Source organism: Sphingomonas sp. Marseille-Q8236 (assembly GCF_965112005.1).
The window spans coordinates 1-224851 of the sequence record NZ_CBCOPO010000001.1 but is presented as its reverse complement, the minus strand read 5'-3'; the positions used below and the strand labels follow the sequence as shown (position 1 = coordinate 224851).

Here is a 224851-nt window from a genome sequence, read left to right as displayed (position 1 = left end):
GCCGGGCGGACAGAATAGGAGTTAGCACGCCATGGCAATGAGCGCCGGATCCGATGATGGCGAGCCCATGATGGACATGAACACGACGCCGTTGATCGACGTCATGCTCGTGCTCCTCATCATGTTCATCATCACCATTCCGATCCAGACTCACGCGGTGAAGGTCGACCTGCCGGTCAACTCTCCGAGAAACCAGCCGCAGGTGAACAGCGAGAAGAACAAGGTCGGTATTGACGCCGCCGGCACGGTCACCTGGAACGGTGCGCCGGTCGACGAAGTCACTCTGCGCCAGTATCTGGACCAGTCGGCCGCTATGAACCCCGAGCCGGAACTGCACTTCCAGCCTGCCCCCGACGCGAAGTACGACAAGGTCGATCAGACCCTGGCCGTCATCAAGCGCTCGGCGGTGAGCAAGCTCGGCTTCATCGGCAACGAGCAGTATCGCAACGACTTCTGATCCCTCGCGATCACTGTCGGACGACAGGAAAAGGGCGGTCTCTCCGGAGGCCGCCCTTTTTCGTTTGGGGTTTGGCATTTCGACGGTTGGCGTTGCGGCAGGGCCCCAGGCCGGCGCCAGCGTTCCGGCTGACCGGCGGTGCGTAGGCGAAGGACGATCGTGCCACAGCGGTCTCGGATCAGGCTGGATCGGCGGCACGGAAGCGATGTCGATTTCGCGCAAGGCTGGAGGACGGGGCGAAGCTGAGACGCCGGACCGACGGGCAACGCGGCGCCGGATCGAAAGTGTTCGCGGCGCAGCGGTCGCGAGGGTGAATCGCGGTGGTTCGACGTGATCGGAAACCGCTCCCAATCGCTTCCTGTCGAAGCTTGAGTCCCGTTACCGTAGCGACTTCGGTTCGGGGCATCGCGCGAGAGGGCACATAGCCGAAGCACCGTGAGCGGCGAGCAATATCGCTCCGGATGAAAAGCATGCCATCACGCAAGCGGGCCCCAGTGGCGGCGCGACGGTGACGTGACCCGGCGGGTGATGTCCTAACGCTGTTCGGCTCGAGTACAGCCGAAGGGCACGGCAAAGTCTCGCTCCAGGGCGATCCGCCCCCACAATCCGCAGAGGCCAAGCCGGCCAAAGTTCAACGCCCATGGAACAGTCTTGCCAGTGAGGCAGATGGCCGAGCCTTCAAATCAGCCTAACCGAGCGGGCATTCCAACCGTTTGGGATGGCAAGGATCCGGCAGATCGCGTTCCTTCCCATGCGAGCATGGCGACGCTCTAAGCGGCCTCCGTCCAGCTCCTCTGAAACCGGCAATCGGGTCGCACTGTGCCGTCGGATCCCAATCCCGCAGACATCCGATTTCCGTTCCGGCCCCGTACACAGGAACCGCATCTTTCGCCTCTTGCGGGCGTTTCACAAAAATGACAACGTAACGTCATAAAAGTGCAACATAGGAGATCGGAGATGCGCGGAGTCGTTTCGGTTTTGCTTGTGGCGGCGGCGGGCATGGCGGCCCCGGCCATGGCCCAGGATTCCTGGCCGCAGCGCACGGGGTTTCATGAGATCGCGGCGGGCAACTTCGCGGCCGCCGAGCGCACGCTGGTTCAGGAGCGGCGCGCCAGTCCCGATAGTCCGGAACTGATGCTCAACCTTGCCGCCGTCTATGCCAAGACCGGCCGCACCGACGAAGCGCGCGCGCTTTATGCCTCCGTGCTGGAGAAGAAGGCGATTGCGATGGACATGCCATCGGGCGCGATCCTGTCGTCGCATACGGTAGCGCGCACCGGCCTGCGCCATTTGCCACAGACCATCGCCGCCCGGTGATCGCAGGAGCAAGTCCGGGCGGAACGCCGCATCGGACTTGCCGATGAATGATCCGGCATGGGTGGCACTTGTGACGTGCCCGGCGACTGATGCGCACGACTCCGGTCCAGGCGGCGCAAGGTGGAGCCTGTGCCGTGCCAAGGCCGGATCTTGCACCGCGCGGCCCGCGAAACGGGCGTCCGCGCCTTACCGTGGGCACAACCTTGGAATGACATCGAAGCCCGCCCGCTCGATAGTGTAGACGCTACCCGAAGCGGTGGTCGCTCCCGGCGCGGCGTCATCGTAGTGGTAGAACACCCAGCACCTCGCTGCGGCTCCATAGACCATGAAAGCTCGTGAACCCGAGCGCCCGGAGTTGGTTGTTCACGTGCTCAGCCGACGTTCGGCTTCGCCGGGCGATCTCGGCGGCTGACACGTATTCGACTGCCAGCGCCTCCACGTCCACCCTTGGTGACTTCAGCGCTCTCGTGCCCATCTTTTGAGACAGGATGCCCGCGACCCGGAGCCGACGCACGTCCCGTGGGATGATGTTGAGCAATTCAGCGGCGTCGGTCGTTGACATGTCGGGTGCGGCCATCTGCACTTGCGGAGGCTTCGCACCGATGAAAGCGTCTAGGCTTCCGCGCGCGACATGCAGATGCTCGATGCTGATGCCGTCAACCAGCCAGAACGCGATGTGCTTGGCAAAGAGCGCCTCGTAGATGTCCGACCAAGGCTTTCCAGTTCCACCGATCCGCCGACTTTCATGGCCGATGGGCAGCGAATCCGTGGGACGCGCCTGCTGCGACTTGGAGCGAATCAAGCGCTTGAGGAAGGCGTCAAAGCTCGAGGCGATCGCCATGGGCCGGCGCAGCATGACGGCCAGAAGCGGATCGTCACATCGATTGAGCAGGCACGCCTCGAAGAATTGCTCGATCGCATAGAGCGGCAGCTGGAGCTGGTCCATGATCGAGGAGATCGAGATCGAGTCCCTCCACTGGGAGGCCGCGGCGTGGATCTCCGGCGCCGAGTAGAGATACGTCGTTAGATCGCCGGCTTTCTTCCCGGGTCGGTTGGGGACGAGGCCGAGGTCGCGGATTTTTCCGGCATATTCTCGGAAGCCGGGCAGCATGCGATCGACCTCGCGGCCGGTATAGGTAACCTCCATGCTCAACGGACCGGGCTTCGAGGGCGGCCTGAGTTCGGGAAACACCTCGGCGAGCAGGCCCGTCTGATCGCCGAAACCCGAGTCGCCCCAGGCGATCCTCCTGATACGCTGCCTCAGATCGCGGCGGCATGCGACCTCATCGGACGCGTGTGCGACGCGATCGAGCGCCCATGACGATATGCCGTGAGGCCAGGAACGTAGGATGGCGATGCCGTAGGCGGCGGTCTCCGCCAGACGCTCGGCCGCCATCCTGCCCGCCCGGGTCTGCCATGAGCGCTTCTCGGAACCGTCGTCGCAGTCGAGGCCGCAGCGCATGGCGAGCCGAGCGATTTCGCCGGCCGCAAGCCGATGCAGAGGTGGCGGCATCACCGCCACGGCCTCGGTTCGCGTGGCGGGCCGCAGGGAGATCAGATCGGCGAACAGCCTATAGTCCACGATGAGATCCTCCGCGAGTCGCTGCTCGGCGCTCGGCGGGATGATCTTCAGGCACGCCTCGCACCGATCGATTCCGTAGGTGGCGTTCCAGCCAAGCGAGGCATCGCAGTTCGGGCAGGTGTCCACAAGCCGCTCGAGCGACACCGGGCAGAACGGCAGGACGTTCATGAGCCAGGCCTGTCGGTGATGCGGCGAAGCGAGGAGCGAGAGGGGCGAGATCCGCCTACGCTGCAGTTCGAGGTGTGCCCGCGGCAGTACGAGGCCATCAAAGTCGATAAAGTGCTGGAGTCGGCGGTCGCCCGGTTCGAGGAGGCGCCGTCCAGCCTGCGCGGTTAGGCGATCCGCATCGCAGCGGATCACCTGGGCGAGCCGCGTCAGTTGAGACGGATCACCCAGTTGCGTCAGACCGAGCCGCCTGCCGGCGGCGGCTTCCTTGAGGACATGTCCGGTCCTCACGAGGTGGTGGGTCGCGACGCCGCGAGCGATCGCGCCCGGCACGCTCTCATCGGGCTGGACGTCCAGATCGAAGCGTAGGCGGCGGATTTTCTGGGGCATATTCTCAACCGTCACGGCGCAGCAATCGAGAAGGGATCCGTCACCAGCCAGCCCGCACCGATGGCGAACTCGCGCGTCGCCCTGCTGAGATCGTACGGCTCGACGCACGCCGCGCCCCTCCGCACGGCGGCCGGTGCAGCGACGCTGAGCAGGCGAGCGACCCGCCCCACATGGCCGCTGGAAACCTCGAGCAATGCGTCCAGCGTCTTGTTGGAGGTGAGCATGGAGGACGAGGGGAAGATCCTGTTCTTCATCAGCCCCTCGTCGAGCGCGCCGCAGAACTTCTTGAACAGCTTGGCGTCGGCGACGCTGCCTTTCGGGTTAAGAGGGGCGAGTTCGAGTGGATTGCCCAGGCGGGCCGCCAGTTTGCCGTTGGCGCGAAAGAAGGGAACGGAATCCTCGTCGCCGACGAGGACGAGGGGCACGATGCCGCGATCCAGGAAGACCTTGAGCCGATCGGTCACCTCGTTCGCGTCGTTGGCCTTCCGACGCAAATGCTGAACCTCGTCGGCGATGAGGAGTTCGACGTCCAGTTTGCGAACGAAGTCGGCGATACGGTTCTCCAGAACCTTCGCGCTGACGTCGGCGTCCCAGAAATCGTCGTCCAGCTTGCGGAGGACCTCCTGGTAGAAGCCCTTGAGGTTTAGGCGGCGGTCAAGTTCCACGATGACCACCTGGTAGGGGTTCGGCGGTAGACCCAGTGCCACCCTCAATGCCGCGAGCTCAGCCTTCAGCTGTGCCATGGTCTTGCTCTTGCCGGCCTGCGAGAACTGGCTAAGCCGCCGGCCCGAAAGGGGGTTGCCCAGCCTGCCGATGGTCTGATCACGGTAGTCGATCAGATCGTCGATGATGGCACGCTGGGGGTCATGCTCGACCCAGCCGTCCTCGAGCAGACGCGTAGCCGCCAGGGCACGCGCCTTGATCTCGTGGGTACGTGGCAGGGTTGTGCGTGAACCGGTGATCGGTTTCGGCTGCACTCCAAGCGGATCCTTCTTCGTGGCCATGTCACTCCTCCTCTTCGTCGTTGCGGTCGTCGTCCCAGATGCTTGTGGGCCTCCCCTCGGCGTCCCCGTCCTCGATCCCCGCGCCCCGGTCGGCGACGGGATACTCACCGTCCTGCGTCCGCTGATCGTCTTCCTGTGCCTCATGGTCGTCATCGCGGCTGCCGCGGTGCGTGTCGCGCGCTTGGGGTGGCGCTTTGGGTTCGTCCTTGCGTTCGGCACCGCTCGGCTCCGCGGGCAGGACTTGCGCCAGAAGCGCATCATAGGCTGGCGACCGTCCGAGCTTTCCAGCCGCGCGGCGCATCTGTTCGTGCTGGAGGAGGGCGGCGCCGGCCGCCCGGGCACGGAAGGCGCGCTGGGGCAGGGTGTCTTCGATCTCCTTGAGCAGCTCGTTCCGCTTCCGAAGCTTGTCCACGGGCTTGGTGCCCCCGCCCTTGCCGGCGCGGAGCATGCGGTGGAACTCCCGGTGCTCGAACCGGGTGAGCCCCGCGCTGTAGTCGGGGTCGGTCGAGTAAAGCCGATGATACTTGCGGTTCTCGGGGTCGTAGAGCTCAATGTGGTCGACATCTGAATCCCACACGCGGGCCGTCAGCGTGCAGCGCCCGGTATCGCGCAGGCGGTCCTCGAACGGCATGCGGCGGACGTTCGCGTCGAGCAGCTCTTCGACGCCGCGCTCGTTGAAGCGGTAGCGCAAATTGTCGAACTCGACGCCGTTGGTCGTTAGGACGACTTCTACCGTTCGCGACAGGTGCCTTTCGATCTCCTCGGTCGGCATCCCACGAGCCTTGCGCTGCGCCAGTCCTTCGAGGAGGACGTCCATGGGCGAACGGTTGCCCAGCCACTTCTTCGGACGCTCGTTCCACGCGAGCCTTGCCGCCTGGATGATGTGCGCGAACTGTGCCATGGTGACATCTGGACTTTCGAGCGGATTGTAACGGGGATCCCGGGATGGTCCGGGGCCGATGATGCGGCCTGAGAGGCGGCTCACCGCTCCATGCAGGAACCTGTGGAAGCGTTCGTGCTTCGCCTTGGCGTCGCTGTGATACGCTTTGGGCATCTCGAGGTAGGAGATGATGTTGACCAGCCCGGGCACCATTGAGGGCGGTAGCAGCGCTTTCTCATTGTCTGGGTGAAGCTGGCTCGGGACGCCGTGGCAATCGAGGCGTCGCGGATCCTTCGCGATCTGCTCGGCGGTGAGGCGCGGCCCGGTCATCAGACCGAGAAGCGCACGCTCGGTCGCTTCCGGGCGAAAGGGCCCGGCGAAGACCGGTCCGTCGAACACGAACGAACTCTTCCAATCCATGGCGAAGACTCCCTTCATCCTCGCCGCCGGGAGTTTCCAGTCGTGGGCGAAGGTGCAAACGTGCTTGAAGACCACGCCATCGAGCGTCACCCGCTCCATGACGTGCTCGGCACCGACCGGCTCGCCATTCGCGCCGTAGTAGCGCTCGGCCGCATGCTCGCCGTTGCGAGCGGCGTAGCTGATCCGGTTCTGCAGGGAGTTGATGCGTTCCCGCACGCATTCGAGGGTCGGAGGTGCGATCCCGATATTGGTTGCGCCCGCCGCCTTCAATTCGTCCCAGATGCCCACGATGCGAGCGGCGGTGTCGGTTTTGAACGGATCGCCCTCCTCGCTCCAGTAGAGCGCGGCCATGTTCTGCACGATCAGATCCATACGCTCGGTGAGCTGCGACTGGCCCTTCTCGCGGCCGGCCGTCGAGACTAGGTTGCCCACGCGCAGATGCGGATCCTCGAGCAGGGTGGCGACCCAGCGCAGCAATGCGCGCCACTTCGGTCGGTCGCCGGAAGCCGGGGCGGGCTCAGTCTTGAGGAACGCATTCGCCCCCGCCTCGCTGCGTGCGATGCCAGCGTTGATGGCCGCCATCGCCCATTCGTGCTTCCAGAGCGACTTCCCGTCGCGGGCGGCGCACGCATAGCGGTCGAGGCCGAGGAACCGGCCCCTCGCGCCGCCGATGATCGCGTGGGGATCGTCGGCATCGGTGAGCCGGCCTTCGCGGCTTTCGGCTAGCAGCCAGTCGATGTCGGGCCGGACTCGCATGCCCCCGGAGCCCAGCGGAACCGTCACCGGCTCACCGGCTTCGTCGACGATGTCCAGCGCCCACCCGTCGACGCGCAGCAGCTTAAGTAGCTGCCCGTCGTGCAGGAGCCTCATGCCCTTTGGTAGACCGAAGCTCATTCCTCCATTGCCTCTTCGATGCCGGACGGCGCGTTGTCGCGGGTCGCGTGATGCGCGAGGAATGCGCGCAGGTTGTGCGCCGTCCGCTCGGGCGGCAGGTCGACGAGGATGTCGGGCATCTGTGGGAGCGTCGGGTCGATCCGCACAAGGCGGCGGACGCTCATCGCGTTGAGCTTCGCGGACGCGTCCCTGACATCGCCCCCGATCGCCTCCCAGACCTTGCCGAGAGGCGCCGTGCCGCCTTCGCGCAGGACCGCCTCCCGCGCGGCGGCGACGTCGACGATGCGGTCGAACGGGGTGTTGCGGTCGTCGAAGACGTCCTTGAGCGTGCGGTGCAGCATCGTGCCTACTAGTTCCGACGCGTCCTCGCGGCGGAGGCTGACGCCATGCCGGAGTAGAACCGCCTCCGCTTCGTCGAGGAGGTCCGCGATGTTCTCGTCTTCGAAGTATGCGCGGTCGCCCTTGTATTCCGTGAAGACGATCGAATGGTCCTCCAGCTCGAAGCCGCCGTCGAGGGTGATGTGCCGCGTCTTGCCGTGGTCGCGCCGCCACACGACGCGCAGCGGTTGGAACTCGAGGTCGATTCGTGAGGTGAGCGCCTCGGCCTCGATCCAGGCCGCGCACTCGGTGGGACCTTCGTGGTAGACTGCGCGCTGGGACTTCACGCTGAAGCCCGCGGTGGTCGAGAACCAGTGGCCGTACTTGAAGTTGATGCGCATCTGACCAGTGTCAGGCGCCGCCTCGAGTTGCGGGTCGTGCCATCGCTCGGCCACCGACCGGCGCGTCACCGGTGCCGAGCGGGTGCGCCTTCTCGGCAGGTAGCGCGGCTCGCGGCGCGGACGCATGCGCCGGCACTCCAGCGGGTGCGGGGTGCGGATGTGGGGCGGAAGGTCGTCGTCTAGGATTGATGACGGCTGGGGGATCTTGCCGATCGCGTTCACGCTTCGTCTCCGCGGGGACCGCGCTGCTCAATGAGACAGAGGGCATCGTCCATCGAGACGTCACGCGCCGGCCGGAGAGAGACGTGAGCAGTCATCTGGTGTTTGAGGAGCGCGTTGTGGATGAGATACTTGATCTCGGCCCGGGTAATCGCCGGAGGAATTTGGTCGTCCACGTCGTTCAGCGAGCCGAGCGCGGGGCGCATATCGCGCAGGAGGCGCTCCTCGCTAGCATTCTCGGTGATGGTTTCGTTGCGTCGGATGTTCCAGTTGCCGTGGGCGATCGCATCTTGGCGCGCGTTGTAGCTCTCAACGGTGCTGGAATTGTAGACGGTCTTCATGCGGCAGTTCCTTGGGAGCTGGGTGCGGGAGCTGGGACTGGGACTGTGACTGATGCTGGGGTAGTTCAGGCTTTGCGTGGTGCGGTGATGCTGACCGGACCAATCACGTCCCGGCCGTTGTCCGCGACGATCACCGCAGGATGGCCGAAGCACGACCAGTCGAGAAACAAGGTGGTTTCACGGCGCGGGAACTGGGATTGGCTACGACTTGCGAAGGCGCCGGGGGTTGCCTTGCGCTTGGCCATCGAACGGGTAATGCGGCGGTGCTGCTTCATATCGTAAGCTCCTATCTGTGGATGCGCACGGGACTGCGGTTGCCAAGCATGTCTGTCAGGTCGATCTCGACGCGACGACGGACGACCGTGCCCTGCAGGATGGCCGCGCCGCAGGCGGGGCAGTCGCGGTCGATGGCGTTGGCGGTGGACTTCGGACCGTTCAGGTCGAGTCCGGCGAGCACCTGCTGCGATAGTGGGATGCGGACCTGACTCGGCTTGAGCCTGTGGGTGCCGGCGGGGCGGGCTTCTTTCTTATTGATCCTCACGCATTACCTCCGAAGGTGATGCCGAGCGAGGCGAGGGTTCGGCCGCCGCGTCCCCAACCGCGATGCAGATTGAACTGCTTCGCGCTCGGGCCGAACGGGAAGTCGATGCGATCCTCGACGATCATCTGCTCGATGTCGCGAACCTGGATCGCGCGGCGTGCCGAGCGATCGTCGCACCGCATCCTTTCGTTGCCCCGGATGATCAGCACGTCGCGCTGTGCGCCGCCGGTCGCGGGAAGCACGAGTTCGACATAGTAGAGGTCGCCGTCTGCCTCGAAGACCTCGCCGTCGATGATCCTGTGCGCGGCGGGGCTGACCCGTGTGGCTGCCGGCCAGTTTTCGATGCAGCCCGGGGCGTCGATGTCGCGTTCGAACTGCGTGGCCCGTCCGTTGGGCAGCGGGCTGCGGATGGCGGCGCGACGACGCAGATGGGCGTCGCGGCGATGGATGCGCTTGTCAGTCGCTTTGTTGAGAGCCGCCTTCACTTGGCTGCGCCGTGACGGTGGACGCGCTGCTGACGAATGCCGCGGCCGTTGCGGCGACGCCAGGTCAGCATGCGCTCCATGCGGCGGAAGTCGCGGTCGAGAAGGATGTACAGCGAGTCGTGTTCGAGAAGGCTGTGGGTGTTGGACTTGGGATCGTTGGGGGCAGGCATCGGATCGTCCTTGTCTAGTGCGGTGCCATCCATAATCGTGGGTGTCATGGTGCATTTCAAGGCATAAATGATGCAATTTCATCCATAATTTTGTCGTGCAGTCCGTATTTCCGTGGTAACCATCTTCCGCAAGGACATGGCACGAGACGGAAATGACAGAATTTGAAGTAGTTGGATCAGTTGTTCCTGATGAAGGCACGATGCCGGCCGCGTTGCCGGAAGAAGATCGTGACCGCTGGGCGGCAATGACGGCGGCGCAACGCAGGCGAGCAGCGGCCCGGCTGAATGCGATCGAGGGTTGGAACGGTGGCACGATCCCAATCGAATCGGCGTTGGCGTCGACGAAACTAAGTCGCAGCAGATTCTACCGCATGGCGGCCGAGTGGCGCTCGACGCCGTCGCTCGCGACGCTCGGTACGTTCGCGGGCGCGGGCGGCACGAAGTCGAAGTTCGACGGACCGGTCATCAACGCCCTGCAATCGGCGGTCGTTAAGGTCGTCGCCGACAATCGCGGTGAAACCGTCACCCGGTTGGTCGAACTGATGCTGGCCGAGGTCAAGGTCGAAGGTAAACTGCCGGGAATCTCCAAGCGACGTGCGATTGTCGAGGATGAGCTTAGAAGAGTGGCGTCGACCGGTGAGGGGGGGGACACTGTGATGCTCGACTGCACGGCAGTGAACCTGCCGCGCGAGGATGGGCGTCCGTTCGCGCTGTTCGCACTGCTGGACAAGGGCACGCGTGTGATCCTGGGTGCAGCGATCGCGGAGGACGCGGCAGGTGCGGATGGCTATCGGCGCGTAGCCATCGACGCGCTCGCTCGACTCGAGACGCTCGGTTCGAGCCTGCCCTGGGCGGTGCGAACGAAGGAAATCGATATCGTGCTCGGCACCGACGTTGAGGGATCGGCGCGGGTCGTCAATGAACTCCATGCCCGCGTGCACACGAACGTGCAGTCGAGCAGTGCGTCACGACGTTTCGGCAAGTATTTCCGAACGGTGGTCGGTCCGCGCATCGGCCGTGTCGAGATCACCCCGCTGCGGACCGAGGATGGGCTTGCGACGCCCGACAACGGCGACATGACGCCCTGGACCCTTGAGGAGGCCGGGGAGACGTTGCGCCTCGCGGTGGAGCAGTACAACGAACCGCTTCTCCAGGAGCTGAGTGGAAGGGCGGGGGGCAGGGTGCCGGACGACCTGGCGGCAGCGCTCAAAATTCTCGCGGCATAGATTATGACGGTCCCGTTGGACGTGATGCGCGCGCGGTTTCGCCATTTTGAATCGCGTCGGATGGAGTTGGAGCAGCGGGCGGCTTCGCGAGAGGGGATGCTGTCCCGAAGCGAATGGTGGCGCCATGAATACGCAACTAATCCCTATCTGCTGGGATGCCCTGACGATCGGCTCGCGGTGCGCTTCCACGACGTCTTCATCAACAACACCGAACTGAACCGCGAGGGTAAGATCGGATTGATTCCCGTTCTGGGCGAACACGGCTTCATGCGGAAGTTTACCCATCTGACGGAGGAATATTCGCTGCGTGGCGGGCTTCCCGATCTAGAGACGGCCAGGAAGCCGGTCGTGGACTATTTCGCCAATGGCGGGCCCATCGCCGAACGCATCTTTGCCGGTTATGTCGAGCCACCGCGTCCTTTCCTGGTGAAATACGGATCAGCCGAATTCCTGGAGCCCATGTTGCGGGAGGGATCCCTGCGCGTCTGCCCGGCAGGATATTACAGCGATGCCGGTCACAACGCGGCCATTCGCGACGACGAGATCAGCCGCACCTTCTGCATTCCGACATGGCGCGCGCGTTTGGACGGCAAGACGTTCAGCGACGTCCGTGAGCACCGGATGCAATTCAACGACGATGACATCGTGCTGCCGCTTGAATTTCCAGATTACTACTTCACCAGTCTGTGCGACCACATCTACTATCGGATGCCGACCGATTTCGGCGCCGACGCCGCGCTGGTGATCCGCGATCCGGTGAAGTTCACTCAGCGGGTGATCTCCACCTTCCTTGCGCGCTATCCCGACTGGGAGCCGATGGCGGGGCCGGTCACCTATTACGACCCCTATCTCGACTACACTAAATTCAAGGTGCCCGAGATGGCGAAGCACTTCGGCTATGCGTATCAGCGCGAGGTCCGCATCGCCTTCCGGCCGAAGCGTCGCGTCACGCATAAGCTCGAACCGATCTTCCTGAACATCGGCCCGATGGACGACTATGCGGAACTGCTGAAGGCGTGACGCCCTGCCGCTTGGCGGGTGGCCCGGATCAGTCCGTCGCGATGTCGAACGCCGGTGCGCTCGCTGGGGCGGCGGCGTTGTTGGACGCGATGGCACCCTCGATTACGGCGACGACGTCGGCCGGGGCCAGCGGCTCGTCAAAACGGGTTGCGGCTTTCCGCTTGGCTGGTCTCGCCTTGGCGCGATGGAGGATGATGCCGAGCGGACCGAGTCTGCCGCCGAGCGACCGTGCCAGTTCGGACTGTGCCGCTTGGCCATGGCCATTGACGGAGGCGATGCCGATCCGCGCCAGCACGGCGGCGGCCGCACGCCTGTCGGTTTCATTCATCACGACAGTGCGCTTTTCCGCGCCAAGGGTACGCATCGCCGCCACTTCATCGACCATGTCCGAGATCGATGGGGGCTTCATCGCATTAATTGAGAGCCGATGCGCGATGATTACGCCTTCGGGGAGCATGATGGCGGCGAGCAGGGTGGGCATGGTTTCGGCCGGCTGGCCAGAAATTGGAATCTGGAACCACATCCGTCCGATCACGATGCGTGGCGGGCCCGATGCTGGTGCCGCCGTCCGAGCCTTGCGCACGTAAGTGTAGATGGTCGGCCGCGACGGTGGGGCGACGTTCTCGTCGGCACAGCGGGCTTCGATGATCGACGCGATCGAAGAGACCGATGCGTCCGCAGCCGCCTGCGCGATGACGCCGTTGGCGATCTCGATCGCGCGCTTCGCGATGCCATAGTCGCGTTTCGGTTTGGATTTGCGACGACCGACGATGATCAGGTTGGGGTCGCGGTGGTCACGCCAGACCGCCGCGAGGCGCTGCAGCTGCCAGCGGCTGAGACCGATCTCCTCTCCGAAACTGACGGCGTCGGCGGTCGTCGGGTCGGGCAGTGCTAGATAGCGTTCGAGCACTGCTATGCGCCGCCGCGCTTCGGGCACGCGCAGTGGATCGATGCCCGAGAAGTCGGGTTCGCTCATGAGATTTTCCTCTCTAGGGTGGGATCTGCAGGCCTGCGGGACAGGCAGGGTTCGCGCACGCCTGCGGAGCGCGCGGAATCAGACGCTCGCGCCTGCGCGCGTGCGTAGGCAACAGGATTTGATTGCTCTCGAAGTGATCACGGTGTCATTCGAGACGCACAGATGCGATCATGGCCATAATAGGATGCCGCCAGGATCGATGAGGGTTGCAGCATGTCAGGGTTCGATGTCTCGATCACCCGGCGCCTAGACGGCGCCCATGTCGTCGTCCTTCTGGATGATGGCGTTCTCGAGGTTTTTCACGGGCTCGATCTCGAGATCGAGGAAGGTCGTGAAGAGGCGTTACCCGACGACGATCGCGGGGCACGGGCTTCCCGACTGCGCTATTATTGTACGATTCGTCCCCGCGCGACGCCTGAGCCTGACGTTTGGATCGGGTCCGACGCGACGGTCACGATCATCGGCACGGCTCCGAAGAATTCGACAGTCACAATGGCAGGTAGGGGAATGTATGATCGGATAGGTGACGGATCATTTCAGATCGAGTTCGAATCGCCGCCCGCGATGACGATGTTCACCACCTCGCGGTCGCCTGACTCCTAGCGATGGTCACCGGAACGCCTACCTCATATGTACTTGCGGTAGTCGGTGCTCTCGACCTGGCCATCCTTCATGTACTTCAGCACCTCACCCACCGCGCGCGCCGCCCGGATGGGGATGGGCAGGCGCTGATTCATCTGCGTCGAATTCCAGTTGATCTTGGTCAGCGAGAACACCTCGTCGGCGATCTGCGCCACCGTGCTGTCGCAGCTTCGGTGCGGGGCAAGCAGAAGGGGGCGCGGATCGTATTGCCCCGGATAGGTGCCGTAATACGGCATGCTGCCGTTGGTGTAGAGCAGGCCGTTGCCGCCCAGGTCCACGAACGTGCCCCGCAGCACGGGATAGTTGCCGTCGCGCAGCAGCTTGACCGAGTATGATTCCTGCACCCAGACCAAGTCGCGCAGTTCCGTGCCAGCCTCGTTCAGCGCCTCGGGGATACCATCGGCCTCCTCGTCCTTGAAACGCGACGTCTTCAACACGATCACGCGCGCCGGCAGCGTCTTGTGGTGCGTCTTGTATGCAGCAAGTACGTTGCCGATGATCTCCCGGGCGTCTTCACGTGTCATGTACGGGTGGCGGCCACGGCTCTCGGTGTGGGCGCGCTTCCCCTTCAGCACGAAACCGCGACCGCGCTCGTCGAACATCTGTGCCGCACTCGTGAACAGCTGCTGGCCGCCGGCTTCGCGGTAGAAGCTGATCCCCACGTAGCAGGCGGTGAATTCACCCTCGCGGGGCATTCGGCGCCACGGGATGCGACCACTGCCTTTATAGTAGAGCGTGGTCATCAGATTCCAGCTGCGACCGGCGAGGTCTTGGATCTTCCGGGCGCTGCTTTCCTTGATCTTCTGCGGAATGGCCACCTTGTCGTCTATCACGTCCTCCCACACGATCTGTATGGGAAAATTCAGGTGCATCGCGCGGGCCTTCAGCATGCCGCGGAAGTTCGGGGCATCGGATCCGCTGCTGTCTTCCTTCTCGGTCGTACCGCTCGAGTCCACCTTGGCGTTCCACACCCGTTCGAGCAGTCGAACGGGGAGCGCAATGATTGCAACGTCCGGACGGTGACCACCATCCTGCAGGGCCTGAAGTTCGGCGACGATCTCCTCGACGGCCATCTCGACCGCCTTCATGTGGTCTGGCTCCTTGGCGATCTTGTCCAGTTTGGCTTGAGAGAGGGATGCAGTGGCCCCGTCCTCGATCTCGAACCGACATCGATAGGGGCTCTGATTGCCCAGCCCGGGAAACGCCGGATGCATGTTCGGGTGCTTTTCCGATTTCCCCTCGACCCCGGAGGACACCGTGTCGATGAACCTGCGCGTATCCTCCACGGTCTTGGCGCTGCCGACGACGCCGATCTTGATGACGTCGCCGACGAACGGTTGAAGCGGGCCGGCCTCGAACAGGCCGAGCCGAGGATCGGGATGGTGGTGGTGATCCCCGAACTCCAGTTCAGGCTCGTCGAAGATGCGGGTTTCGAACGTGTTCATGCGAACAGTCCTTCCTGCTCCTCGGACGCTTCGGCCTTCTTTTTTCCGCCGCCCCAACCATCCTCCGGCACGCGGGTCTCGAGCTGGACGGCCGGTGGCATGCCGAACCTGAGCCGAGGCTCCGTCGACCTGACATCGGCGAACAGGCCCATGGGATCGCGCTCGGCATCACGGTCCGCCCGGGTGAGGAATCGATGCCACATGATCACCTGGCCCCGCAGCGCCGCACTCTTGTCCAGCCGCTTCTTGCCCGCAAGCAGGGCGGAAGGGTGCGGGTGCGGGCTGAAGCCGTTGGTGGTGAAATGATAGGTGGGTGTGATGATCAGGTACCACTGTCCCGCGAGTCGCTCGAAGCGCGGGACGAAGGCATGATGGCGCACGAACGAGACGCGACCGCTTTCCTTGTCGCCCATGGTGACGGCGACGACGTCCGCGTCCGTCTTCTTCCTGGAGGATTCGTAGGCGAAATTGCGCGACGTGTCGGCGTGCAGGGCACGGAAGTAGAGGTACTTCCCGGTCTTGCTCCAATAGAGGTCGTCTCGCGTCTGGTGCCGAAGTGCTTCGCGCAGAAGGTGGATGAATTTGTTCTGCTCATCGACGTCGTCGTGGAAGGCCAGATCCTCCGTGTCGATGGCGACGACCTGATCCAGGTCCACCAGTTCGCGACAACAGGACGTGCGTGGATCATGAAAGGACCAGAACATGCCGCCGCGAATGATCCAATCGAACCGTGCGGGCTCGTCGCCATCCAGCAGGACGGCCGCTGCTTTTCTCCCATCATACGGCGTCGTCGCTGTATAGATCTCGGTGGGTAACGTAATCGGCAGGATGTTGACGATGGCTTCCTCGCCGCCGCCGAGCGGAGGCACATAATAGCCGAACCCTGTCTTCGGCACCGTCAGACCGGCCAATCGGTTGATGGTGGTGGCATCGAGAACGTCGAGCGTCTTGTCGAACTGCAGACGGCGGTCAGCCTGGTCGACGTCGCGGGACACTTCCTTCCAGTAGAAGCTGTTATCCAACCGACGGTACAGTACGATGATCACGGGCAGGTTCGAGCCCTTCCAGTAGTCCAGGTCCTGTCGACGCAGGAGGTATGCGAAGCCTTCGGCGGTTTCCGAGGCGTAGCTTCCGTCCTCCTTCGCCTTGACCTGAACCGCGATCATCTTCGCGAGAGGTTGCCCTCTGTCCATGACCTCGGCGATGCCGTCGACACCCGCTTCCAACCGTGAACGGCCATCGAACTGGAAGCCCATGGTGAGGAACCGGCCCTTGACGGCGTTCTCGCCGATCTCGCCGAGGATCTGATTGGTGGTGATCTTCTTCGACATGAAGCAAGGTTAGAACATCTTATGAACTAACCCAATTGCATTGTGTTCGCGACGATCATTTGCGCGTGCAATTCGGTGGTTTCCAAACTGAGTTAAGTTCAAAACGGCTGAAACGGGAAAAGCAGCGGGTCCGTCGTCAGAAGGGGGGTCACGCTATGCCTCGACAGGTTTGCCGCTTTGTCGAGGAGCCGCCTCGCTGGTGCGCGTAGGAGTCGGGGTTCCGTAGCGGTCAGACGTCTATCCGGCGACCGCACGATCATGCCCCAAGATGCCATGGTCTTGAAGCAGTAGCTGGTCGCCTGGTCGATCGTGGTGCGTTTCCCATGCTGCTCGAACATGCGGCGATGGACCTCACCTGCACTGCAGCTGCCCTGCAGACGCAGCAAGCGCCCGAGATTTTCTGCGACTTGGCGGAAATAGGGATATGCCGCGATTGCGACCGCTTCGAATGCAGCAAGCTGCTCCGCGTTATCTTCTATTGCCAATCCCGCTGCGTTTTCCGCCAGCGACCGGGGTGCGGCGTCTTGCGGGAACCACATGCGATTCAAGATGCCGGCCGTCTTCCGCCGAACCTGTAAGCCCGGAATGTCTACGGCGAGACGGGCGTATAGGCCGTCTACATGCATTTCTCCGCGCACAACCGACGCGGCCAACTGCATCCATACCACATCGACGAAGCGATCAATGCCGATTTGCGGTGATGCGGTGCTCACGTGTTTTCCTTCCTTGTAATCCTTACAAACGGGACGATTACCTCCTCCAAGGATGTGCCCCCGTGCACGACGGCTCTGCGACCGTCCGGAATGAATGCCCGCCCATGCGGGGCGAACAGCGGCTTGTAGGCGTCGGGCAGACCTCCGGGTTGCATTACCCGGGTGCCATCGATCGTCGCGGAGGATTTCTGCCTGAGAGCCTCGCTGTTGTAGATGCGGACACGCTCGCCGCGCTCCTCTGCGGCACTTCCCTCCGACGGCCGACCCATGCCGACGACGTCCACGTTGCCGTGGTCCGCCGTGACGTAGATATGGTAGTCGGCATCGATCAGCGACGCCACTAGCCGATCCCATTCTCCCAATCCAAGCCAGTGCTCGATGCGGCCGACCAGTGCCTGCTTGCCGAACACCTCGCCGTGAAGGAGCTCGTCGATCGTGTCCACCACGAGCCCAATGACCTCGACGCCATTCGCAATCGGGCCGGCTATGAGCGCGTCGCATGATCCAGGCTGACCAAGCCCCTTGGTGTAGGACACTTGGTTTTCGGCAAGCCCTTCGTTCAGCCAGAAGCGGCGCCATGCGGCAGATTCTGGCGAAGTGCTCCCGATCGTCTTGGCGAAGGCGCGAGGTTGATCGCCAGTGAAGATTGCCTGGCGCGAGACGCCGGTCACCGTTGGCAGCCAAGCGAAGCATGACCGGGTGTCGACGATAACGGCCGGCTGGTTGGCGCGAAGGCGCCGTTCCAGGATGAGCCATTGGTCGAGTGCGATGCCGTCGACGACAATCAACGCCTGCCTGTGCTCACCGATTCGGCGACGATGCGCCATGTGTGGCGCGATCTGGTGCACGATGGAGGGAGCGGTCGCGTAGCTGTTAAAGCTCAGTCCATCGAAGCCACTCGCCAACCAGCCAAACAGCGCGGCGTCGATGGCAGGCGCGATCTCGCCCATCAAATCCGGCACGGTGGCGTCGGCAGCCACGCTCCGCGCGGCATCGACGATCTCTGCGTGACGTTCGGCGAACCGCAGCCAGTCGCTGTAAGCGGCTCCTTCCTTCGGAATGTCCTGCCGCAGCAGATCAATGCGTTGCGTGGCCAGGGCGCGAGCCGCATCATCATCCCGAACCATCCCGACGAGCATCCAGCGAGGCATAGATGGCGGGACCTGTTCGACCTTCGCGGGGGCGATAGTGCCGTCCAACACCATGCTGTCGAGATTCACGCGGATGCCAGGAAGTGAGAAGGGGATGATGTCGCCAGGCGGCTCCTCGTCCCGTGCCGACGCCCTTGCGAAGATGTCCCAATCCCGTTGCACGCGGTCGATGAATGTCGCCCGGTCGGAAAGGATCGATGTCGCCACTTCGACCGACATGTCGTCGGGCAGACAGGCCCGGTCGGCCACATGACAGGCTATGAGATGCGGAAGAGGCGAACCGCGAAAGAAGAGTTCGAATGCCTGCTCCCAGAAATTGGCGGGGCGGCGGAGCAGGTCCGGGACGACGCGGTAGAGGTTGGCAGCCAGAAAGTCCTTCGTCGCGACCGTGCCCATCATCGTCATGGTCGGCTTGGATGATGTGATCTGCCACAGATCATCATAGCGTTCGGATCCTACTGCGCGCACCGCAGGGGCGTCCAGCGCGCCGAACAGCTCCGGGATAGACAGCGCATGTATGCGTGCGTCTTTCAGAACGTCCCAGGGCACGGTGGCGCCTGCGTCGCCACGTACATGGACGATGTATGCATGGCATTCAGCCGAAGCGCGTATCTCGGTCTCGTATCGATACCGGAAGGCAAGGGGGTCACGATAGGTGACCAGCTCGAATCCCCTCTGCACAAGTATCCGATAGACCGTGGGGGCGAGCAGGATCTCGTCGGGATCGCTGACTACCCATAGGCGAGCGAATTCGCGCTGAAACGGTGCCGTGACGTGGTCGGACCATGCCGTCATGCCGTCCGTACCTCGACAATGGTGATCGGCTCGAGGTTCGGCATCATTGCCGCCGCTTCCTGCAACTCGCGGATGCGTTGCTTGTGCTCATCCTCGAGGCGGCCCAGCCGGGCACGCTTGACGTTCTCGAGCCCGATCCGACCTATTGCGCGTCGACGCGCGTCGAAGGCCGCCGCTACGCGCTGGCGTTCCTGCTCCAGCTGCTGGAGGTGTCCGTCGCGGAGCTCCAGGTAGATCGGCTCGGCCTGCGTCTCCGCGAACCGTTCCAGGTCCGCGGTCGGAGTCGTGGCGTAGTCGCCGGCTGTCGCGACTTCCCCTGTGACGATCATGTCCCACAGCCTGCGCGCCGTGGGCGCGAACGCCCGCCCGTTCTGCACGAAGAGCGGCATGTACCGCTGATCGTCAACCCGAATGGTGGTCATCCGGATGCGCCATAGCGACCAAACGCCATCCACGCCGGCCGGTAGCTGCGGCACCGCCACACGCGGGATCGGGCGGCCCGGCGGTTCCGCGGGAAGGTTGTCGATGACGCCGCGAACGGCCTCGTTGTCGAGGGTCAGCAAGGTCGCGTCGGGTGCGACGTCGAGACCGGAGACGTCGAAGCATGCCCGATCGACGGTTGAGCCGCCGGGCCAGGCGATGCGCCAAGTCTCGCCATCCCGCCGAGCGTCGCCTCCGGCGTCGACCACGCCGGCCGTCACCGCCTTCTCCACCCAGAAGTGGATGGGATGCCGGCGCCACCGCTGGGCGGCGCCCGGATCAAGTGGGGTGTCGGATCCAAGCAGCTCGCGCCGCTCGCGGTCGGCGACGATCCGCGTCCGCAGTTCCTCCAGCGCGGCGTCGGCGCGCTGCTCGACCGCATCGGGCGAGAGAATGCCATCGATGTAGAGGTCGTCGAACATCGCCTCCGCCTCGACCGAATCCATTACGTCGGCCGCCTTGTTGACCCCGAACTCCTCGGCGATCGCCTCCAGCTTAGCTTCCAGCACCTCGCGGACGCGGTGCTCGACCGTCTCACCTAGGACGAAGTTGGTGGCGCGGACCGTGTGCTTCTGCCCGATGCGGTCGACCCGTCCGATGCGCTGCTCGATGCGCATGGGGTTCCACGGCATGTCGTAGTTGAACATGACGTGCGCGAACTGGAGGTTCAGGCCTTCGCCGCCGGCGTCCGTGGAGATCAGGACCCGTGCCGTCCCGGCGAACGCCTTCTGTGCGGCGACGCGCTCCTGCACCGCCATCTGCCCGTTCAGCGTGGCCACCTCGAACCCGCGCTCGCGCAGCTGGGCAGCGAGCATCGCTTGCGTCGGGACGAACTCGGTGAAGATGAGCACCTTCAGGTCGGGGTCGTCCTCCTCCTGCTGAATGCGGTAGACGTGCTCCAGCAGCGCCTCGACCTTGGCGTCGGTCCCTCCGAGCGCCTGCTCCGCCAGACGCAGCAGCGTCGCGACTTCCGCCTTCTCCGACCGCCAGCCGGGCCAGTCCACCAGCTCCTCGAGCTGCGACTGCCCGTCCATGTCCGCCATCTCGGCGACGTCGATGTCAGGCGCGAGCGACAGCTGCGCGGGCGTATCCTCCAGCGCCTGGAGACGGCGGCCGAGGGTCGCGGCGATCGCGGCGGTGGACGACGTCACCAGCCGCTGCATGAGAACCATGAGGAAGCCGATGTGTCGCTGCTTGCTCTTCAGCGCCTGGTTGTAGCCGTGCCGCACATAGTCGGTGACGGCCTCGTAGAGCTGCCGCTGGGCGTCGTGCCTCGGCGCCCAGTCGACGGTGACGAGCCGTGTCTGCCTGGGCTTGAAGAGCGGATTGCCCTCGTTGTCGATGGCCAGCCGCTTCTCGGTCCTGACGACGTACGGCGCCACCCGATCGCGGTCGATGCAGTCCTCGCCGGGGAACGCCTCACGGTCGAGGAGCTGCATCAGGCGCAGGAACTGGTCCGACTTGCCCGAGTGCGGTGTCGCGGACAGCAGGAGCAGGTTGGGCGTTGCGTCGGCGAGCGCGGCGCCCAGCTTGTAGCGGGCCACCTGGTCGGTGCTGCCGCCGAGCCGGTGCGCCTCGTCGATCACCACCAGGTCCCAACCGGCCGTGATCAGGTCCTCGAAGCGCCGCTGGTTGTAGGCGGTGATCCGCTCCCACGACCATCCGCGCCGCCGGGAGAGCGGCTTCACGCTGTCGAGGGGGCAGATCACCTGGTCGGCGGCGCGCCAGACGTTGTCGTCGTCCGACCAGCGGGACACCGCGTCGAAGTCGCCCGGGTCGGCGATGCGGAATGTCTCGCCGAAGTGGAGCTGCATCTCCGCCTGCCACTGCGGGGTGAGCCCCTTCGGCGCGACCACGAGGATGCGCTTCGCGAGGCCGCGTAGCTTGAGCTCGCGGATGACGAGTCCCGCCTCGATCGTCTTGCCGAGCCCGACCTCGTCCGCGAACAGATGACGGACGCGCCCCTTCTCAATGGCACGCTCGAGCGCGAAGAGCTGGTGCGGCAGCGGGGTGACGCTGGAGTGCACGGGCGCGAGCAGGACCTCGGTCGCGAGCGCCTCCTGCACGCGCGCCGCGGCCGCCCGGTGCACGATGGTGTCCAGCGTGGGCGCATGCGCGCCGATCGGCTCGGCCGTCGCCTCCTCGATCTGGGCCACCGTGCCGGACGCCGGTGACCACACCCGGAGCGACTGTACGCCCCAGCGGTCCAGCCGCTCGATCACCTGTACAGCGCCAAGGAGACCGTGCCACAGCCAGTCGCCGCGCTGGGCGACCGCCGCGCCCGACGCGGCGACGGCGCTCACCGCTCGGCCTCGAGTCGCGTCTCGGCCATGCTGTGCAGCATCATGAGGCGCTCGTCCTCCTGCCACACCTCGTCCGGCACCTTGGCCGACACGTCGATGATGGTGCGGTAGTCCTTGGCTGCCCACGCCGCCTTGAACCCGACCCGCATGACCTCCAGCCGGATCTCCTTCAGCTTCTTGCCCTTGTGGGCCTTGTAGATGTCGAACTCGCGCAGCAGTGCCTTCTCGCGGCGTGCCTCGACGTCCTGCTGCTTGTTGGGATCGGGAACGAACCAGCGGTTGCGCGCCTTCTCGACGAGCTGGGGATCGTCCTTGTCGAGGTTGCGCAGCTCCTTCCAGTTCGACGAGAGGTAGGCGTGGATCTGCGACGGCACGGGGCCGTTGCCGTCGAACTTCAAGAAGTTTTCGTCGAGGAGCCGGAGCAGCTCGGGCTTTGTCTCGTGCTTGCGCCAACCAGCGCCCGTCTTCTGGGTGAAGTCGGGGTGCACCTCCTGATAGGTCGATGGCTTCGCCTTGAGGAAGTCGGTGAGCCAGTCGATCGCGGTGCGCTCGTCGTCGACGAACAGGTCGCGCTGCGGCGGATCGCCAGCCTGCATCCGTGCCTTGTCATACTCGTCGATCTGGTTGGGCAGGAAGAACATGCCGTCGCGCTCCGGGAAGCGCTCGGCGAGCCCCGCCTGGAACTCGGCGCTGGACAACGGCACGGGCGTGTTGTGGCGCACGAACCAGGCTACCATCCGGTCGAAGAGGCGTCGTGCATCGCGCTCGGCGACCATCTCGATGCCGCCGACCTTGTTGCGCTTCACCACGGCCAGGTTCTTCAAATGGGTGCGGATGAAGTCCCATGCCGTGTCGTCAGTCAGCCCACGGGCTTCGAACCGGTCCTCCAACCCGCCGTTTGGCTTGTAGCACGACACGACGAGGTCCTGCTTCACGGCGTTCGCGGACGTGACCTGACGGTAACTTCCCATGGTCTTATCAAGCGCCGTGACCTCAGCGACCACGAAACCGGCCTGTTGAAGTGCCACTTGTATAGCATTCCATACAGATGCGCGACTATTGGAAAAAACGACCGTCATCCATCGACCAGGCTTCAGTATCCGGAAATACTCTGCGAAGCAGGCCTGCATCGCATTTTCATACCAAGGTAGATCCTTCTTCTTACCTGAGTCTACGATTGCCTCTGCCGCAGCCGCCGTGATAACGCCGTGCCAAGCCTCCACCAAAAAGTTCAAATCTGCATAGTAGATATTTTCGCCGAAGGGTGGATCAGTGAAAATGTAGTCTACCGTTGATGCTGGGACCGGCAGCTCTGCTGCAGTGCCAACAGTCACGAACGTGTTGCGAGACTTAGGAGAAAAGGACCTAAATGCACTAACAAGCCGAGAGAACTTACCCTCCAAGCTATACCACGGACTGCATTCCGCGGTTTGTGAAGCCACATAGTAGACGCCGTTGAGATATTGACCGAACTGCGAAAACGCCGTCGGCCTGTATCGATTCAAGACCGAGAATGACCAGATCGTCTGCTCAACGGCGAACAGTAGCATTTTCCGGACCCGCTCGTTCGGCTCCGCCGCTGACAAGCGCCAAAGCGCGGCGAGTGCTTGCCGCGCTCGAGGCAAGTAGAAATGGTGAACGTGGGTGAAGCCCTTAGGTGCAATCCGCGAGCCATGAGACATTTGTTCGATCGGGAACCGCTGCGTCGGCACACCTTCCGGAAGCGGAAGCGCTTCAATCTTGGTGAGCAACGCATGATCAGCAGCCGTTGTCAATCGGCGTCCAAAAAGGACCCCCTATCGGCGTCCAAAAGGGACCCCCTTCGTCGAGCAGCGTAACGGGTATGACGGGCGCACTGTTCGTGCTGGTTGCGGCGTAGGGCGGGCGTAGCCCGACCGGAGGCGCAACCAGCACGAAGCGTTCTCTGCCGGTGCCCCAGGCTTCAGCTTCGATGTTTGAAGCGCCAGCTGTCGTTGCCGGTTTCGACGATGTCGCAATGGTGGGTAATGCGGTCGAGCAGCGCGGTGGTCATCTTGGGGTCGCCAAAGACGGTCGGCCACTCACCAAAGGCCAGGTTGGTGGTGACGATGACCGAGGTCTTCTCGTAGAGCTTGCTGACGAGGTGGAAGAGCAGTTGACCGCCCGAGCGTGCAAACGGCAGGTAGCCAAGCTCGTCGAGCACCACGAGATCGAGGCGCGAAAGCTGGGCCGCCAGCGTGCCGGCCTTGCCGAGGCGCGTTTCCTCCTCGAGCCGGTTCACCAGGTCCACTGTGTTGAAGTAGCGTCCGCGGGCGCCGGCTCGTACCACATTGGCAGTGATGGCGGTGGCGAGATGCGTCTTGCCGGTACCCGTTCCACCGACCAGCACGACGTTGCGTTGGCCCGGAAGAAACGAGCCGCTGTACAGCGAGCGCACCAGTCCCTCGTTGATGGGAGTGTCGCCGAAGACGAAGGCGTCGAGGTCCTTCACCGCGGGTAACCTGGCGGCCGACATCCGGTAACGGACCGAGGCTGCATGGCGGTGCGTCGCCTCGGCACGCAGCAGGTCGGTCAGGACCTCCATGGTCGTGCGCTTGCGCTGGAGACCGGTAGTGACCGCCTCGTCGAAGGCGCCAGCCATGCCCTTCAGCCCCAACTCGGCCATGGCCGTCATCATCTCATGCCGCTGCATGGAGACCTCGCAGGCTGTCATAGCGGTTGCAGTCGGCACGGGGCGGATGGCGCAGCGCCAGATCTTCTGGCGTGACAATAGTCAGCGGTCGCGGCGGTTCGCGCCGGCGGGCCAGGATGTTGACGATGACGTCGTCGCTGGCGACGCCGGCCAGCAATGCTTCGCGCACGGCCACTTCTACCGCCTCCAGCCCGTCGTCGAGCACCGCTGCCAGCACCCGCACGAACCGCCGGTCGGCATCGTCGCCGGTGCCAAGCTTGCGCCGCAGTCGTGCCAGCGCAGGCGGCAACTCCCAGCCCTGGAACGGTGCGCCGTTGCGCAGGGCACCCGGCTTGGTCACCAGCACCGGCAGATAGTGCCACGGGTCGTAGATGGTCCGGTCGCGGCCGAAGAACCGGGGATGGTCGGCGACGACTTCACCGTCGCAGCGCACGACGATGCGGTCGGCATAGGCGCGGACCTGAACGGCACGTCGCACCACCCTGGCAGAAACGGAGTAGCGATTGCGGTCGAAGCTGATGAGGCATGTGCCGCTTACCGCATGCTCGCTCTCATGAAAGCCGTCGAAGGGTGCGACAACAGGCTGGAGCACGCTGCGCTCGGCAGCCCAGGCCTGAGCAACCGTCAGTTCCTTCTGCTCGGGATGCTGGTGCAACTCTGCCCAGCGCCGACACTCGGCCTCCAGCCAACCGTTCAGCTCCTCGAGGCTGGTAAATCGCAGGCGTGGCTGGAAGAAGCGGCCGCGTGCGGTTTGCACCTGGTTCTCGACCTGACCTTTCTCCCAGCCCGACGCCGGCGAGCAGGCGGTCGGCTCGACCATGTAATGGTTGGCCATGACCAGGAAGCGCCGGTTGAAGACACGCTCCTTGCCCGTGAACACGCTCGTGACCGCCGTCTTCATGTTGTCGTAGATGCCGCGCGTCGGCACACCTCCGAAGAAGGCAAACGCCCGCGCATGCGCGTCGAACAGCATCTCCTGTGTCTCGCGGGGATAGGCTCGCACATACATTGCCCGCGACGCGCATAGCCGGACATGCGCGACCTTTACCCGCATCGGCTTGCCCGAAATCTCCACGTCCTCGTGGCTCCAGTCGAACTGGTAAGCCTCGCCCGGCCGGAACAGCAGCGGGATGAACGCCGGCGCATTCATCACATCGCGACGTCGCGCCCGGCGCCAGCGGGCCGCATAACGCCGCACCGCGTCGTACGAGCCGTCGAACCCCTCGCGCAGCAGCAGGTCGTGGATGCGCGTGAGGCGCAGCTTCTCGCGCCGCGGCCGTGCCTCATCTTCCTCCAGCAACGCATCCAGTCGCGCCTGAAATGGCCCCAGCTTCGGCAGCGGCTGTACCTCCCGCCGATACCCCATGTCCGCTTCCGGCGCCCGGATCGCCTTGCGCACCACCTTGCGCGACAGGTGCAGGTCCCGCGCTATCGCCTTGATGGCCTTCCCCGACGCGTGCTCGCGCCGGATCCTCAACACCGTCTCCAATACCAGCATCCCGATCTCGCCGCCTGACACACCGCCAAGCGAACAGCCTAGACCAACGGGATGAGGGGTCCCTTTTCGACGCCGATCACCCCGCTACCGGGGTCCCTTTTCCACGCCGATCCACAGCCGTGAGTTCACGTTCAACGCGGCCATTTGGCGTTGCCACGCTCACTAGCACTGGCTCGAACTTCACACGGCGCCAGATCTCGCCCGTTGCGGGATCAGTGGTGCTCTCGAACACGCGTTCAAGACGGTCTTTGTTCAACTGGGCTCCGCAATGTGGACAGGGGAACGTAGCAGACACCCGCCCCTCGTCGTCACTTTTGGCATCCCGATGAAAGTTGATGGTTCCCGTGCACTCCGGACAGGTGAAAACTTCGCTCCAGACCATGTAGTTAATGCGTTGACCGTTGGATTCGTACATCCAGCCGATCTCCTCGCGCACGTCGCGCAGCAGCTTCTCGGCAGCCTTTTCGAACTCGTCCACGTCCAACGGCGTGATGTAGTTCGCGGCGATGAAACTGGCGGCGGGCGAGAGATCGTTGATGATCGCCCGACGAGCGCCCCATGCGGGGGCGTCACGCCCGCCGTTCTTGAATTGTGTCTCCACGGAACGCTTATAGGCCGGCGGCGCCACGTCACAGAACGTCGCGGCGACGCCGGTCATGCCCGACCCACCGAACCCGTCGAGAACGAGATCGCCGGGCTTGGTGTAATGGAGGATCGACGGCACGATCGCCTGATGGGGCACCTTGGTATGGTAACCATGTGCCTTGTAGAGCGGATCCGTCTTCCCCACCGCTACGTCGATGGCGAGTGGAGCCCGAACATAAGCCGTGTGCGGCTCCGCTGCGGCAGCGCTCCCGATCCAATCTCCGATGAAGGGGTTCGGGCAAGCCGTGTAGTATGGCGGATCCGACATCTTCACGATGTCGTCGTCGCTACCGGCCGGGAAGCCGGGCGTGGCGCGGAACGCAGCATCGGCGAGTCGCTCTCGCAGGAGCACACGAAAGTGCTCCCGACGCTCGTCGTCATTGGCGAAAGTCTGCCCGAGGCACGTCACCGGCTGCCCGGCTCCCTTCAGGTCCATGCGCACTTGGCTCGCCATATCAGTTCACCCCCTCGACGATGACGAAGCGTACCTTCGTCTCGTCCTTGCCCTTGAGTTCGTCGGCGAGCAGCTTCTCGAAGCGCTTCCGGATGTCGTCGATGGTCACCGGCGATCCCCCGCTCGTCAGTGCGGCGCGAAGGTCGGCTGACGTGATCTCCACCTTGGCAAGGTCAGAGAGAGCGTCCCGGATACCGGCCACTATCTCCCCATCGAGCGGTTCCGGCAGGTCGCCGCCTGCTGCGAACGCCTTGATGCGTTCGCGCAACTTGGCATCCACCAGCTGAAGACCTTCGGCGAGCGTGATGGGATCGTCGAGCTCCTCGCGCAGCCTGGTCGTCCACGCCGCCAGCAAGTTGTCGAGCCGGTGGTCGAGCGCCGCTAGGACCGAAGACGCCGGGGCGGTCAGCGGGAGCTGGTCGGCCTTCGGCGTATAGGAGCAGTGCGGGCACGTCGCCCGCGCGGCCAGCTCGCTCTCGACAAGGCCCGAGCAGGTCTTCAGGTCGGCGAGGGTGTTGCGGAAGCTCTCCAGCTCGTTGCCCGGAAGGATGGGCACGCGAGTTAGCTGCTCGAGGGTCTTGAGCCGCTGATCGTTCATCAACGCCCCCTTGGTCTTGCTCTCCGTTACGCCGAGGCGAGCCTTCGCGTGCAGCGACATGTAGTGGGTCACGTAATCCTTCTTGAGCGTGGCGAGGCGCGTGCGGACTGCGGACATGGCCGCAGCGTCCAGCACGTCGCCCAATTGGCCGGCGATCTCGTGCCGGGCTTTGCGGGCCTTCTCGAGCCAGGGATCGTCGTCCCGCAGGACGATCTCGGTCTGCTGCAGATAGGTTGCGTCCTTCGCGACGGCCTCTATCTGGCCGACGAGCGAGGCGATGCGGCGGAAGCCGGCGAAGTCGTCGGTCCGCGCCGCGATGTCGGCGGGCGTGGTCCGCAGGTTCTTCAGCTTTGCAGGGCTGTTGTAGGCGGTGTTGGATTCGGCGAACTTCCGCGCGGCGTCGATCCGGGTCCTGCCGTCCTGGACCTGCTCCGGCGACATGACCGAGGCACCCCAGAAAGAGAGCGAGCTCTCTAGCCCCGTTCCCAGCATGAGCGTGCTGGCGATGACCTTCTCGAGCGCGTCCTGGAAATTGCGGACCGCGGCGTCGTCGCCCTTGGCGGCGGCCTGCGCCTGGCCGGCGGGGAGTCCGAAGAGTTCGTAGAGGTCGCGCAGGACCGTCACGTTGACGTCCTTCGGCGCTTCGACGTGCTTGAAGGCCGCCAGCTCCTCGACGAGCGACGCCGAACCGTCACCGAGGTTCGACGAGTCGATCTTCCTGCCGGCGACGGACACGACCACGTCGCCCGAATGGATCAGAGCTGCGAGGATGACTGCGACGAGATCTGGCTCAAGCCCAAAGCGACCCGGCACGAACGACTCTGCCATGGACGTCGCCTCGAAGATATCCCCGCGGTTGAGCACCTGACCGGTGCCCTTGGCGGCAAGGCGAGTGATGATCTCCTGGGCGTAAGGGGAGTGGCGCGGATCGAGCTTGTGGCCGTCCAGCAGCTTCAGCGCGTCGAGGATCATGACCGCGTCCTTCGGCCGCACGGGGCCGGACAGCGCCTTCACGGCTGTCGTGCAGAGCATCTTCCGGTTGGCGTCTGTCACGATCGTGCCGAACGTTGGGTATTCCGAATACTGCTCAGCGAAGTGCGGCGCGAGCAGGAAACCAGCCGACGCGTTGATGTATTCGCGAAAGTTGACGGTCTCATCGCCCTTGATGCCAGCGCGCTCGCGCACCGAGAAGCCCGTCGCCCACTCACCGAGCGTCCGAGTCTTGCCCCGGTAGGTGACGTTGAAGGCGGTGGTCTGCTGGTCGCGCAGCCACTTGCGCATGCTCTTCAGCGCATCCTCGGCCTTGTTGGTGTAGACGGTCTTGGCGTTGCCGCTGTTGAGCCCGGCCAGCGCCGAGGCGGACGAGAACCGCCGCAGGATCGCGGTCAGCGCCTCGTCCTTGCTGGCCAAACGCAGGAACACCTCGTCGGACTTTTCCTCATCCTTGAACTTCGGCGGATCATACGGCTGGACGAAGTATAGATAGAAGTCGCGCGCCGGATAGGCGGTTGGGCGGTCGTTCGGCGAACCGAAGAACAGGTAACCGTCGCGGTGGACGCGATGCTCGTGCCACTCGAGCGGATACTGCCAGATCCTGTGACCCGGTAGATGCGTCGCCTCGTCGGTCCGTTCCATCAGGTGAGCGATCGCCTGATAGTAGGCGTTGTCGAGATCCTCGTCATCGAGGCTCTCGCCACGCTTGTCGATCTCGGCGTCATAATCGACGTCCTTGGCGACATCGAGGTATACTTGGTCGCTTCCGGTTGCACGCGTTATGAATTGCCCGTTCACCGCCTTCATGATGTCGCCGATCGTGGCGTCGATGAAGGTGAGCAGGTCCTGAGCCGGCTCGTCCGAAGGGAAATCGGCTGCCATGGGGTTCATCAGCAGGAGTTGATCGCGAAGCTCGGCGGAGGTCGGGCCCATCGGCACGTTTATGTTCGGAGTGGTCAGGCGCTTGATCGCCAAGCCGTCGATGATGCGGTGCGCTGTGGGACGGCTCATCGCCTTGCCCTTCGGGAACGCCGTCTCGACCTTTTCCTGCAGCGTTTCGGCGATTCGTACGACATCGCGCACACCCGGCTGCGCACGAAATGCGGGATTTGCGCGCACATCGGTCCAGAAGCTGTCATAGGTGATGACGCCGGGACGGTCGGTCGGCACCTCCATATCAAGCATCCGCCGCATCGTACCGGAGAGCGTCGACAGAGCGTTTCTGTTTTCGGCAAACTCGATCTGTTCGAAGGTGGTGAGATAGTCGGGGTGTACAGGAAAGAGTCGGACGAACTGATCGAGTTTGTCGCCCATGCTGCCGTAGAACTTGGCGAAGGGCTCCAGATGCTTGCGGATGGCCTCGCGCTGGTGTTCGTCCTTGCGGAGCAGCCGCTCGGCGACCACGAACCCGATGTCCTGACGGTCGATCAGTACCTGCTGGAAGCGATCCTTCACTCGCCGCAGGCTGTCTGCGGTGGAGGCGAAGCGCCCGCTGTCGAAGATCGCCTCCTGCACGCCCCCGACGAACCGGAAGCGGGTGTTCTTGGCGATCTCCCCGATCTCGCGCAGGAAAGACAGGTCGTGGACGAGCTCGGTGTCCTTGCGGGAGCGCAGATAGTCGAGCATCTCGTCGACTACGACGAGCAGCCCCTGGCCAGGGAATCCCCGCTCGAAGACGTCCATCATCTCGATAAGCGCGGTCTTGTTCTGAGTGACTTTGTCTTCGGGTGGGAACTTGAACGTGACGCCCTTGGCAGCGAGGAAGCCTTCCAGCTCCTGTACCAGGATGTCGCGCAGCGACATCCGACTGGAAATCTCGATGCGCAACACCTGGAACTTGCCGCTGATTGGACTTGCGGCGGCGCGCACCTTTTCGTTACGGACCTCCGGCATCATCTCGGCGTCTTCGGCGATCGTCGAGATTACCGACATCAGGTGGGACTTGCCGGTGCCGTAGTTTCCGACGACAAGGATTCCCTTGTGGTCTACCGCGGGGTCGAAGCCGAGCTGGGGGAAGATCACATCGGCAATGCGGTCGGCCATCGCTTCCGAAATGACGTAGCTCGCGACCAGACGACGGCCCTCGTCCGCCTTGTTCGCGTCGAGCAGCTGAATGACCGACTCGATAGGCTCGAACTTGACGAGATCGCTGTACTTCATCCGTATATGCTTTCGTTAGTCGATAGGTCGAGGATGAGTGCGCGTGACGCATCCTCGTTGAGACATTCGGGGTGGTCGGGATCGGCGTAACGGAGGCGGCCGCGATCGACGCGTCCCGGCCAGGAGGCGCAGACGGCACGTCGCCGGGCGACGCGGCAGAGCACGTCGATGGCGTTGATCTTGAGCTGTGGCAGCATCAGGATCTGGATGCGGTCAAGCAGGAGTATGGGAGACTCTGGCGCCATCGCGGCGATAATCGTGCTGACGCCCGCCCTCGTATCGATCGCATCGATCAGCGCCTGCGCGAGCACGACGTTGAGGTTGATCGGCAGCACGCCGGTGAGTTCCGAAAGTGCCTTGAGCGTGATGCCTCGATAGTTCTCGTCACCGACGAGCAGCACCGGTTTGCCGCCCGATATGCCCGTGGCGTTCAACAGGTGCTTGGCATCCCGCGCAAATGCCCAATGATCGATCATGACAGTTCACCGATCATCTTCAACCGCCGCAGAACGACCTTCTCCAGTCCGGCAAGCGAATCACGCTTGCGGACCACGATGGCGAGTAGGCGAAGACCCAGATCCTCGGGGCAGGGGTTAGCGGCTGAGATCCAGTAGCGCACCGCACGGTCGGACACACCAAGGTCGCCAGCAATAGGCGCCTGCCATCGCTCGCCGTAAAGCGCTTCTCCGACCAAGCGGAGCAGTTCGAGATGCTCATTCCCCCTCATGCTTCCGGGATTTTAGGAATGAACCTGAACTTCGCCAACTGGATTTTTTGGCAGGACGTCTTTTAGCGCCCGCCAACCAGCGGCTACGCGACGCTCGGCTACGCTAATATGGATATTGACATCATGTTGGCCATGCTGGCGCCCGGCCGTGACCCGCGTGTCGTGGCGGTCTCAAATCGCCATTCCGTCGGCCCGATCACCCAAACGCGAATTTTGCAGGGGTCGGCCGCTAGTTTGACAGCGTGGTCGCGTCACGCGTTGTTATCAACGAGCGCGGGGTACGCGTGCAGGTCCCGCCCGTTCGACAGCACACCCTGGTCGTTCAATGATATGCGAGAGGATATTTTGCCTGATGTTTGGAAAGCGGCTTCCAAATGCCACCGTCCGGACTGCAACGATCGATCAGCTATATCCGCCGACCCATCGGCAGCCCGGACATGTGCACCAAATTATGCCTCAGGCACCCGGAACAGTGGTTCGGCGACTGGTCATTCTACGCGTATATTCTTCCTCTTCCTGAATGGTCGGGAAGTCGAGGCCATCGAGACCGTCTACGATCGGTCGAAGCTGCTCGATCGTCCGAAGATCGTCCAGCAACTGCGCCCGGCTGTATGTATCTGGATCGATCAAGGCGCCGTCGAAACGTCTCAGGGTCATCGGCGTGCCCTGGAACTGGCGGGCAGCGAGATCCTGCAGCTTTGCGTGACGAGACGAATATCTATCGAGCGGCCTGTCGAAGTCCTCGCACCGGCTCGGAAGCGCACGATGGGTGATGTTCGTGCAGTTCACCGTCGGAATGAGCCAGCAGTAGACCAGACGCTTTCGGGCCTGTTCGACATCGCCGGCCTCCAGCGCCATGAGCACAAGCGATTTCACCTGGGCCACCGGAAAGCCGTGCTCGACGTCCGTCAGTTCGATCGTCTGGCCTACACGTTCCTCCGTGAAGAACTGCGGACATTTCTTCCTCGTCCATGGAAGGAGGTACTGATCGCGCATGAGATCTCCGACCGCTTCGCGCCGTCGCCGTCGAGCGACGCGTGCGAACATCGGCACCTTCTGTACGAGCAAGTCGAGGAAGCGGATGTCGGCGTCGAATTTGGCAGGCAGATAGAGGCCGACCCAGTCCGCCAACTTGACGCCATTCCACCCCCGCTCCAACTGTTCGGACCAGATGGCCCGAACGTCTTTCGGCTTATGGCCGACGTCTACCGGCTCGAAATCTTCACCGTCGTAAACCGATTCATCTTCGCTATCGAACATCGTCTTTATATCTCCAGTGAACTTCATGACGGTAGATGACGAGAAACTAAGTTTTCGTTGCCGCAATGATCACAGCCATCGCTTGTCGCCCGACTTCATCACCTCGAAACCGGTGACGAGAAGCGCGATGTCCGCTGCGGCGAACGCAAGCCCCGTCTTCGTCCAGCCGTACGTCAGGAGGGTCGCCGGCCAGCCGATCGCCAGCAGGATCATCATGACTCCGATGAGACGGGTGGCGGGGTGCCACCATCTTGCAGGCTGCTGATACTGCTCGTGCACGATCACGGTGCCATCGCCATCGCTCGGCCAGACGTCGCGCACCACCAGCCGGGCATCCGGCGGCAGATCGGCGCGAGCATGCACGGATCGATGCCGACGAGGGCCTTCAGAAGGAGTTCCTGACATCAGGCGGCACGGCGTTCGTCGATGGCCGCAGCCGCCTGATCCCGCTGCTCGTCAGCGAAATGTTTCGCCCAGCAAAGACCATCGACGAGTTCCATCTGCTCGATCGTGGAACAGGGAATCTCGAGTAGCCGGGGGTTGGCGTAGATGATCGCGAGGCACTTTGCGCGACTGATCGCCACGTTCAGCCGATTGCGGCTGTACAGGAATTCGATGTTCCTTGGCAGGTTGTCGCCGGACGAGGTGGCCATCGAAATCAGCACGACCGGCGCCTCCTGCCCCTGAAACTTATCGACCGTCCCGACCCGCGCGCCTTCGGGCAAGGCGCGCTTCAACAGTTCGACCTGCATGTTGTACGGCGACACGACTAGGATGTCGTCGGTGCCGATGGTGTGCTGGTTTCCGTGCCTGTCCGTCCATCGCCCCCCCAGGACGGAACGATATGTCACAGCGAGTCGATCGGCCTCCTCTTGGGAACGCTGCGTGCATCCGGTGTGCTCGACGTCGACGAAGCGCAGGCCGGTAGGTGCAAGCGCGTCGGGGTCCCGCGCGCAGTCGATCTCAAGGCGTTGGTTGACGGTGGTCGCTTCCGCTTCCAGCCGTCCCTCGTACACCGCATCTGAGATGAAACGGCATAGGTCCGGGTGCATGCGCCTGGTGACGGGCAGGAACACGCCCTGCTCGGCGGGAACGGTCGCATGGCCTTCGAGAAGATAATCGAGACCAGACATTCCGCTGCTCCCGGGATGCGTGCCGGTGATCGGCTGTGACAGCTGCATCTGGTCGCCGACGAGGACGATATTGCGGGTGGCCACGCCCATGGCCACGATGTTCGCGAGACTGACCTGTCCGGCTTCGTCTATGAAAAGGTAATCGAAGGCCTCGTCCATCTCCTCGCGTGCGAACAGCCAGGCCGTACCCGCTACAAGCTGATGGTATGGCTGAACCCCGCTGCCGGTCCCACCGATCACGTCCTCGATCCAACCGCTCGTGGCGAGTGCCTGGTCCAAGCGGCTCGACTTCTTCATCCCACGGCAGTCCAGACCCTGTGCCGTGGCCGCCGCCTCGACGTCGGCGAGCAGGTTGTTGATGGCCTTGTGCGAATTGGACGCGATGCCGATCCGCTTGCCGGCCGCAAGCAGGGCGACGATCGCCTGAGACGAGGTGTAGGTCTTGCCCGCACCCGGTGGGCCCTGGATCAGGAGGTAGCTGTCGTCGAGCGCAACGAGGGCTTCGATGGCGCCGCCGGTCGCATCGGCGCCATCTGCCACGATCGCTTGGCCAGGCGCGCGGCCGGAGAGGCTGGGACGGTCGCGGCGCAGAACGGAGGTGATCGCACGATACCGGCTTCCGCCTGCGGCGACATGTTCGGCATAGCGGTGGATGGCGCCGCGCAGGACGGTGTCGCCGATCGGGCCGGTCGGGATGAGCGCAGCCCCAGGCTCCAGCGGCGAGCGGCTGGGACCCAGCTTCAATTCGATAAGGCGTGCCTCCTCGTCCAGCATGACGATGTCACCCGCGGGCTCGAGCGTTCCCGAACGGAGAGGCGAGTCCCCGACCTTCAGCTTGAAGTCCTGCGCCGGGAACGTGAAGGTTTGGACCGTCGAGCGCCTCTCCTTGCGGGGCGCGATCGTCGGGTGAGGCATCAGCTCGGCGAGGCTCTCGGCATCGTTCAGCAGTGCCTCGCGGTCCATGTCCCGACGTGCGAACATAGCCCACCAGGACGGCTTCGCCTCGCGTCGGTGGAATTCGAGCAGATCGACCAGCAGCCGCCGCCACGGCGCGTCCTCGGCTTCGATCAGCGCCTCGGCCAAGCGGCGTGTCCGTTCCTCTGCCTCGGTTCGAGCCGCCGCCTTGGCGGGGTCCGGCGCGCCGACCTCGCGACCTTCGAACCAAGACATGCCTTCTGGCCGAAGCGAGAGCAGCCAGTCGCGGCACATGCGGGTCGAGCGGCAGTCGATCTCATTGTAGTCAGCTATCTCCCGCAGCAACTGCTCGTCGCCCAGGCGCCGCCAGCGTTCATAGATGATGATGCTGTCGCCGGCGTTCTTGACCTCGCCCTGGCGGCCGCCGGGCAGGTAGAAGGCCTCCATGTTCTTGATCGAGTAGCGGGGCTCCGACGTTCGGATGGATTCCGCGACAACGCGGTACAGGTCGACGAACTTCTCGCCGCGCAGGAGGTCGTCGACCTCCGTCTCACGTGTGCCGTGATACATCGCGAGCTTCTTGAGTGCGGTCTGCTCGTACGCCGCATAATGATAGATGTGCGCCGCAGGATATCGAGCGAGTCGATCCACCATGAAGTCGACGGTCTGTTCGAACGCGAACTTTTCGCTCTCGCGATCATCCGCCCAGAATTCGTGGAACCGGTCCTCGCCGTCACCGTCGAAGGCGACGAGGCCAAAGAGATACTCGAGCCCGCCGTCGAAGAGCGGATCGCCTTCCATGTCGAAGAACATGTCGCCGTGATCGGGCTGCGGCAGGCGCGCGAAGCCACGGCCGGGTTGGAGAGGGAGGGTCTCCACCGTGCGTTCACCTGTCCGGCGCTGATGCGCCTGGAGTCGTGCCTGGTTCGAGAGCCGGGCTACGGTATCCGGCTGCATCCCGTCGATGCGGGTGTCCGCCGGCAGCAGGCCGAGCGTTCCGATGTCGTCGATGCCGGCACCCCGCAGGGCCGCGATCTGACCACGGCCCATTCCCGCTACGATCGAGAGGTGATCGGCGGCATCCCATTCCTGGTCGCATCTGTCCGACCACCGGCAGAAGGTGCAGTGTCCGCACGGATCGCCAGCCGATGTCACCGGCGGCGCGTCGACGTATGCTTCGAAGCGGCGGCGCGCGAAGCTGAAGTAATGCAGCACCGACGACGTACGGAGCGAGGTGATCTCGCCCGACCCGAGCACCACATGCATCTGCGGAGGGATGACGCCCTGCACCTCGGCAAGCATCTCGGCGTAGACGCACAGCTGCAGAACATGCTTGGCCTTGGCCGATCGGGCCAGCTTCGTATCGGCGACATCGTAAACGTATGCGCCGAGAGAGGAATGCGCGTCGTCGCGTCGGAGGAGGAAGTCGGAATAGCCGTGCCAGCGACCCGCCAGGAAGGCGCCTTGGTACACGACGTCATGACCTTCCTGCATCGCGCGCTTGGTCGCCTCGGCGCGCTCCTCAAGTGTCCCGGTGGAGGCAATCTCGACCACGGAGCGTCCCTCGTCCTGCAGACGGCGAAGATACGCGCGTTCGTGCTGGATCCCTTTCTCCTGCAACAGGACGGCGTTCTCGTCTTCGGCGGCGAAGGTGGTGGGCGAGGCGAGGTTCCGCACGTCGAGTATGGTGGCGTGGCCGCAACCCATGAAGTTGACGAGGTCGCTCGCCGAGAAGATCGTTCGTCCGCCGTAGTTCCGCATCTTTCCCCCGATCTGCGGATCGCCATCCGCTGGACTGCATCGTGCACGTCCATCATGATGTCGTCACAGGACAAATCCTGTCGCATGGGGAAGGTTGAGGATGTCCTACCGCAACGCGATCGATCTTCTGACCATCGCGTCGCGGGCGGCAAGTGCACGAGGCATCAGTCTGGATGAGATCGCTGACGTCCTGGAACGCGATTACCGGACCGCGCAACGTGTCGTCGCCGCTCTTCGCGAGCGCTTTCCTGAACTGGATAGCTACCGTGACGAGGATTCAGGAAAGATGCGCTGGCGTCTTCCGTACAAGGCCATCGCGCCCCTCTTGGCTCCCACCGCCGAGGAACTCGCCGCCCTGACCCTGGCGGAGGAGATGCTGACGAACGGTGCTGGAACGGACCAGGTGCAGGCGCTGCGGTCGCTGCATGGCAAAATCCTGGCGCTTATTCCAAGCGAACTTAGCCGCCGCATCGAGGCCGACGAGGACGCGCTCCTGCTCGCTCTCGGTCACGCGGCCCGCCCCGGACCCAGGCCTGTGGGCCGGGAGGGGATCGATCATGCCATCTCCACGGCCCTGAAGGGAACGTCGCGACTGCGGATTCGCTATTGCGGCTGGAAGGACGAGGTCGCCCGTGAACGTGTCGTCGCGCCGCACGGCTTGTTGCTTGGCGCCCGTCGTTACCTGGTCGCCGTCGACTTGGAAAAGGTGGGCGGCGGCATCCAGCACTTTCGCGTGGAGGCCATCGAGGAGGCCACCGTTCTGCCCGAGTCCTTCGTGCGCAAGGCAGGCTTCGATCTCGAAGACCACGCGCAGCGCTGCTTCGGCTCGTTTCAGCAGGATGATGGCATCCACGACGTCGCATGGCGCTTCGCTCCACGCGCCGTACCGCGGGCGACCGGCTTCCTGTTCCATCCCGCCCAAACCGTCGAACGCGAGAAGGACGGTTCTCTGGTGGTCAGGTTCCGCGCGGCCGGTCTGCTTGAGATGTGCTGGCATCTGTACATGTGGGGCGACGCGGTCGAAGTGCTGTCGCCGCCGGAACTCGCGCGGATGGTCGAAGACCATCGCCGTGACGACTTCGCTTCCATGCCATAGCGCCATGGGGGTCGGGGCGGGCCCCGACCCCGGCGGCGGACATCAACAGTTCGGCAGATCGTCGAGGTTGTTCCTCGACGTGGTGTCCCGGTCGGTCCGCAGGTACTTCCCAGTCGGGCCGTTCACGACCCGGATCTTGGTTTCCGGATAGTGCGTCCAGTTCACCCAGTATTCGTGCAGACCGCCTTCGATGTCGCTGATCGCGTCGGCCTTGCTGCGGGGCGACCAGTAATCGCCCGAGTTGCAGAGCTTGGTGATGTCGCCCTGCGAGTTCTTGCCGGTGGCCCGGACGTATCGCTTCGCCATGCTCAGTTCTCCTTCACGGTGGTGTGCGGGCTGGCCCTTCCGTGGGCGGTGGTGACGTAACGCCCTGAGATGGCGCTGCGGTAGTGGCCCCCCGATGTGCCGCCCGTACCTGCGGCTTCGCGGACGGTGGTATGCGGGCTCGCCTTGCCGTGGCTGGCGGTGACGTACCGCCCGCTGATCGCGCTGCGGTAGCTGCCGCCGCTTCGACCCTTGGTCATGATGGTATTCTCCTGTTCCTGCGATCCGAATCGTCGCAATCGAAACATGGAGATGAAGGACGACAGATCCTGTCGCTTCCGCTTCCCTTGCGTCGCGATCCTGAGGGTGAGGAATGAATTCACGGCGGAAAGACGAAGGAGGAGCGCAGGGTGGCCACGCGCCAGGACGTCCGATTACCCAACGTCGAGCGTGATGCCGATGCCGTCAAAACGGCCGAGCCGCAAGCAGCCTCGCTAGGCCAGTTTGCGGATGTTCAAGAAGTGATGGGGTGAACGGTCGGCGGATCACGGGGCGCCGGAATGCTCGATCATGATCTTGGATCGACAGTGATGTCGGCGCCGTCGCCCGTCTCGTCGCCCTACAGCGCCTTGATGGTCCCCACGGCCAGCAGGTCGAATCCGTCCCTCGTTCCGCTGACCCGCACGCGGCGGCCCAGCAACCGGCGCGCCCGCCAACCCGCGTCCAGCCTCCACGTACCCCCGCCTCTGACATCTAGCACCAGTTCTCCCTGCCGTTCGAGGAGCAGGCCTTCGATTTCGTGCCGCGTGCCGATTGGCATCAGTGCTTCCTTCCGCAGCGGTGATTCCGCCAGTATCTGTCCCAATGGAGCACCGTTCCGCTGGCGACCATCGCACATGAAACATCAACCCCCGCCGCGGTGATGCACCAAGCGCCGGTGCGAGAGCCGCCAGCCGGGCCGTTCGACACGCACCTCATAGGTTCGCCCCTCACGATGACGTGGCCTTGACGCGACTGGCCCGTCGGTCGACCGATGAGACGAACCAGCGCGTCGCGCGAAGCCTCTGCGGTGGCGGAGGGACAGGGTTGGTTCGAACGGCAGGTGCCGTCATGTTCCCGCGCGGCGATGCCCGCGATGCGAAGACGGGGACCCTCGGCGCACCATACCGGACCGTCCCCATCCCACACGCGGGTCGGGGTGCAACGGAATTCCTGCCCCGACGGCACCACCTGCACCGTGGCGAGCAGGATCAGCGTCATCATGTCCGCGGGCGCGGAATGACGATCTCCCACATGCCGTCCGCAGCTGGCGGCTGCCTCACTGCGCGGCCACGCTCACCGAGGGCCAGTCGATCCAATTCGCGCCGGATCGCGCCTTTCAAAAAGGTGTCGAGCGTCATTTTCGGCCGAGATCCCTTGAGGTGTGATCGGACGAGGGCGTCCGTCATCTTGTCTACGTTCACCGACCACTGCACGTCTTGAGCCATGCACCTGCATGACGCGGAGCGGTGCCGCTGCCAAGACGTTGCGGCAATACGGGAGTGGATGGCTGAATGAACCCCGACCAGGAACGCCATGCTGAGGCGCTCGCCATCGAGCGGCTGCATGGCCCGGATGCGCCCCGTTGGATTGCTGAGCGGATCGGCGTACTGGCGCTGGCTGGCGACGATGCCGGGGTCGCGCGCTTTCAAGAAATCGCCATCAAATTGGACCAGCTTCGCTGCGCAATGCAGCTGGAAGTCGGTTGCGCTCGCCACTGATCGCGTGCGAACTAGCAACTGCCGCCGTGGGGACGGATGGCATTTGGGGGAGTTTAAGATGAATAAGTCGCACTTGGTCGCAGCGGTGACAGGCATCCTATTGTCCACGCCGGCGTTCGCCGATGAGTACTTCGCGGTCACGCCCTCGGGTGCGACGGAAATGATGTTCGCCCAACCACCGACCGAAGTCGTGGGCAAACTGTCAGCCAAGTGCATCGACTCGCACTGGAGCGTCACCTCGTCCACCGCGACTGAAGTCGTGTGCGAGGCGCCGTTGAACTTCGGGCAGTCGCTCATGGGCACGCTGTTGATGGGCAACAGCTACTCCACTCCCCCGCGACGCTTCTTCAAGTACACAGTTTCGACGGTCGGGGGCGTGTCCCGCGTTCAGGCGTCGGGCTGGATGGAGCTGCAGATGGCGTTCGGGCAGATGAAGCGGACCGATTTCTCGGGACCCGAGTTTCACAATGGCGCGATGAACTTCATGGGGGCAGCGGGCGGCAAGCTCCCGAAGGGAACGACGTTCCCCAATCATGCCTTCCTCGGCGTCGGGCTGGAACCGGTACCGACCGGCAAGGTGACGAACATGCGCGTTACCGCGCTGCAGGAGGGGTCTGCGGCAGGCCAGGCGGGTCTGCAGGTCGGCGACCAGATCACCGCGATCGCAGGCAAACGGTTTAAGAGCGGTGACGACTTCCAGGACTCGCTGGCCAAGGCGGCGAAGACTGCGACCTATCCGGTGGAGATTCTACACGACGGCAAGCCTATGAAGTTGATGGTGTCCCGGACGTATCGGCCCGCCTTCACCGAGGAGATGGTGGCCGCTGCAGCGGCACCCGTGGCGGTGACGCTCACCAACCCGCCCCAGCTATCGGTCGCCGACGAACTGGCGAAGCTGGGCAAGCTGAAGACGGACGGGCTCATCACCCAGGATGAATTCGATCAGCAGAAAGCCAAGCTGCTGGCGCGCTAATCGTAGGGTGGGCCTCAACAGCGGTTCCCGGTCCCGCCCCCCACTATCGTCGTATCGCACGCGAAGTATCCATTCTCCCCGTCGTCGATCGTCATGCCCAATTCGGATCGCAGGTGCTTGAGGCGATGACGAGGCCGACTCCGCGTGCGCTTCGTCAGGATCGTCGGTGTGCGCACCGACGATCCTGACGCGCCGCCCAACCAGCCTGTGAACGCGCCACCCCGCATCGAGCCGCCATATTCTACCAAAGCCACCTTTGAGTACCAGTTATTCCCGGCCCATCAGCGGCATTCCCTCCCTGACGCGTTCGGTCTCCCGGAGCATCAGCGGGGCCCGGCCAGTCACTTCGCCGATAGCCCGGCGACTGCGCGGCTGCACGCCGACAGCGTCAGTGCGAGCGTCCTGATTATTATCAGACTTCTTATCGATATCCCCCCTCGTATTTCATAGCTGCGCCTCCGGCGACGTCTATCTTGCCGCCAGAAACTGCTGCACCCCGAGCAGTGGCTTGCACCGCGATCCGTGCCTCGACACGCGGATCAGGTGGCCGATGATCGTGCACCGTGCGACGATCACCATGCGCTTGTCGAAACCAGCCCGCTTCATTGCGACCGAGAAGTTGTTGAGCGCGTCGGTGATCTGGTCGGCTGCGGAACCCGGCTCCAGTCTGTTCAAGCCGCCGTCGTAGAAACGATGGGCCATTCCGGTGCGCTCCACGTACCGCAGCACCGCAGGATCGTCGCTTATAGAGGCAGCATCGAGTTCGTAGGCGATCACGGCGTCCGTTGCGTCGTGCTGACGACAGAGGACCTCGATGAAGCGGCAGGCGCAGAGCATGATCATCGCGTCCAACCCGTCCTCGGGCGACATCTGGGATGCGAAGCGCGTCAGGTTGTCGGTCCCAAAGCCCCCACGATCCGCACCCTCCATCATCCACCGGCCTTTGCTGGCATTCGGGTGTCCGGCGTCGGCCGCCTTATAAAAGCATTCAATACCGAACTCGGGATCCCATGGGCTGGCGAGGCCGTTTCCATGTAGAATCGCGAGGTTGTATAGTGCCGAGACGTGGCCGCCCGCGGCAGCACGGCGCAATGCGTGATCGGCCGTGCCAAAATCGCCATTCTGTATGGCCAAGACACCTTCGGCGTATGTCGCTTCGATGTCATCACTCGGGCTGCGGTAAAAGGGATTGGCAAACGTGTGCATGGTGGATTCGCCGACGCCTGCGCGGCGACTTTCGATTTCATCAATCACGTCCTGCCACCGCTCGGCGTTATTGTAGGCTCCGCTGCGAACGCAGTTATTGTGGAAATGGGTCCCATACTTGATCCGCAGCGCATCAATCGCCGGCATGTTCTGCTCGGCGAACAGGATGAAGGCCTGCGTGATTACCACGTCAACGAGGCTGTCTGGCAGTTTGGCTGTGAGGTTGCGTCGGGCCTGTTCTAGAAATGCCGCGCCGGGATTGCGTTTGCCGACATAGGAATCTTCGGACCGGCGCCCCTCATACTCGATCACGTGCATCTTGAGCGATGACGCCTCGAGTAGCTGCAAATGTAACCCACCCAGATTGACGGTTCGATCATACTGCTCCGCCAAGAACCACCAAGCATCCTGCTCGGTCGGGAGAGTGCGCGCGATGTCGCCGGACATCTCTACCGCGATCTCCAACAGCGCTCCTACATTTTCGTCACTATTTGATGAAATATGTTCCGTCACATGTGGACCAGCCTGGACGGGCGATTCTGTCTTAGCCCCAAACAGTCCAAAAAATGCCATGATATCACCCCCAAATTGGACTGCGTATTTTATAGAATGATGATCCTAGGCTTTGCAACGCGCTCACTGCATTGTCGCGTATGCAAATGTCGACCTGCTCCTCAGGTGTTGATGTTCTCGCAGGATCATTTGCCGGATGGGGCACGAGTTGCTTCAGTATGTTGACATGCAGGAGCCCTGCTGCAGTTCCGGGCCATCGACCCGTCAGCCTGCGGTCGGTCGCCCATCGTGCCGACGAGACATTTGCGGCATATGTCGATCGGCACGCCATCCGCCGTCTCGAAGCGGATGTCATCGCCGGCGATCTCGAACAGTTCATGAATGAAGGGGGATGGCTGCCGATCGTTGGCGATGAGAAACGTCCCCCGACTGGCACGCGTGAGGGCGACGTAGAATAGACGGCGCTCCTCGGCGAACGGATATGTTTCAGGTCGGGGGATCACTAGGTTGAGGAGCTCGTCATCCTCAATCCGGCTGGGCACGCCATAGTTGCCGTCGCTCACGTCGAGAAGGATAGTGTAGTCGGCTTCCAGACCCTTTGACCTGTGGAACGACAGGCCGGTGACATCGATGTTCTCGAACCGGGGAGGACGGCCGTTGAACGGATCGAGTGAGTTGTAGCGCCAGAGGACGAGAACCTTCAGCCGACGGCGTTCGGCGGTGCGCCACTGTGCGGCCTGAGTGCCCAGAAAGACGTCGAGCCGGTTGAGGATTTTGCGACATGGTTCGGTGAAGCCGGGCTTATTGCGGGTTACATCGACGGGCACGACCCTGATTGACCGCGACACCGCGGGCCGCGTCGAAACGACCGTTTTGCGGAATTGGCCCGGGTTGCGCTGGACGAACGCCGCGGCGGTATCGGCGAGCGCCTGATTGCACCGGTATGTGCGTTCAAGCCGCCCCATCCACGACGCACCGAAACCCCTCTCGAAGTCGGTGAATATCGTCACGTCCGACCCGGCGAATCGGTAGATCGACTGCCAGTCGTCCCCAACGGCGAACAGTTTGTTAAAAGGCTTCTGGTGCTTGAGAGCCTTGACGAGGTTGGCCCGCGGCTCCGACGTGTCTTGGAACTCGTCGACGAGGATCAGCGAGAAGGGACTTCGATACCTGCCCGTCTCAACGTAGCGGACGGCGTCGCCGATCATTGAGTCATAGTCGATCCGCTGCGCCTTATCGAGCCTGTCGGTGTATTCCTCGGCGATCTTCCAGATGACCTCGACGAAGTGTCGCGCCCGGACCTTATCATGGAGGGTTTCGGCCTTCTTGAGCAGTATGTCGCGGGTGAGCCGGCTGGCTCGGATGTGCTTCACGCAGACGCCGATGACGCGGTGGTAGCGGCTGATGACCATCGGTGCGACTGCCTTCAGTACCTCCTGTGGCGACCGCGCGACCATCTTGATCTCGCGTTTCCGCAACTCGATCTCGAGCTTCTCGAGGAGCTTGCCGGCAGCGTCGTCGGCAGATCTCGTCTCGAAGAAATCGGCCTGGATTTTCGCATAGCCAGTCCGCTTGAGCGCGGCTTCGACGATATAGCCATCGAACGGCGACGTCCCGTCCTTGTTGATAGCGAAGTGCTCGTGGATGGTGCCGGATTCGGGGTAGAAGAAGTCCGGGTGCACGAACTGTGGCGGCTCGCCCTCGCCCTTCGGGATACGAATCCTTCGCTCGTATTCGAAGTCGACGGTGTGCCGCCACAGCCAATTGACGATGCGACGCTCTTGGAGCGACCTGACATAGAGGTTAGGGACGAGCGTCCCGATGCTGTCGGGGCGCTTTCCGCCATTATCCGCGATGTAGCGCTTGTATTCCTCTTCGGTCGAGAACGCCTCGAGCGGGAGGTCCGCCTTCGGGTAGAGCGACAGCAGATCGGTCCATAGCGACAGAAAACGCTCGTCCCGTTCCTTGAGGTCGGAGACGATCGTCTCGATGAAGCGGGCTTCGCCGCTGGCGTTCTCCACCCAATTGGCGAGGCGGGGCGGCTCGCCATCGACCTCCTTGATGATAGAAAAGCCGAGCGCGTGGAACGTGGTGACCCGACAGGCAAGATCATTGGGCTGCACTTGCAACTGACGCGCAATGCGCTCTTTCAACTCAGCGGCCGCGCTGGTGTTGTAGGCGAGGACAAGGATGTCCTCGGGTGCGTAGAGCCCCTTCTGGAGGACGTAGGCCACCTTGCCGACCATGGTCGCCGATTTTCCCGACCCGGCGGAGGCAACAAGCAGGTTGCTGTCCTCTAGCCTGATGCAAGCCTCGCGCTGCTCCATCGCCATCGAAACGCCGCCGAGGTCCTCGAAGAAGGGGCCGAAGCGCTTGAGTTCGTACGCCACGAACTCCTCGTTGTAACGTCGCCGCGTCTCGGGATCGGTGATCATTTTGAGCGAGGCGGGAAGTAATGCGCGGACGGCATCCGGAATCCTCGCCTCGTCAAAGAGCGGGTGCGATAACGCTTGAGCCGCCGTGCCGGGGACGCCCGAGATCGCTTGGCTGACGTCCGCATGGGCCAGATACTGGCGTTTAGCGTCGGTGATAAGCCGTACGGCGGCATCGACGCCGCGCAGCTGCCCTTCGCTTCGGCTGATCAGCGCAGCCAAGTGCTGGTTGATGAAGTGCACCAGGTCATGGCGAAGCGTCTGGGCGGCGGCGGCGGAAAGCCCGGTGAGTTTCTCGATCCGGTCGGGCGACCGGATCTCGACCGTGTGCCAGATTAGGGCCTTCGTCACGTCGACGGCGTTGACGTCGACGCAGGCGATGTCGTCGGTGGCGAGCGCCAGCCGGTCGCCGCGCGACGGATGGAGGACGACCTTCCAGTTCTCCGCCAGGAAGATCCGCGCCCAAATGCTGGGTCTGTACGTCCGCGCCCGGATGGGCATCGCTCGTCGACCCCTGCTACTTCGAGTGGCGGCTGCGCGCCTGACGTCCGCGCTCGCAGGCGTTGTGCAGGAACGCGCTGAGGTCTTCGGCGGGCACCGTCTCCGCCTTGTAGATCACGCTCCGACCGATCTTCTCGGACGAAACCAGCCCCGCACGCTCCAGGATTGCGAGATGCGCGCTCATGGTGTTCGGTGTCGTGCCGATGGCGGCGGCGATGTCGCTGGACGCCATGCCATCCGGCAGAGCATCGACGAGCGCGCGGAACGCAGCGAACCGGCTCGTCTGCGACAAGGCGCTCATCACCTGCAGGGCATGCATCTTTTCCACTCCAATCATTCTAGGTTGGCTCCACCCCATAGGGAAGGGTCATCCAATATCGTTAATACGGCATTTACACTACAATAATTCGCGAAGTATTGTATTATTTCAGGTGCGCGCCATATTGTGGTTCGTCGGCGGCCGTCGCCATCGCCGACAGTGACGCTGTCGGCGACGATGGAGTGACATTATGGACATGAGCGCAGCAGGAGGCATCGATGCCGGTCAGCACCCTGGCAATCGCCAGAATGGGCGCGACGTCGAACCGACTCGGCGTATAGGCGCGCTGTTCCCTGACCCGTTGGATGAGGATGGGGCCGCTGATGAGGTCGTCGTCACGACGCGCCGCGCAATCGGTCGCGTGGCGTTGGTGGCGACCGAGACTGCGACGCGCTTCCAACGGGATGCGGTGGAGCACGATCCGATGAGCTGGATGTTCGCACCCCGGCAGCTGTTCGGCGGCGCCGCAGCGGTCGACGCCTGCCTCGACCGACAGGACTGCATGCGTGGCATCCTGCTGCATGGGCTTGGCATCGGGCTGGACGCCGATCGCTCCGCCATGGACGAGTTGCTGGCGGGCGATGGCGACGAGCGCAAGGGCCGGTTCCTCTTCGGCCACCAGCCTTCGTCGCGTTCCTCGCGTGGCCGCCGCAGGACCACGCCGCGCGCGCGCATGTATACGGCCACGATCGTCGACACGCGCGACAACCGGATGATGCAGGTCTTTCACGCCAGCATCGCGCGCGACGTCGACGAGGTACGGACGCGCCTTGCCGGGCGCTTCGGTCCGGATGTCGCGGACCTCGCCGACATCCGCCAGGGCGTGCATGTGGCATCGCCGCCTGTGCTCGCTCTGGTGCCGGAGCCGGTCCTCGATCTTATCCGGAACATGGAGCAGGATTGCTCCAGCCCCACCGCGCGGCACTTCGCGGTCGACATTGAGATGGGGATTCAGGCGTAACAGACCGGATGTGATGGCTGCAGCCGAGTGATCGCCTCCCAAGGGAGCATCGTCCCGCCGCCGCCGAGGCATCCGCCCGGCCTGACCCGAATTCGGGAGATACACATGACCTTGCAAGCCGAAGTCGGCCGCGCTGAAGCGGCCGACGACGCGAACGTGCGCGTCCTGCATCCGCTTCGTCTCCATGAAGGCCCGACCGGCGATGGAGTCGGTCGCGGTCTTCACGTCGGCGTCGCGATCGACGTCGAGACCACCGGCCTCGACGTGGACACTGGGAAGGTGATCGAACTCGCCATCCGCCGCTTTCGCTACGACGCTGATGGCGTGATCACCACCATCGACGAGGCGTTCGAGTGGCGGCAGGATCCGGGAGAGCCGCTCGCCGCCGACATCACCGCTCTGACCGGCCTGACGGACGCAGACCTGGCCGGACGTTCGATCGACGAGAAGCATGCCACCGACCTCCTCCGCTCGGCCAGTTTCGTGGTCGCGCACAACAGCGCTTTCGACCGCCGTTGGGTCGAAAGGCGCCTGCCCGGTGCCGCCGGCCTGAACTGGTGCTGCTCCATGCGGCAGGTGGACTGGCGTGCCCGGCATTTCGATGGCCGCGTTCTCGGCTATCTTCTGCTGCAGGCCGGCTTCTACCACTGCGGCCATCGCGCGTCGGCGGACGTGGATGCCCTGATTCAGATGCTGCGCCACGTCGACGCCGATGGTCGGACCGCTCTGTCGGAAATGATCCACACGGGCTCGAAGCCGACGTGGATCGTGCGCGCCCGCGGCGCCCACTTCGACTTGAAGGATCGTCTTAGGGCGCGCGGCTATTGTTGGGATGCCACGGTCGACCGCAAGGTCTGGTGGCGTGAGGTCGCCGACGATCAACTCGTCGCCGAGCAATCCTGGCTCGCGACCAACGTCTACGCGGCCGACGCCCGCCCCCAGAAGATCTGCCCCGAGATCGTCCGCGTGACACCGCGGACCCGATTCCTCTGATCCCCCCAAATCGAAGGAGAAGAACGCCATGGCCAGGAAGAACCTGCCGAAGTCTGGGAAGGCTCGCTCGACCGCCGTCATCGTGACGGCGCAGCCTCTCACCCCGGCGATAAAGAGCCAGATCGCGCCGGCGATCGGCTCGGAACTCGCCCTCGCCAGGCTTCCTGGTGACGGCGGCGAGGTGACCCTGGCGAGCGGTGTGACCCGCATTGTCGGCAGGAACTACACGACCGCGACGGGAACGGTGCCGGCCGCCGAGATCTATTTCGTCGAAGACAGCCAGCCGCGCGGCGACGGCCCTTGGCTCGGCGAGGCCGACAAGCTCGCCTGGATCGATCCCGCCACGGGGTACGAATGCATCGTCATGCGCGCCAATCCCGCGGGATACCTCAGCGGGTTCGTCGGGATACCCGAGTCCCATCCGCTGTTCGGGTGGAACCATGAGGCGATCCCCGCCGACCTCGGCATCGAGGTGCACGGCGGACTGACCTATTCGAGGATCTGCGACTCCGGGCCCTCGCCGCAGCGCAGCCTGATCAGCGAGGCGAGGCGCATCTGCCATGTCGTGGTCGGTCACGAGCCGCTGCGGAACGCGACCGACCACGATGCGGGCGCCGGTCACTGGTGGTTCGGCTTCGACTGCAATCATATCTACGACGTGGTTCCCAACGACGCCCGTGATCGTCGGCGCTTCATGGGGGCGGAGACCGCCGCCGAGTACCGCGACGATGGCTACGTCGTCCGCGAGGTGCTCAATCTTGCGGCGCAGTTGAAAGCCATCGCGGAGGGCCGGCCCGCGCCGCCGCGGAAGGGGCCGACGCTGCCCGCCATCGGCCTCGATCCGCAGCGGGGTGGCATGTGATGGCGCGGGATAGGCAAATGCCGGGAGAACTGCCCTGGGGCTGGTGGCTGCGCGCGCGTGACGGCAGGTTCGAGGACGAGGACGGCCGGACCTGGCGCACGGTCCGCGACGCGTTCTGGGAAGGGCAGCTTGGCTTCTGCGCAGTCCATTTCGCGCCCGAGCAGCACGAGTTCATGCTCCGCGTGATGTCGGTGATCGACGGTCCGCGCACGGGTGATGGCGAGAGTCGGCACGATCTGTTCGCTGGCGACGCGATGTTCTGGCGCTTCTACCGCTGCTGGCTGGGGTCGATCGGCATGCTCAACCTCCAGGTCACGGCCCCCGCGACCCCGAACCCGCTCAGCGCGCGACTTAGTCCTGAGGGCAGATCGGTCCTGATGATGCTGCGCGCGACCCGTGATCCGGCCTGGGAGGGATTGCCAATGGCGGCCGTCATGGAAGCCGTGAGGGCGGCGGGTTTGGGTTCGGAAGCTGTTGATCGGGAGAGCGCTCTGCACTCCTTCGAAGAAGGCGTTGGTTTCCGTCGTCACGTCTTCGCCCGGGAGGGGATCGGTCGAGCGCATCTCGTCACGCTGACCAGTATGGCGAAGGGCAGTGGTGCCAAGATGCCGACCAGGCGCGTCACGTGGTCGATGTCCTTCACCGACGCGACGACTCGCGATGACCTCTTCGCGTGGCTCGCGTGCAGGATCGATCGTTGGGACGATTGGGGCGAGATCGCCTACCGCCAGGGGGCGGACAAACTCACCCAGCATCTGCTCGGCATGGTCGTTGTCGCGCAGAGGGAGGGTACCTTTCGATGACGGCCGCCGATCAGGCGTCGACGATCCGCGAGATCGCCGGAAAGCGCGCACGTGACGAGGCGCGAATGCTCGACCGTCTTGTCGAGAATTTGAGGCTGGCGTCGTTCAGGTCGTACCTGGCGGCCACAATGAACTCGATGTCGGCAGTCGTGCCGGACGTGCTCGACCTCGCCGGATCGAACGTCGCCGACGCCATGCAGCGGTTGCGACCGGGACATCGATGGCCTTCGATCACCAGGCGTAAGACTGCCCAGGGGAATCCTGGCGCCTTCACCGTCCCCCGGGGCAAGGCCAGAACCGTCTGCCCTTGGCGCCCTGATCCGCTGATCGCCGATGCGGTCGTATCTGACGGACTGGATGCGCCGTTCGTGGAGGTGAAGGTGTACGGTGCATCGCTCGACGTGAAGCTTCGCGGCGAGCGCTTTACCTTCTTCACGCACGATGGGACGGGATTTGTTATGCTCGAGAGCCAGCTGCCCGAAACCGTCGTCGACTCCTGCGTCGGTCGCCGTTTGATGGATGTCGTCAAGCATCCGCTGTTCGCCGCCGATCGCATGATGATTTCGGGCGCCGCGCAGGTCGGAGGCGGGTCGTCACTCTCGTTCGATGTCGGTCGCACGGAACTCAAGGTGCCGTGGAGATCGTAGGGCCGATTGATGGGGTGGCCGTCATAAGCCGACCTCACCGGAGGCGATCGTCCGGTCGGCGGTCATCCCCCGGCGTCGTTCGCGACGACCGATGACCATCTGTTCGCCAATCCGCATCCGAGGGGCGTGAGGCCGGCCGACAGCCGCGATAGATCGATCGAACGGATCTCTTCGGAAATATCGTGAAGCCTACCCTCGATGTGAACCGCACCCTCAGCATCGGTGCTGTCGGCCACCATGGCAAATGCGGCATAAAGGCAGGAGAAGACGTACAGCCCGTGCAGGACGCCGCCGATGGGGCGCGGCTCCTCGCGCCAGGGCGACGGCATCGTGTCGGTCGGGTTCCTGACAAGCGCCTGCTCGTTCTCGAGGAGAGTCAGTTCGAGGTGCATCGCCTCATGGATCAGGCCTTCGGTGAAGCGGAGTGCACCCACCTCGTCGAGCCTGTCGGGAACCGAGACGAGGACGCGATGAAGCCAGCACGGCTCGCTGTGACTCACGTCGTAGCCGGGCTCCGCCTCAAGGAGGTGGATCTCCTGCGCCACGTTTCGAACGACGTCGGCGAGGTTGCCGCATCGTTCGACCATCTGCTGCGCGCGCAGGCACAAGGCCGGATCGATCGAGGTTGCCGCGATGGCGGTGAGCCGTTGTCGGGCCACGTGCGACGCCACGTCGCGGGGTGCATCGACGATCCTGTCCCGGAGCCATGTCTGCGACACTGGCTGTGGGGAGCCTTGTTTCGTACGCGGCAGATTCCAAGGCGCCGTCCCGGCGCCGGTCACGCCCGTCCCGCGTCGCTGAAGGAATACACCACCGTGTAGCGTTCGCCCGATGCGATCGTGGAGACGGCGTGGAACGATCGCGGACTGATTTCGAACGCGAAGGACGATCCGTGCAGAGGCCGCACGATGCGTCGCACGTCGGCGGCCATCGCGCTACCGAACAGCATCAGCAGTCCACCCTGTTCGTCGGACCACCCGCGATTGAGCTGAACCAGAATCCTGTGGGTTTCCCCGTCTTCGAGGTGATCGTTGTGAATGCGGATGGTCTGGCCGGGGAGCAGCTTGTGCGCCGTCACCTCCGTCAGGACCGGCCGGTTGGCGCCTATGGGCACGAGCAGGCCCTCGCTGAGGTCGTTGGCGACCTCGGCGGAAACGATGGATCGGACGGGCGGCGGCAGCGTGGCGGCATCCAGGTGCATCTCCCACTGCTCGTAGAAGCTGGCGATCCTCAGCCTCCAAGGAGCGTCGCCCTCGAACCAGTCCAGCAGTGTCTCGCACAGTTCGGATGGAAGCGGCGAAGTCGCGGTGGCGTGTGGAAACGGCTCCTGACGCGCGTTGCAGACGAACCTGGAGATCACGCGGCGACTCGATCGAGATAACCGGAAAGGTGGGCGCGCATGCGCGTCACGAGCAGCCGCTGATCCTCGCAGAAGACGGTCGGATTGTCGTAGCCGCGACCCGCGCTGTAGCGGTGGGTCAGCATGCCGCCTCCGCACACGTTCAGGATCGGACATTCCCGGCAGATCGCCGAAGTCGGCCTCTGGGCGCGATGGTATGTGAGAAACTCGTCGCTCGCAGCGAAACTCGCGATGGCGCCACCGCCGGCGAACAGAACAGAGGAGAAGCCATCGCCCGGCGAACTGCTCTTGAGCGTATCGTTCTTCTTGATCGATCCGTCTGTGTCGATCACGAGAATGCCGTAATCGGTAAGGCCCACCCCCTCCTTGACTCCGCTACCCCCTAGCAGGAGCTTCATCATGTCGTCGAGCATGCGGATGTGGAAAGGGTTCGGGTCCGCGACGTATCGGTCAAGTATGCCGCAGATCCAGCGTCCGTATTCGACGGACCCGAAGGCCGTTTTGCCGAATGGCAGTTCGTCGTGGTTGCCATCGCGGTAGAGGAAGTCGACGCTGGGCGTTCCGAGAGCTCTGAACCAGTCGTAGACCGTGGACGGATCGGATGCGGGATCCACGACGGCCAGTACGCCCGAAAACAGGTGATCGCCCCGGCGATGTGCTTTGAGCCGTTCGATGCCGGCGAGCACCTTGGCATGTGTCGGCTTGCCCACGAGGTCGACGCGGAAGCGGTCGTGGACGTCAGCCGGGCCGTCGATGCTCACCGAGATGGTCACGCCATGATCCGCGCAGGCGTCAAGGATGTCGGTATTGAGCAGGACGCCGTTGGTCTGCACGCTGATGCCGCAGTCGTCCGTCAATTCCGCCCTGAGTCCCGCGAACAGCGCCGCGAGCCTTCCGGCGCCCAGCAGCAGCGGCTCGCCACCGTGCAGGACGACGGAGAACGGACGGCCCTGCGAACGCCGCAGATTCCCTAGGTCGGCGCACACGGTTGCCTGCACTTCCGGACTCAGCCGCTTCGGCTGATATCGCCACCCGTCGTCGCCCATGTGGTAGACGTAGCAGTAGCCGCAATCCAGATTGCAGCGACTCGCGACCTTTACGAGGACCGTATCGATATGCACCGGCTCGGACGGTCCGGTTACCGGTTGTGGCGGTTGAACGTGCGGTTGTAGCTGCGGGGTACGCCCAACTCCTCGACACGAACCTCCTCGATCAGCCGCGCGATGGCCGGACTGGTGAACTCGACCTCGAGCGCGTCGTCCGACGGGTGGGTGGTGCGATCGGCGATCGTCCAAGCGGCATCGTCCATGGGAGTCTCCTTGATTGAGGGTCCATCATAGCCGCTGGGCAATGCTAACCCAAGCCCGCATCGAAATATCCCGTCGCATTCTCGGCTTGTCGTTCCGACGGGCCGCCGCTCCACACGTTTGATCGCAGATCGTAGACAGTGCATGTCATGACCTTGCCTGGTTCTCTATCTGCCATGATCGATCCTATTCATAGCAGAGTGGCAAATTTTGTTCGATTCGAAGAGTATAAGGAGAAACATGGCAAGTGCGGAGCGGAGTAGTAGGCGGAAATTAGCTGTATCCTTTGCCAGAATCGCGGTCGTTTGAGTTTCTGCATTAGGTCGTGGACCTGCGCGCATCTTCGCGGTAGCCTCCTTTGGCTGACAAGTTGGAGTATGGCCTTGCCCACCAGACCGCAGATTGGCCCGAGACCGCGAGAGATCAGCGAGCTTGTGCAGGATCTTCAGCGTGCTCGCGGACATCCTCGTGCGGACGGGGATGGTGACGAGGCGCTTGGGGGTGCGGGCCCGGCACGACATCTCGGCCGGGCGGTGTTCCTGATCGGCGCCGGCTGTTCCGCCAGCGCCGGCATCCCGCTGGCTGCGGGCGTCGCTAGGGAGGCGATCCTGCGCATCGCGGATGATTATGGCGTCGTGCGCGACGGCCCGGGGGCCGAAGAGGCTCTGGTCGCCCTCATCGCCGCTGACCGCGTGCCCGAAAGATACGGTCCGGTTGATGGCGTCGTGCCGTGGGGCAGGCTCTACAGCTACATCTTCACCGAGCACATGAAGCATCCGAACGAGCAGCGCGAGCTCATCAGCCGGCTCATCGAGGACAAGGAATACGCCCTCAACTGGGCCCATGCCTGCCTCGGCGCACTCGTGGAGAAGCGCTTCGTCCATACGATCCTGACCACCAATTTCGACCAGCTTGCGCTCCAGGGCGTAATCCGCACCGGCATCGTGCCGGTGGTCGCGGACGGATTGGAATCGCTCAACCGCATCTCGCCCACGCCATCACGGCCGCAGGTCGTGCACCTGCACGGATCGATGCACACCTACGAACTAAGGAACAGCTATGCGGCATTGAGGGAGACGGAGGACGATCTCGATCTGCTGTCCGACCGTGCCAAGGCTCTGCTCGCCACCGGCGAGAACAAATTCTTCATCTTGGGGCAGAAGGCAGACGACTTCTTTAACCAGGTGGTGGGGGAGGCGGGGATCGGTGCTCCCGACTGGCTCAGCGATCCCTTGGGCGTGCTCCAGCGACAAGCGGACATCAGCATCGATCCGAGTGCCGGTGCCGACGTGCGCAGACTGCGCGAAGCTTACGGCGAGCGTGTGAGATTTGCCGTCCGGCACGGTCGTCTCAATAAGACGCCGACCGACCTGGCGACGGAAATGCGATCCGCACTGCGCTTCCGGGATGCCGCTGCCGCGATCGAGGAGGATAAGGCATATCCGGAGGATAGCGATCTCCTGGCCATTCATGCGGACAGCCTCTTCAGGCACTACAAGCGCAAAGGTTCCGACCCGGAGGCGCTGACGAAGGCTGTGGAGGAATTTGGGCTTCTCGTGGAGCGCACGGGCGTCGACCGGATCGCCGACGTGACGACGTACATCGAGGCGCTCCGGGAACGGTCCGACACGCTGGCGGAAGACGCGGCGGAACTCGCGGCGGTGTTCGCCGAGATTGAGGCGCTTGCGAGCCGGGTGATCGACGGACTGGACGTCCGTCAACATCAGCGCGAATGGTCGCAGATGACGTTCTACCTCGCGGAGGCCGTTCAGGCTCAGTCCGAGCAGGAGCGGCGCGGCGACGATGGCGCGGCGACGGCGGTGAGGAACGCGCGCAAGCTGCGTCTTGAGAAGGCGAGGCAGTTCTATGCTGCCGCGCTACCCGGCCTGTCCTCGACGGACGGCAACAAGGCGAAGGAGTGTAAGGAGGGGCTGGGTGGCGCCCTCATTGCACTGGCCGAGTATGAGGGAGATGGCATGGGTGCGGCGAGCAGGCTGCGAGAGGCTCAGACGCTGTTCCGCGAAGTCGTCCAATGGACCGGCATGAACACCCCCGGTGAGCAGCATGCGGGCGCGCTCGAGAATCTAGCCGAGGCGATCCGATCGATGCGATCGAAATTTAACGACGAGGCGCATGGTTCACGTGTCGATGAGGCCCAGTGTTTCGAGGTCGCACTCGGTATTTACGAGGCGCTCGGCGACGAGGACAGTGCGGGGCGGATCAGGAACAGGCTGCATTGTGAATGATCGAGACGGCTCCCGAGAACGGCATGTCACGCTGATCGCGAATCCAGAGGCGTGCCGCTGCTGATTTCTTAGTGAGAGTTCTGTCATCTCGGGCATAAGAGAGCGCAACTTCCGGCTGAATGTCAGTGTAAGGTTGCGCGAGTGTCAATGTAAGATTGTGCGAATGCTTACAATCGCGGCAGGGTCACCCCGCGTTGGCCCATATATTTGCCCGCGCGATCGGCATAGCTGGTCTCGCAGGGTTCGTTCCCCTTCAGGAACAGGAACTGGCACGCGCCTTCATTGGCGTAGATCTTCGCGGGCAGGGGAGTCGTGTTGGAGAATTCCAGCGTCACATGCCCTTCCCAGCCGGGTTCGAGGGGCGTGACGTTCACGATGATTCCGCACCGCGCATAGGTCGACTTGCCTAGGCAGATGACCAGCACGTCCCGCGGCACCCGGAAATATTCCACGGTGCGAGCCAGCGCGAAGCTGTTGGGCGGGATGATGCAGACATCGGTCTTGCGATCGACGAAGCTGTTGGACGCGAAATCCTTGGGGTCGACCACCGCGCTGTCGACGTTCGTGAAGATCTTGAACTCGTCCGCCACCCGCGCGTCATAGCCATAGGATGACAGGCCATAGCTGATGCAGCCATCGCGGCGCTGATTCTCGACGAACGGCTCGATCATCCCTTGGGTCTGCGCGGCCTCGCGAATCCAGCGGTCGGACAGGATCGACATCTTCATTCCCCTTTTGCGTGGCCGCTCATCGCCGGATCGCGGGGACAGGGCAAGCGGCAACCTCCAAAAAGGGGCTTGCGGTTGACGTTGCGTCAAGCGGTAGGGTCACGCCATGATCAGCATGCTCGACATTGCCGAGATCGCACGGGCGACCGGACTCAGCAGCCGCGCGCTCCGCTTCTATGAGGCGCGGGGGCTGATCCGGCCACTGCGCAGCGAAGGCGGGCGGCGGATTTTCGGCGCGGGCGAACTGGAACGGCTGCATGCTATCGTCGCGCTCAAAAGGGCGGGTTTCACCCTGGCGGCGATCGGGCGGATGCTCGACCGGCCCGACGCGCGGCTTGGCCCGATGGTGGCTGCACAGCTTTCGGTGGTCGAAGCGCAGCGGGCGACGCTGGCCGATACCGCCGCGCTGCTCCAATCGATCCAGTCCCGCATCGATGCCGGCGAGCGCATCGACGTCGCGACGCTCTGCTCGCTGATTCGAAAGGGAAACAGCATGACGACGACACAGTGGAAGGCGGTCGCCAACCGCCACTTCACCGCCGAGGAACAGGCGCATTGGGCCGAGCGGATGACCGCCTTGCCCGTCGATTTCGACCAGAATGCCTATCAGGCACAATGGGCCGATCTGGGCCAGCGGATCGCGACGGCCTTGCCGCTCGACCCGGATTCGGAGGCGGCACGAGGTTTCGTGCGCGAGTGGTTCGCGCTGCTGGCTCCGTTCCGCGCGGTCGCGACGCCCGAAATGTGGGCGGGGGCAACCCGGCTGCACGAGAACCGGGCGGAGTGGGACGGGCAGGCCGATCCGGGATTCTCCGCGGAGGTGTGGCAGTTCATCCAGGCGGCCGGGGCGGCGATGCGTGCGCGAGGCGACAAGCCCCAGGACGCTTGACGGTACGGCGCTTGAAGGAAAGTGATCTTCGCCCGGAGGCGCGGAGAGCGCAGAGAGGTCGTATCCGGTCTCGGTCGATGGCCGGTCAGCGCACGCGATGGCGTTGTGGCCGTGTTCCGCTTTCTCTGCGCTCGCGCCTCTGCGCGGACGTTCCCGTCTCCTATCCGCTGCTTCGTGCGAAAGTCAGCCGATCCCCAGATCGGCGGGACCGAAGGCATCCGGCAGCAACTCGGACAGACGATAGGTCCGCACCGCATCGCCTTCGGCAGCGCCGCAATGGACGGGCAGGTCGCGACCGCCCATCTGTGCGGCTTCGTTGATGACCTGGCGGCAGCGACCACAGGGGCTGACCGGTGTGGTGCCGGTCGGAGCGCCGTTCGCATCCATCGCGCCGCCGATCACCCCGATCGCGACGATCTCGCGCAGCCGCCCCGCAGCCGAGGCGGTCGCGATCGCGACCGTCTCGGCGCAGAGCGACAGGCCATAGCTGGCATTCTCGAAATTGGCGCCGGTGATGACCGAGCCATCCTCCATCAACAGCGCGGCCCCGACCGCGAAGCGGCTATAGGGCGCATGGGCATGGCGCGCGGCGGCGCGGGCGGCGGCGATCAGTTGCGCCGCTTTCGGATCGATCGGATTCATGAGGTGACGACATCCCAGTTGACGGGGCCTTCCACCCCTTCGACCCGGCGGAAGTCGCTTGCGCGCCACATGCGCCAGGGGCGCGCGGCGTAATTGGGTTTGAGGACATTGCCCACCGCCCAGACCGGGCGGGGCAGGGCGGCGGTGACGCTGTAATCGGATTCGAACGCCTTGGACACGCGCAGCATCACGGGCTTGCCGGTATGCGTCTCGACCATCGTCACGAAGCGGGTCAGATCGGCGACCAGTTGGCGGCGTTCGGGGCGGGCAGTGCAATCGTCATGATAGGACAGATCGATCGCCACCGGCAGCGCATCGCCGGCGCGCGGTACGAAGATGTTGAACGCGTCCGCCTGCGCCGCGGCAGGCTGGCACAGCGAATAGACATGGATCGCCCCGCGCCGCAACCCGGCCTCGGGCAGCGCGGCCCAATTCCCCTCGAACGCCGGATCGCGCCGATCTGCGCCAGATGTGGCGACGATATAGGCGAAGTCGGCACCATTGGCGCGCAATGTCCGCCACTCCACCGCAGGCGGGTTTTCGGGCAGGTCGATGCCTTGGAGGGGATAATGCTCGGTCGAAGGCTGCCAATGCGTCGCCCAATGCCGCCCGCCCGCCGTGATCGCGCCAAGGGCCAGCAGCCCCGCGCCGATTTTCCAGAGAATCGCCATTAGTTGCGGATATGCAGGACGCAGAGCAGTGTGAAGAGGCGACGTGCGGTGTCGAAATCGACCTCGATCTTGCCGGTCAGCCGCTCCTTCAGCATCTCGGCCGCATCATTGTGGATACCACGCCTGGCCATATCGATCGTCTCGATCTGTTGCGGCGTGGCGGCGCGGATCGCCTGGTAATAGCTGTCGCAGATCGCGAAATAATCCTTGATCGGCCGCCGGAACCGTCCCAGCGCCAGCACCAGGGTTTCGATATGCGTCCCGTCTTCCCGGTACATATGGATGCCCAGCCGGCCTTCCTCCGACTCCAGCTTGATGCGGTAGGGGCCGGCATAGCCATCGGCCTGCGGCCGTTGGGGTGCGAAATAATTTTCCTCGATCAGGTCGAAGATCGCGATCCGCCGCTCCTGGTCGACATCGGCCGAGCGCCAGCCCAGGCTGCGTTCGTCCAGTTCGATAGAGATGATCCGAGGATCGGCCATGGCGAACGGAATAGTCGCGAAGCGCGCGCGCCGCAAATCCCCCGCTGATCGACGCAATCCGTTTTCATCCGCGGCCAGTCCGCGCTAACGCCGAAGAAATGGCCACCCTCGCATTCCCGAACCCCGCTGCCGCCACCGAGCCGCAGCAGCTTCCCCGCAATATCGAAGCGGAGGCCGCGCTGCTGGGCGCGATGATGATCGACAACCGGCTGGCCGACGATCTGGTCGACCGGCTGGACCCGGAGCATTTCTTCGAACCGGTGCATGGCCGCGTGTTCTCCGCCATCAAGAATCTGCGCGCCACCGACATGTTGGCGACGCCGGTGACCCTGCGTCCGATGTTCGAGGCGGATGAGGGGATGAAGGCGCTGGGCGGCCCATCCTATCTGGCCCAATTGACCGGATCGGGCGCGGGCCTGATCGGCGCGCGGCAGTTCGCGACGCAGATTTACGATCTGGCGATGCTGCGCGCGCTGGTGACGGTGGGGCGGACGCTGGTCGACCGGGCCATGGACACCTCGGAAGAGGTCAATCCGCGCGCGCAGATCGAACTGGCCGAGAACGAGCTGTTCAAGGTCGCGGCGGACGGCGGCTCCGAGAATGCCGTGAAAAGCTTCTCCCAGGCCACCACCATGGCGGTCAAGAATGCCGAGCGCGCGCTTAACTCCGGCGGCCATGTCTCGGGCATCACCACGGGTCTCGACTCGGTCAATGCCAAGATCGGCGGTATGCACCGGTCCGACTTGATGATCTTGGCGGGCCGTCCGGGTATGGGCAAGACCTCGCTCGCCACCAACATCGCGTTCAACGCCGCGCGGCGCTGGATGCGCGACATGCAGGACGGCATCCCGCCCTCCGAGTCGGTCGGTGCCAAGGTCGCGTTCTTCAGCCTCGAAATGTCGGCCGACCAGCTGGCGACGCGTATCCTGGCCGAGCAGTCGGGGATCAGTTCCGAAGCACTGCGCATGGGCAAGATCAGCCGCAACGAGTTCGCCCAACTGGCGGCGGCGGCGGCCGAGCTGGAGCAGTTGCCGCTGTTCATCGACGATACCGGCGGCCTGACCATCTCGGCGCTCCACACCCGTGTCCGGCGGCTCCAGCGGCGGCTGAACAACGAGCTGGGCCTGGTCGTGGTCGACTATCTCCAACTGCTGACCGGTTCGGGCAAGTCGTCGGAGGGCAACCGCGTGCAGGAAATCTCGGAGATTTCGCGCGGGCTGAAGACGCTGGCCAAGGACATGAACGTGCCGGTGCTGGCGCTGTCCCAGCTATCCCGTGCGGTCGAGCAGCGCGAGGACAAGCGCCCGATGCTGTCCGACCTTCGCGAATCGGGCTCGATCGAGCAGGACGCCGACATGGTCTGGTTCGTGTTCCGCGAAGACTATTATATGATGCAGCGCGAGCCCAAGCGCCCGATGGAAGGCGATGACGGCAAGGTCTTCGAGGATCACGCGAAATGGGCGACCGAGGTCGAGCGGGTCTATGGCCTGGCCGAGCTGATCGTCGCGAAGCAGCGTCACGGCGCAACGGGGAAGGTCGTGATGAAGTTCGATCCGACGATCACGCGGTTTACCGACTTCGCGGGCTATTGAGCGAGGACAAGTTTATCCCCGCGCGCCGTTCAGTGCGAGCGGATGTTGGGGTTGCGTCTCCCACACTACCTAACGACCCCGGCGAAGGCCGGGGCTCTAGTCGCCACCAACTTTGAGCCGGGGCGTGGGGGCCTATCTCGCCGCTCGCTTACGTCTCCGCGCTACCGAACGCATCGCAACTGGACCCCGGCCTTCGCCGGGGTGGTGTCGTTAGAGCAGGATGACATGGAGTCGACCCGAGCCCCTCCCTTGAAGGGGTAGGGGGAATCAAGCTGATGTCATCCCGCCCTATTGCCTGAAGGGCTCAAACCGGCTGAGCGGCTTCGACCGGACGGTGGATGCCGCACTCCACCTTGGCAAAGCCGCGCCAGCGCCCGGAGCGGGGGTCTTCGCCGGGTTTCACCTGGCTGGTGCACGGTGCGCAGCCGATCGAGGGATAGCCTTGCGCCTCCAGCGGATGGCGCGGCAGGTCGTGAGTCGCGAAATAGCCGTCCAACGCCGCCTTGTCCCAGTCCGCCAGCGGGTTGAGCTTCAACCGGCCATCCTCGACTTCAAAGCGGGGGAGGGCGCGGCGGGTGCCCGCCTGGAAGCCCTTGCGGCCGGAAATCCATGCTTCGAACGGCGCCAGGCCACGCGTCAGCGGCTCGACCTTGCGCAGGTCGCAGCAGCCATCGGGGTCGTAACCATGGCGGATGCCCTCCGGGTCCTTGGCCGCGAGCAGCGCGGGGTCTGGCTGGATCACCCGCACATCGAGCAGGCCCAGCCGGTCGACCAGCATGTCGCGATAGGCCAGCGTTTCGGGGAACATCTTCAATGTGTCGGTGAACACCACCGGCGTCGCCGGATCGGCCTGCGCGACCATGTGCAGCAGCACGGCGGACTCGGCGCCGAAGGACGACACCGCCGCGATCTGTCCCCGTAATTCGCCGGTCAGCAGGGTGCGCAGCATGTCCGGTGCAGACACGCCTGCGAACCGCGCTTCATACGCCGCCGCATCCTCGGCCGTATAGGCCGGGCGAACGTCGATCCGGTCCAGCTGCCGCGCCTCAGCCATGGCGCAGCTTCCACACCGGCACGCGCGCATCGGCGGCCTTTTGATAGGGCTGGGGATAGAGATTCAGCAGCTTGGTCAGCGTGGCCGCGTCGATCGGCTTTTCGGGCGCGAAACTGTCGAAGCCGCAGCGGCGCATATGCGGAATCTGGTCGACCAGCACGTCGCCCGCCGCACGCAACTCGCCCTCGAACCCCGCCTCGCGCAAAATTCGCGCCGCCGAATAACCGCGCCCGTCGCGAAACGTCGGAAAGCTGATCTCGACAAGCGCGATCTGCCCTAGATGCGACAGCAGCGCGCGCGCATCGTCGCCCGCCTCCAGCCGGACGGCGGTGGCGTTGGTCTGACCCAGAAAGGCGTCCAGCGTTACCGCCGGTTCGTCATGCACCACGTCATCGCGGAACCGCAGCAGCGTCTCGCCCGCATCGCCGTTCGCCGTGATCGGATCAACCATAGATCGCCTCCTTGAACGGCTGCATTCCGACGCGGCGATAGGTGTCGAGGAAGCGCTCGCCGCCCTCGCGCAACGCCACGTAACGGTCGGTCACGCGTTCGATCGCGTCGACCACGCCGTCCTCGTCGAAACCGGGGCCGGTGATCTTGCCGAGCGACACATCCTCCGCACCCGATCCACCGAGCAAAAGCTGGTAATTCTCGGTGCCTTTCTTATCGACGCCGAGGATGCCGATATGCCCGGCATGATGATGGCCGCAGGCGTTGATGCAGCCCGAAATCTTCAGCTTCAACTCGCCCAGCTCGCGCTGCCGCCCGGCAAATCGCTCGCCGATCTTCTGCGCCAGCGGGATGGAGCGGGCGTTCGCCAGGCTGCAATAATCCAGACCCGGGCAGGCGATGATGTCCGAGATCAGGTCGAGATTGGCCTCGGCCAGCCCGGCGTCGCGGAGCGCGGTCCAGATGGCGTAGAGATCGGCCTTGCGGACATGCGGCAACACGATGTTTTGCGCATGGGTGACGCGCAGTTCGTCATGGCCGTAACGCTCGGCGAGGTCGGCCATCAGGTCGATCTGGTCGGCCGAGGCGTCGCCGGGGATGCCGCCGATCGGCTTCAGGCTGATCGTGACGATGGCATGGCCGGGCTGCTTGTGGGCCGCGACGTTCTGATCCAGCCAGACCGCGAAGTCGGGATCGGAGCGATCCACCGTGTCGGGGGCGTCGCTGGCGAAATCGGGCCCGGCGAACATGGCGGTGATCCGCGCCAGTTCGGCGACCGGCGGGTCGATGCCGAGATCGCGGATCGCGGCGAATTCCGCCTCCACCTGCTCGCGGTACGAGTCCACGCCAATCTCGTGCAGCAGGATCTTGATCCGCGCCTTGTAGATATTATCGCGACGGCCATAGCGGTTATAGACCCGCAGGCACGCCTCCAGATAGCTCATCAGATGGTCGGCGGTGATGAAGTCCTTCACCTCATGCGCGATCATCGGGGTGCGACCCATGCCGCCGCCGACGAAGATCTTCGCGCCCAGCACACCGTCCCGCTCCAGCAACTGGATGCCGATATCGTGCAGCCGCATCGCCGCGCGATCCTCGTCCGCCGCGATCACCGCGATCTTGAACTTGCGGGGGAGGTAGGTGAATTCCGGGTGGAAGGTCGACCATTGCCGGATCAGCTCGGCCCAGGGACGCGGATCGGCGACCTCGTCGGCAGCGGCACCGGCGAACTGGTCGGACGAGATGTTGCGGATGCAATTGCCCGAAGTCTGGATGGCATGCATCTGGACGGTCGCCAGCTCGGCCAGGATGTCGGGCGCATCGGCCAGCTTGATCCAGTTATACTGAATGTTCTGCCGCGTGGTGAAGTGGCCATAGCCGCGATCGTACTTGCGCGCGATATGGCCCAGCATCCGCATCTGGCGGCTGTCCAGGGTGCCATAGGGCACCGCGATGCGCAGCATATAGGCGTGAAGCTGGAGGTAGAGGCCGTTCATCAGCCGCAGCGGCTTGAACTGATCCTCGGTCAGCGCGCCCGACAGGCGCCGTTCCACCTGATCGCGGAATTCCTCGACACGGGCATCGACGATGCTCTGGTCATATTCGTCGTAAACGTACATCGATTACTCTCTCAGATGACCCAGGCGCCGGCATCCGCATCAGCGGGCTTCAGCGTCAGGTCGGGGCGCACCGTCGGGCCGAGCGCGCGGATACGGTCCTTGATATGGGCGGGGCGGGGGCCTTGTTCGGTCGCCTCGGCATCGATCAGATAGGGCACGTTGACCCGGCGCGCGCCTTCCTCGGCACGTAGGATCGCTTCACCGCTCGCGCCGACATCGACCGCATCCTCGACATGGCGCGACCAGTCCTGGCCGGTCCACCAGACGACATCGCCGGTCGCCAGATCATTGCCCGTCAAAAGCTTCATGCGTTCATCCCTTCCGCCACACGGGCCCAACGCGCCAGCTTGTCCTCGGCATCCGACAATTCGACGACTTCGCCCACGACGATGATCGCCGGGCTCTGAACCTTCTCGCGCTCGACCATCGGGCCGAGATCGGCGAGCAGGGTACGAATGGCGCGGTGGCCCTCCAGCGTGCCGCGCTCGAGCACGGCGACCGGCATGTCGGGGGCGACGCCGTCGGCCATCAGCTTGTCGGCGATGGCGTTGGCGGTCGCGACGCCCATATAGATGACGAGCGTGCGCCCCTGGCCCGCCAGCCCCGACCAGTCCTGATCGGTCAGCCCCTTGCACTGGCCCGCGACGAACGACACCGCGGAAGCGTGATCGCGGTGCGTCAGCGGCAACATCGCCTCCGCCGCGCAGCCGAGCGCCGCCGAGACGCCGGGGATCACCTCGACGCGCAGGCCGGCGGCGCGCACCGCCTCCACCTCTTCGCCACCGCGCCCGAAGATGAAGGGGTCGCCGCCCTTCAATCGCACGACGATCGCGCCGGTCTTCACATGCGCGACGATCAGCGCATTGATCGCGTCCTGCGATAAGGTGTGCCGCGCGCGCCGCTTGGCGACCGAAATGCGCTGCGCCTTCGGCGGGGCGAGATCGAGCACGCGCGGGTCGATCAGGCCGTCATGCACGACGACATCGGCCTGTTTCAGCGCTTCGACCGCGCGAACGGTCAGCAGGCCCGGATCACCGGGCCCGGCACCGACAAGGATCACGCGGCCACGCGCGGCAGGGTCGAGAAGGCTAGCCATGATCTGACAGATGAGCCCCCGCCGTCCGCTCCACAACTGAGCGATGCTTGGGGAGGCGGTAGATCAACTTGGGGCAGTTCATGTTGCAGCGCATATAGTATAATATATTTGCCCGTTCGTTTAGAATGTGGTTGAATGGATTCGCAAAAATCAAAGCGGGGACGAGTCAAATGGGGGAATTTCGTTACGCCAAGCGCTTGTTAGGGGCGTCGTTGATTGCGCTGATGTGGTCGGGTGTCGCATCGGCCCAGGTGTCCGGCGGCAGTGCGGCTGACTCGACCGCGCAGAACGATACGCCGCTGACCGGTGTGGCTGCCTCGACTGACAAGATCGACGCCAAGCAGGCAAAGAGCGATCCGTCGGATGTCATCGTCACGGGCACGCGGATCGTCCGCCCCAACATGACGAGCAACGCGCCGATCACCACCATCGACTCAACCTATCTGAAGGAGCGGGGGCTTGCGCGGGTCGAGGATGCCGTGTCGCAATTGCCGCAGGTCACGCCGATGTTGGGGTTGCAGGGGCAAAGCTGGACATCGGGTGCCGCCTCGGTCGGGCTGCGCAATCTCGGTGCGGGGCGCACCCTGACGCTGCTCAACGGACAGCGGATGGACAATGACGTCAACATCATCCCCGGCGCGCTGATCGAGCGGATCGACATCATGACCGGCGGCGCCTCGGCGGTCTATGGCTCCGACGCGATCGCGGGCGTGGTCAACTTCATCGTCAAGCGCAAGTTCGACGGCATCGCCTTCGATGGCGAGGTCAGCGGCTTCAACCACAATAACGACAATCCGCTGCTCGCCAAGGTCGCACAGAATGCAGGATATACTTATCCGCGCGGCACCTATCTGGGCGGCGGCAATTATTTCGCGTCGCTGGCGGCGGGCAAGAACCTGTTGGACGGCCGCCTGAACATCAGCGGCTTCGCAACCTATAAAAAGGCGGACCCGATCCAGTTCCGCAATATCGATACCGTCAACTGCCCGCTTTTGATGTTCGACCCCAATAATCGGGATGCGGGCAACACGACTTGGGCGTGCGACGGTACCACCTACAACCCGTATAATTATTTCAATATCAACGGTCAGGATCGGAGCAATGCGCGCGACGGTTCGCGCAGCTTCCGCCCCTATGACACGGCGGATGAGGTGCGTATCCAGCGCGTCGACTCGATTCAGCGGCGCAGCGAGACGTTCAATACCGGCGGCTTCCTGACGGCGGAATTGCCGCTGGGCATGCGCCTGAACGGCAGCTTCCTGTATAGCCGGATCGTCGAGACAGGCGCCAACTCGGTCGATGGCGGGCTGTGGACGCCGTCCGCGCCGGTCAATTGCGACAATCCGTTCCTCAGCGCGGCACAGGCGCAAGAGATTTGCGGCACGGCGGCAGGAACCACCGCGCTCAGCCAACCCATCTCGTTGTCGCTGTTCCGGCCCGGCATGATCTATAACTTCCGCAACTCGACGGACGACTGGCGCGGCGCGCTCAATCTGTCGGGCATGATCGTCGACAAGATCCGGTTCGAGCTCAGCTATCAGCAGACCCGCAACATCATGCTGGGGTCGTCCGATCACCAATATGTGCCCGATCAGGCCGATCGGCTGGCACGCGGTCTTCAGGTGCGCAATGTGAACGGCGTGCCGACCTGTCTGTCGAAAATCAACGGCACCGATCCCGACTGTCAGCCGATAGATGCCTTTTCGTCGAATAGCTCGATCAGCGATGCGGTCTATAATTGGGTGACGGGCATCGGCAGTCGTCGCCAGCAGAACGATCTGCAGGTCATTAATGCGATCGTATCGGGCACGCTGGAAGATTACGGAATCAAGAGCCCGTTCGCCACCAACGGCATCGGCTTTGCGATCACCGGCGAATATCGCAAATATCGCAACCAGTCGCAGGGCTTCGGCTCATGGTCGACCTTCACGACCTTCGACGGGCGGACCAGCGTCAAGGAACTGGGCGGCGAAATCGACATCCCGCTGGTCGAGGACAAGCCCTTCGCCAAGGAACTCAGCATCAATGGCGGCTATCGGATTTCCGATTACGACGTCTATCAGAACCTGATCCATAGCTGGAAGGCGGAGGCGAGCTGGGCACCGGTGGACGGCCTGCGTTTCCGGGGCAGCTATAACCGCGCGGTGCGTGTCGGCGTGCTCGAGCGTCTGGAGGGGGAGAATCGTTATCCCAATTCCATGAAGCTTGATCTGTGCGCGCCGCCGCGTGCATCCACCGACGGCAAGGGTGCGACGCGCTACACCTTCGAGCAATGCTCGATCGCCATGACGCGCGCGCAATATGATGCGCTGACCAGCTATACCGGCTGCGACACGAACGGTTTCTGCCCGACGACGCTTATCAATGGCGGCAATTCCGACCTCCAGCCCGAACGGTCGCGCAGCAAGACGCTGGGCGTGGTGTTCCAGCCGCGCTTCATCCCCGGCTTGACCGCATCGGTCGACTGGTACGACATCAACATCCAGGGCGCGTTCGAATGGACGCGTATCGATATGGCGTTCGACCAATGCTATCGCAACAAGGTCGAATTCTTCTGCCAGTTCTACAAGCGCGATCCTCAGACGGGACAGCTGCTGATCGCCGATGCGCGCTATAACAATTCGGGCTATACAGCGACGCGGGGTATCGATTTCAGCACCAATTATGCGCTGGACCCCAAGCGTCTGGGCATGACCAACAATATCGGCACCTTCGGCCTGAACTTTAACGGAACGCTGACCACCAAATTCGAACGGCAATTCGCTCCGGGCAACACGCCCTGGTCATGCCTGGGCTATTTCGGATTCGCCTGTGTCAATCCGATGCCGCGCTGGCGTCATGTCGCCGGTGTCAACTGGCAGCTGCCCTGGATCAAGGGCGGCCTAGGCTTTACCTGGCGCTATATCGGGCCGACCAGCAACTCCAAGCTGTCGACCAACACCGTGCTGGCGGCATCGGCGGGCCAGACCTATCCGCTGGCGCAGCGTATTCCCGGCTACAGCTATTTCGATTTCAACACCAACATCACGTTGGTGAAGGGGATCGATGTGCGGTTCAATGTCCAGAATCTCTTCGACAAGGACCCGCCGCTGATCGGGTTCGATACCAACTATGCGACGGGTACTTATTTCAACACCTTCCCGACCTATTACACGGTACGGGGACGGACGTTGCGGGTCGGCATATCCGCCCGCTTCTAACTGACGGGATGGCCCGGAACCCCGGTTCCGGGCCATTTCTCCATCAGCGCAGGCCGACCGGGATCGTTGCGGCGGCCTGGTCCGCTTCGGCGCTGGCAACCGGATAGGCGCAGTAATCGGCGGCGTAATAGGCGCTGGGGCGGTGGTTGCCCGACCAGCCGATGCCCCCGAACGGGGCGCTCGATGCCGCGCCGTTGGTCGGGCGGTTCCAATTGACGATCCCGGCGCGGATGCCGCTCCAGAATTGTTCGTACCGCTCGCGCGACGGAGAGATCAGCGAGGCCGACAGGCCGTAGCGGGTGGCGTTGGCCTGCCCGATCGCGTCGGCAAAGTCGCGAGTGCGGGAGACTTGCAGCACCGGGCCGAACAGCTCGTCATCGGGCCGGTCGGTCACATCCGTCACGTCGAGGATCGCGGGCGTGAGGAAGGGGCGGTCGGGGATCGGGCGTTCGAGCGAACGGATGACATGGGCACCCTGCGTCACGAGGTCGTCGACCCGTACGAGTAGATGGCCTGCTGCGTCGTTGTCGATCACCGGCCCCATGAAGGGCGCGGGCTCGTCGTGCGGCGCGCCGACGATCAGCCGGTCGGTCAGCCGGGTCAGCGCGGCGATCAGCGGATCGTAGAGCCGGTCCTCCACGATCAATCGCCGCCCCGCCGTGCACCGCTGTCCGGCGGTGGTATAGGCCGACTGGACGATCAGAGCGGCGGCGGCGTCGAGGTCGGGATCGTCCCAGACCAGCAGCGGGTTGTTGCCACCCATTTCGAGCGCGAGGATCTTCTCGGGCTGCTCGGCGAATTGCCGGTTGAGCGCGATGCCGGTGCGCGCCGAACCCGTGAAGAGCAGCCCGTCGATCCCGTCATGCCCGGCCAGGGCCCGCCCTTCATCCGGCCCACCGATCAGCAGCCGGACGACGCCTTCGGGCACCCCCGCCGCATGATAGCATTCGACCAAGAACGCTCCGGTCGCGGGCGTCTTTTCGGATGGTTTGAACACCACCGCATTGCCCGCCAGCAGCGCGGGCACGATATGGCCGTTGGGGAGATGCGCAGGGAAATTATAGGGGCCCAGCACCGCCAATACCCCATGTGGACGGTGACGCAGCGCCATGCGCCCGCCACCCGGCTGATCGCTGACGCGTTCGCCGGCGCGTTCGGCTTGCGCGGTGATCGAGATGGCGACCTTGGCGATCACCGTATCGACCTCGGTCCTGGCTTCCCATAGCGGCTTGCCCGTCTCGCGCGCGATCAGATCGGTGAAGGCCTCGGCGCGGGTCCGGACGACCTCGGCGAAGCGGCGCAACGTCTCGATCCGCTCCGTCAGCGGAGTCGCCGCCCAGCCACTCCAGGCGGCGCGGGCGGTGGCTATCTCGCAGGTGGCGTCGCCGACGGGAAGCTCGGCGATCAGCGCGCCGGTGGCGGGCTCGAATGTCGACAGATGGGGGGTCATTCGGAAAGGCTAGGCCGCCGCATCGAGGGCGGCAAGCGCCGCACCCATCGCACGCACCCGCGCGACCTTGTCGTACAGCATCGACCAGTCGTCGCGCTCGGCGATCGGGGCCCAGATCGCCTCGACCTCGTCGATCAGCATCGATTCGGGCTCGCCCCGCCAATAGTCATGATCGCGGGCGCGGCGGGGCGCATAGGGCTCGATCAGGTCGCGGAGTTCGTTCCACGTCTCGTCATAATGATCCGGCACCTGTCCGCCGAACAGGTCGAAATAGACGCGGTCGATCGGCGCTTGCGAGGCACGCAGAGCCCGCTCGAACGTCTGGACCAGTGCGCGGTCCTCGGTGCCTTCGCGCGGCGTCACCCCCAGTCGCCACAGGATCGCGGTCACGATCTCCGTCTGATAACGGGTGGCGAACCCCTCCAGCGCCGCGATCAGCGGCTCGCTCTCCGCGATCAGACGCAGGCTGGAGGCGAGTTGCATCACATCCCACTGGATCGCCTCGGGCTGGCGGGCGAGGGCATAGAGACCCGTCTGGTCGAAATAGGCGGCGGTGAACTCCGGGTCCCAGCTAGGCGCGAACCGCCACGGACCATAGTCGAAGCTTTCCCCCGTCACGTTGATATTGTCCGAATTGAGCACGCCGTGCACGAACCCGGCGGCCATGTAGCGCGCCGCCAGCGTCGCGGTCCGCTCCGCCACCAGGGTCAGCAGCCGCACCGGATCGTCCGACGTCTCAGCGTAGAAATGCCGCAGCACATAGGCGACCAGGCGCCGCATATTCTCCTCGTCGCGCTCGAAGGCGAGGCGCTGGAAACTGCCGATACGGATATGGCCATGGCTCATCCGCACCATCACCGCGGAGCGGGTGGGGGAGGGTTCGTCGCCCCGGTGCAGCGACTCGCCCGTTTCGATCAGCGACAAAGTGCGCGAGGTGGGGACGTTCAGCGCCTCCAGCATCTCGGTCGCCAGGATCTCGCGCACGCCGCCTTTCAGCGTCAGGCGGCCGTCGCCGAAACGGCTATAGGGCGTCTGCCCCGATCCCTTGGTGCCGAGTTCGAGCAACCGGCCATCCACGCCGTGCATCTGCGCGAAGGTGAAGCCGCGCCCATCGCCCAAGTCGGAATTATACTGCCGGAACTGGTGGCCGTGGTAGCGCAGCGCGAGCGGCCCCGGCAGCGTGTCGGGCAGCGTGTCGGGCAGCGGCCGGAATCGGCCGAGATGGTCGGCCCATTCGCCGTCGGTCAGCGTCTCCAGCCCGATTTCGGCCGCCGCGCGATCGTTGCGAAAGCGGATGACAGTCTGCGGAAAATCGGCCGGTGCGACGGGATCCGCGAGGAAATCGGCGACTTCGGCGAGGGCGCGGGACGGGCGATAGGCTTGCGGGGATACGGGCATGCCGCGATATGGAGGGTGCACCGGAGGACGTTCAAGCATGTCGGCCTATGAGAATCGTTATTGGTGGTCGAAAGACGGCTTGCGGTTGCATGCGCGCGACTATCCGGGGTCCGATACGCTTCCCCCGATCATCTGCATGCCGGGCCTGACCCGCAACGCCCGCGATTTCGACGGGCTGGCCCGAGCGCTCAATGGGCGCGCGCGGGTGATCGCGGTCAGCTTTCGCGGGCGCGGCGAAAGCGCCCATGCCAAGGACCCGATGACCTATGTGCCCCTGACCTATGTGCAGGATGTGCAGGCGATGCTGGACGAATACGGCATCACCCGGTTCGTCGCGGTCGGGACGTCGCTGGGCGGGATCGTAACCATGGTGCTGGCGGCGACCGCGCGCGGGCGGCTGGCGGGCGCGGTGCTCAACGATATCGGGCCGGAGATCGAGGCGGCCGGCCTGGCGCGCATTCGCGGCTATGTCGGCAAGGGGCAGAGCTTTCCGACCTGGCTTCATGCGGCGCGTTGCCTCCACGAGAATAACGAGGACGTCTATCCCGACTGGGGGATTGAGGATTGGCTGGCCATGGCCAAGCGAACCCATAGGCTGACCAGCGCCGGGCGGATCGTGCTCGATTACGACCTGAGGATCGCCGAGCCGTTCCGCGTGCCGGGAACCGAGGCCGGGCCGGACATGTGGGCGGCGCTGTCCGCGCTGAACGGCGTACCGACGCTGGTGGTGCGGGGCGAGCGGTCCGACATTCTGAGCGCGGCCGTCGCGAACCGGATGGTCGAGACGCTGTCGCCGTCCGAACTGGTCACGGTGCCGCATGTCGGCCATACGCCGCTGTTGACCGAGCCGGAGGCGCTGGCGGGGATCGGGCGCCTGCTCGACCGGGTGGAGGGATAGGCGGTTTTCAAGCCCTGCCTTGCCCGCTAATCCGGGGTGCATGGCTCGACCGCTGAACATCCTTCACCTCCACTCCTCCTTTTCGCTGGGCGGCAAGGAGGCGCGCGCGGTCGCGCTGATGAACGCGTTCGGCGATGCGGCGAGGCACACCATCGTCTCCGCCATGCCCGACGAACTCGGCGCGCGGGATTCGATCGCCAAGGGCGTACGCTATGAAATCGCGCAGGATGCGCCACCGCTGACCGGCAAGCCCTCGGTCAAGCGTTACGAGGCGATCGCGGCCTATATGCGCCGCTTCGACCTAGTGCTGACCTATAATTGGGGGGCGATCGACGGGGTGATGGCACGGCGCGTCTATCCCAAGGGTGCGCCGCCGCTGGTCCATCACGAGGATGGTTTCAACGCCGACGAAGCGCGTGGCCTGAAGCTGGAGCGCAATATCTATCGCCGCATCGCCCTGTCGGCGGCCAATGCGCTGGCGGTGCCCAGCCATGTGCTGGAGGGGATCGCGCTGCGGACCTGGAAACAGCCCGCCGAGCGGGTTCACCGCATTCCCAACGGCATCGCGACCCAGCTCTACACCCGCGATCCCGATCCCAAGGCGATTCCCGGCTTCGTCCGCCAGCCCAAGGAGATCGTCGTCGGTGCGCTGGCGGGACTGCGCGTGGTCAAGAACCTGCCGATGCTGGTCCGTGCGATGGGCGGCGTTCCGGGGCGTTTCCGGCTGGTCATCGTCGGGGAGGGGCCGGAGCGCGCGACGATCCAGCAGGCCGCCGCGGCCATGGGCATTGCCGACCGGCTGGTCATGCCGGGCTTTCTGGAACGGCCCTACAGCTTCATCCGGCATTTCGACATTGTCGCCTTGTCCTCGCTGTCCGAACAGGCGCCGATTTCGGTCCTGGAGGGAATGGCGGCGGGTTTGCCCATCGCGTCGCTGCCCGTCGGCGATGTGCGGTCGATGGTGTCCGAGCCCAATCGCCAGTTCATCGCGGATGCAGCCAATGAGGTCCGCCTGCGCGACGTCATCCAGGCGCTGATCGCCAATCCCGATCTGCGCGCTCAGGCCGGCGCCGCCAACCAGCAGCGCGCGCGGGCCGAATTCGACCAGAGCCAGATGGTCGCCCGGTACAAGGCTCTGTACGAACAGGTCCTGGGTCGGCCCGGCGCGCTGGGCTGATCCGGCACGGGCCGGTGCCGTTAATTCCCCCTCGCCTAGCGTTCCTAACACGCTATATGGGACCCTTTCGGACAGACAAGGTAACGACGTGTTCAAAGGCTTGAGCCCCATCCTGTATAACGGCCGCGAGGTTTGGCCGCTGATCGAAGGGGGCAAGGGTGTCGCTGCGACCAATCACGCCTCGGCGGGGGCTTGGGCGGCGGCGGGCGGCGTCGGGACCGTCTCGGCGGTCAATGCCGACAGCTATGACGCCGAAGGCAAGATCATTCCCCAGATCTACCGCGCCCTGACCCGGCGCGAGCGGCATGAGGAACTGATCGAATATGCCATCGAGGGCGCGGTCCAGCAGGTGAAGCGTGCCTGGGACATCGCCGGTGGCAAGGGCGCGATCAACATCAACGTGCTGTGGGAAATGGGCGGCGCGCAGCGGGTGCTGGAAGGCGTGCTGGCGCGTACCAAGGGGCTGATCGCGGGCGTCACCTGCGGTGCGGGCATGCCCTACAAGCTGTCCGAGATCGCGGCGCATCATCAGGTCAGCTATCTGCCGATCGTCTCCTCCGGCCGCGCCTTCCGCGCGCTGTGGAAGCGTGCCTATTCCAAGGCGTCGGAATGGCTGGCGGCGGTGGTCTATGAGGATCCCTGGCTCGCCGGTGGCCATAACGGCCTGTCCAATGCCGAAGACCCGTTGCAGCCGCAGGACCCGTATCCGCGCGTAAAGGCGCTGCGCGATACGATGCGCGAGGGTGGTATCTCGGACGAGGTGCCGATCGTGATGGCGGGCGGCGTCTGGTACTTGCGCGACTGGAACGACTGGATCGACAACCCCGAGCTGGGCAAGATCGCCTTCCAGTTCGGCACGCGTCCCCTGCTGACGCAGGAAAGCCCGATCCCCGAAGAATGGAAGCAGCGGCTGATGACGATCGAGCAGGGCGATGTCCTGCTCCACCGTTTCTCGCCGACCGGTTTCTATTCCAGCGCGGTGCGCAATCCCTTCCTGCGCAATCTCGAAGCGCGGTCGGACCGGCAGATCGCCTTTTCGACGCAGGAAGCGGGCGACCATGTCTTCCAGCTCGATGTGGGCGTGAAGGGCAAGAATTTCTGGGTGACCAAGGGCGATCTGCTGCGCGCGCGCGAATGGTTCGGCAGCGGCTTCACCATGGCGCTCAAGACGCCGGACAATACGCTGGTCTTCGTCAGCCCTGAGGAAGCCAAGGAAATCCGCAAGGATCAGGCCGACTGCATGGGGTGCCTGTCGCAGTGCCTGTTCTCGAGCTGGGCCGATAGCGAGACCAACTCGACCGGGCGTCTGGCCGACCCGCGCAGCTTCTGCATCCAGAAGACGCTGCAGGACATCGCGCATGGCGGTGATGTCGAGCAGAACCTGATGTTCGCGGGACATGCGGCCTATAATTTCAAGTGCGATCCCTTCTATTCCAACGGCTTCGTACCGACCGTGAAGCAGCTGGTCGATCGCATCCTGACCGGCGACTGAGCCCGGAGGATGACGCCGGAGCTCGCCACGACGTTGCGAAGCGTCGCGGCGGCGATGGCGTCATTTCCCGGGGGTTGGTGGATTATCGGCAGCGCGGCCTTGGCGCTGCACGGCATCGAGGCCGGGCCGGTGAAGGATGTCGATCTGTTGGTCGACCTGTCGCTGGCACCGGCGGTGCTGGACTGGCTGGGCGTCGCGCCGCTGACGCTGCCGCCCGATCCGCTGTTCCGTTCGGCGGTCTTCGCGCGATGGGATGTACCGCGCGTTCCGGTCGAGGTGATGGCGGGGTTTCAAGTCTCGCTTGGCGGCATTTGGCGTCCGGTCGAGCCGCGATCCCGCGAGCGGACGATGATCGGCGATGCCCCGCTGTTCGCACCGGATCGATCCGAATTGTTGTCGCTGTTCCGCCTCTTCGGGCGCCCCAAGGACGCCGCGCGCATTGCCGCGCTGGAGAGGGCGGGAGTGAAGCCGAGCCCGGATTCTCCCGCCCGATAGCTCAGTCGGCAACGGTGCCGACCACCGCGCCCGCCGTGCCGCCGACCGCCGCGCCCTTTTCCACGCTGCCACCGGTCGCCGCTGCGACCCCGGCGCCACCCGCACCACCGATCGCCGCACCCTTCAGCGTCGAACAGGCCGAAGTCGACAGGGCGAGCGCGGTGAAGGTGAGGGCAATTGCCAGCTTTTTCATGATGGTAGCTCCTGTTGGAATGACAGGAGGGGAATGCAGCGACGAACCCTCGGTTCCGCGTCGCAACATTTTGATATGGAGCAAGGTACGGGGTTCCATTTTCGCCTGTCCGCTGTCGGTCCGTTAAGCAGTCTGTCGACGCGCGGTTGATCGGCCCAATCGCTTGTGTCAGGCGCAGGCCATGCAGTCAGACATGCGGGCGATCATCGCCGCCTCATCCCATGCGCTCGTGAAGGGCAGGAAAGTCGCCGGACTCTATGACCAGGCGGAGGACCGCCATCGTCGGATCGCGGCGGAAGCGCGGGGCGAGCATCTGCAGGGCTTCGACGGCGACCGTGGCGTGAAATTCGGCGGCACACTACCCGAAATTCAGGACAATGCTGCCGGGGGATCGATCCATTTCGAGATCGCGGATGGCGAGGCGCGCGGCTATGATCGCAGCAGCGCCGGCCATTTCACCTGCCGAATAGACGACGATCTGGTCCGGCTATACGATCACGCGGTCGGCGCGTGGTTTACATTCGGCGTCCAGACCGTCGACTGACGCAGGCGCGAGGGGGCGGGCCTAAAGCCACCCCTCCAGCACTTGATCCGGCGGGCGGTGGCCATCGGCCCAGCTTCGGATATTGGCGATGACCCGCTCGCCCGAGGCCATGCGCCCCTCCAACGTCGCCGAGCCCATATGCGGGGTCATCACCACATTGGGGAGCGCGAGCAGGCGAGGGTCGATTTCCGGCTCGTGGCGCCAGACATCCAATCCCGCCCCCGCCAGCCGTCCCGCTTCCAGCGCGTCGACCATCGCATCCTCGTCGACGATGCCGCCCCGGCTGGCATTGATGAGGTAAACGTGACTGCGCATCAGGCCGATGCGGCGACGATCGATCAGGTCGTGGCTGTCGGCGTTGAGCGGCGTGTGGATCGACACGATGTCGACCGCGCCCAGCATCGTGTCGAGATCGGCGTGCCAGGTCGCGCCCAACTCCGCTTCGATGCTGGCGGGCAGGCGGCGGCGATTATGATAATGGATCGACAGGCCGAACGCGCGTGCGCGCCGCGCCACGCCCTGTCCGATCCGCCCCATGCCGACGATGCCCAGCGCCTTGCCGCCGATCCGGTGGCCCAGCATCCCTCCGGGGCTCCACCCCTTCCAGGCGCCCGACCGGACCAGCTTCTCCCCCTCGGCCAGGCGGCGTGGAACCGACAGGATCAGCGCCATGGTCATGTCGGCAGTGTCCTCGGTCAGGACGCCCGGTGTGTTGGTGACGATGATGCCGCGCGCGCGCGCCGCGCGAAGGTCGATATGGTTCACGCCCGCGCCGAAATTGGCGATCAGCTTCAGCCGGGGGCCAGCCTGGGCGATCAGATCGGCATCGATCGCATCGGTGACGGTGGGAACCAGCACGTCGCATTCCGCCACCGCCTGGACCAGCTGATCGCGGCTCCATTTCTCGTCGGTGCGGTTCAGATGCGTGTCGAACAGCGCGGCCATCCGGTCCATGATCGGATCGGGCAGTTCGCGGGTGACGACCACCCTGGGGTTCAGGCAGCGGCGCGGATCGACCATGGCCACGGGATTGCGGCAAGCCCGGCACCGCGTCAACCGGCGATGCGGCGGCGGAACATGGTTGAAGCATCCCCCCGCCTCGTCGTAGAGCCCGGAAACAGCGGGCGAGAAGAGGGAAACAGGATGCGCAGGTCCATGATCGGACTGGCCTTGGCGGCGGTGACGGTGACGATGGGGCCGATCGCGTCGGTCGCATCCGCCGCGCCCGAGAAGCGGGCCATGCCCTATTATGGTTCGATCGGCGCGTCGCTGGCGCGGATGCGGACCGGCCCCGCGCGTGCCTATCCCGCCAGCTGGACCTATCGCCGTCCCGATCTTCCGGTGAAGATCGTCGCCGCGTTCAAGGAATGGCGCAAGGTGCAGGACCCCGATGGCACTGAGGGGTGGATGCTCGCCGTCCTCCTGCGGAACACGCGCACCGCGATCGTGCGCGGGTCCGAACCCTTGCCGATGCGCTCCGCACCCAATGACACGGCCAAGACGCTATGGCGTGCGGCCCCCGGCGTCGTCGGGCGGTTGAGCGAATGCAATGGCGGCTGGTGCCGGCTGGACGTGAAAGGGCAGGCAGGCTTCGTGCCGGTCGGGAGCCTGTGGGGCGTCGAGCCCGGCGAAACGCTGCCGTAAAAGCCAGGCGGTCGCTTGCGGCCGGGCCCGCCCCCTCCGCCTGCGCGAGGGGGACGGAGCGCCCGTTACATCAACTCCACCGCCATCGCGGTGGCCTCGCCGCCGCCGATGCATAGCGAGGCCATGCCCCGCCGCGCGCCCTTCGTTTCCAGGGCGGAGAGCAGAGTCGCCAGCACCCGCGCGCCGCTCGCCCCGATCGGGTGGCCCAGCGCACAGGCGCCGCCATGGACGTTCAGCCGGTCGTGCGACAATCCCATGTCGTGCATCGCGATCATCGCGACCGCCGCAAAGGCTTCGTTGACCTCGTAGAGATCGGCGTCACCCGTCGACCAGCCCGCCCGGTCCAGCGCCTTGCGCATCGCGAAGACGGGCGCGGTCGTGAAGCGCGCCGGCGCATGGGCATGGGCGGCATGCGACACGACCCGTGCGATCGGGGTAAGGCCCAACCGATCCGCGACGCTTGCCCGCGTCATCACCAGTGCCGCCGCACCGTCCGAGATGGACGATGCATTGGCGGCGGTGATCGTGCCGTCCTTGGCGAAAGCGGGCTTCAAGGTCGGGATCTTCGCCGGATCACCCTTGGCGGGTTGTTCGTCGAGCGTGATCCGCTCCTCGCCCTTGCGGGTCTTGACGGTGACCGGCACGATTTCCCGGTCGAACGCGCCCGCTCCCTGCGCCGCCTTGGCGCGATCCAGCGATGCGATGGCGAAATCGTCCTGCGCCGCCCGCGTGAACTGATAGTCCTGCGCCGCCTCCTCGGCGAAATGCCCCATCAGCCGCCCGCGCTCATAGGCGTCCTCCAGCCCGTCGAGGAACATATGGTCATAGAGCGTGTCATGCCCGATCCGCGCCCCGCTCCGATGCTTGTGGCTGAGATAGGGGGCGTTCGTCATGCTCTCCATGCCGCCCGCGACGATCATCTCGGCGGAACCCGCCGCCAGCGCTTCGGCGGCCATGATCGCGGCCTGCATGCCCGATCCGCACATCTTGTTGACGGTGGTCGCCTCGACATGCTCGCCCAGCCCGGCAAAGATCGCCGCCTGCCGCGCCGGGGCCTGGCCCAGACCGGCGGGCAGGACGCAACCCATATGGATACGCTCGATGGCGGCGGGATCGACGCCCGCCCGCTCGACTGCACCCTTGACTGCCGCCGCGCCCAGTTGGGTCGCGGACAGGCTCGACAGGCTTCCCTGGAACGACCCCATGGGGGTGCGGGCATAGGACAGGATGACGATGGGATCCGTCATGGCGCATACTCTCCGATCGAAATGTTTTGCCGCGGCCTTACGCCTTTTGCCCGTGGCGCGCAAAGGGGCGGCGGAGTAGGGGCGACGCCATGACGTTCGGGGCGGCATCGGGACTTTGGGCCTGTATCTATGGAGTGGCGGGGGCGATCATCGGGTCCTTCATCGCCGCCCTGGTGCTGCGCTGGCTGGACGATCGATCGGTGCTGTCGGGGCGTTCCGCCTGCGACGGATGCGGCAAGACGTTGCGCACCTGGGAACTGATACCGATCGTCAGCGCCGTCATCCTACGCGGGCGCTGCGCGCGCTGCGGACAGCGTATCGACCCGGTCCATATCCGTGTCGAGCTTCTGGCCGTCCTGGTCGGCGCGGTGGCAGGTTGGCTGGCGGGGCCGGACGGCTGGACGGGCGCGATGTTCGGCTGGTCGTTGCTGGCCCTGGCCTCGCTCGACGCGCTGGCCTTGTGGTTGCCCGATCGCTTGACCGCGTGGCTGGCGGGGGCGGGCCTGGTGACCGGGGCGCTCGGCTTCGCGCCGCTGCTGGGGGACCGGATCGTCGGGGGGCTGGCCGGGTTCGGCGCGCTCTGGGCCATTGCCGCTGGCTATCGCCGGTGGCGCGGGCGAGAGGGGATGGGCGGCGGCGATCCCAAGCTGCTGGGGGCGATCGGGCTGTGGCTGGGCTGGCGGATGCTGCCGGCCGTGCTGTTGGCGGCATGCCTGATCGGGCTGGGCCATGTGCTGGTCCGCCGGATGCTGGGCGCGCGGATCGCGGGGAACGACATGGTGCCGCTGGGGCTGTTGCTGGCGGTGGCGGCTTACCCGTGCTGGCTGTTGATGATAGCATCGGCACCATGATGGTTTCGCCTCTCTTCGCCCTGGCGCTGATGCAAGCGCAGGTCGCCGTTCCGACGCTGGGAACCCTGCCGCGCCAGCAATTGCCGGAACGGGGATGCGCGGCCTATCTGTGGACGGTGCAGGATCAGCGCTTCGTCGCGATGGTCGCGCCGACGCGGCTGCGGCTGTCGCTGGACGGCAAGGTGATCGATCTGGCGGCGACCGAGGCGGCGGGGGCCGGCGCGCTCGGGCTGGCGAGCAGCACGCGCTATGCCGGTAACGGCGTCACCGCGATGGTGACCATGACGATCGCGCAACGCGAAACATTGCAGGACGGCGCCATCGTCTCCGACGCCAGCCTCAGCATCGCCCGCACGGGGCAGGACGAGATCATCGTGCCCGTCGGCGGGCTGGTCGGCTGCGCCCCGACGCCAAGATGATGATATCAAGGGAACCCTGGCTGACCTTGTGGCGTTTGGGAGAAGCTGGGGGATCGATCCGAACGACGGAAGACCTTTGAGCGGAAAGGGGTTTCTGACGGCGTGGCGGGACGGATTGGCAGACATTACTGGCTCGCGGTCGCGCTGATTGCTCCCTCATCGCTTACTTCCCCGGCCCTTGGGCAATTGTCGAAGCCCGGCACCGCGCCGGCCCAGGGGCCCAGCGTGCCGAAGGATCAGCGCGAGGGAACGGCCGATCCGCAGGCCAATGCCCCGATCGTTCCCGATGCCCAATTCAACGCCGCGCTGCCCCCGCTGAGCGGCGACATCAACGCGCCGCTGGAGCCCATGTCGACCATGGCGACGACCCAGCCGCAGACGCAGACCATCCCCGCGCCCCAGACTGCGGCCCCGCTGCCCACGACCCCGCTGCCAAGCGCACAGACCGCCCAGCCTTTGGCCACCGGCGAGGCGATCGGCCCGGTCGACCCCGAAGACCCGCAACTGGCCCAACCCCTGACTCCGCTCAGCAGCTTCGACTCCACGCCGCTCCAGACCGCCACCGACCCCAAGGGCGAGCGGGCACCAGACATACGCTATGATATGGAAGTCCGCGGGCTGGCCGATCTGAACCTGGACGACGAGTTCAAGGGCTTGTCGTCGCTGCGCGAAGGCAAGGGCAAGGCAGCCAATGCGACCCAGGTGTCCGCGCGTGCGCGCGAGGACGAGCAGTTGGCGATCCGACTGATGAAGTCGCTCGGCTATTATGATGCGACCGCCGTCTCCACCCTGCAGCGCGAGCAGCAGGGCGAGGGCGAGGCGGGCCGGTTGAAGGTCGTGCTGACCGCGACGCCGGGGCGGCTCTATCGCCTGTCGTCGATCACGGTGAATGCGCAGGCGACGACGCCACCCGATCTGGTGCGTTCCAACCTGCCGCTCAAGGTAGGTGACCCCATCGAGGCCGCCCGCATCCAGGGGGCGGAGGCCAATGTCAGCCTCGTCCTGCCGCAGCGCGGCTATCCCTTCGTCAAGGTCGGCGACCGCGACATATTGCTCGAGGATCAGGGGCCGGAACCGGTCGGGGCCTATACCCTGCCCGTCGATACGGGGCCACGCTCGGCCTTTGGCAAGCTGACCACGACCGGCGATCAGGTGTTCGACCTGAACCATCTGAACGTCTTCCCGCGCTTCGATGAGGGAGAGCTGTACGACTCGCGACTGACCGACGATCTGCGCAATGCGCTGGTCGCGACCGGCCTGTTCAACGGCGTCGCGGTCGAGCCCAAGCGGACCGGGCGGATCAATCCCGACGGCACCGAGGCGATCGATCTTCAGGTCACCCAGACCAAGGGCCCGGCGCGGACCCTGTCGGGTGAAGGCGGCTATTCGACTGGGCAAGGCGTGCGCTTGCAGGGCAGCTTCACCAACCGCAACGCCTTCAAACCCGAAGGCGCGCTGATCGCGTCGATCATCGCGGGTACCCAGGAACAGGGGCTCAGCGGCACCTTCCGTCGCTCCAATGCCGGGCGGCGTGACCGGACGTTTCAGGTCATCGCTTCGGCCAGCCACCAGAATTACGACGCGTTCGATGCGTTCATCGGCACGGTCGCCTTCCGCTGGAGCTATGACTCGACGCCGATCTGGCAGAAGAAGTTCACCTATGCCTTTGGCGGCGAACTGACCGGCACGAACGAAAGCGTCTATGATTTCGCGCGCGGCGAACGGGTGCGCGGCACCTATGGCATCGCCGCCATTCCGGGGCAGGTGGTGTTCGACCAGTCCAACGACCTGCTCAACCCGACACGCGGCTATCGCCTGAAACTGAATCTCAGCCCCGAAACCTCGGTGCGCGGCGCGGTGCGCCCCTATGCGCGGACGATGGTGGAGGGGACCTTCTATTATCCCTTCAACGAGAGCCTCGTCATTGCGGGTCGGGCGCGGGCGGGGGCGATCTTCGGGATCGACCGCAACGATCTGGCCCCGTCGCGGCGCTATTATGGCGGCGGCGGCGGTTCGGTACGCGGCTATGGCTTCCAGCGGCTGGGCCCGTTCGATCCGCAGGGCAATCCGGTCGGCGGGCGCAGCCTGAACGAGTTTGCGCTGGAGGCGCGCTATCGCTTCGGCAATTTCGGCATCGTGCCGTTCGTCGATGCGGGCAACAGCTATGAAAGCACGCTTCCGACGGGCAAGGATCTACGCTTCGGCGCCGGTATCGGCGGGCGCTTCTACACCAATTTCGGGCCGTTGCGCGTCGATGTCGCGACCCCGCTGAACCCGCGTCCGGGTGACGGCAAGGTGGCCCTGTATATCTCGATCGGGCAGGCTTTCTGATGGCGGACGAACAGATCATGTCGCCCGAGCCCGCCATCGAGACCGTCGTCGTGCGTCGCCCCTTGTGGCAGCGGGTGCTCAAATGGATCGGCTTAACGATCCTGGGGCTGATCCTGCTGGTCGGGGCGATCCTGCTGGGCATCAACACCGATCCGGGTCGCCGCTTCGTCGCGGACCAGCTGGGCGGTTACACCACGGCGTCGGGACTGAACATCAAGGTCGGGCGGATCGAGGGTTCGCTCTATGGCCGGATGAGCCTCGTCAACCTGCGGGTCAGCGATCCCAAGGGCGTGTTCCTGTCGAGCCCGCGGCTGGACGTGGACTGGCGGCCGTTCGCCTATACCAACAATCATATCGATGTCCGCTCGCTGACCGCCAACCTCGTCACGCTGGCGCGCAAGCCCGAGTTGAAGCAGACGCCGAGCGATCCGAACGCGCCGCTGCTCCCCGATCTCGACATCGACGTGAACCGGCTGGCCGTGCAGCGCTTCGTGATCGGCGCGCCGGTGACGGGACAGCGCCATGTGCTGGCGATCGACGGCAAGGTGCATATCGCGGACCGGCGAGCGCAGGTGACCGCCAGCGCCGACGCGCTGCGCGGGCCCGGTGTCGCGGGCGGCGACCGGCTGCGCCTGGTACTCGACGCGGTGCCCGATGCCGACCGGCTGGCGGTGGACGTGAAGCTGACCGCCCCGACCGGCGGTGTCGTCGCGTCCATGGCCGGGCTGAAGGCTCCGCTGACCCTGTCGGTCGATGGGCGTGGCGGTTGGAAGGCTTGGCAGGGGCGCGCCATTGCGACTTTGGGCGCCGGCGAACTTGCCAATCTGAACGCCACCGCGCGCAACGGCCATATCGAGGTGCGCGGACTGACCCGCCCCGGCCTGTATCTGGAGGGGCCGGTCGAACGGCTGACCGCCCCGGCACTGCAGGTCGCGATCGACACCACGCTGAACGAGCGGCGCGCGGATACGCGGATGAAGCTGCGTTCCTCGGCCTTGATGGTCGATGCGGGCGGTATCCTCGATCTGGCGAACAGCCAGTTCGGCAATTTCGCGGTCGATGCCAAGCTGCTGACGCCAGGGGCGATCGCGCCCAATCTGACGGGCCGCGACGTGCTGGCGCGCGTGGTGCTGAACGGCGCGTTCGCGACGCCGACGGTGGACTATAAAATCCGCGCGGCGGCGCTGGGATTTGGCGAAACCTCGGTCCAGAATCTCTATGCCGAGGGTCTGGCCAAGGTGAATGCCGACCGCATCCTCGTGCCCGTCAAGGCGCGGGCGAGGCGGATCGCGGGGCTGAACGCGGCGGTGGGCGGGCTCACCAACAATGTCGCGATCCAGGGCGATTTCGCGATCGCCATGCCCAATATCCTGTCGGATAACCTGCGTATCCGGTCGGACAATATCGATGCCACGGCGGTCGTCGTCGCGAACCTGTCGACCGGGCGCTACACCGGTGCCCTCAAGGGCCGGGTGAACAACTACCGGGTCGAGAGCATCGGCATCATCAACCTGACCACCGATGCCAATCTGGTCGCGACACCGACCGGCTTCGGGATGAAGGGCCGGGTGATCGCGCGGACGCAGCAGATCTTCAACGAGGGTGCACGCAATTTCCTGGGTGGGAATGCGATCATTCGTGCCGATGTCGAATATAGTCCCGAAGGCATCGTGACGTTCAGCGGCCTGCGGCTGGCCGCGCCACAATTCCGCGTGACGCGCGGTAGCGGACGCTACAACCCGGCCAATGGCACGCTGGCGGTGGAGGCGGATGCCTATTCCAACCAATATGGCCCGATCACCGCAAGGGTGACGGGATCGCAGACCAACCCGGTCATCGTGCTGCGCGCGGCCAAGCCCGGCGTCGGCGTCGGGCTGGCCAACCTTCAGGCACGGGTCGTCGGACGGAACGGCGCCTATGCGGTGAACGCCAGCGGCGACACCAATTACGGGCCGTTCACCGCCAATGTGCTGGTCAGCACGGGGCGGCAGCTGGCGATCGACATCCGCAGCCTGGTCTTTGCCGGGATCAACACCACCGGGCGCGTCGTGCAGACCGCCGCCGGGCCGTTCGCGGGTGCGCTGCAATTCGCCGGGCAGGGGATCACCGGGCGGGTCCAACTGGCCGATCAAGGCGGCAACCAGCGCGCCGATGTGGCGGCGCGGGCGTACAATGCGCGCGTGCCCGGCATGGTCGACTTCACCATCGGCCGCGCCATCGTCAACGCCAGCATCGTCATGCTGCCGAACGCGCCGCAGATCGTCGCCGACGCGCAACTGGCCGACACCCGCTATGGCGAGGTCGTCATTCAGTCGGCCCGCGCCAAGGTCAACTATACTGGCGGGCGCGGCACGGCGCAGGCTGTGCTGACCGGATCGTCCAGCATCCCGTTCAACGTCGCGCTCAATGCACGCCTGTCCCCCAATGATTATCTGATCGCAGCGAAGGGGCAGGCCAACGGCATCAACTTCCGTACGACCAACCCGGCGCGGGTGCAGAATGTCGCCGGCGAGTGGCGGCTGATGCCGACCCGGATCGATCTGGGACAGGGGTCGGTGCGCGTCGCCGGATCCTATGGCAACGGCATGAAGGTACAGACCCGCCTCGACCGTCTGGACATGTCGATCCTCGACGCCTTCGTCCCCAATCTGGGCATTTCGGGGCAGGCCAGCGGCGCGCTGGACTTCACCCAAGCGCGCGACGCCAGCTTCCCAGCAGCCGAGGCCCGGCTGACCATCGCCAATTTCCGGCGCACCGGTCTGGCGGCGGTGTCGGAGGCGGTGGACATCGTCTTCGCCGGGCGGCTTGTGTCCGATGGCGGCGAGGCGCGGGCGCTGATCCGGCGTGGACAGACGGTGGTCGGTCGTATGGTCGCCATGCTCCGGCCATTGCCGCCGGGCAATGGCGGCTGGGTCAACCGGTTGATGCAGGCCCCCTTGTCGGGCGGCATCCGCTATAACGGCCCGTCCTCGGTGCTGTTCTCCTTTGCCGCGCTGCCCAACCAGCAGTTGAGCGGACCGATCGCGGTGGCCGCCGACTTCTCCGGCCGGGTTTCCGCGCCGCAGTTGAACGGCCTGATCCGCGCCGATAATCTGACCTATGACAATGAGGCCTATGGTACTCGGCTGAGCAATATGCAGCTCGCGGGCCGCTTCTCCAACGATCGGTTGGAAATCACCCGGCTCCAGGCCAAGGCGGGAGAGGGCAGCATCCAGGCGCAGGGCACGATCGGTCTGGCGGCGGATAGCGGTTATCCGATCGACATACGGGCGCAGCTCAACAATGCCCGTCTGGCCGACAGCGACGCGCTGGCCGCCACGACCAGCGGCACGATCCGCCTGACCCATAATCGTGACGGCGGCCTGATCCAGGGCGACCTGACCGTGCCCAATGCGCGTTATCAGATCATCCGCCAGGGCCAAGCCGAAGTACCCGAGCTGACCGGCGTGCGCCGTCGCAGCGAGATTCGCACCCCGCGTCCGACCGATCGTCCGGCACCCACGCCGCCGCCGGGGCTGTTCCGCCTCGACCTGCGGGTGCGCGCGGACAACCAGCTGTTCGTCTCCGGCATGGGGCTGGAGTCCGAATGGGAAATGGACCTGCGTATCGGCGGCACCAGCGCGGCGCCGACGATCAATGGCGGCCTTGATCTGGTACGCGGCACCTACAGCTTCGCGGGCAAGCGGTTCGAGGTGAATCGCGGCACGATCCGCTTCCGGGGCGGCGCGCTGACCGATCCTGACATCAATATCCAGGCCACCACCACCACCGACGGGATCACCGCGGTCATCAACGTGACCGGCACCGGCCAGCGTCCGCAGATCAGCTTCACCTCGACGCCGACCCTGCCGCAGGACGAGGTGCTCAGCCGGTTGCTGTTCGGGACCAATCCGGAGAATCTGTCGGCGACCGAGGCGATCCAGCTGGCCGCCGCGCTCAACTCGCTGCGCGGGTCTGGCGGCGGCGGGCTGAACCCGCTGGGCAAGCTGCGCTCGGCCACCGGGTTCGACCGGTTGCGCGTGCTGGGCGCGGACGAGGCGACCGGGCGGGGCACCAGCCTGGCGGCGGGCAAGTATCTGACCGACAATATCTATGTAGAGATCGTGACCGACGCGCGCGGCTTCACCGCCACCCAGTTGCAGATCGCACTGACCCGCACGCTCAGCCTGTTGACCCAGACCGGATCGTTCGGTGGGTCCGCGGCATCTTTGCGCTACTCGCGCGACTTCTGACCACCATGATGAAACCCCGCCGGAATGATCCGGCGGGGTTTCACCGGATTGTCACATCGGGCAGGATGCCGGCATGACCCCGGACCAACTCTCCGCCCAGGCCACCACCATATTGGCCGACCTGATCGCCATCGACACCACGTCGCGCGAATCCAACCTCGACCTGATCGCCTATGTCGAGCGGCATCTGGCGGGGTTCGGCGTTACCGGGCGGAGGGTCTTCAACGCGGACGGCAGCAAGGCCAATCTCTATGCCACCGTCGGGCCGATGGAGCCGGGTGGCGTGGTCCTGTCGGGCCATAGCGATGTGGTGCCCGTCGATGGTCAGCCCTGGACCAGCGACCCCTGGCGGTTGACCCGGCGCGGCGACCGGCTGTTCGGGCGGGGCACCTGCGACATGAAAGGTTTTCTCGCCTTGTCGCTGGCGCTGGCACCGCATGTCGCGCGTGCGGGCGCGCGGTGTCCACTGCATCTGGCGATCTCCTATGATGAAGAGGTCGGCTGTCTGGGCGCACCGTCGATGATCGCCGAGATCGCTCGCGAGCTTCCCTCGCCCGCTGCCGTGGTTGTGGGCGAGCCGACCGAGATGGTCGTGGTAAGTGGTCATAAGGGGATCGCGACCTGGAACGTCACGGTGACGGGGCATGAGGCACATTCCAGCCTGACCCATTTGGGCGCGTCGGCCAATATGGTCGCCATCCGGTTGATGCAGCAGCTTGCCGATCTGGCCGACCGGCTGACGGGGGAAGGGGACCCGCACAGCCCCTTCTGCCCCCATCACGCCACGCTGACCATCGGGCAGATGGCGGGCGGCACCGCCGTCAACATCCTGGCGCGCGAATGTCGGTTCGTCTTCGATCTGCGGACGTTGCCGGGGCAGGAGCCGGAGGCGGTGCTGGCACCCTTCTTCGCCGCCTGCGCGGAGGCCGATGCGGCGCTTCGCCTACGCTTTCCCGGGGCTGGCGTGTCGGTGGAGCGACGGTCGCGTACGCCCGCTTTCGCGCCGGAAAGGGACGGCGTGGCGGAACGGTTGGCGCGGGGCTGGGCGGGGGACAATGGTCCGGCGCGCGCGGTGCCCTATGCGGCGGAGGCCGGGCAATTTCAGGGGGCGGGTTTCTCGACGGTCATCTGCGGGCCGGGTTCGATCGCCCAGGCGCATCAGCCGGACGAATATATCGAGGTGGCTCAGATGGAGCGCGGCGCCGCCTTCATGCTGCGGCTGGCGGATGACCTGAAACTCTAGCCGTCAGGGAGTCGGCATTTTAACCAAAAGTCATGGGGCGATCCGGCTTCGTCGCCAAGGATCGCCCCATGGCATATCTGATTACCAAGGGCGCATGGTCTCGCCGTAGATCAGTGCGATGATGAACTTCAGCACGGATAGTCTCCCTCGTTGGCGCCCATTTCGAAAAGCGCGGAGATATGGTTAATATAGAATTAACCAAGAGGCAATGGGTAACTGATCCGGCAACGGATTGAGAACGCCCGTAAAAGGAGGTTAACACCTTCTTCAGTGATCGCGATTACATTTGAGGTGGTGAACGACACTCCTCCTCGAATCGCCGCCAGCGCCGCTGAGCCGAACGGCCTTCCTACCGGCGCCATGGCGGCGGGGGGTGTAGTGGATTCGCAATGGCAGTTCCTGATCCTACTTGCGGTCGGCAATTTCACGATCCTGCGGCGGCGCTTCGGGCGCGTGCATTTCGCCGCCCTGGTCGAGATGGTGGTCGCGCGTTTGGCGGCGGCTTTTCCCGATGGCGTCATACGCCCAACGGCACCGGCACAGATTGAAATCATGATGCTGGCCCCGGTCCGCGAGGTGCTGGAAGAGCATCTCGCGGCGATGAGCGCCTTGTTGTCCGAACCTTTTGAAGTGGCCGGCGAGCGATGCCGTATCGAGCCGGTTCTGGGCGCGGCGGTGACGACGGTGCCGCATGATGACGATATCCGCCTGTTGGAAAATGCCGAACAGGCCTTGGCCGACGCGCATATCGAATCCCGGCCCGTGGTGCGCGAGATGGCGGCGCGCGCCGATCGCCTCGACCGCATCGCGCTGGCCCGCGACCTCAGCCAGGCGGTCGAGCACGATGGCCTCTATGTCGAATATCAGCCCAAGGTCCATGTCCGTCAGCAACGGATTTGCAGCATCGAGGCGCTGTTGCGCTGGCGGCATCCGACCTATGGCATGATCTCGCCGATGGAATTCATTCCGGTGGCGGAGGAGTCGCGCACCATCGCGGCGCTGACTCTATGGACACTCCGCCGGGTGATCGCCGACCAGCGGTGCCTCAAATGCGCGGGTCATGACCTGAGGGTCTATGTCAACATCTCGGGCATGTTGTTGAGCGACCAGAATTTCGTGCGCGAGGCCTGCGCGCTGGTGACCGATAGCGGCGCCAGTATCGGGTTCGAGATCACCGAAACCTCGGTAATCCGCGATCCGGACAGCGCGATGGCGAATCTGCAGGTGTTCGTCGATATAGGGATCACCATCGCGATCGACGATTATGGCGCGGGACTGTCCTCGCTGTCCTATCTCAAGCAACTACCCGCTTGCGAACTCAAGATCGACAAGCTGTTCATCACCCAATTGACCAGTTCCAACCGCGATCCCCTGATCGTCCGGTCGACCATCGATCTGGCCCATGCGCTGGAAATGGAAGTAGTGGCGGAAGGGGTCGAGACCCCGGCCGCGCTCGCCCTGCTCAGCGTCATGGGGTGCGATATGGTCCAAGGCTATCTGATCAGCCGTCCGATCGGGTTGGATGCGCTGACCCATTTCCTGGCGGAACAGGGGCATGAGGCCGCCGTGGCATTGTCCCGGCCGACGCCCTTTGCCCGCTTGGTAGCGAATGCGCGCGGTTAGGATCGGATTGATCGTCGCGGCCTTGCTCGCGGCGGGACTCGAGTCGGGCGCGCGCGGAGCGAAGGGGCCGCAACCCCTGTTCGATCGTGCGATCGAGGCGGCCAAGGCCGAGATGCTCCGCGATCCGGCGGCCGCCGTTCGAAAGGCCGAAGGCGCGCGCCAATCCGCTGCGCAGATCGTGGATGCCGACCAGCGAGCGCTGGCCTTCGCGACCGCAGACTGGCTACGTGGCGAGGGCGCGCTCCGGCTTGGAGACGGTCAAAGGGCCCGTGCGGCCATTGCCGAAGCGTTGACTACCGCGCATCGACTGGCCCCCCGATCCGATCTGTATGGCAATGTCCTTTTGTCCAAGGGCAGCCTGGATACCGACAACGGCAATATCTCCGCCGCCCTTCAGTCCTTTCAGACGGCGTACCGGGTCTTTCAACATCTGAACGATCCACGCGGTCAGGCGCGGGCGCTCGTCCAGATGGCGAACCTGTATATCAACGGCAAGGATTTCGCGTCCGCGCTGCGTTATCTGGAACAGGCGCGTGCCGCCTATCAGGGGGACGACGCCCTGCGAATGGTCGTGCTCAACAACCGTTCGCTGACCCTTGGCGAGTTGGGACGCCCAGAAGATGCACTGGCTCAGTTGCGGGAGGCAGGGGCGCTGGCGCAGCAGCTCAATAGTCCCCCGATGCTGGCGCAGGTATGGCGCAATATCGCGCGCAGCGAATTGCGCCTGGGGCGCGTCGAGGCGGCAGAAGCATCGATCGCGCGTGCGCGGCGTGCCGATCCCGAAGACGCGCGTGCGCTGGATAGCATCGCAGCGCAGGTCGCATTCCAGCGCAACAGATTCGACGAGGCCGCGCGGCTGATCGATCGCAGTTTCGAAGGCGTCGATACCCTTCAGACCGGCATTTCGTTCAGGGATGCGCATCAGAGCGCCTACCAAATCTACGCAGCCATAGGTCGGACGGCGGATGCGCTGCGCCATCTGGAGGCGTTAAAGCGGATCGACGACGAGGCCACCCGCCTTGCGACCTCCACCAGCCTCGCCCTGATGGGCGCCCGGTTCGACTTCGCCAATCAGGAGTTGCGGATCGCCCGGATGAAGGCTGCCGACCTGCAACGCAATATCGCCTTCGAACGCGAGCAGTTGCGCACCGAGCGGATCATCCTGATCGGCTCGGTTGCGGCGATCATCGTGGTATTGGCGCTGCTGGGCATCTGGCTGGTCACGCTGGGTCGCAGCCGCAACCGCATCCGCGCGGCGCATGGCGATCTGGCGGTGACCAACGACCGGCTGGAAAAGGCGCTGGCGGTCAAGACCGAGTTCCTGGCGACCACCAGCCACGAGATCCGCACGCCGCTCAACGGCATTCTGGGTATGACCCAGATCATGCTGGCCGACGCCGCGCTGCCCGGCGATCAGCGCGAGCGGGTGGAGGTGATGCACGGCGCGGGCATGACCATGCGCGCGCTGGTCGATGATCTGCTGGACGTGGCCAAGATCGAGAATGGCCGCATGACGCTGGAACGCGCGCCCTTCGATCTGGCGGCCACGGTCCGTGACGCGTCGCGTCTGTTCGAGGGGCAGGCGGAGGCCAAGGCGATCGGCTTTTCGGTCGACCTGTCCGACTGTCCCGCGACGGTGCTGGGCGACTCGGCGCGTATCCGGCAGATCGTCTTCAACCTTTTGTCCAACGCGCTGAAATTCACCGCCTCGGGCCGGGTGACGCTGTCGTCGGAGCGGACGACGGACGGCGTTGCGATCCGTGTCACCGACAGCGGCATCGGCATATCGCCCGACAAGCAGGAGGAGATATTCGAGGCATTCCGCCAGGCGGACGCCAGCACTACGCGGCATTTCGGCGGCACCGGGCTGGGGCTGGCGATTTGTCGGCGACTGGCACGGGCGATGGGCGGCGACGTGACGGTGGAGAGCATGGTGGGGCAGGGATCGACCTTCACCCTGACGCTGTCGCTGGAGGAACTGGCCGTCGAGCCGGCGTCCGAGCGTCCCATCGTCCTGATCCTTGATCGCAACCCGATCCGGCGGGCGATGTGGACCAAGCTGTGTGACCCGCATGCCGCCGCCACCTTCGTCGGCGACGCGGACGAGGCGGTCGCGCGTCTGGGCGAAGGGGGTATCGCGCGCCTGCTGATCGACGATAGCGCGATCCGTGATGCCGATGGCCGCCCGATCCTGTCTCCGATCGAGACGGGCGTTTCCTCGCAAATCCCGACTTTCCTGTTGTGGCCGGAATCGGAGCCTTTGGAGAGGAACGAATATTTTGCCTCCGGGTTAATTGAGGTTATCGCAAAACCGGTCTCGGGGGTTGAGGTGATGCACAAGATGTTTGGCACCTCACCGCAAACCGCCGCCACGCCACTTGTAACGCAAGCGGCATGATCGCTAGGGCGGGATTATGATCTGCGTCATGACCGGAATGGGATGCGATACGGGGAAAGGACGCCGATGAACGTCCTTTTCATCGAGGATGATCGCATGAACCGCCGGGTGGTCCGCGATATGCTCGACGTGGCGGGCGCCAATATGGCTGAAGCGGAAAATGCCGAGATCGGCCTCGCGATGATCGAGCGCGATTCCTATCATATGATCCTGATCGATCTGCGGATGCCGGGCATGGATGGTATCACCGCCATTCAGCAGATCCGGGCCCGTGGCGATGCCAAGGGCGAAGTGCCGATCATCGTTGTCACTGCCGATAGCGGCGTCGACCTGCGCGAACGCTGTATGACGGCGGGGGCCGATGACGTCATCGTCAAGCCGGTGGCGATGGACCAGTTGTTCGAGGCGATGGGCCGCATCCTGGCGGGGGATCGCGGCGGCGCGATGATCGGCTGATCGCCTCCGCGCCGGACAGGCTTTCTATCTAGCTCGCCACATCCGGTTTGGGGCGCAGCGCATCGGCCAGCGACGCGGTCGCGCTGCCCCTCTTGGCGGGGAGCGGTTGCGACGGGTCGGGGGCCCAGCCGGTCAGGAAGATCAGGTTGAACTGTTCCGACACCCGCCCATCGGGGTCGGCCATATCCGCAAAGGCCGCCGCCGCCGCCGCCAGTGCCGCACGGCCGATCGGCCGCCGCTCGGCCAGCATATTGCTGCTGCCCATGCCGCGCAGATCGCCCAGCAGCCGCCCGAAGTCGCGGTAGCGCACCTCCAGCGTCTCGATATCCGCGACGGGCAGGGTAAAGCCCGCCCGCATCAGCAAATCCCCCGCCGAACGGACATCGACCTGCGGATGGAGCCGCGCGACCGGCCGCTCGGCCTCCGCCACGCGCAACGCCGCGCGCAGCCGGGGGAGCGAACCGCCGCCCACGAACGCGCCGAGGAACAGTCCATCGGGGCGCAGCACCCGTCGGATCAGCGTCAGTGCGCCGGGCACGTCATCGATCTGATCGAGCACGCCCGCGCTGACCACCAGATCAAAGCTGCGATCCGCGAAGGGCAGACGATCCTCATCCCCCTGCACCCCGCCCGCCGCATGTGCGAACGCAAAGCCGGGGTCCAGTCGCGCGACCCGCGCGCCCGGCGGCGCCTGGAAGCCGCCGTCGAAGCAGCCCAGGTCCAGAATGTCGCGAAACGGCCGCGTGACCGCATCCAGTCGCTCGGCAAGGCCATCCAGCATGGCCGCGCGCAGAAAGTCGTGCGCGGCGAAATCCGGCTGTGCGCGGTCGCGGCGGAGACGGCGGGCATTTCGGTCGAAGATGGTCGGGCTGCTCACCCGGGCGCTTGTGCGCGCTTGTGCGATCGGGAACAAGTCGAACCCGATGGGCGGGCAGGCGAAATGGCAGGGATTCGCGCCGGGCGGGTGGCTGGCCGGGGCGATCCGCTGGGCCCTGCCGCCGCGCTGTCCGGGCTGTGCCGAGCCGGTCGAGGCGGATCATCGCTTCTGCGCCTCTTGCTGGGGACGGTTGCGGTTTCTGGACGGGGCGGGCTGCGTGCGTTGTGGCCTGCCGGTCGCGCAGGGCCATGGTGGGGGAGGCTGGTGCGGAACCTGTCTCGCCGACCCGCCGCGCCATGCCGGTATCCATGCCGCGGTCGCTTATGGTCCGATCGCGCGCGAATTGCCGATCCGCCTGAAACATGGCGGCCGGATCGGCGTGGCGGAAACCATGGCCGGGCCCATGGCGCGGTTGATGCCCGAACGGGCCGATCTGCTGATCCCGGTGCCGTTGCATCGCTGGCGGCTGTGGCGACGGGGGTTTAATCAGGCGGTGCTGATCGGTGCGGGCGTGTCGCGGCGGACCGGCGTTCCGCTGCTGCGCGACGGGTTGGAGCGGGTTCGCGCGACGCCGTTGCTGCGCGGCCTGTCGCCCCGTGCACGGCGGGCGGCGGTGACATCGGCCTTTCGCGTGCCCGACCCGGCGGCGGTGGCGGGGCGCCGCATCGTGCTGATCGACGATGTGTATACGCCGGGTGCGACGGCGGGCGCCTGTGTCCGCGTGCTGCTGGCGGCGGGGGCGGCGTCGGTGGCGATCCTGTGCTGGGCGCGGGTCGTCGATCATGACGCAACCGACCCCGACGATTGACAAGCGCGCCCACGCGCCACACCTGAGGGGGATGGCAAAGGTCGAAATCTACACCAAGGCGTTCTGTCCCTATTGCACCCGGGCCAAGGCGCTGCTCGCTTCCAAGGGCGTCGAGCCGGAGGAATTTGACATCAGCATGGGTGGTCCCAAGCGCGCCGAGATGATCGAGCGCGCCCATGGGCGGACCACCGTGCCGCAGATTTTCATCGACGGACAGCATATCGGCGGTTCGGACGATCTGGCCGCGCTCGACAAGCGCGGAGGGCTGGACCCGCTTCTGTCCGCATGACCGCCATCGCGGTTCTCCAGATGACGGCGGGAATCGAACCTGCCGCCAATGCGGATACGCTGGAACGCGCCGTCGCCGAGGCGGCGGCGGGGGGCGCGGCGATGCTGTTCACGCCCGAAATGTCGGGGCTGATCGACCGCGACAAAGCGCGTGCGGCAGAGCATTTGATGCCCGAGGACCGCGATGCCGTCCTGGCGCGGGTGCGTTCGGCGGCGGCGGCGCATGGTCTGTGGGTTCATCTCGGCTCGCTCGCGGTGCGGCGGGAGGATGGGCGGCTGGCCAATCGCGGCTATGTCATCGACGATCGGGGCGACATTCGTGCCTGCTATGACAAGATGCATCTGTTTGACGTCGATCTGCCCAGCGGCGAAAGCTGGCGGGAATCGGCCTCCTATGCGCCGGGCGAGCGAGCGGTGGTGGTCGATACGCCGGTCGGGCGGCTGGGCCTCGCCATTTGTTACGATTTGCGCTTTCCCGCGCTGTTCGCCGCGCTGACGGAGGCGGGGGCCACCTTGCTGTCGGTGCCCGCCGCCTTCACCCGGCCCACCGGTGCGGCGCATTGGCATGTGCTGCTGCGCGCGCGCGCGATCGAGGCGGGGGTGCATCTCGTCGCCGCCGCGCAGACGGGCGAGCATCAGGACGGCCGCGCAACCTATGGCCATTCGCTGGTGGTCGGACCTTGGGGCGAGGTGTTGCTCGATATGGGCGATGCGGCGGGTCTCGGCTTTGCCGCCATCGATTCGGCACAGGTCGATGCGGTCCGCCAGCGCCTGCCTGCCATCCGCCATCGCCGCCCTATCCCACCGGTGGTTCAGTCATGATCGTCTTCGACCTGCGATGCGCGCAGGGCCATGTGTTCGAGGCCTGGTTCGCTTCGTCCGCCGCTTATGCCGACCAGCGCGAGGGCGGGCAGGTGGAATGTCCGCTCTGTGGCGATCGCGCCATCGAGAAGGCGGTCATGGCCCCCCAAATTGCGGCCAAGGGCAATAGTCGTCCCGACACCCCGTCCCCGCAGGCGATCCGTGCCGCGCTGGAGCAACTGGCGGGGCAGCAGGCGAGGATGCTGGAGAAATCCACCTGGGTCGGGACCGCCTTCGCCGATCAGGCCCGCGCGATGCACGAGGGCGAGGCCCCGGTCGCGCAGATCCATGGCCAGGCCAGCCTGGCCGAGGCCAAGGCGCTGGTCGAGGACGGCGTACCCGTCGCGCCCTTGCCCTTTCCGGTGGTGCCGCCCAAGCAGGTGAACTGAGCCGCCGTCAAACCACTCTGGACCATGCCGCCCGTCCCGAGTATCACCGCCGCCGCGTGGGGCCCCGTAGCTCAGCAGGATAGAGCATCAGATTCCTAATCTGGGGGCCACTGGTTCGAATCCAGTCGGGGTCACCACGCGTTTAAAAACAATGACTTAGCGGCTATCTTCCGCCGTTTGTCTCACAGTAAAATCTCACAGCTTTAGCCGCAGCTAATAGCCAGCCAAGCGCGACGTTCGCGTTATGGAACGTCCGCCAGCGTCTTCGAATTTAGGGGTGTGCCAAGCTAAGCAGGCGGCATGACACTAATGACGGCTTAGGGTCAGGACTCGTTGATTACAGCCAGAAGATGACGGTGGCTGCGAGGGCGATGGCCGAGAAGAAGGCGGTGGGGCAGCGGTCGTAGCGCGTAGCGACGCGACGCCAGTCCTTCAGACGGCCGAACATGATCTCGATGCGGCTGCGGCGCCGATAGCGGCGCTTGTCGTACCGGACAGGCTCGTTGCGCGAATTGCGGCCCGGGATGCAGGGCTGGATGCCTTTGGCCTGGAGAGCGTCCCTGAACCAGTCCGCGTCATAGCCGCGGTCGCCAAGCAGCCATTGTGCCTTGGGCAGGTCATCGAGCAGCGCTGCCGCGCCGGTGTAGTCGCTGACCTGGCCTGCGGTCATGAAGAAGCTCAGCGGGCGTCCGTTCGCATCGGCGACGGCATGGAGCTTGGTGTTCATGCCGCCTTTGGTGCGGCCGATCAGGCGGCCAAGATCCCCTTTTTAACCCGCAGGCTCGATGCCGTGCGGTGCGCCTTCAAGTAGGTCGCGTCGATCATGACCGTTCCTGGCTGCGCGCTTGCAGTCGCCAACCCCTCCATCATGCGTGTGAACACACCGGCCTCGCCCCAACACTTCCACCGATTGTATAGCGTCTTGTGCGGGCCGTAGGCGCTCGGCGCATCACGCCAGCGCAGCCCGTTCTTGTTGACGAACACGATGCCGCTCAGCACCCGCCGATCGTCCACCCGTGGCTTCCCATGGCTCTTTGGAAAGAACGGCCGCAGCCGCTCGATCTGCTCATCCGTCAGCCAAAACAGGTCGCTCATTCCGGTCTCCTTGCGGAGCCTGAATCAGATCGCGACGCTGACATCAATGGGTCCTGACCCTAGTATGGGGGCGGCTTGTTATTTCTCTAGTCGGGGTCACCACGCCAGCGTCCCATGGGATCAGCCGACAGGATCGCGCGGTTCTTCAGGGCTGGCTTCGGCCGCACCGCTCAGCGAATTGTCGTCAACGCCAGCCGCTATCCTGGTCTACGCTGGAGGTGGTGCGGGTAGGGAACGCCGACTTCGCACCGATCCCTACCCGCAAAGGCTCACTTCTGCTTTTTCGCCTTTTTGGCATAGTGGTGATGGGTGAGCGCGCATCCCGCCGCAGCCCCGGCGACGCCATGTCCCTTGCCGACCATATGGCCTGCAACGCCGCCCGCGACCGCGCCACGGATACAGCCCTTGGCATAGACCGGGCTGGCGACCAGAGTTGCAGCGGCGATGGCGATAACGGAAATTCGCATGACGGGCTCCTATGTTATGGCGTTATCGCAAAGTCTTGGAGCGGGTCGGCCGTTCCATGACAAACATGTCAGGACGATCTCGACGGCAGTGACGGAACATCGCGGCGATCTGATCGATCGATGCGGGATGGAGAACTGAGCCGATATGACTGAACCCTTGAGTGCCGCCGCCCATGTCATTCAATTGGCACTGACCCCGATATTCCTGCTGACTGCCGTGGGGTCGTTGCTTAGGGTCAGGACTCGTTGATCACAGCCAGAAGATGACGGTGGCAGCGAGGGTGACGGCGGCAAAGAAGGCAGTGGGGCAGCGATCGTAGCGGGTAGCGACCCGACGCCAGTCTTTGAGGCGGCCGAACATGATCTCGATGCGGCTGCGGCGCCGGTAGCGGCGCTTGTCGTATTTGACCGGCTCGTTGCGTGATCGCCGGCCCGGGATGCAGGGCTGGATGCCTTTGGCCTGGAGGGCGTCCCTGAACCAGTCGGCGTCGTAGCCGCGGTCGCCGAGCAGCCACTGCGCCTTCGGCATGTCATCCAGCAGCGCTGCCGCGCCGGTGTAGTCGCTGACCTGGCCCGCGGTCATGAAAAAGCTTAAGGGGCGCCCGTTTGCATCGGCGACGGCATGTAGCTTGGTATTCATACCGCCTTTGGTGCGGCCGATCAGGCGGCCAAGATCCCCTTTTTTACCCGCAGGCTTGATGCCGTGCGGTGCGCCTTCAGATAGGTTGCGTCGATCATGACCGTCTGCGGCTCGGCGCCAGCTGCAGCCAGACCTTCCATCATTCGCGTGAACACGCCGGCCTCGCCCCAACGCTTCCACCGATTGTACAGCGTCTTGTGGGGGCCATACTCGCTAGGCGCATCTCGCCAGCGAAGCCCGTTGCGATTGACGAATACGATGCCGCTCAGCACCCGCCGGTCGTCCACCCTCGGCTTGCCATGGCTCTTGGGAAAGAAGGGCCGCAGCCGCTCCATCTGCTCGTCCGTCAGCCAAAACAGGTCACTCATCTCGGTCTCCTTGCGGAGCCTGAATCAGATCGCGACGCTCACATCAATGGGTCCTGACCCTAACGTGTTCGCGACGCGGTTGGGGCGGATCAGCGACCGGATCCAGGCCCTGAAGAAGGAGGGGCGTGCGAACAGCCTCGAGATGCGCCGCCTGCGGCTGCGCTCTAAGATCCTCGACATCGCCGTGAGCCTGACGGCGGCGGCGGGGGCGATGACCTGTTGCTCGGCCATCACGCTGTTCCTTGGGACCTTGCGCGACTCCGGTCATGCATCGCTGCTGTTCTTCTTTTTCGGTGGTGGGCTGCTCTGTGCGGTTGCGGGGCTGGCCTGTTTCGTGGGGGAGATCACGATCGCCGGACGAGCGTTGCGCGACGAGAACGATCCGGGTTGATGCGGCCGCACCGGATCGCGCCCCGCGACCAGTCCGCGTCAGGCCGTTCGCCCGATCACGGTGCCTGCGCGGATCGCTTGTCCCTCGACCAGAGTGTCCGCCAGCCGCATGTCCGGGGGCAGGAACAGGATGATGGTCGAGCCATGTTCGAACCAGCCCATCTCCTCGCCCTTGCCGATCCGCGCGGCGCAGGGGCGGCGGCCCGGGCCATGTTCGCGCAGGCTGCGTTCGGTATCCAGGCAATGGAGGCGGATGCTCGCCACCAGGATCGCGGCGACCGGGACGATCAGTAGCGGCCGCCCCGAGACCAGCGTTCGCGCCTCGATCACCGCGCGTTCGTTGCGGCAGAAGAGCCGTTCGACCCGCTTGAGCGCGATCGGGTTCACGTTCCAGCAGTCGCCGGACAGATAGGTCACCCCCTCCACCGCCATATCGGTCGGGGCATGGAAGCGGTGATACATGCCCGCCGTCAGCCGCAGCGTGACGAACGAGCCGTCGCGGAACCGCTCGACCAGTTCGGGATCGGGGACCAGGTCGCCCAGGCGATAGGGAAAGCCCTTGATCTGATAGAGTCGATCGTCCTCGATCCGGCCATGCGCGCCGACCAGCGCATCGCAGGGCGAGGCGAGTGTGTCGGGATCGATATCGAACGCGCGCGCGCCGTCGCGTAGAGGGCGGACGAAGCCGTCGCGCAACGATTTGAACCGCCTCGTCCGCGCATCCGACAGGTCGACGCCCGCAAAGAATTTCCACAGCGCCAGGCTGGGCTTCGCCACCAGCGGATGCTCGATCCGCGCGATCCGGCCGACCAGTTGCGTGGCGAAGCGGCGAGGCAGGCGATTGGTGACGAGGAAATTGATGTCCTCGTTCAGGAAGAACCGCATGATGGGTCCGCGCATTGTCATGCCTCCGTCATGGGTACGCGGTCAAAGGCCGCATGAACCCGATTCTCACTGGCCTGCTGGCCGTCTCCGCCGGTGCAGTCGCCCTGACCAAAGGGCATCGCCGCCTGACCCTGTCGCGCGCCAAGCATCCCGGACTGGGCGGCCATGTCCGCATGGCCAAGCGGATTGCCGGGCAGATTCCGTTCTATAGCTATGGCGAGGAGCGCTTCTTTCGTGTCGATGGCGCCCCCGATGCGGTGGCCGGGCAACGTCGCGCGGGGTTCGAGCGGTTGGGCGACATCTTCGCGACTCGATTCGTGCAGACGCTCGCGCTGACCCGCGAGACTCGGTCCGGTCTGTCCGACCTGCAATTTACCGGCGCTTACCGCGTGCCGTTCCAGTTTCGCGAGAAGGTCCGCACGACGCTCGCGACCGGCGCCTTCTACCAGCGGTCGGAAGGGCCGATCCTGGTCGATCTGGACGGCAACCGGTTGATCGACTTGACCGGCTCTTACGGCGTCAATCTGTTCGGTAACGACTTCTACAAACAGACCATGGCCGAAGGGGCGGCGATGGTCGCCGATCTGGGCGGGGTGCTGGGGTCCTTTCACCCGGTGGTCGCCGACAATGTCCGCCGCCTGACCGAATTGTCGGGGATGGACGAGGTGTCCTTCCATATGTCGGGCACCGAGGCGGTGATGCAGGCGGTGCGGCTGGCGCGCTATCACACCCGCCGCCCGCGCCTGGTGCGGTTCGCCGGGGCCTATCATGGCTGGTGGGGCGATGTTCAGCCGGGCATCGGCAATCCCATGCCCGCCGACCGCACGCTGACGCTGGCCGACATGTCGGAGCGGACGCTGAAGGTCCTCGCCACGCGCAAGGACATTGCCTGTGTGCTGGTCAATCCGCTCCAGGCGATGCACCCCAATGGCTCGGCCCCGTCCGACGGGCAGCTGGTCGATGGCGGTCGCAAGGCGGGGGCGGACATGGCCGCCTATCGCGATTGGCTGCACCAGCTGGCCGATGTGTGCCGGGCGAACGGTATCGTCCTGATCTTCGACGAGGTGTTCATGGGCTTCCGCCTGGCGAAAGGCGGGATGTCGGAATATTTCGGGGTGAGGCCCGACCTCATCACCTATGGCAAGACGCTGGGCGGCGGGTTGCCGGTCGGCGTGCTCTGCGGCCCGGCCCATCTGATGAAGCGCTGGCGCGAGGATCGTCCCGTCGACATCTGCTTCGCGCGCGGTACGTTCAATTCGCACCCCATGGTCATGGGCGCGATGAACGCCTTTCTTCGGCGGCTGGAGACGCCCGAGATCGCCGCGCTCTATGACGGGCTGGACGCGCGGTGGAATGCGCGGGCCGCAACGTTCAACGCAGCGATGGCGGCGGCGGGGCTTCCTTTGTCGGTCGCACATGTCCAGACGATCTGGACCATCCTCTATGCGGTCGCCTCGCCCTATAACTGGATGCTGCAATATTATCTCCGGGCGGAAGGACTGGCGTTGAGCTGGGTCGGGACCGGGCGGCTGATCTTCAGCCTCGACATCGACGACACCCTGTTTGCCGAGATTTGCGACCGCTTCGTTGCAGCAGGACAACAGATGCGTGACGATGGCTGGTGGTGGACCTCTCCGGACGCGCCAACCGACCTCAAACTGGCGAACAAGGCGATCCGGCGGCGGATTTTAAAGGAGTCGCTGGCGGTGCGGATGGGTAGGTGACGGATAACGTTCTCCCGGCCCCAGTCCCTCACCCTAACCCTCTCCCCGGCGGGGAGAGGGTAAGGAAAGGCAAAAGCCCTCTCCCCGCCAGGGAGAGGGTTGGGTGAGGGGTGGGGGCCGGGCGACCCCCTTTGAAAACCTAGTTCCGAGGTAGGCTTACGCCGCCCTCAAATCCTCGAAATCATCGACATCGTGATGATCCATCCGCTCGCCCTTCATCAGGCGGCGCGGTGCGCTCTTGTACATCTTGAAGTCGTTGAACGGGTCGGTGACGATCTTGGTCGCCCAGACGAGGCCCGTTTCCAGATCGCGGGCGACCCAGAGTTGCATGACCCGCACGATGATCGCGCTGACGCCCAGGCCCAGCCAGCCGATGCCGACATGACGCAGATAGCCCATGAAGCCGTCCGGATATTCCAGCGTGCCGAACAGCGTCGGCTGGACCATCAATACGACCGGGATCGCGCCCCAGATGCCCATCAGCACATATTTGCGCGCCAGGTTGTAGCCGACCTTGATCTCTTCCTTATGCTCATGCGTCGCCTTGTTCACATGGTCATAGCCCTTGGGCTCGAAGAAGAAATGTCCGGCCTGGCGGCTGGTCATCGCCACGCCCCAGGCCAGCAGGCTGGCGACCGCCGGGTCGATGAACAAGAGGACATAGGCGGTCAGGAAGGTGCAGGCGCTGACGAAGTGCAGGCTCTGATTGACCAGGCTGTGATGATAATAACGATGATCGTCCCACCGCTGTTCGGCGAGCTGCGCGCGAAAACCCGTCATTGGACATGTCCTTGGAGGGAAGGCTGACGCTTGGCGAAGCGGACCAGCGAGAAATGGCCGAGCGGGGGCAGGGGGCGGCTTTCGACCAGCTCCACATCGCCGCGCGTTGCCGCCCAGTCGGTATAGCGGTGGAACGGGAAATCGGTGCGGAAGCCCAGGCGGCTGGTGATCGGCATCAGCGTCTTTTCGATGCGCCCGCGAAGCCCATCGCCCGCGCCCACCCGCGTCGTGATGACGATCTCGCCACCGGGGCGGCAGATGCGAGCGAATTCGTCGAGCGCGCGTTCCGGATTGGGGACCGCGGTGATGACATATTGCGCGACCACCACGTCGAAGCTGTTGTCGGCGAATTGCAGCGCCTCGGCATCGCCGTAAGCAATCTGTTCGACATGGGCCAGGTTGCCGCGCTTCACCCGTTCGCGTGCCTTGTCGAGCATCGGCTCGGACAGGTCGACGCCGACGATGCGGTTGTCGCGGGAATATTGGGGCAGGGAAATGCCGGTGCCGACGCCGACCTCGATGATCCGCCCACCGATCCGCTCGGCGGCGACGATCGCGGCGGAGCGGCCTTTTCTGAAGACGGGGCCGAAGACCAGGTCGTAAACTGGTGACCAGCGATCATAGGCCTTGGTGACGCTGGCGGTACTCATCTGCGTTGCCATCGAATGGGCATCCCGTAGTGCGGCGATCCCATCCCTGTTCGCAGCGACCCGTGACAATTTCACGACAGGAGCCGTGTCGCCTGCGAGATTTTCTCAATAACGCAACGAATATGTCATCCTATATGCACGGATATGTCGCAATTTGCATTTAATCATCAAGCTGCCGATTTTCGTCCTTATGGCAAGTATAGGGAGCATGATATACGGATTGCTCCGAAATGACGGGATTATGGGGAATATCTATTTATAATGTCCAGTAAGATAGGGCGCTGCAACTTGCCCATCCTACTACCCCGCGATTTATCTGCTTACGCGAAAAGCTTGAGCGCCCAGCGCGGCGACGTGTATGGCCTCGGCGGCGCAGCGTAGCAAAATTTCCCGGATCACTTGGCGAAAAACACTACAGCTTGGCGGATCGTCCTATGTGGGAATCAGCTAAGTGGCTGAAATCCGGCTTTTTCAGTGTATGGCACAACTAATGCAGTAACTCACATGCCGGGGTGATCCGGCATTCAGGGAGTTACTACCATGTTGCTGACACTGCTGATCGCATCGACCCTGTCCACCGCCGCGTCGGGCCGGGAGCCGATCGCACCGACGATCGCCGCGCCGAGCACGGCCGCCATGACGTCGGGGGGCTCCGCAGCGTCCACTTTCCCGGCCGATACCCGTTTTTGCATTTACGATACGCCGACCGGATCGCGCATCCGCCTCAAGGTCTGCCGCACGGCGGACGAGTGGATCGCCACCGAAGGCCAAGTTCCCACCGGCCGCATCGCGCGCCGCTGATCCCCCCTCAGACACACCGCTCGTTGGAGAATCACGATGTTGTTCGCACTGCTCGCCGCCGCTGCTTCCCTGTCCGCTCCGTCGCCGCGCGATGAGGTCGCCAAGCCAGCGGCCACCCCGATCGAAGCCTCCGCGCTGCCCAGCGCCTCCGCTCCGGTCAAGCCGCCCCGCTATTGCTTCCTGAATGTCGAGGAAGATCACATCATGCGTGGCAAGGTCTGCAAGACGCGCAAACAGTGGCTGTGGAACGGCGTCGATCCGCTCAACTATATCGGCCGCAAGAAGTGATCGAAAAGGGGGTAGGGGCCACCGCTGTCGCATGGCCCCGCCCCGCGCATGTCAGCCCAGATCGCGGGCGTAGATGTTATAGGTCTTGTTGACGTCGCTCTTGATGGTCTCGGCGATCGAGCGCATCCCCTGATTGTCGTCGAGGATCCAGCCGATCTCCCCGCGCGACGCGCCGTATTTGGTCACCGAGGCGCGGCGGATATATTCGATCATCATGAAGGCCAACTGGCTGGCCATGCGCGACGACTGGAGTTCCTTGACCACCCCCATCAACGGCACGCGCATCGTCCGCACCTTGGGCGCGCGCAGCCACAGCAGCAGCTTGGCCCAGCCGAAGGGAAGCAGGCTGCCCTTGAGCGGCTTGATCGCCTCGTTGAGGTCGGGAAGCGTGATCATGAACGCCACGGGCTTGCCGTCCAGTTCGGCGATGCGGATCAGGTCGTTGAACACGATCGGCTTCAGCTTAACGCCAACGTCCTTGATTTCCGGCGGCGTGAGCGGGATGAAGCCCCAATTGTCCGACCATGCGTCGTTCAGGATGCTGAGGATGATCGCGGCCTCCTCCTCGAACTTGGCCTTGTTCACCTCGCGCACGCGGATACGCTCGTTCTTCTCGCCCGACTTGATGATCCGCTGGACGATCGGCGGGAATTCCTGCGTGATGTCCAGCTCATAGGTGAAGAGCTGCTTGATGGTGGTATAACCCGCCGCCTCGATCCATCCCTGATATTCCGGCCGGGCATGGCCCATCATGATCGTCGGGTCCTGGTCGAACCCCTGGACCAGCAGGCCGGGCTCCTCCCACACCGATTGCGACACCGGACCGATCGCGCGGGTCATGCCCTCTCCGCGCAGCCACCCCTCGGCCGCCGACAGCAGCGCGCGGAACACCTCCTCGCGCGTCGCATCCATCAGTCCCCAGAAACCCGTGCCTGGTCCGAACCCCTTGGACACGTCCATCTCCAGCGCCAGCATATCGAGATGCGCCGAAATGCGCCCGACGACCTTGCCATTCTCTTCCGCCAGGAAAAGCTGCGCCTTGGCATGGCTGTACCAGCCATTCTTTTCCGGCGTGATCAACCCCAGCGCTTCGCCCTTGAGCGGCGGCACCCAATGCGGATCGTCCGCGTAGAGGCCGAACGGGAAGTCCACAAAGGTCTTGCGGTCGCGCTTGGACGCTATGGGGCGGATGGAAAGGGTCATATGGGATCGGTCCGGCGTATGATTTCGCCCTCGTACCTAACCGGCTTGGTCGATCATAGCGAGTGAGGATATCGTCATCGCCCGCCGTGGGAATGCCACCGTGTCGCCACTATATGGGGGCAAAGGATATGCCCATGGAATCGACCCTTTCTTTCGAGCGCGGCGCGTCGGCCGCCGGCACCATGCCCGGTGCGCGCCTGCCGATCGCGGACGACAAGGCGATGCTGCGCGCCGCCGCCGAATTGACCCGCGACCTGATCGCGCCAAATCCGCGCCTCTATTGGGCCGACATGGCGGGCAGTGCGCTGCTCGGCTATGCCGCGCTGGCCGTAGCGGTGACGGCATCCTCGACCGGAGTGATCGTCGTCGCGTCGGTGGTCGCGGTGCTGGCGCTCTATCGCGCGCTGCTGTTCATCCACGAAGTCAGCCATATGAAGCATTCGGCGCTGCCGCGTTTCCGCGAGGGCTGGAACGCGCTGGTCGGTGTGCCGCTGCTGACTCCCGCCTTCATGTATGAGGGGGTGCATAACCTTCACCATGCGAAGACCCGCTATGGCACGGTCGACGATCCCGAATATCTGCCGCTCGCGCTGATGAAGCCGTGGACGCTGCCGGTCTTCATCCTGGTGTCGGCACTGGCGCCGCTGGGGCTGCTGATCCGCTTTGCGATCCTGTCGCCTTTGTCCTGGGTGGTTCCGGGGCTGCGCAAGATGGTGGTCGAGCGTTACTCGGCGCTGGCGATCAACCCGCAATTCCGCCGTCGCATGCCCGAGGGCGAAGCGCTGGTCCGCTTCAACCGGACCGATGCGGCGGCCTCGATCTGGGCGGTGGCTCTGGTCGTGATGGTGGCGGTCGGCATCATTTCGCTGCGCGGCTTCGCGATCGGATTCGCCATCGGTTCGGCGGTCGCGGTGCTGAACCAGGTCCGCACGCTCGTCGCCCATTTGTGGGAGAATGAGGGGGAGCAGATGACGGTGACCGCGCAATATCTCGACTCGGTCAATGTGCCGCCGCCTGCCCTGCTGCCGGGGCTGTGGGCGCCGGTGGGCCTGCGCTATCACGCGCTGCACCATCTGCTGCCGTCGCTGCCCTATCATGCGCTGGGCGAGGCACATCGCCGGATCAGTGCGGCGCTGGAGACGGACTCGCCCTATCACAAGGCGAGCTACAGCGGGCTGCCGGCGCTGGTCGCCAAGATCGGAATGAGCACCATTCGTCGGGGGAAGTGATTTCCCCGCATCGGACGAAGGCGGGGCATGCGCCTCGACTTCGTCCGGCGTGAGGATCAGCCCTGCCGCCCGTCCAGCCTGAGCGAAGTCGAGGCCAAGGGAAGCCGCCCGCCAGGCCGCCATTTCGACTTCGCTCAGTGCGAACGGAGGTTGGGGCTCAACGGCAAATCAGGGGCGGGATCAGGCCAAGCCTTACCAGTCCCTCATTCCTCGGTCCGAAACAGCACCGCCTCACCGATCAGGAAGAACAGCAGGATCGGCGCCCAGGCCGCGAGGAAGGGCGGATAAGCCCCCAGATCGCCCATCGCCATCGAGAAATTGTCCGCCACGAAATAGGCGAAGCCCAGCGCCATGCCGATCACGGCGCGAACGAACAGCTTGCCCGACCGCGCGATGCCGAAGGCGGCGACCGCGCCCAGCAGCGGCATCAGCACCGCCGACATTGGCGCGGACAGCTTGTGCCAGAGCGAACCCTCCAGCGACTTGGTCGGACGGCCCGCCTCGCGCAGATCATCGATCGCGCCAGACAAGGCGCCGAAGGATAGGCTGTCGGCGTTGACGCTGGCCAGGGTCAGTTGCTCGGGCGTCACGCCCTGGCCGATGACCAGCGAGGGAATATTGGTCAGCTTGCCCGACGCCACCTCGAACCGGGTGGCCGGGCCGATCCGCCAGCCGGCTCCGTCCCGCTGTCCCCGCGGCGCGCGGACGATCGCCCGCAAATTGCCGCCGCTGCGATCGTAAAGCGTCACGCCGCCCAATTGCGTCCTGTCGCCGCGCCCCTGGATCAGGTCGACCGAAATCAGGTCGTCGCCGTCGCGTACCCAGACATTGGCCCGGTCGCCGCTATCGATGGGCAGCGGTCCATATTCGACCTTCTGCCAGGCGCTCAGCGTCGCGGTGGCGCGCGGCACGATCCGGTCGTTGAACGCGAAGCTCAGCACCGCGACGCCCGCGCTGGCGACCAGCAGCGGCGCCAGCACCTGATGCGCCGACATGCCCGCTGCCTTCAGCGCGATGACCTCCGAATTCTGGTTCATCGTGAAGAAGGTCAGGATCGTACCCAGCAGCACCGAGAAGGGCAGCAGGAAGGATATGATTTGCGGCGCGCGCAGCGAGACATAACGCCATACCTGCGCCTGCCCGTTGCCGGGCGCGGCGAGCACCGCGCCGGACTCGCTCAGCACGTCAAGCGTCTGGAGCACCAGCGCCACCGCGAACAGGATGGCGAAGGTGCGGATCAGGAACATCTTCGCCATGTAGATGGCGATCGTCCGCGACGGGAAGATGCTGGACAGGCTCATGCCGTCTGCCCCTTCTTGCGGCGACGGCCCGGCAGCCAGCGGCCGATGGCCTTGGCCAGCTTCGCCACGCCACGCTCCAGCGCGCCGATCGGCTGGCCGCCCGGCACATAGGCGGTGACATAATACATCCAGAGAACGAGTCCCGCGAAGACCGTGAACGGCCCCCACAAGGCGAGCGCGGGATTCACCCGCCCCAGTGCGCCGATGTCGGCGGCATATTGGTTAACCTTGAAATAGGTGACGAGCATGACGATCGACAGGAACACGCCCAGCGCCGAAGTCGATCGCTTGGGCGGGATGCCCAACGAGACCGCGAGCAGCGGCAACAGGAACATCGTCACCACTTCCACCACGCGGAAGTGGAATTCGGCACGGCTTCCCGCGCGTGCCTCCGCGCTCTGCGCCTCCTGGCCGTGCCGCGCGAGTTCGGGCAGCGTGAATTCCAGGTCGCGGCCGCCGCGCTGTCGGAAATTGTCGAACTTGGGCAGATCGATCGGCAGGTCATGGCTGGAGAAGGTCAGGACGCGCGGCGCACGGAATTCCGGCCGGTTGTGGATCAGCGTGCCGTTGGTCAGGCGGAAGATGATGACATTGGGATCGTCGGTCGCCAGGAAGCGCCCGCGCTCCGCGGTCACGCCGATCCAGTCGCCCTTGGACGTGTTGGCGTGGACGAAGATGCCCGACAGGTCGCGGCCATTGTCGCGGCTTTCTTCGATGCGCAGCGTCATGCGGTCGCCCAGATGGGTGAATTCGCCGACCTTGATCGACGCCCCCAGCGCCCCGGTGCGCAACTCGTAGCGCAGCCCTTCATAATAATAGCGCGCGATCGGCTGGATATAGCCGACGATGGCGAGGTTGAGGGCCGCCAATATGATGGCGTACATATAGGGGACGCGCAGCAGCCGGGTATAGCTCATGCCGACGCCGCGCATCACGTCCAGTTCGGACGAGGTGGCGAGGCGGCGAAAGGCGAGCAATATGCCCAGCATCAACCCGATCGGAATGCCCAGCCCCAGATATTCGGGCAGGAGGTTGGCGAGCATCCGCCACACCACGCTGATCGGCCCGCCCTCGGTCGCGACGAATTCGAACAGGCGGCGGATGCGATCGAGCACCAGCAGCATCGCCGAGATGAGCAGCGTCGCGAACAAGGGCAACGCGATCAGCCGGGCCATGTAGCGATCGATCGACTTCATGCGGGGGACTTCATGCGGGGAACATCACTCGCGCGATAAAACGGCCATGGCTATACGGGGCGGGGCGGGGCGCGTCACCCCCTCCTTTGGGCTTTGGGTTTTGCGAGAGATTCCCTTGGCCTCAAGCCGCTGCCGAGACAGGCCCCACCGCCACCCGCTTCAACGCCGCCGCCAAAGCGCGCTCCAGTCCGGCCAGCGTGAAGGGCTTGCGCAACACCTCATGGCCCTCGAACCCGGTGGCCTGCGTCTCGCCCGCGAAGCCGGTGACGAACAGCACACCGATATCGGGATGGGCGGGGCGGAGGGCGGCGATCATTTCCGGGCCGGTCATATGCGGCATCAGCACATCCGACACGATCAGGCGAATGCCCGGATGCCGGACGAGCAACTCTTCCGCCTCGCGCGGGTCGCCACAGGCGACCGGATCATGGCCGAGTTCGCGTAGCGCCCCCATCGTCGCGGCGAGCACGCGCGGATCGTCCTCCACCACCAACATCCGCAAGCCTTCCAGCGCCGGCACCTCGGGAAGGGCGGCGGGCGCGTCCTCCGCTTTGGGGGTGTCTGTCTCGACATGGCGCGGAAGATAGAGGCTGACCGTGGTTCCGGCCCCCGGCGCCGTGCGGATGGCGACGTCGCCCCCCATCTGGCCGACCAGCCCGAAAATCTGGCTGAGCCCCAGGCCCGTTCCCTTGCCCGCAGGCTTGGTGGTGAAAAAGGGCTCGAAGACGCGCTCGGCCACTTCGGGGGGCATGCCTGCGCCGGTGTCGGTCACCGAAAGGACGACATAGTCGCCCGTCCCCGCCCGCGGCAGGGCATCGGCGTCCACCCGGACCTCTGCGGTGCGGATGGTCAGTTCGCCCCGCCCGTCCATCGCATCGCGTGCATTGACCGCCAGATTGAGGATGGCGTTTTCCACCTGCACCCGGTCGCCGAACATCGTCCAGCCGGTGGTGGTGTCCTCAACCGTCACCTTCACCCCATCGCCCAGCGTGCGGTCGAGCAGGTCGCGCATGCCGCTCACCAACTGGCGCGGGGCGAGCGTTTCGGGGGTCAATGCCTCTTCGCGGCTGAACATCAGCAGACGGCGGGTCAGCGCGGCGGCGCGATGCGCGCCCTCGGTCGCGCTTTCGAGGTGGCGGATCACCGACTCGCGCCCCTCGGCCCGGCGTGCCAGTTCCAATCCACCCAGCACGACCGCCAGCATATTGTTGAAATCATGCGCGATCCCGCCGGTCAACTGGCCCAGCGCGTCCATCTTCTGCACCTGGCGCAGCTTGGCTTCCTGCACCTTCAGTTCCTCGGTCGCGGCATCGACGGCGGCGGCGAGTTCTTCGGCGCGGGCACGTTCGGTCCAGGCCTCGGCGCGGGCCTCCGCCCGCTCGCCCACCGTGCGGAACATCAGCCAGCCGAGCAGCATCGCCCCCAGCGCCAGCGCAATCCCGAAAATTACCAGCCCCCCGGCGATCCGGTTGGCGTGGAGCACCGTTTCCTGCGCGGCCGTGCTCCGCTGATCCAGCAGAACGCGCTCCCCCTCGATCAGTGCGGTGAGCAGGCGGTTGATCTGCAACAGCGCGTCGGCCTGTCGCGCCTGGTAATAAAGGCCATAGGCCTGCCGGTTGCGGTGATAGGTGGTCGAAAGCGCGATCGACGACAATTCGTCGCCCCGCGCCTCATAAGCCTTGCGGAGCTGCTCGACGCGCTTCTGCTGGTGCGTCTCCTCGATCAGCACGTCCAGCCGTTCAAGTTGCGCGCGCGCCAGATTCCATTCGTCGACGTAAAGCTGGCCCAGCTTGCTGTCGCCCGAGATGACATAGCGGCCCAAAGATGCTTCGGACCGTGCGATCGTCCCCGCCAGCGTGCGGGCCAGGATCATCACCTCATAGCTGTGCCGCTGACGCTCCAGCGCCTGGTCGCGCTCGCGATTGGCGTTGCCCATCGTCACGATCAGCATGGCCAGCGTCACCGCACCGGCCAACGCCATCGCGATCAGCGCAAAGGTCCACCAGCGGCCGACCCCTCCGAGATTGTCCTGCTCGATCACGGCGTTCACGCTATCCCAGCCGCCGGATAATGCAAAGCCGCGCGCGATGGGGCGATCAGGCGATGACGCCGACCGCCTGGCCCGCCGTGCGGAACATGCCCAGCACCGTCTCGATCTGTTCGGGCGTATGCTCGGCGCAGATGGAGCAGCGCAGCAGGAAGGTGCCCGCCGGCGTCGCGGGCGGCCGCGCCATATTGACGTAGAGCCCGCCGTCGAGCAGCGCCTGCCACATGATGACGGCCTGTTCCTGATCGTCCAGGATCACCGCGACGATCGCGCTGTCGCAGTTTTCCGTGCCCAGCTTGAATCCCATTTCCTTCAAGCCGCCGTGCAATGCGCGCGCGTTCGACCAGAGCCGCTCGCGCTTCTCATGCGCGGTCATCAGCTTGCGGATCGAGGTCGTCGCGGTCGCCACCACCGAAGGCGGCAGCGAGGCGGTGAAGATATAGGGGCGGCAGGCCAGGCGCACCGCCTCGAACTTCGGATGGTTGGACACGACGAAGCCGCCGACCGTGCCGACCGACTTGGAGAAGGTGCCGACGACGAAATCGACCTGGCCTTCCAGCCCTTGCGCCTCGTACACGCCGCGCCCGTTTCGGCCGAAAAAGCCCATCGAATGCGCCTCATCGACCAGCACCATCGCGCCATGCTTCTTGGCGACGGCGACCATCTCCTTCAGCGGGGCGATGTCGCCCAGCATCGAATAGACGCCCTCCAGCACGACCAGCTTGGCGGGTTCCTTCGGAAGCCGGCCGAGCCGCTTGTCGAGATCCTCGACCGAATTGTGGCGGAAGCGGACGATCTCGGCATTGCCCTGCTGGCAGCCGTCATAGATCGAGGCATGGCTGTCTGCGTCGAGGATGACATATTCACCCTTGCCCGCCAGCGTCGAAATGATGCCCAGATTCGCCATGTAACCGGTCGAAAAGACGATCGCGCCGGTCGTGCCGTAGAAATCGCGCAGGGCCTGTTCGACTTCCATATGGTCATGGAAGGTGCCGTTGAGCATCCGGCTGCCGTTCGTGCCAGAACCGAACTGATCGAGCGCGGTCTTGCCCGCCGCAATCACATCCGCGTCGAAGGTCATGCCCATGTAATTATAGGTGCCGAGCAGGATCGTATCCTTGCCCCGGATCACCGCCTCGGTGGGAGACTTCACCTGTTCCATCACGATCGCGAAGGGATCGGTGACGCCCGAGTCGAGCAGCTTCTGTCGCTCGGCGATCAGGCCGTCGAACTTGGAGAGCAGGTCGCGTTCCGGCGCGATGTCGGGCGCGTCGGCGGGAAGGGCATGGGACTGGGCGGCGGCTTCGGTCATGGGAGGGTCCGTCTCGGGCGCTGTAGGGGTCAGGCTTGCTTCAGCTTTTCGACCGCGTCGACGAGCTGGCCGACATTCTCGATCTCGGCCTGCATGTTCATCGTGATGATGATGTCGAACTCGTCCTCGATCGCGGCGACGAAATCCATCACGGTCAGGCTGTCCCACTCCAGGTCGCCCTGGAAGGTCGTCGCCTCGGTCAGTGCCACGCCCTTCTTGTTGAAGGGGGCGATCTGGGCCGCGACGGTGTCGAAAATGGCTTGGCGGTCGCTCATGATGATCCTTTCAAAGGGGCCAGTGGCACCCAAATGCGGCGGCTTTTCGACCGCGTGTATCGGGCTGCTATAGCAAGCCGTTGGCGCGATACCACCGCGCCGTGTCGGCCAGCCCCTTGGAGAGCGCGATTGCGGGTTGCCAAAGCTCGGGGGAAGGGCGCTTGGCGGGATCGGCGGTCCAGTCGGTATGACAGAGATAGCCGACGCGGTCGGCGGTCAGCTTGGCCGCCGGCCCGCGCAGTTTTCGATCGATCTTCGCGCCCAGATTCAAGAGGCCCTTGGGCAGGTGGAGCGTCATTACGCGCCGCCCCACCGCCGCACCCATGGCGGAGGCCAGTTCGGCATGGGTCAGCACCTGCCCGTCGTCCACCTCCAGCACGGCGCGCGGGCCATCGGTGGCGACCAATATGGTCAACAGGCGGGCGAAATCCTCGACGGCGATCAGCGACAGCTTGCCCGGCGGCGGCATGAAGGCCAGCCCGAGTCGGGCGGTGCGGAACACGTCCAGCCACTCGGTATCGTGCGGGCCATAAATGCCGCTCGGCCGCACGATCGTCCAATCGAGTCCGCTTTCCGTCACCACATCCTCGGCCTGCCGCTTGGACCAGCCATAGATGGACAGTTCGGGCTCGCGGGCGGACAGCGAGGAGACATGGACGAAGCGCTTGATCTCCGCGGCCTTCGCCGCCGCGACCATCGCGCGGGTGCCGTCGATATTGCCCGCGACGAAGCCCTCGCGATCGGGCGCATTCACCACGCCCGCGATATGCAGCACCGCGTCCGCGCCCTCGACCAGCGTGGCAAGACTCTCCGGCTTGTCGAGCGCACCCGCGATCCAGGTGATCCCGGCACGCGACGGCTGGGCCCGCCGGGTCAGCGCACGCAGGCTCAGCCCGGAACCGGCGGCACGGTCCACCACCGCGCGACCGACAAAGCCGGTCGCTCCCGTCACCGCGACGATCACAGCAGGGCCAGATGGTTGCGATGGATCAGCGCGGCGCGCGGCGCATGGCCCAGTATCGCGGCCTGCTCGTCCGACCGCGTGCCGACCAGCGCGCGGGCCTCGGTCGAGTCATATTCGCTGAGGCCCCGCGCGATGGTGCCGTTCGGCCCCTCGACGGTAACGAGGTCGCCGCGCGCGAAATGGCCCTGAACGGCGGTGGCTCCGGCGGCGAGCAGGCTGCCGCCCTCGGCCAGCGCCTTGGCCGCGCCCGCATCGACGCTGATCGCGCCCCGCGCGGTCAGGCCGCCCGCCAGCCACGCCTTGCGGGCGGGGGCGCTTCTTTCCGCGACGAACAAAGTGTGGCGCGCCGGTGTCGACAGCGGATGGTCGATCCGCCCCGAAGCGATGGCAAGATGCGCGCCTGCGCTGACCGCGATCCGCGCGGCGGCGATCTTCGACACCATGCCACCCGAACCCATGCCCGAGGCGGAGCCGCCATCGGCCATGCCGCTGACCGCGTCGATCCGATCGACCCGTTCGATATGGCGCGCCTGCGGATTGGTGTGCGGGTTGCTATCGTACAATCCGTCCACGTCGGACAGCAGAAGCACGCCGTTCGCGCCCGCCGCCTGACCCACCCGTGCCGCCAGCCGATCATTGTCGCCAAAGCGGATTTCCTCGGTCGCGACGCTGTCATTCTCGTTGATGACTGGCACCACGCCGAGTCCCAGCAAGCGCCCGAGCGTCGCGGCGGCGTTCAGATAGCGACGCCGATCCTCCAGATCGTCCAGCGTCACCAGCATCTGCGCGGCGGTCAGCCCCTGGGCATGGAGCAGCTCGGCCCAACATTGGCTCAGCGCGATCTGCCCCGTCGCGGCGGCGGCCTGCGCATCCTCCAGGCTGGCGCGCCCGCCCTTGGGCAGGCCGAGGCGGCGGGCACCGAGTGCAATCGCCCCGGAAGAGACGATCGCGATCTGCTGCCCCTCGCGGACCCGCGCGGCGATGTCGGCGACCAGGCCGGTCAGCCAGTCGCGGCGCACTTCGCCTTCGGGCGAGACGAGAAGGGCGGAACCGACCTTGACGATCAGCCGCGAAAAGGTGGCGGGGGGGAAGATCATGCTGCGATCAGAGCGGCGACCATGTGATCTCGTCCTCGCCCTCGTCATTCGCGGGCACCGCGTCCGGCCCCGGCCCGATCGCCTCGAGCAGCTTGTCGAGCACCCAGTCGACACCAGTGCCGGCCGCGCCCGATAACGGGATCACGTCCGCGCCGCTCGCCTCGGCCAGCTCCGCCGACAGCGCCTCGATCAGCTCGTCGTCGAGCGTGTCGATCTTGTTGAGCGCGATGATGTGCGGCTTGTCGACCAGCCCCGCGCCATAAGCCTCCAGCTCGTCGCGGACGATGCGATAGCTTTCCGCGACATCGGTATCGTTGGCGTCGACCAGATGCAGCAGCACCCGGCACCGCTCGATATGGCCCAGGAACCGGTCGCCGATCCCGGCACCGTCCGCCGCGCCCTCGATCAGGCCGGGGATGTCGGCGACCACGAACTCGCGCTGGTGATGCCGCACCACGCCCAACTGCGGCCGGGTGGTGGTGAAGGCATAGGCGCCGACCTTGGCCTGCGCATTGGTCACCGCATTGATGAAGGTCGACTTGCCGGCATTGGGCAGACCCACCAGGCCGGCATCGGCGAGCAGCTTCAGCCGCAGCCAGACCCATGCCTCTTCATGCGGCCAGCCCGTGCCGTGCTGGCGCGGCGTGCGGTTGGTCGAGGTCTTGTAGCTGGCATTGCCGCGTCCACCATCGCCGCCACGCAGGAACACCTCGCGCTGGCCGACCTTGGTGAAGTCGATCAGCACCTCTTCCTTGTCCTCGGACAGGACCTGCGTACCGACCGGCACCTTAATGATCAGATCGTCGCCGCCGCCGCCGGTGCGGTTCGACCCCGATCCGCCATGGCCGCGCGGTGCCCGGAAATGCTGGGTGTAGCGGAAGTCGATCAGGGTGTTCAGCCCCGCGACCGCCTCGAAGATGATGTCGCCGCCCTTGCCGCCATTGCCGCCGTCGGGACCGCCATATTCGATGTATTTTTCACGACGGAAGGAAACGGCGCCGGGGCCGCCCGCGCCGGAGCGGACGAAGATCTTGGCCTGGTCAAGGAAATGCATGGTCGCGCTCTTACCTCGCAAGGACGCAAGAGGCCAGCCCGGCCTTGTCTGCGGGTGCGATCAGGCTACCAGCGCCGCCGCGCCGCACCGTGCGCCATCCACCGTGATATCCGCCTGTCCGACATGCAATCCCATCAAATCGGTCAGATTGCCGATCAGCGTGTCGAGCGCCGGCGCGACAGGCGTCAGCGCGGCACCGACGATCCCGGTCAGCCCATTCAATCCCACGCCGAAGCCCAAGGGCTCAAGCCGCAGATCGACCCGATTGATCAGCGAACTGGCGATTCCGCGGACGGCCGAATTGGCGGTAACGCTCTTGACCGTGCCGTTGGCGATATCCGTGCCGGCAAAGCTGACCCGTTGCCAAGCGGAGTCGCTGGCAAGATTGACCTGTGCCTGGCCCGTCACGCGCGCCAGCGGTACCTGGAGCAGCGTGGCGGGCCCTGCGATCGGCGACTGCTGCATGTCGTCGAAACGGGCACGATCGATCTGCGCGATGGCGAGCGTGCCGGGCGAGGGAAGCGTATCGATCGTCACCGATGGCGTCGTCCCCGAACAGGTGACGCTGTTCAGCCGCGCCTGTGCCGCTGCGGTTTCGACGAAGATCGGCAGTTGCACGGAGGCGAGCAGGGGTGTGCCGATCTGGGTTTCCAGCAACATCCGCTGCTGCGCTGTTCGAACGGTCATCGTTCCGTCCCGCGCGACGGCGAGCCAGGGCGTGGTGACGGGGCGCTCGCCGATCGACAGCATCACCTTCGTCGAGGCCAGTCCGGGGATGGATCCGCCGAGATCGAGTGCCACTTGTCGGCGTCCATTGGAGACCGACAGTGATTCGCGCAGCATCTCATAGACATCCACCCAGACAGAGTCGCGTGAGTGGGCCTTGGTGAGGGTGCCCAGCGGTCCCAAGTCGATCAAACGGGTAAGCGGCACCTTGGACCCAGGCACGCGCAGCGCGATGCGTCGGAGCACAGCCGCCGCTCCCGCATCGCCCGTCGTATCCGCCATCGCCGTCAGCAGAACGGGCAAGGTGACATCCGCCGCCAATATGGTGTCGAAGCTCGCCCCCGTCAGGCCGATGCGGGTGCCCAGCAGCGGGATCGCCTTCAGCAAATCGATCTTTGCTCCGACGAGCGCTTGATAATCGAAGAGGGAGAGAGACAGATCGGTGCCGGCCAGCCCGTTGAGCAAGGCGCCGGGCAGCCCCCCTTCGACATTGACCAACCGGCTGCCGAGCGAAAAGGCGGCATAATCCATTCGCCGGGCGATCGCGCTCGCCGCGACCGGCTTCGAGGCGGTGCCGGTCAGGATTCGGCCGAAGACCAACGGAACCGGACGTCGTAATGTAACGCGGATCGCGTCTCCATCCGCGCCTGCGGCAAAGCGCGCTTCGGGCGCAACGGCTGGGTCGGCGCGATAGGTGCCCAAGATCATGGTGCTCGACGCATCGCTGACGCCATTGGCGGCCAGTATCTGTCCAACGGCTTGCGCGCGGCGGTTGGGGCTAGAGGCCATGGCGGCCATCGCGGCCTGGTCGGCGACGCCCTGAAGCTGGCGCTGCGACAGGGTCATCATGCCGATATCGATACCAAAGGCCGCGCCGCCGATGATCATCACCCCTGCCAAGGCGGTCAGAATGCTGACGCTGCCTTGCCGATTATGCCTGAGCGCGTTGATCATGACAGGCCGCCGAGCATCGCCGCACTGGTCGCGGTCATCTTGCGGCTAAGCGCGGGAACGAATGGCAAGTTGAGCAAAGGGTCAGCCGACGCATCGTACTGGATCGAAACGGTCAGGATATTGTCCTTCTCGATTGTTTCGATTCGTCCGCGATCGGCGCGTAACACGCCCGTCGAATTGAGCATGCGCTGGGCGGTGGCGATCGCGATCGTCCTGCGTTCGGGGGCGTCAAGTCCCGCCAAAGCCGCGCGGGCCGCATCGCTTGCCGATTGCTGGACAAGATGAGCGGTCAGGAAATAGTCGCCGACGCTCACAATTCCCAACAGGACCGATAACAGCACCGGCAGCACCAGCGCCATTTCCACCGCAGCCACGCCGCGCTGACTGCGTACGATTCGCACACCCGGGCCCCTTGATCCCGTGACGTGGCGCGCGTCGATATCCGTTCTCGCTTCCATGAGCCCGACCATCGATGTTCTCCGGCGATTGACTGCCTGCGAACACCAGTCCTGCTGAAATTACTTGCAAAAGGGTTAAGATCGAACCGGCGTTCAAAATTATGCTTGTCTAGGCAATATTCATGGCCATTTTGGCTATAAATGTGGACGCACAAACAGTTTTGTGTCCAGAATGGTAATAAACCAGCAGTCTAGTCGTTGGACTGGGAAATAGATCGGCCATCACCCTTGCCAAACCGGCACGGTGATTCGCATGGATCAATGACCGACTTTATCTCCTCGACGGGTCTGCCATCAGCCGAAACTGGTAGGGCGAACCGGAATGCCGGAACGGCGTCAATCTTTGTGGCTGCCGCCCGGCTTTTCTTTCATCATGCCGCCAGCGGCATCGTCCGGCATCGGTCTGCTTCCAGGTCGATGGCATAATGGATGCTCGGCGCGCTTCCTCCGCGACCGACCGAGGCCCGGAACATCTGCTGACCCGTGGGCACAAAACCGAGCTTGGTCAGCACGCGCCCCGAGGAGGGATTGTCGGCGAAATGCCACGCGCCCAACCGCCGAATTGGCAACGCATGCCGGGCAATGGCGACGATGGCCTGCCCCGCCTCGGTCGCGTATCCCCGTCCCCATGCCGACGGGGTCAGCCAATAGCCGATTTCATGACCCGTATCGCCAGCGATGATCGCGATGCCGCCGATCAATTCGGGCGCGCCGCCACGATCGAGCGCGGTGATGAGGAAACGCGGCTCGGTCGCGCTGCATGGTTGCGCCAGCCAGTTGCTCGCGTCTTCCGAGGTATAGGGGTAGGGGACCCGCGCCGCCATGCGGGCGATCGACTCGTGCCCGATGGCCTCCGCCAAGGGGGCGGCATCTTCCGGCCATGCCGGCCGTAACAACAATCTTTCGGTCCGCGCGAACATCACTCGACAACTCCTCGTCGCGTCGGGCCTGCCCCTGCCACGTCTGGATGACGGGATGGCGACATGGGCCCGGAAGCGGTGGAGGGAGCATGAAAAAAAAGGGAGCCGGGGTGACCCGTCTCCCTTTTTTGCTGGTTCCGTCGCGGAACCCGGGTCACCCTGGTGGGCAACCCGGCACGGTTACCCGATTATTCGGCCGCTGCGGCCAGTTCGACCGAACAGAATTTACGGCCAAGCTTGCCCTCGTGGAACGAGACGCGACCATCGACGAGCGCGAACAGGGTATGGTCCTTGCCCATGCCCACGTTGCGACCCGGATAGAACTTCGTCCCGCGCTGACGCACGAGGATGTTGCCGGCGATGGCTTCCTGGCCGCCGAACTTCTTCACGCCAAGGCGACGGCCGGCCGAATCACGACCGTTGCGCGACGAACCGCCTGCTTTCTTATGTGCCATTGCGAACTACTCCTGGATTTCGTTGGGTGGCGCGACTGAGATTCAGGCGCCGACCGACACGATCTTCAGGATCGTGTGCTGCTGACGGTGGCCGTTGCGACGACGATAATTGTGGCGACGACGCTTCTTGAAGACGATGACCTTGTCGGCCTTCGCCTGAGCGATGATTTCGGCGGCGACCGTGATGCCGTCGACCGCCTTCAGCTCCGAGCCTTCGCCCGCCAGCAGAACGTCACCCAGCGTCACCGACGCGCCGGCTTCGCCCTCGATCTTCTCGACGACGATCTTATCTCCGGCGGCGACGCGATACTGCTTGCCGCCCGTGCGCACGACTGCGAACATGGCTCTTATCACTTCCCAAATGCATGGCTCCCGCGCGGGAATGCCCACCGGGAAAGAAAGGCCAGCTAGGCAAAGGTGGGCCGATTGTCAACCAAGGATTCGAATTTCAAGGGCATGCGCCGGCCCCGAACGGATCAATGCCGATGTTCGCGCCGCAGGAGGTAGCGCCCATCGACATAGCCGGTGAACAGCCCGTCGATGGCCGGATGTTCCACCGGCTCGTCGCTGTCGTCGTGCAGCAGATTCTGCTGGCTGACATAGGCGACATAGCTCGATTCGGCATTCTCCGCGAGCAGATGGTAAAAGGGCTGGTCCTTGGCGGGGCGAATCTTCTCGGGGATGGCGTCATACCATTCGTCGCTATTGGCGAAGACGGGGTCGACGTCGAAGATCACGCCGCGAATGTCGAACATGCGGTGGCGCACCACGTCCCCGATCGCGAACCGCGCGGTCGCGACGATCGGCGCTTGCGCTTCCTGGCCCGAGGGGTGGGGGAGGGTGTCGATACGATCCATGGGTCTGATTTAATGCCTTTGTCGCGTCGCACAAGTTTAGGCGCTTGCAATGCATAAAAAGCTGATCTAGGAGCGCGCCTCCAATCGACCGGCCCCGATGGCAAAGCGCCTTAGGATCGTCCTCGCGGAGAGGTGGCAGAGTGGTCGAATGCACCGCACTCGAAATGCGGCGTACCGGCAACGGTACCGAGGGTTCGAATCCCTCCCTCTCCGCCATTTACCCCGCATAAATCAGCCATTTGTCGCAATCGTGCCGCACCAAGTTCGGCACGATGAGCACCGGCTCTGGAATGATCCCGGATACCGGGCAATGATGCCGCCCGCGAGCGCCGAGGCGTCGAGGTGGCTGTACTGCTTCGTGATGATGCTGACGTCCGAGGGACTGGCCCACATCGATAGGCGCTGTAGCTCCATCCCGTCGAGCGCGAGTCGGGTGATGCAGGTGTTCCGCAGGGTGTGCAGGCCGACGTCGCCGATGTCGTGGCCCATCGCCTCCACGTCGTTGCGGATGTTGCTGTCGAGCTGGAACCAACACCCGCCGACCGCCTGCTTGTTGAGCGTGTCGAACAGGGCGACGACCGTGTCCTTCGCGGGCACCATGTGCGCCTTGCCGTTCTTCGTCTTGTGCAGCGGCAAGGGCCAGGAACGGGCGGCGCTGGCCGTCCACGTCCACCATGACGATGCTCTTCTCGCCCGCCATCCGCACCGCGCGCACCTCAGGCGAAAACTTGTTGATCGTCTTGTTCGCCATAGCCTCTTCCTCTCAGGAGTTGGGGCCTCTGACAAAACCGGCGCGGTTCAGTGGGTGCGTAACGTCCGGACCAGACATATTCGTGGGGCTGAATGCGTCCATCTCGCAGGGGCTTGATATTGGCCAAGGTGTAACGATCGGTGCCGGCGCCGTAGTTGCCCGTCAGATCGGCAGCTAGGCGCCTTTCCCGGAGTACGGCCCCAATAGGAATGGCCCGCCCGTCTCTTACGCCCTTCGTGTTTGATATCCAGACCGCGGCACCATCGTGATCACGAATGCGACACCGCAGATGTGCGCCAATGTTACAATTTGGACTGCCGCTCGGCGCCCGCTACCAGTGGGGGACTTGGCGAGGGGGACGATGTGAAGCGGGTTTTACGGGCAATGACGGTGGTGGCGCTGGCCCTGTCGGGCCCAGCGGCCGGGGCGCGTTCTCGGCCGGCCTTCGACATCGTGCCACTGGGGGTCAAGGGTGGGCTCGAAGAGGGCGCAACGACGGCCTGGTATATCGCATCGGCGGGCAGCCGCCGCGGCGTCGCCTGCGACGCGGGTACACTGGTGCCCGGTATCAGGGCGGGTGTTCGAGCCGGGGCGTTCGGGCGTGGCGCGAAGGTGGCGGACGTGCTGCACGACCGGATCGGCGCCTATCTGATCACCCATGCCCATCTCGACCATGTCGCGGGGCTGGTGATGGCCTCGCCCGATGACACGGCCAAGCCGATCTTCGCGCTACCGGCGGTCAATGCGGCGCTGGCGGCGGACTATTTCAACTGGAGCGCCTGGCCCAACATGGCCGATCGCGGCCCCGCGCCGCGACTGAATCGCTATACCTATCACGATCTGGCACCTGGTGCGCCGCCCGTGCCGATCGCCGGGACGGGGCTGAACGTGTCGGCTTTCCCGTTGTCCCATGGCGGTGCCGTGTCCGCCGCCTTCCTGATCCGCTCCGGCGCCGACGCGATCCTGTGCATGGGGGATACCGGTCCCGACGCCGTCGAAAGAAGCGGCGCGCTGGCGCTTCTTTGGGCGGCGGTGGCGCCCTTGATCCGTGAGGGGCGGCTGCGGGCGATCATCGTCGAGACATCCTATCCCGATCCCCGGCCGGATGACCAATTGTTCGGCCACCTGACGCCGCGCTGGCTGCACAGCGAATTGTCGCGGCTGGCCGGCGTCGCGGGATCGCTGGCGGGCGTGCCGATCGTCATCGGCCATATCAAGCCGGACCTGTCGGGCAGCGATACGCTCGAACGGCGGGTGATGGCGCAACTGGCCGAGCCCGGCGGTCCCGAGGCGCACTATATACGGGCGCAGCAGGGGCAGGCGCTGCACTTCTGAACGGGGGCTCGTCAGTTGGTGAAGGCGATGGTCTTTGCGCCGTTCTGCAGGGCCCGGTCGGCCAGATGATGCCGCACGGCGCGCCAGCACGCACCGTTCGATATCCCGACCCTCGCGCACGAGGGCATCGGGTGGATCCGCATGGGCCACGAGTGCCACATCCTTTGGCGATGATCGGGCGCTCATCCAGACAGGCGACGACGTTGTGCCCGGTCGCACCGATCATCTCCCCACTGGGGGAAAGGGCCGAAGATAGGGTTTTACGCCCCTGAGGCCGGGCAGAAAGCTGTAATGGAGTTGATGCACTGCCCTGACAGGAAGGCGGCGAGAGGGCCGGGGTCTTGCCGCGAGGATCGGTAAGCGGGAAACGGCGCTCGCTTAATATGGTGTTCCGTCTTTGTGGAAAAATCGCCAGCCTTCCAGAGTACGCTCGTCCTTAAGGTCGTCTCGGGGATAGCTGACCTCATCGCCCGCCTGCCGGTCACCGACCTCCATATAGGTCGCGTCCGCATCCGAGTGGTTGAGGGCTTTATCCTAGGCGCGACTTCAGCGGCCTGCACGGCTACGAGGTTAATGGATTGATCGGACACACCGTAACTCCTGCGGAGTCGACCGTATGACCAAACAAGGCTGACGCTGTCATCCGTCTTCTCGAAACAGGGCGTAATCGCAGGAGCGGTATTCTGACCTGCCATGGGGTAGTATATCGCGCTCGATGTTTCGTCGGAGAGAGACGGCGGTATCCATTCGACGTGATGGCAAACGGGTATGGCGCGGCAAGTGCGCCTTCGATCCGGCATCACTTCCAACCCTGATCGGCAACCACGCGGCTGAATCCGAGCGAGCGGTCTTCGCGACCGGCGCGGTGGTTTACCGGATCATGTTAACGCCTGATGTGATGACGGTGGACGGCGCACCGGTCGGGCCCGCAATCGGCTTTAATCCCGGCGACCGTCTGCTTCATGCCCAATGGTCAGGGAAATTGCTGACGGTGTGGGCCGCTCCCATGTGAGCCGGGCTTCGTCTTACGATGGGTGGAGCCAGCCCTGGCAGCCTGGCACCAGTGGAAATGGACGCCCTGGTCCTAGGTTGGCATCGGCCCTCTTCATAGTCTCGCGAGGCAAATTCAGCATGTCCGCCCGCCTGCTAGCGACACAATTCGCCAGTGGCACGGATATGGGAAGGCAACGCGAGCAAGGAGATTCCCCATGGCCAGCGAACCCATTGCCCAAGGCGACACGGCACCGAAAGCCCGTAGCGTCAGCATCGGCTCTCGCAACAGCAATCCGGCCGAGTGGACGCCCTTCGCCTGGGACGATCCCGTATTCGGCCCCCAGATCAAGGGCGAAGTCGCGCCGATCCCGTTCGAGAATACAAGCGGATCGTTGCAACTCGGTCTCTGGCGAACCGGCAAGGGCATCGCAGGATGTCATGAAGACGGATCGTGCCATGTCGACTATTCCGCGCCGCTCGGCGACGAGACCATGGTCATTCTCGAGGGAAGTGCGACCGTCACGATCGCGGCGACCGGCAAACAGTATCGCCTTGAAGCGGGCACGATCATCAGCCACCCCAAGGATGTGGTGCTCACCTGGGACATCGATGCGCCCTTCCTCAAGAAATTCTGGATTTTGTGGGATTCGCCGTCGCCCAGCGTCAAGGAAGACGATGTCTATGTCGGTCATATCAGCGACAATCCCGACAATTGGGAGCCTTTTGCATGGGACGAGCCAGAGCATGGCCCCATGGTATGCGGCGAACTGTTCAAACTGCGCGCGAGGGGAAGCACCGGAACTCTCCTCTGCGGCCTGTGGCGGGCGGGCGTCGGCATAGCCGGTTGCGAGCCCGACGGATCGACGGTGATTCCCTATACGTCTCCGCTCGGCGACGAGATCGAGTTGCTGCTCGAAGGCCAATTCCAGGTCGTCGACGAAAGTACCGGCGAGACACATGAACTCAAGGGAGGCGACATCCTCGCCATACCATGTGGCACCAAGCTCACCTGGTCGTCCAAAGCGCCCTTCGCCAAAAAATTCTGGTTGATCGCAAACGCCGAAGTGTCCGGGTAATTTTTCGTCCTCATTCGGTGGAGCCGCATCACGAAAGCAGGCTTATTGCGGAAGGGGCGGCCGCTATTAATGGAGGCGCCGCTCCACCACCTTGACGGAAATTCGTGCTATCAGTGTTAAATCCGTGTTCGCTGACTTTCCGACTTGGTGTCCAGCCGCGGCATCTGGTGGATCGGGTCGGCGATGAACCGGTCTGGCTCTGACGTCCAAATCTTGGCAACGTCTTTTAGGGCGTGAGCTCGCTGAGCGTCTTGAGCCGGCGGCGAAATTGTAGGTTGTCGTGAAGTTGGCGGGGTGCGCCCGTGGCTGGTCGTGGCGTTCGTAATGGAAGCGTTTGACGATACGGCTTCCTTCCATTCCAACGAAAGAACCCCATCATTAAAAACTGGGACCAAACACCTGGCGCGTGACGGTCGCGTTCAGCCGGATCGGACAGGCGCTTAGGATTCATCAGTGTTGCGTCTTTCCCATCGATCCGCATTTCCCGGCATTTTTGACATCAAGGGCGGACACCGGGAAGGGGCCCGCTTCCCTTCCCGTTCAGGCGGCGTTCGACGCATCTTGAGGGGCACTCGCCGGGCGTCCCCGGACGATCCGTGCCAGCTCATTTGATTCGTGGCGAAAAATCAGACGGCAGGAATTTTGCGCCCCTGATCGCCAAAAAAATATGGGCTGCATGGGACAGCTTGGCCGAGGCGTAACAAAATCCGCTTTCTGTGGAATAAGTTATACCCGATCATATAACGAAGGTAACAATAAAAGTTTTTGGTGACCTATTTGGTATTAATTGGTATCTTTCATGCCTAGGTGCAGGGGCGTCCACCGTCGGGAGGGATCGACGCCCCGCGCACTTTCGTCCGTCGAGGAACGGCCGAAGCTCGGTCCACCCCAATAGGGGGCGTGGACCGAAAAAAGGGGGGTTTATCATCATGCGCCTGCGCAAATGCATTCTCGCGACCACTATCCTGGCGGGCCTGACCGGCACAGCGCAGGCTCAGACCACGACCGCATCCGCCACCACGCCGACCCAGGACGAAAGCGCCGTCGGCCAGGAAAACGACATCGTCGTGCGCGGCATCCGCAAGAGCCTTCAGGATGCGATCGACACGAAGCGCAAGACCAATGCGATCGTCGACGTCATCAGCGCCGAGGATGTCGGCAAGTTCCCCGACACCAATGTCGCGGAATCGCTGTCGCATTTGCCGGGCGTGACGGTCGACCACCAGTTCGGCGAGGGCGAGCAGGTGTCGATCGCGGGTGTCGAGCCGGCGCTGAACCGCGTGCTGATCGACGGCCACTCGATCGCCTCGGCCGACTGGGGCGGCAACCCCGGCGACCGGTCGAGCCGCACCTTCAACTATTCGCTGCTCTCGCCCGAGATCATCAGCCAGGCCGTCGTCTACAAGACGCCCGAGGCGCGGCTGCAGGAAGGCGCGATCGGCGGTACCGTCGACATCGTCACGCGCAAGCCGCTGGACCTGAAGCCCGGCACCATCACCGCGACCGGCGGTTATGAGTATAACGACCGCTCGGCCAAGGGAAATTTCCGTGGATCGGCGCTCTATAGCTGGCACAATGACAGCGACACCTTCGCGATCCTGGGTTCGGTCAATTACGACAAGGAAAATCTCGCCCGCGCCGGTGTCGCGGTCTATGGCTATCTGACCGGCAGCCAGTTCACCACCACCGACGCGTCGGGCCAGACCGTGCTGATCAACCCGAACGCCAAGATTACCGGGGGCACGGTCAACGACCTGAAGGCCGCACGCCTGCCCGCCTATCTGGCGCATGAATATTTCCAGCAGACGCGCCAGCGCCTGGGCTTCACCGGCACGATGCAGTTCAAGCCGACGGACAATTTCACCCTGACCGCCAATGCGATCGTGATCCGCGGCAATTACGACAATTTCAGCAATTCCGAATATAGCTACAACACGCGCGGGTCGCAGCTGACCGCCGCGACGATCAGCAACGGTCTGATCACCTCGGCGACCTTCGCGGCGCAGCCCAGCACCAGCAAGACGTGGATGGGCGAACTCGACACCAATTTCCGTCGCACCCGGATCAAGAACGACAGCTACAGCGCGCTGTTCGACTGGGATGTCGATGGGTGGAAGATCACCGGCAATGCCGGCTACACCCGCGCGACCGGCGGCAAGGACCCCGAATATCTGCTGAACTTCCGCACCCGTCAGGGCTTCACCGTAGGTGCGAACGGCCGCAACACCACGCTGAACTGGGACAATCCGGCCAGCGACGGCACCCAGTGGATCAGCACCTCGCCCGCCGAATCCAGTCTGCGCAAGGATTCCGCCGTGCTGGCCGCGACCAACGGCCAAGGCTTCTATGGCGCGCAGATCGGTGGCATCACCCGCGCCGAGAACACGGTCGACCAAGAGAAATTCGGCCAGATCGACTTCGCGCGTGACCTCGACAGCGGTCTGCTGAAGACGGTGCGCTTCGGGGTGCGCGCCAACATCCATGACAACCGCCAGACCACCTATGGCGGGGCGACCTACACCAACAACTTCTTCACCTTGGCCGATCTGGGCTCCTATGTGCTGAGCGGCAGCGTCTATGACGGCCTGTCGACCACCGGCAACGCCGTGCCCTATGCCACGCTGACCAAGGAAGCCGCGATCAAGGCGCTGAACGCGCCAGGCACGCTGAACATCACCCGTCCGCTCGATACCGGCTCCTTCTTCCAGGTGCAGGAACGGATCGGCACGGCCTATGTCCAGGTGGATTACGAGACCGGCAAGTTCCGCGGCAATATCGGCGGTCGCTTCGTCCGCACCCGCGACATCTCGACCTATTATCTGTCCTCGGCGGGGCAGACCAAGCTGGTGACGGCGCCGCGCACCGACGACCGCTTCCTGCCTGCGTTCAACATCGCCTATGACGCCGGGCCCAGCGTCGTGCTGCGCGGTGCGGCGGCCAAGGTCATCGCACGGCCGCGCTACAGCGACCTTGCCGGCTCGCTGTCGCTCGACGACACGCAGAAGACCGGCGGAGGCGGCAATCCCGACCTGAAGCCCTATGCCGCGACCAATTTCGGCCTGTCGGCGGAATGGTATTTCGCTCCCGCCAGCTATCTGTCGGGCGAAGTGTTCTACCGCGACATCAGCAATTATATCGGCAATGTCGTCGACAACGGTCCCGATGGCCAGGGCGTGGAATACACCAACGCGGTCACGGGCCTGACCAACAAATACGCCATCAACCGCCCGGTCAATGGCGGCAAGGCGACGGTCACCGGCTTCTCGCTGACCGGGCAGGCCAACATCATCTGGGGCTTCGGCATCCAGTCCAACTATACCTTCGCCAGCGGTGAGACCGCCGTCGTGGGCCAGGGCCTGCCCTATCTGTCGCGCAACACCTACAATATCGTCCCATATTTCGAGAAGGGACCCTTCCAGGCGCGGCTCAGCTATAATTACCGCTCGAAATATTTCTATGGCTTCGGGCGTCTCCAGTCGTCGAACTTCACCGACTCCTATCGTCAGCTCGACTTCTCGGCGTCGTACAACATCAACGACCATTTCCGCGTGACGGCGAATGCGTCGAACCTGCTGGACGAGACCTATTACCAGTATAGCAGCACGCCGTCGGCTCCGACTGCGCTGTACAAGAATGGGCGCGTCTTCTCGCTGACGGGAACTGCGCGCTTCTGATCTATCCCCGGGAGGGCGGTCGCGCAGCCGCCTTCCGCTGGCCCCGGCAGCGATGCCGGGGCCTTTTTTCTGCGCCGATGGCGCGGCACAAGACCAAAATGAAACCATGGAGCAGAATGTGACCGGCAACGCCCCCCTTTCGCCCCGGATCGCGGCATGATCCTGGCGGCAACCGCGCTCGCGGCCTCCTGTGTCACGGCCGGGGCCGGGGGCGAAGTTGCGGCCGATCTGCTCCATCGCCGGATGGCGGAGCGGGTGCAGCATTGCGGGACCGTTCGGCTGGTGATCGCTCCGCCGGACGCGGTCGCCAGGGCGTTGCCGCGCCGATGGCGGGGACAGTGGCGCCGCCCGGCATCGCTGGGTCGCGAGGGCTTCGAGATTCGGCGGGTCGGCTCCGTCACCGTCATTACGGCCGAGGGGACGCGCGGTCTGGTCTATGGCGCGGGCTGGGTGCTGCGTCATCTCGATGTCTCGGGCGGGACTGCGCGCCTGTCCCTGAAAGGACCGGTCCGCCAGTCGCCAGCCTATGCCACGCGGCTGACCCAGATCGGCTATCGCCCCAAGAACAACAGCTATGACGCCTGGACGCTGCCGATGTTTCAGCGGCGAATCGAGGACTTTGCGCTTTGGGGCGCGAGCGGGGTGCAGGTGATCGCGCCTGTCTCGGACGATGACGAGACCGGGCCGCTCTTCCCCGCGCCCGCGCGTGAGACGCTGGCGGGCATCGCGACCATCACCCATCGGCTGGGGTTGGACGTCGCGCTCTATTATCCCGAACTTGGCCATTACGAAAAGCCGGGTGCAGTCGCGGCTGAACTCGCCGCCTTCCGGCGGACGCTCGCCGATCTGCCCTATGTCGACGCGCTTTATGTTCCCGGCGGCGATCCGGGGCATACATCTCCGTCGCTCCTGTTCCCGCTGGTAGCGCAGCAGGCGGCGTTGCTCCGTGCGCGCAACCCCGAGGCTCCCGTCTATATATCGTCACAAGGCTTTGACGCTGCCGGGTTCGAGGCCTTCTATCACGAACTGGACAAGCGCCCCGACTGGCTGACCGGCGTTTTCGTCGGGCCGCAGACCCGCGATCCGCTGCCGCTCGAACGTACCCGGATTCCCGCGCGCTATCCGCTGATCCTCTACCCCGACATCGCGCACACGATGCACGCGCAATTCCCCGTGCCGCGCTGGTGGCCCGAATTCGCGCTGACCGAGGGGCGCGAGCCGATCAATCCGCGCCCGGCCGCCTATGCGCATATCTTTGCGCGCTTTATGCCCCTGACGTCTGGGTTCATCACCTATTCCGAAGGGGTGAATGACGATTTCAACCAGTTCCTCTGGTTCCGTCTGGGCTGGGACCCGCACACCGATCCGAAGGCCTTCGCCCGCGACTATGCCCGGATGTTCATCGGCGATCCCATGGCCGCGATGCTTCCGCCCGCGCTGGAGGCCAATTGGGTCGGCGATCCGGCGAGCAACGAACGGATCGACGCGACGCTACGCCTGGCCGACGCGATCCGTCCCGCCGCCTTTGCTGACTGGCGGATCGACGCGCTGCGTTACCGCGCGGTCTATGACGCGTTGGTCCGTCGCCGGACCATTGCCGCGCGCGCGCGCCGGGCGGCTGCCCTGGCGGCTCCCGATGCCGAACGGGCGCGGGCGATCCTGGCGACCAAGGAGGGGCCGGAGGTGGCGGCGCTGCTCGCCCGGCTGAACGGGCTGGCAGAGCGGTTGTGGCAGCAGGCGCGGTTGCAGCTCAGCGTGACGCGCTTCGGTGCGTCCAACATCGAACGCGGTGCCAATCTCGACCGCGCCGATGTCGACCTGACCGGCCGCGCCTGGATCGAGGCGCAGATGGCCAAGGGCTGGCCCATCCCCGATCGCAGCCGACGTGCGGAGGGTGCGCTCTACGACGATCTCGGCCGTCCCGATGCCGAGCCGCATCTGGTGCGCGGGCCGGGCTTCGCGGCCGATCCGCAGATGTTCACCACCGCGATCGACGGCATCGCCGACCGCACGCCCGAAGACGGCTGGTGGCCGGGCGAACTCGACTATGCCGAGACGTTGTATGACAGCCCGCTGCGGCTGCATTATACCGGCCTAGACCCGCGCCGCCGCTACCGGCTGACCGTCACCTATGCAGGGGAGGACTATACGCTGCCGATCCGGCTGGTCGCCAACGGGCATATCGTGTTGCAGGATCAGTTCGCCCGCACCGCCAACCCGATGCAGGTGACGCTCTCTATTCCGCGCGAAGCCACCGCTGGGGGCGCGCTCGACCTGGCATGGACGCGGCCGCCCGGCATGGGCGGCAGCGGACGCGGGAAACAGGTCGCGGAAACCTGGCTGATCCCGGATCGGTGAGGGGCCTTCCGCCCGGTGGGATGCCGCTTCAGCGCCCCGATGGCGCGCGGCGACCGGGCGGAAAGGCGAAACGGCGTGCGGCCAGCGCGATGAGGAAGGCGAGCAGGGCCAGCGCGGCGACTGCGGGCGGCAGCAGCGCCGTCCCGCCGGTGGTGAGCAGTGCTCCGCCCAACGCGCCGCCCGCCGCGATCGCCAGATTCCACGCTGTGGTTACCATGGCCTGTGCCAGGTCGATGCCATCTCCGGCCGCGTCCGCCGACGCCGTCTGCATCATGGCCCCGGCTCCCCCGAACCCGAGTCCCCAGATGACGGCAGCGGCATAGACGACAATGCTCTGCTCGCCAGCGATGGCCAGGATGGTCGCGACCGTTGCGAACGATCCGATCGCGAGCAGTACTAGCGCCCGGAGCATACGGTCCACCAGTCGCCCGACCATCCAGATGCCCGCGAGCGAACTGACGCCAAATGCCAGGAGGACCAGATCGATCCGCACCCCCGCAGCCGTCGCGAACGGTGCGATATAGGTATAGAGGATGTTGTGCGCCGTCATCCATGCGAGGATGACGAGCAGGATCGGCACGACGCCCGGTGTGGCGATCACTCGGCGCAGCGAGGAACGATCGTCGCCCGACCGACCGGGCGCGTCGGGCACTTTGGCGATAATCCAGCCGATCAATGCGATGCTGAGCGCCGAGAGGATCAGGAACGATCCGCGCCATCCGACCAGGCCGCCAAGGAAGGTCCCCAGGGGAACACCTAGCGAGAGCGCCAGCGGCACGCCGACCATCGCAACTGCCATCGCCGGACCGGTCTGGTCCGGCCGCACGATGCTGCGCGCGTACCCCGCAAGGATTCCCCAGGCCAGCCCGGCTGCGCAGCCGGCGACGAACCGCGCGACCAATATGACCCCGACCGATCCCGCCCATGCCGTCAGGCTATTGCCGATCACGAAGCAGAAGATCGTCGCCAGCAGGACGGCCCGCCTGGAAAGGCCCTGGGTCAGGCTCGTCAGCGGGATCGCGGCCAGCAGGGACCCCAGGGCATAGACGGCGACGAGTTGGCCTGCGATCGCCTCGGAAATTCGCAGACCGGACGCGATCTGCGGCAACAGGCCGGCGGGAAGCGTCTCGGTCACGATGCACAGGAATCCGCTGGCGGCGAGGCCGGAAAGTGCTGCGACAGGCAGATCGGCATGCGGGGCCGATCCTGTTTCGACGCGGCTCGGCAAGGGGGATGGCGGCATGACGGTCCTTTTTCGGCGGTTCCCACGCCTGCCCCGCACCGAGGCGATCCGGGCATGGCGATTTCTATGAATGGTCGCTATACAAATGCCGTCGGGCGAGGCAAATGGATTCTGTAATGACCATTAAAGAAAATAAGCGGCTGCGGGGACGGCCGCGCGGGTTTGCGCTCGACGCTGCGGTCGAGGTCGGGCAGCATCTGTTCCATCAGCATGGTTACGAGAATGTCAGCGTGGCGGCGCTGACCGAGGCGATCGGGATAACCCCGCCGAGTTTCTACGCGGCCTTCGGCAGCAAGACCGCCTTCTTCAAGGACGCGCTCAACCGTTATTCGGCGACCGTCGTGCCGTTGGACCGCTTCCTGGTCCCGGGAAACGCGCCCCTTACCGCCATTGCCGACATGCTATGCGCCGCAGCGCATGCTTATGCCGAGCATCCTCAGCGGCGGGGGTGCCTCATCCTCGAACATGCCAAGACCGTGACGACCGATTGGGGCAGCGCGGCTGCGCAGATCGCCGGGGAAAACCGGGAGAAAGTGCACGCGTTCCTGACCGAGTCCGGTATCGAGGCGCCCGGGCGTATCGCCGATACCATCGCCACGACGATGCTCGGTCTGTCGGCCGCTGCCCGCGAAGGGTGGAATGAGGAAAGACTCTGCGCGGTCGCGGAAACGGCAGCGCTGATCTTGCGTCGGCTCGACCGCAAGGATTCCTGAATGGCCTGACCGGCCATTCCTATGGTTCCGTCGATTAAGTCAGCAATTTAATTGGTTTAGCGCGTACGCGTGACCTCGTGACACCCTTGGCAAGGCGGCGTGTATCGGGAAAGATGGACCGATAGGGCGAAAAGGGGAGTGGGGATGGCGATACGGGGCATGATGTTGGGCCTGGCATTGCTTTCCGCCAGCGCGTCGGCGCAGCGGGCCATGGTCGATGACGTCGATCCCTTTATCGGCACCGGCGGAGAGGGGCACAGCTTTCCGGGAGCGGTCGCGCCGTTCGGCATGGTGCAGCTATCGCCCGATACCGATACCCAATGTGCGCTTCGCGAATGCTACGGCCACGCCGCCGGGTACCGCCATGATGATCCGACGATCCAGGGGTTCAGCCACACGCATTTCTCCGGCGCGGGGCATTCCGATCTGGGCGACCTTCTCCTGATGCCGGTGTCGGGGGATGCGGTTCCGATGGACCCCGGCACGCCCGACAAGCCGGGATACCGCTCGCCCTTCCGCCATGCGACGGAGGAAGCGCGGCCCGGCTATTATGCGGTGACGCTGGACGGGCCGGAGGTGCGCGCGGAAATGACCGCCGCCACGCGGGCGGGGGTGCATCGCTATACCTTCCCGACCGGCAAGGCCGCGCATCTGGTCATCGACTTCCGCTCGTCGCTCTACAATTATCCGGGCAAGATCCTGTGGTCGGGCCTGCGGCTTCGCCCCGATGGCACGCTGACCGGGTTTCGCGAGACGCGCGGTTGGGCACCAGGGCGCAAATTCTTCTTCGCCATGCGTTTCTCCGCTCCGCTCGTCGCGCACGCGCTGGTCAACCGGGAGACGGACCTTCCCTATAAGGGCTTCCAGGGCCCGGGCCGCGGCAGCGATGCGGTGGCCGAGCGGCTGGGCCGGGCGCTGATGGCGCGGCTCGACTTCGGCACGCTCGACCGGCCACTGGAGGTCAAGGTAGCGATCTCGGGCGTGGACGAGGCGGGTGCGATCGCCAATCTCGACAGCGAGCCGGGCGGCTTCGACGCGGTGCGCGATCGGACCCGCGCCGCCTGGACCCAGGCCCTGGGCGCGGTCGAGGTGGAGGGGGCCGCCCCAATGCGCCGGATGGTCGCCACCGCGCTCTATCACAGCCTGCTCGCACCGAGTGTGTGGAGCGACAGCGACGGGCGGTATCGCGGGCCCGACGATCAGGTGCATCAGGCGACGGGCTTTGCCTTCCGCTCGACCTTTTCGCTCTGGGATACGTTCCGCGCCGAGCATCCGCTGCTGACCCTGATCCAGCCGGAAAAGGTCAATGCCGAGATCGTCCGGTCCCTGCTCGCGAGCCAGGCAGTCAGCCCGGAAGGCCTATTGCCGGTGTGGCAATTCCACGGACGCGAAACCTGGACGATGATCGGCTATCACGCGGTGCCGGTCATCGCCGACGCCTATATGAAGGGCATCAGGGGGTTTGACGCCGAGGCCGCGCTGGCGGCGATGGTCGCGAGCGCGCGCTATGCGCCCTATGGCGGTCTGGGCGAATATATGACGCGCGGCTATGTGCCGATCGACCGCGAGCCGGAGGCGGCGTCCAAGACGGTCGAATATGCCTATGACGACTGGACGATCGCCCGCATGGCCGCGGCAATGGGTCGGCGCGACATCGCCGTCGATTTCAACAGGCGGGCGGGCAACTGGCGCAACAGCTTCGATGCGAAGACTGGTTTCCTGCGGGCGCGCAAGGCCGATGGGAGCTGGCGCGTGCCATTCGATCCCACCGCGATCAACTATGGCTCCGATTATACCGAGGGTAATGCCTGGCAATATAGCTGGTTCGTGCCCCAAGATCAGGCCGGACTGTTCCGGACGATGGGCGGCGACAAGAAGGTGGTCGCCAAGCTCGACCGCATGTTCGACTATGACAATTCCAAGCTCGATTATAGCCATGCCGAGGATATCGCAGGTCTGATCGGCCAATATATCCATGGCAACGAACCCAGCCACCATGTCGCCTATCTCTACAGCTATGCCGGACAGCCATGGCGGACGCAGGAGCGGCTGAAACAGATCGTCGACAGCCAGTATAAGCCGACGCCGGACGGGCTGTCGGGCAATGACGATCTGGGCCAGATGTCGGCGTGGCTGGCGTTCACGGCGTTGGGTTTCTACCCGGTCACGCCCGGGACCAACCAATATGTCATCGGTCGTCCCTTCGTCAGCCGCGCGGTGCTCAACCTGCCCAATGGCAAGCGCTTCGCGATCAGTGCCGAGGGGCTGAGCGATGATCATTCCTATATCGGATCGGTACGGCTCAACGGGCAGCCGCTAAGGCACGGTTACATCCGGCATGAGGAGATCATGGCGGGGGGCACGCTGGAGTTCCGGATGGCGGCGCGACCCAATCGGACATGGGCGACGGCTGCGAAAGACAGACCCTATTCGATGAGCCGGTAATCGCTGTCTCGCTGGCGCTCCCCTCACGCAGGTGTGGGGGCGGGTCCAGAATGCGGGGGATCAGGCCGCGCGCAACTGGGGGAGATGGGCCAGGAAATTGGCGATCTCACGACGTCGCAGGCGTTCCTCCGCAAATTCGCCGTCCACTCCCAGGCGCCAGCGCAACGCGCGGCTGGCGGGGCGATCGTGCAGGGCATCCATGACGGCGGCGCACTCCTGAACCTCGTCCTCGCGTTCCGCCAGCCCCGCCGCGACCAAGTCGGCGGCTTGCGCGGAGACCGCGATGGCGATTTCGCGCAACGCGAGTTCGGGATGATATTGCACACCCCAGAATATCCCGCGGTCGAAGCGTATCTCCGCCGCCTGGACCCGCGTGACCGCGTTGCTGGCGAGCAGGGTCGCGCCGGGCGGCAGATCCAGCACCTCGTCCCCATGGATTGCCGGAGCGTCCCAACTGGCCGGGCGGCCCGCCAACAAGGGATGCGTCCGGCCATCCTCCGTCGCGCTGATCCGGCGGGCGATCCCTGCCTCCATCCGCTCTGGCATCTTGCGCACCCGACCGCCGGCGGCGGCGACCGCGATCTGGAGACCGGCGCAGGAACCGAAGGACGGTACGCCCGCCGCGAAGACGTCGCGCATGAAATCGAGCTGCCGCCGAACCTCGGGCCCGTCGTCATAGATATGCATGGGAGAGCCGGTCAGGAAGACCGCGTCATAGTCCGCCAGCCGCTTGACCGGTATGGCCGCATCGTCGTCGGCGGGCGAGACGATGCTGATCTCGACCCCCGGCTGCATCTGGCGGAGGGTGGCGGCATAGGTTTCGCCGGAACTCTTGCCGGCGCGCTTGCGACGGGCCTCCCGTTCTTCGGGGCGTTCGCTTTGCGCGATCAGGAAATGCGGCACGCTTTGCTTTCGATGGTGTCGGGCCGTAACGCGCAGCGATGCATGGCGCTCCGCTAAGTGCTTCATATGGCGAAAAAAGCGGCGCACTCGCGTAAGGCGATATTGTGTCGGACCGTCTGGCGGCGCGGATCGTTCAGCGGCCATGGCCAGTGCAGTCCCATCGGTGAGCAGCGACAAGGCGGCGTGGCGGCCCAGACGGCTGCTGGTCACGCGGTCGGCCATGGGTTTTGCCCAGGGCCGCGCCATTGTCGAACGCGCTGAGGCGCAGGGGGTGGAGATCGTGCTGCTACCGGGTGACCGGCTGGCGCTCGACCTGCCCGACGATCCGCGCCGCGCCTATGCCGCAGCCAAGACAACGCTGGCCGTGGTGGTGGCGCCGCCGTCCAAGCGCCGGCTGCAACCCATCGCGCCCAGCGCCGACTGGCGCGTCGATGTGGCGGAGGGCTGTCCGGCGCATTGCAGCTATTGCTATCTCGCCGGGTCGCTGAAGGGCCCGCCGATCACCCGCGTCTATGCCAATTTGGACGAGATACTGGACGGGCTTCCGGCCTATCTGGGGCAGGGGACGATCACCTCGCGCAATCGGGATCGGGCGCATGAGGGCACGACGTTCGAGGCGTCCTGCTATACCGATCCGCTGGCCCTGGAGCCGATCACCGGATCGCTGTCGGCGGCCATCGCGCGGTTCGGCCGATGGGACGCCCCGGTCCAGCTTCGTTTCACCACCAAATTCGCCGATGTCGGCCCCTTGCTGAATATCGATCATCGGGGGCGGACGCGGATGCGCGCGTCGGTCAACCCCCGGATATACGCGCGCTTCGAGGGCGGCACATCGGCGGTCGCGGACCGCTTGGCCGCGCTTCGCCGGATGGCGATGGCGGGCTATCCCGTCGGTCTCACCATCGCGCCGATCATCGCGGCGGAGGGGTGGCGGCAGGCTTATGGCGAATTGCTGGCCGATGCGGGGGCCGCGCTGGCGGGTGTGCCAGGGCTGGACCTGACGATCGAGCTCATCACCCACCGCTTTACGGCGGGGTCGAAGGCGGTGCTGGACAGCTGGTATCCGGGATCGTCGCTCGACATGGGCGCAACCCGCCGCGTCACCAAACGGACCAAGTTCGGCACCGAGAAGCAGGTGTACGACGCGACGACGATGCGCGAACTGCGCGGCTTTTTCGAAGAGGGGATCGCATCGGCCTTGCCGTCCGCCCGCATCCTGTATTGGACATGACCCTGTTCTTTACCGCCGATACGCATTTTGGCGATCACCGCACCATCAATATCCAGAAGCGGCCGTTCCGCGATGTGGCCGAGATGGATGCCATGTTGATAGCGCGGTGGAACGCCGTGGTGGGGCCGGACGATGTGGTCTGGCATCTGGGCGACGTCGCGCGCCGCCCCGCCGATGTGCCCGCGCTGTTGACGCGGCTGAACGGCACCAAGCACTTGTTGCGCGGCAATAACGATCCGGCGGCCACGCTGATGGCGCCAGGATGGGCCAGCACCGGGGATTATGCCGAAATCGAAGTGGATGGACACGCGCTGGTCCTGTGCCATTATCCCTTTCGACGCTGGAACGGGCAGCATCGGCGCGCCATCAATCTTCATGGCCACAGTCATGGCCGGTTGAAGCCGATGCCCCGCCAATTCGACGTCGGCGTCGATGTGCATCATTTTATGCCAGTGACGCTCGATCAAATCCTGACACGCTCGAAAAATGTGCAATAGATAAGACCATGCTCAAGACACGAATGAAACGGATCGCCGATCATCATGCCACGACCGCAAGGACGGTGGCCCGGATCGAGGCGTCGATCACCGCCTTGGGCAATGACGACCTGCTCGACCTCGCTGACATATTCCAGCAGGCGCCGCGCACGCCGCTGGCCGAAATGGCCTTTGCCGAGATGGCGAAGCGGGGCATCTCGCTATGACCATCGTCTTGCAGTGTGTCGCCAAAGCTCTAGGCTGAGCCGATGGCCGCTTTTGACGACAGCTTCGATCCCGCGCTTGGCGCCGCCTGCAACCGTCTGGCGGCATGGGTCGAGACCCTGCCCGAGGGGGTGGTCGTCGACGCCGCGTCCGGTCTGAGCGAGGACGATCTGGCGATGATCCTGCGCCACCTCTACGCCACGCGGCATGACGGGCCGGGCGGGCCGCGTCCGGCCTCTGCCCCGGCGGCGCGGGCCTCGGTTCCGGTGACGGCCAGGGGCTGACCAGCCCGCCGACGCGCTTACGACTTGACCTGGAATAATATTCCGCTGCGGAGCACGGCTCCGACGGCGTTCTGGGACGTTCTGTGCAGGGTCGACGCCAAGCCCGTGGAGCCAGCATGTCCGATACGCCCGACCCCAGCCCCGATCCCTCCGCCGACAAGCGCGAAGAAACGGGGCCGGCCAAGGATCGTCCGCATGCTGCGCCACCCGGCGACGCGACCCTTGCCAAGCGCGCCGAGGACGAGGCCGCCGATCTGGGCGACTTCGCCTGACTCTCGGCAACGCGCCGCGCCGAACATCAAAACGGGAGCAAACAGGATGGAAGACGCACGCCTTTGGAGCTTCGAGGAAAGCCTTTGGACCGAGGGGCCGGACAATTATCGTGAAAAGGTCGATCCCGAAGTCGTGATGGTCCTGCCGCGCCCGCCCTTCGTCTTGTCGGGCAGCGCCGCGATCGATGCGGTGGCCGATACGCCCGTCTGGGACAGCGCCGAGCTGACCGAACGACAGGTTTCCCGGCCGCAGGAGGGGCTGATCGTCATCGGCTATCACGTGGCCGCCCATCGGGGCGACGAACATTATGAGGCGCACTGCACCTCCGTCATCCGCCGCCTCGAACATGAAGTCTGGCGGGTGGTGCAGCATCAGCAGACGCCGGTCCTAGCCAGGTCGATGAGTCAGGCCTGATTCGACGGGCCGAGTGATAGGCGGGACCGGCATGATCCGGTCTCGCCCGCTCGTCCGGATCGGCGGAACGCCTTTGGGGAGCATGCATTGGTTCGTTCAGGAGAGCGACCATGACCGATGCGATCAAGCCTACCACCGAAACCCGTCGTCCCAATCTTTCGACCGAGCATCAAAAGGATGGCGATGCGCGCCGCCCCAGCGATACGCTCGACCGGGGACAGGACAGCACCGAGGGGCAGGATGCGCCCAAACGCAAATCCTCGCTGACGTGACGTGAGAAAACAGGACGGCGGCGAAGGTGAGAGACGCCCCGCCCGATCCGTAGTGACACGATGATGAGCGGGGCGCCAAGGACGTGCGGAAGCTCGACCTCGCCCCTTTGTAACGACCATGGCTGCAAAAAGCTGCCCTCTGCCGGTGTTCCGGCGGAATATATTTTTCGAGCGGACGGACGCATCGCACTGTCATCGAAACGACTTCGATGTGTCACAAAAGATTCTTGTAAAATGCATCTTGGCGTCATGAGCCGCGCCTAACGCCCGGTCCGGGATCGACAGGGGGACCTTGTCTTGAGTCGATCATCGGGCGGCCATTCGCCCGATATGGCAACGATAAGATCGGGAGTTTTTCGGCGATGGCGAGCATCAAGCGCTTAGGCCTCATTCTCATGACCAGCTCGGCCTGTGCGGCCCTTGCCGCGTGCGGGGGTGCCGACAGCGTCGCCTCGCCGGGGGCGGGCAGCGTCGTGATCGTTCAGCCACAGCCGACGCCGACCCCGTCGCCCACCCCGACGCCGACCGCCAACATCACCGCCGCGCAGTTCGCCGCCGTGACCAAGGTCAACGACGTGACGATCACCGCCGACGAGCAGCTGGCGATCGTGAATGCCGGGTCCAACAACAACGTCAACGGCACCGGCGCGGCACTGAACGGCATCTATCCGACCAGCAGCACCTCGCTGACCACCGCGTCGGACCCATCGACGCTGAACAGCTTCTTCACCTCGACCAATTATGTCGGTGCGCTCAACGGCCCGTCGGATACGGCCTTCCAGGGTTGGACCTGCAACTCGACCTCGGCCGAATTCGGCGGTTCGGGCGCGCGTTGTACGGCGGTTCCGTCGATCGGCACCTATGCCGCCGCCACGTCGGTCTGCCCGACCGGCACGATCGACGACGGCACCAACAGTTCGTCCTCGCCCAGCTTCCGCTACTGCCGCATCGACAACACTGTCACCACCACGCAGAATGTGACGCTGCCCAAGATCGCAGGCGTCGTCTATCGCCTGCGTGGCCAGACCGAAGTCGGCACCGATCTGGGTTCGACCGGTGGCGCCGGTGTCACGCTGACCATCGCGCCGGGCGTGGTGATCGCGGCGGACTCGTCGGAAGCGACCAACGACCTGCTGCTCGTCAACCGTGGCTCGAAGATTTCGGCCGTCGGCACCCGCGACGCGCCGATCATCTTCACCTCGCAGCAGAATCTGGTGAACAATGGCGTATCGGACGCCAGCCAGGGTCAGTGGGGTGGCATCATCCTGCTCGGCCGCGCGCCGACCGCGGTCTGCGCCACCGGCACCGGCCCGAACAACGCCGCCGGCACCTCCACCACCTGCCAGCTGGCGATCGAGGGCGTGACGGGCCGCTTCTATGGCGGCGCGAACCAGGCCGACTCGTCGGGCCAGATGTCCTATGTCCAGATCCGCTATTCCGGCATCGCCATCTCGGACGGCAACGAGCTTCAGGGCCTGACGCTGGGCGGCACCGGTTCGGGCACGGTTCTGGATCATATCCAGAGCCACAACTCGGCCGATGACGGCATCGAGATCTTCGGCGGCACGTCCAACCTGAAATATATCGCGATCACCGGCGCGGACGATGACGGCTTCGACATCGACAATGGCTATCGCGGCTTCATGCAGTTCCTGATCGCGGCACAGCGCACGATCGGCGCGACCGCCGACAGCTTCTCGACCGAGATCGACTCGAACAATGCCGAAGACCTGTTGCCGCGCACCTTCGGTCGCTATGCCAACTTCACCTTCGTCCAGACGGCCAATGCGCCGGCGGCCATCCGTCTACGTGGCGGTGCGGACATGACCTTCATCAACGGCATCGTGAAGTCGACCCAGTCCGGCGTGGCCTGCATCAACCTGATCGCGGGCGAAGGCTCGGGCTCGGGCCGCACCACGATCCGTGCGGCCGACAGCGCGCTGCAGGATCAGGGGCCGCCGGTCTTCACCTCGGTCTATTTCAGCTGCAACGGCCGCTAAGGCCCCGCTGACCATGCGCCCCTGGCTTGACCGGGCGCTCTCGGCAGGCCGGGGTGGCGAACATCGCCGCCCCGGCTTTCCTCCATATATCTGATCGGATGAACCGGCCATGCAGCGACGCCTCGCTTATGCCTCCCTCCTTCTGCTGACCTCGCAGCTCGTCGCGCCCGCTCTGCTCGCGCAGACGGCCGGTGCGCCGCCGCAGACCAGCACCACCGCGACCAGCCCCGATGGGCAGGCCACGCCGCAGAGCCAGACCCCGACGGGCCAGGACGGTCAGTCGACGGAAGAGCCGGTCGAAATCTCGGCCCCCGGCGTCGATAGCTCGGCCAGCAACGAGATCGTCGTCGTCGGCCGCAACATCCCCAACACGATCCGCGCCACGCCGCAGATCGTCTCGGTCCTGTCCGCCGCCGACATCGCGCGCACGGGCGAGGGCGACATTGCGGGCGCGCTGACCCGCGTCACCGGCCTGTCGGTCGTCGGCGGCGGCTTCGTCTATGTCCGCGGTCTGGGCGATCGCTACTCCTCGTCGCTGCTCAACGGCTCGCCCTTGCCCAGCCCCGAGCCGCTGCGCCGCTCGGTCCCGCTCGACATCTTCCCGACCACGATCGTCGGCTCGGCGCTGGTCCAGAAGACCTATTCGGTCAACTACCCCGGCGAGTTCGGCGGCGGCGTCATCAACCTGACGACCAAGGCGATCCCGGCGAAGAACTTCATCTCGGGCGGCTTCACCGTCGCGGCCGACGATGTGACGACCAGCGAGCTGGGCTACACCTATGCGGGCGGCGATGCCGACTGGCTGGGCTTCGATGACGGCACGCGCGGCGTGCCGCAGTTCGTGCGCGACGTACAGGCGGGCAAGGGCTCGGGTATCGTTCCCGCCGCGCAGGTGGCTGGCCTGTCCAACGCCTCGACCACCTTGCTCCAGCGCAACAACCAGCTGCCCGCCAATCTGTCGGGCGAAATCTCGGCCGGCTCGGTCTTCGACATCGGCAGCGACCGCCTGGGCGTGATCTCCTCGCTCTCGCTCTCCAACACCTTCCGCACCCGCTCGGCGATCCAGCAGGACTCGGTGTCGCCCGACGGCACGATCCGCAACGATTTCCGCACGCTGTTGACCGACAATCGCATCGTCGCCAATGCGCTGGTCGGGCTGGGCTATGAATTCGGCGACAACACGGTGCGCTGGACCAACGTCTATATCCACGACACGCTGAAGCAGGGTCGCGGCTCGGCGGCGGAAGTCTACAACAATGCCAGCGGCCTGCGCTTCCAGCAGAACACCAACTGGTTCGAGCGCCAGCTGATCGAAAGCCAGCTCGTCGGCGAGTTCAAGCTGACCGACGCGTTGAAGTTCGACGCGCGCGGCGCCTTCGCGAACTCCAAGCGCAATGCGCCCTATGAGCGGCAGTTCGACTATCTCTGTTCCGCACGGACCAGCAACGGCCTGCCGATCAGCTATGACGGCGCGAATGGCGCAGGCGGATTCCAGTGCAACGGCGCCTATCAGGTGACGCAGCGCTTTACCCCCTTCGCCTCGATCATCTTCTCGGAATTGAACGAGAATCTGTGGACCGGACAGGCCGATCTTTCCTACAAGATCGACAGCGACCGCCCGATCACGCTCAGCACCGGTTATTTCTACCAGGGCACGGACCGCTATTCGAGCCGTATCCAGTTCAACTATCAGACCAGCGACGGTGCGGGCACCGCGCCGGGCTTCCCGTACAATCTCTATCGCCCGGACTATCTGTTGAGCCCGGACGTCATCAACAATGCCTGCCCCTTGCGCGGGCAGGGGGCGTGTACGCTCCAGTTGCAATTCTCGACCCAGGCGGGCGCTTATGCGTACGACGCGAAGCTGAACGTCCATGCCGGTTATGCGCAGGCGGAAGCGGAAGTGACCGACGGCCTGCGTGCGGTGGCGGGTCTCCGTTACGAGACGGCGGTCGAGACGGTGACGCCGGTACAGAGCGCCACCACGCGGCTGAAGAACGACTATTTCCTGCCCGCCGGTACGCTGACCTGGAATTTCGCCGCCGACATGCAATTGCGCGCGAGCGGCGCGAAGACCATCTCGCGCCCGCAGTTCCGCGAATTGGCGCCGCAGCAGTTCCGCGACCCGGATTCGGACCGCCTGTTCTTCGGTAACCCGAACCTGCGCGACAGCGAGTTGTGGAACCTGGAGGCGCGCTACGAATGGTTCTACGCCCGCGACCAGCGCTTCACGCTGGCGGGTTTCTATAAGCGGATCAAGAATCCGATCGAACAGGTCGGCTTCTACACCGGTGCGGACGACCGGTTGCAGACGGGCTTCACCTATCTGCCTTCGGCAATCCTTTATGGTGCGGAAGTCGAGTTGCAGAAATATGTGCCGCTGGCCGGACTGGGTGGGGATTTCTTCGCCACCCGCCGCCTCGTCGCGATCGCGAACTACACCTACACCAAGTCGAAGATCAATGCGGACGCGACCTGCGTGCCCAACCCGGCATCGGCGGCGGGTTCGCCGGGGCTCGCGGGCTGTGCCTCGGGCTTCGGCCCCGCGCGGCTGCTGTTCCGGGACGGGGCTTCGCTGACCGGCCAGTCGGATCATCTGGTCAACCTGCAACTGGGCCTGGAGGATACCGCCGCGCTGTCGCAGATCACGCTGCTGTTCAACTATGCCAGCAACCGCGTGACCAATCGCGGGCCGTCCAACCTGTCGGGTACGGGTTTCCAGCCGGACATCGTCGAGGTGCCGGGCATCCGCCTCGACCTCGTGGCGCGGCAGGGCTTCGAGTTGATGGGCGGCAAGTTCGAATTGAAGGCCGAAGCCCGCAACCTGACCCGCACGCGGTATAACGAGCGGCAGGATTTCGGGAATGGCCGGTTCGTGTATCTGAACCGCTATGATCTGGGCCGCGTGTTCTCGCTGGGGATCAGCACGACCTTCTAATCCCTTAGGCGGGTTTCGGTGATGGGCCGCCGTCTGGGGTGATCCGGACGGCGGCTTTTTTCCGTTTGGGGAGGGGGCGGGGTGTGGGCTTCGACTTCGCTCAGGACGAACGGAGGTTCGTCTTCACCCCCGCCAGGGCAATTCCCGATACCATTTGGTGATGACATATTTCACCCCCGCCCGCACCTTCATCGCCTGATGCAGCGTGGCGGGGTTGGTCGAGCCGTCCGCGCGACGGTTGCTCCAGGCGACCAGCTTGCCGGGTTCGGGCTGGATCATCTTGTCCACCACCTTGAACCGCGTCGCGCCGCCCGCTTCCGGCGTGTTTAGATACAGCATCACCGTCCAGGTCCGGTTGCCCGACAGGGCGCAATAGCGATGATAGTCCAACCCCTCGGGCTCGAAATAATCGGTATGCTGCTTGAATTCCTGCCCCACGGCATAGCGCTGTCCCTGGATCGGCTCGCCATATTCGCCCGACAGGCCGGTCAGCATCGCGATCCGCCGTTCGGTTTCGGTCACGGCCGGATCGTCCGCGGGCAGGTCGCCGGTCTCGCTGGTGCGATAGGCGGTGTCGCCATTGGCGTCGGCGATGGTCGAAGGGCGGCGGACCGCATCGATTCGCGCCATCAGCACGGCGCACAGATCGGGCGGCAGAACGTCGCGCGCGATGAACAGCGTCAGCTTGGGGCTGGGCAGGCGCTGCACGCCCGGCATGGCGCTCAGCCGCGCGACGATCGGTGTCGGATCAAGACCATTGCCCAGTGTCGGCAAGTTCGTAGCGGGCCTGTTCATCGCAATGTCCATGTGAAACGAGTATGACGAACATGTTTCGGGGGTTTGACGCAAACGTGTAACATGCCATGCCTAGTGGCTGAAAAGCGGATGGGGTCTTATTTCATGCGGTTGAGGCTCGACGCGCGCGGGCGCCGATTGTTGCGGCGCTTGCCGGTCGTGAATGTCTACTCGGTGGCCGAACTGGCCCTGATGGCGGGTCTCGCCGTTCAGGGTGCGCGGCTGCTATGGGTGATTGTGACGCCGATTTCGCCGCTGGGCGACTGGCGGCCGGCCGCCCCTGTCGTCGCAGGTTCGACGGCGGCGATCCTCGAAGGCTTCGACCCGTTTTTCCGCTTGCAGGGCGCACAGGCCGCCCCGGCTGCCGTCACCAACCTTCAGCTGACCCTTTACGGCACCCGGATCGACGAGGCGATGGGACGCGGCTCGGCCATCGTCGCGGGGGCCGACGGCGTCCAGCGTTCGGTGTCGGTCGGCGAGGAAATCCAGCCGGGCGTCACGTTGAAGGCGGTGGCGTTCGACCATATCACCATCGATCGCGGCGGTGCGACCGAGGATCTGTATCTCGACCAGTCCGACGCGCCACCCGCCACCGTCTCCGCCCCGGTCCCGGGCGCGCCGTCCGCGCCGCTATCCGGCCCCGTTCCGCCCCAGGGTGGCGTTGCGATCGCGCAGTTGCGCAGCGATATCAGCTTCATCCCGCGGCTGGACGGCGGGCGCGTCTCGGGCCTGGTCGTCCGACCGATGGGTTCGGGTGCGGCGTTCCGTGCGGCGGGCCTGCGCGAAGGCGATATCGTTACCGCACTGGGCGGGCGCCCCGTCAGCGGGCCGGGCGACCTTGACCGGCTGGCAAGCGATTTCGCACAGGGCGGTTCTCTCTCCATCACGGTCGAGCGGGGCGATCAGACGCTGCCGCTCTCCCTTCAGATTGCGGCACCACGGCCATGAAGAAGCTCGTCCTCGGTTCGGTTCTGGCGCTCGCCCTGGCGACGGGGGCGCAGGCGCAGACCACGCTCAACGTCCGCGACGCCGATATCCGCGCCTTCATCGCCGATGCCGCCAAGGTGACGGGCCGCACCTTCATCATCGACAGCCGGGTCAACGGCAAGGTGACGGTGGTGACCGACCGACCGCTGTCCCGGTCCGAATATTTCGAGATTTTCCTGTCGACGCTGCGCTCCAACGGGCTGGTCGCGGTGCCGACGTCGGGCGGGGCGTTCCGGGTGCAGCCGGTGGACAATGCCGCGTCGCAGCCCAGCCGGATCGGATCGGCGGGGGCGAACCGCAATTCCTATGTCACCGAGATTATCCGCCTGCGCGCGATCGACGCGCCGAGCGCGCTGGAGACGGTGCGCCCGCTGGTCAGCGCGCAAGGGTCGGTGACGGCGAACCGCGCGGGCAACAGCCTGGTCGTGGTCGACTTCGCCGACAATATCCGCCGCATCCGCGAGGTGGTTCGCCGGATCGACGCAGACAACGCGTCGACCCGCGTCATCGCGCTGAGGAATGCGGGCGCGCGCGAGATCGCGACCGCGCTCCAGACGCTGGCGGGCGGCGGCGGTGGCGGGCAGGGCGGCGCGCCTGCGCAAGGCGGAACCGGCGTTTCGGTGGTCGCGATCGACAGTTCCAATTCGATCGCTCTGCGCGGCGATCCGTCGAGCGTGGCGCGCTTCGCCCAGATCGCGATCGACCTGGACAACAAGGCGAAGAGCGGCACCGAGATCCGCGTCGTCTTCCTGCAAAATGCCGATGCCGAGCAGCTTTTGCCGGTGCTCCAGCAACTGGTCGGCCAGACGCCCGATCCGGTGCAGGAAACCACCCTGTCGCGCGGCAGCTTCACCCAGACCAATTCCCAGGCGGGCTCGGCGGCGGGCACCGCGATCGCTCAGCGTATCCAGCCCGTGGCGCAGCCCCAGGCGGCCGGTGCCCCCGGAGCCGGCGGCCAGAGCGGACAGCAGCCCGCGATCAGCACGCAAGGCGGGCGGACGGCGGCGGTCGTCACCCGCTTCACCGGCGCCAACGCCATCGTGATCGCCGGCCCCGCCGACATCCAGCGCCAGATCGGCGAGGTGATCCGCCAACTCGACGTACGCCGCGAACAGGTACTGATCGAGGCGATCGTCGCCGAAGTGTCCGACCAGACCGCGCGGCGGCTGGGGGCGCAATTCCTGCTCGGCAGCCTGTCGGGCGGGGCGTTCGCCGCATCGACCTATGGCAACACCGCGCCCAACATCCTCCAGATCGCAGGCGCGGTCGGGGCGAACACGATCGGCGGCACCACGACCACGGTGGTCGCGCCCGACGGCACGCGGACCACGACCAACGTCCCCAACCAGGCCTATAGCCAACTGACCCAGTCGGCGGTTCAGTCGATCCTGGGCACCACCGGCGGCTTTGCCGGCTGGGGCGGGCAGATCGGCGACACGGTGTTCGGCGCGATCATCAATGCGGTGAAGAGCGACACGACCTCCAATCTGCTCCAGGTCCCGCACATCATCACGCTCGACAACCAGCAGGCGCACAGCCTCGTGGGGCAGGAAATCCCGGTGACCACCGGCCAGGCGCTGTCGAACAATTTCGACAATGCCTTCCGCACCGTGCAGCGCCAGAATGTCGGCATCCAGCTCGACGTGAAGCCGCAGGTCAATGCGGGTGGCTCGCTGAAGCTCTATGTCCGGCTGGAGGTGAGTTCGATCGCCGGACCCGTGTCGAGCAACAACAGCGAGCTGATCCTCAACAAACGCGCTTTCGAGAATGTCTTCACCCCCGATGACGGCCAGATCACGGTCATCGGCGGCCTGCTTGACGACAATGAGCGCCGCACCATCGAGAAGATCCCGCTGCTCGGCGACATACCTGGCCTGGGCGCGCTGTTCCGCTCCAAGGCGCGCAGCCGGTCCAAGACGAATCTGATGGTCTTCATCCGCCCGACCATCCTGCGCACCCCCGAGGACAGCCGCCGCGTCACGGAGCAGCGTTACGGCTATCTCCGCCAGCTTCAGGGCTATGCCCAGCCCGGCGTCGAGCCGTCGATCGACGAGCTGGTCCGTGATTACATGAACGCCGCGCCGCCCATCCCGCATGCGCCGATGCCCGGCAATATCGAGGACCCGCGCATCGCGGTCCCCGTCGCCAAGTCGGTCGAACCGATCAAGCGCCGTGACTGACGAGCCGCAATCCGTCTCTTCCGGGGATATGGTCCCCCTGCCGCTGGGGGCCGCCGAGCCCGTCGGTGGCGGCGATGCCTTGCCCATGTCGCCGGTGGAGGAAACGGTGGAGGCGCTGGAGCTGGTCGCGCCGCTGACCATCCCCTATGCCTATGCGCGCAAGTTCGGCACGGTGGTGCAGGCCGCGGACCCGCTGACCATAGCATTGCGCGACGGGGCGGACCCGCGCGCACTGATCGAACTGCGCCGCCATATCGGCCGCCCCTTCGCCGTCGCACGGGTCGAGGCCCCCGCCTTCGACCGGCTCCTGTCCGACGCCTATGCGATGGACGGACAGGCGACCGCGATCGCGGCGGTGGGCATGGGCGACGAGCTGGACATGCTGGCCGACGGCATCCCGACCGCCGAGGACCTGCTCGACACCGCCGACGACGCGCCCGCCATCCGTCTGATCAACGGCATCATCGCCGACGCCGCGCGCAACGGCGTGTCGGACATCCATATCGAGCCCTACGAGACCGGCCTGGTCGTGCGGATGCGGATCGATGGCGTGCTGCGCGAGACGCTGCGCATGCCGCCGCATGTCGCGCCCGTGGTGGTCAGCCGTATCAAGGTCATGGCGCGGCTCGACATCGCCGAACGCCGTGTGCCGCAGGACGGGCGCATGGCGCTGACTTTGGGCGGCAAGCTGCTCGACGTGCGCGTCTCGACCCTGCCCAGCCGGGCGGGCGAGCGGGTGGTGCTGCGTATCCTCGACAAGGAGAATGCCGGGATCGACCTCGACGCGCTGGGGATGAACCCGGCCATGTACGCGCTGCTGCGCGAGGCGCTGAGCGAGCCCAACGGTATCATCCTGGTCACCGGACCTACGGGCTCGGGCAAGACGACCAGCCTTTATGCCGCGCTCCGCCTGCTCAACGATGGCAGCCGCAACATCCTGACCGTCGAGGACCCGGTCGAATATGCGGTCGAGGGAGTGGGGCAGACCCAGGTCAATGCCAAGGTCGGCCTGACCTTCGCGGCCGGATTGCGCGCGATCCTGCGTCAGGACCCGGACGTGGTGATGGTCGGCGAAATCCGCGACCGCGAGACCGCCGAGATCGCGGTGCAGGCCTCGCTGACCGGGCATTTGGTGCTGTCGACCGTGCACACCAACGACGCGGTCGGCGCGATCACTCGGATGCGCGACATGAAGGTCGAGCCGTTCCTGCTCGCCTCGACCCTGCGCGCCGTCATCGCGCAGCGGCTGGTGCGGCGGCTGTGCCCGGCGTGCAAGCGGCCGGTGAAGGCCAAGCATACGGTGGCACCGCTGCTCGGGATCGAGAACAAGGCGATCGTGTATGAGGCGGTCGGCTGTCCGCAGTGCAATGGCACCGGGTATAAGGGGCGGACCGGCGTGTACGAGGCGGTGCGCGTCGACGACACGATCCGGCGGCTGATCAACGAGGGCGGCGACGAACAGGCCATCGCGGCCCATGCCTTTGCCCGACAGCAACCGCTGGCGGCGGCGGCGCGCGCGCTGGTGCTGGATGGCGTGACGACGGCGGAAGAAGCCATCCGCGTGTCCCGCCGCGATTCCGAAGCGGGGTGAGGGGGGTGTCTATCGTCCCATCACGATCCTCCACCCCGGCGAAGGCCGGGCTGCAGTCGCCATGCGTCACGAATTCGGGTTCACGCGAAGCCGCGAAGCCGCGAAGAAGAAGGGAGTGTTCGCGCAGAGGCGCGGAGGGCGCAGAGAGGTTGTCTTTGCCGCGCCAGCGGCCGTCATCTTTCGCTCAGTTGAAAGAACAGAGCGCTGCCGCGCGCCAGACACCTCTGCGTCCTCTGCGCCTCTGCGCGAACCCATCTTCTCTTCGCGGCTTCGCGGCTTCGCGTGAGATAAAATCTCGATCCCATATACCTCATTGCAACTGGACCCCGGCCTTCGCCGGGGTGGTGCGGTGTCATGGGGTGAGGCACTGACATGGCCGGGTTCGACTATGTCGCCATCGACACCAAGGGTGCGGAGAGGCGCGGGTTCATCCCTGCCGAAACCAGCGACGCCGCCCGCGCCGCTCTGGAGAAACAACGGCTCTATGTCGTCTCGGTCAAGCCGGGCAGCGGCGATACCGCCGAACGCCGCCCGCTCTTCGGCCTCAAACTTGGTCGGACGCGCATGTCGGTCAAGCAACTGACGCTGTTCACCCGCCAGCTCGCGACGCTCAACCGCGTCTCGCCGCTGGAAGAGTCCCTGCGCACCATCACCCGCCAGACCGAACAGGAACGGGTGCGCGCGATCGTTTCTACGGTGCATCAGGGCGTCACCGAAGGCCGCCGCCTTGCCGACGCGATGGCGCGCGAGCCCAAGAGTTTCCCGCCGCTCTACCGCGCGATGGTCGCGGCGGGGGAAAGTTCGGGGACCCTGCCGACCATTCTCGAACGGCTGGCGGCGCTGTTGGAGCGGCAGGCGGAAATTCGCGGCAAGCTGATCACCGCGCTCGCCTATCCGACGATCCTGGCGGTGGTGGCGCTGGGCGTCGTCACCGCGCTGATGATGTTCGTCGTGCCGCAGGTGGTCGAACAGTTCGATACGGTCGGGCAGGAACTGCCGTTCCTGACGCGCATGGTGATTGGGGTGTCGGACCTGTTGGTCGGCTGGTGGTGGTTGATGGCGGGGATCGCGATCGTCGCAGGGCTGGGTCTCTGGCGCGCGCTGAAGGTGCCGTCGATCCGGCTGTCCTTCGATACATGGCTGCTGAAACTGCCGCTGCTGGGCCGGTTGCTGCGCGATCTGCATGCCGCGCGGATGGCGCGTACCCTGGGGACGATGGTGGCGAGCCGCCTGCCGCTGCTCGAGGGGCTGACGCTGACCGCCGGGACCATTCACAATCGCCGGTTGCGGGTGGCGTCGGATGCGATCGTCGATGCGATCCGCGGCGGCGGCAGCCTGTCGGCGGCGATGCGGCGGGCGGGGGTGTTTCCGCCGCTGCTCACCTATCTGGCGGCCAGCGGCGAGGCGGCGGGGCGTCTGGACGAGATGCTGGAGCGCGCCGCCGATTATCTGGAGCGCGAGTTCGACCGCTTCACCGCCACCGCGCTGTCGCTTCTGGAACCAGCGATCATCGTCGTGATGGGCGGCGTGGTTGCGACGATCGTGCTATCCATCCTGTTGCCCATCCTCCAGCTCAACACGCTGGCGGGACAATAGCCCATGAGGACAAGTTGATGCGTAACCCCACCCCCCGGCGGACTCGCCGCAAGCGCCCGGCCAACGGCTTTACCCTGGTCGAACTGATGGTCGTGATCGTCATCATCGGTCTGCTGGCGACGATCGTGGCGCTGAACGTCCTCCCCTCGGGCGATACCGCGCGCGTCCAGAAGGCCAAGGCCGACATCGCGCAGATCGAGGGCGGGCTGGAGATGTACAAGCTCCAGAACCTGACCTTCCCGACGACGTCGCAGGGCCTTCCGGCGCTGGTGTCGATGCCCGCCGGCCTCGCCGATCCGTCGCGCTATCAAAAGGGCGGTTATCTGAAGAAGCTGCCCGACGACCCCTGGGGCCGTCCGTATCTCTACGCTTCGCCCGGCCAGCATGGCGAGGCGGATGTCTGGACGTACGGCGCCGACGGCAAGGAAGGCGGCGAGGGGATCAACGCGGATATCGGCAACTGGGATAAGTGAGCAGGGCCGCCCGCCTGGATGCCGGGAACGGCGGCGGGCGGGGCCTGCGCGTGGTGAGGCGAGGGACCTCATCCCGATCCTCCGTTCAGCCTGAGCGAAGTCGAAGGCCAGGCCGAGCCCTCACGCCATGCACTTCGACTTCGCTCCGTGCCAACGGAGCGAAGGAGTCGGGCTTCACCCTGGTCGAGCTGATGGTCGTCATCACCGTGATTGGCCTCGCCTCCGCCATCGCGGTCTGGTCGCTGCCCGATCGACGCGGACGCGTGACCGACGAGGCGCTGCGCTTCGCCGCGCGCGTCCGCGCCGCGCATGACGTGGCGGTGGTCGAGGCTTCGCCGGTCAGCATCTGGGTGACGCGCGGCGGCTATGGCTTCGACCGGCGAACGGACGGCGCGTGGAGCCCGATGACCGCCAAGCCGTTGCGCGTCGCCCAATGGGAGGAGGGTACCCAGGCCCTGATCCCCGATGCGAGCGGGCGGGTGCGGATCACCTTTGACGTGACGGGGCTGGCCGATCGCCCGGTCGAACTCCGCCTGACCCGCGAGCGGGCGAGCAGCATTGTCCGGATCGGCGCCGACGGCACGGTGCGGGTCGATGGTTGAGGGGCGTTTCAATCCTCCCCGGCACGGGGAAGTGGCAGACCAAAGGCCTGACGGAGGGGGGCTTCCACGAGGGGCACGCTATGCGGCCCGCTCCCTCCACCATCCTTCGGATGGTCCCCCTCCCCGTGCCGGGGAGGATGGCTTTACCCTCATCGAGATCATGGTCGCGCTGGCGGTGTTCAGCCTGGCGGCGATGGCGCTCGTCCGGCTGGAGAGCGCGACGATCCGGGGTGCCTCGATTCTCGACGAGACGCTGGTGGCCCAGATGGTCGCGCGCAATGTCGCGATCTCGGCCGTCACCGACCCGCAGGCGCCCGCGCTAGGGCGGACCAGCGGCGCGGAGGTGAATGGCGGGCGAAGCTGGAAATGGACCCGAATCGTCAGCGGGACGGGCGATGCGCGCTTGGTGCGGATCGATGTCGCGGTCGCCAATGCCGGGGGGAGCATTGTCGGGCGGCTGACGATGGTGCGTCCGCCGATGGCGACGGCGGCGATCGGGGTGGCGGCATCGTGAAGTTCACCTTGCACCACCCCGGCGAAGGCCGGGGTCCAGCTTCGGCGGACCTTGAAAGGGCGGGCAAATGTCGCTGCGCGCCTCATTCCAACGGCTTCACCCTGGTCGAAGTGATGGTGGCGCTGCTCATCTTCTCAATGCTGGCCGCCGCCGCCGTGGCGATCCTGTCGTTGAGCGTGCGGGCGCAAGCGGTGACGGGCCAGAAGCTCGACGCGATGTCGGCGGTCAGCCGGACGACCGCGATCCTGTCCGCCGACCTGGCACAGGCGGTCGACCGGCCGACCCGTGACGAGGGCGGCGTACAGACCCCGGCCATGGTCGCCGGGCCCGATGCGATGCGGTTGGTGCGTGCCGGTTGGAGCAACCTCGACGCCGCACCGCGGCCGTCATTGCAGAAGGTCGCCTATCGCCTGAACGGTGACGTTCTGGAGCGGGTCGCCTGGCCGCTGCTCGACGGGGCCGCGCCGATGGAGCCTGCCGCGCTGATGGACCATGTCCGTGAGTTGCATCTGCGCTATCGGTTCGGCGGCGCATGGCTCGACCAGTGGCAGGGGCAAGCGGGCGTCGCGCTGCCCCAGGCGGCGGAGGTCACGATCGTTCGCGATGACGGCATGATCTTCCGGCAATTGTTCCTCATCGGCACCGGCTATGTCAGCGTGCCGAATGGGATGTCGCCGAGCAGCTCTCCGACCCCCAGCCCGACCGCGACACCCAATGGCTGAGCCCCGGCCCGGTCCGGGCGAACGCGGAGCGGCTCTGCTGACCGTCCTGATCCTCGTCGCGGTGATCGCGGTGCTGGCCGCGACCGCGCTGGAGAAGCTGCGGCTGTCGACTCGGCTCGGCGGCAATGCGGTGGCGATCGAGCAGGCGCGCGGATATGCCTATGCGGCGGAGGCGCTGGCGATCATCCGCATCGGCGATCTGCTGGAGCGCGCCCAAGGCAAGGTCTCGCTGCTCGGCGGGTGGAGCGATCGGCCCTTCGCGCTGCCGCTGGGGGACGGGGTGGGCGGCGGAACGGCGGTGGCGCGCGTGACCGATGGCGGCAACTGCTTCAACCTGAACGGGCTGGCGCAACCCATTCCCGGTCAGCCCGGCGTGCTGATCGGCAACGCGGTCGAGGTCGCGCATTTCGGCCGGCTAATGCGGCTGCTCGGCATCCCCGATCAGGTCGCGGTGCAGGTGGCGACGGCGACCTCCGACTGGATCGACAGCGACCAGAATCCGCAAGGGGGCGGGGCGGAGGATGCGCTGTATCTGGCACGCGATCCGCCTTACCGGACCGGTGGTGCCATGATGGCGGATGTCAGCGAGTTGCGGATGGTCAACGGCGTCACGCCCGAACTCTATGCCACGCTGCGCCCCTGGATATGCACCTTGCCCGAGGCGAAGCCGACCAGCGTCAACATCAACACCTTGGCGCCCGAGCAGGCGCCGCTCGTCGCGATGGCGCAGATCGACACGATTTCGCCCGCCGGCATCGCTCAGGCCCTTTTGCGTCGCCCGCCGCAAGGCTATGCGGACGCGAGCGATTTCTGGGCGCAGATACCGGGGGCGAGCGGCGCGGGCGGGGTGGCGACGACGACCCGCTGGTTCGATCTGCGGATCGACGTGACGCTGGGCAGCGTCCAGGTCAATGAACGCGCCCTGGTCGATGCGTCGCGACTGCCGCCGCGACTGGTGGCGCGGAGATGGGGGGAAGAGTGATGAGTGCGACCAACCTCCTGTTCCTGCCGCCGGGCGAGGGCGGCGACTATCGCTGGATGCGGATCGAGGACGCCCGTGTCGCGGCGGCGGGCGAGGGGCTGCCCCAGGGCGATGGCGATGTGATCGCGGTCGCGCCCGCCGATGCGGTGGCGCTGCACTGGGCGGAGATTCCCGCCCGCTCGACCGCGCAGGCGGCTGCCGCCGCGCGATTGCTGGCGGCGGAGGTCAGCGCCGCGCCGATGGACGAACTCCATGTCGCGGTCGGCGAGGACGAGGCGGGGAGCCGAGCGATCGGCATCGTCAATCGCGGGGCAATGGCGGGATGGCTCAGCCTGTTGGCGGGCAAGGGGATCGATCCGGTCGCGGTCGTGCCGGCGCCCTTGCTGTTGCCCCGCCCCGAACAAGGCTATGTTCGCGGCGACCTGGCGGGGCAAGGCGTGGTGCGCGGGCGCGCGTCGGGCTTTGCCGACGAACCGGGCTTTACCGAGATCGTGGCAGGCGACGAACCGCTTGCCGATCTCGACGCCGACGGGATCGAAAGTGCGCTGGGCGTGGCGGTGGCGGCCCCGGCGCTCGACCTGCGACAGGGGATGTTCGCGCGGCGGCGGAGCTTTGTGATCGACTGGCGGCTGGTGCGACGGCTCGGCTGGCTGGGGCTGGCGATCGTCGCGGTGACGCTGGCGATCGATCTGGTGCGCTGGACCAAATACAGCTTCGCCGCCGACGCGACCGAGGCGAAGATCGAACAGGTCGCCCGCACCGCGCTGCCCCGTGGCGAGACGCTGGTCGATGCCGACCGGCAATTGACCGAGCGGCTGGCGGCGGTGCGCGGTCCGGGCCAGGGGTTCAGCCGAACGGCGGCAGCGGTCTTTTCGGCGGTCCGCAGCGTGCCTGGCAGCGAGTTGACCGCGATGGATTTCCAGCCGAGCGGCGACATAAGGCTGGGCGTGGCGGTGGACCGCGAGGCGCTGGCCACCGACCTGAAGCGCGCGGTCGAGGCGCAGGGCTTCACGGTCCAGCCGAGCACCTTCGTCGCGGCGAATGGCCGGATCACGGGAGAATTCACGGTGCGCGCACGATGAGGGCGTTGAGGCTCTGGTTCGATGGGCGGTCGACCCGCGAGAAGCGGCTGTTGCTGGTCATGGCCGCGCTGCTGATCGTCACGATCATATGGGGCGGCATCTTGCGGCCCATGGGCGACGGCTTGTCGAGCGCGCGCGAACGCCATGCCGATGCGGTCATCCGACTGGGCGAGGCGGAGGCCATCGCGGACGAACTGCGCCAGCGCCGCCGCCGTCCGGCCGCTTTGTCGGGAACGCTGGCCGACACGGTGCGGGTGTCGGCAGAGCAGGCAGGCTTTACCCTGTCCGCGCTGACCGAGGATGGCCCTGGCCGGGTCCGCGCGCAGATCGCCGCGGCCCGGCCCGCCGCGCTGACGCCGTGGCTTGCCCGACTGGAGCGGGGCGGGGTGCTGGTCGAACAGGCGACGCTGACCGATAATGGCGACCGCACAGTCGGCGTGGCGCTGCTCCTGCGGAAGCGGGTGGTATGATGCGCTTGCGGCTTACTACGCGACCCTCGGTGTTGTTCGCGGCAATGCTGGTCGTCGCGCTGATCGTCTTTCTGCCCATGCGGCTGGCGCTGGGTGCGACGGGCCTTGCCGATGAAGGGCTGAGCGCGCGGCGCGTCGGCGGCACCATCTGGGGTGGCAGCCTGTTGGAGGCGCGGTTCGGGGAGGTGGCGTTGGGTGATCTGCGCGTCTCGCTCTCACCCCTTGCGCTGCTGCTGGGACGGGCGCGTCTGGCGTTCGAGGGGGCCGGGGTCGATGGCCGTCCGATCATCGGCGCGGCGACGATCAGCCGTCATGCCATGGGAATCGATGGCGTCACCGCCAGCCTGCCCGCTGCCGCCTTGTTTGCGCCACTCCCCGTCACGACGCTGATGCTGGAGGATGTGACCGTCCGCTTCCGCGACGGCGTGTGCGAGGAGGCGGGTGGTCGCGTCCGGGCGACGGTGGCGGGCGAGGCGGGCGGCCTGCCCTTGCCCCCGATGATGATGGGCAATGCCCGGTGCGAGGCGGGGGCATTGCTGCTGCCGATGACGGGGCAGGGGGGTACGGAGGCGGTGAACCTGCGCATCCGCCCCGATGGTCGCTACACCGCGGATCTGGTCCTGACGCCCGGTGATCCGGCGGCGGCGGCGCGGCTGGAGCAACTCGGTTTCGTCGCGGGCTCGGGCGGTGGATACCGACTTTCGGCGGAAGGGCGCTTTTGACCGCTTGACGAATGGCGGTCATCCCGTTTAGGGGCGCAAGCCTTCGCGGCGACCGTAGTTCAATTGGTTAGAGCGCCGGCTTGTGATGCCGGAAGTTGCGGGTTCAAGTCCCGTCGGTCGCCCCATTCTTCCCGGCCATTTCTCTGGCCACGGCACCGGCCCCTTTCGTGCCCGTGTCCCCCCTAAATCCTCACCGATAGGGTGGCCGGATCGGAAGACTCGGTCCGGTTCCGCTTTTGTCGGACCGAAGGACGAGCATGACGAACTGGGGCTTTCCCGATTTCGACGCGCATGAAGGCGTGCATCTGTTCACCGATCCCGCTTCGGGGTTGCAGGCGGTCATCGCGGTGCATTCCACCCATCTCGGCCCGGCGGCGGGCGGCGCGCGCTTCTGGCATTATGCCACCCCCGCGCTCGCCATCACCGACGCGCTGCGCCTGTCGCGCGGCATGAGCTATAAGAATGCGATGGCCGGCCTGGCGCTGGGCGGCGGCAAGGGCGTGGTCCTGGCGGCCAAGCCGGGCGACGTCATCACCACTGCGCAGCTCGAAGCATTCGGCCGCGCGGTCGAATCGCTCGGTGGTCGCTACGTGACGGCCGAAGACGTCGGCATGTCCGAGGAGCGGATGAAGGTCATCGCGACTCAGACCCGCTATGTCTCCGGCCTGCCGGTCGCGAGCGGCGCGGCGGGCGGCGACCCCGGCCCCTACACCGCACACGGCGTCTATCTGGGCGTCAAGGCGGCCGCCAAGCGCGGGCTGGGCGCGACCGATATGAAGGGCGTGCGCGTCGCGATCCAGGGCGTCGGCTCGGTCGGCGGCGGGCTTGCCAAGCTGCTCGCCAAAGACGGCGCAATGCTGACCATCGCCGACGTCGACCAAGCCCGCGCCGAAGCGATGGCGGCGGAGCTGGGTGCCAGCGTCGCCTCGGCCGACGAGATCCTGTTCGCCGATGTCGATCTGGTCAGCCCCAATGCGCTGGGCGCGGTGCTGACCGCCGATTCGATCCAGCGGCTGAAGGCCAAGGTCGTCGCGGGCGGCGCCAACAACCAGCTGGCGACCCGTGAGGACGGCGCACGCGTGGCGGAAGCGGGCATCCTCTATGCCCCCGATTATGTCATCAACGCGGGCGGCATCATCAATGTCGGCTTGGAATATCTAGGCCAGGGCGACGAGGCGGAGGTCATGGCGCGCATCGCCAAGATCCCCGAGCGGCTGGAACAGGTGTGGCAGCGCTCGGCCGAGACGGGCCATCCCGCCTCGGACGTGGCGGACGAGATCGCGCAGGGCCTGATCGGGCGCTGACTATCATTCCTCCCCTTGCAGGGGTGGAAGAGTTGATCACACCCATCGAAATTCCCGCACGCATTCGCGGTTGACGAACCGTCCCCCCGCGCCCATTTGCCAATCGGACCAAATCCATCCGATTGGAGATCATGCGCCTTTCCAGCCTAGCCGATTATGCGGTCGTGATGATGACCGCCGCCGCGCGCGAGGGTGCCGGCGGGCGGAGCAATGCGACTCTGCTGGCCGGGCAGACGGGCGTGCCGCTGCCCACCGCGCAGAAGCTGGTCAGCCGTCTGGCCACCGCCGGGCTGATCGAAAGCACGCGCGGCACCGGCGGCGGCATCCGACTGGCGCGCGACGCGGATGCGATCAGCCTGGCCGATATCGTCGAGGCGGTGGACGGCCCGATCGCGCTGACCGCATGCGTCGAGGGGGCCGCGCATGACTGCGGCTTGGAAATGCAATGTCGCGTCCGGCCGCATTGGCATGTCGTCAATCAGGCGGTACGCGCCGCCTTTTCCGGGGTGACGCTCGCGACGCTCGCCGCCGATCCTGTTGAATCGCAAGTGATGGACGCTCGCCCGCGTCCGGGGGTATTCGCCTGATGGCCACGAAGAATGCAGAGGCGCTCGCCGCCGCCAACAAGAAGTATGAGTGGGGCTTCGCCACCGAGGTCGAGCAGGACTTCGCGCCCAAGGGGCTGAGCGAGGACACGGTCCGCTATATCTCGGCCAAGAAGGGCGAGCCCGAATGGATGCTCGACTGGCGGCTGAAGGCGTTTCGCCTGTGGCAGACGCTGGAGACGCCCGACTGGGCCAAGCTGAACATCCCGCCGATCGACTATCAGGACGCGTATTACTACGCCGAGCCCAAGCAGAAGAAGACGATCGCGTCGCTGGACGAACTCGATCCCGAAATCCGGCGGACCTACGAGAAGCTGGGCATCCCGATCGCCGAGCAGGAAGTGCTCGCGGGCGTCGAAGGCGCGCGCAAGGTCGCGGTCGACGCGGTGTTCGACAGCGTCTCGGTCGCGACCACCTTCCGCAAGGAGCTGGAAGCGGCGGGCGTCATTTTCCGCTCTATCTCCGAGGCGATCAAGGAGTATCCCGAACTGGTCCGCAAGTGGCTGGGCAAGGTTGTTCCGCAGCGCGATAACTATTTCGCGACGCTCAACTCGGCGGTCTTCTCGGACGGCACCTTCGTCTACATCCCCGAGGGTGTCCGCTGCCCGATGGAGCTGTCGACCTATTTCCGCATCAACGCGGAGAATACCGGCCAGTTTGAGCGCACGCTGATCGTTGCGGACAAGGGGGCCTATGTCTCCTATCTCGAAGGCTGCACCGCGCCGATGCGCGACGAGAACCAGCTGCACGCGGCGGTTGTCGAGCTGGTCGCGCTGGACGATGCCGAGATCAAGTACTCGACCGTCCAGAACTGGTATCCGGGTGACGAGAATGGCGTCGGCGGCATCTACAACTTCGTCACCAAGCGCGCGCTGTGCCAGGGCAAGAACAGCAAGGTGTCGTGGACGCAGGTCGAGACCGGCTCGGCGGTGACGTGGAAATACCCGTCCTGCGTGCTGGCGGGCGACGGCTCGGTCGGCGAGTTCTACTCGGTCGCGGTGACCAACAATCGCCAGCAGGCCGATACCGGCACCAAGATGATCCATCTGGGCAAGAACACCCGCTCGACCATCGTGTCGAAGGGCATTTCGGCCGGGCGCTCGGACAACACCTATCGCGGCCTCGTCCGCGTGGCGGCGACCGCCGAGAATGTCCGCAACTTCACCCAGTGCGACAGCCTGTTGCTGGGCGACCAGTGCGGCGCACACACCGTGCCGTATATCGAGGTCAAGAACCCCAGCGCGCAGATCGAGCATGAGGCGACGACCAGCAAGATCAGCGAGGACCAGCTCTTCTACGCGATGAGCCGTGGGTTGGATCAGGAAGCGGCCGTCGCGCTGATCGTCAACGGCTTCGCGCGCGAGGTCTTGCAGCAGCTCCCGATGGAGTTTGCGGTTGAAGCGCAGAAGCTGCTGGGGATTTCCCTCGAAGGGAGCGTGGGGTGATTTTGTTCGCACCGCTTTTGTCATTGGCGGGATCGGTGGGGCAGCAAATGCCTGCGCCGCCCGCCAACGAGATTAGCGTGGTGGGCAACAAGCTGCGTAAGTTGCAACTAGACCTCAATGTCGATGCAGGTCGGATGACGGCGTGCCGTGCCAAGGTTTCGAGTGGTGACCGCTTCATCGACGACGTTGCCTGTGAATCGGCCCGTGTTTGTATAGGCAAGCGCTCCTCTGCCCGGATCGGGCTTATGAATTGCATCAATGATGGTGTCGTCGCGGCGGTGGCCCGCGAGCGCGCCAAGGAAGAAAGCCGCAATGCTGAAAATTGAAAACCTCCACGCCGAGATTGACGGCAAGCCGATCCTCAAGGGCCTGACGCTTGAGGTGAATGCGGGCGAAGTCCATGCGATCATGGGCCCCAACGGCGCGGGCAAGTCGACGCTGGGCTATGTCTTGGGCGGGCGTCCCGGTTACGAAGTGACCGAGGGTTCGGTGACGTTCGACGGCGTCGACCTGCTCGAGCTGGAGCCGAACGAGCGCGCCGCCGCCGGCCTTTTCCTGGGCTTCCAATATCCGGTCGAGATCCCCGGCGTTTCCAACGTCCAGTTCTTGCGCGAGAGCCTGAACGCCCAGCGCGGGCAGCGGGACGAAAAGCCGCTGTCGGGTGGCGAATTCCTGAAGCTCGCCCGTGGGCAGGCCGATGGGCTGGGGCTGAACCAGGACATGCTCAAGCGTCCGGTCAATGTCGGCTTCTCCGGCGGCGAGAAGAAGCGCAACGAGATGGTCCAGATGGGCATCCTGAACCCCAAGTTCGCGATCCTGGACGAGACGGACTCCGGCCTCGACATCGACGCGCTGCGCATCGTGGGCGACGGCATCAACCGCATCATGCGCGCCCCCGACAAGGCGGTGCTGCTCATCACCCATTATCAGCGGCTGCTCGACTATGTGCAACCCGACCGGGTGCATGTGCTGGCCGATGGCCGCATCGTGCGTTCGGGTGGCCCCGAACTCGCGCTCGAGCTGGAGCGTGAGGGCTATGCGGGCGTCGAGGGAGCGGCGGCGTGACCACCACGCTGGAACTCCCCTCGACGCGTGAGGAGGCTTGGCGCTGGGCCGATATCGACGCGTTGCGCCGCGCGGCGGAGAGCGAGCGGGCGGTGCCGGTCGCGGGCGCGGATCGCTTCCTCGATCTGCCGGGCGCGCGGTTGCTGTTCGTCGACGGCGTGCTGGATGAAAGCGTCAGCAGCCTTGGCCCGGTTCAACTGACCCAGATCGACGCCAGCGACCATCCGCTGGGTAAGCAGGCGCTCGGGCGCGGCTGGTCGCTGCGTCTCGATCGCGACGCAGTCGCGGAGCCCGTGCAGATCGTCCATGTCGCCAGCGGCGCGGCCAATCACCTGCCCGCCGAGATCGTTCTGGCCGAGGATGCGGCGGCGCAGGTCTATGAGACCTATGTCGGGCACGGCTGGACCAACCGGCTGACGCGGGTGAAGCTGGCGGCGTCGGCGCGGCTGATGCGCGCGGTGCGGTTGTTGCAGGATAACGGCTTCGTGTCGCTGCGCGAGGAAGCCGAGTTGGGTGAGGGTGCGAGCCTGACCGCGACCTTCCTGGCCGCCGGGACCATGGGCGCGCGGATCGACGGCGGGATCACCCAGACCGGTGATGGTGCTTATGCCGAGTTCGGTGGTGCGCTGCTGACCAAGGGCGAATTGAAGCAGGAGTGCGCGGTGGGCCTGCGCCATGCCGCGCTTAACGGCCAGAGCCATCAGTTGTGGCGCGCGGTTGCTGCCGATCGCAGTCAGGCGAGCCTCGCTGCACGTGTCGAAGTGGCGCGTGATGCGCAGAAGACCGATGGCGAACAGTCGCTTCGCGGCCTGCTGCTCCAGCGGACCGCGACGGTGAACCTGAAGCCCGAGCTGGAAATCTTCGCCGACGACGTGAAGTGCGCGCATGGCGCGACCGTGGGCGAACTCGATGCCAAGGCGCTGTTCTACATGCAGAGCCGTGGCATTCCCAAGCCGCGTGCACAGGCGCTGCTCACCCGAGCTTTCGTCGCCGATGCGATCGACCGGATCGGTAACGAGGTGGTGCGCGAGGCCTTTGCGGCGGACGCGGACGCCTGGCTGGAGGCAGCGCTTTGACGAGCGCCACGCCTCTCGACCGAGTGGCAGATTTCCCTGCCATCCCGGACGGCTGGGCCTATCTCGACACCGCCGCGACCGCGCAGAAGCCGCAGGCCGTGATCGACGCGATCACCCGCGCCTATGACACCAGCTATGCCACCGTGCATCGCGGCGTCTATCAGCGTTCGGCCGACATGACGCTCGCCTATGAGGCGGCGCGCGAAGCGACCGCGCGGTTCATTGGCGCGGGGTCGTCGAACGAGATCGTCTTCACGCGCGGCGCGACCGAGGGGATCAACCTCGTCGCGCAATGCTGGGCTGCGACCCATCTGAAGGCGGGCGACCGCATCCTGCTGTCAATGCTGGAGCATCATTCCAACATCGTGCCGTGGCAGATGGTCGCCGAGCTGTTGGGCGTCGCGATCGACGTGCTGCCGCTGACGGCGGATCACCGCATCGACCTGGACGCGATGGACCGCATTCTGACCCCGGCGCATAAGCTGGTGTCGCTGGGCCATGTGTCGAACGTCCTGGGCTCGATGCTCGACGGGCGTCGTGCAGCCGATCTGGCGCATCGGGTCGGCGCGAAGATCCTGCTCGATGGGTGCCAGGCGGTGCCGCGCATCGCGGTCGACGTGGGGGCACTCGATTGCGACTTCTACGTCTTCTCGGGTCATAAACTCTATGGCCCGACCGGCATCGGCGTGCTGTGGGCGCGGCCTGAGCTGCTCGAGGCGATGCCGCCCTATCAGGGTGGCGGGTCGATGATCGACCGGGTGAGCTTCGAGAAGACCACCTACGCCCCGCCGCCTGGCCGGTTCGAGGCGGGGACGCCGCATATCGTCGGGGCGCTCGGGCTTCATGCAGCGATCGATTACGTGTCGGCCATCGGGCTGGACGCGATCCATGCGCATGAGGCGGCGCTCGTTACCAGGGCGCGAGAGGGGCTGTCGGCGATCAATTCGGTGCGGCTGCTGGGCCCGGAAGACTCCGCCGGAATCGTCAGTTTCGCGGTCGAGGGGGTTCATCCCCACGACATCGGCACCATATTGGACGAGAGCCGGGTGGCGATCCGCGCAGGCCATCACTGCGCCCAACCCCTGATGGAGGCGCTCGGCCTGCCCGCCACCGCGCGGGCGAGTTTCGGCGTGTATAACGGACCGGATGACGTCGCGGCGCTGGTGGATGGCGTCCGGCGGGTCACGAGGATTTTCGGATGAGCAGTTTCAAGATCGAAGAGGTCGAGAGCGTCGAGCAGCCGCCCAAGGCGCGCGTGCAGGACGTGGTCGAGGCACCGGCCGAGCGGCAGCGCGACTATCTGTCGGGCTTCCTCTCGCAAAAGCCGACCGCCGACGATCCGACCCAGCCGGGCGGCGCGCTGTATGACGGGATCATCGACGCGCTGAAGGACATTTACGACCCCGAAATCCCGGTCAACATCTATGACCTGGGGTTGATCTACGGCGTCGAGGTGACCGAGGGCGGCCATGCGATCGTGACCATGACGCTGACCACCCCGCATTGCCCGGTCGCCGAGTCGATGCCGGGCGAGGTCGAACTGCGCGTCTCGGCCGTGCCGGGAATTGCGACAGCCGACGTCAACCTGATCTGGGACCCGCCCTGGGACCCGCAGAAGATGTCGGACGACGCCAAGCTCGAACTGGGGATGCTCTGACCATGGCGACCACACTCCGCCCGCGTCCTGCCGCGTTGAACCTGACGCCCTCCGCCGAGGCGCGGATCGCCGACCTGATGGCGCGTGCGCCGGAGGGGGCGATCGGGGTCAAGCTGTCGACGCCGCGCCGGGGATGCTCGGGCCTGGCCTATTCGGTGGATTACGTCACCGAGGCCAAGGCGTTCGACGAGAAGATCGATACGCCCGGCGGCACGCTGTTCGTCGATGGCGGCTCGATCCTGTATCTGATCGGGTCGACCATGGACTGGGTCGAGGATGACTTCACGGCGGGCTTCGTGTTCCAGAATCCCAATGCCAAGGGCGCGTGCGGGTGCGGGGAAAGCTTCACGGTTTGAGGGGAGGGGGGCTTAGCCTTCGACCGCGCTCAGGCTGAACGGGGGTTGGGAAGGGCAAGCAATCTCTAGCCCGTTCCCCGGCGAAGGCTGCGGCCCAGTTGCGATGGCTTTTCAATGGCGGGGGGCATCTGCCTCCCAGGCGGCGATATCCCGCCATCGCGGCCGGATGGAAACTGGACCCCGGCCTTCGCCGGGGAACAGGTGGGATCAGACCCGGTGTTCGAGCTTCAGGCTGGCGCCATCCCACTCCACCGCCAGGTCGCGATAATCCGCCACCGTCGCATGGGGCGTATCCATCGCCCCCCGATGCGTCTCGGTAATTACCACCACCGTCATCCCCGCCGCCTCGGCCGCCGCGATCCCGGCGGGGGCGTCTTCGAAGGCCAGGCAATCCTTCGGCGCGACGCCTAGCCGCTTGGCCCCGAGCAGGAAGCCATCGGGCGCGGGCTTGCTCCGCTCCGCATCCTCCGCCGTCACGAACACGCCGGGTAAAGGCAGCCCCGCCGCCTTCAGCCGTACCTCCGCCAGCCGCTTGGGTGCAGAGGTGACGATGGCCCAGCGATCCGGCGGCAGCGCGGCCAGAAACGCGGCCGCGCCACCGATCGGCACGACGTCGTCCACATCCAGCATCTCCGCCTCGGTCAGTGCATGCGCTTCTGCGATCGGATCTATGCCGGGCAGGTTCAGCCGCCGGATCGTCTCGACCGACTGAACCCCGTGGATGGTCGGCAGGAACGCCGCGACGTCCAGCCCCTGCCGTGTCGCCCAGACGGTCCAGGCGCGTTCGGCGGAGGCGATCGAACTCAGGATCGTCCCATCCATGTCGAACAGGAAACCGCCAAAAGCGCGGGTCGGCAGGGCTTTGGTCATCGGCGCTCCAGCGAGGATCAGTTGGCCTGGAACACGCCGCAGGCGATGCGGCCGCCGCTATTGCCGCTCGGATCGGTCTTCAGGTCGTCGGCGGCGGCATGGATGACGATCGCCGAGCCGTCCGCATCGAGCAGTCCCGCCATGGTCGCACCCGGCAGCACGACGCCCAGCGTCCCGCGCCCGTCATTGCCGACGGTCATGTTGGGCATATCGCCCTCATGCGGACCCTGCGGGTTCATGCTGCCATGCTGGCGCTGCGTGGGGTTCCAGTGGCCGCCCGCCGTGGTGAAGTCGGGCGCGTCGCAGCGACCCACGGTGTGGACATGGACGCCGTGCATCCCGGCCGGAACGTTCATCGCGTCCAGCGTGATGCGCAACCCGCCCGCCACCTCGGTCGCGGTCGCGCGTCCGGCCTCGACACCGGTGCCGGTGCGTAGGCTGGCGGTTGCGCTGGGACCGCCGGGGACCGGGGAGCCGGTTTCCATCTTGTTCTGGTCGCAGGCGGCCAGCCCGAGCGTGACTACGGCGCCGGTCATCAATGCGATATATTTCATGTCGGAAGCTCCCTGATCGAAAGAACTATAGGCGGTCCGGCCTTATCGTCCACCGGTATCGAGCGGCCAACGCATCACCGGTTCATAGGATGCGCCCCCATGCCCCAGGTGACTTTGATAGAGCAGGATATGCTCCATGGCGAAGGGGGCGCTGGACAGGCCGGCGTGAACAGCGCGCCACCCCTCGATCTCGGGGGCGGCGCCCGCGGAGCGCGGCAGCCGGGCCAGCGTGACATGCGGGCGATAGGCACGCGAATCCGGCGGCAGGCCGGCCCGCACGCAGGCCTGATCCACCTTGCGATGCAGGTGCGCCAGCGCATCCTGCGGGCTGACATCGGCCCATAGGGTGTCGACCCGACCGCGATGATCGAACACCCCGACCCCCGAAATCCGGACGACGGGTGCGGGGGCATGGACCTGGCCTAGCGCGGCGGCGACATCCTCCGCCACCGGGCGATCGACTTCGCCGATGAAGCGCAGCGTCAGGTGAAGCTGATCGTCATCCTGCCACCGGGCCTGCGGCACGCCGTCCATGACGTCGGACAGCAGGTCGCGAATGGCAGGGGGCGGGCGAAGGGCGACGAACAGGCGAAGCATGACAAAACATGTCTATCGCACTCTGTCGGCGCGACGGGAACCTCTCCCGCTTGAAATGAGTCACGAACGGGACGATATTTCGCGTAACCGGCATCTGGCCGGGCAAAGGAGCAATGTTTCACCATGGCAAACTGGTCTGATCCACGGCCGAGCGCCGCGCCGTTCGGTACCACAGCCACCACGGGCTCGACCGCCTATGATGCGGGTCTGCGCTCGTACATGCTGTCCGTCTATAACTACATGACGTCGGGTGTGCTGCTGACGGGTATCGTCGCGCTGCTCTTCGCATGGGGCGGGCGCGACAGCATGGCCGCGCAGGTCTTCCTGAACGGCGGTCCGCTCAAATATGTCATCATGTTCGCGCCGCTCGGCTTCGTGTTCGCGCTGAGCATGGGCGTCAACCGGATGAAGACCTCGACGATGCAGATGCTGTTCTGGGCATTCGCGGTCGTCATGGGTCTGTCGCTGTCGACCATCTTCCTGGTCTATAGCGGCGGTTCGATCGCTGGCGCGTTCTTCGCGACGGCGGCGGGCTTCGCGGCGCTCAGCCTCTATGGCTATACCACCAAGCGTGACCTGTCGGCGTTCGGCACCTTTCTGATCATCGGTCTGGTCGGCCTGATCGTCGCCAGCGTGATCAACATCTTCCTTCAGTCGGGTACGATGGCGCTGGTCATCAGCTTCGTCGGCGTGCTGCTGTTCGCCGGTCTGACGGCCTATGACACGCAGCGGACTAAGGAAATGTATTATCAGGTGCGCGGCACGTCGATGCAGGACCGCGTGGTCATCATGTCGGCGTTGAGCCTGTATCTCGACTTCATCAACATGTTCCTGTTCATCCTGCGTCTGTTCGGCTCCAGCCGCGACTGATCGTCAGGTAACGGATTTGGACATGGGGCCCGGCGGTGTGTCCGCCGGGCCTTTTTTCGTGGAAGGAACATGGCCCATGCGCCTGTCGATCGAAGTCACGCTGGACTATGGCCTTCGCGAGGCCGCCGACATTCTGCTCCAGATCGAGGTGGCGGCGATGGCGGATCAGCGGCTGGAGCATCAGGCGCTGACCATCTGGTCCGACCACGGCGTCACTGCGGTGACGGGCGAGGAGGGCATCGGACAGCGATGCTGGGTGCGTGCGGACCATGCCCTGATGGCGCGCTATGAAGCGGTGGTGGAGATTGCGCGACCGGTCCTGCGACTGGACGCCATGCGGCCGACCCCGGCGCGGGCGCTGACCGGCGATCTCATCCCCTATCTGCTGCCCAGCCGCTATTGCGAGTCCGACCGGCTGGAGGGGTTTGTGCGGCGGCGTTTCGCGGGTCTGTCGGGCGGGGCGATGGCGGCGGCGCTGATCGAATGGGTCTCGACCCGTTTGACTTATCAATCAGGCAGTTCGAGCGGACTGACCACCGCGCTCGATACCTTCGGGATGCGCAGCGGCGTGTGCCGCGACTATGCCCATCTGCTCGTCGCGCTGGCACGCGCGGCGGAGATTCCGGCACGCTGCGTCTCGGCCTATGCGCCCGGCGTCGATCCGCCCGATTTCCATGCGGTTGCGGAATTGTGGCTGGAGGGGAGCTGGCATCTGGTGGACGCGACCGGCATGGCCCGCGCCGACGAGATTGCGCGCGTCTGCGTCGGTCGGGATGCGACCGACATCGCCTTTATGACCGTCTTCGGCGAGGCGCAGCTTTGCGATCAACGGGTGGTCGTCCGCCGTCTCGACTGAAGCGGGCAGGAACGCTTGCGCGGGCTGGCTCGTTGGTCCGGTCCACTCGTGATGGGGAAGTGACATGAACGACAGCATCGACGACCGCGCGCTCGACAGCGTATCGGTGGCGCCGGGCGGCGAACAGGCCGAACAGGGCAACCGTCCGCGTCCGCCCGAGCAGGATGCCGGGCAGGACCCGGACATTGCCGGCGGTCTGGCGAAGAACCCTGAGGATGTCGACGCACAGCTCGACGAAAGCCTCGACGAATCGATGGACGCCAGCGATCCGCCCTCCATCACCCAGCCTGGCCGCGATGGCCCGGCGGAATCGTCCGGCTTCAAGGAATAGGATCGCTGATCCTGCGATCCGGGCGGAGGAACGGCCTCTGGCCTCCTACTCCGCCCGGCCCGGGGGTGGCTGGGCCGTTCGATTTCCGGCCGCGTGACCATGAAGACGGCCTGCATCCCTTTTGCCTCTATTTTTCCGGCCTTTGTGGAAAATGATTGCCGCGATAACCGTTCGTCGCAATCAATGTTGCGGCGCGGCGAATTTCGTGGTCGTTTGCCTAAGGCCCGTTCAGCGTTGCGTTAACCTAATTGGCGCAGGATGATCGGGTAGTTACGATGGGCGGGGTAAAGGATATGGGATCGAGGAACCGACCGGCCGAAGGCACGATGACATTGGCCGAGATGAAGGAGTTTGCGGGCTTCGCCGCAGCGACGCAGCGTTACATCCGCCGCTCGCTCGACATCGGGCTGGACCGCGAGGATGCGATGGCGCGCTGGTCGCGCGATGTGGTCGAAGCGGCAAGCATCCGCGCCCAGGCCCGGCTGTATCGCAACCTGCCCGAAATCCGTCACCTGATCCCGGTGGACAGCGGCCTGGAGGCGCTGGAGCCTTTCATGGCTTCGTCCGTGACTATCGCGGCGTTCGACCTGGGGCAGGGGCGGCTGACCAGCTTTTCGGCTTTCCGCTTCCTGTATGAGCGGCTGATCGGGGCAGAGGTTCGCCCTTGGCTTCCCTCGGTCTTCTGCGCGGCGGCGGCGCTGCCGCACCTGCACCCCGAATTGCGGCGCAAGCTGCTCCAGTCGATCAGTGAGGCGGCGGCCACCGCCTCCGGCTGGTCGAGCCGTCAGCCCGCCTTTTTCCCCCATTGGGTGGAAAAGGTGGATAGCAACGGCACGTCGCTGGCCAATTGATCGCATCCCGGCGCGCCCGTCAGCGGCAGGCGCGCCAGCCCATCGGCCCGCGATAGGCCTGATCCAGATGGAAATGGTCGGCATGGGCCGCATTGTAGTCGGGTGACAGGGTGGTTGCGAACAGATCGCACGCATCGTCGCGGACCTGGCGGAGGAAGCGCCCCACCGCGCCCTGATCGCGCCAGTCGCGCACCACGCTGATCCGGCGTCCGTCGCTTAAGCGAAATCCCGCAATATCCACGGCATTGGCGCGGGCATGTTCGCTCCAGTCGCTGGAACTCCGCCCATTGATCCGGCGGCAATTGTAACTGCCCAGATGGTCGATCGCGACCACCTCCGCCCCCAACAGGGCGCGTGCGGCGGGCTGGACGCTGTTCCACTCCCAAAGCGCGAGCGAGGCGGCGACTGGGCAGGAGACGCCCAGTGCAGCGGGGCGGTAGCCGATCGCGCGCGCGCCGCCGGATGCGAAGCGGACCGCATCGTCATAGCCGCACTGCGCCTCCGGCGTTCGCGCAGGCAGCGCGGTATAGGCAATCCCCGCCTGGTCGAGCAGCCCGCGGCACTTGGCAGCGTCCTGGGTCAAGGCGGTCAGCTTGCGCCCGGTAAACAGTCCCACCGGCTGACCGAGGTCAAGCGGGGCCCAAGGCACGTCCTGCGGCCGCTGCCGCATCATGCCCCAGAGCAGGAGCGCCAGCACCGCTGCCCCGGCGATCACGACCAACAGGGTCGTCCATCGCCGCAACGCGCGCATCAGCCGCGTCTGGCGGCGGAAAGGGGTTCCGAGGTGATCGGATAGCCCAGATCGTCGGGTATGCAGATCGATGGCACGCCGTCACGCTCCGCCTGAAAGGGAATGATCCGCCGGATCGGCCATGCACGCGCATCGGCCTTCGCGGATAGGAAATCGCCATACTGCGCCAATCGTTCCAGCGTCCGCCGGGTCGGGAAGATGATATGGATCTCGCCCCGATCCGCCGCCGCGAGCGTCGCACGGGCGGTCAGCCATTCGGCCCGCGCGGTCTCCCCGCCGTCGATAACGGGCGTGGAGGCGTCGCGCGGGACCTCCGCCAGATAGAAGCGCGCATCGAACCGCCGAACCGGTACATGCTCGGGGCACCAGCGGGCGAAGGGGGTCAGTATGGTCTCGTCTATCTCGACATGCCGTTCGGTCAGCGCCGCCGTAAAGGCTTGCCCTTGGGCCAGATCCGCGCGGATGGACGCGACCGTCATGTCGTCCGGGTGGGGCACCAGCCCGATCGCCAGCCCGACCTCCTCGATCGTTTCGCGAATGGCGGCGATGCGGGCGGCGCTGTCGTCTGGATCGGGGGCATGGGGAGGGACCATCGCATGATCGCCGGGGTCGACCCGGCCGCCCGGAAACACCATCGCTCCACCCAGAAAGGCCAGCGTCGCGCCGCGTTCGACCATCAGGATTTCGGGCGGAGCCCCGCGCTGCGCCGCTTCGCGCATCAGGATCAGGGTAGCGGCGGGAATAGGATCGGGCATCATCGCCAGGTCAACCTGCCGGATCGCACAATGTCAGCGATGGGAGGAAATAACACCGTCGCACAGTCCGGTGAAAGGGGTGGTGGAGCTGAGGGGAATCGAACCCCTGACCTCTGCAGTGCGATTGCAGCGCTCTCCCATCTGAGCTACAGCCCCGCCCCATATTCCGACCATGGTCGGGAGCGACGCCATTAGCTGGTGATCGAAAGCGACGCAACACCGCATCGCCCGCGGGCGGCAAATTTTTTCGGCCACGATCAACCCTTCGCTTCGGGCATTCCGTCGTGCGAAGCGCCGTGTCGACGGAACAATGTCTTGATCTGCCTCATTGAAACCATCGGAAGGCACGGCCCGCCAGACGAGCGGCGTCGGCCCCCGCAGGACCGATTTTCAGGAGGGTTTAGGATGGCTTACGATCGCTATTCCCGCGACGCCAATCGTGGCGGTCGCGACTTCGACTATGGCCGGGACTATGGCTCGGGGCGGGACTATACCTATTCCAGCGCACGCGATTACGAAGCGGCGGGCGCCTTTGACGATGACCGTAACGACAACCGGAACGATAGCCGCCGGGGTTATGGCGCGCGCGATTATGGCCACCAGGGTTATGGCCGTCAGGGCTACGACCAGAATGAGGGCTATCGCGGTTCGCGTCAGGAATTTGGCGGACGCTATGGCCAGGGCCGCGAAAATGAAGGCCGTTATGGCGAAGGCCGCTCGGGCGACTATGGCCGGGACGGCTATCGCGGCGGCCAGCGCGATTACGGGCGCGAAGGCTATCGTCCGTCGGGCTATAGCGACACGGCACGCGGCTATGGCGACTCCGCGCGGGGCTATGGCTATACCGGCGACCGCTATGGTCGTGATGACCGGCAGGACCGGGGCGACTATGGTCGCCAGCAGTCGGGCCGCGACTATGGCCGTCAGCCGCAGGGCTATGATTATGAGGATCGCGGATTCTTTGCCCGTGCTGGCGACGAGGTGCGTTCGTGGTTCGGCGACGAGGAGGCCGAACGCCGCCGCGAGGCCGACGCCAAGTTCGACGAGCGCTATTATGCCGCGCAGGACCATGACTATAACAACTGGCGCTCGGGCCAGATCGCCGCGCTCGACCGCGATTATGACGAATATCGCAGCGAGAACCGCACCAAGTTCGAAAACGAGTTCAGCAGCTGGCGCACCGAGCGCCAGGGCCAGCGCGGCCTGCTGTCCAAGGTGACCGAGCATCAGGAAGTGCTCGGTTCGGACGGCGCGCATGTCGGCACGGTGGACAAGGTGCGGGGCGACCGCATTCTGCTGACCAAGAACGACAAGGACGCGGGCGGCCAGCATCACTCGATCCCGTCGCGCTGGCTGAAGTCGGTCGACGACAAGATCACGCTGACCAAGACCGCCGAGGAAGCCAAGACCCATTGGCGCGATGAGGAAAATGCGCGCGCCATGTTTGGCGATCGCACCAGCGAGACCGGCTCGAACCGGTACGGCCAGTCGAATCCTTATGGCCAGTCGAGCAGCTACGGTCAGTCGAACAGTTATGGCCAGAACAGCCAAGGTACGACCGGCTCCACCAGCACGACCGGTCAGAGCACGACTGGCACCACCGGCGGCACCACCGGCGGCACGACCACCGCTGGCACCACCGGTACGACGGGCAGCACCTCGGACACCAACCGGGGTTATTGAGGACAGAAAACGTCACTGAATGGTGACTTTTCTTGGAGGGCTCGGGTGGACATCATCCGGGCCCTTTCCCATGTCCGGCGCAAATGATGAAAAGGATGACGGTTATGAAGGCATGGACACTCGCGGCCCGGCCCAAGGGAATGCCACGCCAGGACGATTTCGCCTTGATCGAGCAGGCGCTGCCCGAACTGGGCGAGGGGCAGGTGCGGATTGCGAACCGCTGGCTGTCGGTCGACCCTTATATGCGCGGGCGGATGAACGACGCGAAAAGCTATGTCCCGCCCTTCCAGTTGGGCGAGCCGATGCAAGGCGGCGCGATCGGCGAAGTGGTGGAGAGCCGCGCGGAGAATATCCCGGTCGGCACGTTCGTCAGCCATATGGCGGGTTGGCGCGACGAGGCGATCCTGCCCGCCCTGCATGTCCAGCCGCTACCCGATCTGGCGGTCGATCCGCAGGCGTTTCTGGGGCAGTTCGGCATGCCGGGCATGACCGCCTATTACGGCCTGCTCCAGATTGCGGAGGCCAAGCCTGGCGAGACGGTGTTCGTGTCGGCGGCGGCGGGCGCGGTGGGATCGACCGTGGTCCAGATCGCCAAGGCCAAGGGGATGACGGTCATCGGCTCGGCCGGTGGCGCGGACAAGGGCGAATGGGTGCGTTCGCTGGGTGCCGATGCGGTCATCGACTATAAGGCGGGCAAGCCGGTCGTAGAGGCGCTGGGCGAAGCCGCCCCGGACGGGATCGATGTCTATTTCGACAATGTTGGCGGCGATCATCTCGACGCGGCGCTGGCCCATGCCCGGCAGGGGGCCCGTTTCGCGATCTGCGGAATGATCGACGTCTATAATGAGGCGAAGCCGACCAGCCTCAAATATCTGGCGCGGCTGATCGGCAACCGAGTGCGGATTCAAGGTTTCATCGTCTCCGACTTCCAGGACCAGGCCGGCTTTTATCGCGACATGGCCGCGATGCTGAACGACGGGAAGTTGCAGCGCGAAGAGACGGTGTTTGAAGGGTTGGACAAGACGCCGGAGGCCTTCCTCGCGCTCTTCTCCGGCGGCAATAAGGGGAAGATGCTGGTCAACCTCTGATCCTCCTTGGCCGTCAACCCGGCTGATGCCGGGATGACGGCGCAGGGTTCAGATGGCCCCCGAAAACGTGTCGCACTGGGCCGGGTCGCCGGTCTCCATACCCCGACGCAGCCAGCGCATCCGCTGTTCCGAAGTGCCGTGGGTGAAGCTGTCGGGTACGACCCGCCCGGTCGCCTCGCGTTGCAACGTGTCGTCGCCGATCGCCCGGGCGGCGGTCATGCCTTCCTCGACATCGCCGGGCTCCAGCCGGTCGCGGTTCTTTGCCGCCCATACGCCGGCATAGCAGTCCGCCTGCAATTCCAGCCGGACCGACAGGGCATTGCCCTCCGCCTGGCCCGCCGCCTGTTGCGCGCGATGGACCTGTTCCGACGTGCCCAGCAGGGTCTGGATATGATGGCCGAACTCATGCGCGACGACATAATTGCGGGCGAAGTCGCCCTTCGCGCCGAAGCGGTTGGCCAGTTCGTCGAAGAATTGGGTGTCCAGATAGATTTTGCGGTCGGTCGGGCAATAGAAGGGTCCCACCGCCGATTGGGCGACCCCGCAGCCTGATTGGGCCGATCCGGCGTCCGGCTTGAAGAAGCGCAGGCCCGGCGCTTCGAACCGCTGGCCGCTCTGGGCGAAGATCTTCTCCCAGGTATTGTCCGCGTTGCTGAACGCCTGGCAGGTTTCGCGGCGTTCCGGCGAGACTTCGCAGACCTGGCGCGCATTCTGTTCACCCGATGAACCGGCGGAGCGGGTAACCGGCGCCGTGTTGCTGCCGCCACCGGTCAGCAACCCCAGCGGGTTCATGCCCAGCACGGCCAGGATGATCAGGACGACGATGATCCCGCCGCATCCGAAACGGCTGCCGATCAGCGGCAACAGCCCGAACAACAAGCCACCGCCACCACCTCCGCCGCCAAAGCCTCCGCCGCTCTGCGCCTCGCCGACGTCGATATCATTGTCATAATCGTCGAGCCGCATGGCACCGTCACCCCTTTGTCGCCTCGCCCGCCTATCGGGTCTTGCGGCATTGAACCCGCAAAGCCTTGCGGCGGTTGCACGACCGATAATCTGGCAGCATGGTGCGTGCCATACCAAGGGAGAATGGCATGTTCCTGAAGGGCAAGACGGCGGTGATCTCGGGCTCCACGTCGGGGATCGGGCTGGCCTATGCCAAGGCGCTGGCGGCGGAGGGCGCAAGCGTGATGCTCAACGGCTTCGGCGATGCCGAAGCGATCGAGGCGGAGCGGGTCGCGCTGGAAAAGCTGAGCGGTGCGGCGGCGCTCTACGACCCGGCCGACATGACCCGGCCCGATCAGATCACGGCGATGATCGACCGCGCGGTGGCGGAAACCGGATCGGTGGACATCGTCATCAACAATGCGGGCATCCAGCACGTCGCCCCGATCACCGAGTTTCCGGTCGAGAAATGGGATGCGATCATCGCGATCAACCTGTCCTCCGCCTGGCACATGATGCGCGCGGCCATCCCGCATATGCGGCAAAAGGGGTGGGGCCGGATCATCACCACGGCTTCCGCGCACAGCCTGGTCGCCAGCCCGAACAAGTCGGCCTATGTCGCGGCCAAGCATGGCGTCGTCGGCATCACCAAGACGGTGGCACTGGAAGTGGCGACCGACGGCATCACCGCCAACTGCATCTCGCCCGGCTATGTCTGGACGCCGTTGGTCGAGAACCAGATTCCCGACACGATGAAGGCGCGCGGGCTGACCCGCGAGCAGGTGGTCGACGATGTGCTGTTGAAGGCGCAACCGACCAAGCAGTTCGTGACGATCGAGGAGGTGGCGGCGCTCGCGCTGTTCCTGTGCCGCGACGAGGCGCGCTCGATCACCGGCGCGAACCTGTCGGTCGATGGCGGATGGACCGCGCAATGAGGGGCGCCACCGTCCTGCTGGCCGCGGGCCTGGCGGTGGGTGCGGTCGGCACCGCCGTGGCGCAGCGGGTCGAGCAGGCGTCCGACTGGCGATTGGCGGCGACCGAGGACGATCGCGTCCGCCTGCGCGGCTGGCGCACTGCCTGGGTGAAGGGGCTGGCCCAGGCGCGGGCGGGCGGTTCGGCGGCGGCCCTGGCGGAACTTGGTCCGCTCGCCAACCCCGACCACTCGATCGCGGACCCCAAATTGCCCGATGGTGATTATCGGTGCCGGACGATCAAGATGGGGTCGCAGGGGCGGGCGGTGCTGACCTATGTCGCCTATCCCTTCTTCCGGTGCCGCGTGTCGGAGAACGGCGTCCGTCTGACCAAGCTGGATGGGTCGCAGCGGCTGACCGGGCGCCTCTATCCCGACACCGACGCGCGCAGCATCTTCCTGGGCACGCTGATGCTGGGGGACGAGGAGCGGTCCTATGCCTATGGGCGGGACCGGGCGCGCGACATGGCCGGGGTGCTGGAGAGGATCGACACCGACAGGTGGCGGATCGCCTTTCCCTATCCGGCTTATGAGTCGGTGGTCGACATACTCGAACTCGTGCCTGCCGCCGGGGCCTGAACCACGGGAGCCGGGGCGGCGGGCGAAGCGGCGGTGGCCGTCGCCGCTCCGCTCGGCAACGGGGGCAGCGTCGCCAGATAGGCCTTGCCGTTCTGGCCGATGACGGTCACCTGGTCGGCATTGGCCTGCGCCACGGCCTTGAGGTAGGAGCGGGGCTTTTTCATCAATTCGGGATGGTCCAGCCCGACCAGCCCCAGCCGCCGCGCCGCCTCCTGCACGAAATGGACGCAGTTGCGGTTGTTGAGATTGTAACGCGCATCCCCCGTCTTTTCGTCCCAGGCGGCGATCAGCGCGAGTATGTCCGCATATTGCGCGTCGCTCATCACATAGGAGAATTGCGCGTCGCTGGTGGAGACATAGAAAGGCTTGGAGATGTCCAACCGGCCCTTGACGGTGCCCATCAGCAAGGCGGGCGAAATCGACTTGGCGGTAAAGCCGTAATTGGCGTCCACCGGCGCACCGGTGGCATCCACCGTCCCGCGCAGGCTGAAGAAGCTATGGGGGAAACTATTCCCCAGTTCATGGCTCCAGAAGGTGATCGTCACCGCCGCCTGTGCGGGCAAGGCGCAGCCGAGCCAGAGGAACAGGGCAATGGCGAGTCGCGTCAGCTTCGTCATGGCGGTCCTTATAGCGTTGCGGACGGTACGGGCGCAGCGGCATTTTCGTGTTTCTCGGGCCGGATATAGATGGAGGACAGGCTGGGGACGGCGCGTCGCAGGTCGTCCTCCAATATCTCGATCAGCGTTTCGGCTTCTCCCATGGGCAGGCTGTCGACGAAATCGGCGCTGATCGCCGCGAAGATGCTGTCGGGCGCGGTATGGATGGTGCGGACATGGTTGACCCGTGTGATCCACGGACGCGACGCGACGATGCTGCGGATCGTCTCCACCACCTTGGGTTCGGCGCGCTCGCCGATCAGCAACCCCTTGGCCTCGCGCGCCAGCAGGATCGCAACCAGCCCCAGCACCAGCCCGATCAGGATCGAGGCGACCCCGTCGATCCGCGGATCGTCCAGCGCATGGGACAACCACACGCCCAGCCCCGCAATCGCCAGTCCCGCCAGCGCCGCCGAGTCCTCGAACAGCACGATGAAGCCTGCCGGGTCCTTCGATTCATGGATCGCCTGCCACCAGCCGCCATCGCCCTTTGCGCGCGAAAATTCGCGCACCGCGATCGTCCATGACGCGCCCTCCAGCGCGAAGGCGATGGCGAGGACGACGTAGTTGACCGTCGGATCGCGGAGCGGCTCGGGCGTGCGGATATGCAGCCAGCCTTCATAGATCGAGATGCCCGCGCCCAGTGCGAAGATCAGGATCGCGACGACGAACGCCCAGAAATAGAGTTCGCGTCCATAGCCGAAAGGATGGACCGCATCGGGTGCGCGCCGCGCCCGCTTCTGGCCATAGAGCAGCAGGATCTGGTTGCCGCTATCCACAACCGAGTGGACGCCCTCGGTCAACATCGAGGAGGAGCCGGTGATCCCGGCCGCGATGAACTTGGCGACGGCAATGCCCAGATTGGCCGCGAGCGCGCCGTAAAGGACGAGATTCTCGCGTATCCGCGCGGTCAGGCCGGTTTCGGGCATGCGCGGTTAAGCGTGCGACCGTGGCGCTTGTTCCGCGCCACGAACAAACCCCGCCGACGATCGCCGGCGGGGTCGCTTCCTTCCCCAAGGAAGAGGGGGCTTCGACCTGATCGGCACGACCGGAGAAGGGCTTCGTGGCCCAGCGCCGTCCAGCCGAAGGCCGAAGCGCGACTCTCAGGACGCGATGCGGCCCAGCCGATGGTAGAGATGCGCGAATTTGATCGAGCGGGGATCGTCGGCGACGCGCTTGACGTGTTCGGCAAGGGCTTCCTTCAACAGCGCGAAATCCTCCGTGGAGAAGACGGCGCGGCTGCGTTGCGGTTCGGTCGGCATGGCATTTCTCCTTTGTGGGTCAGGCGGCCTGGACGAATTGGGCGGCTTCGGTCGAATGGGCCAGCGCGGTGGTCGAACTGTCGCCGCCCGCGACCAGCTGTGCGACCAGGTCGAAATAGCCGGTCCCTACCTCGCGCTGATGACGCGTCGCGGTGTAGCCATAAGGCTCGACGGCGAACTCGGCCTGTTGCAGTTCGGAATAGGCCGCCATGCCGCGATCGCGATAACCGCGTGCCAGCTCGAACATGCCATAGTTCAACTGGTGGAACCCCGCGAGCGTGACGAACTGGAACTTGTACCCCATGGCGCCGATCTCCCGCTGGAAGCGGGCGATGTCGTCGCGATCGAGATTCTTCTCCCAGTTGAAGCTGGGCGAGCAGTTATAGGCCAGCATCTTGTCCGGATGTTCGCGCCGGATCGCCTCGGCGAAGCGGCGGGCATCGGTCAGGTCCGGATGCGAGGTTTCCCACCACAACAGGTCGGCATGCGGCGCGAAGGCCAGACCGCGCTGGATGCAATGGTCGACCCCCGTCCCCGGTTTCAGGCGGAAAAAGCCCTCGGCCGTCCGCTCGCCGGTCAGGAAGGCCCGGTCGCGTTCGTCCACGTCCGAGGTGATCAGCCGGGCGCTTTCGGCATCGGTGCGCGCGCAGATGACGGTCGGAACCCCCGCCACATCCGCCGCCAGCCGTGCCGCGTTCAGATTGCGGATATGCGCCGATGTCGGGATCAGCACCTTGCCGCCCAGATGGCCGCACTTCTTCTCCGACGCCAGTTGATCTTCGAAATGCACCCCCGCCGCGCCCGCCGCGATATAGGACTTCATGATCTCGTAACAGTTGAGCGGGCCGCCGAACCCGGCCTCTGCGTCGGCGACGATGGGGGCGAACCAGTCGCGCGTCGCGCCGCCTTCGGCATGCTCGATCTGGTCGGCGCGCGCCAGTGTCGCGTTGATCCGCCGCGCCAGCTCGGGACCGGCATTGGCGGGGTAGAGCGACTGGTCAGGATACATCTGCCCAGCGGTATTGGCGTCCGCCGCCACCTGCCAGCCCGACAGGTAAATGGCCTTCAGCCCGGCACGGACCATCTGCATCGCCTGATTGCCCGACAGCGCGCCCAGCGCATGGACATAATCCTCAGTTCTGAGGAGGTCCCATAATTTCAGCGCCCCGCGCCGTGCCAGCGTATGTTCCACCGTGATCGAACCGCGCAACAGCGCAACGTCCGCCGGGGTGTAGGGCCGGGCGATGCCGTCGAAACGACCGGCGGGCGCGGGCACGAGGTCTGGAAAGCCGGTCATACAGCGTCCTTTACAAAAGCTCGGTTATTGACGTCCTTTCGTGACGCACTTTGCCGTCATGGAGAATGGATTGGGCTTCCATATCGGCGTCTTGCGGTCGGCATCACGGGTGCCCGTGATTGTATCTTTGTAAAGAATTGACAGGCTGCCTGGGTCGCTTCACCCTACCGGAAAAAGGCGATGGAGAGCGGCAATGGGCGGAGTGAAGCTGATTGCGGGCCATGCGGTCCGACGGGTGCGGCGGCAGCACGGGCTATCGCAGGCCGCAATGGCCGAGATGCTGGATATCTCGCCCAGCTATCTGAACCTGATCGAGCGGAATCAGCGGCCTGTCTCCTCCATGCTGCTCGTCCGACTGGTCGAGGCGTTCGATTTCGATCCGCGCAGCTTGACCGCGGACGCACCGGGTGGCGGGGCGGCGGCGATGCGGCGGCGGCTGGCCGATCCGATGTTCGCCGATCTGGAAATCGACCGTAGCGAATTGGAGGAATGGCTGGCGGCCGCGCCGGGAGGAGCGGAGGCCTTTGCGCGCGCCTTCGACCGGTGGGGCGGCGGAACCGGGGACGCTGGCGAGCGAAGCGCAAGCCCGGACCCGACCACGCTCGTCCGGCGCGAAATCGAGCGATGGCGCAACCACTTCCCCGATCTCGATGCGATGGCGGAAGGCTTGGCCGATGAGTTGCGGATCGCGGCGGGCGATCTGTACGGCGCGCTGGCAGAGCGGTTGCGCATTCGCCACGCGCTGACCATCCGCGTGCTGCCGGTCGATATCCTGCCCGATCGCCTCGTCCGGATGGACCTTCACGCGCGTCAGTTGCAATTGTCCGAACTGCTGGAGGCGCCGGCGCGGGTCTTCGCGCTGGCGGTGCAATTGGGGCAATGGGAAGCGCGCGCCGAGATCGAGGCGCTGGTCCGCGGCGCGGCCTTTGGCGATCGAATCGCGGAGCGGCTGTTCCGGCGTTACCTGGCGCAGTATTTCGCCGCGGCCTTGGTCATGCCCTATGCCCGTTTCCTGCGGGCGTGCGAGGCGACCAGCTATGACACGCCCATCCTCCAGCGACGCTTTGGCGTGTCGTTCGAGCAATTGGCGCACCGTCTGACCACGATGAACCGCGTCGGCGCGCGGGGCCTGCCCTTTTTCCTGATGAGGATCGACCGTGCGGGCCAGGTGTCGAAACGCTTCGCCGGCATGGCCCAGGCCGCGCTGGTCGAGGCGGAGAGTCTATGTCCGCTCTGGAACGTCTTCGGTTCCTTCGCGCGACGGGGGGAAAGCCTGTTTCAGGCGGTGGCGATGCCCGACGATACGTGCTTCGTCACCCTGGTCCGGGCCGAGCGCCGCGCTGGCGCGTCGGTGACGGGCGTAGAAGCGAGCTTCGCGGTTATTCTGGGCTTGGAGGCGGGGCTGGCACGCCATCTCGCGTCGGCGCGCGGATGCGATCCCGAGGGGGAGGCGGTGCCGATCGGGCCAGGATGCCGCCGCTGCCCGCGTGCCGATTGCCCGCAACGTTCCCACCCTCCGATCGGGCGCGCGATGCAGGTGCATGAACGCGAACGACCGCTCAACGCCCTGGTTTTTGCAGACGACTAAAGCCTCGTGCTTTCACGAAAAGGTAGGGAGTAACATATATCAATTCGCGCATGAGGTGGTTCACACGCCGGTTGCGGTCGATCGAATTCTGCTTTGCCGCGATGTTGACGGCTGTCTTTTCCATTTTCATGGCGCTGAGCGTGGTGAGTTGGATGTTCAACCGGCAATTGCTGTCGATGATCGATACCAGCCGCCGGATCACGGTCACGCTGGAGGGCTATGCCGCCAAGGAGGCCAGTCTACACCAGTTGCGCGGGTCCATCCTGACCATCGCGGCGCGTGGGGAGTGGCCGGGATCGGTATCGACCATGCAGCGAGACCGGGTACGACGCGCGATACTGGGCCAGATCGGCAAGTCGATGGTCGTCGATGAAACGCTGCCCGAACGCGTCCGGACGCCCGAGAAGCAGGTGCGCCTGGCCGAACGCCGCTTCGTTCGCGCGGCCATGGACCTGATCCGGCAGGCGCAGAAACAGCCGACGAACGTCGCCGCCGCCATACGTGGCTTCGAGCGAGCATCGCAGATGTTGCAGGCCCGTCGAGACATCCTCCGCCAGGCCCTAAGAGCGGAACTGGACGCGCGTGCCATACAAGTCGAGGCGCTGACCAGGCGCGCGCTCGTCCAGATGGCGCTGGCCGCCGGATATATGCTGATCCTGGTTGGTGGGCTGTTCCTGTGGCTGCGCTGGCGGATCATGCAGCCGTTGATGGCGATGGTCGCGGCCGTGCGTGCGATGAGTGTGGGCCATGCGCTTCCCCGACTGTGTTCGACCCGGCGGGCCGACGAACTGGGCGAATTGGCGCGCGGTCTTCAGGCCCTGTCACGCGCCGCGGAGGAGCGCGAACGCATTCAGCGTCAGGTCGAATATCTGGCGCATCACGACAGCCTGACCGGGCTGGCCAACCGCGTCGTCTTCGGCGAACGGCTGGCCAGCGCGTTGCAGGCCGGGAAACGAATCGCGCTGCTCGCTATCGATCTGGACGGGTTCAAGGGGGTGAACGACACGCTGGGCCATGCGCGTGGCGATGCCATGCTCCAACGGGCCAGTGCGGTGCTGATAGCGGCGGTGCGCGAAGACGATGTTGTCGCCCGGATCGGTGGCGACGAGTTCGCCATCGTCCATCATCTGCGGCCCGACGAAGAGGATGCCTCCGCGCTGGTCGACCGCATCTTCGCCATTATTGCCGCCGACCGCGACAGCCCCGCCATTCGCCTAAGCATCGGCATTGCCCTGTCGCAGCGGCACGGTGTCGAGAGCGACGAACTCCATGCCTGCGCCGACATCGCGCTCTACCGGGCGAAGGCCGATGGCCGCCACCGTGCCAGCCATTATGACGCCGCGATGGACGAGGAACGCCGCCAGCGGAACTGGCTGGCGCATGAGTTGCGCGACGCGGGGGCACGCGGTGACATCACGCTGGCGTTCCAGCCCATCGCCGATTGCGCGACGCGTGCGATCATCGGGCAGGAAGCGCTCGCCCGCTGGACCCACCCGGTGCTCGGGCCGATCAGACCCGACATCTTCATCCCCATCGCCGAAGAAAGCGGCCTGATCGTCGAGATCGGCCAGCGGCTGTTCCTCAACGCCTTGCACGCCCTTCGCCAATGGCCATCGCACTGGATGATGGCGGTCAACCTGTCGCCGGTCCAGTTGCGCGACCCACATCTTGCCACGCGAATGCTGTCGACGATCACGGGGCAGGGTATCGACCCGCGCCGGATCGAAGTGGAGGTGACCGAAGGGGTGCTGATCGACCACCGGGAAACCGCGACCGCCAACCTCAGCCAGTTGCGCGCGGCCGGCCTGCGCATCGTCATGGACGATTTCGGCACCGGCCATTCCTCGCTCAGCAGCCTGCAGCAATTTCCGTTCGACAAGATCAAGATCGACCGCAGCTTCACCAGCGCGATGGGGCAGCATGGCCCCGCTCTATCGATCGTCCGCGCCTCGATCGGGCTGGGGCGCAGCCTGAATATCCCGATCGTTGCCGAGGGGGTGGAGACGGAGGCGCAACATCGGATGCTATGCAAAATGGGATGCGATCAGATTCAAGGCTATCTGATCGGCCGTCCGATGACCGATCATCAGGAGGCCGCCTGACGATCGTCGCCGCTCTCCGCCAGTTTCTGCGTCAACAGAGCGATAATGTCGCGTGCGCTATAGGGTTTGGGAATGAAGTGCACGCCTTCGGGCAAGCCATCGGGAAGGTAGGCCTGGTCGCCCGACGTTACCAGAACCGCGACATGCGGATGCGACTCGTGGACGCATACCGCCAGGGCGGCTCCGTCGAGCGTGCCCGGCATGGCGACATCGGTAAACACCGCCTGAATCTCCGGATGCCGCTTCAGGGCGACCAGGGCGTCATCGGCGCTGGCCGCCTGGATCACGACATAACCCGCATCCTCCAGCGCAAACTGGACATGGATCAGCAGGAGCGGCTGATCTTCGACGATCAAGATGGTCGGGGGAGGACGCGTCATAGATGGGATATAAATCCCGGTTGCACGACGCGTTCCAAAACTGATGTATGTCAATAGACTGTTTCGAGCCGTTCAGGTGCCGCTATCATCCAGTCGCCCGACCTGCTCCTTGGTGAGATTCAGCGTCATCGCGGGCATGAGTTCGGAGAGCTGCTCCACGCTGGTCGCGCTGGCGATGGGAGCGGTCACGCCTTCTTGCGCCATCAGCCAGGCCAGCGCCACCTGCGCCTGGGTCGCGCTTGTTTCGTCCGCCACCTGGTCGAGTGCGGCGAGTACCGCGCCGCCCTTGCCGTGCAGCAACTCGCCCATTCGGGCACCGCGCACGCTTTGCGACAGGTCGGCGTCGCTGCGATATTTGCCGGTCAGGAACCCGGCTGCGAGACCGTAATAGGGGACGACCCCGATATTTTCGGTCACGCAATAATCTTGCAGCTCGCCCTCGAACTTGTGGCGGCTGACCAAATTATATTCGGGCTGGAGGACGTGATAGCGGGGCAGGCCGGCTGCGCGCGCCGCGTCGTTGGCCGACTTCAACCGCGCCGCATGGAAGTTGGACGCACCGATGACCCGCACCTTGCCCGCCTCGACCAGCTTGGCAAAAGCCTCCATCACCGCCTCCTGCGGTTGATCCTCGTCATCCTGATGCGCGAAATACAGGTCGATGCGATCGGTGCCGAGCCGCTGGAGCGAGGCCTCCGCCGCCGCCACGATCCGCGCGGGGGCCAGCTTCTCGCCACCTTCGCCGGGCAGCATGCCGACCTTGGTCGCGATCAATATCCGGTCGCGCTTGCCGCTGGCCTTCAGCCATTCGCCGATCATCGTCTCGGACTCGCCGCCGCGATGGCCCTCGATCCAGGCGGAATAGACATCCGCCGTATCGATCATCGTACCGCCCTGATCGACAAAGGCATCCAGCACCGCAAAGCTCGCCGCCCGGTCCGCCGTCCAGCCGAAGACATTGCCGCCCAGTACCAGCGGCGCAATCATCAGGTCGGTCGAGCCCAGGCGGCGGAGCGGCATATCGGTCATGGACGATCAGCTTTCATTGTCGGTGGCTATTTCCTCATCAACGCCCGAAGGGGCCATCGCGTTCAGATCGACCGCATTGGCATCGAGCATCGCGGCGGCCTCGTTCAACTGGCGGTTCTCCTCGGCGCTGAGCCCCGTGGGCTGGTCGCTGGAGGAACAGGCGGCGAGCGACAGCAGCGCGGCGGTCAGAAGAAAGCGGGTCATGCCGCCACCATGGCGCAGCCGGGGGTGGGTGGGGAAGGGGGCTTGGCCAGCGAGCGAGGAACCCTTTGCGCCGCCGCGGGCGTTGTGGCGACCAGTTTCTTCCCCCATCCAAGAGGTAACGTCATGCTCGCATCGTTCAAAATGGGTCTGGTCGGCGGGCAGCGGGCGATGACCCCGCTTGCCGCCGTATCGATCGCGGCGGCGCGGGGCGAATTGCCGCTGGGCAAGGGGGTGTTGCGTTGGCTGGGCAATCCCTTCGTCGCGGCGGGAACGCTGGCCCTCGCGATCGGCGAGATGGCCGGCGACAAGCAGAAGACCGCGCCCGACCGGATCGTCCCCATCGGCTTAGCGGCGCGTTTCACCACCTCCGCCATCGCGGGCGCGGCGCTGGCCAGCCCCAAGCATCGCTGGCTGGGCGCGGCGATCGGCGGCGTGACGGCGGTGGTCGCCTCCTATCCCGGCTGGCGCGGCCGCATGGCAGCGCTGGGGCGCTATGGCCAGACGAAGACGGGCTTTGCCGAAGACGCCGCCGTGCTGGCGGGCGCGGCGGCGATCGTGCGGGGGCGCAAGGCGGCGGGTTAAGTAACCGCCGTTTCCCGGCGTCGCTCCACCTCCACCGACGGAACGTCGCGGCCCATGGCAAGGCAGGCGCGCATGGCGTGGGCGGTCTCCACAAAACCCAGCTTGGCCAGCACCCGGCCCGAGGCGGGATTGTCCTGGAAATAGCCCGACGTAATGAGGGGCAAATTCAGCATATCGAAGCCATAGGACAGAACCGCCCGACCCGCCTCCGACATGATGCCTTTGCCCCAGTGATCGGGATCGAGCCAATAACCGAGCTCGGCCCGATCGCCTTGCCTGCCCGGCGTCAGGCCGATGATACCGAACAGATAGTCGGTGCCGTGCCGGGTAATGGCCCAGATCCACTGCTTGGGTACGACCTTGGTCAGAAACAGATGCGCGTCCTCGACGGTATAGGGGTGGGGGACGGGTGTCAGTCGCCGGGCGACATCCCATTGCCCGGCAATCCGGGCGATGGCCGCCGCATCCCGTATCGCGGGCCGCCGCAGTGATAGGCGCGCCGTGGACAGGCCCGGATAGTCGGGAATATGGCACTTGTCGGTCATCGGCATCGAAACGGCTTCCCCGCCCGTCAATCCTGAGACGCAGGCTTATCGACCTTGGGAAAGACCGTCCATTTCTCCGCCGATCCGGCGCTCGCCAGCACCGCCTCGACAAAGGCCATGGTCCGCAATCCCGGCTCCAATCCGGGGAACCAGGTCGCTTCGCCCAGCGCGCCGCCCTCGGCCGGTCCGCCATCACGGACCGTACCCGCCACCGCACGGTAAAGATTGCCGAACGCTTCGATATAGCCCTCCGGATGGCCCGAGGGGGTGCGCAGCCGCGGCAGGGTGGTGGGGGCGAGGCCGGGGCCGCCCGCCCGGACGGTTTCGGCGGGTCGGTCCAGCCAGCGCAGGATGAGCGTATTGGGCTCCATCTGTGACCATTCCAGCCCGCCCTTCTCGCCATGGATGCGCAGGCGCAGGCCGTTCTCCTCGCCCGCCGCCACCTGAGTCGCCCGTAGCGTGCCCCGCGCGCCTTCGGCAAAGCGCAGGAGGACGTTCACATCGTCGTCGAGCATCCGCCCCGCGACATGGGTCGTCACGTCGGCGGACAGCGCCTCGACCTTCAGCCCTGCGACATGCTCGGCCAGTTGGAAGGCATGGGTGCCGATATCGCCCAGCGCGCCGCCCAGTCCGGCGCGCGCAGGGTCGGTGCGCCATTCGGCCTGCTTGTTGCCCTCGCGGTCGAGCGGGCTGCTGAGCCAGCCCTGGACATACTCGACATGGACCAGGCGGATGCGGCCGAAATCGCCGCGCGCGACGCGGGCCCGCGCCTCCTCGACCATCGGATAGCCGCTATAGGTGAAGGCCAGGGCATAGAGCTGGCCCGAGGCGCGTGCGGCGTCGGCGATGGCGCGCGCTTCGGCGAGATTCATCGCCATCGGTTTCTCGCTGAACACCGGGAACCCGGCGTTCAGCGCGGCGATCGCCATGGGGGCATGGAGATGATTGGGGGTGACGATCGCGACCGCGTCGATCCGTTCCGCCTCGGGACGCATCCGCTCGTCGGCGAGGAGCGCCTCGATCGAGGCATGGACGCGGTCGGGGGCCAGGCCAAGCTGCTCGCCGCTCCGCCGGTTCCGCTCGGCATCGCTGCTGAACGTGCCCGCGACCAGTTGCCAGTCGCCGTCCAGCGCGGCCGCCATCCGGTGTACGCCGCCGATGAACGCGCCCTCGCCACCGCCCGCCATCGCCAGTTTCAGCTTGCGTCCTGCCATCATCCTCTCCTCTATCCTGTCGCTCATCGGGCGACATTCGGTGCTTGCACCGCATCGGTTTACCGTTAAACTCCAGCATGAACCAGTGAGTCTGGGAAAGAAAATGACAGGAGAGAGTGAATGAGGCAGCTGATCTGGCTGGCCGCGTTGCCCGGTGCCGTGGCTTTGGTCATCGCCGCCAACGCGCCATCGACGGCCCAGTCCGCCCCCGCCGGGGCGCAGGCCTTTGCCGCCTGCCGCGCCTGCCATACGCTCAACAAAGGCGGGCGCAACGGCGTCGGGCCGAATCTCAACGGCGTGTTCGGACGGCAGGCGGGCACGGTGGCGGGCTTCAACTACTCCCCCGCGATGAAAGCCTCGGGGCTGAAGTGGGACGACAAGACGCTGAACGACTTCATCGCCGCGCCGATGAAGAAGGTGCCCGGCACGCGGATGCCAATCGGCGTCGCGGACCCCGCCAAGCGCGCCGCGCTGATCGCCTATCTCAAGACCGAGACCGCCAAGTGAGCGCCGGGACCGCCCCGATGATGCGCGGTCCGGGCATTTTCCTGGCGCAGTTCATGGGCGATGCCGCACCGTTCGACACGCTCGACTCGGCGGCGCGCTGGATGGCGGAGGCGGGTTATGAAGGCGTGCAGATTCCGACCTGGGACGCCCGCTGCATCGACCTGAAGACGGCCGCCGAAAGCCAGGATTATTGCGACGATCTGGCGGGTCGCTGTGCCGATGCCGGGGTCGCGATCACCGAATTGTCGACCCATTTGCAGGGGCAGTTGGTCGCGGTCCACCCGGCCTATGACGCCGCCTTCGACGGCTTCGCGCCCGAGGCGGTGCGGGGCAAACCCGCCGAGCGACAGGCTTGGGCGGTCGAGCAGCTCCATTATGCCGCCAAGGCCAGTCGCCGGCTGGGGTTGAAGGCGCATGCGACCTTTTCGGGCGCGCTGCTCTGGCCCTTCGTCTATCCTTGGCCGCAGCGCCCCGCCGGACTGGTGGCGGAGGGCTTTGCCGAACTCGGCAAGCGCTGGCGGCCGATCCTGGATGCGTTCGAGGAGGAGGGCGTCGACCTCTGCTACGAACTCCATCCCGGCGAGGATCTGCACGACGGCACAACCTTCGAACGTTTCCTGGATTCGGTCGGCGGCCATGCCCGCGCCAACATCCTCTACGACCCTAGCCATTTCGTGCTGCAGGCGATGGATTATCTGCAATTCATCGACTTTTATCACGACCGCATCCGCATGTTCCACGTCAAGGATGCCGAGTTCAACCCGACCGGACGGGCGGGCGTCTATGGCAGTTACAGCGATTGGATCGACCGGCCGGGGCGGTTCCGCTCGCTGGGCGACGGGCAGGTCGATTTCGGCGGGATCTTCTCGAAGCTGACCCAATATGGCTATGCCGGTTGGGCGGTGCTGGAGTGGGAATGCTGCCTGAAGCACCCGGAGGATGGCGCGCGCGAAGGGGCGCCCTTTATCGCCGCGCATCTGATCCGACGCGCCGAGCGCGCCTTTGACGATTTCGCCGGTGGAGGCGATCCCGACGCCAATAAGCGATGGCTGGGAATTTAAGCGATTCAACGACTTGACCGTCCGCCCCGGAAGGTCAAGTCTGACAAAAAGCATAAGCGGGAGAGGGGCATGGAAGCGATACCGGACAATCGGTCGCGTCTGTTCTGGCTGAGCGTGCTGGCCCTATTTACGGCCGCCGCGAGTGCGGCGTTGCGCGCGGCGGTGGCGAGCAGCCTGAAGGCGCAGTGGATCGATCCGATCGCACCGGTCGAGGCGGGGGAGTTGATCGGATCGGCCCTGGGATCGGCCTTTCTGGGCTTCGCCGCGACGCTGTTCGTGGCGAGCGCGCTGCTCGACCGGATCGGCGCGCGGCGGATGCTGATCGGATGCGGACTATGCTTTTTGGTCGGCACCACGGCGATTATCGGTGCCGGGCAAGTCGCCGGCGGCATGGCGGTCTATCACATCGTCTGGGGCGGGATGCTGCTCAGCGGGATCGGCTGGGGACTGGCGGAGGCGTCGATCAACCCGCTGACCGCGCGGCTCTATCCGGACGAGACGACGCACCGGCTGAACGTGCTGCACGCTTGGTATCCCGGCGGGCTGATCGTCGGCGGGCTGGCGGGCGTGCTCCTCGCCGAAGTCCTGTCCTGGCAGGCGATCATGGCGCTGGTGCTGATCCCCGCGCTGGGCGTGCTGGTGATGGCAGCGACCACGCATTTCCCGCCGGTCCCACGCGAAGTGCGCGATGTCGGCTTCGGCGGGATGATCGCGGAAGTCTTCAAGCGGCCCAGCTTCTTCGTCTGGTTCGGCGCGATGTTCCTGACCGCTGCGTCGGAACTGGCGCCGGGCCAATGGCTCGACGTGGCGCTGAGCAGCCGGGTCGGCATGCGCGGCATATTGCTGCTCGTCTATGTCAGCGCGCTGATGTTCGTGTTCCGCCATTTCGCCGGGCGGATCGCGGGGCGGCTGTCCAATCCGGGGCTGCTCTGGGTGTCGAGCCTGATGGCGGGGATCGGCCTGTTCCTGTTGTCGCGGGCGCAGTCGCCGGTCGCGGCGATCCTGGCCTCGACCGTGTGGGGGCTGGGCGTCTGTGCGATGTGGCCGACCATGCTGGCGTCGGTTGCGGAGCGGTATCCCCGCGGCGGGGCCTGGGCATTGGGGCTGGTCGGATCGGCGGGCGCGCTGGCGAGCTTCTTCGTCCTGCCGCGTCTCGGCGCGATGTTCGATGCTGCCAAGGTTGAACTCGCCGGTGGACCGGAAGCCTTCAAGCGGTTGACCGGCGAAGCGCTGCGCCAGGTCGAGGATGCGGCGGCGTCGCAGTCCTTTGCACGGCTGGCGCTGGTGCCGGTGATCTTGTTGTTCGTCTTCGGTGGCATCTGGCTGGCCGAGCGTCGTCGTCCTCGCGGCCGGGTCATGGAGACCGTCGCATGAGCTGGTCGCGACGTACCGTGATGGGTGGGCTTGCCGCGGCTGTCCCCGCCGCAGCATTGATGGCGCAGAAGGCGGGCCGATCGTCCAACGCCGCGCGCTTCACCCTGGGCTTCGCGCCGCATCTGGGCAGCTTTGCCAGCCGGGGCGACAGCTCGGTCGAGCAGATCGCCTATGCCGCCGATCAGGGTTTCTGGGCGTGGGAGGACAATGAATATCGCCTTCGCCCGGTGGCCGAACAGGAAGCGATCGCCAAGGCGCTGCGCGACCGGAAGATGACGATGGGCGTGTTCGTCGCGTCCATGCCCAAATGGTCCGAGTCCCGGCCGCTGCTGGGCGGTGACGACGATGCCGAGCGACAGGCTTTCCTGGCCGATGTGACAAGCGCGGTCGATGTCGCCAAGCGGGTCGGCGCGACGCGGATGACCGTCGTCACCGGCTTCATGGACAAGCGTCTGCATCCTGCGATCCAGATGGGGCGGATCATCGACGTGATGCGCCGCGCGGGCGATATCGTCGCGCCGCACGGGATGGCGCTGGTGATGGAGCCGCTCAACACCCGGACCAACCATCCCGGCGTCTTCATGCAGTCGATCGCGGAGGGCTATGCGGTGGCGCGCGGGGCGAACAGTCCGGGCGTGAAGGTGCTGGCCGACCTGTATCATGAGCAGATCCAGTCGGGGAATCTGATCCCGACCATGAAACTCTGCTGGGACGAGATCGGCTATATCCAGTTCGGCGACAATCCCGGCCGCAACGAGCCGGGCAGCGGCGAGATCAACTATTCCAATATCTGCCGCTTCCTGAAGGCACAGGGCTATGCCGGGGTGATCGGCATGGAACATGGCAATTCGGTCAAGGGCCGGGCGGGCGAAGAGAGACTGATCGCCGCGTACCGCGCGATCGATCCTATAGGATGAGGAGGGGAGCGATGCGGATGCTATCGTTGATCGCGCTGGCCGTGGCGAGCGGCGCGGCGGCCCAGGACAAGCCGGGCCTGGGGTTTCGCGACACGCCGATGCTGCCCGGTGGCCAATGGCATGTCCATGATCCGGACCGGCCCGCGCCGCGCGTCGTGACGCCCGCCGCGCAGCCCGGCGGCGCGCCGTCGGATGCGGTGGTGCTGTTCGACGGGCGCTCGCTGGACGCCTGGACGTCCAGCGGCAAGCCCTGGCTGCTTCAGGGCGGCGTGCTGACCGTGCCGCAGCGCGACGGCAAGGCGGAGAGCGTGCTGGTCAGCAAGCAGAGTTTCGGCGATGTCCAGCTGCACCTCGAATTCCGCTCGCCCAACCCGCCACAGAAGAGTTCGCAGGATCGCGGCAATAGCGGCATCTGGTTCATGCAACGCTATGAGGTCCAGATCCTCGACGGCTATAATAATCCGACCTATGCCGATGGGCAGGTGGGTGCGGTCTATGCCTGGAAGCCGCCACTGGTGAACGCGTCGCGCAAGCCCGGCGAGTGGCAGAGCTACGACATCATCTTCGAGCGGCCACGCTTTGCCGCCGATGGCAAGCTGATCCGCCCCGCCTATGTCACCGCGCTGCTGAACGGCGTCGTCGTCCAGAACCATCAGGCGATGCTGGGCACCACCGTCTGGCGGCAGGTCGAAAAATACCAGGCGCATGGCGATGCCGCACCGATCCAGCTTCAAGATCACGACTCGCCCGTCTCGTTCCGCAACATCTGGGTCCGCCCGCTGCCGCCCGAGGCGATCGCGCAGGACCTGCCGGAGGATGCCCGATGATAGACCGCAGACATGCCCTGGCGGGGATCACCGCCATGTTCGGCTCCGCGCTGTTCGCGCCCATCGCCCGTGCGGCGGGCGCGGTCGAGCAGACGCGCGGCGCCATTCCCGTCATCTCGAACGGCCCGCCCAGCGTGGCGGTCTTCACCCCCGTCCAGCGCGCGACGATGACCGCGCTGGCCGAACGCGTGCTGCCGACCACGGACACGCCCGGCGCGATCGCCGCCGGGGTGCCCGAATTCATCGAGAAGATGCTGGCCGACTGGTCGCTGCCCACCGACCGGGTGCCGATCATCGCCGGGCTGAACGCGATCGAGGCGCGCAGCCAGAGTGTCCACCGCGTGCCCGCCGCCAAGGCGACGGCGGCGCAGCAGGACACGCTGCTGACCGAGGCGATGGAGGGCGTGCTGCCCGAGGGCCGCGCCTTCTTCGAGCCGTTCCGGCAACTGGTCATCACCGGCTATTACACGTCGGAGATCGGCATCACGCAGGAACGCGAATATCTGCCTGTGCCCGGCGAGTATAACGGTGCCTTCCCCTATTCTCAGGTCAACAAGGTATATTCGGCATGATCGATCGTCGTTCGCTGATGGGCGCGGGGCTGGGGCTGGGCGCGGGCGCGCTGCTGCCGGGGATGGCGCAGGCCGCGCGGCTGGGCGCCATCGGGCTACAGCTCTACACGATCCGCGAGCTGTTCGCGGCCGATCCGGTCAAGACGCTCGAGGCGGTGGCGAAGATCGGGTACCGCGAGATCGAATATGGCGGCGGCGGCTATGACGCGATGGATCATGCCATGCTCCGCCGCACGCAGGACCGGCTGGGGCTGAAGGCACCCTCGGTGCATGTCCCCTATGACGCGCTGCTCGGCAATTTCGGGAAATGCGTGACCATGGCGAAGACGCTGGGCGCGGACACCGTCATCCTGCCCTATATGACCGACGAGCATCGGACCGAGGCGGGCTGGAATGCGGCGCTACCCAACATAAACCGCTTCGCCGAGCAGTTGAAGAAGGCGGGGCTGGGCTTCGCCTATCACAATCACGATTTCGAGTTCACCAACAAGCCCGGTGGCGTCAGCCTGTATGACCGGCTGCTCAAGGGCACCGATCCGAAGCTCGTGAAGCTGGAGATCGACCTGTACTGGGCGATCCATGCGGGCGAGGATGCGGCGGCGCTGATCCGGCGGCTGGCGGGGCGCATCTATGCCTATCACGTCAAGGATGCGCGCGCCGATGGCAGCATGACCGCGGTGGGGGCGGGCAAGATCGACTTCGCTGCGATCTTCAAGCTCAACGGCCTGTCGGGCGTGAAGCATTTCTATGTCGAGAACGACCAGGCGCCCGCGCCTTACCTGCCCGACATCACGACCAGTTTCCGGACGCTGCAAGCGCTTCGATTCTAAAACGATAAGAAACATTTAGGAGGATGGCCATGGCGGCGACGAACCGTTTCGACGCGATCGTGATCGGGTCGGGCATCAGTGGCGGTTATGCCGCCAAGGAACTGACCGAAAAGGGCCTGCGCGTCCTGATGCTCGACCGGGGCGTCATGGTGGAGCATGGCGAGGGCTATCCCTATGACGGCAAGCCGCCTTTCGAGGTGCCCGCGCGCAACATCATGCCCAAGCCCTTGGTGGAGAGCGATTATTTCATCGCGAAACAGGGCTATGTCGCGCCCAGCAACCAGAAATTCTACAATGACGACCGGTTGAACCCCTATGCCTATGACGAGGGGAGCAAATTCTACTGGATCCGCCCCGGCGCGGTCGGCGGCAAGTCGCTGATCTGGGGCCGCTGGTCCTTCCGCTGGAGCCCCGACGATTTCGAGGCGAACAAGCGCGAAGGCGTCGCCGCCGACTGGCCGATCCGCTATGACGACGTCGCGCCGTGGTATTCCTATGTCGAGAAATATATCGGCGTATCGGGGTCGCGCGAGAACCTGCCCTATCTCCCCGACAGCGACTTCCAGCCGCCGATCCCGATGAACGTGGCGGAGAAGTGGTTGAAGGAGCGGCTGGAGGGCCAGTTTCCGGGCCGCAAGCTGATCAACACCCGCCTGTCCAACATGACCGAGGACAAGCCCGACCAGAACCGCACCAAATGCCAATTCCGCAACCAGTGCGGCAATGGATGCTCGTTCGGCGCCTATTTCTCGACCCAGGCCGTGACGCTGCCCGCCGCGCGCGCGACCGGGCGGCTGACGCTGCAATCGGACGCGGTGGTGACCGGGATCGACTATGATCCTGCCGCCAAGAAGGTCACCGGCGTCCGCTATGTCGATGCCAAGACGGGGCAGGCGCAGACGGTGGCCGCCAATCTTGTCTTCGTCTGCGCTTCGGCCATGGCGTCGGTGCAGATCCTGATGAACTCGCGCGCGCCCGGCTCCGAGCGCAGCCATTTCGACAGCAGCGGGACGCTGGGCCGCTATGTCATGGACCATATCTTCCGCGTCGGCGTGTCGGGCGAAATTCCTGGCATGGACGATCTGATCGAATATGGTCGCCGTCCGGGCGGGGTCTATGTGCCGCGCTTCCGCAACCTCAAGGGGGACGAGGGGCTCGGCTTCAAGCGCGGCTATGGCTATCAGGGCTCGGCCTATCGCAACGCGGCCAAGCCGGTCGGCTTCGGCGCGGAGATGAAGCATGGCATGCGACGCTATGGCCCGTGGCAGTTCAGCATGGGCGCGTTCGGCGAATGCCTGCCTTATGAGGACAATCGCATCTCGCTGCATTCCAGCAAGGTCGATCGCTTCGGCGTGCCGCTGCTGAAGTTCGACGTGACCTTCCGCGACAATGAGTTGAAGATGATGGCGGACGCCCGGCGCGAAGGCGAAGCGATGCTGCGTGCGGCGGGGCTAAGGAACGTCACCAGTGGCGAGCAGGAGCATGTTCCCGGCGACGCCATCCATGAAATGGGTGGCGCGCGCATGGGGGCGGACCCCCGCAATTCGGTGCTCAACAAATGGAGCCAGGCGCATGACGCGTCCAACCTCTATGTCACCGATGGCGCGCAGATGACGTCCGTATCGTGCGTGAACCCCTCGCTGACCTTCATGGCGCTGACCGCGCGCGCGGCGGATCATGCGGTCAAGGGGATGAAGGCGGGGGCGGTCTGATCGCACGGCGGATGATCGCCGATGGCCAAGGGGGGATCGTTGCGCTAGCGGACCGTCCGCTATGAGCAGCAAGAGGCCCGAGGGCGTCACCATCCGCGCGGTCGGCGAGCGTGCGGGCGTATCGGCGATGACCGTATCCAACGTCATCAACGGCGTCGGTCGCGCCAGCCCCTCGACGCGCGCGGCGGTGCTCGCCGCGATCGACCAGCTCGGCTATGTGCCCAATATCGCCGCGCGTCGGCTGGCGAAGGCGCGGGCCACCACCTTGGGGCTGCTCTATAGCGACAGGGGGACGCCCTTCATCGACTCGGTATTGCTCGGCGCGCTGCGGGCGAGCAATGCGCGCGGGTTGCAATTCATCGCGCAGGCGGAGGAGGGGCTGACCCGCGAGGCGGCGGCGGCGGCGGTGCGTGCGCTGGTGCAGAGCGGCGCGGCGGGCGTGCTGCTCGTCCCGCCCTTTGCCGAATTGCTCAGCGGGTCGGGGTTGTTCGAGGAACTGGGCGTCGCCGCGGCGGCGATCGCGACGGGGCAGGGGCTGCCCGACATCTGTACCGTACGCGTCGACAACCGCGCGGCGATGGCGGCGATGACGGCCCATGTCGCACAGGCGGGGCATCGGCGCATCGGCTTCATGGCGGGACCGCAAAGCTTCTCGGTCGCGGACGAGCGGCTGGCCGGATTTCACGACGGCATGGCGGCGAGCGGGCTGGCGGTGGACCCTATGCTGGTCGTGCGGGGCGGATTCGAGCCTGCCGCGGGCGCGGAGGCGGGGCGGACGCTGTTGTCGCTGGCCGAGCGACCCAGCGCGATCCTGTGCAGCAGCGACGACATGGCCGCCGGGCTGATCGGCGAGGCACATCGCATGGGACTGCGGCTACCCGACGATCTGGCGGTGACGGGGTTCGACGACACCGCGATCGCCGCGCGCGTCTGGCCTCCGCTCAGCGTGATCCGCCAGCCGGTGGGCGACATGGCGTTCCGCGCGGTCAAACAGGTGCTGACGGCGCTACGCTCGCGCACGGTCGAGGATCGGGTGGTGGACTTCGAACTCGTCCTGCGGGAGTCCGTGGGGCGGGTTTAGGGGGCGGACCGGACGGATAGGGATGCTCTTGGCCTTCGACTTCGCTCAGGCTGAACGGAGGGGGGTATCCCTTCAACCCCGGCTAAGGCCGGGGCCACCCGGCCGATGGCCCGTCAGGCGAAGCAGGTTCATCCCGTCTTTCCAGCCACATGGTAACTGGGCCCGGGCCTTCGCCGGGGTCAAAGGGATGTCTGGATTTCGATAACCCGGCCCGCCCTCCGCTCAGCCTGAGCGAAGTCGAAGGCCACGGAAAACCCTCACCCCGTCCGGCCATATTCCGCGACCAGCGCCACTTCTTCCGCATCGCCCAGCACGACGCCGACCCGCTGGTGCAGGCCGATCGCCTCGACATCCATGATGCGGATCGCCCCGTCGATCGACGCGCCGCCCGCCTGTTCGATCAGGAAGCTCATCGGATTGGCCTCATAGAGCAGGCGCAGCTTGGCCTTGCCGGCCTCGCGATGGTCGCCAGGGTAGAGGAACACGCCGCCGCGCTTCAGGATGCGGTGGATGTCGGCCACCATCGAGGCGGTCCAGCGCATATTGTAATCGACGCCGCACGGCCCCTCGCTGCCCTGGATACGCTCCTCGATATAGCGGGCGATGCCGGGCGACCATTGGCGGCGGCGTGCCATGTTGATCGCGAATTCGCGGGTGCCCGCCGGAATGCGCATCGGCCCGTCGGTCAGCCGCCACGATCCCAGTTCGCGGTCGAGGGTGAACTCGTACACCCCTTCGCCCACGGTCAGGACCAACAGCGTCTGCGGCCCGTAAATGGCGTAGCCCGCCGCCACCTGCGCCCGGCCCGGTTGCAGGAAGTCGGCCTCGGTCACTTCGCGGCCCGCGCAATCTTCGGGCGCGCGCAGCACCGAGAAGATGGTGCCGACCGACAGGTCGACATCGACATTGCTCGATCCGTCGATCGGATCGAACAGCAGCAGATATTCGCCCTTGGGATAGCGATTGGGGATGCGGTGGATCGTCTCCATCTCCTCCGACGCCATCGCCGCGAGGTGCCCGCCCCATTCATTGGCATCGAGCAGCAGGTCGTTGGCGATCACGTCCAGCTTCTTCTGGACCTCGCCCTGCACATTTTCGCTGCCCAGCGAACCCAACACATCGCCCAGCGCCCCCTTGGAGATCGCCTGGTTCACCGCCTTGCAGGCGCGCGCGACCGTTTCGATCAACAGGCGAAGCTCAGGGGGGCAGGTTTCGGGCGACCGGCGTTGCTGCTCGATCAGGAAACGGGTCAGCGTCGTCTGGCGTGGAGTGGTCATCGTCGCACGGCTCCGGGGATAGGATAGGGACGATCGACCTTGCGGGCTCCCTTCCCGCCGGGCCGAACCATGCTGGCACGCGCCTCCATGCCCAAGCCCCGCCGCATCCGCAACCGCACGTTAAGACAAGCGCGTGCTTTATAGGGACGTAGCATTTCTGTTATATCCCATTCAAGAACTGGGATATGATAGGGGTCGGAGGATCGTGATGACGACCAGCAAGCTGACCGCCACCCCCCGCTCCGGGGAAGACGCCGCCACCGGGATCGACGGCATCGTCTCTTCGCTGCGCACCGCTCGCCATGGCTGGCGCCAGCGTCAGGATGCGGGGCGCGATGTCGAACGGTTTCCGTCGCGCGCCGGGGTCGAGGACGTCGTCGCGCTGGTCGCTGCCGCGCTCTATCCGCGCCGCCTGGGTCATTTCCGGGGTGCGGGCGTGGAGGAGGATCGCTTCGTCGCCGCCAAGCTGCTCGCCGCGCTGACCGCGCTGGAGCGCGAGATCGGGGCCGAGCTCGCTTATTGGCAGAAGGACGCCGATGCCGCTTTCCCGCCCGAACAGGCGGCGTTGATCGCGCGGCTGTTCGGCGCGACCCTGCCGCATGTGCGCGAATTGATCGACACCGATGTCGAGGCGGCCTTCCTCGCCGACCCGGCGGCGCGCAGCGTCGACGAGATATTGCTCTGCTATCCCGGCGCGGTCGCCAGCCTGCATCACCGTATCGCGCATGAGCTAAATGCCCTGGGCGCGCCGATCGTCGCGCGGATGATCTCCGAACTCGCCAATGAGCGGACCGGGATCGACATCCATCCCGGCGCGACCATCGGACGCTATTTCTTCGTCGATCACGGCACCGGCGTCGTCGTCGGAGAGACGGCGATCATCGGCGAGCGGGTGCGCGTCTATCAGCATGTCACGCTGGGCGCGCGATCGGCGCTGGGCACGGCGCCGCGCTCGCCGCGCGACCGCTTCGCCCGGCATCCGATCGTCGAGGACGATGTCATCATCTATGCTGGCGCGACGATATTGGGTCGGGTTACGATCGGGGCGCGCTCGGTGATCGGGGGCAATGTCTGGCTGCTGAGCGACGTCGCGCCGGACAGCGTCCTGGTCCAGCCTGAGGCGCGGGCCCTGCAGCGGGCGGAGGGGCGCGCACTGCGGCAGGAATTGGAGGGCACGGCATGACGCGGACGGCAAAGCCCATCGTCGGACTGATGTGCGGGAACGAGGTCGCGGGTCGCCCGATCCAGGCGGTGGCGACGCGCTTCATCGAGCCGGTGGTGCGGCTGTGCGGGGCGAATGTGGTCATGGTTCCCGCGGTGCGCGAGGCGGTCGATCCGGTCGCGATGGCCGACATGCTCGACGGGCTGCTGCTGACGGGTGGACGGTCGCATGTCGAGCCCGCCCAATATGAGGATCGCGGCCATCTCGCCCGCCATCTGTGCGATCCGGAGCGGGACAGCGTCGCCCTGTCGCTGGCGGGGCGGATGATCGAGCGCGGCAAGCCCGTCTATGGCATCTGCCGGGGGATGCAGGAGATCAACGTGCTGTTCGGCGGGACGCTGACCTGCCTGGGCGGGCTGCCGCGCCACCATCGTGGCTCTTGGGACGAGGATTACGAGGCGTTGTTCGGTCATCATCACCCTGTCGATCTGGCGGCGGGCGGTGTGCTGGCGGGGCGCAGCGGGCATCGGCGGCTGGAGGTGAATTCGGTCCACCAGCAGGGCGTCGACCGGCTGGGTTACGGTCTGGTGGTCGAGGCGCGCGACAGCGAGGACGGGCTGATCGAGGCGTTCCGCGCGCCGGGCTGCGGGGCAGACGTGCTGGCGGTGCAATGGCATCCCGAATGGGACGGCGCGCAATGCCATGTGGCGCGCAGCTTCTTCACATTGCTTGGGGAATCGATGCAGGGTCGCGCCTGATCCGAACGTTCGAAGACCTCCGCGCCCCTCTCGCAGCCATCATGCTATCGCCCCGATGATCGGGCACCCGGTCAGTAGATGTCGCGGGCGTAGCGACCCGTCGCCGCCATCGTCTCCAGCAGATCGTCGCCCAGAATGTCGGTCAGCACGCGGTGCACATCGCCCGCCATGCCCTTCAGACTGCCGCAGACATAGATGGCCGCGCCGCCGGCGACCGCTTCGCGAACCAGCTTCGCCGAGTCCTGCAGCGCATGCTGGACATAGCGGGGGCCATGACCCAGACGGGACCAAGCGGTCGTCATGCCCGACGCTATCCCGGCATCGCACAGCGCCCGGCGCTCGTCGCGGTGATAGTCGTCATGATCGGGATGCCGCTCTCCCCAGAACAGCCAGACGGGGCCGCCGCCGCTCGCCGCCCGCCCGCGCAGATGGGCGAGCAGGCCCGCCAGACCCGTGCCGTTGCCAATCAGGATCATCGGCGTGACGGGATCGGCGGGGGAGTGGAACGCCGCATTGGCGTGGATCCGCGCCCGCACCACGCCGCCCAACGGCGCGCCATGGCACAGCCAGCCGGACCCCAACCCCGGCAGGCCGTCCTCGGCCTGCGCCAGCCGGACGATCAACTCGGCCCGGCCCGCCGACGCGACCGACGCGATCGAATATTCGCGATGCGCCAGCGGGCGGAGCGTGGCAGCGTCGAAGCCGGGGCCCGCTGCGGTCGGCAGGATGCTGTCCATCAGGCGCTCGCGCATGTCGGGCGCGTCGTTCAGCCCCGTGGCGGCCAGAAAAGCATCGACACGGCGGCGATCCTGCCGGGGCAGGATTTCCAATATGTCGCCTGCCGCCCAGGAGGCGGGGGCCGCAACCGGCTCCAGCGCGACATGCCAGGTTTCGCCGCCGCTGCTGCCTGGATTGAGCAACCGCCGCTCGACCAGCCGCCAGTCGGCCATGGGGGCGGGGGCCCAGTCCGGCTGATCGGTGCGCGCGCCGAGCCCGGCCAGTTGCTGCTGCCACAGGCGCTGCGCATCGGCATCCTCGCCATCCTGCTCGATCGCGTCGAACAGCCGCTGCGCCCCGCCGCTGTGCAGCCACTGGTCGATCCGGTGACCAAAGGCGCAGAAGTCGGGATATTCCCGATCACCCAGCGCCAGCACGGCGTAGGACAGGTGTGACAGATTCGATGGCGGCTCCGCCATGGTCCGCGCAAAGGCGCGCGCCGCGTCCGGCGGTTCCCCCTCGCCATAGGTGCTGGCGACGACGAACAGCTTGTTCACCCGCGCCAGTTGTTCGGCGGTCAGCGAGGCGATCGGCAGCGCGGCGGCATCGGGCAAAGCCTGCGCCGTCAGTCGGGCGATGCGCTCGGCCGAGCCCGTCTGGCTGGCATAGGCGACCAGGGTGCTCGCTGCGTCGGTCGGCACCAACGCGCTATCCGCATTCACCGCCCGGAGCGCTGCCTTGCGCCGCCGCCGCGCGAAATAGAGGAGGAAGCCGGTAATGGTGAACAGCGGCATGGTCAGGCTGGCCAGCGCCATCAGGATCCGCCCGGCCAGCCCGAAATAGGCGCCGCGGTGAATCTCGTAGACGCTGGTCAGGATGTCGTCGCCCAGTGGCCGCTGCGCATAGGGTTGGTTGGAGGCGATGCGCCCGGTCGCGGCGTCGATGCTCACCTCGTCGGACACGCGGTCATGTCGACCGCCGGGCAGCTTGGCGCGGAACTGGGCCTTGCCTTCGCGGATCGAGGCGGTGACGCGCTCATAGGTTTGATGCCCGGTCGCCTGCTCGAATTGCCCCCAGAGGCCTGCCAGATCGACCGGTGCATCATCCTGCGCCTTGCCATGGCGGCGCTTGCCGCCTTCGCGCGGGCCATGCGCGGCCTGTTCGCTCGACAGGAGATGGCGGACGCCGGTGCGATACCAGTCATAGGACCACCACAGGCCGGTGCCCGCGCTGATCAGGTAGAAGATCAACACCCAGCCACCGATGACCGCGTGCAGCGCCCGGTACAGATTGCGCCCCGTCATCCGCAGGTCGAGGACGAACCAGTTGCGCCAGTCCAATGGCTTGCGCGGCCAACGCAGATACAGGCCCGACAAGGCGAAATAGATCAGCGACAGCGCTGCAAAGCCGGTAATCTGGCGGCCGATGCCATTCCCCTTGCCGGGCAGCGCCAGCCAGCGATGGAGATTCTCGACCGTCTCGAACAATTCCGCCCCGCGCGGCGGGCCCAGCATCCGGCCCGACGTCGGGTCGACATAGCCCCATAGCCGTTCCTTGCGATCGCCGACGGTATAGCTGACGAAGACTGCCTTGCTGGGGTCGCGTTCGATCGTCAGTCGCGTGATGTGGATATTGGGCACCTGCGCGTCGATCCGCGCGATCAGGTCCGGTGGAGGCAGCGGTGCGCCGCGCCCCGGTGTCACCGTCACGATGCCCGGATTCGTGGCGGCCAGTATCTCCGACTCGAAACTGATCAGCGCCCCGGTGACGCCCATGACGGCCAGTACGAGCCCGGCGGTGATTCCCAGGAACCAGTGAATCTGGAACAGCAGCGAACGGGTCGAAACCACCGGCCGATCAGCCCTTGTTATTGATAATCACTTGCGTTAGTTGGCCGCGCCGTTCACGTCAATGGTTACGGGGGAAGAATGAAGCGGTCGGGGAAAATTCGTCCGAAGACAGGGCTTGGTGCGACGGCGTTCGGGGGATCGCTGGCCGCCCTAATCGCGGGATCGTCGATGGCGATGGCGCAGAGCCTGCCCGCGCCGGACGTCACTGCCACGACGCAGGACGAGGCACCGCAGGACCGGGAGGTCGTCGTCACCGCCGCGCGCACCGTCCTGCCGCCCAATGCCCTGCCGCTGACCATCGACATCATCGACAAGGAAGCGCTGGACCGTCAGATTGCGATTTCGGGCAGCGTGACCGATGCCGTCGCGGTGCTGACGCCCAGCTTTTCGCCGACGCGCGGCAAGCTGTCTGGCGCGGGCGAGACGCTGCGCGGACGATCGCCCCTTTATGCCATCAACGGCATTCCGCAGACGACGCCGCTGCGCGACGGCAGCCGGGACGGATTCACCATCGATGGCTTCTTCATCGATCGGGTCGAACTAATCTATGGCTCCAACGCGCTTCAGGGGATTGGCGGGACAGGCGGCATCGTCAACCAGGTGACGGTCGGACCGCCGAAAACCGAAGGGCTGTCGGGCCGGACGCTGGTGCAGGGCACGGTCGCCAACGGGATCGAGTCGGACTCGCCGGGCGGCAAGGTGGCGGGGCTGGTCCAGTATAAGGCCGGCATCTTCGACGCGACGCTGGGGGCGTCCTATGAACGGCGCGGCGTCTTCTACGATGCGCAAGGTCGCCGGATCGGCATCAACCTAACCCAGGGCGAAACGCAGGATTCGCGCGCCACTGATGTGTTCGCGCGTCTGGGCGCGCAGGTGCGCGAGAGCGGGCGGTTCGACCTGATCCTCAACCGCTATGAACTGAATGGCGAAGGACGCTTCGTCCCGCTCGCGGGCAATCGGCGCACGGGACTGCCGACCAGCGCGGTGCGCGGCACCCCGCCGGGCAAGCCCGCCGCCAACCGGGCCGAAGCGGTATCGCTATCCTATACCGACCATGACGTGGCGGGCGGCAACCTGGTCGCGCAGCTCTTCTTCAATCGCACTTATGACACGTTCGGCGGCGAACCGACGCCAATCGCCACTTTCCAGGACCCGGCGATCGTCCCGGTCGGCACGCTGCTCGATCAATCGGAGAACCGTTCACGCAAGCTCGGGCTGCGAGCCAGCTATGAGCGCGCGGTGCCGGGATTTGACGCGCTCGTCGCGACGATCGGCTTCGACGCACTTGCCGACAAGTCGGAACAGCGGCTGATCGCGACCAACCGCGTCTGGGTGCCGCCCGCCGATTTCCGCAGCCTGGCGCCCTTCGTCCAGGCCAATCTGAAGCTGTTCGACGGCGTGGTGCGGCTGGCCGGCGGCGCGCGGTGGGAGAATGTGAAGGTCCGCATCGCCGATTATCATACGCTCGCCTCCAACACTTATGATGGGCGCGACCCGGCGACCTATGGCGGGGTCAGCGTCAAGGGCGGCGAGCCCGGTTTCAACCGGATCATGGCCAATGGCGGCGTCATCGTCGAGCCGCTGGCGGGCATTCGCGCCTATGCCAGCTATGCCGAAGGCTTCACCATGGCCGATATCGGTCGCATCACCCGCGCGGTCGACACGCCCGGCACCGATTTGAGCAGTTTCCGCGCGATCGACCCGGTCATCTCCAACAATCGCGAAATCGGGTTGGAGGTGAAGCGCGGGCCGCTCGACGCCAGCACCACCTATTTCTGGTCGACCAGCAAAAATGGCCAGGTGCTGCTTGCACTGGGCAACGGCATCTTCCAGGTTCAGCGCCAGCGGGTGGAGATCAAGGGGCTGGAGATCAATCTGGGCCTGCGTACCCCGGTTCCGGGCCTGCGCCTGTCGACCGGCTATGCCCATCTGATCGGGCGCTATGACAGCGACACGCGGAACCCGGACGGGATCGTCGATACCGATCTGGACGGCACCAACATCTCACCCGACCGGATGAACGCCGCCGCCGACTACGCCTCGGGCCCGGTGACGGCGCGCGTGCAGACCCAGATGTATCTGTCGCGGACCTTCCACGGGAAGGCGAACCCCGATCCCCGCAACAATTTCGGCGGCTATACGGTGACCGACGCCTATGTCCGCTATCAAACCCGCTTCGGCGGCCTGTCGCTGAGCGCGCAGAACATCTTCAACCGCTTCTATATCGACTATAACAGCGACACCCGGCTGCCGAACGACAATCTGGCCTTCTTCGCCGGGCGAGGCCGTACCTTCACCCTGGGGTGGGACGCGCGCTGGTAACGCGCGCCCGCCGCCTTCACCGATTCTCGGCGTCGGCCATCGTCAGATAGAGGTGGCGGAGCATCGCGGTCATCGCGTCCGTTCCGCGCTCCGTCAGGGTGACGGCCAGCCGCCGGTGATCGGCGGGATCGGTCCGTCGCTGCAGCAGCCCAGTGCTCTCCAGCCGATCGATCCGTCGCAGCGCACTGGTCGAGGTTTCGCCGGAGACGAGGATCAGTTCCTTGACGCAGATCGGACGGCGCTCCTGCTCGGCAATGAAAAGCTCGAGCATCATGTCCCAGGCGGAATCGCGGAAGATGTCGCGCGGGAAGAATTCGGCGATATGGGCGCGCATCGCCTGGGTCTGACGTGCCAGGTCGACAAGCGTGACCCGACCCTGTCCACCGACCCGGATCGTGGGGATCGGTACGCGGGCGTGCGGCGCGAAATCACGGGCGGCCATAGGTTTCGTCATCGGCATATCCTGAGCTGAAGCCATGGGCGGGGGTGCCCGTGGGGTGGCATGGGATGGGAGGGGTTGGAGTTCGGATGGGAGAGGGGGCGCTCATCGCTCGCGCATCGCCTCGCGCGCGCGGTTCAGTGGCTTGAGCAGATATTGCAGCACGGTCTTGCTGCCCGTGTGGATGTCGGCGGTGGCGATCATGCCCGGCACGATGGGAAAGCGCCGCCCGGCCTTGTTGACCAGCGAGTCCGCCGTCGTCCGCACGAAGACACGGTAATAATAGACGTCCGGGTTCACCTCGTCCCGGATCGTGTCGGGCGAGATGCTGCTGACCTTGCCCTCCAGCCCGCCGAAGATCGCATAGTCATAGGCGGTGATCTTCACGCTGGCGCGCTGGCCGGGGCGGATGAAGGCGATGTCGCGCGGGGAAATGCGCGCCTCGACGAGAAGGCGCTCGTCCATCGGCACGATCTCCATGATCTTGCCGCCCGGCGGAATGACGCCGCCGATGGTCGATACCTCGATATTCTTGACCACCCCGCGTACCGGCGAGCGCAGGGTCAGGCGGCTGAGCGTGTCCGACCGCCCGCGCACCACGGGCGCGAGCGCCTCCACCTCTTCGCTGACCTTGGTCAGGTCCTGCCGCGCCTCGACGATATATTGCGAGCGCAGATCGGCCTTCTTCAGATCCAGGTCGGCGCGCTGCCGCTTCAGGCGCAACACCTCGACATTGCTGGCCGCGCCGACTTCGATCAGCGACTCGCCGATCCCGACCTCGCGCCCGATCAGCGTCAGGGATTCGTCGATCAGCCCCAGCGACCCGGCCAAGCTGCGACGGCGCGCGTCGTACAGGCGCTGCTGCTCGGCCTTGAGCGCGGGAAAGTCGTTCAGTTCGGCCGGAAAGGACAGGGGCGTGCCGTTGACCTCCGCCTGCAACCGCGCCTGGGCGGCGAGCGCGGCGCGGTATTTGGCGGCGCTTTCCTCAACCGTCGAGCCCGCCTGTGTCGGGTCGAGCTGGGCGAGGATCTGTCCCGGTTTCACAATGTCGTCCTGCCGAACCAGCATCTTGGCCAGGATGCCACCCTCCAGCGATTGCAGCACCTGTTCGCGGCTGGTCGGCACCACCCGGCCGGTGCCGGTCGCGACCTCGTCCAGTTCGGCGAACCATGCCCAGACCAGCGCGACGACGAACAGCGCGGTCAGCACCCACAGCATCCGCCGGGCGGCGAGCAATTGCGCCCCGCCTTCATCGGCGAAGGGCTGGTCGTCGAAGGCCGCCGCCGCGCTCATGCCGCCTGGCTCCGCGCCGCACCCTGAAGCGTGGCGAGCGCCTGCGCCTTGGGCTGGTCGAGCAGGATCAGGCCATTGTCGATCACGATCACCCGGTCCACCCAGTCGAGCACGCGCATCCGGTGGGTGGCGACCACCACCGTCCGGTCACGGCTCCATTCCTTGAAGCGCGCGATGAACTGGCGCTCGGAGGCTTCGTCCATGGCCGCGGTCGGCTCGTCGAGCAGCATGACCTGGGGCTGACGGATCAGCAGCCGCGCGAGCAGCAGCGCCTGTTGCTGCCCACCCGACAGGCCCAGCCCGCCTTCCAGTACGACATGCTCCAACCCGTCGCGCAGGCGGCGGACGAAATCGACCGCGCCGACCATCTCCAGCGCGGCGAGGATCGCCTGGTCGGTCGCCATCGGCGCGCCCATGGTCAGGTTTTCGCGCAAGGACCCGTGGAACAACCGGCTATTCTGAGTCAGCAGGGCGACCTCGCGCCGGACATCGGCGGGATCGATCTGGTGCAGCGCCAGATCGTCGAGCAGCACCTCGCCCGACACCGGCTGCAACATGCCCGACAGGCCCTGGAGCAGCGTCGACTTGCCCGCGCCGTTGCGGCCCAGCACCGCGATCTTCTCACCCCCTGCGATCTCCAGCCGGGGAACGGTCAGCGCCGGGGGCGATTGCGGATCGGCATAGGAAAAGACAGCGGTGCGCAAGGTGAAGCTGCCACGTGCCGAGGGCAGGGGGATGCGATGTTCGGCGTCGGGATTGTCGACGGGCAACGCCATGATCTGGTCCAGGCTGTTCGCCGCGACCTTGGCGTGTTGATAGCGGCCGAGCAGGTGCGACACCTGCCCCATTGGCGCCATCATCCGGCTGGCCAGCATCGACGTGGCGACCAATGCGCCGGTCGTGATGTCCCCGGCGATCACCATCGGCGCGCCGACGAAGATGACGGTGGCGTAGACCGCATTCTGAACGCTCTGCGCCCAGGTCGACAGGCTGGCGGTCAGGCCGCGCAGCCGCAACTGCGCCTCGCCCGCCACCGCGTTGCAATGGTTCCACTGGCGCTGGAACCGCTCCTCGGCCTGGAGCGCCTTGATGTCCTCGATCCCCTGCACCGCCTCGACCAGCAGGGCGTTGCGCAGCGAGGTTTCGCGCATCGATTCCGTGGCATAGGCGCGCAGCCGCCGCTGGGCGAGCAGGCTGGGGAGCAACAGCGCGACCAGCGCCACCACCGGCACCAGCGCCAGCACGCCGCCGATGAACGCGAGGATGACGAGGAACAGCAGGAAGAAGGGCAGGTCCGCCACCGCCGCGACCGTGGTGGAGGTCAGCATGTCGCGCACCTGGTCCAGATCGCGAAGCTGCGCGATGAAGGTGCCGGTCGAGGTCGGCCGCGCCCGGTTTCGGACGCGCAGCGCATGGCCAAAGACGCGGTCCGACAGCCGTAGATCGGCGCGCTTGCCGAGAATGTCGGTGATCCCGACCCGCAATCGCCGCAGCACAAAGTCGAACCCGGTCGCCAGCAGCACGCCCAGGAACAGGATATAGAGCGTCGGCATCGACTGGGCGGGCACGACCCGGTCATAGACCTGCATCGAGAAGAGCACGCCCGCCAGCCCCAGGCAGTTGGTCACCACCGATGCGACGGCGACATGGCCATAGCTCCGCGCGTCCTGCAACAACAGGCTGCGCAGCCAATGTTCCTCGAAGGGGCGGATATAGCTGTCGACGCGGACATCCGCCGCCGACCGCGCCGGACGGGGGACGACGAAGAGCCGCGTCTGTTCGACCAGCATCGCCAGCGGGCGTTGCACGGCGAGGCCGTCCTCGCCCGCGACGGTGAACAGCGCCTGCCCATCGGCATCGATCCCGGTGACGAGCGCGAGTTCGCCATCGGTCAGGCACGCGACGACCGGCAGCCGCCAACTGGTCAGCCGCATCGCTGCCGGCGCGACGAACCGCACCGACAGGCCGGAGGCGCGCGCGATCGCCCGCACCCGCGCCTCCTCGTCGCCGCCGCCCTGCCACAGGGCGGTCAGCCGCGCGCGCTGTTCGGCAAAGGGCATGCGGAAATGCCGCGCCACCTGTCCCAGCATGTCGATCCAGGCCAGCGAGTCGGTCGGGGGCAGGGCCGAGGCGGTCAAAGCGTGACGCCCCGGATCGCGGTGCCGGTCAGCCCGAACTCGTCGCGCGCCTTGCCCGAGACATAGAGGCATTCCATCGCCAGCCGCCGCAGATCGTGGACCGTGTTGACCGCATCGAACCGGGCCTGTTGCAGCTCCTGCTCGGCATTGAGCAGGTCGACCAGGGTGCGCGTGCCCATGTCGAGATATTGCAGGCGATAGAGCTTGCCGGTCTCCACCATGTTGTCCTGCCGCGCGGCCAGCGTGTCGAGCAGCCGGGACAGCCCGGCGATCTGCTGCTGCGCCTCGGCCAGTTGCGATGCGACTTCGTTGCGGGCCTGGCGTTCGGCGGCCTCGGCGGCGCGGACGCCATGATCGGCGCTGCGCACACGGGCGCGAACGGCGTTGCCGCCGAACACGTCGCTGCTGACGTTCAGTCCGAAATTGTACAGGCTGCGGTCCGAAAAGGGCGAACTGACATCCGCCGCCGCATCCCCCGCCAGCGCGACGGTGGGCAGGCGCGCGGCGTGGACGCGCCGGCTCTCGGCCGTCGCCTGTTCATATTGTGCACGGGCGCGCATGATGGCGGGGACGTCGGCCCATTCGACCGTCGCGGCACGAGTGCAACTGCCCATCAGCCAGTCGGGCACGTCGGGGTCGACCGTGGGAGGCGTATCGCGACCGAGCAGGAAGGACAGGCCGGTGGTCCAGCGCCGCTGCTCCGCCTCGATCCGGGTCAGCGTCGCCTCGGCGGCGGCGACACGCGATTGCGCCTGGAGCGCATCGGAGCGGGTCGTCGCGCCCTTGCCGAACCGCTTGTCGACCAGATCGCTGATCTCGCGGATGCGCGATAGCTGTTCGATCGCGATGCCGCGCAGCGCCGCGTTGCGCTGAACCTCGATCATCGCATAGCCGGTGTCGCGGATCAGCCCGTCGACCGCCAGCAGCATGTCGGCGCGCCCGATCCGCGTTCCGGCGCGCGCGGCATCGACCGCGCCCGCGACCTTGCCGAAGTCGAACAGCATCTGCGAGGCCGAAACCTGGGGGCGGGGACGCCAGATGCTGCCCAGCCGGCTGTCATAGCCGCTGCCCACCCCGGCGCTGATCCTGGGTAGATAGCCCGCCCGCGCGACCTCCACATCCTCGCCGCGCGCCTCCACGGTGGCGGCGGCCTGCGTGACGGCGGGATGCCATTGCAGCACCTCGTGCATTGCACTTTGCAGGGTGACGGCCGGCTCTGCACTCGCCGCCGTTGCGATGATCGAGGCTAGCATAGCCGTCATCCTCCTCCCTGATCGCATTCGGTAACGTTCCCGTCATTCGGGTTGCTTGGCCCACCGATGCTTAGCTTCTGTCTCAGTGGTTGCTGCTAACATATTTAATAGATGGAGAATTGGTGCCGAGGAAAAGGCTCCTCGGCACCGGAAATCAACTCCGATTCTGGACGGCTGTGCAAGATGGTCAGATGACGTGCATTTGCGCCAATCTGTCATGATCGGGATCGACCGAAACGGTCAGATAGCCGAGTGGGTCGGTCGGCTCCGGCGCGATCGTCATCATATCCGCGACGACCGGCATCGCATGCGATTCGGAGTCGGTCGGGGCGGGTTCGGTCGTACCCTGCTGTGCGTCGAGATAACGGGACAGCACATCCTCCAGACTGCCTTGCCCCTCCATCAGCGACAGGGCGAGCCTGGCATCGGCGTTGCCGTCCGTGGCCACATGATCGACCGGCTCCGCGCGCAGGGTCATCGGCACCACATCGGCCTCCAGCATGACGGCGTCATGGACCGACAGGCTGGTGATCGTCGCGGTCGGGAAGACCGGCGCCACGCCGTTGTTCAGGTCGATCGCCACGTCCAGCCGTGCGGTCGCGACCTGTCCGTCGGGCTGGACGATCTGATAGGTGAAGCGATCCACCGGATCGGTCGTGGTATAGCCCAGCGTCGAGAAGGGCTGATAGCTGTAATGCCCGACCTCATCGATGGTCAGCGTGCCGTGGGCGCCGGTCAGCGTGCGCGGCGTATCGCCGACATCCACGAACTGGCCGCCAGACAGCACCCGGATTGCCAGGAACGGGCTGCCCAATATGTCGTTGGCGAGCAGTTCGCCGGTGACGGGCGTGGTTCCGGTCAGCGCGAACTGGTCGAGATGGGTGACGGTCTGGCCGACATAGACGCTGGTCGTATAGCCCGTGCCCAGCGTATTGGTGCTGGTGACGGTATAGTTGTACGTGCCGGAGGGAAGGGCGGGGAGCGAGACGCTGATCCCCGAACCCAGCAGCCCGCCGACCCCGGCCACCGCGAGGCCGGAGGCGGTTCCGACCACCAGCCCCGCCGCGTTGGTGACGACGATCGAATAGCTGGGCAGCACGGCCAGCCCCGGCGCGATCACCGCCGACAGGGTGACGTTGGCCGTGCTGTTCGGCTCGACCGTGAAGCTGTCGCTGATCCGTCCGGTCTGCGTCCCGGTCAGCACCCCCGCCGTGGGCGTGGCGAAGCTGCTGTCGATCACCGGCGCGCGGGTTTCTACGACATTGGCGAAGCTGGCGGCGGCGATGGCGGTATCGTTGACCGCGACCGGCGATCCGGCGATGTCCGGGCTGGCGATCGCGATGGACAGCGTTGCGCTCGCCCGCTCGCCATCGCTGGCGTCGAACAGCGTATAGGTGAAGCTGTCCACCTTCCCCAGCGCGGCGGTGTCGGCATTGGGGGTATAGGCATAGCTGCCATCGCGGTCGATGGTCAGCCTGCCCCATTGCCCGACGATCACCGTATCGTCGGCGACGATGGCGGTCGTCACGCCGTTCAGCGTTACGCTCTCGACACGGGTCTGGGGGCTGACGACATCGACCTGTCCGCCTACGCCGACGTCGGTGATGACATTGCCCAGCGTGGGCGAGGGAATGACCTGAGCGATGTCGGTGAAGTCGGAGTCGACGCCCGTGACGCTCAATCCGCCCAGCACGCCGACGCCCAGCGTGTTGTCGAACGTGACGAAGGCACGGTATTGGCCCGGCCCCAGATCGGCGCTGGCCACCAGATTGCCGCCCAGCAGACTGACGTCGAGCAGCGTGGAGTTGCCGCCTCCGCCACTGATCCCGACCCAGTTGGTGCCATTGAACCGCTGGATCACCACCGCATAGCCGCTTGCGACGCTCAGGTTCAGCGTCGCGTCATAGGTAAAGGTCGCGTCCAGCGTATGGCCCTGCTGAACGGTGAATGCGACATTGGGAACCGCCAGCACCTGCGCGTCGAGATTGACGAGGCCGAGCGAGGCGAGCGCCGTATAATTGGCGTTGCCCAGCGCTTGGTTGCTCTGGACCGGGACGAGGTCGACCAGCGCGGTGGCTGTATCGTCAAAGGCGATGATGTCGAACGGCGCGATGATCGAGACCGTGGCCGAGACATTGCCCGCCGCGTCGCGCAGACCGACATTCAGGGTCTCGCCCGCCACCTGCGGGACGGGCAGGGTGAGGGCGAAGGTGCCGCCCGCACTTACCCCGCCGCTGGCAAGCACGGTGCCGCCCGCGGTCCGTATCTCGACAATGGTGCCGGGCTCGCCGGTGCCGGTGACGAGGGTGCCCGCGCCGTTGATCGCGGCGGCGGGTGGGGCGGGCGGGGTGATGTCCGGCGCGATCACGGGGGTCGCGACGGATCCGTTGCCGGCCGCATCGACCTGCGCCACGGTCAGGGCCTGGCCATTGGCCTGCGGGATGGTCAGCGTCGCGCTGTAAGTCCCGTTCGCCCCAACCAGTGCGGTGCCGACGACCAGCCCCTGCGGATCGAGGATGCGCACCGTCGCGCCGACCTCGCCCGTGCCGGTGACGATCGTACCTGTTCCGTCGACCAGCGCGGTGGGCGCCGCGGGCGGCGTGATGTCGGGCGCGACCAGCGGGGTGGGGGCAGAGGCGTTTCCGGCCCCATCCGCCTGCACGACGGTCAGCGGCTGGCCATTGGCCTGGGCCGTGGTCAACGTCACGCGGTAGAGGCCATTGGGTGCGACGATGGCGGTGCCGATCACCGCGCCGCCCGCATCGCGGACCGTGACGGTCGCGCCGGCCTCACCCTGGCCGGTCACGAGCACGCCGGTGGCATTGATCGCGGCGGTCAGGCCGGTGGGGGCGGTGATGTCCGGCGCGATCGCCTGCGCGACGCCCGAGACATTGCCGGCCAGATCGGCCTGGGTCAGCGTAAGTAGCTGCCCATTGGCCTGCGCGGGGGTCAGGGTGGCGGTGAAGCTGCCATCCGCACCGACGAGCGCGCTGCCCAGCGCGACGCCGCCCGCGCCCCGGATGGTGACGGTTGCGCCCGGCTCGCCCGTGCCGGTCAGGGTGGCGCCATCGGCCGCGACGGCGCCGATCGGGGCGAGCGGGGCGATACGGTCAGGCGCGGTGACGGCGGCGGGGGTGGAGGCATTGCCTGCCGCATCCGCTTGGATCACCGACAGTGCCTGGCCATTGATCTGCGGCGTGGTCAGGATCGCGGCGTAGCTGCCATTGGCGGCGACGGTCGTGGTGGCCAGCACCGCGCCACCCGCATCGCGGATGGTGACGGTCGCGCCAGCCTCGCCCTGACCGGTGACGACCGTGCCCGCACCGTTGATCGCGGCGGTCAGCCCGATGGGAGCGGTGATGTCGGGCGCGATCGCCTGCGCGGTGGCCGAGACATTGCCCGCCGGGTCGGACTGGGTCAGCGACAGCAATTGGCCATTGGCCTGGGCGGGGGCGAGTGGCGCGGTGAAGCTGCCATCTGCCGCCACCACGGCGGTGCCGATCACCGCTCCGCCGACGCTCCGGATCGTGACGGTCGCACCCGCCTCGCCCGTGCCGGTCAGGGTCGTGCCGTCCGCCGAGACGAGGCCGATCGGTGCGGCCGGTGGCGTCAGATCGGGTGCCGTGACCGTGGCGGGCGCCGAAGCATTGCCCGCCGCATCGGCCTGTGTCGCCTGAAGCAACTGACCATCGATCTGCGGGGGTGTGAGGATCGCGGCATAGCTGCCATTGGCGGCGACGAGCGCGGTGCCCAGCACCGTCCCGCCCGCATCGCGGATGGTGACGGTGGCGCCCGCTTCCCCCTCGCCGGTGACGAGCGTCCCGGCGCTGTTGATGGCGGCGGTTAGGCCGGTGGGGGCAGTGACGTCTGGCGCAGTCGCCAGCGTCGGGACCGAGACATTGCCCGCCGGATCGGCCTGAGTCAGCGTCACGACCTGACCATTGGCCTGGGGCGGGGTCAGGGTCGCGGTATAGCTGCCGTCCGTGGCAACCAGCGCGGTGCCGATCACCGCGCCGCCGGCTCCCCTGATGGTGACGGTGGCGCCCGCCTCGCCGGTGCCGGTGACGCTGGCACCGTCCGCCGCCACCACGCCCAGCGGAGCAGCGGGTGGTGTCAGGTCCGGCGCGATCACGGCGGCTGGGGCGGAGGGATTGCCGCCGCCGTCGCTCTGGATCACGGTCAGCGCTTCGCCATTGATCTGCGGCGTGGTCAGCGACAGGGCATAGTTGCCGTTCGCCCCTACCGTCGCAGAGCTCAGGACCGCGCCGCCCGCGTCGGTGACCTGAACCGTCGCGCCGACTTCGCCCGTGCCGCTGACGATCGTGCCCGTGGGATCAATCACCGCGACCGGCAAGGCAGGCGGGGTCAAGTCGGGCGCGATGGCGGATGCGGGGGGCGAGACATCGCCCTCTGCATCCGTCTGCGTCACGCGGACCACCTCACCGTTCAATTGCGGGGTGGTCAAGGTGGCGGTATAGAGGCCATCGGTCGCGACCACGGTGGTGCCGATCACGGTGCCGGTGGCATCGCGAACGGTGATGGTGGCGTCGGGCTGCCCCGTGCCGGTGACGCTTGCCCCGTCCAGCGCGACGATCGCGGTCGGTGCCGGCGGCGTGTCGTTGGGGATCAGGTCGGGCGCGATCGCCGTGCCGGGGACGGAGACATTGCCAGCCGCATCCGCCTGGTTCAGCGTCAGCACCTGTCCGTTGGTCAATGGCGGGGCGAGCGTGACGGTGAAGCCGCCATCCGCACCGACCGGTACCGTGGCGAGCACCAGCCCGACCGGATCGGTGATCGTCACCGTGGCACCGATCTCACCCGTACCCGACACCGTCACACCATCGGCGGAGACGATCGCGACGGGGGCCGCCGGGGGCGTCTGGTCCAGTGCGACCAGCGTCGTCGTGGTCGATAGATTGCCGGTCGCATCCGCCTGGATGACGGTCAGCACCTGGCGGTCGATCTGCGGGGTCGCGAGGGTGATGGCGTAATTGCCTTGCGGGTCGGCGATCACGCTACCCAACACATTCCCGCCGGCGTCGCGCACAGTGACGGTGGCGCCCGCCTCGCCAATGCCGGTGACGATGGTGCCGGTCGGATCGAGCGCGGCGAGCGGTGCGGCGGGTGGCGTGACGTCGGGAGCCGTCACGGTTGCGATGGGGGAGACATTGCCCGCCGCATCGCTGAGCGTCGCACTCACCGTGCCGCCATTGCCTTGCGCGGGCGTCAGGGCGACGGCGAAGCTGCCGTCCGCCGCCACCACGGTGGTGCCGATCACCGAGCCGCCCACGTCGCGGATGGTGACGGTCGCGCCGACTTCACCGGTGCCGCTGGCGGTCGTGCCGGTCGCATCCAGGGTAAAGAGGGGCGCGTCGGGCGCGGTGAGGTCGGGGGCGGTCACCGCGACGGGGGCCGACGGATTGCCGGTGCCATCGGCCTGGGTCACCTGAAGCACTTGGCCGTTCAACTGCGGCGTGGTCAGGACCAGCGCATAGGCCCCGGTGACGGAGGCGGTGCCGGTGCCGATCACCTGCCCGGCGGGATCGCGTACGGTGACGGTGGCGCCCGCCTCCGCCTGGCCGCTGACGATCGTGCCGGCGGCGTCCAGCGTCGCGGTCAGCCCGGTCGGCGGCGTCGTGTCGAGTGCGGTCAGCGCCAGCGGTGGCGAGACATTGCCCGCCGCATCCGCCTGCACCACCGATAGAAACTGCCCATTCAGCTGCGGCGTGACGAGCGGCACCACAAAGCTGCCGTCCGCTGCCGCGACGGCGCTGCCCAGCACGGTACCGTCGGCGGCGCGCACGGTGACGGTCGCGCCCGCCTCTCCGACGCCGGTGACGACGGTGCCGTCCACCGCCAGCGCCCCAAGCGGCGCGGCCGGGGCGGTGAGGTCCTGGGCGATAGGCGTGACGGGGGTGGAGACGTTGCCGGTCGCATCAGCCTGTACGACCTGCAACGTCTCGCCATTGCGCTGCGCCGGGCTAAGGGCGACGGCATAGCTGCCATCCGCATCGACCAGCGCGGTACCGATCGGCACCCCGGTCGGATCGCGAACCGTGACGGTCGCACCCACTTCACCTTGCCCGGTCACGATAGCGCCATCGGCGCTGATCGCGGCGGTCAGCCCGGTCGGGGCGGTGGTGTCCGGCGCGGTGAGGGTGACGATCGGCGAGGCATTGCCAGCCGCATCGCTCTGGACAAGTTGCAGGGTTTCGCCATTGGTCTGGGCGGGGATCAGCGTGACGCTGAAATTGCCGTCCGTGCCTACCGGCCCGGTGCCGATCACGCTGCCATCGGCGGCGCGGACGGTGACGGTCGCGCCGGCTTCGCCCGTGCCGGTCAGGGTCGCGCCATTGTCGATGATCGTTCCAGTCGGCGCCAGCGGCGGGGTGGTGTCGGGTGCGATGACGGTCGTGGGGGCGGAGACATTGCCCGCCGCATCGGCCTGGGTCACCTGAAGCATCTCACCATTGGTCTGCGGCGTATTCAACGTCGCGCTATAGACGCCGTTCGCGGCGACGGTCGCGGTGCCGATCACGGTGCCGCCCGCATCGCGGATCGTGACGCTGGCCCCCGCTTCGCCGGTTCCGGTGACGAAGCTGCCGTCACCGCTGACGGCGGCGGTCAGACCGGTCGGAGCCGTAATATCGGGCGCGGTCAGCGTTGCCGAGGGGGACAGGTTGCCGCCCCGATCGCTTTGGTCGACCGACAGCGTCTCGCCATTGGCCTGAACCGGGGACAGCGGGATGGCGAAGCCGCCGTCCGCGCCGGCCACGATCTGGCCGATGATCGTACCATTGGCTTGCCGGACCGTCACGGTGGCGAAGGGTTCGCCGGTGCCGGTGACGATGGTGCCGTCGGGCGAGACGGTCGCCACGGGGGCGTCCGGCGCGGTCACGTCGGGCGCGCCCACGATGCTGGGCGGTGAGATATTGCCTGCCGCGTCGCTCTGCACCGCGGTCAGCGTCTGACCATTGGTCTGCGGTGGGGTCAGGGCCAGGGTAAAGCTGGTGTCCACGCCGACCACGGCGGTGCCCAGCGGGATGCCGTTCGCATCGACCACGCGGACGGTCGCCCCGGCCTCGCCATTGCCATAGACCGCCGTGCCGTCCGCCGACAGGATCGCGGTGGGCGGCGCGGGCGGGGTGATGTCGGGGGCGGTGACGATCGCAGGCGGAGAGGCGTTTCCGGCGGCATCGCTCTGAATGACGGTCAGCGTCTCGCCATTGACCTGCGGCGTGGCAAGCGCGACGTCATAGGTGCCCGCAGGCGATACCAGGACGGTGGCGATCACCGATCCGGCGGCATCGCGGACCTGCACCGTCGCACCGGGTTCGCCGGTGCCGCTGACGCTGGTGCCGTCGCTGCTCAGAATGGCGGTCGGGGCTGCGGGGGCGACGAGGTCGGGCGTGGCGACCGTGGCGGCGGGGGATACATTCCCCGCGGCGTCGGTCTGCACCACCGACAGCGACTGGCCGGAGGACACCCCGGCGGGCAAGGTCAGGCTGAAGCTGCCGTCTGCGCCCACCGTGGCGCTTCCGATCGGCTGGCCGGCGGCATCGGTGACGCCGATCGTCGCACCCGCCTCGCCCGTGCCGGTCAGGGTCGTGCCGTCCGCGCTGACACTGGCGATGGGGGCGGCGGGGGGCGTGATGTCCGGCGCTGCGAGAGTGATGACGGGCGAGGCATTGCCGGTTGCGTCGCTCTGAACGACGGACAGCGTGCCGCCATTGGCCTGCGGGCTGGTCAGGGCGACGGTGTAGTTGCCCTGCGCATCGACTGTGGCCTGGCCCAGCGTCTGGCCCGCCGCGTCACGCACGGTGACGGTCGCGCCTGCTTCGCCGCTGCCCGTGATGCTGGTCCCCTGCGCATCGATCGTGGCTGTCGGGGCCAGCGGTGCGGTCGTGTCCAGGGCGGTGATGGTTGCAGCGGGGGAGATGTTACCTGCTGTATCTGTTTGGGTGACGCTCAGCGTCTCGCCATTGGTCTGGGCGGTCGAGAGCGGCGCGGTAAAGTTGCCGTCCGCGCCGACCGTGGTGGTGCCCAGTATCTGTCCGTCGGGACCGTTGATCTGCACCGTCGCGCCGGGTTCGCCCGTGCCGGTGACGATGGTGCCGCCCTGATCGAGCGTGACGACGGGCGCGGCCGGTGCGGTGGTGTCCGCCGTTGTCAGCGTGGTCGGCGGCGAGACATTGCCCGCCGCATCAGCCTGCGTCACGGAGAGCGTGCCGCCATTGGCCTGCGGGCTGGTCAGGGCGACAGTGTAGTTGCCCTGCGCATCGACGGTCGCCTGGCCGAGGGTCTGGCCCGCCGCGTCACGCACGGTGACGGTCGCGTCGGCTTCGCCGGTTCCCGAAATGTTGGTCCCCTGCGTATCGATGGTGGCGGTCGGGGTCAGCGGCGCGGTGGTGTCGGGGGCGGTGACGGTTGCGGCAGGGGAGACGTTACCCGCAGCATCTGTTTGGGTGACGCTCAGAGTCTCGCCATTGGCCTGGGCTGCGGAGAGCGGCGCGGTGAAACTGCCATCCGCGCCGACCGTAGCGCTGCCCAGTATTTGCCCGCCGGGCCCGGTGATCTGCACCGTCGCGCCGGGTTCGCCCGTGCCGGTGACGATGGTGCCGCCCTGATCGAGCGTGACGACGGGCGCGGCCGGTGCGGTGGTGTCGCCCGGGGTCAGGGTCGTCGGCGGCGAGACATTGCCCGCTGCATCAGCCTGCGTCACGGACAGCGTGCCGCCATTGGCCTGCGGGCTGGTCAGGGCGACGGTGTAGTTGCCCTGCGCATCGACGGTGGCTTGGCCGAGGGTCTGGCCCGCCGCGTCACGCACGGTGACGGTCGCGCCTGCTTCGCCGGTGCCCGAGATGCTGGTGCCCTGCGCATCGATCGCGGCGGTCGGGGCCAACGGCGCGGTGGTGTCGGGGGCGGTGACGGTTGCAGCGGGGGAGACGTTGCCAGCTGTATCCGCCTGGGTGACGGTCAGCGTTTCGCCATTGGTCTGGGCCGCGGAGAGCGGCGCGGTGAAGCTGCCATCCGCGCCGACTGTGGCGCTACCCAGTATCTGCCCGTCGGGCCCGGTTATCTGCACCGTCGCGCCGGGCTCGCCCGTGCCGGTGATGGCGGTGCCGCCCTCACCGAGCGTGACGACGGGCGCGGCGGGCGCGGTGGTGTCTGCGGGGATCAGCGTGGTTTCGGGCGAGACATTGCCGGCCGCGTCGGTCTGAGTCACGGTCAGGGCACCGCCATTGGTCTGCGGCGTCGTCAGCGTCAGGGAATAGCTGCCCTGCGCGCCGACCACGGCGGTACCCAGTATCTGTCCGGCGGCGTCGCGCACCGTGACGGTCGCGCCCACCTCTCCGGATCCGGTGATCGTCGTGCCCTGTCCGTCCAGCGTCGCGATCGGCGCGGTGGGGGGCGTCATGTCGGGGGCGCTGACGCTCAGCCCTGGGGAGACGTTGCCCGCCGGATCGGACTGGGTGATGGTTACGGGCTGGCCATTGGTCTGGGGCGGGTTGACCGGCACGCTGAAGCTGCCATCCGCGCCGACCGTGCCGGTGCCGATCACATTGCCCGCCGCATCGACGACGCGGACGATCGCGCCGGGTTCGCCGGTGCCGCTGACGCTGCTGCCGGTGGTGGAGAAACTTGCGGCGGGGCGGCCCGGGGCCTGCGTATCGACCGTGGGCTCGGGAGTCCGGTTGCCGCCATTGCCGCCGCCCGATACCGCCGCGACCAGACCGCCGACTCCCGCCACGCCCAACACCGCAGGCAGGATGAACGAGGAACTCGCCCCCTCCGCGCCCGCGCCGGCGCCGAGCAGCTCGTCGAGATTGCCGAGCGTGGTGAAACGGCCCGCGCCCGTGGCCGCCGGATGGGCTAGCCACTGCGCACCCTGATCGTCGCGCAGGACCAGATCGCTGATCACCCCCTGTTGCTGCTGATAGAAATGATCGATGCGCAGCGTGCTGCCATCGGTCAGCCGGAGGATCAGGTCATCGCCGTCCCGCTCCATCGCCGCCACTTGCGAGCGATCGAGGTTCAACCGGACGATGCTGGGGGTATTGAGTTCGACGACGTCAGCGCTGGTCGTCGTGGTGGCGCGGTTCGACTTGGCGATGATCTCGATCTGCACGGCCTGTGAGGGGTGACAGGACAGGCTGGAGTAGACGGGATCAGGTGGGATCACCCGGGATTTGACGGCGCGATGGCGGTTTTCCGGGGGTTTTGACCAATCATTGGTGGCGCGGCGTGGGCGGTGGGTTGTCAAGAGTCGTCGAGCAAATTGACAGGTTCTGGACAAGAGCGGCTGGAGTCGGGCGAGGCGGCGGGGTGGGCCTCTTAGAAACCTCTGAGTGGCGGAAAAGTGGGCTTTCAGCGACCTCTTAGAGGATCATGCTGCCATAATCGGCGACAGATCGGGCATAAAGAAGTGGGACCCGACAGGTCCCACTTACCCGCAAAGCCGCTTTAAGTGGGTAATCGTTGATTTGATACGATTTTCTGGTCTGCGCATCGCGCCGATGCGGCATTTCGTTCGTCGATTAAGTGGGACCCTTTTTTGCGGCCACGTGCATCGCCGACCAGCAGCGTCGCGCCGCATCTCGATCGAAGCCGACGTTTCCTGCTGCGTCGATCATAGCCGCGCTGGGCTCGCCGATCGCGGCAAGCGCCGCGTCAGCCGCTGGCAAATAGCTGTGCCACATCGGCCGCCCCTCGAACCGTATGTCAGGCGGATGCCCTTCGGCGGTGCAAAGGGCACGGGCGATCCGTTCGAGCGGCGGCTTTGCGGTCCGGCCAGCCATCTTATAGCGGCGGTCGCTGGAGGGTCTTCACTGGACAATGTCGGATGACGCGGGCCCACGCCTGTTGGGTGCCGTTGACCTTTATGCCGACCGTCATGCTGCGGGACGGCACATGGGCGGTGAACGTCGCATATTTTGACGGGCCAAGCGCCGCGATGATCGACCGAGAGGTTTCAGGCGCGGCATGAAGGCCGCGCTGCAAAACGTCTTTGGGGTCGGCCTTGACGAATACGTAAGGCTTTTCAACCGGCTCGGCATCGGCGTCCCGCACCGGCCCTATCGTCAAGGCGGTCGTCGAAGGAAATTCGACGTCCTCCCATTCCACTACGAACTCGGGCTTGCCAGAAACACAGCGCATCGAAAGGGTTACGTACGGGTCATCTTTTTCGATGTGCGTTTGGAAAGCATACACCTCCCGTTCGCCAGTATTATTGTCCGTCGTGTCACTGACGTACCAGTCCCCCTCATACTTACGATCGGGCACCTGCGGTGTGCTGATCGCAATCAAAGCGACCAAAGCCGTGAAAGCCATGCCGTCCCCCTTTTAAATCGGCCGCATGAAGGTGCTTAGAATGCGACCAACCAAATGATAGCCGTCGTCGCCGTCTGCGATCTTGGATGGCGCAATGGCGAGTTCATGGGTTTGGTAATCGCCATCTGGGCTGAACGACTTGATGCCTGCCGATGCGAGAGCATCAGCAACCACCGAAAAGCGGCCGATCACGATGCTGCCATTGTATCGCCAGAGGCATAGGTGGCCTTCCGCCAGTTCGGTCGTCTCAATAGAACGGCACAGCACCATCATACCTTCGTGCAGATCGGCGGCGCGATAGTCGCTCAACAGCCTGGTCAACCATAGGCCCGAGGTCGTGCGGACATTGGCGCTCAACCAATCGCGGCGGACTGGCGTCGTCAGCTCCGGCGTTCCCAAGGAATGGTCCTCGACATTCCGCAGGTCATACAGAGGAACGTCGATCCAGTCGGCGTCGGCAGCGTCCGTGAGGGCCGTGCGCGACACAGCCATACGCCCAGTCAGGAGCCATTCTACGTTTGTAGAAAGGACCTCCGCCAAACGTGGGACCACCTCCACTGGATAGGCGCGGTCGCCAGGCCAATAATTACCCATGCTTGAGCGCTTGATCCCCGCTCGATCCGCCACATCCGTCTGACTTAGATCAAGCTCTTGCGCACGAGCGCGAATACGCATCGCCATAGATTGCGCGAATGTGTCTTGACTGTCCGCTTTTGTGGTCCCATGGTCCACGAATGTGGATTTCAATTCAGAGGCAGGCATGAGCGAGGTTCTTCATCGGGAGGATGTGAAGGCGGCGCTTCGCAAGCGTCACGGCACTGTGACTGCCTTCGCGCAGCACAAAGGTCTGAAGCCCCAGCAGGTTAACGACTGGATGCGCGGACGTACCAGCGCAGTCGTCGCCCGCGCCGTGGCCGAAGAGCTGGGGGTGGAGGCACTCCATCATGCTGCGTCGCTGTCCATAAATGTGGACCATAGACGGAAATCCGGACGCAAGCATCGTCAAAATGGGGCGGCGAATTGAACATGGCCGCGACCCTGCACGAAGAAGCGCTGGACGGCTTCATCCTGGTCCGCACGGACGAGATTGATGCGGTTGACCGGCTCCGCCCGATCGACACCGTTTGGGCCGACGCGCTGGGCCAGATGATGGCGCGCGATGGTCAGGACACGCCCATTCAGGTCTGCCGTCTGCCCGGCCAGAACCGTTGGACCTTGGTCGTGGGTGGCCACCGGCTGGCTGGCGCAAAAGCCGCCGAGATCGAATTTCTGAAGGCAGAGATCGTTAGCGCCGACCGCAATGATCGTCGGTTGCGCGAAGTGCGGGAAAATCTCTGGCGTCGCGACCTCGACCCGCTGGATCGCGCGGCATTCTTCGCGGAAATGGTAGCAATCCAGCACGCCCGCGCTGGCCTTACGGAAGACCGCGCCGCCAAGGTCAACGCGCGATGGCAGACGGCGGTCGCCGCCGAGGCAGACACCATGCTGGAAACGATTTCCAGCATGTACGGGTGGACGGAGGAAGTCGGCGAGGAATTGGGCTTTACTGGCCGCACGATCCGCAACGACCTGATGCTGTATCGCCGCCTTGCCCCCTCCATCGTGAACCGCCTACGCGAAGCACGGCACCCCATCCTGAAGAACGCGACCCAGCTGCGCGCGCTTGCGAAGATGGAGGCATCGCAACAGGCCAAGACGCTCAACGCACTGGTCGGCGACGCGGGCGAGGAACCGTGCAAGACGGTAGCGGACGCGATCAAGCGAACGAGTCCCGCGCGCGAAGCGACCCGCCCCGATCAAAAGCGGTTCAACACCGTCCTGGACACGCTGGCGCGGATGAGCGCGGCGGAACGGCTGGCTCTGTTCCAGAGCCCGCAATTCCATGATGCGATCCCCGTAGAAGCCCAGCGCCTGCTGGCTCCGATGCGGCGCGGGCCGATGAAGGACGCGGCATGACCCCACTTCACGCCCGTGTCCTCGACAACGTGCGCGAGGCGATCGCGGTCGGCGGTCTGTCGCCAACCATTGCGGATGTCGCGAAGCTGACCGGCACGCCCTACGGCACTGCCACCTATGCGGTGAAGGCGCTGATCGACGCCGGGCTTCTGGCCAAGGAAAAGTCGGGTCATGGCCTGCGCCTGCCCGATGCCATCGACCTGCGCGGCGTGGCGACCGGCGAATTGACCGCCGAGCTGGCGCGGCGCGGCGTGACGCTGGCGAGCCTGGACCGGAACGCGCCACGCGCGCTGGGGCGGGTCGTCACCTGCGCAGCGGATTGCTGCGCGACGCCGGTCGAGCGCGGGCACCTGATGTGTCGCCAGCACTGGTTCGCGCTGCCCCCGGCGCTGCGGGAGCGGATCACGCGCAGCAATGCCCGCCGGGACAACGTCGCGTTCGAGCGCGCGGTGACCGAGGCGCGCGACCTGATCGATTCTGGAAGGTGGAGGAAAGCATGACGAAGGAACAGACGCGGGACGCGGTCGCACGGGCGATCGGCTTTGTCCGCTTGCACGCGCGCCGAGACCCCCACTTTGCAAAGGGTCCAGACAAGGCCCGGATTATCGAAGCTCGCGATATTGTCGCCGCTCTCGATAGCCGTACGGGTGATGAGGGTGGCTACGTGCTGGTCCCCGCCATCGCGACCCGCGAGATGGTGGATGCGGCGGACGCCTGCCCCGACGCCTACTCCGCGTACGCGGCCATGGTGGAGGTCGCCGGTGTCCGTTGATCGCGCCACGAAACAGCGTCGTGCGGACGGCGAGAATTTCGGCCTGTCCGCCAAGGAAGAGCAGATCATGGATGCGCTGGACGCGGGCGAGCGTGCCGAGTCGGTCGCTCTGCGCTTCGGCACCGGCTTGTCCACGGTCCTGACGATGGAGCGCCGCTACACCATCACCACGGGCATGCTGAACGACTTCGACCGGCGGACGCGGGCGAGCGATGCGCGGTACCGCGCGGCGCTTGCCGCTTCCGGCGGAGCCTATGCGTGATGGGTGCCGAGGTGGTCCCGTTCCCGGCGCGCCGCCCGGCCCCCGCCAACCTGCGCGATGCGACGCTGCCCTGCGGGGCCGACCAGCTCGCGACCCTGTTCAACAGCCTGCCCAAGGGGCGTTCCATGACCGATATCGCCGACGACGCCAGCACCAATCAGGACCAGCATCTGGCGGCAAGCCTGTCGCGGATCGACCCGACGCTGGCAAAGGGCGTCGCGGGCGAGTGCGACAATTGCGGCGACGATTTCGAGCGTCTGATTGGCGGCTTGTGCGGCTTCTGCCGCGATGGCCGCCGCCCGACCTTCCGTAGCCGCGCCCCGACTCCATCACCGATGCCTCGCGACCCCGAACCGAGCGCCCGCGACCCCGAACCGATCGCGGTGCCTGCCCCGACGCCGCTGCCGAGCGTCATTTCACAAGAGGAGGAAGCGTTGCCCAATCCCAAACCGTCCGACGATTTCCGCAATGTCTCCATACTGGCGCGGGGACCGCTGCTGAAGGCGATCATGGCGCGGGCCGATGAGCGTGACCTGTCGCTCAACAAGGCCGCCGCCAGCCTGATCGAGGACGCTCTGTGCGACCGCGCCGAACAGACGCTCTTCGACCTGTCCGCGCTTCCGGTGTCGGACCTGCTGGAGGAAATCGGCGCACGCCTGGCGCAGTCGGCATCGACGGCGGAACTGGTCGCCATGACGGCGCGCGCAGAGGCTGCCGAGGCCAAGCTGGCGATGGTGCATGCCGCGATCGGCGGGAGTGCGTCGTGATGGCGGGCAATGCCAATGTTTTCAGCGGGCCGGTGATCGTCGCGTCGGTCGCGGTGTCTTCTGAAAAGCAGCCCAATATGGGCATCGCCGTCAATGTGCAGCCGGTATCGGTGCTTGGCGACCGCATTACCGTCACGACGGTCTGCCCCAAGGGGGCTTTCCTCTGCGCGCTCGATGCGCGCCAGGCACAGATGCTGATCGATGACATCACGAAGGGGATCGCGGTCTTGCATCGACTCGAGTCCGGCGCGCCCTCGGGGATGGTGCAGTGATCGCGGCCGCTCTTCCCGCCGCCCCGGCGCTGCGTGGTTATCGGCCGCTGTACCGGGCGGGCAGCATCTGCCCGGACTGCGGCTCAACCAGCTGGCATGTCGGTCGCCAGTCCGCCGAATGCGCCCGGTGTGCGACCGCGCTGCCGCTCGCGCCGATCGTCGAGGTGCATCATGGCTGATCGCTTCGTCGTCGATGCGGCGGTGGCCGCGCTGCTGCCGTGCGAGGACGCCACCCGGCTTGGCGGTGATTTCGTACCCGATAGCACGAAGTCGGCACCCCTGACGGGCCGCGTCTGCCAGGTGAAGGGCTGCAACGTCGCGATGCGGGTCAATCAGCGCGTGTGCGATGCCCATTGGGCCGCACTGCCGGGCAAGGTTCGTTCGCGGCTGTCCATGTCACGGCACGGCCGGGTTGCCGACGAGATGTGGGCCAAGGCGGTTGCTCGCCTGGAGGGGGCGGTCGCGTGACCAAGCGCAAGATACGCACCTCCGAGACGATCCAGCTGGGCTTTTCGTTCGATCCGCCCGCGCCTGCGCGCGCCGAGGCCGATCTGGCGGGGCTCGACCGGGTGGTGTCGGGGTGCGTGTCGATCATGCTGAAGGGCGATGACCGCTCGCGCCATGAGATCGCGGGCGCGATGTCGGCGCTGCTGGATGAGCGCGTCAGCAAGGACATGCTCGATGCCTATGCGTCGGAGGCGCGGGCCGAACACAACATCTCGGCGGCGCGCCTGCTGGCGCTGATCGCGGTGACCGAACGCTACGACCTGCTGGACAGCCTGGTGCGACGCATCGGCGGCGCGCTGCTGGTCGGCGAGGAAATTTTGGCGGCGCGGCTGGGCAGCCTGAAGGCGCAGCGCGCCCGGCTGGATGAAGAAATCAAGGCGCTGCGCCCCAGGGTGCAGCCGATCGCGCGGGAGGCGATGTGAAACTGCACGGGGGAAAAGAGTGGTTCACGGCGGCCGAACTGGCCGAGCTGGCATTGGCCGGCCTGCCGACCACCAAGCGCAAGATCAACGAGCGTGCGGCGGAAGAACGCTGGGCGATCGCAGTCGATGCCAAGGGCATGCCGCTGGCCCGGCCGCGCCAGGCGCGCGGTGGTGGCCTGGAATATCACCTGACGGTGTTGCCGCCGGCGACGCGCAGCGCGCTGGCCGCCATGGGCGTGGCAGTGGTCGCGAACGTGTCGGATGAGCCGCCCGTCCAGGCCTCGCAGCTGTGGCGCTGGTATGAGGGCGCGGGCGAACGCGTACAGTCCGAGGCGCATCGCCGGCTGGCGGTGGTGCAGCTGGTCGATACGCTGGTGGCGGCGGGCATGACGCGGTCGGCGGCGGTGCCGGCGGCCGCCAAGGATCAGGGCGTGGGCATATCGACGCTGTGGGGCTGGCTGGGCCTGGTCGATGGCGTGGCGCTGGCCGATCGTCTCGCGCATCTGGCCCCACGCCGCCAGGGCGGTGGCGTCGAGGCGACGGTGTCGCTCGACGCCTGGCAATTCCTCATCTCGGATTTCATGCGTCCCGAACAGCCCACCTTCAGCGCCTGCTACGGGCGCATGACACGGGCCTTTCCGGGGCACATTTTCCCGACAGAGCGGACCCTGCGCCGCAAGTTCGATCGCGAGATCGACCAACGCCTGGTCACGCTCAAGCGCCAGGGCAGCGAGGCCCTGCGCCAGACACTTCCCTCACAAGAAAGGTCCGTCATGGAGCTGCACGCCCTGGAGGCCGTCAATATCGACGGCCACAAGTTCGACGTTTTTTGCCGCTGGCCGGACGGCCGGATCGGTCGCCCGATGATGGTGACGATCCAGGACATCTACAGCCGCAAGATTCTCGCCTGGCGCGTGGATGAGAGCGAGTCCGCGCTTTCGACCCGGCTGGTCTTTGCCGACCTGTTCACCACCTGGGGCATCCCCAAGGCCTGCCTGATGGACAATGGCCGTGCCTTCGCGTCGAAGACGATCACGGGCGGCGCCAAGACCCGGTTCCGGTTCAAGATCAAGGATGAGGAGCCGACCGGCGTCCTGACGGCGCTGGGGATCGCCATACACTGGGCAACGCCCTATCGCGGTCAGTCCAAGCCGATCGAGCGCGCGTTCCGCGATCTCTGCGATACCATCGCCAAGCATCCGGCGCTGGCGGGTGCGTACACCGGCAACAAGCCTGATGCGAAGCCCGAGAACTACGGTTCGCGCGCGATCCCGATCGAGGAATTCCGCGCGCTCGTGGACGCCGGAATCGCCGCGCACAACGCCAAGCCCAACCGCCGGACTGAAACCGCGCAAGGGCGGCATAGCTTCGACGATGTCTTCATGGCGTCCTATGCGGTCGCCCCGATCGGCAAGGCGACGCCCGAGCAACAGCGCCTGGCGCTGCTGACCGCCGAGGACCGGTTCACCGATCGCAAGACGGGCGAGC

Annotated in this window: 211 protein-coding genes, 4 tRNA genes and 4 pseudogenes; 115 read left to right on the top strand and 104 right to left on the bottom strand. The window is 65.7% G+C overall.

All coding sequences use genetic code 11. The features are described 5' to 3' along the window. Nucleotides 1-31 precede the first annotated feature (31 nt). Together ACWPWT_RS01095 and ACWPWT_RS01090 are read left to right on the top strand one after the other, a co-directional pair. A complete protein-coding gene (locus tag ACWPWT_RS01095) occupies nucleotides 32-457 on the top strand; it encodes an ExbD/TolR family protein (RefSeq protein WP_261269855.1) in 426 nt (141 codons plus the stop codon). 957 nt (nucleotides 458-1414) lie between these two features. Continuing rightward, nucleotides 1415-1774 (top strand): tetratricopeptide repeat protein, encoded by a 360-nt coding sequence (locus tag ACWPWT_RS01090; RefSeq protein WP_454278212.1) that lies wholly within the window; start codon nucleotides 1415-1417, stop codon nucleotides 1772-1774. Between the two features lie 277 nt (nucleotides 1775-2051). Here ACWPWT_RS01090 and ACWPWT_RS01085 read toward each other — a convergent pair whose 3' ends face one another. The 9 genes from ACWPWT_RS01085 to ACWPWT_RS01045 all read right to left on the bottom strand — a co-directional run bounded on the left by ACWPWT_RS01085 (nucleotide 2052) and on the right by ACWPWT_RS01045 (nucleotide 9632). Then, nucleotides 2052-3911 carry a hypothetical protein gene (locus ACWPWT_RS01085; RefSeq protein ID WP_454278211.1) on the bottom strand — a complete coding sequence of 620 codons (1860 nt, stop codon included), beginning with the start codon at nucleotides 3909-3911 and terminating at the stop codon, nucleotides 2052-2054. A gap of 11 nt (nucleotides 3912-3922) precedes the next feature. Beyond that, nucleotides 3923-4915: a TniB family NTP-binding protein gene (locus ACWPWT_RS01080; protein WP_454278210.1), complete on the bottom strand. Its 993-nt coding sequence runs from the start codon at nucleotides 4913-4915 to the stop codon at nucleotides 3923-3925. A gap of 1 nt (nucleotide 4916) precedes the next feature. Continuing rightward, entirely contained in the window at nucleotides 4917-7109 is a 2193-nt protein-coding gene (locus ACWPWT_RS01075) for a hypothetical protein (protein ID WP_454278209.1), read from the bottom strand. Next, a complete protein-coding gene (locus ACWPWT_RS01070; RefSeq protein WP_454278208.1) occupies nucleotides 7106-8050 on the bottom strand; it encodes a hypothetical protein in 945 nt (314 codons plus the stop codon). The genes ACWPWT_RS01075 and ACWPWT_RS01070 overlap by 4 nt, the downstream gene beginning before the upstream one ends. After that, nucleotides 8047-8388: a hypothetical protein gene (locus ACWPWT_RS01065; protein ID WP_454278207.1), complete on the bottom strand. Its 342-nt coding sequence runs from the start codon at nucleotides 8386-8388 to the stop codon at nucleotides 8047-8049. Before ACWPWT_RS01065 ends, ACWPWT_RS01070 begins: the two co-directional genes overlap by 4 nt. A 65-nt stretch (nucleotides 8389-8453) precedes the next feature. Further along, nucleotides 8454-8663, bottom strand: a complete 210-nt coding sequence (locus ACWPWT_RS01060; protein WP_454278206.1) for a hypothetical protein — start codon at nucleotides 8661-8663, stop codon at nucleotides 8454-8456. 11 nt (nucleotides 8664-8674) lie between these two features. After that, nucleotides 8675-8929 (bottom strand): hypothetical protein, encoded by a 255-nt coding sequence (locus ACWPWT_RS01055; RefSeq protein WP_454278205.1) that lies wholly within the window; start codon nucleotides 8927-8929, stop codon nucleotides 8675-8677. Then, nucleotides 8926-9414, bottom strand: a complete 489-nt coding sequence (locus tag ACWPWT_RS01050; protein ID WP_454278204.1) for a hypothetical protein — start codon at nucleotides 9412-9414, stop codon at nucleotides 8926-8928. The genes ACWPWT_RS01055 and ACWPWT_RS01050 overlap by 4 nt, the downstream gene beginning before the upstream one ends. Further along, a complete protein-coding gene (locus tag ACWPWT_RS01045; protein WP_454278203.1) occupies nucleotides 9411-9632 on the bottom strand; it encodes a hypothetical protein in 222 nt (73 codons plus the stop codon). Before ACWPWT_RS01045 ends, ACWPWT_RS01050 begins: the two co-directional genes overlap by 4 nt. Before the next feature lie 152 nt (nucleotides 9633-9784). On the opposite strand from ACWPWT_RS01045, the gene ACWPWT_RS01040 reads away from it, so the two are divergent. Then, complete coding sequence (locus ACWPWT_RS01040) at nucleotides 9785-10810, top strand: hypothetical protein (RefSeq protein ID WP_454278202.1); 1026 nt, start codon at nucleotides 9785-9787, stop codon at nucleotides 10808-10810. Nucleotides 10811-10825: 15 nt separating this feature from the next. After that, nucleotides 10826-11830 carry a hypothetical protein gene (locus ACWPWT_RS01035; protein WP_454278201.1) on the top strand — a complete coding sequence of 335 codons (1005 nt, stop codon included), beginning with the start codon at nucleotides 10826-10828 and terminating at the stop codon, nucleotides 11828-11830. A 28-nt stretch (nucleotides 11831-11858) separates the two neighbouring features. Here the strand turns inward: ACWPWT_RS01035 and ACWPWT_RS01030 are convergent, their stop codons facing one another. Beyond that, a complete protein-coding gene (locus tag ACWPWT_RS01030) occupies nucleotides 11859-12806 on the bottom strand; it encodes a hypothetical protein (RefSeq protein ID WP_454278200.1) in 948 nt (315 codons plus the stop codon). Nucleotides 12807-13019: 213 nt separating this feature from the next. Between ACWPWT_RS01030 and ACWPWT_RS01025 the strand changes: the two genes are divergently transcribed. Then, complete coding sequence (locus ACWPWT_RS01025; protein ID WP_454278199.1) at nucleotides 13020-13409, top strand: hypothetical protein; 390 nt, start codon at nucleotides 13020-13022, stop codon at nucleotides 13407-13409. Nucleotides 13410-13432: 23 nt separating this feature from the next. On the opposite strand, the gene ACWPWT_RS01020 is transcribed toward ACWPWT_RS01025, so the two are convergent. The 15 genes from ACWPWT_RS01020 to ACWPWT_RS00950 form a co-directional block, all read right to left on the bottom strand. Then, on the bottom strand, nucleotides 13433-14893 hold the full coding sequence (locus tag ACWPWT_RS01020; protein ID WP_454278198.1) for an argonaute/piwi family protein: 1461 nt from the start codon (nucleotides 14891-14893) through the stop codon (nucleotides 13433-13435). Further along, the gene (locus ACWPWT_RS01015; protein WP_454278197.1) at nucleotides 14890-16224 is read right to left on the bottom strand and encodes a DUF4365 domain-containing protein; all 1335 of its coding nucleotides are present in this window, start codon (nucleotides 16222-16224) and stop codon (nucleotides 14890-14892) included. Before ACWPWT_RS01015 ends, ACWPWT_RS01020 begins: the two co-directional genes overlap by 4 nt. Nucleotides 16225-16322: 98 nt before the next feature. Beyond that, nucleotides 16323-16937 (bottom strand): hypothetical protein, encoded by a 615-nt coding sequence (locus ACWPWT_RS01010; protein ID WP_454278196.1) that lies wholly within the window; start codon nucleotides 16935-16937, stop codon nucleotides 16323-16325. Further along, nucleotides 16934-18883, bottom strand: coding sequence for a BREX-3 system phosphatase PglZ (pglZ, locus tag ACWPWT_RS01005; protein WP_454278195.1), 1950 nt, complete (start codon nucleotides 18881-18883; stop codon nucleotides 16934-16936). The genes ACWPWT_RS01010 and pglZ overlap by 4 nt, the downstream gene beginning before the upstream one ends. Then, a complete protein-coding gene (locus ACWPWT_RS01000; RefSeq protein ID WP_454278194.1) occupies nucleotides 18880-21666 on the bottom strand; it encodes a DEAD/DEAH box helicase in 2787 nt (928 codons plus the stop codon). The genes pglZ and ACWPWT_RS01000 overlap by 4 nt, the downstream gene beginning before the upstream one ends. After that, a complete protein-coding gene (locus ACWPWT_RS00995) occupies nucleotides 21663-23441 on the bottom strand; it encodes a hypothetical protein (RefSeq protein WP_454278193.1) in 1779 nt (592 codons plus the stop codon). Before ACWPWT_RS00995 ends, ACWPWT_RS01000 begins: the two co-directional genes overlap by 4 nt. Nucleotides 23442-23608: 167 nt before the next feature. Beyond that, nucleotides 23609-24337, bottom strand: coding sequence for an IS21-like element helper ATPase IstB (gene istB, locus ACWPWT_RS00990; protein ID WP_062127353.1), 729 nt, complete (start codon nucleotides 24335-24337; stop codon nucleotides 23609-23611). Beyond that, on the bottom strand, nucleotides 24324-25835 hold the full coding sequence (istA, locus tag ACWPWT_RS00985) for an IS21 family transposase (protein ID WP_454278192.1): 1512 nt from the start codon (nucleotides 25833-25835) through the stop codon (nucleotides 24324-24326). The genes istB and istA overlap by 14 nt, the downstream gene beginning before the upstream one ends. A 76-nt stretch (nucleotides 25836-25911) precedes the next feature. Continuing rightward, on the bottom strand, nucleotides 25912-26934 hold the full coding sequence (locus ACWPWT_RS00980; protein ID WP_454278191.1) for a DNA methyltransferase: 1023 nt from the start codon (nucleotides 26932-26934) through the stop codon (nucleotides 25912-25914). Nucleotide 26935: 1 nt separating this feature from the next. Then, nucleotides 26936-30685 carry a DUF6079 family protein gene (locus ACWPWT_RS00975; protein WP_454278190.1) on the bottom strand — a complete coding sequence of 1250 codons (3750 nt, stop codon included), beginning with the start codon at nucleotides 30683-30685 and terminating at the stop codon, nucleotides 26936-26938. Next, the gene (gene brxF / locus ACWPWT_RS00970) at nucleotides 30682-31161 is read right to left on the bottom strand and encodes a BREX-3 system P-loop-containing protein BrxF (RefSeq protein ID WP_454278189.1); all 480 of its coding nucleotides are present in this window, start codon (nucleotides 31159-31161) and stop codon (nucleotides 30682-30684) included. The genes ACWPWT_RS00975 and brxF overlap by 4 nt, the downstream gene beginning before the upstream one ends. After that, on the bottom strand, nucleotides 31158-31412 hold the full coding sequence (locus ACWPWT_RS00965; protein ID WP_454278188.1) for a hypothetical protein: 255 nt from the start codon (nucleotides 31410-31412) through the stop codon (nucleotides 31158-31160). Before ACWPWT_RS00965 ends, brxF begins: the two co-directional genes overlap by 4 nt. A gap of 456 nt (nucleotides 31413-31868) precedes the next feature. After that, complete coding sequence (locus ACWPWT_RS00960; RefSeq protein ID WP_454278187.1) at nucleotides 31869-32672, bottom strand: hypothetical protein; 804 nt, start codon at nucleotides 32670-32672, stop codon at nucleotides 31869-31871. Nucleotides 32673-32741: 69 nt separating this feature from the next. After that, entirely contained in the window at nucleotides 32742-33035 is a 294-nt protein-coding gene (locus tag ACWPWT_RS00955; protein WP_454278186.1) for a hypothetical protein, read from the bottom strand. Nucleotides 33036-33076: 41 nt separating this feature from the next. Next, nucleotides 33077-36481, bottom strand: coding sequence for a TM0106 family RecB-like putative nuclease (locus ACWPWT_RS00950; protein ID WP_454278185.1), 3405 nt, complete (start codon nucleotides 36479-36481; stop codon nucleotides 33077-33079). Between the two features lie 100 nt (nucleotides 36482-36581). Between ACWPWT_RS00950 and ACWPWT_RS00945 the strand changes: the two genes are divergently transcribed. After that, nucleotides 36582-37577, top strand: coding sequence for a helix-turn-helix transcriptional regulator (locus ACWPWT_RS00945; protein ID WP_454278184.1), 996 nt, complete (start codon nucleotides 36582-36584; stop codon nucleotides 37575-37577). A gap of 42 nt (nucleotides 37578-37619) precedes the next feature. Here the strand turns inward: ACWPWT_RS00945 and ACWPWT_RS00940 are convergent, their stop codons facing one another. Next, complete coding sequence (locus ACWPWT_RS00940; RefSeq protein ID WP_454278183.1) at nucleotides 37620-37883, bottom strand: DUF3892 domain-containing protein; 264 nt, start codon at nucleotides 37881-37883, stop codon at nucleotides 37620-37622. 2 nt (nucleotides 37884-37885) lie between these two features. Continuing rightward, on the bottom strand, nucleotides 37886-38101 hold the full coding sequence (locus ACWPWT_RS00935) for a hypothetical protein (protein ID WP_454278182.1): 216 nt from the start codon (nucleotides 38099-38101) through the stop codon (nucleotides 37886-37888). Between the two features lie 150 nt (nucleotides 38102-38251). Between ACWPWT_RS00935 and ACWPWT_RS00930 the strand changes: the two genes are divergently transcribed. Next, the gene (locus tag ACWPWT_RS00930) at nucleotides 38252-38374 is read left to right on the top strand and encodes a hypothetical protein (RefSeq protein WP_454278181.1); all 123 of its coding nucleotides are present in this window, start codon (nucleotides 38252-38254) and stop codon (nucleotides 38372-38374) included. A gap of 86 nt (nucleotides 38375-38460) precedes the next feature. Here ACWPWT_RS00930 and ACWPWT_RS00925 read toward each other — a convergent pair whose 3' ends face one another. Genes ACWPWT_RS00925 through ACWPWT_RS00915 form a run of 3 tightly spaced genes read right to left on the bottom strand, consistent with a single transcriptional unit; the run spans nucleotide 38461 to nucleotide 39241 of the window. After that, nucleotides 38461-38661, bottom strand: coding sequence for a DUF5818 domain-containing protein (locus ACWPWT_RS00925; protein ID WP_454278180.1), 201 nt, complete (start codon nucleotides 38659-38661; stop codon nucleotides 38461-38463). Further along, nucleotides 38661-39101, bottom strand: a complete 441-nt coding sequence (locus tag ACWPWT_RS00920; RefSeq protein WP_454279864.1) for a thermonuclease family protein — start codon at nucleotides 39099-39101, stop codon at nucleotides 38661-38663. Before ACWPWT_RS00920 ends, ACWPWT_RS00925 begins: the two co-directional genes overlap by 1 nt. Beyond that, nucleotides 39101-39241 (bottom strand): hypothetical protein, encoded by a 141-nt coding sequence (locus ACWPWT_RS00915; protein WP_454278179.1) that lies wholly within the window; start codon nucleotides 39239-39241, stop codon nucleotides 39101-39103. Before ACWPWT_RS00915 ends, ACWPWT_RS00920 begins: the two co-directional genes overlap by 1 nt. Nucleotides 39242-39394: 153 nt before the next feature. Here ACWPWT_RS00915 and ACWPWT_RS00910 point away from each other — a divergent pair, with 153 nt between their 5' ends. Both ACWPWT_RS00910 and ACWPWT_RS00905 read left to right on the top strand, forming a co-directional pair. Further along, entirely contained in the window at nucleotides 39395-39601 is a 207-nt protein-coding gene (locus ACWPWT_RS00910) for a DUF6961 family protein (RefSeq protein WP_454278178.1), read from the top strand. Between the two features lie 73 nt (nucleotides 39602-39674). Further along, complete coding sequence (locus tag ACWPWT_RS00905) at nucleotides 39675-40574, top strand: PDZ domain-containing protein (RefSeq protein ID WP_454278177.1); 900 nt, start codon at nucleotides 39675-39677, stop codon at nucleotides 40572-40574. Nucleotides 40575-41042: 468 nt separating this feature from the next. Here the strand turns inward: ACWPWT_RS00905 and ACWPWT_RS00900 are convergent, their stop codons facing one another. From ACWPWT_RS00900 to ACWPWT_RS00890, 3 genes are all read right to left on the bottom strand, one after another. Then, nucleotides 41043-42353 (bottom strand): hypothetical protein, encoded by a 1311-nt coding sequence (locus tag ACWPWT_RS00900; RefSeq protein ID WP_454278176.1) that lies wholly within the window; start codon nucleotides 42351-42353, stop codon nucleotides 41043-41045. 125 nt (nucleotides 42354-42478) lie between these two features. Beyond that, a complete protein-coding gene (locus ACWPWT_RS00895; RefSeq protein ID WP_454278175.1) occupies nucleotides 42479-45226 on the bottom strand; it encodes a UvrD-helicase domain-containing protein in 2748 nt (915 codons plus the stop codon). A gap of 16 nt (nucleotides 45227-45242) precedes the next feature. Next, complete coding sequence (locus ACWPWT_RS00890) at nucleotides 45243-45545, bottom strand: ArsR/SmtB family transcription factor (RefSeq protein ID WP_454279863.1); 303 nt, start codon at nucleotides 45543-45545, stop codon at nucleotides 45243-45245. A gap of 190 nt (nucleotides 45546-45735) precedes the next feature. Between ACWPWT_RS00890 and ACWPWT_RS00885 the strand changes: the two genes are divergently transcribed. From ACWPWT_RS00885 to ACWPWT_RS00865, 5 genes are all read left to right on the top strand, one after another. Continuing rightward, nucleotides 45736-46506: a hypothetical protein gene (locus ACWPWT_RS00885; protein ID WP_454278174.1), complete on the top strand. Its 771-nt coding sequence runs from the start codon at nucleotides 45736-45738 to the stop codon at nucleotides 46504-46506. Between the two features lie 105 nt (nucleotides 46507-46611). Then, nucleotides 46612-47499: a 3'-5' exonuclease gene (locus ACWPWT_RS00880; RefSeq protein WP_454278173.1), complete on the top strand. Its 888-nt coding sequence runs from the start codon at nucleotides 46612-46614 to the stop codon at nucleotides 47497-47499. Between the two features lie 28 nt (nucleotides 47500-47527). Next, the gene (locus ACWPWT_RS00875) at nucleotides 47528-48361 is read left to right on the top strand and encodes a hypothetical protein (RefSeq protein ID WP_454278172.1); all 834 of its coding nucleotides are present in this window, start codon (nucleotides 47528-47530) and stop codon (nucleotides 48359-48361) included. A gap of 17 nt (nucleotides 48362-48378) precedes the next feature. Continuing rightward, complete coding sequence (locus tag ACWPWT_RS00870) at nucleotides 48379-49164, top strand: hypothetical protein (RefSeq protein WP_454278171.1); 786 nt, start codon at nucleotides 48379-48381, stop codon at nucleotides 49162-49164. Beyond that, nucleotides 49161-49811 carry a hypothetical protein gene (locus ACWPWT_RS00865; RefSeq protein WP_454278170.1) on the top strand — a complete coding sequence of 217 codons (651 nt, stop codon included), beginning with the start codon at nucleotides 49161-49163 and terminating at the stop codon, nucleotides 49809-49811. The genes ACWPWT_RS00870 and ACWPWT_RS00865 overlap by 4 nt, the downstream gene beginning before the upstream one ends. A 62-nt stretch (nucleotides 49812-49873) precedes the next feature. Here the strand turns inward: ACWPWT_RS00865 and ACWPWT_RS00860 are convergent, their stop codons facing one another. Genes ACWPWT_RS00860 through yhhA form a run of 4 tightly spaced genes read right to left on the bottom strand, consistent with a single transcriptional unit; the run spans nucleotide 49874 to nucleotide 52480 of the window. Further along, nucleotides 49874-50530 carry an aKG-HExxH-type peptide beta-hydroxylase gene (locus ACWPWT_RS00860; protein ID WP_454278169.1) on the bottom strand — a complete coding sequence of 219 codons (657 nt, stop codon included), beginning with the start codon at nucleotides 50528-50530 and terminating at the stop codon, nucleotides 49874-49876. Nucleotides 50531-50589: 59 nt separating this feature from the next. Next, nucleotides 50590-51171: a cyclophane-containing peptide 2OG-Fe(II) oxygenase YhhC gene (gene yhhC / locus ACWPWT_RS00855; RefSeq protein WP_454278168.1), complete on the bottom strand. Its 582-nt coding sequence runs from the start codon at nucleotides 51169-51171 to the stop codon at nucleotides 50590-50592. After that, complete coding sequence (gene yhhB, locus ACWPWT_RS00850; RefSeq protein ID WP_454278167.1) at nucleotides 51168-52292, bottom strand: cyclophane-forming radical SAM/SPASM peptide maturase YhhB; 1125 nt, start codon at nucleotides 52290-52292, stop codon at nucleotides 51168-51170. The genes yhhC and yhhB overlap by 4 nt, the downstream gene beginning before the upstream one ends. 17 nt (nucleotides 52293-52309) lie before the next feature. Next, the gene (gene yhhA / locus ACWPWT_RS00845) at nucleotides 52310-52480 is read right to left on the bottom strand and encodes a YhhA family cyclophane-containing RiPP (protein ID WP_294282804.1); all 171 of its coding nucleotides are present in this window, start codon (nucleotides 52478-52480) and stop codon (nucleotides 52310-52312) included. A gap of 531 nt (nucleotides 52481-53011) precedes the next feature. On the opposite strand from yhhA, the gene ACWPWT_RS00840 reads away from it, so the two are divergent. Continuing rightward, nucleotides 53012-54724 carry a hypothetical protein gene (locus tag ACWPWT_RS00840; RefSeq protein WP_454278166.1) on the top strand — a complete coding sequence of 571 codons (1713 nt, stop codon included), beginning with the start codon at nucleotides 53012-53014 and terminating at the stop codon, nucleotides 54722-54724. 167 nt (nucleotides 54725-54891) lie between these two features. On the opposite strand, the gene dcd is transcribed toward ACWPWT_RS00840, so the two are convergent. Next, nucleotides 54892-55446, bottom strand: coding sequence for a dCTP deaminase (gene dcd / locus ACWPWT_RS00835; RefSeq protein ID WP_007405039.1), 555 nt, complete (start codon nucleotides 55444-55446; stop codon nucleotides 54892-54894). Between the two features lie 112 nt (nucleotides 55447-55558). On the opposite strand from dcd, the gene ACWPWT_RS00830 reads away from it, so the two are divergent. After that, nucleotides 55559-56341 (top strand): MerR family transcriptional regulator, encoded by a 783-nt coding sequence (locus ACWPWT_RS00830; RefSeq protein WP_454278165.1) that lies wholly within the window; start codon nucleotides 55559-55561, stop codon nucleotides 56339-56341. Nucleotides 56342-56524: 183 nt separating this feature from the next. Here the strand turns inward: ACWPWT_RS00830 and ACWPWT_RS00825 are convergent, their stop codons facing one another. Genes ACWPWT_RS00825 through ACWPWT_RS00815 form a run of 3 tightly spaced genes read right to left on the bottom strand, consistent with a single transcriptional unit; the run spans nucleotide 56525 to nucleotide 58136 of the window. Then, a complete protein-coding gene (locus ACWPWT_RS00825; RefSeq protein ID WP_454278164.1) occupies nucleotides 56525-56983 on the bottom strand; it encodes a cytidine deaminase in 459 nt (152 codons plus the stop codon). Further along, on the bottom strand, nucleotides 56980-57654 hold the full coding sequence (locus tag ACWPWT_RS00820; protein WP_454278163.1) for a GH25 family lysozyme: 675 nt from the start codon (nucleotides 57652-57654) through the stop codon (nucleotides 56980-56982). The genes ACWPWT_RS00825 and ACWPWT_RS00820 overlap by 4 nt, the downstream gene beginning before the upstream one ends. Continuing rightward, a complete protein-coding gene (locus ACWPWT_RS00815; RefSeq protein WP_454279862.1) occupies nucleotides 57654-58136 on the bottom strand; it encodes a UPF0262 family protein in 483 nt (160 codons plus the stop codon). Before ACWPWT_RS00815 ends, ACWPWT_RS00820 begins: the two co-directional genes overlap by 1 nt. A gap of 98 nt (nucleotides 58137-58234) precedes the next feature. Here ACWPWT_RS00815 and ACWPWT_RS00810 point away from each other — a divergent pair, with 98 nt between their 5' ends. After that, nucleotides 58235-59728 (top strand): replicative DNA helicase, encoded by a 1494-nt coding sequence (locus ACWPWT_RS00810; RefSeq protein ID WP_261269849.1) that lies wholly within the window; start codon nucleotides 58235-58237, stop codon nucleotides 59726-59728. A 304-nt stretch (nucleotides 59729-60032) separates the two neighbouring features. Here ACWPWT_RS00810 and ACWPWT_RS00805 read toward each other — a convergent pair whose 3' ends face one another. Genes ACWPWT_RS00805 through cobA form a run of 5 tightly spaced genes read right to left on the bottom strand, consistent with a single transcriptional unit; the run spans nucleotide 60033 to nucleotide 63947 of the window. Further along, nucleotides 60033-60782 (bottom strand): phosphoadenylyl-sulfate reductase, encoded by a 750-nt coding sequence (locus tag ACWPWT_RS00805; RefSeq protein WP_454278162.1) that lies wholly within the window; start codon nucleotides 60780-60782, stop codon nucleotides 60033-60035. Next, the gene (locus ACWPWT_RS00800; protein WP_261269847.1) at nucleotides 60775-61233 is read right to left on the bottom strand and encodes a DUF934 domain-containing protein; all 459 of its coding nucleotides are present in this window, start codon (nucleotides 61231-61233) and stop codon (nucleotides 60775-60777) included. The genes ACWPWT_RS00805 and ACWPWT_RS00800 overlap by 8 nt, the downstream gene beginning before the upstream one ends. After that, nucleotides 61226-62851 (bottom strand): nitrite/sulfite reductase, encoded by a 1626-nt coding sequence (locus ACWPWT_RS00795; RefSeq protein ID WP_261269846.1) that lies wholly within the window; start codon nucleotides 62849-62851, stop codon nucleotides 61226-61228. The genes ACWPWT_RS00800 and ACWPWT_RS00795 overlap by 8 nt, the downstream gene beginning before the upstream one ends. A gap of 11 nt (nucleotides 62852-62862) precedes the next feature. Beyond that, the gene (locus ACWPWT_RS00790; RefSeq protein WP_261269845.1) at nucleotides 62863-63159 is read right to left on the bottom strand and encodes a DUF2849 domain-containing protein; all 297 of its coding nucleotides are present in this window, start codon (nucleotides 63157-63159) and stop codon (nucleotides 62863-62865) included. After that, the gene (gene cobA / locus ACWPWT_RS00785) at nucleotides 63156-63947 is read right to left on the bottom strand and encodes a uroporphyrinogen-III C-methyltransferase (protein ID WP_454278161.1); all 792 of its coding nucleotides are present in this window, start codon (nucleotides 63945-63947) and stop codon (nucleotides 63156-63158) included. The genes ACWPWT_RS00790 and cobA overlap by 4 nt, the downstream gene beginning before the upstream one ends. 212 nt (nucleotides 63948-64159) lie before the next feature. Between cobA and ACWPWT_RS00780 the strand changes: the two genes are divergently transcribed. Then, a complete protein-coding gene (locus tag ACWPWT_RS00780) occupies nucleotides 64160-67147 on the top strand; it encodes a TonB-dependent receptor domain-containing protein (protein WP_454278160.1) in 2988 nt (995 codons plus the stop codon). Nucleotides 67148-67190: 43 nt separating this feature from the next. On the opposite strand, the gene astD is transcribed toward ACWPWT_RS00780, so the two are convergent. Then, complete coding sequence (gene astD, locus ACWPWT_RS00775) at nucleotides 67191-68597, bottom strand: succinylglutamate-semialdehyde dehydrogenase (protein ID WP_454278159.1); 1407 nt, start codon at nucleotides 68595-68597, stop codon at nucleotides 67191-67193. A 9-nt stretch (nucleotides 68598-68606) separates the two neighbouring features. Beyond that, nucleotides 68607-69995, bottom strand: a complete 1389-nt coding sequence (locus ACWPWT_RS00770; protein ID WP_454278158.1) for a protein adenylyltransferase SelO family protein — start codon at nucleotides 69993-69995, stop codon at nucleotides 68607-68609. Between the two features lie 37 nt (nucleotides 69996-70032). On the opposite strand from ACWPWT_RS00770, the gene ACWPWT_RS00765 reads away from it, so the two are divergent. The 4 genes from ACWPWT_RS00765 (at nucleotide 70033) to ACWPWT_RS00750 (ending at nucleotide 74057) form a co-directional block, all read left to right on the top strand. Beyond that, the gene (locus tag ACWPWT_RS00765; protein WP_454278157.1) at nucleotides 70033-70893 is read left to right on the top strand and encodes an alpha/beta fold hydrolase; all 861 of its coding nucleotides are present in this window, start codon (nucleotides 70033-70035) and stop codon (nucleotides 70891-70893) included. 40 nt (nucleotides 70894-70933) lie between these two features. Further along, a complete protein-coding gene (locus ACWPWT_RS00760; RefSeq protein ID WP_454278156.1) occupies nucleotides 70934-72070 on the top strand; it encodes a glycosyltransferase family 4 protein in 1137 nt (378 codons plus the stop codon). An 88-nt stretch (nucleotides 72071-72158) separates the two neighbouring features. After that, nucleotides 72159-73562, top strand: coding sequence for an NAD(P)H-dependent flavin oxidoreductase (locus tag ACWPWT_RS00755; RefSeq protein WP_454278155.1), 1404 nt, complete (start codon nucleotides 72159-72161; stop codon nucleotides 73560-73562). A gap of 9 nt (nucleotides 73563-73571) precedes the next feature. After that, entirely contained in the window at nucleotides 73572-74057 is a 486-nt protein-coding gene (locus ACWPWT_RS00750) for a hypothetical protein (protein ID WP_454278154.1), read from the top strand. A 1-nt stretch (nucleotide 74058) separates the two neighbouring features. On the opposite strand, the gene ACWPWT_RS00745 is transcribed toward ACWPWT_RS00750, so the two are convergent. Continuing rightward, entirely contained in the window at nucleotides 74059-74250 is a 192-nt protein-coding gene (locus tag ACWPWT_RS00745; protein WP_261269836.1) for a hypothetical protein, read from the bottom strand. A 181-nt stretch (nucleotides 74251-74431) separates the two neighbouring features. Here ACWPWT_RS00745 and ACWPWT_RS00740 point away from each other — a divergent pair, with 181 nt between their 5' ends. Further along, nucleotides 74432-74794, top strand: coding sequence for a hypothetical protein (locus ACWPWT_RS00740; RefSeq protein ID WP_261269835.1), 363 nt, complete (start codon nucleotides 74432-74434; stop codon nucleotides 74792-74794). A gap of 21 nt (nucleotides 74795-74815) precedes the next feature. Here the strand turns inward: ACWPWT_RS00740 and ACWPWT_RS00735 are convergent, their stop codons facing one another. Then, nucleotides 74816-75814, bottom strand: a complete 999-nt coding sequence (locus ACWPWT_RS00735) for a 2-hydroxyacid dehydrogenase (RefSeq protein ID WP_454278153.1) — start codon at nucleotides 75812-75814, stop codon at nucleotides 74816-74818. Between the two features lie 123 nt (nucleotides 75815-75937). Between ACWPWT_RS00735 and ACWPWT_RS00730 the strand changes: the two genes are divergently transcribed. After that, on the top strand, nucleotides 75938-76438 hold the full coding sequence (locus ACWPWT_RS00730; protein ID WP_454278152.1) for an SH3 domain-containing protein: 501 nt from the start codon (nucleotides 75938-75940) through the stop codon (nucleotides 76436-76438). 65 nt (nucleotides 76439-76503) lie between these two features. On the opposite strand, the gene ACWPWT_RS00725 is transcribed toward ACWPWT_RS00730, so the two are convergent. After that, a complete protein-coding gene (locus ACWPWT_RS00725; RefSeq protein WP_454278151.1) occupies nucleotides 76504-77685 on the bottom strand; it encodes an acetyl-CoA C-acyltransferase in 1182 nt (393 codons plus the stop codon). Between the two features lie 89 nt (nucleotides 77686-77774). On the opposite strand from ACWPWT_RS00725, the gene ACWPWT_RS00720 reads away from it, so the two are divergent. The 8 genes from ACWPWT_RS00720 (at nucleotide 77775) to ACWPWT_RS00685 (ending at nucleotide 91238) form a co-directional block, all read left to right on the top strand. Beyond that, nucleotides 77775-78536 carry a prepilin peptidase gene (locus ACWPWT_RS00720; protein WP_454278150.1) on the top strand — a complete coding sequence of 254 codons (762 nt, stop codon included), beginning with the start codon at nucleotides 77775-77777 and terminating at the stop codon, nucleotides 78534-78536. Continuing rightward, complete coding sequence (locus ACWPWT_RS00715) at nucleotides 78533-78955, top strand: hypothetical protein (RefSeq protein WP_454278149.1); 423 nt, start codon at nucleotides 78533-78535, stop codon at nucleotides 78953-78955. The genes ACWPWT_RS00720 and ACWPWT_RS00715 overlap by 4 nt, the downstream gene beginning before the upstream one ends. 102 nt (nucleotides 78956-79057) lie before the next feature. Continuing rightward, nucleotides 79058-81286: a BamA/TamA family outer membrane protein gene (locus ACWPWT_RS00710; RefSeq protein ID WP_454278148.1), complete on the top strand. Its 2229-nt coding sequence runs from the start codon at nucleotides 79058-79060 to the stop codon at nucleotides 81284-81286. After that, on the top strand, nucleotides 81286-85518 hold the full coding sequence (locus tag ACWPWT_RS00705) for a translocation/assembly module TamB domain-containing protein (protein WP_454278147.1): 4233 nt from the start codon (nucleotides 81286-81288) through the stop codon (nucleotides 85516-85518). Before ACWPWT_RS00710 ends, ACWPWT_RS00705 begins: the two co-directional genes overlap by 1 nt. 73 nt (nucleotides 85519-85591) lie before the next feature. Further along, a complete protein-coding gene (gene argE, locus ACWPWT_RS00700; protein ID WP_454278146.1) occupies nucleotides 85592-86761 on the top strand; it encodes an acetylornithine deacetylase in 1170 nt (389 codons plus the stop codon). A gap of 294 nt (nucleotides 86762-87055) precedes the next feature. Further along, a complete protein-coding gene (locus ACWPWT_RS00695; RefSeq protein ID WP_454278145.1) occupies nucleotides 87056-88384 on the top strand; it encodes an EAL domain-containing protein in 1329 nt (442 codons plus the stop codon). Then, entirely contained in the window at nucleotides 88371-90782 is a 2412-nt protein-coding gene (locus tag ACWPWT_RS00690; protein ID WP_454278144.1) for a tetratricopeptide repeat-containing sensor histidine kinase, read from the top strand. Before ACWPWT_RS00695 ends, ACWPWT_RS00690 begins: the two co-directional genes overlap by 14 nt. Before the next feature lie 66 nt (nucleotides 90783-90848). After that, nucleotides 90849-91238 carry a response regulator gene (locus ACWPWT_RS00685; protein WP_261269825.1) on the top strand — a complete coding sequence of 130 codons (390 nt, stop codon included), beginning with the start codon at nucleotides 90849-90851 and terminating at the stop codon, nucleotides 91236-91238. Between the two features lie 28 nt (nucleotides 91239-91266). Here ACWPWT_RS00685 and ACWPWT_RS00680 read toward each other — a convergent pair whose 3' ends face one another. Beyond that, on the bottom strand, nucleotides 91267-92115 hold the full coding sequence (locus tag ACWPWT_RS00680) for a class I SAM-dependent methyltransferase (protein ID WP_454278143.1): 849 nt from the start codon (nucleotides 92113-92115) through the stop codon (nucleotides 91267-91269). On the opposite strand from ACWPWT_RS00680, the gene ACWPWT_RS00675 reads away from it, so the two are divergent. The 5 genes from ACWPWT_RS00675 (at nucleotide 92099) to ACWPWT_RS00655 (ending at nucleotide 94598) form a co-directional block, all read left to right on the top strand. After that, the gene (locus ACWPWT_RS00675; protein WP_454278142.1) at nucleotides 92099-92923 is read left to right on the top strand and encodes a ComF family protein; all 825 of its coding nucleotides are present in this window, start codon (nucleotides 92099-92101) and stop codon (nucleotides 92921-92923) included. The two genes, ACWPWT_RS00680 and ACWPWT_RS00675, sit on opposite strands and share 17 nt — an antisense overlap. Before the next feature lie 31 nt (nucleotides 92924-92954). Beyond that, nucleotides 92955-93212, top strand: coding sequence for a glutaredoxin 3 (gene grxC / locus ACWPWT_RS00670; RefSeq protein WP_261269822.1), 258 nt, complete (start codon nucleotides 92955-92957; stop codon nucleotides 93210-93212). Then, on the top strand, nucleotides 93209-94033 hold the full coding sequence (locus ACWPWT_RS00665; protein ID WP_454278141.1) for a carbon-nitrogen hydrolase family protein: 825 nt from the start codon (nucleotides 93209-93211) through the stop codon (nucleotides 94031-94033). Before grxC ends, ACWPWT_RS00665 begins: the two co-directional genes overlap by 4 nt. Next, nucleotides 94030-94461 carry a DUF1178 family protein gene (locus ACWPWT_RS00660; protein ID WP_454278140.1) on the top strand — a complete coding sequence of 144 codons (432 nt, stop codon included), beginning with the start codon at nucleotides 94030-94032 and terminating at the stop codon, nucleotides 94459-94461. The genes ACWPWT_RS00665 and ACWPWT_RS00660 overlap by 4 nt, the downstream gene beginning before the upstream one ends. A gap of 60 nt (nucleotides 94462-94521) precedes the next feature. Continuing rightward, nucleotides 94522-94598 (top strand) — tRNA-Arg (locus tag ACWPWT_RS00655). Between the two features lie 200 nt (nucleotides 94599-94798). Here the strand turns inward: ACWPWT_RS00655 and ACWPWT_RS00650 are convergent. From ACWPWT_RS00650 to ACWPWT_RS00640, 3 genes are all read right to left on the bottom strand, one after another. Beyond that, nucleotides 94799-95556 (bottom strand): IS5 family transposase gene (locus ACWPWT_RS00650; RefSeq protein ID WP_454278139.1). Its coding sequence is split into 2 segments (ribosomal slippage): nucleotides 94799-95223 and nucleotides 95223-95556, totalling 759 coding nucleotides; the frame shifts between segments, so codons are not numbered across the junction. Between the two features lie 269 nt (nucleotides 95557-95825). Then, nucleotides 95826-96023 carry a hypothetical protein gene (locus ACWPWT_RS00645; RefSeq protein ID WP_261269767.1) on the bottom strand — a complete coding sequence of 66 codons (198 nt, stop codon included), beginning with the start codon at nucleotides 96021-96023 and terminating at the stop codon, nucleotides 95826-95828. 250 nt (nucleotides 96024-96273) lie between these two features. Then, nucleotides 96274-97031 (bottom strand): IS5 family transposase gene (locus ACWPWT_RS00640; RefSeq protein ID WP_454278138.1). Its coding sequence is split into 2 segments (ribosomal slippage): nucleotides 96274-96698 and nucleotides 96698-97031, totalling 759 coding nucleotides; the frame shifts between segments, so codons are not numbered across the junction. Between the two features lie 64 nt (nucleotides 97032-97095). On the opposite strand from ACWPWT_RS00640, the gene ACWPWT_RS00635 reads away from it, so the two are divergent. Further along, nucleotides 97096-97422 carry a DUF2721 domain-containing protein gene (locus tag ACWPWT_RS00635; RefSeq protein ID WP_454278137.1) on the top strand — a complete coding sequence of 109 codons (327 nt, stop codon included), beginning with the start codon at nucleotides 97096-97098 and terminating at the stop codon, nucleotides 97420-97422. Between the two features lie 38 nt (nucleotides 97423-97460). Here ACWPWT_RS00635 and asd read toward each other — a convergent pair whose 3' ends face one another. Then, entirely contained in the window at nucleotides 97461-98321 is an 861-nt protein-coding gene (asd, locus tag ACWPWT_RS00630; RefSeq protein ID WP_454278136.1) for an archaetidylserine decarboxylase, read from the bottom strand. A 38-nt stretch (nucleotides 98322-98359) separates the two neighbouring features. Here asd and ACWPWT_RS00625 point away from each other — a divergent pair, with 38 nt between their 5' ends. Continuing rightward, nucleotides 98360-100030, top strand: coding sequence for an aminotransferase class III-fold pyridoxal phosphate-dependent enzyme (locus ACWPWT_RS00625; RefSeq protein ID WP_454278135.1), 1671 nt, complete (start codon nucleotides 98360-98362; stop codon nucleotides 100028-100030). Between the two features lie 156 nt (nucleotides 100031-100186). On the opposite strand, the gene ACWPWT_RS00620 is transcribed toward ACWPWT_RS00625, so the two are convergent. Both ACWPWT_RS00620 and ACWPWT_RS00615 read right to left on the bottom strand, forming a co-directional pair. Further along, nucleotides 100187-100810 carry a hypothetical protein gene (locus ACWPWT_RS00620; RefSeq protein ID WP_454278134.1) on the bottom strand — a complete coding sequence of 208 codons (624 nt, stop codon included), beginning with the start codon at nucleotides 100808-100810 and terminating at the stop codon, nucleotides 100187-100189. Then, nucleotides 100807-101460, bottom strand: coding sequence for a class I SAM-dependent methyltransferase (locus ACWPWT_RS00615; RefSeq protein ID WP_261269762.1), 654 nt, complete (start codon nucleotides 101458-101460; stop codon nucleotides 100807-100809). The genes ACWPWT_RS00620 and ACWPWT_RS00615 overlap by 4 nt, the downstream gene beginning before the upstream one ends. A 540-nt stretch (nucleotides 101461-102000) precedes the next feature. Between ACWPWT_RS00615 and ACWPWT_RS00610 the strand changes: the two genes are divergently transcribed. Both ACWPWT_RS00610 and ACWPWT_RS00605 read left to right on the top strand, forming a co-directional pair. Beyond that, nucleotides 102001-102261, top strand: coding sequence for a hypothetical protein (locus ACWPWT_RS00610; protein WP_454278133.1), 261 nt, complete (start codon nucleotides 102001-102003; stop codon nucleotides 102259-102261). A 36-nt stretch (nucleotides 102262-102297) separates the two neighbouring features. After that, nucleotides 102298-102549: a hypothetical protein gene (locus ACWPWT_RS00605; protein ID WP_261269760.1), complete on the top strand. Its 252-nt coding sequence runs from the start codon at nucleotides 102298-102300 to the stop codon at nucleotides 102547-102549. Nucleotides 102550-102600: 51 nt separating this feature from the next. Here the strand turns inward: ACWPWT_RS00605 and ACWPWT_RS00600 are convergent, their stop codons facing one another. Then, a complete protein-coding gene (locus tag ACWPWT_RS00600; protein ID WP_454278132.1) occupies nucleotides 102601-103752 on the bottom strand; it encodes an N-acetyltransferase in 1152 nt (383 codons plus the stop codon). Between the two features lie 134 nt (nucleotides 103753-103886). Here ACWPWT_RS00600 and ACWPWT_RS00595 point away from each other — a divergent pair, with 134 nt between their 5' ends. Further along, a complete protein-coding gene (locus ACWPWT_RS00595; protein ID WP_454278131.1) occupies nucleotides 103887-104981 on the top strand; it encodes a fatty acid desaturase family protein in 1095 nt (364 codons plus the stop codon). A gap of 203 nt (nucleotides 104982-105184) precedes the next feature. Here ACWPWT_RS00595 and lptG read toward each other — a convergent pair whose 3' ends face one another. The 14 genes from lptG to hspQ all read right to left on the bottom strand — a co-directional run bounded on the left by lptG (nucleotide 105185) and on the right by hspQ (nucleotide 118597). Further along, nucleotides 105185-106282, bottom strand: a complete 1098-nt coding sequence (gene lptG, locus ACWPWT_RS00590) for an LPS export ABC transporter permease LptG (RefSeq protein WP_454278130.1) — start codon at nucleotides 106280-106282, stop codon at nucleotides 105185-105187. After that, nucleotides 106279-107478, bottom strand: a complete 1200-nt coding sequence (gene lptF, locus ACWPWT_RS00585) for an LPS export ABC transporter permease LptF (RefSeq protein ID WP_261269756.1) — start codon at nucleotides 107476-107478, stop codon at nucleotides 106279-106281. The genes lptG and lptF overlap by 4 nt, the downstream gene beginning before the upstream one ends. Before the next feature lie 121 nt (nucleotides 107479-107599). Then, nucleotides 107600-109459, bottom strand: a complete 1860-nt coding sequence (locus ACWPWT_RS00580; RefSeq protein WP_454279861.1) for an ATP-binding protein — start codon at nucleotides 109457-109459, stop codon at nucleotides 107600-107602. Between the two features lie 115 nt (nucleotides 109460-109574). Next, nucleotides 109575-110837, bottom strand: coding sequence for a serine palmitoyltransferase (spt, locus tag ACWPWT_RS00575; RefSeq protein ID WP_454278129.1), 1263 nt, complete (start codon nucleotides 110835-110837; stop codon nucleotides 109575-109577). A gap of 29 nt (nucleotides 110838-110866) precedes the next feature. Then, a complete protein-coding gene (locus ACWPWT_RS00570) occupies nucleotides 110867-111112 on the bottom strand; it encodes an acyl carrier protein (protein WP_058718202.1) in 246 nt (81 codons plus the stop codon). Between the two features lie 67 nt (nucleotides 111113-111179). Next, complete coding sequence (locus tag ACWPWT_RS00565) at nucleotides 111180-112073, bottom strand: SDR family oxidoreductase (protein WP_454279860.1); 894 nt, start codon at nucleotides 112071-112073, stop codon at nucleotides 111180-111182. Continuing rightward, the gene (proB, locus tag ACWPWT_RS00560) at nucleotides 112073-113173 is read right to left on the bottom strand and encodes a glutamate 5-kinase (RefSeq protein WP_454278128.1); all 1101 of its coding nucleotides are present in this window, start codon (nucleotides 113171-113173) and stop codon (nucleotides 112073-112075) included. The genes ACWPWT_RS00565 and proB overlap by 1 nt, the downstream gene beginning before the upstream one ends. Before the next feature lie 7 nt (nucleotides 113174-113180). Beyond that, on the bottom strand, nucleotides 113181-114227 hold the full coding sequence (obgE, locus tag ACWPWT_RS00555; protein ID WP_454278127.1) for a GTPase ObgE: 1047 nt from the start codon (nucleotides 114225-114227) through the stop codon (nucleotides 113181-113183). A gap of 60 nt (nucleotides 114228-114287) precedes the next feature. Then, nucleotides 114288-115907, bottom strand: a complete 1620-nt coding sequence (locus ACWPWT_RS00550) for a TadG family pilus assembly protein (protein ID WP_454278126.1) — start codon at nucleotides 115905-115907, stop codon at nucleotides 114288-114290. Next, nucleotides 115904-116377, bottom strand: coding sequence for a TadE/TadG family type IV pilus assembly protein (locus tag ACWPWT_RS00545; protein WP_454278125.1), 474 nt, complete (start codon nucleotides 116375-116377; stop codon nucleotides 115904-115906). The genes ACWPWT_RS00550 and ACWPWT_RS00545 overlap by 4 nt, the downstream gene beginning before the upstream one ends. A gap of 359 nt (nucleotides 116378-116736) precedes the next feature. After that, nucleotides 116737-117285, bottom strand: coding sequence for a GNAT family N-acetyltransferase (locus ACWPWT_RS00540; RefSeq protein WP_454279859.1), 549 nt, complete (start codon nucleotides 117283-117285; stop codon nucleotides 116737-116739). 188 nt (nucleotides 117286-117473) lie between these two features. Beyond that, on the bottom strand, nucleotides 117474-117740 hold the full coding sequence (rpmA, locus tag ACWPWT_RS00535; RefSeq protein WP_183951678.1) for a 50S ribosomal protein L27: 267 nt from the start codon (nucleotides 117738-117740) through the stop codon (nucleotides 117474-117476). Between the two features lie 42 nt (nucleotides 117741-117782). Beyond that, nucleotides 117783-118082: a 50S ribosomal protein L21 gene (gene rplU, locus ACWPWT_RS00530; protein WP_007405484.1), complete on the bottom strand. Its 300-nt coding sequence runs from the start codon at nucleotides 118080-118082 to the stop codon at nucleotides 117783-117785. A 134-nt stretch (nucleotides 118083-118216) separates the two neighbouring features. Continuing rightward, nucleotides 118217-118597, bottom strand: coding sequence for a heat shock protein HspQ (hspQ, locus tag ACWPWT_RS00525; RefSeq protein WP_454278124.1), 381 nt, complete (start codon nucleotides 118595-118597; stop codon nucleotides 118217-118219). A gap of 126 nt (nucleotides 118598-118723) precedes the next feature. Between hspQ and ACWPWT_RS00520 the strand changes: the two genes are divergently transcribed. Continuing rightward, a tRNA-Ser gene (locus tag ACWPWT_RS00520) sits at nucleotides 118724-118813 on the top strand. A gap of 15 nt (nucleotides 118814-118828) precedes the next feature. On the opposite strand, the gene ACWPWT_RS00515 is transcribed toward ACWPWT_RS00520, so the two are convergent. Continuing rightward, entirely contained in the window at nucleotides 118829-119233 is a 405-nt protein-coding gene (locus ACWPWT_RS00515; RefSeq protein WP_454278123.1) for a hypothetical protein, read from the bottom strand. Nucleotides 119234-119711: 478 nt separating this feature from the next. Between ACWPWT_RS00515 and ACWPWT_RS00510 the strand changes: the two genes are divergently transcribed. The 3 genes and pseudogenes from ACWPWT_RS00510 (at nucleotide 119712) to ACWPWT_RS00500 (ending at nucleotide 122752) form a co-directional block, all read left to right on the top strand. Continuing rightward, on the top strand, nucleotides 119712-120683 hold the full coding sequence (locus ACWPWT_RS00510) for an MBL fold metallo-hydrolase (protein ID WP_454278122.1): 972 nt from the start codon (nucleotides 119712-119714) through the stop codon (nucleotides 120681-120683). A gap of 705 nt (nucleotides 120684-121388) precedes the next feature. After that, nucleotides 121389-121545 (top strand): annotated as a pseudogene (locus ACWPWT_RS00505) (IS110 family transposase); the annotation flags it as partial. A gap of 346 nt (nucleotides 121546-121891) precedes the next feature. Then, nucleotides 121892-122752, top strand: coding sequence for a cupin domain-containing protein (locus ACWPWT_RS00500; RefSeq protein ID WP_454278121.1), 861 nt, complete (start codon nucleotides 121892-121894; stop codon nucleotides 122750-122752). A 116-nt stretch (nucleotides 122753-122868) separates the two neighbouring features. On the opposite strand, the pseudogene ACWPWT_RS00495 reads toward ACWPWT_RS00500, so the two are convergent. Then, nucleotides 122869-123091 (bottom strand): annotated as a pseudogene (locus tag ACWPWT_RS00495) (hypothetical protein); the annotation flags it as partial. A 590-nt stretch (nucleotides 123092-123681) separates the two neighbouring features. Here ACWPWT_RS00495 and ACWPWT_RS00490 point away from each other — a divergent pair. Next, complete coding sequence (locus ACWPWT_RS00490; RefSeq protein WP_454278120.1) at nucleotides 123682-126426, top strand: TonB-dependent receptor; 2745 nt, start codon at nucleotides 123682-123684, stop codon at nucleotides 126424-126426. Between the two features lie 156 nt (nucleotides 126427-126582). Beyond that, nucleotides 126583-128784, top strand: a complete 2202-nt coding sequence (locus ACWPWT_RS00485) for a hypothetical protein (protein WP_454278119.1) — start codon at nucleotides 126583-126585, stop codon at nucleotides 128782-128784. Between the two features lie 28 nt (nucleotides 128785-128812). Here ACWPWT_RS00485 and ACWPWT_RS00480 read toward each other — a convergent pair whose 3' ends face one another. Continuing rightward, on the bottom strand, nucleotides 128813-130027 hold the full coding sequence (locus ACWPWT_RS00480; RefSeq protein WP_454278118.1) for an MFS transporter: 1215 nt from the start codon (nucleotides 130025-130027) through the stop codon (nucleotides 128813-128815). A gap of 116 nt (nucleotides 130028-130143) precedes the next feature. On the opposite strand from ACWPWT_RS00480, the gene ACWPWT_RS00475 reads away from it, so the two are divergent. Both ACWPWT_RS00475 and ACWPWT_RS00470 read left to right on the top strand, forming a co-directional pair. After that, nucleotides 130144-130740 (top strand): TetR/AcrR family transcriptional regulator, encoded by a 597-nt coding sequence (locus ACWPWT_RS00475; protein ID WP_454278117.1) that lies wholly within the window; start codon nucleotides 130144-130146, stop codon nucleotides 130738-130740. Nucleotides 130741-130902: 162 nt separating this feature from the next. Next, nucleotides 130903-133185: a GH92 family glycosyl hydrolase gene (locus ACWPWT_RS00470; protein ID WP_454279858.1), complete on the top strand. Its 2283-nt coding sequence runs from the start codon at nucleotides 130903-130905 to the stop codon at nucleotides 133183-133185. 60 nt (nucleotides 133186-133245) lie between these two features. Here the strand turns inward: ACWPWT_RS00470 and ACWPWT_RS00465 are convergent, their stop codons facing one another. After that, nucleotides 133246-134088, bottom strand: a complete 843-nt coding sequence (locus ACWPWT_RS00465) for a type 1 glutamine amidotransferase (RefSeq protein WP_454278116.1) — start codon at nucleotides 134086-134088, stop codon at nucleotides 133246-133248. Nucleotides 134089-134230: 142 nt separating this feature from the next. On the opposite strand from ACWPWT_RS00465, the gene ACWPWT_RS00460 reads away from it, so the two are divergent. The 9 genes from ACWPWT_RS00460 to ACWPWT_RS00420 all read left to right on the top strand — a co-directional run bounded on the left by ACWPWT_RS00460 (nucleotide 134231) and on the right by ACWPWT_RS00420 (nucleotide 142201). Continuing rightward, the gene (locus tag ACWPWT_RS00460; RefSeq protein ID WP_454278115.1) at nucleotides 134231-135319 is read left to right on the top strand and encodes a spore photoproduct lyase family protein; all 1089 of its coding nucleotides are present in this window, start codon (nucleotides 134231-134233) and stop codon (nucleotides 135317-135319) included. Then, nucleotides 135316-135816 carry a metallophosphoesterase gene (locus ACWPWT_RS00455; protein WP_454278114.1) on the top strand — a complete coding sequence of 167 codons (501 nt, stop codon included), beginning with the start codon at nucleotides 135316-135318 and terminating at the stop codon, nucleotides 135814-135816. The genes ACWPWT_RS00460 and ACWPWT_RS00455 overlap by 4 nt, the downstream gene beginning before the upstream one ends. An 8-nt stretch (nucleotides 135817-135824) precedes the next feature. Next, nucleotides 135825-136022, top strand: a complete 198-nt coding sequence (locus ACWPWT_RS00450) for a hypothetical protein (RefSeq protein ID WP_454278113.1) — start codon at nucleotides 135825-135827, stop codon at nucleotides 136020-136022. Between the two features lie 42 nt (nucleotides 136023-136064). Further along, nucleotides 136065-136304, top strand: a complete 240-nt coding sequence (locus tag ACWPWT_RS00445) for a hypothetical protein (RefSeq protein ID WP_261269733.1) — start codon at nucleotides 136065-136067, stop codon at nucleotides 136302-136304. Between the two features lie 116 nt (nucleotides 136305-136420). Then, nucleotides 136421-136576 carry a hypothetical protein gene (locus tag ACWPWT_RS00440; RefSeq protein ID WP_261269732.1) on the top strand — a complete coding sequence of 52 codons (156 nt, stop codon included), beginning with the start codon at nucleotides 136421-136423 and terminating at the stop codon, nucleotides 136574-136576. 46 nt (nucleotides 136577-136622) lie between these two features. After that, nucleotides 136623-136991: a DUF4440 domain-containing protein gene (locus ACWPWT_RS00435; protein ID WP_454278112.1), complete on the top strand. Its 369-nt coding sequence runs from the start codon at nucleotides 136623-136625 to the stop codon at nucleotides 136989-136991. A 110-nt stretch (nucleotides 136992-137101) separates the two neighbouring features. Continuing rightward, entirely contained in the window at nucleotides 137102-137263 is a 162-nt protein-coding gene (locus tag ACWPWT_RS00430; protein ID WP_261269730.1) for a hypothetical protein, read from the top strand. 362 nt (nucleotides 137264-137625) lie between these two features. Beyond that, nucleotides 137626-139263, top strand: a complete 1638-nt coding sequence (locus ACWPWT_RS00425) for a hypothetical protein (protein ID WP_454278111.1) — start codon at nucleotides 137626-137628, stop codon at nucleotides 139261-139263. A gap of 109 nt (nucleotides 139264-139372) precedes the next feature. Beyond that, the gene (locus tag ACWPWT_RS00420) at nucleotides 139373-142201 is read left to right on the top strand and encodes a TonB-dependent receptor domain-containing protein (RefSeq protein WP_454278110.1); all 2829 of its coding nucleotides are present in this window, start codon (nucleotides 139373-139375) and stop codon (nucleotides 142199-142201) included. A 123-nt stretch (nucleotides 142202-142324) separates the two neighbouring features. On the opposite strand, the gene ACWPWT_RS00415 is transcribed toward ACWPWT_RS00420, so the two are convergent. Further along, nucleotides 142325-142996, bottom strand: a complete 672-nt coding sequence (locus ACWPWT_RS00415) for a prolyl hydroxylase family protein (protein ID WP_454278109.1) — start codon at nucleotides 142994-142996, stop codon at nucleotides 142325-142327. 105 nt (nucleotides 142997-143101) lie between these two features. Here ACWPWT_RS00415 and ACWPWT_RS00410 point away from each other — a divergent pair, with 105 nt between their 5' ends. From ACWPWT_RS00410 to ACWPWT_RS00305, 22 genes are all read left to right on the top strand, one after another. Further along, nucleotides 143102-143944: a type II secretion system protein N gene (locus tag ACWPWT_RS00410; RefSeq protein ID WP_454278108.1), complete on the top strand. Its 843-nt coding sequence runs from the start codon at nucleotides 143102-143104 to the stop codon at nucleotides 143942-143944. Next, complete coding sequence (gene gspD / locus ACWPWT_RS00405; protein WP_454278107.1) at nucleotides 143941-146163, top strand: type II secretion system secretin GspD; 2223 nt, start codon at nucleotides 143941-143943, stop codon at nucleotides 146161-146163. The genes ACWPWT_RS00410 and gspD overlap by 4 nt, the downstream gene beginning before the upstream one ends. 85 nt (nucleotides 146164-146248) lie before the next feature. Continuing rightward, nucleotides 146249-147754 carry a type II secretion system ATPase GspE gene (gspE, locus tag ACWPWT_RS00400; protein ID WP_454279857.1) on the top strand — a complete coding sequence of 502 codons (1506 nt, stop codon included), beginning with the start codon at nucleotides 146249-146251 and terminating at the stop codon, nucleotides 147752-147754. 372 nt (nucleotides 147755-148126) lie between these two features. Continuing rightward, a complete protein-coding gene (gene gspF / locus ACWPWT_RS00395; protein WP_454278106.1) occupies nucleotides 148127-149350 on the top strand; it encodes a type II secretion system inner membrane protein GspF in 1224 nt (407 codons plus the stop codon). A 17-nt stretch (nucleotides 149351-149367) separates the two neighbouring features. Further along, entirely contained in the window at nucleotides 149368-149823 is a 456-nt protein-coding gene (gene gspG, locus ACWPWT_RS00390) for a type II secretion system major pseudopilin GspG (RefSeq protein WP_454278105.1), read from the top strand. Continuing rightward, nucleotides 149820-150425, top strand: coding sequence for a GspH/FimT family pseudopilin (locus ACWPWT_RS00385; protein WP_454278104.1), 606 nt, complete (start codon nucleotides 149820-149822; stop codon nucleotides 150423-150425). Before gspG ends, ACWPWT_RS00385 begins: the two co-directional genes overlap by 4 nt. Before the next feature lie 160 nt (nucleotides 150426-150585). Beyond that, complete coding sequence (gspI, locus tag ACWPWT_RS00380; RefSeq protein ID WP_454278103.1) at nucleotides 150586-150939, top strand: type II secretion system minor pseudopilin GspI; 354 nt, start codon at nucleotides 150586-150588, stop codon at nucleotides 150937-150939. Beyond that, nucleotides 150936-151661, top strand: a complete 726-nt coding sequence (gspJ, locus tag ACWPWT_RS00375; protein WP_454278102.1) for a type II secretion system minor pseudopilin GspJ — start codon at nucleotides 150936-150938, stop codon at nucleotides 151659-151661. Before gspI ends, gspJ begins: the two co-directional genes overlap by 4 nt. Continuing rightward, nucleotides 151654-152643, top strand: coding sequence for a type II secretion system minor pseudopilin GspK (gene gspK, locus ACWPWT_RS00370; RefSeq protein ID WP_454278101.1), 990 nt, complete (start codon nucleotides 151654-151656; stop codon nucleotides 152641-152643). Before gspJ ends, gspK begins: the two co-directional genes overlap by 8 nt. Then, nucleotides 152643-153725, top strand: coding sequence for a type II secretion system protein GspL (gene gspL / locus ACWPWT_RS00365; protein ID WP_454278100.1), 1083 nt, complete (start codon nucleotides 152643-152645; stop codon nucleotides 153723-153725). Before gspK ends, gspL begins: the two co-directional genes overlap by 1 nt. Further along, nucleotides 153722-154195 carry a type II secretion system protein GspM gene (gene gspM, locus ACWPWT_RS00360; RefSeq protein WP_454278099.1) on the top strand — a complete coding sequence of 158 codons (474 nt, stop codon included), beginning with the start codon at nucleotides 153722-153724 and terminating at the stop codon, nucleotides 154193-154195. Before gspL ends, gspM begins: the two co-directional genes overlap by 4 nt. Nucleotides 154196-154224: 29 nt before the next feature. Further along, complete coding sequence (gspN, locus tag ACWPWT_RS00355) at nucleotides 154225-154917, top strand: type II secretion system protein N (protein WP_454278098.1); 693 nt, start codon at nucleotides 154225-154227, stop codon at nucleotides 154915-154917. A gap of 48 nt (nucleotides 154918-154965) precedes the next feature. Then, nucleotides 154966-155042, top strand: a tRNA-His gene (locus ACWPWT_RS00350). 132 nt (nucleotides 155043-155174) lie between these two features. After that, nucleotides 155175-156221 (top strand): Glu/Leu/Phe/Val dehydrogenase dimerization domain-containing protein, encoded by a 1047-nt coding sequence (locus tag ACWPWT_RS00345; protein WP_454278097.1) that lies wholly within the window; start codon nucleotides 155175-155177, stop codon nucleotides 156219-156221. 131 nt (nucleotides 156222-156352) lie between these two features. Then, complete coding sequence (locus ACWPWT_RS00340; protein WP_454278096.1) at nucleotides 156353-156808, top strand: SUF system Fe-S cluster assembly regulator; 456 nt, start codon at nucleotides 156353-156355, stop codon at nucleotides 156806-156808. After that, the gene (sufB, locus tag ACWPWT_RS00335) at nucleotides 156808-158271 is read left to right on the top strand and encodes a Fe-S cluster assembly protein SufB (RefSeq protein ID WP_454278095.1); all 1464 of its coding nucleotides are present in this window, start codon (nucleotides 156808-156810) and stop codon (nucleotides 158269-158271) included. The genes ACWPWT_RS00340 and sufB overlap by 1 nt, the downstream gene beginning before the upstream one ends. After that, a complete protein-coding gene (locus ACWPWT_RS00330; RefSeq protein ID WP_454278094.1) occupies nucleotides 158268-158597 on the top strand; it encodes a hypothetical protein in 330 nt (109 codons plus the stop codon). The genes sufB and ACWPWT_RS00330 overlap by 4 nt, the downstream gene beginning before the upstream one ends. Then, nucleotides 158584-159336 carry a Fe-S cluster assembly ATPase SufC gene (gene sufC, locus ACWPWT_RS00325; RefSeq protein WP_454278093.1) on the top strand — a complete coding sequence of 251 codons (753 nt, stop codon included), beginning with the start codon at nucleotides 158584-158586 and terminating at the stop codon, nucleotides 159334-159336. Before ACWPWT_RS00330 ends, sufC begins: the two co-directional genes overlap by 14 nt. Further along, nucleotides 159333-160412: a SufB/SufD family protein gene (locus ACWPWT_RS00320; RefSeq protein ID WP_454278092.1), complete on the top strand. Its 1080-nt coding sequence runs from the start codon at nucleotides 159333-159335 to the stop codon at nucleotides 160410-160412. Before sufC ends, ACWPWT_RS00320 begins: the two co-directional genes overlap by 4 nt. Further along, nucleotides 160409-161614: an aminotransferase class V-fold PLP-dependent enzyme gene (locus ACWPWT_RS00315; RefSeq protein ID WP_454278091.1), complete on the top strand. Its 1206-nt coding sequence runs from the start codon at nucleotides 160409-160411 to the stop codon at nucleotides 161612-161614. Before ACWPWT_RS00320 ends, ACWPWT_RS00315 begins: the two co-directional genes overlap by 4 nt. After that, nucleotides 161611-162069: an SUF system Fe-S cluster assembly protein gene (locus ACWPWT_RS00310; protein ID WP_454278090.1), complete on the top strand. Its 459-nt coding sequence runs from the start codon at nucleotides 161611-161613 to the stop codon at nucleotides 162067-162069. Before ACWPWT_RS00315 ends, ACWPWT_RS00310 begins: the two co-directional genes overlap by 4 nt. Before the next feature lie 2 nt (nucleotides 162070-162071). After that, a complete protein-coding gene (locus ACWPWT_RS00305; RefSeq protein ID WP_007404566.1) occupies nucleotides 162072-162425 on the top strand; it encodes a HesB/IscA family protein in 354 nt (117 codons plus the stop codon). Nucleotides 162426-162632: 207 nt separating this feature from the next. Here ACWPWT_RS00305 and ACWPWT_RS00300 read toward each other — a convergent pair whose 3' ends face one another. The 3 genes from ACWPWT_RS00300 to thpR are packed head-to-tail and all read right to left on the bottom strand — an operon-like array spanning nucleotide 162633 to nucleotide 164446. After that, nucleotides 162633-163295, bottom strand: a complete 663-nt coding sequence (locus tag ACWPWT_RS00300; protein ID WP_261269709.1) for an HAD-IA family hydrolase — start codon at nucleotides 163293-163295, stop codon at nucleotides 162633-162635. A gap of 17 nt (nucleotides 163296-163312) precedes the next feature. Beyond that, nucleotides 163313-163849 carry a superoxide dismutase family protein gene (locus ACWPWT_RS00295; RefSeq protein ID WP_261269708.1) on the bottom strand — a complete coding sequence of 179 codons (537 nt, stop codon included), beginning with the start codon at nucleotides 163847-163849 and terminating at the stop codon, nucleotides 163313-163315. 42 nt (nucleotides 163850-163891) lie between these two features. Continuing rightward, complete coding sequence (gene thpR, locus ACWPWT_RS00290; protein WP_261269707.1) at nucleotides 163892-164446, bottom strand: RNA 2',3'-cyclic phosphodiesterase; 555 nt, start codon at nucleotides 164444-164446, stop codon at nucleotides 163892-163894. Between the two features lie 123 nt (nucleotides 164447-164569). Between thpR and ACWPWT_RS00285 the strand changes: the two genes are divergently transcribed. The 4 genes from ACWPWT_RS00285 to ACWPWT_RS00270 all read left to right on the top strand — a co-directional run bounded on the left by ACWPWT_RS00285 (nucleotide 164570) and on the right by ACWPWT_RS00270 (nucleotide 167354). Further along, complete coding sequence (locus tag ACWPWT_RS00285; RefSeq protein ID WP_261269706.1) at nucleotides 164570-165316, top strand: Bax inhibitor-1/YccA family protein; 747 nt, start codon at nucleotides 164570-164572, stop codon at nucleotides 165314-165316. Between the two features lie 76 nt (nucleotides 165317-165392). Next, a complete protein-coding gene (locus tag ACWPWT_RS00280; protein WP_261269705.1) occupies nucleotides 165393-166172 on the top strand; it encodes a transglutaminase-like domain-containing protein in 780 nt (259 codons plus the stop codon). A 64-nt stretch (nucleotides 166173-166236) separates the two neighbouring features. After that, nucleotides 166237-166503: a hypothetical protein gene (locus tag ACWPWT_RS00275; RefSeq protein ID WP_261269704.1), complete on the top strand. Its 267-nt coding sequence runs from the start codon at nucleotides 166237-166239 to the stop codon at nucleotides 166501-166503. 293 nt (nucleotides 166504-166796) lie between these two features. Further along, complete coding sequence (locus ACWPWT_RS00270; protein ID WP_261269814.1) at nucleotides 166797-167354, top strand: hypothetical protein; 558 nt, start codon at nucleotides 166797-166799, stop codon at nucleotides 167352-167354. Nucleotides 167355-167373: 19 nt separating this feature from the next. On the opposite strand, the gene ACWPWT_RS00265 is transcribed toward ACWPWT_RS00270, so the two are convergent. The 3 genes from ACWPWT_RS00265 to ACWPWT_RS00255 all read right to left on the bottom strand — a co-directional run bounded on the left by ACWPWT_RS00265 (nucleotide 167374) and on the right by ACWPWT_RS00255 (nucleotide 169016). Next, the gene (locus ACWPWT_RS00265) at nucleotides 167374-168105 is read right to left on the bottom strand and encodes an extensin-like domain-containing protein (RefSeq protein ID WP_261269703.1); all 732 of its coding nucleotides are present in this window, start codon (nucleotides 168103-168105) and stop codon (nucleotides 167374-167376) included. Beyond that, nucleotides 168105-168863 (bottom strand): NUDIX hydrolase, encoded by a 759-nt coding sequence (locus tag ACWPWT_RS00260; RefSeq protein ID WP_454278089.1) that lies wholly within the window; start codon nucleotides 168861-168863, stop codon nucleotides 168105-168107. The genes ACWPWT_RS00265 and ACWPWT_RS00260 overlap by 1 nt, the downstream gene beginning before the upstream one ends. Nucleotides 168864-168940: 77 nt before the next feature. After that, nucleotides 168941-169016 (bottom strand) — tRNA-Ala (locus ACWPWT_RS00255). 249 nt (nucleotides 169017-169265) lie between these two features. On the opposite strand from ACWPWT_RS00255, the gene ACWPWT_RS00250 reads away from it, so the two are divergent. Then, a complete protein-coding gene (locus ACWPWT_RS00250; protein ID WP_454278088.1) occupies nucleotides 169266-170543 on the top strand; it encodes a DUF2171 domain-containing protein in 1278 nt (425 codons plus the stop codon). A gap of 104 nt (nucleotides 170544-170647) precedes the next feature. After that, nucleotides 170648-171631 (top strand): NADP-dependent oxidoreductase, encoded by a 984-nt coding sequence (locus ACWPWT_RS00245; protein ID WP_454278087.1) that lies wholly within the window; start codon nucleotides 170648-170650, stop codon nucleotides 171629-171631. A gap of 48 nt (nucleotides 171632-171679) precedes the next feature. Here the strand turns inward: ACWPWT_RS00245 and ypfJ are convergent, their stop codons facing one another. Then, complete coding sequence (gene ypfJ / locus ACWPWT_RS00240) at nucleotides 171680-172597, bottom strand: KPN_02809 family neutral zinc metallopeptidase (RefSeq protein WP_454278086.1); 918 nt, start codon at nucleotides 172595-172597, stop codon at nucleotides 171680-171682. Between the two features lie 128 nt (nucleotides 172598-172725). On the opposite strand from ypfJ, the gene ACWPWT_RS00235 reads away from it, so the two are divergent. Together ACWPWT_RS00235 and ACWPWT_RS00230 are read left to right on the top strand one after the other, a co-directional pair. Then, a complete protein-coding gene (locus ACWPWT_RS00235) occupies nucleotides 172726-173511 on the top strand; it encodes a 3-hydroxybutyrate dehydrogenase (RefSeq protein WP_454278085.1) in 786 nt (261 codons plus the stop codon). Then, a complete protein-coding gene (locus ACWPWT_RS00230) occupies nucleotides 173508-174125 on the top strand; it encodes a DUF4893 domain-containing protein (protein WP_454278084.1) in 618 nt (205 codons plus the stop codon). The genes ACWPWT_RS00235 and ACWPWT_RS00230 overlap by 4 nt, the downstream gene beginning before the upstream one ends. Here the strand turns inward: ACWPWT_RS00230 and ACWPWT_RS00225 are convergent. The 4 genes from ACWPWT_RS00225 to aceA all read right to left on the bottom strand — a co-directional run bounded on the left by ACWPWT_RS00225 (nucleotide 174074) and on the right by aceA (nucleotide 177340). Next, nucleotides 174074-174742, bottom strand: a complete 669-nt coding sequence (locus tag ACWPWT_RS00225; RefSeq protein WP_454278083.1) for a hypothetical protein — start codon at nucleotides 174740-174742, stop codon at nucleotides 174074-174076. The genes ACWPWT_RS00230 and ACWPWT_RS00225 overlap by 52 nt on opposite strands. An 8-nt stretch (nucleotides 174743-174750) precedes the next feature. Further along, a complete protein-coding gene (locus ACWPWT_RS00220; RefSeq protein WP_454278082.1) occupies nucleotides 174751-175710 on the bottom strand; it encodes a cation diffusion facilitator family transporter in 960 nt (319 codons plus the stop codon). 174 nt (nucleotides 175711-175884) lie between these two features. After that, complete coding sequence (locus ACWPWT_RS00215; protein ID WP_261269694.1) at nucleotides 175885-176043, bottom strand: hypothetical protein; 159 nt, start codon at nucleotides 176041-176043, stop codon at nucleotides 175885-175887. A 19-nt stretch (nucleotides 176044-176062) separates the two neighbouring features. Then, nucleotides 176063-177340, bottom strand: coding sequence for an isocitrate lyase (gene aceA, locus ACWPWT_RS00210; RefSeq protein WP_454278081.1), 1278 nt, complete (start codon nucleotides 177338-177340; stop codon nucleotides 176063-176065). A 193-nt stretch (nucleotides 177341-177533) separates the two neighbouring features. Between aceA and ACWPWT_RS00205 the strand changes: the two genes are divergently transcribed. Next, nucleotides 177534-178928: a helix-turn-helix domain-containing protein gene (locus ACWPWT_RS00205; RefSeq protein WP_454278080.1), complete on the top strand. Its 1395-nt coding sequence runs from the start codon at nucleotides 177534-177536 to the stop codon at nucleotides 178926-178928. Between the two features lie 50 nt (nucleotides 178929-178978). Then, nucleotides 178979-181030 (top strand): putative bifunctional diguanylate cyclase/phosphodiesterase, encoded by a 2052-nt coding sequence (locus tag ACWPWT_RS00200; protein ID WP_454278079.1) that lies wholly within the window; start codon nucleotides 178979-178981, stop codon nucleotides 181028-181030. Here the strand turns inward: ACWPWT_RS00200 and ACWPWT_RS00195 are convergent. From ACWPWT_RS00195 to ACWPWT_RS00185, 3 genes are all read right to left on the bottom strand, one after another. Continuing rightward, entirely contained in the window at nucleotides 181015-181410 is a 396-nt protein-coding gene (locus tag ACWPWT_RS00195; RefSeq protein WP_454278078.1) for a response regulator, read from the bottom strand. The genes ACWPWT_RS00200 and ACWPWT_RS00195 overlap by 16 nt on opposite strands. 72 nt (nucleotides 181411-181482) lie before the next feature. Further along, a complete protein-coding gene (locus ACWPWT_RS00190; RefSeq protein WP_454278077.1) occupies nucleotides 181483-182439 on the bottom strand; it encodes an aldo/keto reductase in 957 nt (318 codons plus the stop codon). Nucleotides 182440-182445: 6 nt separating this feature from the next. After that, nucleotides 182446-182643 (bottom strand): hypothetical protein, encoded by a 198-nt coding sequence (locus tag ACWPWT_RS00185; protein WP_454278076.1) that lies wholly within the window; start codon nucleotides 182641-182643, stop codon nucleotides 182446-182448. Nucleotides 182644-182766: 123 nt separating this feature from the next. Here ACWPWT_RS00185 and ACWPWT_RS00180 point away from each other — a divergent pair, with 123 nt between their 5' ends. Further along, nucleotides 182767-183225, top strand: coding sequence for a DUF4126 family protein (locus ACWPWT_RS00180; RefSeq protein ID WP_454278075.1), 459 nt, complete (start codon nucleotides 182767-182769; stop codon nucleotides 183223-183225). On the opposite strand, the gene ACWPWT_RS00175 is transcribed toward ACWPWT_RS00180, so the two are convergent. Both ACWPWT_RS00175 and ACWPWT_RS00170 read right to left on the bottom strand, forming a co-directional pair. Then, nucleotides 183222-183776: a GNAT family N-acetyltransferase gene (locus ACWPWT_RS00175; protein ID WP_454278074.1), complete on the bottom strand. Its 555-nt coding sequence runs from the start codon at nucleotides 183774-183776 to the stop codon at nucleotides 183222-183224. The two genes, ACWPWT_RS00180 and ACWPWT_RS00175, sit on opposite strands and share 4 nt — an antisense overlap. A 20-nt stretch (nucleotides 183777-183796) precedes the next feature. Beyond that, nucleotides 183797-184984, bottom strand: a complete 1188-nt coding sequence (locus ACWPWT_RS00170; RefSeq protein ID WP_454278073.1) for a Gfo/Idh/MocA family protein — start codon at nucleotides 184982-184984, stop codon at nucleotides 183797-183799. A 120-nt stretch (nucleotides 184985-185104) separates the two neighbouring features. On the opposite strand from ACWPWT_RS00170, the gene ACWPWT_RS00165 reads away from it, so the two are divergent. The 9 genes from ACWPWT_RS00165 (at nucleotide 185105) to ACWPWT_RS00125 (ending at nucleotide 193865) form a co-directional block, all read left to right on the top strand. Continuing rightward, nucleotides 185105-185491, top strand: a complete 387-nt coding sequence (locus ACWPWT_RS00165; RefSeq protein WP_454278072.1) for a c-type cytochrome — start codon at nucleotides 185105-185107, stop codon at nucleotides 185489-185491. 20 nt (nucleotides 185492-185511) lie between these two features. Further along, entirely contained in the window at nucleotides 185512-186552 is a 1041-nt protein-coding gene (locus ACWPWT_RS00160) for a sugar phosphate isomerase/epimerase family protein (RefSeq protein WP_454279856.1), read from the top strand. Nucleotides 186553-186621: 69 nt separating this feature from the next. Beyond that, nucleotides 186622-187926 (top strand): MFS transporter, encoded by a 1305-nt coding sequence (locus tag ACWPWT_RS00155; RefSeq protein ID WP_454278071.1) that lies wholly within the window; start codon nucleotides 186622-186624, stop codon nucleotides 187924-187926. Continuing rightward, entirely contained in the window at nucleotides 187923-188843 is a 921-nt protein-coding gene (locus ACWPWT_RS00150; RefSeq protein WP_454278070.1) for a hydroxypyruvate isomerase family protein, read from the top strand. The genes ACWPWT_RS00155 and ACWPWT_RS00150 overlap by 4 nt, the downstream gene beginning before the upstream one ends. A 17-nt stretch (nucleotides 188844-188860) precedes the next feature. Next, nucleotides 188861-189670: a 3-keto-disaccharide hydrolase gene (locus ACWPWT_RS00145; RefSeq protein WP_454279855.1), complete on the top strand. Its 810-nt coding sequence runs from the start codon at nucleotides 188861-188863 to the stop codon at nucleotides 189668-189670. Next, nucleotides 189667-190242: a gluconate 2-dehydrogenase subunit 3 family protein gene (locus tag ACWPWT_RS00140; RefSeq protein WP_454278069.1), complete on the top strand. Its 576-nt coding sequence runs from the start codon at nucleotides 189667-189669 to the stop codon at nucleotides 190240-190242. The genes ACWPWT_RS00145 and ACWPWT_RS00140 overlap by 4 nt, the downstream gene beginning before the upstream one ends. Then, complete coding sequence (locus tag ACWPWT_RS00135) at nucleotides 190239-191072, top strand: sugar phosphate isomerase/epimerase family protein (RefSeq protein ID WP_261269679.1); 834 nt, start codon at nucleotides 190239-190241, stop codon at nucleotides 191070-191072. Before ACWPWT_RS00140 ends, ACWPWT_RS00135 begins: the two co-directional genes overlap by 4 nt. A 29-nt stretch (nucleotides 191073-191101) precedes the next feature. After that, nucleotides 191102-192784, top strand: a complete 1683-nt coding sequence (locus ACWPWT_RS00130; protein ID WP_454278068.1) for a GMC family oxidoreductase — start codon at nucleotides 191102-191104, stop codon at nucleotides 192782-192784. 61 nt (nucleotides 192785-192845) lie between these two features. Continuing rightward, on the top strand, nucleotides 192846-193865 hold the full coding sequence (locus ACWPWT_RS00125; RefSeq protein ID WP_454278067.1) for a LacI family DNA-binding transcriptional regulator: 1020 nt from the start codon (nucleotides 192846-192848) through the stop codon (nucleotides 193863-193865). A 257-nt stretch (nucleotides 193866-194122) separates the two neighbouring features. On the opposite strand, the gene ACWPWT_RS00120 is transcribed toward ACWPWT_RS00125, so the two are convergent. Then, a complete protein-coding gene (locus tag ACWPWT_RS00120; protein ID WP_261269676.1) occupies nucleotides 194123-195142 on the bottom strand; it encodes a class 1 fructose-bisphosphatase in 1020 nt (339 codons plus the stop codon). Nucleotides 195143-195350: 208 nt separating this feature from the next. On the opposite strand from ACWPWT_RS00120, the gene epsC reads away from it, so the two are divergent. Together epsC and ACWPWT_RS00110 are read left to right on the top strand one after the other, a co-directional pair. Then, a complete protein-coding gene (gene epsC, locus ACWPWT_RS00115; protein WP_454278066.1) occupies nucleotides 195351-196325 on the top strand; it encodes a serine O-acetyltransferase EpsC in 975 nt (324 codons plus the stop codon). After that, complete coding sequence (locus tag ACWPWT_RS00110; RefSeq protein ID WP_454278065.1) at nucleotides 196322-197062, top strand: gamma-glutamyl-gamma-aminobutyrate hydrolase family protein; 741 nt, start codon at nucleotides 196322-196324, stop codon at nucleotides 197060-197062. The genes epsC and ACWPWT_RS00110 overlap by 4 nt, the downstream gene beginning before the upstream one ends. Before the next feature lie 71 nt (nucleotides 197063-197133). On the opposite strand, the gene ACWPWT_RS00105 is transcribed toward ACWPWT_RS00110, so the two are convergent. Further along, the gene (locus ACWPWT_RS00105) at nucleotides 197134-199629 is read right to left on the bottom strand and encodes a PepSY domain-containing protein (RefSeq protein ID WP_454278064.1); all 2496 of its coding nucleotides are present in this window, start codon (nucleotides 199627-199629) and stop codon (nucleotides 197134-197136) included. Nucleotides 199630-199803: 174 nt separating this feature from the next. Between ACWPWT_RS00105 and ACWPWT_RS00100 the strand changes: the two genes are divergently transcribed. Further along, nucleotides 199804-201951 carry a TonB-dependent receptor gene (locus ACWPWT_RS00100; protein WP_454279854.1) on the top strand — a complete coding sequence of 716 codons (2148 nt, stop codon included), beginning with the start codon at nucleotides 199804-199806 and terminating at the stop codon, nucleotides 201949-201951. A 16-nt stretch (nucleotides 201952-201967) separates the two neighbouring features. On the opposite strand, the gene ACWPWT_RS00095 is transcribed toward ACWPWT_RS00100, so the two are convergent. From ACWPWT_RS00095 to ACWPWT_RS00060, 8 genes and pseudogenes are all read right to left on the bottom strand, one after another. Then, a complete protein-coding gene (locus ACWPWT_RS00095; protein ID WP_454278063.1) occupies nucleotides 201968-202405 on the bottom strand; it encodes a winged helix DNA-binding protein in 438 nt (145 codons plus the stop codon). A 90-nt stretch (nucleotides 202406-202495) separates the two neighbouring features. After that, on the bottom strand, nucleotides 202496-203683 hold the full coding sequence (locus ACWPWT_RS00090; RefSeq protein WP_454278062.1) for an HlyD family type I secretion periplasmic adaptor subunit: 1188 nt from the start codon (nucleotides 203681-203683) through the stop codon (nucleotides 202496-202498). Then, nucleotides 203680-205821 (bottom strand): type I secretion system permease/ATPase, encoded by a 2142-nt coding sequence (locus ACWPWT_RS00085; protein WP_454278061.1) that lies wholly within the window; start codon nucleotides 205819-205821, stop codon nucleotides 203680-203682. Before ACWPWT_RS00085 ends, ACWPWT_RS00090 begins: the two co-directional genes overlap by 4 nt. Further along, nucleotides 205818-207083 carry a TolC family protein gene (locus tag ACWPWT_RS00080; protein WP_454278060.1) on the bottom strand — a complete coding sequence of 422 codons (1266 nt, stop codon included), beginning with the start codon at nucleotides 207081-207083 and terminating at the stop codon, nucleotides 205818-205820. The genes ACWPWT_RS00085 and ACWPWT_RS00080 overlap by 4 nt, the downstream gene beginning before the upstream one ends. Before the next feature lie 178 nt (nucleotides 207084-207261). Next, nucleotides 207262-209010, bottom strand: a pseudogene (locus ACWPWT_RS00075) (BapA/Bap/LapF family large adhesin); the annotation flags it as partial. 180 nt (nucleotides 209011-209190) lie between these two features. After that, nucleotides 209191-217203: pseudogene (locus ACWPWT_RS00070) on the bottom strand (Ig-like domain-containing protein); the annotation flags it as partial. A 671-nt stretch (nucleotides 217204-217874) separates the two neighbouring features. After that, nucleotides 217875-218405, bottom strand: coding sequence for a hypothetical protein (locus ACWPWT_RS00065; protein ID WP_454278059.1), 531 nt, complete (start codon nucleotides 218403-218405; stop codon nucleotides 217875-217877). Between the two features lie 12 nt (nucleotides 218406-218417). After that, nucleotides 218418-219086 (bottom strand): helix-turn-helix domain-containing protein, encoded by a 669-nt coding sequence (locus tag ACWPWT_RS00060; RefSeq protein ID WP_454278058.1) that lies wholly within the window; start codon nucleotides 219084-219086, stop codon nucleotides 218418-218420. Nucleotides 219087-219165: 79 nt separating this feature from the next. Here ACWPWT_RS00060 and ACWPWT_RS00055 point away from each other — a divergent pair, with 79 nt between their 5' ends. The 11 genes from ACWPWT_RS00055 to ACWPWT_RS00005 all read left to right on the top strand — a co-directional run. Next, nucleotides 219166-219429 (top strand): helix-turn-helix domain-containing protein, encoded by a 264-nt coding sequence (locus ACWPWT_RS00055; RefSeq protein WP_454278057.1) that lies wholly within the window; start codon nucleotides 219166-219168, stop codon nucleotides 219427-219429. A 2-nt stretch (nucleotides 219430-219431) separates the two neighbouring features. Then, complete coding sequence (locus ACWPWT_RS00050) at nucleotides 219432-220361, top strand: ParB/RepB/Spo0J family partition protein (RefSeq protein WP_454278056.1); 930 nt, start codon at nucleotides 219432-219434, stop codon at nucleotides 220359-220361. Then, nucleotides 220358-220861 (top strand): MarR family transcriptional regulator, encoded by a 504-nt coding sequence (locus ACWPWT_RS00045; protein ID WP_454278055.1) that lies wholly within the window; start codon nucleotides 220358-220360, stop codon nucleotides 220859-220861. The genes ACWPWT_RS00050 and ACWPWT_RS00045 overlap by 4 nt, the downstream gene beginning before the upstream one ends. Next, nucleotides 220858-221133 (top strand): hypothetical protein, encoded by a 276-nt coding sequence (locus ACWPWT_RS00040; protein ID WP_454278054.1) that lies wholly within the window; start codon nucleotides 220858-220860, stop codon nucleotides 221131-221133. Before ACWPWT_RS00045 ends, ACWPWT_RS00040 begins: the two co-directional genes overlap by 4 nt. Next, nucleotides 221123-221395 carry a hypothetical protein gene (locus ACWPWT_RS00035; RefSeq protein WP_454278053.1) on the top strand — a complete coding sequence of 91 codons (273 nt, stop codon included), beginning with the start codon at nucleotides 221123-221125 and terminating at the stop codon, nucleotides 221393-221395. The genes ACWPWT_RS00040 and ACWPWT_RS00035 overlap by 11 nt, the downstream gene beginning before the upstream one ends. Nucleotides 221396-221406: 11 nt before the next feature. After that, nucleotides 221407-222162 (top strand): hypothetical protein, encoded by a 756-nt coding sequence (locus ACWPWT_RS00030; protein WP_454278052.1) that lies wholly within the window; start codon nucleotides 221407-221409, stop codon nucleotides 222160-222162. Beyond that, nucleotides 222162-222434: a hypothetical protein gene (locus ACWPWT_RS00025; RefSeq protein WP_454278051.1), complete on the top strand. Its 273-nt coding sequence runs from the start codon at nucleotides 222162-222164 to the stop codon at nucleotides 222432-222434. Before ACWPWT_RS00030 ends, ACWPWT_RS00025 begins: the two co-directional genes overlap by 1 nt. Further along, entirely contained in the window at nucleotides 222431-222613 is a 183-nt protein-coding gene (locus ACWPWT_RS00020; RefSeq protein WP_454278050.1) for a hypothetical protein, read from the top strand. The genes ACWPWT_RS00025 and ACWPWT_RS00020 overlap by 4 nt, the downstream gene beginning before the upstream one ends. Continuing rightward, nucleotides 222606-222902: a hypothetical protein gene (locus ACWPWT_RS00015; RefSeq protein ID WP_454278049.1), complete on the top strand. Its 297-nt coding sequence runs from the start codon at nucleotides 222606-222608 to the stop codon at nucleotides 222900-222902. The genes ACWPWT_RS00020 and ACWPWT_RS00015 overlap by 8 nt, the downstream gene beginning before the upstream one ends. After that, the gene (locus ACWPWT_RS00010; protein ID WP_454278048.1) at nucleotides 222899-223363 is read left to right on the top strand and encodes a hypothetical protein; all 465 of its coding nucleotides are present in this window, start codon (nucleotides 222899-222901) and stop codon (nucleotides 223361-223363) included. Before ACWPWT_RS00015 ends, ACWPWT_RS00010 begins: the two co-directional genes overlap by 4 nt. Continuing rightward, a partial coding sequence (locus ACWPWT_RS00005) for a transposase domain-containing protein (protein WP_454278047.1) occupies nucleotides 223360-224851 on the top strand: 1492 nt, incomplete at its 3' end. The genes ACWPWT_RS00010 and ACWPWT_RS00005, both read left to right, overlap by 4 nt.

What these genes read in the sequence shown, in the direction of transcription:
- ACWPWT_RS00685 (WP_261269825.1), top strand. Translation starts at nt 90,849, where the DNA reads ATGAACGTCCTTTTCATCGAGGATGATCGCATGAACCGCCGGGTGGTC.
- gspM (WP_454278099.1), top strand. Translation starts at nt 153,722, where the DNA reads ATGAGGGCGTTGAGGCTCTGGTTCGATGGGCGGTCGACCCGCGAGAAG.
- rpmA (WP_183951678.1), bottom strand. Translation starts at nt 117,740, where the DNA reads ATGGCACATAAGAAAGCAGGCGGTTCGTCGCGCAACGGTCGTGATTCG.
- ACWPWT_RS00220 (WP_454278082.1), bottom strand. Translation starts at nt 175,710, where the DNA reads ATGCCCGAAACCGGCCTGACCGCGCGGATACGCGAGAATCTCGTCCTT.
- ACWPWT_RS00265 (WP_261269703.1), bottom strand. Translation starts at nt 168,105, where the DNA reads ATGCGCGCGTTGCGGCGATGGACGACCCTGTTGGTCGTGATCGCCGGG.
- ACWPWT_RS00570 (WP_058718202.1), bottom strand. Translation starts at nt 111,112, where the DNA reads ATGAGCGACCGCCAAGCCATTTTCGACACCGTCGCGGCCCAGATCGCC.
- lptG (WP_454278130.1), bottom strand. Translation starts at nt 106,282, where the DNA reads ATGAGCCTGTCCAGCATCTTCCCGTCGCGGACGATCGCCATCTACATG.
- ACWPWT_RS00705 (WP_454278147.1), top strand. Translation starts at nt 81,286, where the DNA reads ATGGCGGACGAACAGATCATGTCGCCCGAGCCCGCCATCGAGACCGTC.
- gspL (WP_454278100.1), top strand. Translation starts at nt 152,643, where the DNA reads ATGAGTGCGACCAACCTCCTGTTCCTGCCGCCGGGCGAGGGCGGCGAC.
- ACWPWT_RS00160 (WP_454279856.1), top strand. Translation starts at nt 185,512, where the DNA reads ATGCGCGGTCCGGGCATTTTCCTGGCGCAGTTCATGGGCGATGCCGCA.
- yhhA (WP_294282804.1), bottom strand. Translation starts at nt 52,480, where the DNA reads ATGGACGATGCCGCTTGGACGATCGCCGATCGCACCACCCACCCGTCG.
- gspG (WP_454278105.1), top strand. Translation starts at nt 149,368, where the DNA reads ATGCGTAACCCCACCCCCCGGCGGACTCGCCGCAAGCGCCCGGCCAAC.
- ACWPWT_RS00805 (WP_454278162.1), bottom strand. Translation starts at nt 60,782, where the DNA reads ATGGCTGAGGCGCGGCAGCTGGACCGGATCGACGTTCGCCCGGCCTAT.
- ACWPWT_RS00945 (WP_454278184.1), top strand. Translation starts at nt 36,582, where the DNA reads ATGTCCTACCGCAACGCGATCGATCTTCTGACCATCGCGTCGCGGGCG.
- brxF (WP_454278189.1), bottom strand. Translation starts at nt 31,161, where the DNA reads ATGATCGATCATTGGGCATTTGCGCGGGATGCCAAGCACCTGTTGAAC.
- ACWPWT_RS00060 (WP_454278058.1), bottom strand. Translation starts at nt 219,086, where the DNA reads ATGGCGATGCGTATTCGCGCTCGTGCGCAAGAGCTTGATCTAAGTCAG.
- ACWPWT_RS00740 (WP_261269835.1), top strand. Translation starts at nt 74,432, where the DNA reads ATGCAGTCAGACATGCGGGCGATCATCGCCGCCTCATCCCATGCGCTC.
- ACWPWT_RS00165 (WP_454278072.1), top strand. Translation starts at nt 185,105, where the DNA reads ATGAGGCAGCTGATCTGGCTGGCCGCGTTGCCCGGTGCCGTGGCTTTG.
- ACWPWT_RS00235 (WP_454278085.1), top strand. Translation starts at nt 172,726, where the DNA reads ATGTTCCTGAAGGGCAAGACGGCGGTGATCTCGGGCTCCACGTCGGGG.
- argE (WP_454278146.1), top strand. Translation starts at nt 85,592, where the DNA reads ATGACCCCGGACCAACTCTCCGCCCAGGCCACCACCATATTGGCCGAC.
- ACWPWT_RS00215 (WP_261269694.1), bottom strand. Translation starts at nt 176,043, where the DNA reads ATGCCGACCGAACCGCAACGCAGCCGCGCCGTCTTCTCCACGGAGGAT.
- ACWPWT_RS00460 (WP_454278115.1), top strand. Translation starts at nt 134,231, where the DNA reads ATGGCCAGTGCAGTCCCATCGGTGAGCAGCGACAAGGCGGCGTGGCGG.
- ACWPWT_RS00880 (WP_454278173.1), top strand. Translation starts at nt 46,612, where the DNA reads ATGACCTTGCAAGCCGAAGTCGGCCGCGCTGAAGCGGCCGACGACGCG.
- ACWPWT_RS00600 (WP_454278132.1), bottom strand. Translation starts at nt 103,752, where the DNA reads ATGACCCTTTCCATCCGCCCCATAGCGTCCAAGCGCGACCGCAAGACC.
- ACWPWT_RS00015 (WP_454278049.1), top strand. Translation starts at nt 222,606, where the DNA reads ATGGCTGATCGCTTCGTCGTCGATGCGGCGGTGGCCGCGCTGCTGCCG.
- ACWPWT_RS00935 (WP_454278182.1), bottom strand. Translation starts at nt 38,101, where the DNA reads ATGACCAAGGGTCGAAGCGGCGGCAGCTACCGCAGCGCGATCAGCGGG.
- ACWPWT_RS01015 (WP_454278197.1), bottom strand. Translation starts at nt 16,224, where the DNA reads ATGTCGAAGAAGATCACCACCAATCAGATCCTCGGCGAGATCGGCGAG.
- ACWPWT_RS00690 (WP_454278144.1), top strand. Translation starts at nt 88,371, where the DNA reads ATGCGCGCGGTTAGGATCGGATTGATCGTCGCGGCCTTGCTCGCGGCG.
- ACWPWT_RS01085 (WP_454278211.1), bottom strand. Translation starts at nt 3,911, where the DNA reads ATGCCCCAGAAAATCCGCCGCCTACGCTTCGATCTGGACGTCCAGCCC.
- gspD (WP_454278107.1), top strand. Translation starts at nt 143,941, where the DNA reads ATGAAGAAGCTCGTCCTCGGTTCGGTTCTGGCGCTCGCCCTGGCGACG.
- ACWPWT_RS00205 (WP_454278080.1), top strand. Translation starts at nt 177,534, where the DNA reads ATGGGCGGAGTGAAGCTGATTGCGGGCCATGCGGTCCGACGGGTGCGG.
- ACWPWT_RS00415 (WP_454278109.1), bottom strand. Translation starts at nt 142,996, where the DNA reads ATGAACAGGCCCGCTACGAACTTGCCGACACTGGGCAATGGTCTTGAT.
- ACWPWT_RS01065 (WP_454278207.1), bottom strand. Translation starts at nt 8,388, where the DNA reads ATGAAGACCGTCTACAATTCCAGCACCGTTGAGAGCTACAACGCGCGC.
- ypfJ (WP_454278086.1), bottom strand. Translation starts at nt 172,597, where the DNA reads ATGCGGCTCGACGATTATGACAATGATATCGACGTCGGCGAGGCGCAG.
- ACWPWT_RS00550 (WP_454278126.1), bottom strand. Translation starts at nt 115,907, where the DNA reads ATGATCAACGCGCTCAGGCATAATCGGCAAGGCAGCGTCAGCATTCTG.
- ACWPWT_RS00445 (WP_261269733.1), top strand. Translation starts at nt 136,065, where the DNA reads ATGGCCGCTTTTGACGACAGCTTCGATCCCGCGCTTGGCGCCGCCTGC.
- ACWPWT_RS00975 (WP_454278190.1), bottom strand. Translation starts at nt 30,685, where the DNA reads ATGAAGTACAGCGATCTCGTCAAGTTCGAGCCTATCGAGTCGGTCATT.
- ACWPWT_RS01090 (WP_454278212.1), top strand. Translation starts at nt 1,415, where the DNA reads ATGCGCGGAGTCGTTTCGGTTTTGCTTGTGGCGGCGGCGGGCATGGCG.
- ACWPWT_RS00040 (WP_454278054.1), top strand. Translation starts at nt 220,858, where the DNA reads ATGACGAAGGAACAGACGCGGGACGCGGTCGCACGGGCGATCGGCTTT.
- ACWPWT_RS00065 (WP_454278059.1), bottom strand. Translation starts at nt 218,405, where the DNA reads ATGGCTTTCACGGCTTTGGTCGCTTTGATTGCGATCAGCACACCGCAG.
- ACWPWT_RS00875 (WP_454278172.1), top strand. Translation starts at nt 47,528, where the DNA reads ATGGCCAGGAAGAACCTGCCGAAGTCTGGGAAGGCTCGCTCGACCGCC.
- ACWPWT_RS00490 (WP_454278120.1), top strand. Translation starts at nt 123,682, where the DNA reads ATGCGCCTGCGCAAATGCATTCTCGCGACCACTATCCTGGCGGGCCTG.
- ACWPWT_RS00760 (WP_454278156.1), top strand. Translation starts at nt 70,934, where the DNA reads ATGGCTCGACCGCTGAACATCCTTCACCTCCACTCCTCCTTTTCGCTG.
- ACWPWT_RS00895 (WP_454278175.1), bottom strand. Translation starts at nt 45,226, where the DNA reads ATGCCCATCCGGGCGCGGACGTACAGACCCAGCATTTGGGCGCGGATC.
- ACWPWT_RS01075 (WP_454278209.1), bottom strand. Translation starts at nt 7,109, where the DNA reads ATGAGCTTCGGTCTACCAAAGGGCATGAGGCTCCTGCACGACGGGCAG.
- ACWPWT_RS00455 (WP_454278114.1), top strand. Translation starts at nt 135,316, where the DNA reads ATGACCCTGTTCTTTACCGCCGATACGCATTTTGGCGATCACCGCACC.
- ACWPWT_RS00660 (WP_454278140.1), top strand. Translation starts at nt 94,030, where the DNA reads ATGATCGTCTTCGACCTGCGATGCGCGCAGGGCCATGTGTTCGAGGCC.
- ACWPWT_RS01080 (WP_454278210.1), bottom strand. Translation starts at nt 4,915, where the DNA reads ATGGCCACGAAGAAGGATCCGCTTGGAGTGCAGCCGAAACCGATCACC.
- ACWPWT_RS00195 (WP_454278078.1), bottom strand. Translation starts at nt 181,410, where the DNA reads ATGACGCGTCCTCCCCCGACCATCTTGATCGTCGAAGATCAGCCGCTC.
- ACWPWT_RS00800 (WP_261269847.1), bottom strand. Translation starts at nt 61,233, where the DNA reads ATGGTTGATCCGATCACGGCGAACGGCGATGCGGGCGAGACGCTGCTG.
- gspE (WP_454279857.1), top strand. Translation starts at nt 146,249, where the DNA reads ATGTCGCCGGTGGAGGAAACGGTGGAGGCGCTGGAGCTGGTCGCGCCG.
- gspF (WP_454278106.1), top strand. Translation starts at nt 148,127, where the DNA reads ATGGCCGGGTTCGACTATGTCGCCATCGACACCAAGGGTGCGGAGAGG.
- ACWPWT_RS00045 (WP_454278055.1), top strand. Translation starts at nt 220,358, where the DNA reads ATGACCCCACTTCACGCCCGTGTCCTCGACAACGTGCGCGAGGCGATC.
- ACWPWT_RS00960 (WP_454278187.1), bottom strand. Translation starts at nt 32,672, where the DNA reads ATGTTCGATAGCGAAGATGAATCGGTTTACGACGGTGAAGATTTCGAG.
- ACWPWT_RS00145 (WP_454279855.1), top strand. Translation starts at nt 188,861, where the DNA reads ATGCTATCGTTGATCGCGCTGGCCGTGGCGAGCGGCGCGGCGGCCCAG.
- ACWPWT_RS00430 (WP_261269730.1), top strand. Translation starts at nt 137,102, where the DNA reads ATGACCGATGCGATCAAGCCTACCACCGAAACCCGTCGTCCCAATCTT.
- ACWPWT_RS00610 (WP_454278133.1), top strand. Translation starts at nt 102,001, where the DNA reads ATGTTGCTGACACTGCTGATCGCATCGACCCTGTCCACCGCCGCGTCG.
- ACWPWT_RS01020 (WP_454278198.1), bottom strand. Translation starts at nt 14,893, where the DNA reads ATGAACACGTTCGAAACCCGCATCTTCGACGAGCCTGAACTGGAGTTC.
- ACWPWT_RS00885 (WP_454278174.1), top strand. Translation starts at nt 45,736, where the DNA reads ATGGACATGAGCGCAGCAGGAGGCATCGATGCCGGTCAGCACCCTGGC.
- ACWPWT_RS00865 (WP_454278170.1), top strand. Translation starts at nt 49,161, where the DNA reads ATGACGGCCGCCGATCAGGCGTCGACGATCCGCGAGATCGCCGGAAAG.
- ACWPWT_RS00270 (WP_261269814.1), top strand. Translation starts at nt 166,797, where the DNA reads ATGGGATCGAGGAACCGACCGGCCGAAGGCACGATGACATTGGCCGAG.
- ACWPWT_RS01040 (WP_454278202.1), top strand. Translation starts at nt 9,785, where the DNA reads ATGCCGGCCGCGTTGCCGGAAGAAGATCGTGACCGCTGGGCGGCAATG.
- ACWPWT_RS01060 (WP_454278206.1), bottom strand. Translation starts at nt 8,663, where the DNA reads ATGAAGCAGCACCGCCGCATTACCCGTTCGATGGCCAAGCGCAAGGCA.
- ACWPWT_RS00295 (WP_261269708.1), bottom strand. Translation starts at nt 163,849, where the DNA reads ATGAAATATATCGCATTGATGACCGGCGCCGTAGTCACGCTCGGGCTG.
- ACWPWT_RS00765 (WP_454278157.1), top strand. Translation starts at nt 70,033, where the DNA reads ATGTCGGCCTATGAGAATCGTTATTGGTGGTCGAAAGACGGCTTGCGG.
- ACWPWT_RS00080 (WP_454278060.1), bottom strand. Translation starts at nt 207,083, where the DNA reads ATGACGGCTATGCTAGCCTCGATCATCGCAACGGCGGCGAGTGCAGAG.
- rplU (WP_007405484.1), bottom strand. Translation starts at nt 118,082, where the DNA reads ATGTTCGCAGTCGTGCGCACGGGCGGCAAGCAGTATCGCGTCGCCGCC.
- ACWPWT_RS00125 (WP_454278067.1), top strand. Translation starts at nt 192,846, where the DNA reads ATGAGCAGCAAGAGGCCCGAGGGCGTCACCATCCGCGCGGTCGGCGAG.
- ACWPWT_RS00815 (WP_454279862.1), bottom strand. Translation starts at nt 58,136, where the DNA reads ATGGCCGATCCTCGGATCATCTCTATCGAACTGGACGAACGCAGCCTG.
- aceA (WP_454278081.1), bottom strand. Translation starts at nt 177,340, where the DNA reads ATGACCGGCTTTCCAGACCTCGTGCCCGCGCCCGCCGGTCGTTTCGAC.
- ACWPWT_RS00175 (WP_454278074.1), bottom strand. Translation starts at nt 183,776, where the DNA reads ATGCCGATGACCGACAAGTGCCATATTCCCGACTATCCGGGCCTGTCC.
- obgE (WP_454278127.1), bottom strand. Translation starts at nt 114,227, where the DNA reads ATGCATTTCCTTGACCAGGCCAAGATCTTCGTCCGCTCCGGCGCGGGC.
- ACWPWT_RS00280 (WP_261269705.1), top strand. Translation starts at nt 165,393, where the DNA reads ATGCGCCTGTCGATCGAAGTCACGCTGGACTATGGCCTTCGCGAGGCC.
- ACWPWT_RS00925 (WP_454278180.1), bottom strand. Translation starts at nt 38,661, where the DNA reads ATGCCAATCGGCACGCGGCACGAAATCGAAGGCCTGCTCCTCGAACGG.
- istA (WP_454278192.1), bottom strand. Translation starts at nt 25,835, where the DNA reads ATGCTGGTATTGGAGACGGTGTTGAGGATCCGGCGCGAGCACGCGTCG.
- ACWPWT_RS00665 (WP_454278141.1), top strand. Translation starts at nt 93,209, where the DNA reads ATGACCGCCATCGCGGTTCTCCAGATGACGGCGGGAATCGAACCTGCC.
- ACWPWT_RS00305 (WP_007404566.1), top strand. Translation starts at nt 162,072, where the DNA reads ATGGCGACCACACTCCGCCCGCGTCCTGCCGCGTTGAACCTGACGCCC.
- ACWPWT_RS00475 (WP_454278117.1), top strand. Translation starts at nt 130,144, where the DNA reads ATGACCATTAAAGAAAATAAGCGGCTGCGGGGACGGCCGCGCGGGTTT.
- ACWPWT_RS00940 (WP_454278183.1), bottom strand. Translation starts at nt 37,883, where the DNA reads ATGGCGAAGCGATACGTCCGGGCCACCGGCAAGAACTCGCAGGGCGAC.
- ACWPWT_RS00950 (WP_454278185.1), bottom strand. Translation starts at nt 36,481, where the DNA reads ATGCGGAACTACGGCGGACGAACGATCTTCTCGGCGAGCGACCTCGTC.
- ACWPWT_RS00730 (WP_454278152.1), top strand. Translation starts at nt 75,938, where the DNA reads ATGCGCAGGTCCATGATCGGACTGGCCTTGGCGGCGGTGACGGTGACG.
- ACWPWT_RS00185 (WP_454278076.1), bottom strand. Translation starts at nt 182,643, where the DNA reads ATGACCCGCTTTCTTCTGACCGCCGCGCTGCTGTCGCTCGCCGCCTGT.
- istB (WP_062127353.1), bottom strand. Translation starts at nt 24,337, where the DNA reads ATGCAGCGGCATGAGATGATGACGGCCATGGCCGAGTTGGGGCTGAAG.
- sufB (WP_454278095.1), top strand. Translation starts at nt 156,808, where the DNA reads ATGGCCACGAAGAATGCAGAGGCGCTCGCCGCCGCCAACAAGAAGTAT.
- astD (WP_454278159.1), bottom strand. Translation starts at nt 68,597, where the DNA reads ATGACCCCCCATCTGTCGACATTCGAGCCCGCCACCGGCGCGCTGATC.
- ACWPWT_RS00900 (WP_454278176.1), bottom strand. Translation starts at nt 42,353, where the DNA reads ATGGCATTTTTTGGACTGTTTGGGGCTAAGACAGAATCGCCCGTCCAG.
- ACWPWT_RS00450 (WP_454278113.1), top strand. Translation starts at nt 135,825, where the DNA reads ATGCTCAAGACACGAATGAAACGGATCGCCGATCATCATGCCACGACC.
- lptF (WP_261269756.1), bottom strand. Translation starts at nt 107,478, where the DNA reads ATGAAGTCGATCGATCGCTACATGGCCCGGCTGATCGCGTTGCCCTTG.
- ACWPWT_RS01030 (WP_454278200.1), bottom strand. Translation starts at nt 12,806, where the DNA reads ATGAGCGAACCCGACTTCTCGGGCATCGATCCACTGCGCGTGCCCGAA.
- ACWPWT_RS00025 (WP_454278051.1), top strand. Translation starts at nt 222,162, where the DNA reads ATGGCGGGCAATGCCAATGTTTTCAGCGGGCCGGTGATCGTCGCGTCG.
- ACWPWT_RS00675 (WP_454278142.1), top strand. Translation starts at nt 92,099, where the DNA reads ATGGTCGGGCTGCTCACCCGGGCGCTTGTGCGCGCTTGTGCGATCGGG.
- ACWPWT_RS00090 (WP_454278062.1), bottom strand. Translation starts at nt 203,683, where the DNA reads ATGAGCGCGGCGGCGGCCTTCGACGACCAGCCCTTCGCCGATGAAGGC.
- ACWPWT_RS00770 (WP_454278158.1), bottom strand. Translation starts at nt 69,995, where the DNA reads ATGCCCGTATCCCCGCAAGCCTATCGCCCGTCCCGCGCCCTCGCCGAA.
- ACWPWT_RS00890 (WP_454279863.1), bottom strand. Translation starts at nt 45,545, where the DNA reads ATGCATGCCCTGCAGGTGATGAGCGCCTTGTCGCAGACGAGCCGGTTC.
- ACWPWT_RS00615 (WP_261269762.1), bottom strand. Translation starts at nt 101,460, where the DNA reads ATGAGTACCGCCAGCGTCACCAAGGCCTATGATCGCTGGTCACCAGTT.
- dcd (WP_007405039.1), bottom strand. Translation starts at nt 55,446, where the DNA reads ATGTCGATCCTGTCCGACCGCTGGATTCGCGAGGCCGCGCAGACCCAA.
- ACWPWT_RS00230 (WP_454278084.1), top strand. Translation starts at nt 173,508, where the DNA reads ATGAGGGGCGCCACCGTCCTGCTGGCCGCGGGCCTGGCGGTGGGTGCG.
- ACWPWT_RS00965 (WP_454278188.1), bottom strand. Translation starts at nt 31,412, where the DNA reads ATGAGGGGGAATGAGCATCTCGAACTGCTCCGCTTGGTCGGAGAAGCG.
- ACWPWT_RS00180 (WP_454278075.1), top strand. Translation starts at nt 182,767, where the DNA reads ATGCTCGCATCGTTCAAAATGGGTCTGGTCGGCGGGCAGCGGGCGATG.
- ACWPWT_RS01095 (WP_261269855.1), top strand. Translation starts at nt 32, where the DNA reads ATGGCAATGAGCGCCGGATCCGATGATGGCGAGCCCATGATGGACATG.
- ACWPWT_RS00725 (WP_454278151.1), bottom strand. Translation starts at nt 77,685, where the DNA reads ATGACGGATCCCATCGTCATCCTGTCCTATGCCCGCACCCCCATGGGG.
- spt (WP_454278129.1), bottom strand. Translation starts at nt 110,837, where the DNA reads ATGACCGAAGCCGCCGCCCAGTCCCATGCCCTTCCCGCCGACGCGCCC.
- ACWPWT_RS00620 (WP_454278134.1), bottom strand. Translation starts at nt 100,810, where the DNA reads ATGACGGGTTTTCGCGCGCAGCTCGCCGAACAGCGGTGGGACGATCAT.
- ACWPWT_RS00100 (WP_454279854.1), top strand. Translation starts at nt 199,804, where the DNA reads ATGGCGCAGAGCCTGCCCGCGCCGGACGTCACTGCCACGACGCAGGAC.
- ACWPWT_RS00420 (WP_454278110.1), top strand. Translation starts at nt 139,373, where the DNA reads ATGCAGCGACGCCTCGCTTATGCCTCCCTCCTTCTGCTGACCTCGCAG.
- ACWPWT_RS00480 (WP_454278118.1), bottom strand. Translation starts at nt 130,027, where the DNA reads ATGCCGCCATCCCCCTTGCCGAGCCGCGTCGAAACAGGATCGGCCCCG.
- ACWPWT_RS00605 (WP_261269760.1), top strand. Translation starts at nt 102,298, where the DNA reads ATGTTGTTCGCACTGCTCGCCGCCGCTGCTTCCCTGTCCGCTCCGTCG.
- ACWPWT_RS00410 (WP_454278108.1), top strand. Translation starts at nt 143,102, where the DNA reads ATGCGGTTGAGGCTCGACGCGCGCGGGCGCCGATTGTTGCGGCGCTTG.
- ACWPWT_RS00540 (WP_454279859.1), bottom strand. Translation starts at nt 117,285, where the DNA reads ATGTTCGCGCGGACCGAAAGATTGTTGTTACGGCCGGCATGGCCGGAA.
- gspI (WP_454278103.1), top strand. Translation starts at nt 150,586, where the DNA reads ATGGTCGCGCTGGCGGTGTTCAGCCTGGCGGCGATGGCGCTCGTCCGG.
- ACWPWT_RS00050 (WP_454278056.1), top strand. Translation starts at nt 219,432, where the DNA reads ATGGCCGCGACCCTGCACGAAGAAGCGCTGGACGGCTTCATCCTGGTC.
- ACWPWT_RS00745 (WP_261269836.1), bottom strand. Translation starts at nt 74,250, where the DNA reads ATGAAAAAGCTGGCAATTGCCCTCACCTTCACCGCGCTCGCCCTGTCG.
- asd (WP_454278136.1), bottom strand. Translation starts at nt 98,321, where the DNA reads ATGCGCGGACCCATCATGCGGTTCTTCCTGAACGAGGACATCAATTTC.
- ACWPWT_RS00170 (WP_454278073.1), bottom strand. Translation starts at nt 184,984, where the DNA reads ATGGCAGGACGCAAGCTGAAACTGGCGATGGCGGGCGGTGGCGAGGGC.
- ACWPWT_RS00200 (WP_454278079.1), top strand. Translation starts at nt 178,979, where the DNA reads ATGAGGTGGTTCACACGCCGGTTGCGGTCGATCGAATTCTGCTTTGCC.
- ACWPWT_RS00910 (WP_454278178.1), top strand. Translation starts at nt 39,395, where the DNA reads ATGAACCCCGACCAGGAACGCCATGCTGAGGCGCTCGCCATCGAGCGG.
- ACWPWT_RS00545 (WP_454278125.1), bottom strand. Translation starts at nt 116,377, where the DNA reads ATGGTCGGGCTCATGGAAGCGAGAACGGATATCGACGCGCGCCACGTC.
- ACWPWT_RS00120 (WP_261269676.1), bottom strand. Translation starts at nt 195,142, where the DNA reads ATGACCACTCCACGCCAGACGACGCTGACCCGTTTCCTGATCGAGCAG.
- ACWPWT_RS00310 (WP_454278090.1), top strand. Translation starts at nt 161,611, where the DNA reads ATGAGCAGTTTCAAGATCGAAGAGGTCGAGAGCGTCGAGCAGCCGCCC.
- ACWPWT_RS00625 (WP_454278135.1), top strand. Translation starts at nt 98,360, where the DNA reads ATGAACCCGATTCTCACTGGCCTGCTGGCCGTCTCCGCCGGTGCAGTC.
- ACWPWT_RS00790 (WP_261269845.1), bottom strand. Translation starts at nt 63,159, where the DNA reads ATGAAGCTTTTGACGGGCAATGATCTGGCGACCGGCGATGTCGTCTGG.
- ACWPWT_RS00425 (WP_454278111.1), top strand. Translation starts at nt 137,626, where the DNA reads ATGGCGAGCATCAAGCGCTTAGGCCTCATTCTCATGACCAGCTCGGCC.
- cobA (WP_454278161.1), bottom strand. Translation starts at nt 63,947, where the DNA reads ATGGCTAGCCTTCTCGACCCTGCCGCGCGTGGCCGCGTGATCCTTGTC.
- ACWPWT_RS00190 (WP_454278077.1), bottom strand. Translation starts at nt 182,439, where the DNA reads ATGACCGATATGCCGCTCCGCCGCCTGGGCTCGACCGACCTGATGATT.
- ACWPWT_RS00150 (WP_454278070.1), top strand. Translation starts at nt 187,923, where the DNA reads ATGAGCTGGTCGCGACGTACCGTGATGGGTGGGCTTGCCGCGGCTGTC.
- gspK (WP_454278101.1), top strand. Translation starts at nt 151,654, where the DNA reads ATGGCTGAGCCCCGGCCCGGTCCGGGCGAACGCGGAGCGGCTCTGCTG.
- ACWPWT_RS00135 (WP_261269679.1), top strand. Translation starts at nt 190,239, where the DNA reads ATGATCGATCGTCGTTCGCTGATGGGCGCGGGGCTGGGGCTGGGCGCG.
- grxC (WP_261269822.1), top strand. Translation starts at nt 92,955, where the DNA reads ATGGCAAAGGTCGAAATCTACACCAAGGCGTTCTGTCCCTATTGCACC.
- ACWPWT_RS00095 (WP_454278063.1), bottom strand. Translation starts at nt 202,405, where the DNA reads ATGACGAAACCTATGGCCGCCCGTGATTTCGCGCCGCACGCCCGCGTA.
- ACWPWT_RS00055 (WP_454278057.1), top strand. Translation starts at nt 219,166, where the DNA reads ATGAGCGAGGTTCTTCATCGGGAGGATGTGAAGGCGGCGCTTCGCAAG.
- thpR (WP_261269707.1), bottom strand. Translation starts at nt 164,446, where the DNA reads ATGCTTCGCCTGTTCGTCGCCCTTCGCCCGCCCCCTGCCATTCGCGAC.
- ACWPWT_RS00275 (WP_261269704.1), top strand. Translation starts at nt 166,237, where the DNA reads ATGAACGACAGCATCGACGACCGCGCGCTCGACAGCGTATCGGTGGCG.
- hspQ (WP_454278124.1), bottom strand. Translation starts at nt 118,597, where the DNA reads ATGGATCGTATCGACACCCTCCCCCACCCCTCGGGCCAGGAAGCGCAA.
- ACWPWT_RS00300 (WP_261269709.1), bottom strand. Translation starts at nt 163,295, where the DNA reads ATGACCAAAGCCCTGCCGACCCGCGCTTTTGGCGGTTTCCTGTTCGAC.
- ACWPWT_RS00470 (WP_454279858.1), top strand. Translation starts at nt 130,903, where the DNA reads ATGTTGGGCCTGGCATTGCTTTCCGCCAGCGCGTCGGCGCAGCGGGCC.
- ACWPWT_RS00810 (WP_261269849.1), top strand. Translation starts at nt 58,235, where the DNA reads ATGGCCACCCTCGCATTCCCGAACCCCGCTGCCGCCACCGAGCCGCAG.
- ACWPWT_RS00485 (WP_454278119.1), top strand. Translation starts at nt 126,583, where the DNA reads ATGATCCTGGCGGCAACCGCGCTCGCGGCCTCCTGTGTCACGGCCGGG.
- ACWPWT_RS00980 (WP_454278191.1), bottom strand. Translation starts at nt 26,934, where the DNA reads ATGGCGAGCCAAGTGCGCATGGACCTGAAGGGAGCCGGGCAGCCGGTG.
- ACWPWT_RS00735 (WP_454278153.1), bottom strand. Translation starts at nt 75,814, where the DNA reads ATGGTCGATCCGCGCCGCTGCCTGAACCCCAGGGTGGTCGTCACCCGC.
- pglZ (WP_454278195.1), bottom strand. Translation starts at nt 18,883, where the DNA reads ATGACGGCATGGTCCGACCACGTCACGGCACCGTTTCAGCGCGAATTC.
- ACWPWT_RS01025 (WP_454278199.1), top strand. Translation starts at nt 13,020, where the DNA reads ATGTCAGGGTTCGATGTCTCGATCACCCGGCGCCTAGACGGCGCCCAT.
- ACWPWT_RS00345 (WP_454278097.1), top strand. Translation starts at nt 155,175, where the DNA reads ATGACGAACTGGGGCTTTCCCGATTTCGACGCGCATGAAGGCGTGCAT.
- ACWPWT_RS00245 (WP_454278087.1), top strand. Translation starts at nt 170,648, where the DNA reads ATGAAGGCATGGACACTCGCGGCCCGGCCCAAGGGAATGCCACGCCAG.
- ACWPWT_RS00915 (WP_454278179.1), bottom strand. Translation starts at nt 39,241, where the DNA reads ATGACGCTCGACACCTTTTTGAAAGGCGCGATCCGGCGCGAATTGGAT.
- ACWPWT_RS00870 (WP_454278171.1), top strand. Translation starts at nt 48,379, where the DNA reads ATGCCGGGAGAACTGCCCTGGGGCTGGTGGCTGCGCGCGCGTGACGGC.
- ACWPWT_RS00260 (WP_454278089.1), bottom strand. Translation starts at nt 168,863, where the DNA reads ATGATGCCCGATCCTATTCCCGCCGCTACCCTGATCCTGATGCGCGAA.
- ACWPWT_RS00920 (WP_454279864.1), bottom strand. Translation starts at nt 39,101, where the DNA reads ATGACGCTGATCCTGCTCGCCACGGTGCAGGTGGTGCCGTCGGGGCAG.
- ACWPWT_RS01045 (WP_454278203.1), bottom strand. Translation starts at nt 9,632, where the DNA reads ATGACACCCACGATTATGGATGGCACCGCACTAGACAAGGACGATCCG.
- ACWPWT_RS00595 (WP_454278131.1), top strand. Translation starts at nt 103,887, where the DNA reads ATGGAATCGACCCTTTCTTTCGAGCGCGGCGCGTCGGCCGCCGGCACC.
- ACWPWT_RS00110 (WP_454278065.1), top strand. Translation starts at nt 196,322, where the DNA reads ATGACGCGGACGGCAAAGCCCATCGTCGGACTGATGTGCGGGAACGAG.
- ACWPWT_RS00720 (WP_454278150.1), top strand. Translation starts at nt 77,775, where the DNA reads ATGACGTTCGGGGCGGCATCGGGACTTTGGGCCTGTATCTATGGAGTG.
- ACWPWT_RS00500 (WP_454278121.1), top strand. Translation starts at nt 121,892, where the DNA reads ATGGCCAGCGAACCCATTGCCCAAGGCGACACGGCACCGAAAGCCCGT.
- ACWPWT_RS00130 (WP_454278068.1), top strand. Translation starts at nt 191,102, where the DNA reads ATGGCGGCGACGAACCGTTTCGACGCGATCGTGATCGGGTCGGGCATC.
- ACWPWT_RS00825 (WP_454278164.1), bottom strand. Translation starts at nt 56,983, where the DNA reads ATGAATCCGATCGATCCGAAAGCGGCGCAACTGATCGCCGCCGCCCGC.
- epsC (WP_454278066.1), top strand. Translation starts at nt 195,351, where the DNA reads ATGACGACCAGCAAGCTGACCGCCACCCCCCGCTCCGGGGAAGACGCC.
- ACWPWT_RS00645 (WP_261269767.1), bottom strand. Translation starts at nt 96,023, where the DNA reads ATGCGAATTTCCGTTATCGCCATCGCCGCTGCAACTCTGGTCGCCAGC.
- ACWPWT_RS00820 (WP_454278163.1), bottom strand. Translation starts at nt 57,654, where the DNA reads ATGGCGATTCTCTGGAAAATCGGCGCGGGGCTGCTGGCCCTTGGCGCG.
- ACWPWT_RS00250 (WP_454278088.1), top strand. Translation starts at nt 169,266, where the DNA reads ATGGCTTACGATCGCTATTCCCGCGACGCCAATCGTGGCGGTCGCGAC.
- ACWPWT_RS00750 (WP_454278154.1), top strand. Translation starts at nt 73,572, where the DNA reads ATGACGCCGGAGCTCGCCACGACGTTGCGAAGCGTCGCGGCGGCGATG.
- ACWPWT_RS00155 (WP_454278071.1), top strand. Translation starts at nt 186,622, where the DNA reads ATGGAAGCGATACCGGACAATCGGTCGCGTCTGTTCTGGCTGAGCGTG.
- sufC (WP_454278093.1), top strand. Translation starts at nt 158,584, where the DNA reads ATGCTGAAAATTGAAAACCTCCACGCCGAGATTGACGGCAAGCCGATC.
- ACWPWT_RS00795 (WP_261269846.1), bottom strand. Translation starts at nt 62,851, where the DNA reads ATGTACGTTTACGACGAATATGACCAGAGCATCGTCGATGCCCGTGTC.
- ACWPWT_RS00440 (WP_261269732.1), top strand. Translation starts at nt 136,421, where the DNA reads ATGTCCGATACGCCCGACCCCAGCCCCGATCCCTCCGCCGACAAGCGC.
- proB (WP_454278128.1), bottom strand. Translation starts at nt 113,173, where the DNA reads ATGATCTTCCCCCCCGCCACCTTTTCGCGGCTGATCGTCAAGGTCGGT.
- ACWPWT_RS00140 (WP_454278069.1), top strand. Translation starts at nt 189,667, where the DNA reads ATGATAGACCGCAGACATGCCCTGGCGGGGATCACCGCCATGTTCGGC.
- ACWPWT_RS00340 (WP_454278096.1), top strand. Translation starts at nt 156,353, where the DNA reads ATGCGCCTTTCCAGCCTAGCCGATTATGCGGTCGTGATGATGACCGCC.
- ACWPWT_RS00285 (WP_261269706.1), top strand. Translation starts at nt 164,570, where the DNA reads ATGGCAAACTGGTCTGATCCACGGCCGAGCGCCGCGCCGTTCGGTACC.
- ACWPWT_RS00715 (WP_454278149.1), top strand. Translation starts at nt 78,533, where the DNA reads ATGATGGTTTCGCCTCTCTTCGCCCTGGCGCTGATGCAAGCGCAGGTC.
- ACWPWT_RS00435 (WP_454278112.1), top strand. Translation starts at nt 136,623, where the DNA reads ATGGAAGACGCACGCCTTTGGAGCTTCGAGGAAAGCCTTTGGACCGAG.
- ACWPWT_RS00225 (WP_454278083.1), bottom strand. Translation starts at nt 174,742, where the DNA reads ATGACGAAGCTGACGCGACTCGCCATTGCCCTGTTCCTCTGGCTCGGC.
- ACWPWT_RS00830 (WP_454278165.1), top strand. Translation starts at nt 55,559, where the DNA reads ATGATCAGCATGCTCGACATTGCCGAGATCGCACGGGCGACCGGACTC.
- ACWPWT_RS00580 (WP_454279861.1), bottom strand. Translation starts at nt 109,459, where the DNA reads ATGGCGTTGGCCGGTGCGGTGACGCTGGCCATGCTGATCGTGACGATG.